We start from the raw sequence: 226,663 nt of genomic DNA, 5'->3' as shown, positions 1-226,663 counted from the left end.
AAGCCGGTGGAGTTCTCCACGATGAGCCGGAGCCGCTCGTCCGAGGACGTCGGCGCCGCCAGGAAGATGCGGTCGAGGCCGGTGCGCCGGCTCGCGTCGATCCACTCCTGGCCGGCTTCGGGGGTGATGTCGGGCGTGATCAGGCCCGCTCCGCCGGCGGCGAGCAGGTCGTCCGCGTAGCGGTCCACACCGTACTGGACGACCGGGTTCCAGTAGGTCATCACGAGTACCGGCACATCCACTCGTCGGGTGATCTCGCGAATGGCCGTGAAGGTGTCGCGAAGCCGGAACCCCCCGGCCAGCGCCGCTTGCGTGGCCTCCTGGATGACGGTTCCGTCCATGACGGGGTCGGAGTAGGGCGGCCCGAGCTCCAGGATGTCCGCGCCGTTCTCGGCCAGGGCCACGGCGGCGTCGATGCTCGTCTGGAGATCGGGGAAACCGAGGGGAAGGTAGCCGACGAAGGCCCCGCGTCCCTGCTCCGCCGCGGCGTTCACCGCGGCTGCGACGCGCGAGGTCACAGCTTCTCCCCCTCGCCCTTGGCGGCATCCGCCGTCGGCGCGGACGCAGCGGCAGCGGCGTCGACCCCGGCGTCGTACAGGTCGAAGTAGCGGGCGGCGGTGTCCATGTCCTTGTCGCCGCGACCGGAGAGATTGACCGCGAGGATGGCGTCGGGACCCAGCTCGCGACCGATGCGCAGCGCGCCGGCCAGAGCGTGTGCGGACTCGATCGCGGGGATGATCCCTTCGGTGCGCGAGAGCAGCCGGAGGGCCTGCATGGCCTCGTCGTCCGTCGCAGGGATGTACGCGGCGCGACCGATGTCGGACAGCCACGCGTGCTCCGGTCCCACCCCGGGATAGTCGAGGCCGGCCGAGATGGAGTGGGACTCGATCGTCTGGCCGTCCTCGTCCTGCAGCACGAAGGTCTTCGCGCCGTGGAGGACGCCAGGTCGGCCGCGCCCGATCGATGCCGCGTGTCGCGGTGTGTCGACCCCGTCGCCGGCCGCCTCGACGCCATAGAGCATCACGTCCGGGTCGTCGAGGAAGGCGTCGAACATGCCGATCGCATTCGAGCCGCCGCCGACGCAGGCCAGAACCGCGTCCGGGAGCCGGCCGGTCTCCTCGAGCAGCTGGGCTCGGGCCTCGTCGCCGATGACCTTCTGGAAGTCGCGGACCATTGCGGGGAAGGGGTGCGGGCCCGCCGCGGTCCCGAAGATGTAGTTGGTCGTCTCGACCGACGCCACCCAGTCGCGGTAGGCGTCGTTGATCGCGTCCTTGAGGGTGCGCGATCCGGTCGTGACCGGAATCACCTCCGCGCCGAGGAGTCGCATACGCGCCACGTTGAGCGCCTGGCGCTCCGTGTCGACCTCACCCATGTAGATCGTGCAGTCGAAGCCGAACAGCGCCGCGGCCGTCGCCGTCGCCACCCCGTGCTGGCCGGCACCGGTCTCCGCGATCACGCGCGTCTTGCCCAGGCGCTGCGTGAGCAGGGCCTGCCCGAGGACGTTGTTGATCTTGTGCGAACCGGTGTGGTTCAGGTCCTCGCGCTTGAGGAAGATTCGCGCTCCGCCGGCGTGGGCGGCGAATCGGGGCACCTCGGTGAGGACCGACGGCCGACCGGCGTAGGTGTGCAGCAGGCGGTGGAACTCGCCGACGAAGCCCTCGTCGGCCATGGCCGCCTCGTAGGCGGCCGTGAGCTCATCGATCGCAGCGATCAGCGACTCGGGCATGTAACGACCCCCGAAGTCACCGAAGAAGGGTCCGTGGGCGTCGCGCAGACTCACGCTCGGCTCCTCTCGATCGTCCGACGGTCGGGTGCGGCGTCGAGGAAGGACGCGAGAGTCGCCACCGGATCGCCGGTCACCAGCGCCTCCCCCACGAGAACCACATCGGCACCGGCACTGCGGTAGTGCGCGACGTCGGCCGGACTGAGCACGGCCGACTCGGCGATCTTGACGGCGTCCTCGGGCAGACGCGGTGCGAGGCGGCCGAACAGATCCTTGTCGAGCTCGAAGGTCGACAGGTTGCGCGCATTGACGCCGACCAGCCGCGCGCCGAGATCGGCGGCACGATCGACCTCGTCGGCGCTGTGCGTCTCGATCAGCGGCGTCATCCCGAGTTCGACGGTCAGATCGTGCAGGCGTCGCAGGTCGTTCTGCTCCAGCGCGGCGACGATCAGCAGCACGAGATCGGCTCCGGCGGCGCGCGCCTCCCACACCTGGTAGTCGGTCGCGATGAAGTCTTTGCGCAGAACGGGCACATCGACGCGCGCCCGGACGGCCTCGAGGTCGGCGAGGCTCCCCTTGAAGCGACGCCCTTCGGTGAGGACGGAGATCGCCGACGCTCCCCCGGCCTCGTACAGGGAGGCCTGGTGTGCGGGATCGGGGATGTCCGCGAGGTCACCCCGCGACGGACTCGCGCGCTTGACCTCGGCGATGATCTTCACGCGGTCCGCCGGCGCGAGCGCGGACAGAGCATCCCTCGCGGGCCGCTGCGCCAGCGCTGCCTTCTCCACGTCCGCGAAGGGACGCTCGAGCATGCGCGCCTCCGCATCCGCCACCGCGCCGGCCGTCAGGTCGGCGAGCACGTCAGTGCTCTTTCGCGATGTGCTTCGGGCCGTTGACGCCGTAGCCGGCTCTGGCCATGGCCCATCCGACGATGAGACCGACGACCACGAGAGCGGCCGAGCTCCACACGAGCCAGGGGATGTCCAGGAAGAACGCCGTCGTGCCCACGGCGAAGCCGACGAGCATGATGACGACAGCGGTCCATGCTGCGGGTGAGTGGCCGTGGCCGGGATCGCCGTTGGTGTGGCTCATGGATCTCCTCCGATTGCGCGGGTCGCTCAAGTCTATCGGTTCAGGCCGTCGGGTCTTCGCCCCGCGACAGCTCATCCCAGGAGTCGATCGCGTCGTGGGGGCGCGATCCTCCGGCGGGTTCAGCGTCGGTGCGGAACCGACGCCCTGATGTGCCGGACCACCGATGGGCTCCCCCGAGGGTGAGCAGCCCTGCGGCGACCATGACGACTGCGGCGGCCACGGTGACCACGACCCACGGGGTGACTGCGGAGCTCGCGACGAGATCGTGCACCGCATCGGCGCCGGTGATGCCGGTGGCCTCGGTCACGGTCGAGGCGTAGGACTCCACGGGGGCGTCCAGACCCACTCGCGCCGACAGCATCGCGAGGGCGGCCCCGATGAGCGTCGTGAGCGCGCCGAATGCATACGTGAGCACGCGGCCGACGATCGTGAGGGCTGCCCCGAGCGCGAGTGCCGCGAGGCTCAAGGGTGCGAGGACCGGCACGGCGTCGGCGCCGGCGACGGTGAGCTGGTCTCCCTCGACGGAGGCCAGGGTCACCGTCAGCCAGGTCTGCGTCGACGAGATCAGGCCGACGGCGCCGCCGATCAGCACCAGGACGACGGCGAAGGTGCGGGGCCGCCGCGTCATCCCGCGACCACGGGTGCCAGGTCATCGGCGTCGAAGCAGCTGCGCGTGCCGGTGTGGCACGCGGGACCGTGCTGTTCCACGCTCACGAGGATGGCGTCGCCGTCGCAGTCGAGGCGAACCCCTCGCACCTCCTGGAAGTTGCCCGACGTGTCGCCCTTGCGCCAATACTCCCGGCGGGAACGCGACCAGTAGGTGACGCGCCCCTCGGTGAGCGTGCGGCGAAGGGCCTCCGCGTCCATCCAGCCGAGCATCAGGACCTCGCGGGTGTCCCACTGCTGCACGATCGCGGCGACGAGTCCGTCGCCGTTGAAGGCGACACGGGCGATGCGCTGGTCGGTGTCGTTCACGAGTCGTCGCCTCGCAGGAAGTCGCCCTCGCGGACCGCGATGCCGTCGGCGAGCATCGCGCGCTTGACGTCACCGACGGTCAGCTGGGCCGAGTGGAACACCGACGCGGCCAGCACCGCATCGGCACCGGCGCCCACCGCCGGTGCGAAGTGCTCCACGGCGCCGGCGCCGCCGGAGGCGATGACGGGCACGGACGAGACCTCGCGCATGAGGGAGACCAGTTCGAGGTCGAATCCCTGCTTCGTCCCGTCCGCGTCGATGGAGTTGACCAGCAGCTCCCCCGCTCCCCGCTCGATCGCCTCGCGCGCCCACGCCAGCGCGTCGCGGTCGGTCTCGGTGCGACCGCCGTGCGTGGTCACGACGAAGCCCGACGGGGTGCGCGGAGATCGCTTCACGTCCAGCGAGAGGACCAGAACCTGTGCCCCGAAACGATCGGCGATCTCATCGACCAGCGCCGGCCGTCGGATGGCAGCGGAGTTGACGCCGACCTTGTCGGCGCCGACGCCGAGCAGGCGAGCCACGTCGTCGTCGGTGCGCACTCCCCCGCCGACGGTCAGCGGGATGAAGACCTGTTCCGCGGTGCGCTGCACCATCTCGTAGGTCGTCGCCCGCTCGTCGACCGTCGCCGTCACATCGAGGAAGGTGAGCTCGTCGGCCCCCTGCGCGAAGTACAGGCGCGCGAGCTCGACGGGGTCGCCCATGTCGCGGAGGTTCTCGAAGTTGACGCCCTTGACGACGCGACCCGCTGCCACATCGAGGCACGGGATGACGCGGCATACGACCGACATGTCAGAGCCTCGCGTTGTGGATGGCGGTGACGAGGATCGCCCGCGCGCCCAGCTCGTACAGGTCGTCCATGACGCGGTTCACGCTCGACCGCGCCACCATCACCCGAACGGCCACCCACTCGGGGTCGCGCAGTGGCGAGATCGTCGGCGACTCGATGCCCCCGGCGATCTCGACGGCCCGGTCTACCAGCGACACGGGCAGGTCGTAGTCCACCATCACGTATCGGCGAGCGACCATCACGCCACGCAGCCGGCGAAGCAGGGTCTCCGTGCCCGGTGCATCGTCGGGGCCGGAGATGAGGACGGCCTCGGAGTGGAGCAGGGGCGGACCGAACACTTCGAGGCCCGCCTGCCGGAGGGTGGTGCCGGTCTCGACGACGTCAGCCACCGCGTCCGCGACGCCCAGCCGGACGGCGGATTCGACGGCGCCGTCGAGCGGGACCAGATCGACCGCGACTCCGTGCTCGTCCAAGAAGGAATCGACCAGTCCCGGATAGGAGGTGGCGATGCGGCAGCCGTCGAGATCGGTGAGTTCGGCGAAGCGTCCGGGCGGGGCGGCGAACCGGAATGTCGAGCCGGCGAAGCCGAGCGCTTCGATCTCTCGAGCACCGGGCATGCGCGCGTCTCTCAGCAGATCGCGGCCGGTGATGCCCACGTCGAGCGCGCCGGATCCGACGTAGGTCGCGATGTCCTTCGGGCGGAGGTAGAAGAACTCCACGCCGTTGGCGGGGTCCGCCTTGTGGAGGTCCTTCGAGTCGCGGCGGCCGCTGTATCCGGCCTCGGCGAGCATGGCCGCCGAGGTCTCGGCGAGCGAGCCCTTGTTGGGCACGGCGATGCGCAGCATATGGGGATGTCCTTCTTCTTCTGGCGACGGTCCGGGCGGCGCTCAGAGATGTCGGTAGACGTCCTGCAGTGTCAGACCCTTCGCGAGCATGAGCACCTGCAGGTGGTAGAGGAGCTGGGAGATCTCCTCGGCGGCGGCCTCGTCGGACTCGTACTCGGCCGCCATCCAGACCTCTGCGGCCTCTTCCACGATCTTCTTGCCGATCGCGTGCACTCCGGCGTCGAGCTGCGCCACCGTTCCCGACCCCTCGGGTCGTCGCTCGGCCGTGGCCGTCAGCTCGCCGAACAGGCCGTCGAAGGTCTTCACTTCTCCAGCGTACCGAACTCCGCGCGCGGCACCGGCCGCGCCCGGTGGGGCTTCAGTGGCGGTGTGCGTGCGCCGCCCGGCTGCGGAGCGCGGCGATCGCGGCGTCCGGGCTGTCGGCGCCGAAGACGGCCGAACCCGCCACGAACGTGTCCGCACCGGCCTCCGCCGCCTGGGCGATGGTCGACTCCCCGATTCCGCCGTCGACCTGCAGCCACACCGTCGATCCGACGGCGCGAGCGTGGTCGGAGAGCGCTCGCAGCTTCGGCATGGTCTCGGGCATGAAGGACTGCCCGCCGAAGCCCGGCTCCACGGTCATCACGAGCACCTGGTCGAACTCGTCGAGCACGTCGAGGAGCCCCTCGACGGGTGTGCCCGGCTTGACGGCCACGCCCGCTCGCGCTCCGATCTGCCGCAGCCGACGAGCCAGCGCGATCGGCTCTGCGGCGGCCTCGAGGTGAAAGGTGACCGACGCCGCGCCGATCTCGGCGTAGCCCGGTGCCCATCGCTCCGGATCGTCGATCATCAGGTGCACGTCCAACGGCACCGGCGACGTCGCCTGGATGCGCTCCACCATCTGCGGACCGAACGTGAGGTTCGGGACGAAGTGGTTGTCCATGACGTCCACGTGCACGTAATCCGCCGACGCGATGCGGCCGAGCTCGGTCTGCATGTTCACGAAGTCTGCGGCGAGGATGCTGGGGTTGATGCGGATGTCGCTCACCCGTTCATTATTCCGGCTCCCGCGCGTCATCACGTGCGCCGCAGCAGCGTGATCGACATCGCATCGGTGTTGTGGCGGTGCGGCCACAGCTGGGCGCGACCGGAGCCGTCGGTCTGCGCGGGAAGGTCGGGCGACGACAGGGCGACCTCGCGCACGACGGCACGGGCGTCGAGCTCCTCGACGGCGTCGCCGAAGCGACGACGGGCCTCGGCGACCACGCCGGTCGTCTCCGCGAGATGGGGCGAGCACGTGACGTAGGCGACGATTCCGCCGGGCGCGAGCGCTTCGATCGCACCACCCAGCAGCTCGCCCTGCAGCGCCGTCAGTTCCGCAACGTCGCCCGGTGCTTTGCGCCAGCGCGCCTCGGGGCGCCGTCTCAGGGCGCCGAGGCCCGTGCACGGGGCATCGACCAGGATGCGGTCGTAGATGCCGGGACGCTCGGCGGTCAGGTCCCGCCCGTCGCGCTCGGTCACCTCCACCTCCAGCGGCACCCCCGCGATCGACCGTCGCACCAGCCCGGCCCGTGCGGGTGAGATCTCGTTCGCGTCGAGCCGCGCGCCGTGAGCGAGGGCTTCGGCGGCGAGGACCGCCGTCTTGCCTCCGGGGCCGGCGCACAGGTCGAGCCACCTCTCACCGGTCTGGACGGCACGGGCCCGGGTGAGGGCGAGCGCTGCGAGCTGCGAGCCCTCGTCCTGCACGCGGATGCGGCCGTCGGATGCGCTCACGACGGCTTCGGGAGCACCGCCGGCGAGACGGAATCCCAGCGGCGAGAAGGGGGTGCGGCGCGCATCGGCACCGGGCTCCGCGAGGCCGGGGAGCGCCGCGAAGGTGACGCGAGGGGCCGTGTTGTCGGCGGTCAGCAGCGCGCCGAGTTCGTCGGCGCGACCCTCTGCCGTGAGGGCACGACGAAAGGCGCGGATCACCCACACGGGGTGGGATGACGACAGGGCGATCGCCTCATCGTCGGATCTCGCAGTCTCGGCGACCCGATCCGCCCATTCACCGGGGGTGTCCCGCGACACGCGCCGCAGCACGGCGTTGGTGAACCCGGCGGCGCCGCGCCCGCCGGCGCGACGTGCGAGCGTCACGGACTCGTTCACGGCGGCGTGCGAGGCGACACGGGTCGCGACGAGCTGGTGCACACCCAGGCGAAGGGCATCCAGAATCTCCGGATCGATGCTCGATGGTGCACGGTCCGCCGCGATCCCGATGATGGCGTCGTAGGTGCCGCGACGCCGGAGGGTTCCGTAGGTGAGCTCGGTCGCGAGCGCCGCGTCGCCGGCGCTCAGGCCGGCACGCTCGATCGCAGCCGGGAGCAGCAGGTTCGCGTAGGCGTCCGACTCGTGGACCGCTCGGAGCGTCTCGTAGGCCACCTCGCGTGCACCGGTCATGAACCCAGCCTCACATCATCCTGCCGGCGCCCTCGCCACCAATCGGGCGCCGGCATCACGCCGCGCCCGGCCGGTTGCACCTCTCGCAGGGCGATGGCACCGTCGCCGCTGCCGACCAGGACGCGCCCGCGATCCCATCCGACCTGTCCCGGTGCCAGCGGTGGCGCGTCGTCGACGAGGTCGACACGATGCAGCTTCAATCGCTCGCCGGCGACCGTCGTGTGCGCGCCGGGTTCGGGGGTCGTGCCACGCACGCGATCGAGGATCCGCTCCGCAGCTTCCTCCCAGCGGATGCGACCGTCATCGATGGTGAGCTTCGGAGCGAACGTGGGCTCACCCGTCTGGGCGCGTGCGACGGCGTCTCCTGCGGCGACGGCGTCGACGACCTCGTGGAGCAGACCCGCTCCCACGTCGGCGAGCCGAGACAGCAGCTCCCCTGCGGTCTCCCCCGGCTCGATCTCGACCCGTCGGTCGGCGAAGACGTCGCCGGCGTCGAGCTCCGCCACGAGGCGGAACACGGCGGCGCCGGTGACATCGTCGCCCGCGATGAGCGCGTGCTGCACCGGTGCCGCGCCGCGCCACTTCGGCAGCAGGCTGAAGTGGAGGTTGATCCATCCGTGTGCGGGAGTGCTCAGCAGAGGTTCCCGCACGAGCCCGCCGTAGGCGACGATGACACCGAGATCGGGCTCGAGCGCCGCGATCCGCTCGGTTGCGTCGGCGTCCAGACGCGCCGTCTTGATGACCGGTGCGCCGATCTGCTCGGCCGCCGCGGCAACCGGCGACGGGGTGAGCACCCGCTTGCGTCCGAGCGGTGCGTCCGGGCGGGTCACCACCGCCGTGATCTGGTGTCGGCTCTCCGCGAGCTCACGAAGGGCGGGTACGGCCGGTGCGGGTGTGCCGGCGAAGACGAGACGCATGGACTCCTCACAGATCGAGATCGGGCACATCGACCCGGACTCTGAGTGTAGGGGCGGGTGGGCGCTGGCGCCCTTTGGCAGGCCTGCGCGACCGAAGAGCGGCGGTGATGATCGACGAACGCAGACTGCGGGTCACCGATGCACCGTGGGCGTACTCGAACCGCACCAGCGCACGCACGCCACCCTCCGTGTCGACGGGCCCCAGGATCGCCCGGTCATCGAGGTCCGGGGCATCCTCGCGCAGTCGCACCAGAGCCTCCGTGACGGTGCGTCGATCCCCCTCGAGGGCGGCGACGCGCACTGTGGGCGGCATGCGCAGCGGCGCACGTTCTGCCAGTTCGATGCGCGCGTACGCGGGGTGGTTCCAGGTCGCGAATGCGCGCGCCACGGGCCCCGCGACGCCCACGAGATGCACCGGGGCCCCGGGCGCCGCGAGCGCGGCGGCGTTCGACCACCAGCGCAGGCAGGCCTCGCCGATGCGCAGGTCCTCGGCGAGGAGCATCCGGTCCGCGTCGAGCAGGATGATCGCGCGATAGCCGCCGGCGGCGATCGGCTCCGCGCCCCGCGTCGCCACCACGAGCGCCGGACGCGCGTCGACATGGGGAACCGGGTGGTCCCCATCGGCGACGATCACCCGGATCTCGGGAAAGGCGCGCCCGAGCTCGTCGGCGGTCCTCTCGCTTCCCGAGGAGGCCATCCGCAGCCGCGTTCCCCCGCACTCGGTGCACCCCCACGCGGGAGCGGACCTGCCGCACCACCCGCACGTGGGAACGGCTCCGTGGTGCGCGGCTCGCAGCGGCCCGCCGCAGTGCGCGCAGCGGGCGGGATGCCGGCACGAGGCGCACACGAGCACGGGAGCGTATCCCGGGCGTGCGACCTGAACCAGCACCGGGCCGGACGCGAGCGCATCACGGGCCGCCGCGAACGCCGCCGACGGGATGCGCTGACCTCGCCCCTCCCCCTCGCGCGTGGCGCTCAGCATGGTCTTGGGCATGACGCGGCGGGCCGGTGCGATGTCGTCGAGCCACCCCAGCGCGACGAGTCTCTCGACGTCCGTTGTGCGGGTGTGACCGGCGAACAGCAGCGCGGACCCCTCCATCTCCTGTCGCAGCAGCGCCGCATCGCGGGCGTGGACACCGGGACTGAGCGGCTCCGCGAGCAGCGGGTCGCCGTCGTCCCACACGATCACGGCGCCGACCGAGGCGGCGGGGGCGTAGACGGCCGAGCGGTTTCCGACGACGACGCAGGGGGCATCCGCCAGCGTCCTCAGATACGCCGCGTATCGCGACGGCCCGCTCTGCCGCGCATCCAGGCGGACGAGGGCGCTTTCGGGGAGCCGCTCGCGGAGCACCTGCTCGAGCTGCGCCTGGTCACGATGATCCGGCACGACGAGGATCGCGCTCCGACCGGCGGCGAGCGTATCGACGGCGACGGCCGCGAGCAGGAGAGCCCACACGCCGACGTCGGTGGCGCCCTCCGCGTCGGAGGCGGGGCCGACACCGGGCGGGGCGAGGAGTGCCCCTCGGCGCGCTTCCTCGATGACGGGACGAAGCCCGGGGAATTCGGCGAGCCTCGCCGCGGCCCACTCCGCGGCTTCCGGGACGACGGTCACCGGTGTCGGCGGGGCGGCGGTGAGGTGCGCCCTCTCGGCGCGCACCGTTCGGCGCGGAATCGCCACCTTCAACACGCCGCTCGCGGAACCGGACGCGCGGTCGGCGGCCCGCCGCGCGAGCGCATACAGCCCGGGAGGCAGGACCGGCACGGGCGAGACGACATCCTCCAGGTCGGACAGGGGTCGGTCGCCAGGCTCCTCGTCGGCGATCTCGACGATCCATCCCTCCACCGTGCGGCCCGCGGTCCGCAGCGGCACCTTCACCCTCACCCCGGCGAGCGCGTGGTCGACGAGCGGGACGGGGACCGCATAGTCGAGCAGGCGGTCCAGCTGCGGCAGCGGGGAGTCGACGAGCACCCGCGCGACGCGGCGGGCGGACATGTCAGAGACCGGCGGCGGAGCGGAGCTCGTCGACGCGATCGGTGCGTTCCCAGGTGAAGCTCGGCAGCTCGCGGCCGAAGTGGCCGTAGGCGGCCGTGTCGGCGTAGATGGGGCGCTGGAGATCGAGCCGATCGATGATCGCCTTGGGCCGGAGATCGAAGACATCGCGGATCGCCCGCGTGATCATCTCGTCGGCGACGTGGCCCGTTCCGAAGGTCTCCACGTAGAGTCCGACGGGGCTCGCCTTGCCGATGGCGTAGGCCACCTGCACCTCGAGGCGATCGGCAAGGCCCGCGGCGACGGCGTTCTTCGCGACCCAGCGCATCGCATAGGCGGCGGACCGGTCCACCTTCGACGGGTCCTTTCCGCTGAATGCACCGCCACCGTGGCGCGACGCGCCGCCGTAGGTGTCGATGATGATCTTGCGACCCGTCAGACCAGCGTCGCCCTTCGGGCCGCCGACGACGAAGGGCCCGGCCGGGTTGATGAAGTACTGCACGCCGGGCAGATCGAGGCCGGTGGCGTGCAGTACGGGGTCGATGACCTCCGCGCGCACCCGGTCGCGAAGGTCGGCCTGAGAGATGTCGGGGTGGTGCTGAGTCGAGAGCACCACCGACTCGACGGTCTTGGGCACGCCCCCGTCGAAGCCCAGCGTCACCTGCGTCTTGCCGTCCGGGCGGAGGAAGGGCAGCTGACCGTCCCGGCGGAGGTCGGCGAGGCGCTCGGCCATGCGGTGCGCCGTCCATGCAGCGATCGGCATGAACTGCGGCGTCTCGTCGGTGGCGTAGCCGAACATGATGCCCTGGTCGCCGGCGCCCTGCTCATCGGCCGGGTCGACCGATCCGCGCTCACGCTGCTCGAACGCCTTGTTCACCCCGGCGGCGATGTCCGAGGACTGTGCGCCGATGGAGACGCTCACACCGCAGGAGTCACCGTCGAAACCCGTCTCGCTGCTGGTGTAGCCGATGCGGTTGACCACGTCGCGCACGATCGCGGGGATCTCGACGTATGCACTGGTGGACACCTCCCCCGCGACATGCACGAGACCGGTCGTCACGAGCGTCTCGACGGCCACGCGTCCCTCCGGATCCTCGGCGAGGATCGCGTCGAGGATGCTGTCGGAGATCTGGTCGCAGATCTTGTCGGGATGCCCCTCGGTGACGGACTCGGACGTGAACAGGCGAAGATCGCTCATCGGAGCTCCAGGAAGACAGCGGTCACGGACGGAGGCAGTATGACATCACCGGCCGACATGACGGATCATGCGGCCGGTGATGTGCGGTGAGCTCACTCGGCGGCGCGAAGGCGCAGCTTGTCCTCGTGGATCTCGTGCATCGCGATGGTCAGCGGCTTGTCCTCGACCGTGGAGTCCACGAGCGGCCCGACGTTGTCGAACAGGTTCCCCTCGTGCAGATCCGAGTAGTAGTCGTTGATCTGGCGCGCGCGCTTGGATGCGTAGATGACCAGCTGGTACTTGGAGTCGACCTTCTCGAGGAGTGCGTCGATGGGGGGCTCGATGATGCCCTGGTTCGTTCCGGCCATGGGGAACCTCCTGGTTCGGATGGTGGCGGTGAGTCGATCGCGTCAGCCGCGCGACGAGTAGCGCGCGGGCGCTTCGGACAATTCTACGACCTTGCGGGCCGCCTCGGCGACGTCGTCGTTGACGACGCGGTGGTCGAATTCGCTCTGAGCGGCCAACTCGACCTTCGCCGTGCGCAGGCGGCGCGCGCGCTCTTCGGCATCCTCGGTCCCGCGCCCGATGAGCCGCTGAACCAGTTCGTCCCAGCTCGGCGGCAGCAGGAACACGAGCGTGGCGGCGGGGTCGGCCGCGCGCACCTGGCGTGCGCCCTGCAGATCGATCTCGAGCAGCACGGTCCGTCCTTCGGCCAGCGCCTCTTCGATGGGGCGCCGGGGTGTGCCGTAGCGGTGACGGTTGTGCACGGTGGCGTGCTCGAGCAGGTCGCCGGCATCCACCATGCGGTCGAACGCCTCGTCGTCGACGAAGAAGTAGTGCGCACCGTCGATCTCGCCCGGACGGGGCGGCCGGGTCGTCGCCGAGACCGAGAGGAGGATCTCCGGATGGTGCGCGGCGATGTGCGCGGCGACCGTCCCCTTGCCCACCGCCGTCGGTCCGGCCAGCACGAGGAGACGGCTGCGTCCGGCGCGGGGTCGGATGGGCGGGAAACGCTCGTCGAGCCACGTCGACAGGGCGTTCCGCTGACGGCCACCCAGCCCGCCAAGGCGCTTGACCGGTGAAATCCCGAGCGACTGCAGCACGCGATCGCGCTTGCCCGCACCGATGGCCGGCAGCGCGGTCAGGAACTCCGTCACGCGCAGCGTCGCCGCGGCGGAATCCGTGGCGTCGGTGCTCCGAGCGAGCACGTCCTGGGGCGTCACGACCCGCATCGCGATGTCCTTCTTCAGCGACGCTCGTGCCCGGCGGGCCTCGACGGCACGGCGCGACGCCGCGACGCGGTCGACCTCGGGAGGTCGGTGTGGTTCGGTCATTCCCTGCTCCTGTAGTGCTCTGAGCGGTCTCTGATGGTCTCCGCGAGCCGCCCCGGACCGGCGGAGAGAAGGCTCCGACTCTCGCTGGCGATCACGGTCTGCGCGCTGTCGCCGAACGCCGCGCCGAGGTCGCCCGGCTGCGCGCCCTGGAATCCGAAACCGGGGGCGAGGATCGGCGCCGGCGGAGACACCGGAGCCAGCCCCGCATCCGCCCACCCGACCGTCGCGCCGATCACGACGCCGACACTCCCCCATCGTCCGTCATCGACGTGGGCGGCGTTGATCTGCGTGACCTCGTCGAGGACCCGCCGCGCGACCGTCCGCCGGCTCGCGTCGCGGGAGCGCTGCAGGTCCACCCCCTCGGGATTGCTCGTCGCGACCAGCACGAACAGTCCCTTGTCGCCGGCATAGGCCAGGCTCGCAGCCGATGCGAGGACCCCGACTCCGAGGTACGGGCTCACCGTCAGCGCGTCGGCCTCGAGGGGGGATCCGGCGCGCAGCCACGCTTCGGCGTAGGCATCCATCGTCGACCCGATGTCACCGCGCTTGGCATCGGCGATGACGAGCAGCTCCGACTCCCGGGCCGTCCGCAGCACGTCCTCGAGGGCGCGGTACCCGGCCGATCCGAAGCGCTCGAAGAACGAGACCTGCGGCTTGACGATGCCGACCCCGGCGGTCGCTGCGGCATCCACCACGCGGAGTCCGAACTCCCGTGCGCCGGCGGCCGTCTCCGGCAGACCCCAGTCGACGAGAAGTCTCGGGTGCGGGTCGACCCCGACGCACAGCGGACCCCGCTGCGCCAGGGTCGACCGCACCCGCTCGCCGAATCCGGTCATGAGCGCGAGGCGCGGTCCACCGCGTATTCCTGAAGGCTTCGCACCTCGAACCCCTCGCGGAGCGCGGGGAGAGCGCTGACGGCGGCGCCCAGGAGCGCGATGGTGGTGAACAGCGCCTTGTCGGCAGCCACCGCCGCGGCGCGGATCTCGTAGCCGTCGGCGCGAGCCATCCCTCCCGACGGGGTGTTCACGACCATGTCGATCTCGCCGGCGTTGATCAGATCGACCACGTTCGGCTCGCCCGACTCCTGCGTCTCGGAGTATTTCGCGACGACCTTCACCGCGATGCCGTTGCGGGCGAGGATCTCGGCCGTGCCCTCCGTGGCGACGAGGTCGAAGCCGAGCTCCCGCAGTCGGTGCGCCGGGAGGATGACGGCGCGCTTGTCGTCGTCGGCGACGGAGATGAAGACCGTGCCCGTGGTCGGCATGCCCCCGTAGGCTGCCTGCTGGCTCTTGGCGAACGCCGTCGGGAAGTCGCGGTCGATACCCATCACCTCACCGGTGGAGCGCATCTCGGGGCCGAGGATGGAATCCACCGTCTCGCCGTCCTTCGTGCGGAAGCGCTTGAAGGGGAGCACCGCCTCCTTGACCGACACCGGGGCGTCCAGCGGAACGCGCGAGCCGTCCGCGGCCGGGAGCAGGCCCTCCGAGATGAGCTCCCCGATCGTCGCACCGGCCATGACGCGCGAGGCGGCCTTGGCGAGCGGGATCCCGAGTGCCTTCGAGACGAAGGGGACGGTACGGCTCGCGCGCGGGTTCGCCTCGATGACGTAGAGCACGCCGGCGCTGATGGCGAACTGCACGTTCAGCAGCCCCCGCACGCCGATGCCCTGCGCGATGGCGAGCGTCGCGGTGCGCACCCGGTCCACGTCGCTGCGGCCGAGCGAGATCGGCGGAAGCGTGCAGCTGGAGTCGCCGGAGTGGATGCCCGCCTCCTCCAGGTGCTCCATGACCCCGCCGACGTACAGCTGCTCGCCGTCGAAGAGGGCATCGACGTCGATCTCGATGGCATCGTCGAGGAAGCGGTCGACCAGCAGCGGGAGTCCGGGGCCGATGATCGCCTGGTCGGCGATCCGCACGAAGTAGTCGCGGAGGCTGTCGGTGTCGTACACGATCTCCATGCCGCGTCCGCCGAGCACGAAGCTCGGGCGGACCAGGACCGGGTAGCCGATGTCCTCCGCGACCGCGACAGCCTCGTCGACGTCGATCGCCGTGCCGTGCCGGGGCGCGACGAGTCCGGCCGCGTCGAGGATCCCGCTGAAGAGCCCGCGCTCCTCGGCGAGGTCGATCGCCGCCGGGCTCGTCCCGAGGATGGTGTACCCGGCTTCTTCGATCCCCTTGGCGAGGCCCAGCGGAGTCTGCCCGCCGAGCTGGCAGACGACGCCGAGGATCTTGCCGGACTGCGCTTCGGCGTGCAGCACCTCGAGCACGTCCTCGAGCGTCAGCGGCTCGAAGTAGAGCCGGTCCGACGTGTCGTAATCCGTCGACACCGTCTCCGGGTTGCAGTTGACCATGATCGTCTCGTACCCGGCGTCGCTCAGCGCGAACGAGGCGTGGACGCACGAGTAGTCGAACTCGACGCCCTGGCCGATGCGGTTGGGACCGGATCCGATGATCACGACCTTCGTGCGCTCCGACGGGGTGACTTCGGTCTCGCTGTCGTAGCTGGAGTAGTGGTACGGCGTGAGGGCCGGGAACTCGCCGGCGCACGTGTCGACCGTCTTGTACACCGGGCGGATGTCCAGACCGTGTCGGATGCCGCGGACCTCGGCCTCGTCGAGGCCCCGCAGCTGCGCGATCTGCGCATCCGAGAATCCGTGATCCTTCGCGAGCCGGAGGGCGGCCGCGTCGAGCTCCTCGGCGCCGCGGATCTCCTCGGCGACCTCGTTGATGAGAAGCATCTGGTCGAGGAACCAGCGGTCGATGCTCGTCGCCTCGAACGCCTGCTCGACGGTCGCGCCCTTGCGCATCGCCTGCTGGAGCACGACGATGCGGCCGTCGGTGGGCGTGCGGGCGATCTCCAGGAGCTCGTCGACCGTGCGATCCTCGTCGCCCCAGTGGAAGCTCGAACCGCGCTTCTCGAGCGAGCGCAGCGCCTTCTGCAGCGCCGTCGTGTAGTTCCGGCCGATCGCCATGGCCTCTCCCACCGACTTCATGGTCGTGGTCAGCGTGGTGTCGGCGTTGGGGAACTTCTCGAAGTTGAAGCGAGGCACCTTGACCACGACGTAGTCGAGCGTGGGCTCGAAGCTCGCGGGGGTGACCTTGGTGATGTCGTTCGGGATCTCGTCCAGGCGGTAGCCGATGGCCAGCTTCGCGGCGATCTTCGCGATGGGGAAGCCCGTCGCCTTCGACGCGAGCGCCGACGACCGCGACACGCGGGGGTTCATCTCGATGACGATGATGCGGCCGGTGTCGGGATTGACGGCGAACTGGATGTTGCACCCGCCCGTGTCGACGCCCACCGCACGGATGATGTCGATGCCGATGTCGCGCATCTTCTGGTACTCGCGGTCGGTCAGCGTCAGCGACGGCGCGACGGTGATGGAGTCGCCCGTGTGCACGCCGACCGGGTCGACGTTCTCGATCGAGCACACCACGACGGTGTTGTCTGCGGAGTCGCGCATGAGCTCGAGCTCGTATTCTTTCCAACCGAGGATCGACTCCTCCAGGAGAACCTCGTGCGTGGGCGAATCGCGCAGACCGGCGCCGGCGATGCGCCGCAGGTCGGCTTCGTCGAACGCGAATCCGCTGCCGAGGCCGCCCATCGTGAACGACGGACGCACGACGAGCGGATAGCCGAGGTCGGCGGCGCCGGCGAGCACCTCGTCCATCGAGTGGCAGATGCGACTCTCGGCCACATCGGCCCCCGACTCGATGACGAGTTCCTTGAAGACCTGACGGTCCTCGCCCTTGCGGATGGCGTCGACGTTCGCGCCGATGAGCTCGACCCCGTAGGCGTCGAGGATGCCGCGATCGTGCAACGCCATCGCGGCGTTCAGCGCCGTCTGCCCACCGAGGGTCGGCAGGATCGCGTCGGGCTTCTCCTTCGCCAGGATCGTCTCGATCACCTCGGGCGAGATCGGCTCGATGTATGTGGCGTCGGCGAAGTCCGGGTCGGTCATGATCGTCGCCGGATTGGAGTTGACGAGGATCACGCGCACCCCCTCTTCACGGAGCACGCGGCACGCCTGGGTGCCGGAATAGTCGAACTCGCACGCCTGACCGATGACGATCGGGCCGGAGCCGATGACGAGGACGGATCGGATGTCGTCGCGCTTGGGCATCAGAGGCCACCCTCCTGGGAGTCGTTGCTGCGGGCGGACAGGGTGTCGAGCACCATGTCGCGGAAGCGATCGAACAGATAGTTCGCATCGTGCGGACCGGCGGCCGCCTCGGGGTGGTACTGCACGCTGAACGCGGGGATGTCGAGGGCGCGGAGACCCTCGACGACGTTGTCGTTGAGACCGACGTGGCTCACCTCCACGCGACCGTAACCGTGGGGGCTGTCCACCGTCCCCTCGACCGGGGCATCGACGGCGAATCCGTGATTCTGCGACGTGATCTCGACGCGCCCGGTGGCCTTGTCGAGGACGGGCTGGTTGATGCCGCGGTGTCCGAAGGGCAGCTTGTACGTGCCGAATCCGAGCGCGCGGCCGAGGAGCTGGTTTCCGAAGCAGATGCCGAAGAAGGGCACCCGCGCATCGAGGATGCCGCGCAGGAGCTCCACGTGCGCGTCACTGGCCGCGGGATCCCCCGGACCGTTGGAGTAGAAGGCGGCGACCGGCTCGATCTCCATGATCTGCGCCACCGTCGCGCTCTGCGGGAACACGTGCACATCGAACCCGCGCGCCGCGAGGTTGACGATCGTGGACTGCTTGACACCGAGGTCGAGCACCGCGAGGTTGCCGACGCGCTCCCCCTGTGCGCGCGTGACCTCGACGTCCTCGACGGACACCGAAGCGGACAGGTTGCGCCCGGACATCTCCGGGGCCTCGCGCACGATGCGCAGCTGCTCCTCGGCGTCGAGCGCCGCGGTCTCTCCCGAGAACACGCCGCCGCGCATGCTGCCGGCCGAACGGATGCGGCGTGTCACCGCACGGGTGTCGATGCCGCTGATCCCGACGATGCCGTCGGCGGCCAGGGACTGGTCGAGGGATTCCTCCGAGCGCCAGTTCGACACCACGCGCGACGGATCGCGCACGACGTAGCCGGAGACCCAGATGCGCCGGGACTCCCGGTCCTCCGCGTTCATGCCGGTGTTGCCGATGTGCGGCGCCGTCTGAAGCACGATCTGGCCGGCGTACGACGGATCGGTGAGCGTCTCCTGGTACCCGGTCATGCCGGTGGCGAAGACGACTTCTCCCAGAGTGGTCCCCCGCGCGCCGTAGGCGCGCCCGGTGTGGCGGGACCCGTCCTCCAGGACGAGGACCGCGGGGTCGGTGGTCAGCAGCGAGGTCATGCGTCTGCTCCTGTCGAGGTGATGGATGCGCCGAGGGCGTCGGCGAGTGCGCGGGCCGAGGAATCCTGCGGCCGGAGGTAGGTATCGACGACGGTGTCGTCGCTGATCCGCCAGGTGAGGCGGACCAGGCCGTCCTTCTCGACCACGCGGTCGATGGCGACGGTGGACTGGTCGACGGCGAGGAGCCGCCCCCGGGCGAGGAACAGCGGTCTCTCACCGGCGAGCTCGAGCGCGATGCCGCGATCGGTGAGGATGACCTCGGCGGCCGAGCGGAATCCCATCCCCCGGATGGCCAGGCGCTCCAGCGGCTGATCGGGGCGCGTGGTCGCGACGTACAGAACCGCGAAGCGGTCGCGCTCCATCGCCCCGGCGGGGATCTCCCCCACCGGCGGCTCGAGTGCACGGTCGCGGCGCGTCCGGCGCCACCAGCCGACGGCTGCCAGCACGAGCAGGCCGACGGCGACCGCCATGATCACCAGCAGTGCGGCTTCGCGGCTCACGCGACACCCTCCCGATCGACCAGCTCGCCGTCGGCGACCGTGACGAACCCGCCGTTGACGGTCCACCTCACCTCACCGGGCAGATCGCGACCGAGGTAGGGCGAGTTGACGCTGCGACCGTGGAGGTCGTCACGCGTGAAGGTGCGTGCCGGACGCGGGTCGTAGAGCACGAACGCGGCCGGCGCGCCGACCTCGAGCGCCGGCGGCGTCAGGCGCCCGATGCGCGCGGGAACCGCGGACATCACTCGCGCGACATCGGCCCAATCGAGCATCCCGGTGTCGACCATCGTCTGCTGCACGACCCGGAGTGCGCTCTCGAGGCCCACCATTCCGTGTGCGGCTGCCTGCCATTCGCACGACTTCGCCTCCGCCGGGTGCGGTGCGTGATCGGTCGCCACGATGTCGATGGTGCCGTCGGCGAGGCCCTCCCGCACGGCTCGCACGTCATCATCACGGCGAAGGGGCGGATTGACCTTGAAACGCGGGTCGTATCCGCGCACGAGCTCCTCGGTCAGCAGGAGGTGGTGCGGCGTCACTTCCGCCGTCACCGCGACGCCTCGGGCCTTCGCCCAGCGGATGATCTCGACCGACCCGGCGGTGGAGAGGTGGCAGACGTGCAGGCGGGAGCCCACGTGCTCAGCCAGGAGCACGTCGCGGGCGATGATCGATTCCTCGGCGACGGCGGGCCATCCCGCGAGTCCGAGCTCCGCGGATACCGTGCCCTCGTTCATCTGGGCGCCCTCGGTCAGCCGGGGATCCTGCGCATGTTGGGCGATCACGCCGCCGAAGGACTTCACGTACTCGAGGGCACGACGCATGATGAGCGGATCCCAGACGCAGAAGCCGTCGTCGCTGAACACGCGCACGCGTGCGCGAGAGCTCGCCATCGCGCCCAGTTCCGCGAGGCGCTCACCGCGCTGGCCGACCGTGACCGCGCCGATCGGCTGCACGTGCACGTAGCCGGCCGCCTCGCCGAGTGCGAGCTCCTGCTCGACGACGCCGGCGGTGTCGGCGACCGGGGACGTGTTGGGCATCGCGAAGACCGTGGTGTAGCCGCCGGCCGCCGCCGCGCGCGATCCCGTGAGGATCGTCTCGGACGCCTCGAATCCAGGTTCGCGCAGGTGGGTGTGCAGATCGACGAGGCCGGGGAGGGCGATGAGTCCGTCGGCGTCGACGATGCGCGCGCCTCCCGGCGCCTCCCCGTCGAGAGCCGTGATGACTCCCCCGTCGACGACGAGGTCACGGGCGTCGCCGCCGGAGATCCGCACGCCGCGGTAGACGACGGGCTCTGCGCCGATGTGAGGGATGCTCATCGGCCTTCCTCCTTTGCGTTCGCGCTCGAATGGTCCCCCGCCAGCAGGAGGTAGAGCACGGCCATGCGCACGGACACGCCGTTCGCGACCTGCTCCAGCACGGTTGCACGGGGGGAATCGGCGGCGGCCGCCGAGATCTCCAGGCCGCGGTTCATCGGTCCCGGATGCAGCACCATGCTACCGGGCGGGAGAGCCTCCAGCCGCAGTGGGTCCAGGCCCCAGCGACGGGAATACTCCCGCTCAGTGGGGAAATATGCGGCGTTCATGCGCTCCAGCTGGATGCGGAGCATCATGAGCGCGTCCGGCGCGTCGGCGATCGCATCGTCCAGGTCGTATCGCACCGTCACCGGCCAGGCGGTCACGTCCTGCGGCACCAGGGTGGGCGGCGCGACGAGGGTGACGCGGGCGCCGAGCGTCGTCAGCAGCCATACGTTCGATCGCGCGACCCGGGAGTGGAGGATGTCGCCCACGATCGCGACGTGAAGACCGTCCAGACCGCGACCACGGCTGGCCGAGCCATGAGTGCGCTTGCGGATCGTGTACGCGTCGAGGAGCGCCTGCGTGGGGTGCTCGTGCGTGCCGTCGCCGGCGTTGACGACGCCGGCGCTGATCCATCCGCTCGTCGCGAGCGTCTGGGGGGCCCCGGATGCGCCGTGACGGATCACCACGGCGTCGGCGCCCATGGCCTGCAGAGTCTGGGCGGTGTCCTGGAGGGATTCGCCCTTGGACACGCTCGACCCCTTCGCCGAGAAGTTGATGACGTCGGCCGAGAGCCGCTTGGCGGCAGCTTCGAACGAGATGCGAGTGCGGGTGGAGTCCTCGAAGAACAGGTTCACGACGGTCTTGCCGCGAAGCGTCGGCAGCTTCTTGACCTCCCGGCGCTGCGTGTCGGCCATGTCCTCGGCGACGTCGAGGACGCGAATGGCGTCCTCGCGGGTGAGCGTGCGCGTGTCGAGAAGGTGTCTCATGAACCGATCGCCACCTCGTCGACGCCGTCGATCTCGACGAGCCGCACGTTCACGCGCTCGTCGCGTGCGCTGGGGAGGTTTTTGCCGACGAAGTCGGGACGGATCGGCAGCTCGCGGTGGCCTCGGTCGACGAGGATCGCGAGCCTCACCGCCGCCGGTCGGCCGATGTCCTGGAGGGCGTCGAGGGCCGCGCGGATGCTGCGACCGGAGAAGAGCACGTCATCGACCAGGATCACCGTTCGTGCATCGATGCCGCCGGGAGGAATCTCGGTGCGATGCGGCGCCCGCGTCGGGTTGCGGTGCAGATCGTCGCGGTACATGGTCACGTCGAGGGCTCCCGCGGGAACGGGCGCGCCGCCGAAGCGCGAGACCAGCCCGGCGATCCGGGCGGCGAGGGTGACTCCGCGAGTGGGGATTCCGAGGATCACGAGACCGTCGGGGCCCTTGTTCGACTCGAGGATCTCGTGGGCGATGCGGGTCAGTGCCCGGGCGATGTCGGCGTCGTGCAGCACGGTGCGCGTGCTCATCGGCGCTCCCTTCTCCGTCTCACGGGACGGGATTAAAGGATGCGATCACGGTCACTCTATCGGAACCGGTGGCGCCGGTCGTCCACGGCCCGTGCGGATCGTCGACTGTTAGGCTTGGCCAGCCCGCTATGACCCCGAAGACCGACGCGAGCGCCCTCCGCGGGGACGCTCCCCCACAGCCCCGCGCGACCGGCACCGTCGACGCGCTCGTCGGCGACCCCGAGCCGGGGAACGGGATCGGCGAGGCCACCGGCAAGGCCATCCTCATCGGCGAGCACTCGGTGGTCTACGGCCACCCGGCGATCGCTCTGCCGATCACGTCCATCGCCGCCCGCGCGGAGGCCGCCGCCACGTCCCGGGCCTCGCGCATCGACAGCGAGCTGTTCCACGGCCCGCTCGATGCGGCACCTGCTCGCCTGCTTCCCACCGTCACGGCCGTTCGCACCGCCCTCGCGTCGGCGGGCGCGCCGGATGCGAGGCTTCATGTGCGCATCCACAGCGACATCCCGTCCGAGCGCGGTGTGGGCTCCAGCGCGGCGGTCGCCGCCGCTGTCGTCACGGCCGTCTCGGGCGCCCTCGGCCGCGACCTCGACCCCGACGAGCGATTCGCGCTCATCCAGGACGCAGAGCGCGCCGCGCACGGGGCGCCGAGCGGTCTCGATGCCCGCGCCGTCTGCGCACCCGGCCCGATCTGGTTCCGGCGCGGCAGCGTCGAGCCGATCACCGTCGGGACCGCTCTGCACTTCGTCGTCGCGGACTCGGGGGTGCGCGGCCGCACGCGCGAGGCCGTGGGCGCCGTCCGCTCGCTGCGCGAGTCATCGCCCGAGGTGTTCGACCGTGCCGTCGGCGCGCTCGCGGAGCTGACGGCGCAGGCTCGTGCCGACATCTCGCACGGCGACCTGGACGGACTCGGTTCCGCGATGGATGCCGCCCATCGCCATCTGGGCACCCTCGGCGTCGGTGACCCGGCCCTGGACCACCTCGCGGCCGCCGCCCGCGCTGCGGGTGCCGCCGGGGCCAAGCTCACCGGCGGTGGTCGCGGCGGGTGCGTGATCGCGCTCGCCCACGATCCCGAGCATGCCGCCACCGTCGTGAGACGGATGCGCACGGCGGGCGCCCCCGCGGCCTGGACGACTCACATGGAGGTCGCGTGACCACCGCCACGGCGCAGGCGCATCCCAACATCGCCCTGGTGAAGTACTGGGGCAAGGCGGACACCACGCAGAATCTGCCCGCGACGGGGAGTCTGTCGATGACTCTGGACGTCTTCCCGACCACGACGACCGTGCGCACCGACACCGGGGCGGCAGTCGACCGCGTCGTGATGAACGGCTCCGAGCGCGAGGGCGTCGTGCGGGAGCGCGTGGTCAGGTTCCTCGATCACGTGCGGCACCTCGCCGGCAGCGATGCCGCCGCCGAGGTGGTGACGCGGAACACCGTCCCGTCCGCGGCCGGACTCGCCTCGTCCGCGTCGGGTTTCGCCGCGCTGGCACTCGCGGCGTCGACCGCATACGGACTCGACCTCGACACCCGTGCGCTCAGCCGGCTCGCCCGACGCGGCTCCGGATCGGCATCGCGATCGATCATCTCGCGGTTCGCGATCTGGCATGCGGGCGACGATGAGCATTCGTTCGCCGAGCACATCGATGCGCCCGAGATCGAGATGGTCATCGCGACCGTCGACGCGGGCGAGAAGGCCGTCTCCAGTCGCGAGGCGATGCGGCGCACCGCGCTGACCTCGCCGTACTATCCCGCCTGGGTGACCTCGACGGCTCAGTCGCTGGCTGCGGCACAGGAGGCGTGCCGCGCCGGAGACCTGGAGCGGCTGGGCCGCATCACCGAGACGAATGCGCTGCGGATGCACGCGGTCATCCAGGGCAGTGATCCGTCGATCCGTTACCTCACGCCGACGAGCTGGTCCATCTTCGACGCGGTCGAGACACTGCGCCGCGAGGGCGTGCGCGCCTGGGCCACCGCCGATGCCGGCCCGAACGTCTGCATCGTCTGCGCACCGGCGGACACTCCGGCGGTGTCACGTCGCATCAGCACCCTCGCAGACACGGTGGTCGCCCGACCGGGGCCCGGCGCGACCCTGCGGGAGAGATCCGCGTGACCCATCCCTCGCCCGAGCGGATCGTCGTCCGCATCCCCGGGAAACTGTTCATCGCGGGCGAGTACGCCGTCGTCACGCCGGGGCAGCCCGCCGTGCTGGCGGCGGTCGACCTCGCGGTCACCGTGACGTTGGACGCGGCCGCTCCGGCACGCGTGGTGACCTCCACCGGCTACAAGACGCTGACATGGACCCCCGCTTCGCCGGGCATCGACGTGTCGGATGAGGAGCACGGGCTCGACTACGTGGTCGCGGCGCTCACCGTGATGGAGGATCTGCGGCGGGAGCGATCGATCCCCGACGGTGTGTTCGCCCTCGACATCGACAGCGGCCTCGACGACGGCACCGGACGCAAGTTCGGTCTCGGCTCTTCCGCCGCCGTCACCGTCGGCGTCGTCCGGGCGGTCGGAGGTCATCTCGGGCTCGCCCTGACACCCGACGAGGAGTACCGCCTGGCCATGCTGGCGACGCTCAGCGTGTCGCCCGATGCGAGCGGCGGCGATGTCGCGGCGAGCACGCACGGCGGCTGGATCTTCTATCGGAGCCCCGATCGCGAGGCGCTCGCGGCCGCCGGTGCGCTCGAGGTGGAGCGCCGCCTGCGGCTTCCCGCGTGGGAGGTCGGCGAGATCGTCCCGATCGAGCCGCCGACCGATCTCGACCTCGTCGTGGGGTGGACCGGCGCACCGGCATCGACCCGGTCGCTCGTCTCCGCCGTCCAAGCGGCCGTCGAACGCGGCGACGTCGACCACCCGGCGTTCCTCTCCGACTCCTGCAGCGCCGTGCTCTCTCTTCGGGATGCCTTCGCCGCCGACGACGCCACCGCCGCCCAAGCGGCGCTCCGCCAGGCTCGGAGGGTGCTGCGGGATCTGGCAGCGGCCTCGGGCGTGGAGATCGAAACGGCCGACCTGCGTGAGATGTGCGACATCATCGAAGGGATGGGCGCGGCCGCGAAGGCGTCCGGCGCGGGTGGCGGCGACTGCGGCGTCGCGCTCGTGCACCCGACGGTGGAGCGCGATGCGCTCGAGCGTGCGTGGCGCGACCTCGGTGTCGTGCCACTGGCGCTCTCCGTGACAGCGACCGAGGGAGACCACCGTGTCGGGTGACCGCAAGGACGACCACGTCCGCCTCGCGGCGGAGCAGCAGGCGTCGGGCCCGCGACGAAACGGCTACGACGATGTCGCCTTCGTGCATCACGCGCTCGACGGGATCGACGTCGATCGGGTGACGCTGTCCACCGAGGTGGCCGATGCCCCGTGGCCGCTTCCCTTCTACATCAACGCCATGACCGGCGGCAGCGACATGACCGGCGCAGTCAACCGCGATCTCGCGATCGCCGCGCGCGAGACCGGCGCGGCGATCGCCTCGGGATCGGTCAGCATCGCGCTCGGCGACCCGTCGGTCGCCCCCACGTTCCGTGTGCTGCGGGAGGAGAACCCCGACGGGTTCGTCATGGCCAATCTCGGTGTGGAGCGCAGCGCCGACGATGCCCGCCGCGCCGTGGAACTCCTCGAGGCGAACGCGCTGCAGGTGCACGTGAACGCCGTGCAGGAGACGGTCATGCCGGAAGGCAGCCGCTCCTTCTCGACCTGGCCGTCCTCTCTCGAGCGCATCATCGCCGCCGTCGACGTGCCGGTCATCGTCAAGGAGGTCGGTTTCGGTCTGAGTTCGGGCACGCTGCGGCGGCTCGCCGACATGGGTGTGGCGTACGCGGACGTCTCCGGCAACGGCGGGACCGACTTCGTGCGAGTCGAGAACGAGCGTCGCCCGCAGCGTGACTACGGCTACCTCGAAGGGTGGGGGCAGTCGACCGTCGCGTGCCTGCTGGAGGCTCCGGCCGGCGCCCCGACCCTTCTTGCTTCGGGCGGCGTCCGCTCCCCCCTCGACGTCGCGCGCGCTCTCGCCCTCGGTGCGCATGCCGTGGGCGTCTCCGGGTCGTTCCTCTCGGTCGTCCTCGACGGGGGCGCCGAGGCGCTGCGCGACCGCATCCAGGAGTGGACCATGCATCTCGGTTCTCTCCTCGCCCTTCTCGGAGCCGAGGACCTCACCGCCCTGCGCACCACCGACGTCGTCGTCAGCGGCGCCACGGCGCAGTTCTGCGCCGCGCGTGGCGTCGACCTCACGACTCTGGCGCAGCGATCCCTCGGAAGGAGCAGCAATGCCCGATGATCTCGTCACACCGATCCCTACCCGGTGGGTCGGTCCCCTGAAGCTCAGCGGAGACGTCGCCGGTGAGCAGAGCGTGCCGCTGGCCACGTACGAGACGCCGCTGTGGCCGTCCGTGGGCCGCGGCGCACGCGTCTCCCGACTCGTCGACGACGGCATCCGAGTGTCGGTCGTCGATGAGCGGATGACCCGCTCGAGTCTGTTCGTCGCTGCGTCGGCCGCCGAGGCCGTCGCAGCGTCACGCGCCCTCGACGCCCGGTTCGACGACCTGGCGGCCATCGTCGCCGGCCAGAGTCGCCACGCCAAGCTCATCGAGCTCGACACCGAGATCGTCGGTCACCTGCTGTTCGTGCGCTTCGCGCTCACGACGGGCGACGCGTCCGGCCACAACATGGTCACCCTCGCCGCGCAGTCGCTCATGGACGCGATCCTGGCATGGCACCCGGAGCTGTCGTACGGATCGATCTCCGGCAACTTCTGCTCCGACAAGAAGGCCACGGCGGTGAATGGTCTGCTCGGTCGCGGTCGCAGCGTCGTCGCCGAGATCCTCATCCCGGCCGATCTGGTCGACGCTCAGCTGCGGACCACCGCCACCCGCATGGTCGATCTCAACGTGCGCAAGAACCTCGTCGGATCGACGGTCGCCGGCGCCCTGCGCTCGGCGAACGCGCACTACGCGAACATGCTCCTGGCCTTCTATCTCGCGACCGGTCAGGACGCCGCGAACATCGTCGAAGGCTCACAGGGCATCACCTATGCCGAACGGCGCGGAGACGGCGATCTGCTGTTCTCGTGCACCCTCCCCAACCTCATCGTCGGAACGGTCGGCAACGGCAAGGATCTGCCCGGAGTCGATGCGGCCCTCGAGCGGTTGGGCTGCCGAGGGCTGGAGGAGTCGGGTGCCGGCGCGCGACGGCTGGCCGGACTCATCGCCGCCACGGTCCTGTGCGGCGAGCTGTCGCTGCTGGCGGCGCAGACCAACCCCGGTGAACTGATGCAATCGCATGTGCTGATGGAACGCCGCGCAGGAGGCCGAGCATGAACACCCCGCCCGTCATCGGAATCCACGATCTCGCCGTCGCCACCGGGAGTCGCGTGCTCGATCTCGCCGATCTCGCACGCGCGATCGGGGTGGAACCGGCGAAGTTCCACAAAGGGCTCGGCCAGGACCAGATGAGCGTCCCGGGCCCCGACGAGGACATCGTCACGATGGGCGCCGCCGCAGCCGCGCCGATCCTCGACCGCCACGGCGCCGCAGGCATCCGCACGCTGCTTTTCGCGACCGAGACCGGCGTCGACCAGTCCAAAGCTGCGGGCATCTTCACACACCGGCTCCTCGGGCTGCCTCCCGCCTGTCGTGTCGTCGAGCTCAAGCAGGCCTGCTACGGCGGAACGGCCGCGCTCCAGATGGCGATCGGCATCGTCACCCGCGACCCCCGGGAACGCGTCCTGATCATCAGCAGCGACATCGCCCGATACGGGATCGACACAGCAGCCGAACCCACGCAGGGCGCGGGTGCGGTCGCGATGCTCGTCGCCGCCGACCCCGATCTTGTGGAGATCCCGACGCCCACGGGCATCTGGACCGCCGACATCGACGACTTCTGGCGCCCGAACGACAGCGACATCGCGATGGTCGAGGGCAAGCTCTCCATCGACGCGTACCTCGACGCGTTCACAGGGGCATGGGACGACTACCGCGCTCAAGGCGGCGTGGCGGCGAGCGAGATCGACGCCTTCTGCCACCACCAGCCGTTCACGCGCATGGCAGAGAAGGCGCATCGCAAGCTCGCCGAGCACACCGGGGTCGAGCTCGGCCTCGACACCTTCCTGCCCTCCACGCGCTACAACCGACGCATCGGCAACAGCTACACCGCGTCGCTCTACCTCGCCCTCGCGGCGGTCCTCGACTCGGACGACGATCTCACCGGCTGCAGGATCGGCCTGTTCAGCTACGGCTCGGGAGCGGTGGGAGAGTTCTTCACCGGCCTGGTGCGGCCCGGCTACCGCGCGGCCGCGCGCCGGGAGCGCACCGAGGCGCTGCTGGATGCGCGCATGCCGATCGGTGTCGAGGAGTACCGCGAGCTGCATCGCCGGGTCCCCCGCGACACATCGACGGACCTCGCCGTCGACCCGGTGTCCGCGGGCGAATTCCACTTCGCGGGGATCTCCGGCCGCGCCCGCCGGTACACGCGGGACTGAGCGAGAGCGCGACGCCCCGGCCGGTCAGGCGGCCGGGGCGTCCGCCTGTTCGTCGGCACGCCCGGCACGGATGGGGTGCCCCTGCGTCGTCAGGCATCGGCCCGTCGCGAGATCCCACTTCCAGTCGTGGAGCGAGCAGGTCAGCACGCCGTCCTCGATCTTGCCGGTCTTGGTCAGATCCGCGCGGAGGTGGGGACACCGTCGCTGCACGACCCAGTCCTCCAGCTGCACGTCCTCGGTCTGGTCGGACTGCTCGGCATACCAGTTCTCGACGTACTCGATCCGGTCGCGGGAGAGGCACTTGAGGAAGGTCGTGAGGAACTCGTTGAACTTTCCGCTGCGGCCGACCTCGAACTGCATCGACAGGAAGATCGAATTGGACCAGTCGATCTCGTGGTCGGCGATGTTGGTCGAGACGAGGTCGGCGGGGATGGTGTACCAATACACGCACTCCTCACCCGCGTACTCCCGCACCTTGGCCTTGGGGAAATCGACGACCATGTCCAGCTCGCCGATCCGGAACCGGACGTTGCCGCCCACCCCGTTGCGGATCGTGCGCGCACGGCGCAGCAGCGGCTCCCACCAGGCCTTGATCGCGGCGAGCATCTCCTCGGGCGGGAGCACCTCGGCCCGCGAGTCGACCTCCGCTCGGATCTCGTCCTGGCGGGCGTCGCGCTGCTCGGCGAGATAGGCCCACTTGTCGTCGAAGATCCGGTCGATCTCGTCGTCGGTGTAGAGCGACTGCGTCACCGACAGCTCGCCGTCCACCAGTTCGACCACCGTGCCGGGTACGAACTCGTAGCCCTTCTGGTCCGGCCGCTGTTCTCTCATGTGCCGGAGGAACTCCCGCTGGTCGGTGAAGATCGCGTCATCGTGGAGGCCCGTGCCGTTGTAGCGGAAGAGCTCCTCCCGGAGGAACATCGGCGGACCGGCCATCGGGAACACGTGCGGAGCATCGACCTTCTCGATGTAGTACATCGCTCGCTTGTTCTGCGCATCCCGCTTGAGCTTCGCGAAGTTCTGCTTCGCGTCCTGGGGCAGGTCGTAGACCATCGGCCACCAGATGGCGCCCGATACCTGTGTGAAGTAGGCCTCCGGGCGGGAGAACGACATGAGCGCGTCGAGGTCGAGCGGGTGCGAGTCGTTCTGATTGAGGATGCTGGCCGTGCCGTCGTCGACCGACAGCGAGGAGTCCCCGATGGGGCCGTCGGAGGGGGCGCGGAGGGGGGTCACCATGATCTTGAGATCGCCGTAGCGCAGCGTCTCACCGGACCGCGTATAGACGATGTTCTCGTATCCCAGACGCCGCAGGTCCCGCTCGAGATCGTCCGTCGGGTACTCCGGCAGCAGCACGCGGATGTCTTTCGGCACGTACTGCTGCAGCAGCGCCGGGTCGAAGTGGTCGCGGTGACGGTGCGAGACGTAGAGGAAGTCCGCCCGCCCGAATCGCTGCCAGTCCAGAGCGCGGTTGTCGGGGAACGGGAACCACGAACCGTAGAAGCTCGGGCCGATGACGGGGTCGCAGAGGATGCTGCCGCCGGCCGTCTCGATGAACATCCCGGCGTGGCCGAGGCCCGTGATCCGCATGAGTTCCTCCTGTGTCGAACGCCCAACGATTCTACGGCGCGCGATGCCGGCGTCGCTGTGTGCACGCTCCGTCCGGGCCGATCAGGTCTCCAGCAGTCCGCGGATGTCGGACGCGTCCAGGGAGCGGGCGAACAGATCGTCATCGTCGAGCACCGCGTCGAAGAGGCGGGCCTTGCGCTGCTGGAGGGCGCGCACCTTGTCCTCGATGGTGTCCGAGGCGATCAGGCGATAGACCATCACCGGTCGGGTCTGACCGAGGCGATGGGCGCGGTCGACCGCCTGTGCTTCCGCGGCCGGGTTCCACCACGGATCGAGCAGAATGACGACGTCGGCGTCGGTGAGGTTCAGCCCGAAGCCGCCCGCCTTCAGACTGATGAGGAAGACGGGCGTCTCGCCCGCCCGGAAGGCCGAGACCACACCCGACCGGTCGGCGGTGGAGCCGTCCAGACGCGTGAAGCCGATGCCCGCCCTTCCGAGCGCCAGCTCGGAGAGGTCGAGGAAAGACGTGAACTGACTGAACACGAGCGCCCGACGACCCTCGGCGATCACCTCCTCGAGCTGCGCGACGAGCGCGTCGAGCTTGCTCGAATCCCCCGACGCCTCGGGGTCGATCAGCCGCGGGGCGAGGCTGAGCATGCGCAGGAGCGTCAGCGAACGGAACACGATGAACCGGTTGCGGTCGAGGTCATCCAGCAACCCCAGGATCTTCTGCCGCTCCCGCTGGAGGGCGATGTCGTACACCGCGCGATGCGCGTCTGACAGCTCGACGTGGAGCACCTGCTCCTGCCGCGGTGGCAGATCGGCGGCGACCTGAGCCTTCGTGCGACGGAGCATCAACGGTCGCACGCGTCTGCGCAGCTTCTCCAACCGTGCCCGGCGGTACGCACCGCCTTCGACGTTGTCAGGCACCTTGCCCTTCTCGATGGGGCCGACGTACTCGTCGCGGAATCGCCGGGCGGATGGGAAGAGTCCGGGTGAGGTGATCGAAAGCAGCGCATGCAACTCGATGAGCGAGTTCTCGAAGGGCGTGCCGCTGAGCGCGAAGCGCACCTCCGCACGCAGTGCGGCGACCGCACGGTGGATGCGTGTGGCGGGGTTCTTCACGAATTGCGCCTCGTCGAGGATCAGCCAGCCCCACTCGCGCTCGGCGAAGGCGGTCTCATCGAGACGAAGCACGGCGTACGACGTCACGACGACATCCGCCTCGCCCACAGCGGCGAGACCGCCGGTGCTGGAGACCACCGCCACTCGCAGGTCGGGCACGAACGCCGCCGATTCCTCCTGCCAGGTGCCGATCACGCTCGTCGGGGCGATCACGAGCGCGGTGCGGCCGCCGGCGCCCTCACGACGCGCCGCCAGCGCAGCGAGCACCTGCAGCGTCTTGCCGAGACCCATGTCATCGGCGAGGATCCCGCCGAGGCGATGGTCGGCGAGGAAGCACAGCCAGGAGACGCCGTGCTTCTGATACGGCCGGAGCGTCGCGCGGACACGGTCCGGAACGATCGTCTCCGGGACGCGCTCGACGTCCTGCAGGGTGTGCACCGCGGCCCGCCACGACACAGCGGAGGCTGTCGCATGAATCTGCATGGGTCCGGATGAGCCGGGGCGGCGGGGCTGGGTGGCCCCGTCGTTCAGGCGGTGGTCGCGGTGCGGAGTTTGAGGAGGTTGTGGGCGCTGCAGATCAGCCGCCATTCTGCGTGGACGGCGGGCATTCCTCGTCGTGTGAAGCGTCGGTAGCCGAGGTTGGCTTTGACGTTTCCGAAGACGGGTTCGATGCTGTGCTGCCGTTTCCGGTAGGCCTCTGACCCTGTTTCGGTGGCGAGCTTGGCGTCCATGGCCCGGCGGGCGATCTCCGGCTCGACACCTTCGCCTCGGACGTGGGCGAGCATGGCCTTGACCCGCCCCTGGGAGACCTGGAGTTCGTCGATCGCGGCCCGCTGGGAGATCTCTCCTCGGGCGAGCTTCTCGATCACGGGCATCCATTCGTCGGGTTCGGGTTGGGCGGTGCGGGCTTGCCGTGGCCCGTCTTTGCCGAAGTAGCGTTTGGTCATGTCTCTAACCCAGGTGTAAGAGACGCCGAGGATGTCCCCGGCCTGCCGCAGGGACAGCTCCCCGCGGTTCACCTTCGCCAGGATGGCGAGCTTGTCATCATCGGGGGTCTCGCCTCGACGCCAGGCCGGTTTCCGCGTCGCGATCAACACGTCCGCGCCGACATCGGCAGTGCCGCTGGCTGCCGTCCAATAGCCCGCGTCCGCGACGAACGTGCCGACCTTCCCGGCGCCGGTCTCGGCGAGGTTCTCCATGACTGCTTGGGTCATCGGGATGAAGTGGGGCTGGTCGTTCGCGGTCGCTGTGACCTCCGCGGCCACGACGATCTGCCCCGCCGTCGCGGCGGTCTGGGCGTTATAGCCCTGCATCACCCCTGCGCCATTGGTGGCGATGATCCGCGAGTGCGGATCGGTCGTGTTCGCCCTCCGCGGCAGCGCCCGCCGCGCCGGCTCCTTCAACGGCTTCGGCCCTCTCAGACCCTTCCCGGTAGCGGCTTCCTTCGCCGCCCGCTCCGCGACCCGCGCCTCGTAGTCCCGCGCCGGCTGACCCTCCAGCTCTGCCAGCGCCGCCCGGATCCGGCCCCGCCGACCCTGCCCGCCGGCCCAGTCGTCCGGCAGCTCGGACCCCGAGCGATCCCCGAGCTGCTCGTCCTCCGCGGCGTCGGTGGCGGCCGCCTCGGCCAGGACCGCAGCTGCCAGCTCGTCGCGGGTGCGGTTGGCGAAGTACGACGCGTCCGCTTCGATCTTCGTCCCGTCGATCGCGACCAGTCCTGCGTCCACCAGCCCGGCCTTCACGCAGAGCCCGAGGACCTGGGAGAACAGCCCTGCGATCGCGTCCTGGTGACGCGCCCGGAACCGCGCCAACGTCGCGTGATCGGGGGACTGGTTCACCGCGATCACCCGGTAGGCGACGTCCTCGACCAGGCGCTTCTCGATCCGACGGGAGGAGCGCTCCCCGGTGCAGTACGCGTAGATCAGCACACCGAGCATCATCTCCGAGTCGTAGACGGCCCCGCCGCGCCCGTCGGCGCGGAACGCGGCGTAGAACGCCGTCAGATCCAACTCCGCGACCACATCGATCACGAAGAACGCCAGATGATCCTCCGGCAACCAATCCCGCACCGACGGCGGCAGCAGAAACCCCTGATCCCGATCACCCGAACGCACATTCACGACCATACTTAATCATCCCTGATCAGCCATAAACCCGCCTCAGGCGCGCCCGATCACCTGCAGATTCATGCGACAGCCTCAGCGGCCTCGGATTCGTCGGCGAGATCCTCGAAGTCGCTCCAGAGGGCGAGCTGATATCGGGAGATCTTCGGCCCCGTCTCCCACTCGGACATCTCCACCGCCTCGTCGATGAGGTCCCGCAGGCGATCCAGCGCGGGATGACGGAGCGAGAAGTACGCGCCGTCGGCGAGCATCATCTTGGAACGTCGCAGCGCGAGGGCCGTGAAGAGGGGTGTGAAGGGGATGCGACGTCCGTCGATCGTGACCTGGACGCCCAGGTCGAACCAGTCCGGATCGGTCGAGTCGACGGTGCTGATCCGAATGCGCGGATCGCCCGAGAGTTCGCGGTGTCGCCCGGCGTCACCCATGACCTCCACGCGCACGCCCTCGATCTCACGCAGGGCCGGCAGCAGCCGCGTGGTGAACTCCGCCGCTTCGACATCGCGGAACTCGGCCTGTGCCGCCGGGACGACATCGGTCACCGCGCCCCACGCCGTCGCGAGCGCGGCGCGCACCTGCGCTTCGAACGAGATGTCGCGCTCCGGGTCGTCGGGAACGCTCGCGAAGCCCCGTGGCGGCCGCCCCGGGTAGATCCACGCGCACGCGACGACGATACGATCGACGGATCGCGCGTCGACACGAACGCGGAGTTGGGGCGGACGTGGAGGAGGCACCTCGACGCCGGCTCCGGCGTGCACCGGAAGGCGGCGCGCGATGAGCGGCGCGTGGTCGCGGAGGAACTCGCCCGCCTCCGCCGGCGGCACGTGCACAGAGCCACCGTCGGTGAGGAGACGACGTGTCACGTCGTCGAGGTGCGCGGGCGCCAGCACGAGGAGAGGGGCGCCGTCGATCACACGGTAGCCGTAGAGACCGGAGGCCGCCACGGCGCGGATGGCTTCGCCCGTGAAGGACTCCCCGTCGATCGAGATGTCGGCGCACAGCCGCAGGCCGCCGTCTTCGACGCGTTCGATGCGCAGGGCGGCAGCCGTCTGCCGCGCGAGCATCACCCGGCGATCTGCGGCCGTCCCGACGAGCGGGATGCCGAGGTCATCCGCCGAGGCCAGGTGCGGCCACAGCAGGCCGGATTCGATCGTGTCCAGCACCAGCCACTCCCCGAGATCGGAGTAGGTGGCGAGGGTACGCACCTCCCGCGCGATGCTGTGAAGCTCGGCGAACCACCTCGCCTGGACCGCCGACCACGGTCCCCCCGGTCGTCGGAGCGATTCCCAGCTCACGTCGCCGCGGATCCACGATCCGGCCGCCGCGCCACGAACGGCCGGCCGAAGGCCGACCGCGACGTCGTTCGCGCGTCGCAGCAGGCCTCCGGCGGTGGCCGGCTCGAGTCTGCTCGGTCCCCACTGCCCCGTCCGAGTGCGCAGCTTCAGGTCGACGAACAGAGCCAGCCGGGTCCCGTCCGAGATCTCGTCCGCGGGCGCGACGACCCTTCGCCAGTTCGACCCGGGCTGTTCCCCGGCAGGCGACGGTTCGACGGCGGAGGACACCGCATCATCCTCTCCCGAGGCACGGACACCGGTCAGGACGAACGGGCCACCCGCGCGAGGATGCCGTGGACGAAGGATCCGGAGTCGTCGGTGGAGTACTCCTTCGCCAGCTCGACGGCTTCGTCGATCGCCACGGCCGTGGGCACCTCGTCGTTGTAGAGGATCTCCCACACGCCGATGCGCAGAAGGGCCCGGTCGACGGCGGGCATGCGCGCCAGCGACCAGTCGCGCGCGTGCGTCGTGATCTGCTCGTCGATCTCGTCGCGGTTGTCGATGATGCCGTCGACGATGTCACGCGCATACAGCCACGACGACTCTCGAGCCGGCTCATTCGCGGCTCGACGCGCTTCCACGGCGAGCATCGCGGGCAGGTCGTCTCCGCGGACATCGCTCTGGAACAGGATGTCCAGCGCGCGCTTGCGGGCTTTGGTGCGTGCGCTCATCCGCGATCAGTTCACGCGGCCCAGGTAGTCACCCGTGCGGGTGTCCACCTTGACCTTCGTGCCGGTTTCGAGGAACAGCGGCACCTGGATCTCGTATCCGGTCTCCACCGTGGCGGCCTTCGTGCCCGCCGAGGAGCGGTCGCCTTGCAGACCGGGCTCGGTGTAGGTGATCTCGAGCACGACCGAGGCGGGCAGGTCGAGATACAGCGGCGTGCCGTCGTGCAGTGCGATGGTGACCTGCTGGTTCTCCAGCATGAAGTTGGCCGCGTCACCGACCGTCGCGGCGGGCACGTTGATCTGGTCGTAGTCGGCCATGTCCATGAACACGAAGCTCTCGCCGTCGTTGTAGAGGTACGTGTAGTCCCGGCGATCGACGTTCTGGATATCGATCTTCGCGCCCGCGTTGTAGGTGCGGTCCACGACCTTTCCCGAGACGACGTTCTTCAGCTTGGTCCGCACGAACGCGCCGCCCTTGCCGGGCTTGACGTGCTGGAACTCGACCACGCTCCAGAGCTGTCCGTCGATGCTGAGCACGACGCCGTTCTTGATGTCTGCGGTGGATGCCATGAGGAGGAGAGTCCGTTCGTTGAGAGGTCGCGGGGCGCGCGGGGCGCTGGTCCGACGTTCGATTCTAGAGGATGGCGGCGCGCGGCGCCGGTCAGCCGTCCGCCTGGCCGGCGATCACGGCGATCAGGCGGCGCACGGCGGTGGCGTATCCATCCACACCTTCGCCGATCACGTGGATCACGGCGACATCGGCGACATAGGAGTGGTGGCGGAAGGGCTCGCGGGTGCGCACGTCGGAGATGTGCACCTCGGCGACCGGCAGGGCGACGCCGGAGAGCGCGTCGCGCAGGACGATGGAGGTGTGGGTGAGTCCGCCGGGGTTGATGACGATTCCGGCGCAGTCCTCCCGCGCGTCGTGGATGGCGTCGATCAGCACGCCCTCGTGATTGCTCTGCACCGCGCGCACCTCGAAACCCGATTCGGCCGCGGCGTCGGCGGCGAGCCGTTCGGCGTCGGCGAGCGTCGCGGAGCCGTAGATCTCAGGTTCGCGGGTGCCGAGCAGGTTGAGGTTCGGTCCGTTCACGATCAGAAGGCGGCGGGCGCGTCCGGCTGCGCTCATTCGCCGACCTCCTGGTAGGCGGCGAACAGCAGCGACTCGTCCGGCGCCTGCAGCACGGTGGGCTTCGCGATGTCATCCAGCACGATGAAGCGCAGCATCCCGGCGCGGCTCTTCTTGTCCCGCTGCATCGTCGCCAGCAGCTGGCTCCAGGCGCCGGCGCGATAGCTCATGGGCAGACCGAGGGAACCGAGGATGTCGCGGTGACGCTGCACCGCGGCATCCGGGAGTCGCCCGGCCAGACGGGACAGCTCGGCGGCGAACACCATGCCGACCGATATCGCGGCGCCGTGGCGCCACCGGTAGCGCTCGGCGTGCTCGATCGCATGACCGACGGTGTGACCGTAGTTGAGGATCTCGCGCAGTCCAGCTTCGCGCAGATCGCTCGATACGACGCGCGCCTTCATCTCGATCGCCAGTTCGATCGTGCGCCGAAAGGCCGCGCTGCCGGGGTCGACGACCGCCCGGGGGTCTGCCTCGATCAGGTCCAGGATCTCCGGTGCCCAGATGAAGCCCGCCTTGACGACCTCGGCGTACCCTGCGACCCGTTCGTGCTCGGACAGCGACTCCAGTAGATCGAGATCGCACAACACCGCGTGCGGTGGCCAGAAGGCGCCGACGAGATTCTTGCCTTCGGCGGTGTTGACGCCCGTCTTGCCGCCCACGGCCGCATCGACCATGCCGAGCACGGTGGTCGGCACCTGCACGACGGGCACGCCTCGCAGCCAGGTGGCCGCGACGAAGCCCGCGAGATCCGTGACCGCTCCCCCGCCGAACCCCACGACGGCGTCGGTGCGGGTGAAGTCCGCCTGCCCGAGCACCTGCCAGCAGAACGCCGCCACCTCGATCCGCTTGCCCTGTTCGGCGTCGGGGATCTCGGCCAGCAGAACCTCACGATCGCCCATGAGCTGCCCGCGGAGCCGCTCCGCCTGCGCGGCGAGCGTCGGCGGGTGCACGATCAGCACCTTGCGGGCAGCGGAGGGCAGGGTCTCGCCGAGCCGGGACAGCACCCCGCGCCCCACGGTCACGTCGTACCCGGCGTCGCCGGACACGGAGATCGTCGTCACATCGCTCATTCGTTTTCCTCCTCGCGCGCCCATGTCACGATCGCGTCCACGACATGCTGCAACGGCCCGTGCGACGTGTCGAAGGTGCGATCGGCGAGCTGCCGATAGACCGGTTCCCGTTCGCGAAAGATCTGCTCCCAGCGCGCCAGCGCGTCGTCGCCGCCGAGCAGCGGCCGGTCGGTGCCCGCCACGCGCGCCGCGACCACGCGGGGCTCCACCGTCAGCAGCGCGACGCGATGACGTGTGAGGTCGCGCTGCGTGTCGGGGTTCAGCACCGCGCCGCCGCCGAGCGAGACGACGCCGCCGCGCGCAAGTCCGGTGGCGACGGCCTCCCGCTCCCATGCGCGGAACGCGGGCTCGCCGTGCTCCGCGAAGATCGTGTCCATGGGCCCGTGCTCACGGACGACGGCGATGTCGCTGTCGTAGAAGCGTCGTCCGAGAGCCTTCGCCACCCGGCGACCGACGCTCGTCTTGCCGGCGCCCATCGGACCGATGAGCACGAGGGCGCAGCGCGTCATACGTCCAGCAGCGCGCCGTCGCTGACCGCGGTCGTGCGAAGCGTCGCGGGGATCGCCGCGACGAAGGCCTGCAGGTTCCGGCGCGTCTCGGCCACGCTGTCGCCGCCGAACTTCTCCAGAACCGATTCGGCCAGCACGATCGCCACCATCGCCTCCGCGACCACGCCCGCTGCCGGAACCGCGCACACGTCGGAGCGCTGATGGTGAGCCGACGCCGTGTCGCCCGTGCTCACATCCACCGTGCGCAGCGCGCGCGGAACCGTGGCGATGGGCTTCATGCCGGCCCGCACCCGCAGGGCGGTCCCTGTGGACATGCCGCCCTCGGTCCCTCCGGCCCGGTCGCTCGACCGCGTGATGCCGTCATCGGCGACGAAGAGCTCGTCGTGCGCCTGCGAGCCGCGCCGGCGCGTGGTCTCGAACCCGTCGCCGACCTCGACGCCCTTGATGGCCTGGATGCTCATCAGGGCCTGGGCCAGCTTCGCATCGAGCTTCCGGTCCCACTGCACGTGGGAGCCGAGCCCCGGGGGAAGCCCGTAGGCGAGCACCTCCACGATGCCGCCCAGGGTGTCGCCGTCCTTCTTGGCGGCGTCGACTTCCTCGACCATCCGTCGGCTCGTCTCGGCGTCGAAGCACCTCAGCGGATCGGCGTCGAGGGCCTCGACGTCATCGGGTCCGGGCACCGGAGCGTCCTCGGGCACGCGAACGGGGCCGATCGAGAGGGTATGGCTGACGAGCCGGATGCCGAGCTCGGACAGGAACGACCGGGCGACGGCTCCGAGCGCGACGCGTGCGGCGGTCTCGCGGGCGCTCGCCCGCTCCAGGATCGGCCGGGCCTCGTCGAAGCCGTACTTCTGCATGCCGACGAGGTCGGCGTGCCCCGGGCGAGGGCGCGTGAGGGCCGCACCGCGGCCGCGGGAGCGCTCGGTGAGCTCGACCGGTTCGGCGCTCATCACCTCGACCCACTTCGGCCACTCGGTGTTGCCGATCCGGAGCGCGATGGGGGATCCGAGACTGAGCCCGTGCCGCACTCCCGCGGAGATGTTCAGCTCGTCCGCCTCGAATTTCATGCGAGAGCCGCGTCCGTAGCCGAGTTTGCGGCGGGCGAGATCGGTCTGGATCGCATCACGGGAGATGGGGACGCCGGCGGGGAGTCCTTCCATCATCGCGACGAGTTCGGGGCCGTGCGATTCGCCGGCCGTGAGCACGCGGAGCATGCGACTAGTCTCCCACGACCGCGCGCCGCATCGCGGCGACCACGACCGGTTCGTCGGGGAGCACCGCCTCGGGATCGCCGTCGCGGAAGATGCGGACCTGCCGAACCGCCTGGTGCAGCAGCATCCCGCGTCCGGAGTGGGCGGGGAGGTCGGCGTCCTGCCACGCGCGTGCCAGGGCGGTCGGCCACTGACCGTACACGGCGTCGAAGAGCGTGCCTCCGGTCGCGGCCAGGCGCGCTGCCGGCGCCGCATCGACGACGGCGCCGCCGGGCAGCGTCGCCACCGTCAGCGGCACGTCCCCGTCGGGGTCGTCCAGGGGTCCCGGACGCACCCGCACGCCGACGCGATCACCGAGCTCGACCATCGGCGCAACGGATTGCGGTCGCCGTGCGAGCACCTCGACCCGCTCGACGCCGGCATCGCTCAGGGCCACCAGCGCCGACGTCGCAGTCGCCCCCGCGCCGATGATCCGAGCATGATCGACGCCGCCGCACCCGACCTCTGCCAGCGCGGCGACGATTCCGCCGATGTCGGTGTTGAAGCCGACCGGGCCCGACGCCTCGAGCAGATATGTGTTCACCGCACCGGTGAGGCGCGCTCCGCGGTCGACCCGGTCCGCAGCGGCGAACGCCACCTGCTTCAGCGGCATCGTCAGCGACAGTCCTCGCCAGGTCGCGTCCAGCGACGCGACCGCGGCAGCGAATCCGGCGTCATCGACTCGGCATCGGTCGTACTCCCACGCCAGCCCGAGCGCGTCGTAGGCCGCACGGTGCATCTGCGGCGATCGACTGTGCGCGATCGGATCGCCCCATACGGCCAGGCGGTGTGCGGTCAGCACCCCGAGTCCGGGTTCTCGCTGCACCAGGCCCGCCACTGATCAACCGCGGCGAGATGATCGGCGTACGTGTTGGTGAAGACCGTCTCACCGGTGTCCAGATTGACCGTCACGAAGTACAGCCACGGGCCTTCCGCGGGATGCATGGCGGCGTCGATCGCGACGTCGCCGGGGTTGGCGATGGGACCGATCGGCAGCCCGGGGTGGACATAGGTGTTCCACGGGTTGTCGTCGGTCAGCGCCTCCTCCGACGAGCTGACGGTCCCGTCGTCCTCACCGATCCCGTATTGCGCCGTCGAATCCATCTCGAGCCGACCGAAGGTCTCCTGGTTGTCCGGAGCGAGACGGTTCTGAATCACTCGCGACACCTTGTAGAAGTCCTCCTCCTCGCGGGCTTCGCGCTGAATGATCGAGGCGATGGTGAGGATCTCCTCGCGATCGGCCTCGGGCACCCCGGCGGTGTCCAGCGAGGCGACGGTCCGGTCCACCATCGTCTGGATGACCTCGGTCGCCGAGGTGTCGGGGTCGAATGTGTACATCGCCGGAAACAGCCAGCCCTCCAGGCTGTCCGCGGAGACACCGTACTGCGAAGGATCGGCGATGGCCGCCTCGAAGTCCTCCAGCGGGATGCCCGTTCCCTCCGCGAGGAGCGGGAGCGACTGATCCACCGTCAGCCCTTCGGGCAGGAGTGCGGAGTTCTCGAGCTTGTTCTCGGGGTTCTCGAGCGCCTCGAGGGCCGCCTCAGAGGTCATCATCTGCTGCAACTGGTAGACACCCGGATAAAACGTCGGGTTCTGGCCGGTGTCCACGAGCATGTCGTAGAACGCATCGGGTGTCTTCGTCACGCCCGCGTCGTAGAGCGTTTGGGAGATCGGCCCGCCGGTGTCGCCGGTCGAGATCGTGACGAGCGCTTCGCCGGTGGCCATGCCCGGCTCGTAGTCCGCCGGCTCCTGCCACCCCATCACGTCGCGGATCTGCTCTTCGTAGGTCGTCCAGACGTAGTAGCCGGTTCCCGCCAGGCCGCCGAGGAGCACCAGGACGACGCCGAAAGCGATCCATCCTCCGATCCGGCGACGGCGCCTGTTCGGCGGCGGTGGTGTGGATCCGAAGTCTTCCGTGCTCCCCTTGCCCGCGAAGAGATCGTCGAGAGTCTCCCGGGGCGCCGGGGCATTCGTGGGAGCCTGTTTCGGAGGCTCTGCCACCGCCGACGGGGCCTGCGATGGCTGCGGAGTGCCCGACTGCCGGGCTGCCGCCTCGCGAGCGGCACGACGAGAGGTGGGCGGAGGAGACGTCGGTTCCGACGGTGAGTCCGGGGTGGCGCGGGATGGGTCAGGCGCCGTCGCGAGGTCATCCGCGCCCGCCGCGGACTCGCGTCGACGCGGGTCGGGAAGCTTGTCGAACAGGTCCGCGAACGGATCATCGAAAGACGACGACTGTGGCATCAGATGGGCTCCTGCACCGGGGGGACGGGTGAGCCTGGGGGGCGACCGGTGCTCTTCTCGACCTCGAGGGCCTGCTGAAGCAGGACCACCGCGGCGACTTGATCCACTATCGTACGAGACCTTTTCTGCGACCGCCCGGAAAGCCGCAGGGCGGCGTGCGCCGAGACAGTGCTCAACCGCTCGTCGACGAGCCTCACCGGTGGTGCGTCGGCGGCGGCGATGGCCGCGGCGAACTCCCGCGCGTCCACCGTCGAAGCGGTGTCCTCACCGCGCAGGTTCAGGGGCAGACCGACCAGGATCTCCAGGGCCTCGAGCTCGGTCGCGATCTCCCGCACACGGGCGACCGCTCGGTCGTCTCGGGCGACCGTCTCGACCGGAGTCGCGAGCATGCCGTCCGGGTCGCAGCGCGCGACGCCGACGCGTGCACGGCCGACATCGATGCCGAGCCGCACGCCACGCCGGAACGAGGTCATGCGCTGCGCAGCGCCTCGACGACGGACGCGAGCGCGGCTGGGACCACCGCGACGTTCGTGCCGCCCCCCTGCGCGACGTCGTCCCGACCGCCGCCTCCGCCACCGAGGATCGCCGCTGCGCCCTTCGCGAGCGAGCCGGCCTTCGCACCATCCGCTCGCGCGGCGTCGTTGGTGGCGACGACGATCGTCACCCGTTCGCCGACGGTCGCGGCGAGGGCCACCACGGCAGGCGTCGAACCGAGACGGTCTCGAACCTGGAGCGCGAGGGTGCGAACGTCGTCGGCCGAGCCGGCCGAACCGATGGCTTCGGCGACGACACGGAACGCGCCCACCTGCTGCGTCTGCTCGACGAGCGACGGCGCACGGTCGGACAGGGCCTTCGCCTCGAACGCCGCGATCTTCTTCTCCGCCGCCTTCAGGCTCGCCGAGAGTTCGGCGATCCGCGCCGGCAGCTGCTCCCGTGGGGTCTTCAGCGACGTCGACAGCTGCGAGACCAGCGCACGCTCCGCGGCGAGTTGCCGAAAGGCATCCTGCCCGACCAGAGCTTCGACGCGCCGGTTCGAGGCACCGACCGAAGCTTCACCGACCAGGCTGATCAACCCCACCTCGGCGCTGGCGGACACGTGGGTGCCACCACAGAGCTCTCGCGACCAGGGGCCGCCGATGTCGACCATGCGAACGGTGTCACCGTACTTCTCGCCGAAGAGCGCCATCGCCCCGAGCTCCTTCGCCTCATCCAGCGGGAGCACGCGTGTGGTCACCTCGAGGTTGTCGCGCACCGCGTTGTTCGCGATCTCCTCGATCTCGGACTTGGTCGCGTCCGACAGCTGCTGCGCCCACGTGAAGTCGAATCGCATATAGCCCGCCCGGTTCAGCGACCCGGCCTGCGTCGCCGACGAGCCCAGGGTGTCCCGCAGCGCCGCGTGGACCAAGTGCGTGGCCGAGTGGGCCTGACGCGCGGCGCGCCGATTGGCGGCATCGACGACCGTCGTCGCCGCCGAACCCACCCCGACCTCGCCGGTGGCGACCTCGACCGTGTGGCTGATCAGGCCGGGGACCGGCCGCTGCACGTCGATGACGTCGAGCTCGAAGCCGGGGCCGACGATCACCCCCTTGTCGGCGACCTGCCCGCCCGACTCGGCGTACAGCGCCGTCTCGGCGAGGATGACCTCCGCGACCTGGCCCGAAGAGGCCCTGTCGACCGACACACCGTCGACCAGCACACCCAGCACCGTGCTCTCGGTCTCGAGATCGGTGTAGCCGGTGAAGACCGTCTCGCCCTTCGCGCGGAAGTCGCGATAGACACTGTGATCGGCGATCGCGCGCTTGCGGCTCCGGGCGTCGTCCTTCGCACGCTGGCGCTGCTCCTGCATGAGCGTGTCGAAGGCCGAGCGATCCACCTCGAGGCCGGCCTCCTGCGCGATCTCGACGGTCAGATCGATCGGGAACCCGTAGGTGTCGTGCAGCAGGAACGCCTCGGAGCCGGACAGCGTCGTGCCGCCCGCGTGCTTCGTGTTCGAGACCGAGAGGTCGAGGATGGTCGATCCCGACGCGAGGGTGCGCAGGAACGTCTCCTCCTCCGCGAAGGCGTACGCGGACAGCCGTCCGTAGTCGCTCTGCAGCTCGGGGTAGGAGGCCTTCATGGCGTCACGAGACGCCGCGAACAGCTCCGGGAACGTGGCTTCCTCGACGCCGAGCAGACGCATGGCACGGATCGCGCGGCGCATCAGACGCCGGAGGATGTAGCCGCGGCCCTCGTTGGAGGGCGTCACGCCATCCGACAGGAGCATGAGCGAGGAGCGCACGTGGTCGGCGATGACGCGGAACCGCACGTCGTCCTCGTGGTCGGCGCCGTATCTCCGGCCCGAGAGCTCCACCGCCCGGTCGAGCACCGGCCGCACCTGGTCGGTCTCATACATGTTCTCGACACCCTGCTTCAAGAACGCGACACGCTCGAGCCCCATGCCCGTGTCGATGTTCTTCTGCGGCAGGTCGCCGACGATGTCGAAGTCGAGCTTCGAGCGCACGTTCGTGATGGCGTACTGCATGAAGACGAGGTTCCAGATCTCCACGTACCGGTCGTCATCGGTCGCCGGTCCGCCGTCGATGCCGTAGGCGGAACCTCGGTCGAAGAAGATCTCCGAGCACGGTCCGGCCGGCCCCGGCTGACCCGTGCTCCAGTAGTTGCTGTCCTTGCCCAGACGCTGGATGCGGTCGGGCGACACGCCTGCGACCGACCTCCAGAGCGACTCCGCCTCGTCGTCGTCCTCGTAGACGGTGACCCAGAGATCCTTCTCGTCGAAACCGAGACCGCCCTCGCTGTCGCTGCGGGTGAGCAGCTCCCACGCGTAGCCGATCGCGCCTTCCTTGAAGTAATCGCCGAACGACCAGTTGCCGAGCATCTGGAAGAAGGTGCCGTGCCGCGGCGTCTTGCCGACCTCTTCGATGTCATTGGTGCGGATGCACTTCTGCACGTCGGCCGCTCGGGGGTACGGGGCAGGGACGACACCGGTGAGATACGGGATGAACGGCACCATGCCGGCGACGGTGAACAGCAGCGACGGGTCGCTGGTCACGAGCGAGGCCGACGGGACGATCGTGTGGCCGTTGTTCTCGAAGTAGTCGAGATAGCGCTGGGCGATGTCAGCGGTCTTCATGCGGTCCTTCGTGGTGAGACGCCGCGCGGCCGACGACCGGCAGCGTCGGTGTTTCAGTCTGCGTTCTTGTCGGTGACGCGATCCGCCGCCTCCGAAGCGGCGGACCTGGTCGACGCCACGGCCTCGGCCGCGACATCGGCCACGCTCTCGACGATGCCGGTGATGCGGGCTTCCTGTTCTCGGTAGGCGTCACCCATCCGATCGGTGAACTCCCCGATGCGGGAGTCGACCTCGGCGAGCAGCTCATGCCCACGCGGGTCTTTGTTCACCACGTGCGCGGCGACGAATCCCCCCGCAACGCCCAGCAGGAACCACACGACGTTCTTCATGTCACGGTCTCCTTCGGTGTCCAGACACGACTCGCTCCATCGTAGGCGGTCGGCGGGGAGTGCAGGGGACGACGAAGGGCGCCGGGTCTCCCCGACGCCCTTCGAACGAAACGCTCAGCGCGCTGCGTACCTGTACCGCTGACGGCTCCGCCGCTGTACTCCGCAGCGCGCTGCGTACCTGTACTGCTGACGGCTCCGCCGCTGTACTACGCAGCGCTCAGCGCGCTGCGTAGTACTCGACAACGAGCTGGACGTCACAGGTCACGGGCACCTCGGCGCGCTTGGGGCGACGCACGAGCCGGGCCTGGAGCTTGTCGAGCTCGACCTCGAGGTAGCCGGGAACGGGAGGCAGCACCTCGGCGTGACCGCCGAGAGCGGCGACCTGGAACGGCTCCATGCCCTCGCTCTTGGGCTTGACGTGGATGAGCTGGCCCGGCTTCACGCGGAACGACGGGCGGTCGACGGTCTGGCCCTCGACCATGATGTGACGGTGCACGACCATCTGACGGGCCTGCGCGGTGGTGCGGGCGAAGCCGGCGCGCACGACGAGGGCGTCCAGACGCATCTCGAGCAGCTCCACCAGGTTCTCACCGGTCAGGCCGTCCTTGCGGCGGGCCTCGTTGAACGCGATGCGCAGCTGCTTCTCGCGGATGCCGTACTGCTCGCGCAGACGCTGCTTCTCACGCAGGCGAACGGCGTAGTCGCTGTCGGCCTTGCGCTTGTTGCGACCGTGCGGACCGGGACCGTAGGGACGCTTCTCGAGGTAGCGGGCGGCCTTGGGGGTGAGCGCGACGCCGAGCGCGCGCGACAGGCGGACCTTGCGGCGGTCCTGGGACTTCGTAGCCACGAAGACTTCCTTCCGATGACGTGGCCGCGTCTCTCGCGGCTCACGGACGTATCTCCCCCTCCTCGCCCGATCCGGACTGCACGCCGGGACACGCCGGATGGTTGTCGAAGAGGAGAGGGGATGCCCGAAAACGCCGTTTCGAGCCGACCAAGTCTATCAGAGCTCAGACGCCGCCTCAGCGGGTGTCGCCGTCATCGAGGATGCGACGGATCTTCTCGACGCGCGCGCCGATCTCCCGCTCGTTCCCGCGCGCCGTGGGCTCGTAGTAGCGCCGCCCCCTCAGATGGTCGGGAAGATACTGCTGGCGCGCGACCCCCACGTCGAGGTCGTGCGGGTAGACGTATCCCTTGCCGTGGCCGAGTCGCTTGGCCCCGGCGTAGTGCGCGTCCCGCAGGTGGATCGGCACGCCGCCGAAACCTCCCGCCCGCACATCGGCGATCGCCCGGTCGATCGCCAGGTATGCCGCATTCGACTTGGCGGCGGTGGCGAGATACGCCGTCGCCTCCGCCAGCGGGATCCGCCCTTCCGGCATGCCGATGAACTGCACCGCATCGGCGGCGGCGACCGCGATCGGGAGGGCTTGCGGGTCAGCGAGACCGATGTCTTCCGCGGCGGAGATGATCAACCGGCGCGCGATGAACCGCGCATCCTCCCCTGCCTCGATCATGCGCGCGAGGTAGTGCATCGCCGCATCGGCGTCGGAGCCGCGGATCGACTTGATGAACGCACTGATGACGTCGTAGTGCTCATCGCCCTGGCGGTCGTATCGCAGCAGTGCGCGATCCACCGCCGCCGCGACGTGATCCGCGGTGACGGTCGGCACCGGCGGCTCGGCGGAGTCCCCCGCGTCGGCACCGCTCCCGGCCTCATCGCGCTCGGCCTCATCGGTCTCGGTTTCGGCGGGCTCGGGACGAGCCAGCACGGCCGCGGCCTCGAGCGCGGTCAGAGCGCGGCGAGCGTCGCCCGACGCCAGGCGGATGAGCGCGGCGCGCGCTTCGGGGTCGACCGCCACCGTCGCCGCCAGACCACGGGGATCCTCGACCGCCCGGTCGAGGAGGAGTCCGAGGTCGTCGTCGGTCAGCGGACGCAGTGTGAGGAGCAGCGATCGCGACAGCAGCGGCGAGATGACGGAGAACGACGGGTTCTCCGTGGTGGCGGCGATGAGCACCACCCAGCCGTTCTCCACCCCGGGAAGCAGGGCGTCCTGCTGCGCCTTGGTGAAGCGGTGGATCTCGTCGAGGAAGAGGATGGTGGACTGCCCGTACAGGTCGCGCTGGGTCAGGGCGTCCTGCATCACCTCGCGCACATCCTTGACGCCGGCGGTGATGGCGGAGAGCTCGACGAACCGGCGGTTCGATGACCTCGCGATGGCCTGCGCGAGGGTGGTCTTCCCGGTGCCGGGCGGACCCCACAGGATCACCGAGGCCGACCCGGCTGTCGCGGCGTCGGGGTCGGCGAGAGCGACAAGCGGCGACCCCTTGCGCAGCAGATGCCCCTGCCCTGCCACCTCGGCCAGACTCGCCGGACGCATGCGGACCGCGAGCGGGGTCTGCCCCTGGAAAAGCGCCGACGAACTCACGTCCGAAATGCTAGTCGCACCAGCGGACACGGTCGCGTCCTTCGGCCCGATCAGCAGCCCTCGATCGACGCGGATAGGATCGACGCGGCCGGTGGGCCGTGAGGAGGATCGGTGGCGAAGAACGACCGGAAGACCCGCGACATGCGCGAGCGGGCGAGGCTGTACGAGGCCCGCCGCCGCTTCCACGACGAGCGCATCCGGCGGCGCACGCGCGACAACGTGCTGGCGGGGGTCATCGGCGGTGTCGTGCTGGCCGGCGTCATCGCCCTGCAGACGGTGTACTTCACGGCCGGTCCCGGCGTGCCGATCCCGGAGCCCACGGAGACCACGGTCGTTGAGCCGACGGCCACGCCGACGCCGACGACGGAGCCGACCGAGGGTATCTCTCCGAGCCCGACGACGAGCCCGTGACCGACATCGGCGCCGAGCGCCGCTCGTACTAGGCTGTCACCGTCCATCCCCCGCAGACGGCCGCGTGCCGTGATGAGGTGCTATCCGTGACTGCCGCAGCAGACTCCCCCGTCGATCCCCAGACCTCCGAGACGCCGTCGACCGAGCACGAGGGCGACTCCACCGCACCGGCCACCGACCATGGGGTCTCCTCCCCCGAGGGTGCGGCTTCTGCCGCTGATCCCGCTGCGGAGAGCGGGTCGTGGGGTCGCGTCGACGACGACGGCACGGTATCGGTGCGCGAGGGCGACGCGTGGCGAGTGGTGGGCCAGTTCCCCGACGGGTCGCCGGCCGAGGCGCTGGCGTACTTCGAGCGCAAGTACGCGGACCTGGCCGGAGAAGTGACCCTGCTCGAGGTGCGCCATCGTCGCGGCGGAGCATCCGCCTCGGATCTGCGGGCCGCCGCAGCAGGAGTCATGATCAAGGTCGACGGCGCCGCCGCCGTCGGCGACCTCGCCGCGCTCACCTCCCGGCTTCAGGCGCTGGTGACCGAGCTGAGCGCGGCCAGCGCGACGGAGGCCGCCGCCGCCAAGCAGGCCGTCGACGATGCCGTCGCCGAACGCACCGCCATCGTCGAAGAGGCCGAGGCGCTTGCCGCCCGCGATCCCCAGACCGTCCAATGGAAGCAGGCCTCGGCCGAGATGTCGGCGCTGTTCGAGCGCTGGCAGAAGCATCAGCAGGACGGGCCGCGACTGCCCAAGTCCACCGGGCAGCAGCTCTGGAAGCGATTCCGCGACGCACGTTCGACGGTCGACAAGCACCGACGCGAGTTCTATGCGCAGCTCGACGAGGCGCACAAGGGCGTCCGACAGCGCAAGAACCGGCTCGTCGAGCGCGCCGAGGCTCTCGCCCCGCAGGGTGAAGACGGCATCGCTGCGTACCGATCGCTCCTGGACGAGTGGAAGGCGGCGGGACGCGCCGGCAAGAAGGCCGATGACGCGCTGTGGGCGCGCTTCAAGGCGGCCGGCGACGCCCTCTTCCACGCCCGATCGGAGCGCGCCGCCGCCGACGCCGAGGCGTCGAAGGAGAAGATCGAGGCCAAGAAGGAGCTGCTCGCGCAGGCCGCTCCGATCGTCGACGAGAAGGACCTCGCACGGGCCCGGGCATCACTGACGGCGATTCAGCGCCAGTGGGACGACATCGGGCGCATCCACCCGCGGGAGACCGAGCGGGCGCTCGATGACGACCTGCGCAAGATCGAGCAGAGCGTCCGCGCTCGGGAAGACGCCGACTGGAAGCGCAACAACCCCGAGACCAAGGCTCGGGCGAATGACATGACGCGCCAGCTGAACGACGCGATCGCCAAGCTGGAAGAGGATCTCGCCGATGCCGAGGCAGGCGGTGACGCGCGCAGGATCTCGGAGGCACGAGAGGCGCTGGAAGCTCGCCGCGCTTGGTTGCGCGCACTCGGCGGCTGATTCCACAGATTTCGCCGGAGTCGTCACGAGCGGTCGCGTCGCGCACACAATGGCGACGTGACCAACGCCTTCCTCTACTTCGCCGGGCACCGGCTCTCGATCGCGGAGCTGACGGCGGCGCGACTGGATGGCGACGTCGTCGACGTCGGTGACGCCTGGATGCCGTCGGACGCCGTGGAGACGACGGAGATCAGAGCGGGGTCGCTCCGCCTCCTCGCCCCGGATGCGCTCACCGTCAGTCTCGTCTCAGCTGCGTGGGTTCACGGCGCCGTGAACGACCCGCCCGCGAGACTGACGCTGTGCCGCACCGGGAACGCACGCCTGCACCACGTCTTCGATCGACGCATCGTCGTGCACGATCGAGGCGTGGATCGCGTGGACCGGCGGCGCTACGCCGGCGTGTGGGTCACGACCCCCGCGAGAACGCTGGCAGACCTCGCGCGCGCCGACGACGAGCATGTGCGCGGGGTCACCGCCACCCTCGCCCGGCTGCATCCGGATGCGATCCCCGAGGCGCTGCAGTGGTTCGCGGCACGAGGACGGATGCCTCACCGCCGACGGGCGACAGCCCTTCTCGAACGCCTGGCCGAGGCACTGCTCACGACGAGGTGACGCGGTAGACGTCGTAGACGGCGTCGACGCGGCGCACCGCGTTCAGTACGCGATCCAGGTGAACGATGTCGCCCATCTCGAAGACGAACTTGCTGATCGCCAGCCGATCATTCGACGTCGAGACCGAAGCCGACAGGATGTTGACGTGATGCTCGCTGAGCATGCGGGTGATGTCGCTGAGCAGGCCGGAGCGGTCGAGGGCCTCGACCTGGATCTGCACCAGGAAAACGCTCTTGCCGGTCGATCCCCACTCCACGTCGATGAGGCGCTCCGGGTCCTTCATGAGCGCCTTGACGTTCGTGCAGTCGGCGCGGTGCACCGAGACGCCGCTTCCGCGGGTGATGAAACCGACGATGTCGTCTCCCGGCACCGGTGTGCAGCACTTCGCGAGCTTGACCAGGATGTCGGGAGCGCCGCGCACGAGCACCCCGGACTCGCCGGCACGGGGCTGCCTCGACCGTCCCACGATCGGGATGTCGATGGGCCCGGTCGCCGTCTCCTCGGCGGCGACGAGGGCCGTCACCTTCTCGATGACCGATTGGGTCGACACGTGCCCCTCGCCGACAGCGGCGTAGAGCGCGGAAACGTCTTCGTAGCGCAGCTGTTGAGCCACCTCCGAGAAGGAGTCCTGGCGCATGAGTCTCTGCAACGGCAGGTTCTGGCGGCGCATCGCCCGCGCGATCGACTCCTTCCCCTGCTCGATCGCCTCTTCGCGGCGCTCCTTCGTGAACCATCCGCGGATCTTGTTGCGAGCACGGGTGCTCTTGACGAAGCCGAGCCAGTCCTGACTGGGGCCCGCGTCGGGGTTCTTGGAGGTGAACACCTCCACGACGTCGCCGCTGGTCAATTCGGTCTCCAGGGGAACCAGGCGCCCGTTGACCTTCGCCCCCATCGTGCGGTGGCCGATCTCCGTGTGCACCGCGTACGCGAAATCGACCGTCGTCGCACCGGCGGGGAGTCCGATCACGCGTCCCTTCGGCGTGAAGACGTAGACCTCCTTCGCGCCGATCTCGAACCGGAGCGAGTCGAGGAACTCACCGGGGTCGGCGGTCTCCGCCTGCCAGTCGGAGATGTGCGCGAGCCAGGCCATGTCGGCGTCGACCGACTTGCCGGTCGCCTTGCCGCCAGCCATCTGCTCCTTGTACTTCCAGTGCGCGGCGACACCGTACTCCGCCTGCTGGTGCATCTCGTGCGTGCGGATCTGGATCTCGACGGTTCGTCCGCCGGGACCGATGACGGTGGTGTGCAGCGACTGATACAGATTGAACTTCGGCGTCGCGATGTAGTCCTTGAACCGGCCCGGGAGAGGTGTCCACCGCGCGTGGATCGCCCCGAGGACGGCGTAGCAGTCGCGCACACTGCCGACGAGCACGCGGATGCCGATCAGATCGTAGATGTCGTCGAACTCCCGCCCGCGGACGACCATCTTCTGGTAGACGGAGTAGAGCTGCTTCGGTCGGCCCATGACCCGCCCGCGGATGCGGAGGTCGCGCAGATCGGAGTCGACCGCATCGATGACGTTCTGGACGTACTCCTCACGCTGCGGCGTGCGCTGCTTGACGAGGCTGTCGATCTCGGCGTAGAGCTTCGGGTGGAGGACGGCGAAGGAGAGATCCTCCAGCTCCGACTTGATGGTCTGGATACCCAGGCGATGCGCCAGCGGAGCGTAGATCTCGAGCGTCTCGGTGGCCTTCTTGGCCGCTTTGTGCGAGGGCACGAATCCCCACGTGCGAGCGTTGTGCAGGCGATCGGCGAGCTTGATCACCAGCACCCGGATGTCCTTGGACATCGCCACGATCATCTTGCGCACCGTCTCGGCCTGAGCGCTCTCGCCGTACTTGACCTTGTCGAGCTTGGTGACTCCGTCGACGAGCATGGAGACTTCGTCGCCGAACTCCGCGTTGAGCGCCTCGAGGCCGTACGCGGTGTCCTCGACGGTGTCGTGCAGAAGCGCCGCCGCGATCGCCTTCGGGCCCAGCCCGAGTTCGGCGAGGATCTGCGCGACCGCGAGCGGATGGGTGATGTAGGCCTCGCCGCTCTGGCGCTTCTGGCCTTCGTGAGCGGCTTCGGCGACGCCGTAGGCCCGCTCGATGACGGTCAGGTCGCTCTTCGGATGATGCGTGCGGACCGTTCGGATGAGCGTCTCGACGTCGTCGCGACGCGCCGCCCGGGAGAAGATTCTGGGCACGAGGCGTCGGAGGGTCGACTGCGCAGGAGGAGCGGCCTCGGTCATCGAGCCTCCTCCCCCGCGCCGGATCCCCTCATCCTACGCCCGCGGCCACGACTCACGCGTCGGCCGGAACGCCCGCGCGCTCGCGTGATTCCCGCACCTTCTCGTCTCGCGCCTTCATGCCCGGTTCGTTCTCGCGGAACAGCGAGTACAGCGGCGCGGCGACGAAGAGGGTCGAATACGCCGCGACGATGATGCCGACGAAGATCGACAGCGAAATGTCGCTCAAGGTCTCGGCGCCGAGCCACGGACCGATGAAGAGGATGGCGCCGACCGGGAGGATGGCCACGACCGTGGTGTTGATCGACCGCACGAGCGTCTGGTTCACCGCGAGGTTCACCGACTCGCCGAAGGTCCGTCCGGAGATCTCCCCGTCCTCGCGGGTGTTCTCACGGATCTTGTCGAAGACGACCGTCGTGTCGTAGAGCGAGTACGCGAGGATCGTGAGGAATCCGATCACCGCCGCCGGCGAGATCTCGAACCCGGCGAGGGAGTAGATGCCGATCGTGATGACGAGCACGTCGACCAGGCCGAGGATCGCGGCCGCCGACATCTTCCAGGTGCGGAAGTACAGCGCGAGGATGAGGAAGGTCAGGGCGAGGAAGATCGCGAGCCCCCAGAGCGACTGACGCGTGACGTCCTGACCCCAGCTCGGCCCGATGAACGAGGTCGTCACCTCCGACTCCGGAACGTCGTAGGCCGTTGCGAGTGCGGTGGCCACCTCGCGTGTCTCGGTGTCCGTCATCTGGTCGGTCTGCACACGCACGGCGCTGTCGCCCACGGTCGTGACCTTCACCGTCGCATCCGGAACCACCGTCTGCACGGCGTCTCCTGCCAACGCCTGGTCGGGCGCGGACAGGCTCGACACCGTGAACTGCGATCCGCCCGTGAACTCGATCGAGAACTGGATGGGGCGGAACAGCGGTACGAGCGCGGAACCGATGACGAGAAGGGCCGCGATGATGAACCACAGCCGGCGACGCCCGACGAACGGGAAGGAGGTCTTGCCGGTGTAGAGGTCGTTTCCGAGCTGACTCATGGAGCGCATCAGTCGTCTCCCTCCTTCGACGTCTTCGCAGCCGGGGCGTCTGCGGCCGCCAGTTCAGCGCGCTTGCGTTCGGCGATCGTCTGTCGCCGTTCGGCCTCGTGGCGGGAGCGCCCGGCGCGCTTGGCCGAGCCGCCCCGACCGCTGGCCGCCACGGGCTCCCGGAACTGCGCACGACCGCGGTAGACCGCGCCGAGCGCTGCGGGGTCCATGCCGGAGAGCGGATGCCCCGAGCCGAAGAACCTCGTGCGGGCGAGCAGCTGCATCACCGGGTGGGTGAACAGGATGAAGATGAGGATGTCGATCGCGGTCGTGAGTCCGAGGGTGAAGGCGAACCCCTTCACGGTGGCATCCGCCAGGACGTACAGGACGACCGCCGCCAGGATGTTGATCGACTTGGAGATGTAGATCGTCCGCTTGGCCCGTGACCACCCGTCTTCCACGGCCGAGGTGATCGTTTTGCCGTCGCGGAGCTCGTCGCGGATGCGCTCGAAGTACACGATGAACGAGTCGGCGGTGAATCCGATCGCGACGATCAGACCGGCGACACCGGCCAGCGACAGCCGGAAACCCATACGCCACGCGAGGATGGCGAGCATGATGTAGGTGAGCACCGCCATGACGCCGAGGCTCGCGATGATGACGAAGCCGAGCGTTCGGTAGACGATCAGCGAATAGACGGCCACGAGCCCGAGACCGATGAGTCCCGCGATGAGACCGGCTTGGAGCTGCTGCGTCCCGAGGGTGGCGGAGATCGTGTCGGAGCTGACGACCTCGAAGCTCAGCGGCAGCGCGCCGTACTTCAGCTGATCGGCGAGCACCTGGGCGCTCTCCTGCGTGAAATCACCGGTGATGCTCGGATTGCCGCCCAGGATGATGGAGTTCATCTGCGGGGCGGTGAGCACGTAACCGTCGAGTACGAAGGCGAACTGATCCAGCGGCGACGTCGCCCCGTACAGACGTTGGCTGATCTCGCCGAAGATCTGCGTGCCCTCGTCATCGAAGTCGAGATTCACGGCCCAGCGGTTGGTGGTCTGCTCCAGGCCGGAGGTCGCGTCGTCGATCGACGAGCCGTCGAGTTCCACCGGTCCCAGGATGTACTTGATCGTGTTGCCCGCGTCGCAGGTGATCAGGGGCTCATCGGCGGGGGCGTTCGCCGGATCGTTGGCGGGGTCGGCGCAGTCGTACGCGAGGAACTCCGCCTGCAGCGCCGGTGTGATCCAGTTGGTGTCGCTGCCGTCGGTGGGCTCGATGCTCGGCGTCGCCTCGAGGGTCGGGTCCGGCGTCGGATAGGGGGTCGCGTTGCCGTCCTCGCCGACGTAGGTGTTGGGCGCCGAGCCTGCGAACAGCACCGCGCGCAGCTGAAGCTGCGCCGAGGCCTCGATGCGCTCACGCGTCTGCTCGTCGGCTTCGCCGGGAATCTGGACGACGATGTTCGTGCCGCCCTCGGTGGTGACGTCGGCCTCACCGACGCCCGACGCATCGACGCGTTGGCGGATGATGGTGACCGCCTGCTGCATCTGCTCGTCGGACGGAGCCACGCCGTCCTCGGTCTGGGCTTCGAGGACGATCTGCGTGCCGCCCTGCAGGTCGAGCGCCAGTTCCGGTGCCCACGAGCTCTGCTGGAAGACGTACACCCCCAGCGCGTTGATGCCGAAGAGGACGCCGGTGATCGCCAGCAGTCCGATGAGTGCGCGCCAGGCGTGCCGGACGGGGGTGGGTGTCGCCACGGAGGATCAGCTTTCTACAGAGCGGGCGGACGCGGACTCAGGCGTCGGGCTTGCTCTTGTCGTCGTTCTCGCGGGCCTCTCGCGCGTCGTCGCTCAGGGACGAGATCTCACCATCGGCGACACCGTCCGCGTACTCCTCCTGTCTGGCCTCCGCCTCGAGGAACTCGTCTTCGGTGACGACGCCCTCGGTCGGGTTCACGACACGCAGGATGGCCTGGCTGTGCACCTTGATCTCCACGCCCGGCGCGATCTCGACCACCGCGGGCTGATCGAGGTTGTCTCCGTCGAACGACACGATCGTGCCGTACAGGCCGCCCTGCATCAGCACCTCGGCGCCCGGGACCGTCTGGCGCGCCTTCTCCTCCTGCTCGAGCTTCTGCTTCTGCATCCGCCGGCGGGAGCTCCAGAACATGAAGACGAGGAGCAGGACCAGGAGGATGATCAGGCCGTAGTTCGAGAAGAAGAGCGCGAAGTCCATGGGCGAGGCGATGCCTTTCGGTCGCGCGCGCGGACGCGCGGATCATCGGGGTGGGATGGGCCGGAGCCTCCAGAGATTATAGGTCATCGAATCTCAGGGCCGCCTCTGCGTGAGGCACGCCGAGGTGGGCGTAGGCCTCGGGCGTGGCGATGCGCCCGCGGGGGGTGCGTCCCATAAACCCGATGCGCACCAGATACGGCTCCACCACGGCCTCGATCGTGTCCGCCTCCTCGCCCACGGTCACGGCGAGCGTGTTGAGCCCCACGGGACCGCCGCGGAATCGGCGCACCAGCGCATCCAGCACCGCACGGTCGAGGCGATCGAGCCCGATCGGATCGACGTCGTACAGCTCGAGCGCCGCATCGACGTCGCGCACCCCCGCCTCGGTTCCGCGGCCGTGGACGATCAGGTAGTCACGCACCCGCCGCAGGAGCCGATTCGCGATGCGCGGTGTGCCGCGCGACCGTCGTGCGATCTCAGCGCGAGCCTGCGGCGGCAGCGCCACTTCGAGTGTTCGCGCGGAGCGCGCCACGACCTCTTCGAGTTCCCCGGCGTCGTAGAACTCCAGATGGGCGGTGAAGCCGAAGCGGTCCCGCAGCGGGTTCGGCAGAAGCCCCGACCGCGTCGTCGCCCCCACCAGCGTGAACGGAGCCAGATCCAGCGGGATGCTCGTCGCGCCGGCGCCCTTGCCGACCATGATGTCGATGCGGAAGTCCTCCATCGCGAGGTACAGCATCTCTTCGGCCGAACGCGCCATCCGATGGATCTCGTCGATGAACAGCACCTCGCCCGGCAGCAGACTCGACAGGAGTGCCGCCAGGTCGCCGGCGTGCTGGATCGCCGGTCCGCTGGAAAGCCGGAGGGCACGGGAGCTCTCGTGAGCGACGATCATCGCGAGGGTGGTCTTTCCGAGCCCGGGCGGTCCGGCCAGGAGGATGTGATCGGCGGGGCGCTGCTGGATGCGGGCGGCCTCGAGGAGCAGCTGGAGCTGACCTCTGACCTTGTGCTGTCCGATGAACTCATCGAGCGAGGACGGACGCAGCGCCCCCTCGATCGCCAGCTCCGAATCATCGGCGATCTGAGCGTCGGCCACGCGCGGGTCGTTCTCGTCATCCATGCGCACGCTCCTTGCGAGCCGGGCCGAGCTCCGCCAGCGCGGCGCGCAGCAGTCCCGCCACGGTCGTCGCCTCCGTCTCCGTTCGCGCCGCCACGGCGGCCGTGGTCTCGGCAGCGAGGCGCTCCGGCCAACCCAGTCCGACGAGCGCTTCCACCACCTGTGCGGGCACATCCAGGCCGGAGTCGCCGCTGCTCGCGCCGACGGCGGGCTTGGAGGGGGCGAGCTTTCCGGCCAGTTGCACGACGATCAGCTTGGCCGTCTTCGGTCCGATCCCCGAGACCCGGCGGAAGGGGGCATCGTCGTCGGCGGTGACGGCGTCGGCGATCTGCGGCACGGTGAGCGTCGACAGCACGCCCAGGGCCGACTTGGGGCCGACGCCGGTGACGCTCAACAGCTGCGAGAAGACGATCAGCTCCTCCCGTTCGGTGAACCCGAACAGTGCGAGCGCATCCTCCCTCACGATGAGCGACGTGTGGAGCCGGAGTTCCTCCCCCACGCGCGCGGCACGCACGACCTGCGACGTGACGGCGACCTGGAACCCGACGCCACCCACCTCGATCACGACGCTGTCGGGTTCGGTGTGGAGCACGCGTCCGCGCAGAGAGGAGATCATGCGTCGAGCCTAGGGTCGGGTTCGGATCTATGTTCGAGCGACACGCTAGCGGCGGGTCGCTCGCTCCGCCCGCGACCACGCTCGCTGCGCCGGAGTGAGCGTTCCGCCGGTGCGCGCGGGAGCAGTCATGGGCGACCCACGCCAGGCGTGACACAGCGCGAGGGCCAGCGCGTCCGCCGCGTCGGCGGGCTTGGGCAGATCGTCGAGGCGGAGCACCCGAGCCACCATGACCTGCACCTGGCGCTTGTCGGCCGAGCCGTAGCCGGTGATCGCCGCCTTGACCTCGCTCGGGGTGTGGGTCGCCGCCGGCAGTCCGCTTTCCGCAGCGAGCATCAGGGCGACACCGCTGGCCTGAGCGGTGCCCATCACGGTGCTGCGGTTATTCTGGGCGAAGACCCGTTCCACGGCGACCACCGATGGGGCGTGCTCCCGGATCACCTCGCGGATGCCCCGTGCGATGGCGGCCAGGCGCACCTCGATGGGCGCCTCCGTCGACGACCGCACGACGCCGACGTGAACGAGGGAAGCAGAACGATCCGGTGCGACGTCGACGACACCGATCCCGCAGCGGGTCAGGCCCGGGTCGATGCCGAGAACACGCAGTGTCACGCGATCACGCTAGGCGAGCATCCGCCTACGCGCCGGAAGGCGCGCCTGCTGTCACTCGTCGTCGTCCTCTTCGAGCTCGGCCTGGACCTCGGGGGTGAGGTCGACGTTGCTGAAGACGTTCTGCACGTCATCGCTGTCCTCGAGCGCGTCGATCAGACGGAAGACCTTGCGCGCGGTGTCGGCGTCGACCTCGACCTTCAGGTTCGGCACGAACTCAACGTCGGCTGATTCGTAATCGATGCCGGCATCCTGCAGGGCCTTCCGCACGGCGACGACATCGGAGGCCTCGGTGAGGACCTCGAAGCCCTTCGGGTGCGACTCGACCTCCTCTGCTCCCGCATCGAGGACCGCGAGCATGACGTCATCTTCCGTGGTGCCCTCGTCCGAGACGACGATGACGCCCTTGCGCGTGAAGTTGTAGGCGACGCTTCCCGGGTCGGCGAGCGTTCCGTTGTTGCGGGTGAGCGCGGTGCGCACCTCTGCCGCGGCGCGGTTCTTGTTGTCGGTCAGACACTCGACCATGAGGGCGACACCATGGGGCCCGTACGCCTCGTACATGATCGTCTGGTACTCGACGGCATCCCCGCCGATGCCGGCACCGCGCTTGATGGCGCGATCGATGTTGTCGTTGGGGACCGACGTCTTCTTCGCCTTCTGCACGGCGTCGTACAGCGTCGGATTGCCTGCGAGATCCGCACCGCCGATCTTGGCGGCGACCTCGATGTTCTTGATGAGCTTGGCGAACGACTTCGCACGTCGGGCGTCGATGACGGCCTTCTTGTGCTTGGTCGTCGCCCACTTGGAGTGGCCGGACATGCCCTCCAGTCTATCGAGGGCGGCGCTCGCGCCGCGCCGACGTCAGGCGGCGCGCACCAGCGACAGGAACAGCTCGTGGAATCGCCGCTCTCCCGAGACCTCGGGATGGAAGGCGGTGCCGATCGCGTTGCCTTGGCGAACGGCGACGATTCCCCCGTCATCCAGCTCCGCGAGCACCTCGACACCCGGCCCCGTCGACACCACGAGAGGGGCGCGGATGAAGGCGGCGTCGACGGGCGGTCCGCCGAACGCCGGCACCGTCACCGATGCCTCGAAGGACTCGACCTGTCCGCCGAAGGCGTTTCGCCTCACGGTGACGTCGAGCCCACCGAACGTGCGCTGCCCCTCGATCCCGTCCTCCAGACGGTCGGCCAGCAGAATCAGGCCCGCACAGGTGCCGTACACCGGAAGGCCGGCCGCGATCGCACGCGAGAGCGGCTCCGCCACACCGAACCCGCGCGCCAGCTTGTCGATGACGGTGGATTCCCCGCCGGGTAGCACCAGCCCGTCGACGGCGAGCAGCTCATCGGGCCGGCGAATCGACACGACCTCGGCACCGAGACTTCGCAGGACGCGCCCGTGCTCGCGCACGTCGCCCTGCAGCGCGAGGATGCCGACGCGAGGGCTACCAGCCACGCTCGGCGAGGCGGTGCGGTGCGGGAAGGTCTGCGACATTGATGCCCACCATGGCGTCGCCGAGCCCGCGCGAGACATCGGCGATGACCTTCGGGTCGTCGTAGAAGGTGGTGGCCTTGACGATCGCCGCCGCTCGCTCGGCGGGATTGCCGGACTTGAAAATGCCGGAGCCGACGAAGACGCCGTCCGCACCCATCTGCATCATCATCGCGGCGTCCGCGGGGGTCGCCACTCCCCCGGCGACGAAGAGCACCACGGGCAGGGTGCCGGTCTCGGCGACCTCGGCGACCAGTTCGTACGGAGCCTGCAGGTCCTTGGCCGCCACATAGAGCTCGTCCCGGGTCATCGAACGCAGGGCGTTGATCTCCGAGGTGATCTTGCGAATGTGCTTGGTCGCCTCCGAGACGTCTCCGGTGCCGGCCTCGCCCTTGGAACGGATCATCGCGGCGCCCTCGTTGATGCGGCGCAGCGCCTCCCCGAGGTTCGTCGCGCCGCACACGAACGGCACCGTGAAGCGCCACTTGTCGATGTGGTTGACGTAGTCCGCCGGCGAGAGCACCTCGGATTCGTCGATGTAGTCGACGCCGAGCTCCTGCAGCACCTGTGCTTCGACGAAGTGGCCGATGCGGGACTTGGCCATGACCGGGATCGACACCGACGCGATGATGTCGTCGATGAGGTCGGGGTCGCTCATTCTCGCGACACCGCCCTGCGCGCGGATATCGGCGGGAACGCGCTCGAGCGCCATGACGGCGACCGCGCCGGCGTCCTCGGCGATCTTGGCCTGATCCGCCGTGACGACGTCCATGATGACGCCGCCCTTCAGCATCTCCGCGAGTCCGCGCTTCACACGGTCTGATCCGGTTGCATTCGTCATCACGGTCGTCCCTTCGACATGCCGCTCGCTGCGACGCAGACAAGACAGGCGTTTGATCTAGGCCAAACGATAGCATTGTCGGGTTCGACCATCGAACACGAGAGGATCGACCTCATGCACGCTCACATCGTCGGCGCGACCGCGAGCGAGATCGCGGACAGCGTGCGATCCGCGATCGAGAGCGGTGTTCTCCCGCCCGGTGCGATCCTCCCGCCCGTTCGGTCGCTCGCGGCCGACCTCGGCGTCAACCGCAACACGGTTGTGGCCGCCTACCGGCACCTGGCCCAGTCCGGTCTGGTCATCGCCCGCGGGCGAGGTGGCACGCGCGTGACCGCTCGCCGCCTCGTCGCACAGGAGGGCTTCGCCCCCGACAGTGCGCTGCGCGACGTCGGCACCGGGAACCCCGATCCCGCGCGCATTCCCGATCCTTCCCGCGCGCTCGCCCGGGCCGCCGGGCGACCCGTGCTCTACGGCGAGCCGGTCATCGATCCCGGGCTGGAGTCGTGGGCCGGCGCGTGGATGTCCGACGCGACGTGCGCCGCGCGATCGCGGCTCACGATCACCAGCGGCGCAGCCGACGCCGTCGAGCGACTCCTCGCCCAGGCGCTCACCCGCGACGACGCCGTCGGCTTGGAGGATCCCTGTTTTCTCACGAGCATCCACACCGTCCGGCTGGGAGGCTATCGACCGATCGCGATCGCATGCGACGGCTCCGGGATGACCGTCGACGGACTGCGCGCCGCGATCGCCGAGGGCGCACGAGCCATCATCTGCACCCCCCGCGCGCAGAACCCCTCCGGCGCCAGCCTCACGGCCGAGCGCGCCGATCAGCTGCGCGAGCTGCTCGCCGATCATCCCTACCTGCTGGTGATCGAGGACGATCACTTCTCGATGCTTTCGCGCCGCACCTTCCACTCGGTCGTCCCGCCTGGTCACCGCCGATGGGCTCTCGTGCGCTCGGTCTCGAAGTTCCTCGGCCCGGACATGTGTCTGGCGGTGACCTCCTCCGACCCTGAGACCGCGTCTCGGCTCGCTCTTCGCCTGACCCCCGGGACCACCTGGGTCAGCCACCTGCTGCAACGACTCGTGCACGCCCTCATGATCGATCCGGAGGTCCATGCCGGCATCGCGGACGCCGCGGAGCACTACGCCGCGCGCAACGCCGCGTTCGTCAGGCGGCTCACCTCGCGGGGCATCGACGCGACCGATTCCGACGGACTCAATCTCTGGGTCGACGTCGGAGTGCCCGCGGCCGATGTCACCATCCACCTCATGCGTCGCGGCTGGCTCGCCAGGGCCGGGGACGACTTCGTCCTGTCCCCCGCCTCGCGTCCATCCCAGCGGCTGCGGCTCACCGTCCACCAGCTGGACGACCGCGACGCGGATCGTCTCGCAGGCGACATCGCCGACGCCGTCGAGGGCGTGCGGGGCCTCTCTGACGGGGTGGCATGATCGGACGGGTGAAGATCCTCTCCATCCAGTCCGCGGTCGCGTACGGCCACGTCGGCAACTCCGCCGCCGTCTTCCCGCTTCAGCGCATCGGGGTGGAGGTGCTGCCGGTCTACACCGTGAACTTCTCCAACCACACCGGCTACGGCGCGTGGCGGGGACCGCTCATCAGCCCGAATGAGGTGCGCGATGTCATCCTCGGTATCGAAGAGCGCGGCGCCTTCGCAGACATCGACGTCGTGCTCTCCGGCTACCAGGGCGGGGAAGGCATCGCCGATGTGGTCCTCGACACCGTCACGCGCGTGAAGGCCGCGAATCCTTCGGCGATCTACGCGTGCGACCCCGTGATGGGCAATGCCCGGAGCGGATGTTTCGTCGCGCCCGCCATCCCCGTCCTGCTCCGGGAGCGGGTCGTGCCGGCAGCCGACATCATCACTCCGAATCAGTTCGAGCTGGGATTCCTGACCGGCACCGAACCCGAGGACCTCGACTCCACGCTTGCGGCCGCCGACGCCGCGCGCGAGATGGGGCCGCGTACCGTGCTCGTCACGAGCGTCGAGCGGCCGGACAGCCCTCAGGACACCATCGAGATGCTCGCTGTCACCGACGACGGTGCGTGGATCGTGCAGACACCGCGGATCCCGATGAAGGCGAACGGATCCGGCGACGTCACCGCCGCACTCTTCACAGCACACCTGAACAGGTCGGGCGATGCGGCGGACGCTCTTGCACGAACGACCTCCAGCGTCTTCGCGCTGCTGGCGATGACCCACGAGTCCGGGCAGCGGGAGCTGCAGCTGGTGCAGGCGCAGGACCACTACGCCGCCCCGCAGATGCAGTTCGACGTGCAGCGCCTACGCTGAGTCCTACGCCGGCCAGGCCGCACTCACAGCGGCGCGCACCTCGCCGAGCAGCTGGGGCAGGGCCTTGGTGCGCCCGATGATCGGGAAGAAGTTCGCGTCGGCACGCCACCGCGGCACGATGTGCTGGTGAAGGTGCTCATCCACGCCGGCACCCGCGACCGCCCCCTGGTTCATTCCGAGATTGAACCCGTCGCACCGGCTGACCTCGCGGAGAACCCGCATGCCGATCTGCGTGAGTTCCCCGATCTCGGCGACCTCGTCAGCGCTCGCCTGATCGTAGGTGGCCACATGGCGGTACGGGCAGACCAGAAGATGACCAGAGTTGTAAGGGAAGAGGTTCAGCAGCACGTAGGCCTTCTTGCCCCGAGCGACGATCAGCCCGTCTTCATCGGATTTCTCCGGGGCGGCGCAGAACGGACAATCATCCCGCAGCACCTGGGGACCGGCCTGGATGTATGCCATCCGATGCGGCGTCCAGAGGCGCTGAAAGGCGTCGGGGACGCCGGCGAGCGAGGCCGCGTCGACGCTGTCGCCCGGTTCACCGGCGTGGGTCACGCCAGATCCTCCGCGGTGTTGACAAGCGCCTTGTCCCGGATCGACGCGATGATGCGCTCGACCGCGACATCGACCGGTATCGCGTTCTCCTGTGTGCCGTCGCGGAAGCGGAACGAGACGGCGTCGGCGGCGCGGTCCTGCTCGCCCGCGATCAGCTGCAGCGGCACCTTCTGCGCCGTGTGCGTGCGGATCTTCTTCTGCATCCGGTCATCGGATCGATCGACCTCGGCACGGACGCCGGCTGCTCGCAGTCGGGCCACGATCTGCTCGAGGTGCTCGGCGTACTCCTCGGCCACCGGGATGCCGACCACCTGCACCGGAGCCAGCCACATCGGGAACGCGCCAGCGTAGTGCTCGAGGAGGATGGCGAAGAAGCGTTCGATCGATCCGAACAGTGCCCGATGGATCATGATCGGCCGGTGCTTCTCGCCGTCGGGGCCGGTGTACTCCAGGCCGAAGCGCTCGGGCAGGTTCGGATCGACCTGCACGGTCGACAGCTGCCAGGTGCGTCCGATGGCGTCGCGTGTCTTGAGGTCGATCTTCGGGCCGTAGAACGCGGCCTCCCCCGGAACCTCGGTGAGCTTGAGTCCGCTGGCCACCGCCACGTTGCGCAGGGCGTTCGTCGAGTACTCCCAGAACTCGTCGGTGCCGATCCACTTCGACTTCTCGTCGTCGCGCATGGAGAGTTCGAGTTCGAAGTCGTCCAGGCCGAAGTCGCGCAGCATCGAGATGACGAACTCCAACACCCGGGTCGCTTCGGACTCGAGCTGCTCCGGAGTCACGAACAGGTGGGAGTCGTCCTGTGTGAAGCCGCGCACGCGGGTCAGGCCGTGAAGGGCGCCGGAGAGTTCGTTGCGGTAGACGGTGCCGTTCTCGGCGAGCCTCATCGGCAGGTCGCGGTAGCTGCGCGCACGTTCCCGATAGATCAGGATGTGCATCGGGCAGTTCATGGGCTTGAGGTAGTAGTCCTGGCCCTTCTTCGTCACGGTGCCGTCGGGGCCGTGCTCCTCGTCCATCACGATCGGCGGGAACATCCCGTCCTTGTAGGTGACGAGGTGGTTGGACGTGAGAAAGAGGTCTTCCTTCGCGATGTGCGGGGTGTACACGTAGGTGTACCCGCCCTCGACGTGACGGCGGCGCGCGTGCTGCTCCATCTCGCCGCGGATGATGCCGCCCTTGGGGTGCCACACCGACAGCCCCGACCCGATCTCGTCGGGGAACGAGAAGAGATCGAGCTCCTTGCCGAGCTTGCGGTGGTCGCGCTTGGCGGCTTCCTCCAGACGAGCCTGGTATGCGCGCAGTTCGTCCTTGGTCGGCCACGCGGTGCCGTAGATGCGCTGCAGCTGCGGGTTCTTCTCACTCCCGCGCCAATAGGCGCCCGCCACGCGCTGGAGCGCCCACCCGTTTCCGATGATGCGCGTGCTCGGCACGTGCGGACCGCGGCAGAGGTCCTTCCAGACGGTGACGCCGTCGCGGTCGACGTTGTCGTAGATGGTCAGCTCCCCCGCCCCCACCTCGACCCCGGCGCCTTCCGCCGCCTCGTGACCCGACGCGGTGCCGCCTTTCAGCCCGATGAGCTCGAGCTTGAACGGCTCGTCCACCAGTTCGACTCGAGCCTCCTCGTCCGACACGACGCGGCGGGTGAACCGCTGGCCCTCGCGGACGATGCGCTGCATCTCCTTCTCGATGGCCTTGAGATCCTCGGGCGTGAACGGCTCGTCGACGCCGAAGTCGTAGTAGAAGCCGTCGGTGACGGGCGGGCCGATCCCCAGGTCGGCCTGCGGACGGATGCGCTGGACGGCCTGGGCGAGGACGTGCGCCGTCGAGTGGCGGAGGATGTTGAGTCCCTCAGGGCTCGTGATCTCGACGGGCTCGACCTCGTCGGTGGATTCGACCGTCGCGGCGAGATCTCTCAGCTCGCCGTTCACGCGCATGGCGATGACGGCACGATCGGGGAACAGCGCGAAGCCGTCAGCGGGGTACGACACATCCGACGGAAGGGCAACGTCAGTCACAGGGAACACTCCAGAAAATGGCTCGCGTCCAGGCTACCGTCCGCGCCGGCGGAAACCGTCGCCCGTGCGGCGACGGGGGCGGGCACCACGACGGACCCCTCACGACGAAAAGAAAAACCCCCGGTCGAACCGGGGGTTGGAGTGCGCGATACTGGGATCGAACCAGTGACCTCTTCCGTGTCAGGGAAGCGCGCTACCGCTGCGCCAATCGCGCCCGTGAGGGCTGTTCAGTTGTCATGCGAGGTGGCGACGGGATTCGAACCCGTGTAAACGGCTTTGCAGGCCGGTGCCTAGCCGCTCGGCCACGCCACCGCGTGTGGTTCGACCCACGTGTCGTGATCGCCCTGGAATCGGGAGATCCCCGCACTCGAGCGGATGACGAGACTCGAACTCGCGACCCTCACCTTGGCAAGGTGATGCGCTACCAACTGCGCTACATCCGCATTTCGTTCCCGGTCTTGCCCGGGCACTTGGAAAACTCTAGCCCATTCCGGGCCCCGCGCAAAACCACCGCCACGCCGCGCGTGTCCCGTTCTCACGGTTCGAATCACCCTCACGGATCAGGTAACATCGGTACTCGGCCCGGCAGGGTCGCGGCTCCCGGAGCCGAGGGCGATTGGCGCAGCTGGTAGCGCGCTTCCTTCACACGGAAGAGGTCGTGGGTTCAAGTCCCGCATCGCCCACCGACGACGCGATCGGCCGCTCAGGCCTCATCGCCACCTGGCACCTGGATCGCCATCTGCCACCCGTAGCGCCGGCTGAGCGCTGCCGCCACCCGCGTGAAGCGGTCGACATCGAGCACCGCTCCCTCGCGTCGCATCCCCCGACGGTGCACCAGGTAGACCTGGTCCACGTCGACCCATGAGGGCCTTCCCCGGGCATCCCACGGCCCGCTCCCGAGCTCGAGGTGATCGCGATCGCCGTCCTGCGGGATGCTGGTGAGCTTGAGCGCGTAGACGCGGTCGGCGTCCCGTCGGCCGATGACGAGAACGGGCCGATCCTTGCCGCGTCCGTCCCGCTCCTCGAACGGCACCCAGGTCCATACGATCTCCCCGGCGTCCGGCTCGTCATCCCGCCGGGGTTCATAGGTGATGCGCAGCTCGGATGCACGAGGCGGCCGAACCTCCACCGTCGCGTCTGCTCGCGGCCGGCCGCCGCCGCCGACGACCAGCGTCGCACGCGGACGGAACAGGCGGCCGAGGACGCCGGCCACGGCGGAGACCCTTCGGTGACGCTTCACGGGGGTCAGCCTAGCGGTGGCGCATTCGTGCGGGCACGAGCAAGGGGCGCTGTGGTCATGACCACAGCGCCCCTTGCGCTTGTCTGCGAGCCGCAGAGTGCTTACGCCATCGCGTAGCCCTCTTCGCCGTGCACCGTGGTGTCCACGCCGGCCAGCTCGTCCTCGTTCTTGATGCGGAAGCCGAGCGTCTTGTCGATCGCGAAGCCCAGGATGAAGGCGATCACGAACGAGTAGATCAGCACGCCGAACGCTGCGACGACCTGGAGAATCAGCTGTTCGAACCCACCGCCGAGGAACAGACCGGTCTCCGTGGCGAAGAAGCCGAGGTAGATCGTTCCGATCAGACCACCGACGAGGTGCACGCCGACCACGTCGAGCGAGTCGTCGTAGCCGAGCTTCCACTTCAGCTCGATGGCCAGGGCGCAGACCGCACCGGCGACGACGCCGAGGAGAAGTGCCCAACCGGGGGTCAGGTTCGCACAGGCGGGCGTGATGGCGACGAGACCGGAGACCGCACCCGAGGCGGCTCCGACCGACGTGGCCTTTCCGTCCTTGAGCTTCTCGACGATCAGCCAGCCGATGATGGCGGCCGCGGTCGCACCCAGCGTGTTGATGACGATCAGACCGACCACGGAGTCCTCTGTGCCCAGCGCGCCGAGGCCTTCGGCGCCGGCGTTGAAGCCGAACCAGCCGAACCACAGGATCGAGGCGCCGAGCACGACCAGCGGAACGCTGTGCGGCTTGTTGATGCCCTTCTGGAAGCCGATGCGCTTGCCGAGGACCAGAGCGAGGGCGAGGGCCGCCGCACCGGCGTTGATGTGCACCGCGGTTCCACCGGCGTAGTCGATGACCTCGGTGGAGAAGCCGAAGGTCGTGCCGAGGTTGTAGACCCAGCCGCCGCCCCAGACCCACGCCGCGACGGGGAAGTAGACGACCGTCGCCCAGATGCCGGCGAACAGCATCCAGGAGCCGAACTTGGCGCGATCCGCAATCGCACCGGAGATCAGCGCGACGGTGATGATGGCGAAGGTGCCGCCGAACATGGCACCGACGAGGTCATCGCTCGACGCCGAGGCGAGACCGAAATCGGCGAACGGGTTGCCGGCGAATGCCCAGGTGCTCTCCACGGCGCTCATGTTGAAGCCGTAGAGGATCCAGAGCACGCTCACGAGCCCCATCGCGCCGAAGCTCATCATCATCATGCTGACGACGCTCTTGGCCTTGACCAGGCCTCCGTAGAAGAACGCGACGCCAGGCGTCATAAAGAGCACGAGTGCCGAGGCTGTGATCAGCCAGGCGAGATTTCCGCTGTCCATGAAGTTCCTCATCCATGATTGGTGTTACTCGGGTGCCCACGGTGGCCGCGGTTCGGGTGGCGGTCCGGTGGGACGTGCCCCAGTCTCGCGAGCGAGGGTTTCAGGCGGCGTGCGTCGCGTGTTTCGGGTTTGTTACGTCACCGGCGCTCAGGTAAACATCAGGTTTCTCGACGGCGAGAACGTGCCGTGAGATGTCGCGACGGGCTGGCGGGGTCAGGCGAGAGTGGATGCGACGAGACGCGAGATGGCGCGCAGGTACTTCTTGCGGTATCCGCCCGCGAGCATCTCCTCGGGAAAGACCCCGTCCAGCGACAGGCCCGTGGCACGGACGGGGATCTGCGCATCGTAGACGCGATCGACGAAGGCCACGAAGCGCAGCGCGGCGGACTGATCGTCGAACTCCGTCACGTCGCGCAGACCGACGGTGGACACTCCGTCGATGAGTCGGATGTATCGGGACGGATGCACCTGCGCAAGGTGGCCGATCACGTCGGCGAACGCGTCGTCGGAGGCGATTCCGACGCTCGCCGCCGCGGAGATCGCCGAGCGGTACTCCTCATCCGTCAGTACGCGCGCATGGCCGTCGACCGCCCGCTGCCGGTAGTCGGTCCCGTCGATCCGGAGCGTGTCGAAGCTCGCCGCCATAGCATGGATCTCCCGCAAGAAGTCCTGCGCCGCGAAACGGCCCTCGCCCAGGGCGTTGGGGGGCGTGTTCGATGTGGCGGCCAATCGGGTGCCGGAGGCGACCAGCTCTCCGAGCAGCCGGGTCATCACCATCGTGTCGCCCGGATCGTCGAGCTCGAACTCGTCGATGCACAGCAGTTCGGAGCCGCGGAACAGGTCCACGGTGTTCTTGTAGCCGAGCGCGCCGACGAGTGCGGTGTACTCGATGAAGGAGCCGAAGTACTTCCGTCGCGCCGGCATGGCGTGGTAGACCGCCGCGAGCAGATGAGTCTTTCCCACGCCGAAGCCACCGTCGAGATAGACGCCGGGCTTCACCTCGGGTTGTTTCCTCCCCCGCCGGAACAGGCCGCCGCGCGAAGCCGCCGTTCGCCCGCCGGCGAAGGTCGCGAGCTTCTGCTTGGCCTCCTGCTGGGAGGGGTAGTCGCCGTCCGCGCGGTACGACTCGAACGTGGCCTGCGAGAACTGTCGCGGCGGCACGAGAGCGGCGACCATGTCCTCGCCGCTCAACTGCGGCTGACGCTCGGCCAGGTGCACGATTCCGGATCGAGCCGTGGTCGCGGTCATGTCGTCCTTCGTGTCGCGGCGGTGACGGATGCGATCCCCCGGGGCAGAAAGGGAAATAGGCTCGAAGGACGCGGATCCACACTACGCCGTCATCCCAACCGCCTTGCATCGAGGAGAGTTCCGTGCCCGTCGCATACGACCCTGCCGACACCTTCGCCGACTACGCCGCCCCGGAGCGTCTGGTCAGCACGCAATGGCTGGCCGAGCATCTCGGAGCACCGGGTCTGGTCGTGGTCGAATCCGATGAGGATGTGCTCCTGTACGAGACCGGGCACATCCCGGGCGCGGTGAAGGTCGACTGGCACACCGAACTCAACGACCCGGTCGTGCGGGACTACGTCGACGGACGTGGATTCGCCGACCTGATGCGTCGGAAGGGGATCTCGCGCGACGACACCATCGTCATCTACGGCGACAAGAGCAATTGGTGGGCCGCATACGCCCTCTGGGTGTTCTCCCTCTTCGGCCACGACGACGTGCGCCTGCTCGACGGCGGACGAGACCTCTGGATCGCGGAGGGCCGGGGCCTCACGACGGAGCGCGTCGAACGCCCGGTCACGGACTACCCCGTGGTCGAGCGCGATGACGCGACACTGCGCGCCTACCGCGACGACGTGCTCGCGCACCTCGGACGACCGCTCATCGACGTGCGCTCCGGCGAAGAATACGACGGCACCCGGACCTCGGCCCCGGCCTATCCGGAGGAGGGCGCCCTGCGTGCGGGGCACATACCGACGGCCCACAGCGTTCCCTGGGCCCGTGCCGCAGCGGCGGACGGGACGTTCCGCCCGCGCTCGGAGCTGGAGGCGATCTACCGTGGGGAAGTCGGTCTGCGCGACGCAGACCCGATCATCGCGTACTGCCGCATCGGTGAGCGCTCCAGCCACACGTGGTTCGTTCTGACGCACCTGCTCGGCTTCCCCGATGTGCGCAACTACGACGGGTCGTGGACCGAATGGGGAAGCGCGGTGGGCCTGCCGATCGTGACCGGCTCGGCCCGAGGAGAGGTTCCGTCGCGGTGATGATCGAACATCCCCTCCCGGCAGCACTGGCGGCGATCCGACAGGACTTCCTCGATCTTCAGGAGCCGGACCGCCTGCAGCTGCTCCTGGAGTTCTCCCATGAGCTGCCCGAGATGCCCGCCCGCCTCGCCGACCATCCGGATCGGCAGGAACGCGTGGCCGAGTGTCAATCGCCCGTCTTCATCGTGGTCGAGGTCGACGACGATGACCGCGTCGCCATGCACGCCACCGCGCCCGCCGAGGCTCCGACGACAAGGGGGTTCGCGAGCATCCTCGCTCAGGGCCTCACGGGTCTCACCGCTCACGAGGCTCTCGCCGTCCCGGATGACTTCCCGCAGTCGATCGGTCTGACGCGCGCCGTGTCGCCGCTTCGGATCGCAGGGATGACCGGCATGCTCGGTCGCGCGAAGCGCCAGGTGCGCGAGAGAATGGCTGCGCGTGAGCGCTGAGCGCACGGTCACCGTCACCGAGGTCGTCCCGCGAACCCTCGACTCCGTGACCACGGACTCCCTCGATGCCGATCGCTGGCTCAGCCGTCGGTACTCCGCCGACGACACCGGGTTCACCCGGCTGAACATGGTCACCTCGGTGACGGGCTCGATCGCCGGTTCCGACGGGACGAGCGAGACCATCACCTCCCCTACCGACCGGATGATCCTCCGCGCCGTGCGTGCCAACGCCGATGTGGTCGTCGTGGGCGCGACCACGGCCCGCACCGAGCGATACCTGCTCCCCGCCCACGCACGCCTCGCCGTGGTGACCGCCACCGGAGATCTCGACGGGGTCCGGCTCACCAGGCCGGGGCGGCCGCCCGCCCTGGTGCTGTCTTCCCGCGCGCACCGGGAGCGCGTGCACGCACGGCTTGCCGGCGCGCCGGTGGAGCACGTCACGATCGATGCCGACGAGCAGCTCGATCCGCGTGCGATCGTCGCGGAGCTCCGGGAGCGCGGCCTTCCCCGCGTCGTCTGCGAGGGAGGGCCGACGATTGCGACACGGTTCCTCGAGGCGGGATGTCTGGACGAGATCTGCCTCACGATCGCGCCCGCGCTCGAACCCTCGGGCGCGGCCTTCGTCTCACCGTCGCGACCGCGGGACGCGACGGTGGCGGGGATGCTCGTCGACGACTGCGGATTCAGCTATTTGCGGTTGCACCCGAGAGATCGTGTCGGCGCATCCAGTCGCTGATCGCGTGCGACCACCGGTCCTGATCGTAGTTCCACAGCTTGGTGTGACGCGCGACCTCGAACGCCTCCAGCTCGACAAGGTCGGGCCGGGCCGCGAGCAGGTCGTGGGAGGCATCCGAGGGCACGAACCCGTCATCGTCGCTGTGCAGGATGAGAACGGGGTGGCGGAGCTCATCCGCTCGCGCAACGACATCGAGGCGATCGAACGGGATCGGTGAACCCGTCCGCGTGAACGCCGTACCCCACTCCGATCCCAGGGCGTCGATCGCGAGTCGGGTCACCGGCTGCGGCAGGTTCATGAGTCCCGCCTGGTAGTCCAGGACGACCCGCCAGTCGATGACCGGCGAGTCGAGGACGAGGCCGGCGATCGCGTCGCGGTGAGCCGAGTTGAGTGCCAGCTGAAGTGCGATCGCACCGCCCATCGACCATCCCATGACGATCACACGCCGCGCGCCGCGGCGTCGTGCGAATCCGATGGCCGCGTCGACGTCGCGCCACTCGGTCGCACCGAGGGCGTAGGTCCCCGTTCTGCTGCGCGGTGCTTCGCCGTCGTTGCGATAGGAGACGACGAGCGAGGTGATCCCCAGGGCATGGAAGACCGGCACCGCGCGAAGCGCTTCGGAGCGCGTTGTGCCACGGCCGTGCACCTGCACGACCCACGTGGTCCCGTCACCGGCGGGAAACCGCCACGCCGGGCAGGGCCCGACCGCCGAGCCGACCAGTTCCGGCGTCCAGTCCAGGTGCAGCTCGTCCGGATGACTGAAGTACCAGCCGCTGAAGGCCGCGTCGGGTGCCAGATGGGCACCCGATCCGACGTGGGTGAGCAGCTTGCGCGTGACGGTCTCGTCGTCCGCGGACAGGACGGTGCCGACCTTCACGTAGCTCTCGGTCCCCGTGGTGAACAGGCCGTAACGGCCGGGGAGCACCGTGTCCGCCGTGCGCTGGAGCGTGACCGTCTGCGCTTGCGTGTCGAGATCGAGCAGGCGCGTGTCCGGCCGGCGATTGGCGGGTGTGATCACCTGCCTGGCGACCCGCAACGAGAGGAGGGACATCGATGTCAGCACCAGCGCCAGCGCACCACCGAGAGCGGCGATCGCGAACCGGAATGCGGTGACGAGGGCGGGGGTGGCGCCGTTCTGCGCGGCGCGCCTGGAGGCGTGCATCGAGGCCTCACTCTAGTCTGTCTCCGTGGCTGTCACCCCTCCTCCCGCGCCGATGGCCTTCGCCTCCGTCGCCGAACAGGTGCGGGCGATGGGCTTCCGCGACGACCTCACCGTCCACGAGATCCCCGCCCCCGGCGGTCTCGCACCGTTCGCACTCGCCCTCGCAGGGGACGTGCGCCCGGAGACGGACGACGGCGTGTCGGCCTACGGGACGGGGCGGTTCATCCTCCTCAACGACCCCGAGGAGCCCGCAGCGTGGAACGGCCCGTGGCGCATCGTGTGCTTCGCCCAGGCGCCTCTGGAGACCGACATCGGCACCGATCCGATGCTCGCGGAGGTCGCGTGGTCGTGGCTGATGGAGGCCCTCTCGGTTCGAGGCGCCGCCCACCACTCCGCGTCGGGCACGGCGACGAAGACCCTCTCCCGCGGCTTCGGAACTCTCGCCGCGGAGGGCGACGGCGCGCAGATCGAGTTGCGCGCGTCCTGGTCGCCCGACGGTGACCTGACCGCGCACGTCGATGCGTGGGCAGAGCTGACCTGCATGCTGGCCGGGCTGCCGCCCGGCTCCGAGGGCATCGCCGTCCTCGGCTCCCGAAGGAATCCCCGTGGCTGAATACTCCGTCATCGCCGACCGCGACGCGTTCCTCGCGGCGTGCGAGGCACTCGCCTCCGGAACCGGACCGGCCGCCGTGGACGTCGAGCGGGCATCGGGGTTCCGCTACTCGCAACGCGCATACCTCATTCAGGTCTTCCGTCGGGATGCCGGCGTCTTCCTGTTCGACCCGCCCGCGATCGGCGACTTCGGCGCCCTTCAGCGCGCGATCGGCGACGTGGAGTGGGTCTTCCACGCCGCGAGCCAGGACCTCCCCTCGCTACGCGAACTCGACCTGGTCCCCGACCGCTTGTTCGACACCGAACTGGCCGCCCGGCTGCTCGGCCACGAGCGCGTCGGACTGGGCGCGGTCGTCGAGAGCACCGTCGGGATCTCCCTCGCCAAGGCTCACTCCGCCTCGGACTGGTCGCAGCGTCCACTCCCCCAGTCCTGGCTCGAGTACGCCGCACTCGACGTCATCCACCTCGTCGACGTGCGGGACGCCCTCGCCCGCGAGCTCGCCGACCAGGACAAGACGCGATTCGCCCTCGAAGAATTCGACGACGTGCGCGATCGCCCGCCCAAGCCGCCCCGAGAAGAGCCGTGGCGGCGGCTCAGCGGATTGCACACGGTGCGAGGCCGCTCCTCGCTCGCCGTGGCGCGCGCCCTGTGGGTCGCTCGTGAAGACCTGGCGGCTGCCGAGGATGTGGCCCCGGGCCGTCTGGTACCCGATCGCGCTCTCGTCGCCGCCGTCATCGCGGACCCGCGTTCGAAGCACGATCTCGCGCACGTGAAGGACTTCACCGGGCGCGCCAGCCGCACCGAGCTCGACCGGTGGTGGGCCGCGATCGAAGAGGGTCGCGCGGATGCGAATCCGCCTCGGGAGCGCGCGGGTGGCGGCGACGCGCTCCCGCCGCCCCGTGCATGGGCTCAGCGGAATCCGGAGGCTGACCTCCGGCTCAAGGCGGCGCGTCCGGCGGTGGAGGAACTCGCGGAGCGCCTGAACATGCCCACCGAGAACCTGCTGACGCCGGACACGTTGCGTCGTGTCGCCTGGTCACCGCCGACCGACCTCGACGCGGCGTCGATCGCGGACGCCCTGCGGTCGTGGGGTGCGCGAGCCTGGCAGATTGGACAGACTGCACAGGTGATCGCGGATGCTTTTGTATCTTCCGCCCAAGCCCCGGAGCAGGGGTCCGAGTCGGATTCGTAGGTTCGACCCAACCGATTCCGAGCCCTCCACGGCCGCTCCTAGGCTGGGCACATCCCTGAACTTTGGAGGCAGAGTGGCCGAGCTTTCGGACGTCTACTTCGTCGATGGAATGCGCACCCCGTTCGGGCGCGCCGGCGAGAAGGGCATGTACTGGAACACGCGATCGGATGATCTCGCCGTGAAGGCGACCATCGGACTCATGGAGCGCAATGGCGACGTTCCGAAGGAGAGGATCGACGACGTCGCCATCGCGGCGACGTCGCAGACCGGCGACCAGGGCCTGACCCTGGGCCGAAGTGTCGCCATCCTCGCGGGACTCCCCCAGAGCGTTCCGGGATTCGCCATCGACCGCATGTGCGCCGGTGCGATGACCAGTGTGACCACGATGGCCGCCTCGATCGGGATCGGCATGTACGACCTCGCTCTCGCGGGCGGGGTCGAGCACATGGGGCATCACCCGATCGGGTCCAACGCCGACCCCAACCCCCGCTTCGTCGCCGAGAAGATGGTGGACCCCGGCGCGCTCAACATGGGCGTGACCGCGGAGCGGATCTTCGATCGCTTCCCGCATCTCACCAAGGAGCGCTCAGATCGTTTCGGCATGCTCAGCCAGCACAAGGCGCAGGCCGCCTACGATGCGGGCAAGCTGCAGGCCGACCTCGTTCCCGTCGCGATCAAGGACGCCGAAGGTGCGTGGGCGCTCGCCACCGAGGACGAAGGTCGTCGTCCGCAGACGACGATGGCCGATCTCGCCGGTCTCAAGACCCCGTTCCGTCCTCACGGTCGCGTGACCGCGGGAACCTCCTCCCCGCTCACCGACGGTGCGACCATGTCGCTGCTCGCCGGTGGTGGCGCGGTGAAGGAGCTCGGCCTCGCGCCGAAGATGCGACTCGTCTCGTTCGCTTTCGCGGGCGTGCAGCCCGAGATCATGGGCATCGGCCCCATCCCGTCGACCGAGAAGGCCCTCAGGAAGGCCGGCCTGACGATCGACGACATCGGTCTGTTCGAGCTGAACGAAGCGTTCGCCGTCCAGGTGATCTCGCTCCTGGACCACTTCGGCATCGCCGACGACGACCCGCGCGTCAACCAGTGGGGTGGAGCGATCGCGCTCGGGCATCCGCTCGCCGCATCCGGAGTCCGTCTCATGATCCAGCTCGCGGCGCAGTTCGCCGAGCGCCCCGACGTGCGATACGGCCTCACGGCGATGTGCGTGGGGCTCGGCCAGGGCGGTTCGGTGGTCTGGGAGAACCCCCACTACGACGGCAAGAAGCGCAGGAAGTGAGCGGCCTCATGAGCACCTACGATCAGATCGACTTCACGCCCCTGCTGACCCTCTCCGACGACGAGGTCGTCACGCACTCGCTCGTGCGCGACGTTCGCCTGCCCTCGGGCCGGACTCTTGCCCTCATCACGCTCGACAACGGGCGTGACCACAACCGTCCCAACACGCTCGGTCCCCGAACGCTCGTCGAGCTGAACGAGCGCCTCGACGAACTGAAGGACCGTGCGGCCTCCGGTCAGATCGATGCGGTCGCCGTGACCGGCAAGCAGTACATCCTGGCCGCCGGCGCCGACCTGTCCGACATCACTCTCGTCGGATCGCGGGAGAACGCCCGCAAGGTGGCGCAGCTCGGTCACCACGTGCTCGGCAAGCTCGCCGATCTCGGCGTTCCCTCCTTCACGTTCGTGAACGGGCTCGCGTTGGGCGGCGGCCTGGAGATCGCGCTCAACTCCACATATCGCACCGTCGATGCCTCGGCCGCCGCGATCGCCCTCCCCGAGGTCTTCCTCGGCATCATCCCGGGCTGGGGTGGGGCCTATCTCCTCCCCAACCTGATCGGTATCGAGAACGCGCTCGAGGTGGTCATCTCGAACCCGCTCAAGCAGAACCGGATGCTCAAGCCGGCGCAGGCGTTCGAGTTCGGCATCGTGGATGCGATCTTCCCCGCCGCGAACTACCTCGAAGACTCCCTGCGATGGGCTGACGGCGTGCTCGGCGGGTCGATCAAGGTGGAACGCCGGAACCAGCCCGGCAAGATCGAACGCCTCACCAAATGGCCGATCGCCGTCAAGATGGCACGGAACATGCTGGAGTCCAGGATCGGGACCGTCCCCGCGTCCCCGTACGTCGCCCTCGACCTCCTCGACCGCGCCAAGAGCGGCACGCGCGAGGAGGGCTTCGCCCGCGAGGACGAGGCCCTCGCAGAACTCGTCAGCGGCGACCAGTTCGCCGCGTCGATGTACGCGTTCGACCTGGTGCAGAAGCGCGCGAAGCGTCCCGTCGGTGCACCGGACAAGGGGCTCGCGAAGAAGGTCGGCAAGGTCGGCGTCATCGGCGCCGGCCTTATGGCGAGCCAATTCGCCCTCCTCTTCGTGCGCAAGCTCCAGGTCCCCGTGCTCATCACCGATCTCGATCAGGCGCGTGTCGACAAGGGCATCGCGTACATCCACGAGGAGATCGGCAAGCTCGAGTCCAAAGGGCGCCTCGACGCCGACGCAGCGAATCGCCTGCGTGCACTGGTGCGCGGAACCGTCGACACGTCCGAGTATGCGGACTGCGACTTCGTGATCGAGGCGGTGTTCGAGGAGGTCGGAGTCAAGCAGCAGGTCTTCGGCGAGATCGAGAAGATCATCGCGGACGACGCCATCCTCGCGACGAACACGTCGTCGCTCTCCGTGGAGGAGATCGGTTCCACGCTGGAGCATCCGGAACGCCTGGTGGGCTTCCACTTCTTCAACCCCGTCGCGGTCATGCCGCTGATCGAGATCGTGAAGACCCCGAAGACCGCCGACGAGGCACTCGCGACCGCGTTCGTCGTCGCCAAGGGGCTCGGGAAGAACGCGGTCCTCACCGCCGACGCTCCCGGCTTCGTGGTGAACCGCCTGCTGGCGAAGGTCATGGGCGAAGCAGCACGAGCCGTCTACGAGGGAACACCGCTGCTGACGGTCGAGAACGCCTTCCGTCCCCTCGGACTCCCGATGACACCGTTCCAGCTGATCGACCTCGTCGGATGGAAGGTCGCGGCCCACGTGCAGGACACGATGGCCACGGCTTTCCCCGACCGCTTCTACGCGTCGGAGAACTTCCACGAGCTCGCCGCGCTCGATCGCGTCGTCGAGAAGGACAAGGCCGGACGGGTCACCGGGTGGTCCAAGGATGCGGAGAAGGTCCTGAAGCGCGCCGTCGGCGACTCCCCGTCGACCGAGGACGAGATCCTCCGCCGGGTCCAGGACGGTCTGGCGCAGGAGATCTTCATCATGCTCGAGCAGGGCGTCGTCCCCGAGGTCGAGGACATCGACCTCTGTCTGATCCTCGGGGCAGGCTGGCCCTTCATCGATGGCGGCGCATCCCCGTACCTCGACCGCGAAGGAGCGTCCGAGCGCGTCTTCGGAGACAGCTTCCACCACCCGAAGATCGTCGGTATCGCCGGCTGAGATCACCGCGAAGAGCCCGCCGACCGTGCCAGGTCGGCGGGCTCTTCGTCTCAGTCCTCGTCGCTCCGGCCCGCGAGATCGGCGATGTCATCAGTCACGGGCTCGCCCGCGCCGCGGGCGATGGGCAGGCGTGTGCCGAGCACCTGGGCGACCACGTCCTGCGCGATCTTCGCGGCGGTGAGCCCGGCATCCCGCAGGATCTCCTCACGACCAGCGTGATCGATGAACTCGTCGGGGACCCCGAGCTCGTCCACCGCCGTATCGACCCCGGACTCGCGAAGCACCTGACGGACGCGCGTGCCGATGCCTCCGACGCGGATGCCGTCCTCGATCGTGATCACGAGCCGATGCGTCGCCGCGAGGTCGATCACCGAACGCTGCACCGGGATCGCCCACCGCGGGTCGATCACGGTCGAGCCGATCCCCTGCGCCCGCAGGCGCTCGGCGACCTCCACGGCGACGTGTGCCATCGGGCCGATCCCGACCAGCAGCACATCCTGCTCGTCGATGCGGGCGAGCACGTCGACGCCGTCCGGCAGCCGTTCGAGTGCAGGCAGGTCCGGCGCCACCGCGCCCTTGGGGAACCTGACCACGGTCGGCGCGTCCTCGACGGTCAGCGCTTCACGGAACTCCTCACGGAGGCGCTCCGCGTCCCGTGGCACGGCGATGCGGATGTGCGGAACGATCTGCAGCATCGCGAGATCCCAGATGCCGTGATGGCTGGGCCCGTCGGGGCCGGTCACCCCCGCCCGGTCCAGCACGAACGTCACACCCGCTCTGTGGAGTCCGACATCCATCAGCATCTGATCGAACGCCCGGTTCATGAAGGTCGCGTAGATGGCCACGACAGGGTGCAGCCCGCCGTAGGCGAGGCCGGCGGCCGAGGCGACGGCGTGCTGCTCGGCGATGCCGACGTCGTACACGCGATCGGGGAACCGCTGCGAGAACGGCAGCAGGCCGGTCGGCCGCAGCATGGCCGCGGTCATCGCGATGACGTCGTCGCGCTCGCCACCGACGTCGAGCAGCTCGCGGGAGAAGACATCGGTCCACGTTCCGCCGGCGCTGCCGATGGTCTCGCCGGTGATCGGATCGATCCTGCCGACCGCGTGGAACTGATCGGCTTCGTCTTCGACCGCGGGCCGGAACCCGCGTCCCTTCTCGGTGATCGCGTGCACGATGACCGGCGCGCCGAAGGCCTTCGCGAGTTCGAGGGTTTCCAGGAGCGCCTCGAGGTCGTGGCCGTCCACGGGACCGAGGTACTTGATGTCGAGGTTCGAGTACAGCGCGTCGTTGTTGACGAATCGCGAGAGGAATCCGTGCGTGCCGCCGCGAACACCCCGATACATGGCTCGCGCGGCCGGCCCGAGCCGTCCGAACAGACTGGCGGAGCCGTGCCGCAGCGACCGGTACGCGTCCGCCGTGCGCACCTTGTTCAGATAGCGCGCCATGCCGCCGATCGTGGGCGCGTACGAGCGGCCGTTGTCATTGACGACGATCACGAGGCGTCGGTCGTTGTCGTCGGAGATGTTGTTGAGCGCCTCCCAGGTCATTCCTCCGGTCAGCGATCCGTCGCCGACGATGGCGACGACGTGCCGGTCGTCCCGGCCGGTGCGGGTCAGCGCGCGGGAGATCCCGTCGGCCCAGCTCAGCGAGCTCGACGCGTGCGAGGACTCCACGACGTCGTGCTCGCTCTCCGCACGCTGCGGGTAGCCCGCGAGGCCGCCACGTGATCTCAAGCCGGCGAAGTCCTGCCTGCCGGTGAGCATCTTGTGGACGTAGGACTGATGGCCGGTGTCGAACACGAACGGATCCCGGGGCGAGTCGAAGACGCGATGAAGCGCGATGGTGAGTTCCACGACCCCGAGGTTCGGTCCCAGGTGTCCACCCGTGCGTGACACGTTCTCCACGAGGAAGGCGCGAACCTCCTCGGCCAGCTGCCGCAGCTGCGCGACGCTGAGTCGGTCGAGATCTCGTGGTCCTCTGATCGAGGGGAGAATCGCCATCGTGCCCTCTTCGTCGTCGTCCATGGCTCCGGCTCATCGGTTCGAGACGCCTGGCCGTCAGTCTATCCGCCGACAGGCGCAGACGGGTGAGGCCCCGGCTCGATCGAGCCGGGGCCTCACCTCCTGCGCAGGTCAGACGAGCGAGCGCAGCACGTACTGCAGGATGCCGCCGTTGCGGTAGTAGTCGGCCTCACCGGGAGTGTCGATCCGCACGGTCGCATCGAACTCGATCGTCTTCGCCCCGTCGGCCGAGAACTCACTCGGCTCGGCGGTGACACGCACGGTCTTGGGCGTCACCCCTTCGTTCAGCTTCTCGAGACCGGTGATCGAGATGATCTCGGTGCCGTCGAGACCGAGGGACTCCCAGCTCTCACCGGCCGGGAACTGCAGCGGCACGACACCCATTCCGATGAGGTTCGAGCGGTGGATGCGCTCGAAGCTCTCCGTGATGACCGCCTTGACGCCCAGCAGCCGGGTGCCCTTGGCCGCCCAGTCGCGCGACGAACCGGACCCGTACTCCTTGCCGCCGAACACCACGAGCGGCGTGCCCTGCGCCTGATAGTTCATGCTGGCGTCGTAGATGTACGACTGCGGCCCACCCGGCTGGGTGAAGTCCCGCGTGTAGCCGCCTTCGACGACCTGGCCGTCGTTGACCGCCGCGACGAGGGAGTTCTTGAGGCGGATGTTCGCGAACGTGCCACGGATCATCACCTCGTGGTTCCCCCGGCGCGAGCCGTACGAGTTGAAGTCCTTGCGCTCCACGCCGTGTTCGGTGAGGTACTCGGCCGCGGGGGTGCCGGGCTTGATGTTGCCCGCCGGACTGATGTGGTCTGTGGTGACGGAGTCGCCCAGGGTCGCCATGACCCGCGCGCCGGTGATGTCCTGCACCGGCGTCAGCTCCATCGTCATGTCGTCGAAGTACGGCGCCTTGCGGACGTACGTCGAGTCCTCGGCCCACTCGAACGTCGGGCCGCTGGGGGTCGGCAGGCTCTTCCAGCGCTCGTCGCCTTCGAACACCGTCGCGTACTGCTTGATGAACTGCTCACGGGAGATCGAGGAGTCGATGATCTCCTGCACTTCGTCCGTCGCCGGCCAGATGTCCGACAAGAAGACGTCGTTGCCGTCGCTGTCCGTGCCCAGCGGATCGCTCTCGAAGTCGAAGTTCATGGATCCGGCCAGCGCATAGGCGACCACGAGCGGCGGCGACGCGAGATAGTTCATCTTCACGTCGGGGCTGATGCGACCCTCGAAGTTACGGTTGCCCGAGAGCACCGCGGTCACCGCGAGATCGTTGTCGTTGATCGCCGTGGAGACCTCTTCGATGAGCGGACCCGAGTTGCCGATGCAGATCGTGCATCCGTAGCCGACCGTGTAGAACCCGAGGCCTTCGAGGGCCTTGTCCAACCCGGACTTCTCGTAGTAGTCCGTGACGACTTTCGAACCGGGCCCGAGGGTGGTCTTGACCCACGGCTTGCTCTTCAGGCCCTTGTCGAGCGCCTTCTTCGCGAGGAGCCCAGCGGCGATCATGACCGACGGGTTCGAGGTGTTGGTGCACGAGGTGATCGCCGCCAGCGCGACGGAGCCGTGGTCGAGCGTGAAGGACGCGCCGTCGGCGGTGGTCACCGGTGAGGGCTTGGAGGCGACCTTGGGCGCGTGCGAGCGGTGGTGGTGCTCGTGCTCGCTCTCGGAATCCTCCGGGCTCAGTCCGGGCGGGTCCGATGCGGGGAAGGACTCGGAGATCGTGAGGTCGACCAGATCGTGGTCGACGTCGGCGTAGTTGGTGAGATCCTTCTCGAACTGCTCCTTCGCCTCGGCCAGCAGGATGCGGTCCTGCGGACGCTTCGGGCCGGCGATGGACGGGACGACGGTCGACAGGTCGAGCTCCATGTACTCGCTGAAGGCGGGTTCGCGCGAGGGATCGTGCCACAGCGACTGCTGCTTCGCGTACTGCTCGACCAGCGAGACGGCCTGTTCGTCGCGACCCGTCAGCCGCAGGTAGTCCAGGGTCACATCGTCGACGGGGAACATCGCCGCCGTCGAGCCGAACTCCGGGCTCATGTTGCCGATCGTCGCACGGTTGGCCAGGGGAACCGATCCGACACCGTCGCCGTAGAACTCCACGAACTTCCCGACGACGCCGTGCTTGCGCAGCATGTCGGTGATCGTGAGCACGACGTCGGTGGCGGTGACGCCCGCGGGGATCTCTCCGGTGAGCTTGAAGCCGACGACGCGCGGAATGAGCATCGACACGGGCTGGCCGAGCATCGCGGCTTCGGCTTCGATGCCACCGACGCCCCAACCGAGCACGCCGAGGCCGTTCACCATCGTGGTGTGGGAGTCGGTGCCGACACACGTGTCGGGGTAGGCCCGCAGCACGCCGTCGACGCTGCGGTCGTAGATGACCTTCGCCAGGTGCTCGATGTTCACCTGGTGCACGATGCCGGTCCCCGGCGGCACGACCTTGAAGTCGTCGAAGGCGGTCTGGCCCCAGCGCAGGAACTGGTAGCGCTCGCCGTTGCGCTGATACTCGATCTCGACGTTGCGCTCCAGCGCGTTCTCGGAGCCGAAGAGGTCCGCGATGACGGAGTGGTCGATCACCATCTCGGCGGGCGAGAGCGGGTTGATCTTCTTCGGATCCCCTCCCAGAGCCGTCACGGCCTCGCGCATGGTGGCCAGGTCCACGATGCACGGCACACCGGTGAAGTCCTGCATGACCACGCGCGCCGGAGTGAACTGGATCTCCGTGTCGGGTTCCGCCTGAGGGTCCCATCCGCCCAGCGCTTCGATCTGCGCCTTCGTGACGTTGGCGCCGTCCTCGGTGCGCAGGAGGTTCTCCAGAAGCACCTTCAGGCTGAACGGCAGCTTCTCGTACCCGGGAACGGTGTCGATGCGGAAGATCTCGTAGTCGGTGCTGCCGACCGTCAGGGTGCTCTTGGCACCGAAGCTGTCAACTGTGGACACGTCCGTCTCCTTCGTCGCCGGCGGGCCCCGGGTATGGGACCGGCTTCCCCATCTTCGCCCCTCACGCGCGTGCGTGACCAGCAAGGCGGACCTTACTCAGGGGCACGTATTTATCTCGATGTCGAGATAAATACTATCACCGGACCGGCTGACGGTGGAGCGCTCGCACGGCCAACCAGGTGACAGCGAGCATCGGTGCGAACAGCGGCAGTCCCATGACGAGCTTCAGCGTTCCGAGCGCCGTCACCTCGCCGGCGAAGTAGAGCGGCAGCTGCACGGCCAGGCGCGCGGCGAACAGCGCCGCCCACGCGATCGCCAGCCAGAAATAGACGCGCCGCTTGCGTCGATCCTTGCGCCACGCGGTGCCTTCGCCGAGGAGGAACCCCGCGGCGAGTCCGATCAGCGACCACCCGGCCAGCGCCGAGATCAGCAGCGCCGAGCCGTAGACCGCATTGGTCACGAACCCCGGAACGAAGTTGTTGCTCGCATCTCCGGTGAGCAGAGCGAACGCCGCCGCGACCACGGCCGCGACGAGACCCCCCACCGCGGCCGTGACCGGCTGCCGGGCGAGCAGGCGCGCCGCCGTGAAGACAGCCGCCACACCGACCGACAGGCCGAGGGAGAGCCAGAGATGGCCGTCGCCGGAGTCCGGATCGATCGTGATGGTGAAGACCACGATGAACACCAGCCCCGGGAGCACCGATTCGAGGATGCCCCGCACACCGCCCATCGCCCGCCAGACGACGTGACCGGTCGACGCCTCCTCAGCGGGATCGATGCCCGCGCGCCGCGCAGCCTGCCCGAGGGCCGCCCCGATGGCGTCCGGTGCCGAAGGTCCCTTCGCGTCGGCCGACCCGGTCGCCGTCTTCTCCTGCGGCTCGGACTCGTCGGGCGCGGCGGTGCTCTCGCCGGTCACGCAGAACCCGGCGTGGCCGGCATCTTGAGGGGGATGAGGTCGCGCGGCGGCATCGGAGAGCCCCCTCGCACCACCACGATCGACCGGAACAGGTCCTCGACCTTCGCCGCCGCACCCGCGTCGGCGGCGCCGGCTCCCCCGATGACGCCGCGCAGGAACCAGCGCGGACCGTCGACACCGATGAATCGGGCGAGTCGCTTGCCCGTCGACCCGTCCGCCGCCGAAACCGGCACCTCGGCCAGCAGCTCGTGACCCAGCGGACCTTCGCGCTCCTCGACGCGACCGCCCTGGGTGCGTACCTGCTCACGGATCTGTTCCCGCGTCTCGTCCCACAGGCCGCTCGAGCGCGGCGCGGCGAAGGGCTGCACCTGGAGCGTCGATTCGGCGTAGTCCAGCCCGACGGCGACGATGCGCTTGGTCTGCTCCTCGACCTCCAGGCGCAGGTTCAGACCCTCCCGCGGCAGGATCTTGATGCCGCCCAGGTCGATGTACGGGCGGACCGGATTGGCCTCGCTGTCATCGAAGGGTCCCGAGGTCGCGCGGTCGACGGGAGTGGATTCGGTCATGAGGATGCTCCATCCTTCTGGTAGCCCGTCGAGCCGAAGCCGCCGTCGCCCCGGGTGCTGTCGGGCAATTCGTCCACCGGCACGAACCGCACCGGCGGGATCGGCATCACGATCAGCTGCGCGATGCGGTCGCCCTCCCGGATCGTGTAGGGCTCTCGTGGGTCGGTGTTCAGCAACGCGACCTTGACCTCGCCCCGGTAGCCGGCATCCACCGTGCCCGGCGCGTTCACCACCGTGATGCCGTGCTTCGACGCCAGGCCGCTGCGCGGAACGACGAATCCGACGTGACCGTCCGGAAGTGCGATGCGGACGCCGGTGCCGACCAGCGCGCGCTCACCGGGCTCGAGGCGCACCGCCTCGGCGGCCACCAGATCGGCTCCGGCATCGCCGGGGTGCGCGTAGAGCGGGGCCTCACGGGCCATAATGAGGACATCCACCGATTCGGTCACGCAACGAGGGTAATGCAGAACAGAGCTGTCGACGTCGGCGCGGAAGGCGCCGTGAACTATCGCGAGCGTCTGAGCCCGTCGCTGTGGAGCCTGGTCGCCGCCGCGCTCGCGGGGCCGATGGCAGCCCTCGTGTTCGTCCCTGTGGACACCACGCTCGCGCTCGCGGCGGGCGCCGTCGTCGGACTCGGATCCGTCGCGGTCTGGATCGTCCTGTCGCCCCGCATCGAGGTGACGGGCGGGCGCCTTCGCGCCGGCCGCGCGCACATCGACGCGTGCCATCTCGGCGCCCCCGTCGCACTCACCGGCGAGGATGCCCGCCAGGCCCGTGGCCCCGGTCTTCATCCGCGCGCGTGGCATCTGCTGCGCGGAGGCATCGACGGCGTCGTCGTGATCCCGATCGATGACCCCGACGATCCGGTTCCCGCGTGGTACCTCTCCTCGCGGACACCCGACCGCCTGGCCGCGGCGGTGCGGCGGGCCTCGGCTACGAGCACTCCGTGCAGATGAAGCCGATCGCCTCTTCGTGATCGACCTGCGAGCGGTGCTTGACGAGGAAGCAGCTCATGCAGGTGAACTCGTCCTGCTGCGGCGGGAGGACCACCACATCCAGCTCGAGATCGGACAGGTCGGCGCCCGGCAGTTCGAAGCCCGAGGGGTTGTCGGAGTCCTCGACGTCGACCGATCCCGACATCTTGTCGGGCACGCGCTCCTTGAGCGCTTCGATCGACTCGCTCTCGTCTTCGGACTTGCGCGGAGCGTCGTAATCAGTAGCCATTCGTGACGGTCTCTACTTCCCAGAAGATTGCTGTGTGCCCATCGGGGCGGCGTTAGTTTGCACGACCGCTCCGGATTTCGCAAATGCGGATCACGGCCGGCGCGCTCGGGGTCGAACTCGCGGCGCGCCCGCGATATTCCCGGCGCCGGCGAACCGCTGTGTCAGCATGGGCGACGTACGCCGAACCGGAGAGGCGATTGGCATGGAACAGCTCAGAGTGATCGGCACCGAAGACGACCGTCTCGTCGTCGCGACCGAGGCCGGAGATCGCTTCGCGCTCGCCCTCGACGACGTGCTGCGGGCCGAGCTCCGCCGCGTCAGACGCGAGTCGGATGCCCCCGAGAAGCGGGCGAGTCCGCGGGAGATCCAGTCGCACATCCGCGCCGGCCTGTCGACCAAGGAGGTCGCAGACCTGCTGGGGCTGCGTGTCGAAGATGTGCAGCGCTTCGAGCGTCCGGTGCTCGCCGAGCGCGAGCACATCGTCGGACAGGCTCTGGCCGTCCCCGTCCTGATGGGCTCCGAACTCGACCACGATGCGCACGTGAGCTTCGGCACCGCCGTGCGGGCGAAGCTCGCCGAGGCGGGTGCCGGCGGCGAGCGATGGACGAGCTGGAAGGAGCAGAGCGGATGGGTCGTGAAGCTCGAGTTCACCTCCGCGGGGATCGAGCACGACGCGCGATGGGGCTTCGATCCGCGGCGGTCCACCCTGTCGCCGCAGAACGGCGATGCCGTTCAGCTCTCCCGCCAGGGCTCGCTCCCCGAGGGGCTCATCCCGCGCCTCCGCGCGCTCGACAACGCCGGCAAGGACGAGTCACGCTTCGACAGCGGAGCGTTCGGCCCGCGCCGGGTGCCCGACGCCGAAGCCGAAGCCTCCGCGCCGGCGGCGTCGAGCACCCCGGCCACCGCGCAGGCCGTGCGTCAGGCCGCGACCAAGCGCGCAACCGACCCGGAGGTCACAACCTCGGCCGAGACCGCCGATCTCCTCGAGGCGCTGCGTCGACGCCGGGGGCAGCGGGAGCCGCTGCCCGAACCCGAAGACGACCGATCGGATCCGAACGCTCCCGTGGCACTCTTCGACGCCCTCGAGCCCGGCTATGAATCATCCGAGGACGAGCCCGTCGCATCCGACGACGAGATCGACGATCGCACGATCGTCATCGCCGAAGGAGCGGGGCGGCGCAAAGGCCGCACGTCGATGCCCTCGTGGGATGAGATCGTCTTCGGCGCGCGCACCGACGACTGATATGTGGTTCGTTCTGTCAAGTGGGCAGGGTGAAGCGCCGCCTGGCTGGCTGCCGGGCGGCGCTTCGTCGTTCGCGCGTGGGGGCGGGGTGTGCGGCGTGTTCTGTGACGCGTGGTCAGTCTGATATTCGCGGGTTGGTTACCGCAGGACCCTGTTTCGGCGAGAGCAGCCAGCGTGTCTGAGGTCGAGCGTGGCCGCTCGGTGCGGCTGCTCACAGTCGTTCCGCTGGTGCGCTCTTCACGCTGCATGCGTTCCCCGCGCCGGTGGTCGAGAACGAGTCTGGGGCTGTCAGGTCATGACGGCCAGGGACCAGCACCAGCCCGCGAGCTCACGGGCGATCGCGGTGGTCGCGACGGTGTGCTTCTTCTTGTGCGCGTCGAGCACAATCCAGCGGTGGTGCAGACGCCGGTTCCCGGCGTCGCCGCGAGCCGCGGCCGCGGCGGGTGCGGCCGCCCACCGGTCCTTCATGATCTTCCCGGGTCGGTAGACGGGCTTGTGGTGCCAGGCGGATTCGATCAGCAGCCGGCGGGCGTGCGTGTTCCCGGTCTTCGTGATGGCACCCTGCGACCGGGATCCACCGGAGGAGTGCTCGGAGGGCACCAGGCCGAGATACGACGCGATGGTGCGACCGGTGAAGCGGTCCCAGTCGCCGATCTCGGCCGCGAGAGCGAACCCGGTCAGCGTGGAGATGCCGCGCAGGCAGCACAGTCTGTTCGTCACAGCGGTGAACGGGGAGTCCGTCGCCATCGCGGCGATGTCCCGGTCCAGCCGGTCCCGGCGGGCGAGGATACTGTTCACGGCGTCATAGCCGGCGTCGAACGCCGCAAGGGTGCCGGGCCCGGCGCCATCGAGACCCTCGCGCCGCATCTGCCGCAACCACGCGTCGTGAGCCCCGGTCCAGGCTCGGTCCTTGGCATAGACAAGACCGCGGCGAAGAAGCAACTTGCCCACCCGGTGTCGGGCGGCCAGCAAATCCGTGCGCGCGTCATCGCGGGCGCGGACCAGGTCCCTGGCCGCTTCCTCGGCCTGCGTCGGGACACGCACCGCGACCAGCTCGTCCATCTTCAGCAGTCGGGCCAGCAACACTGCGTCCCGGGCGTCGGTCTTGATCCGGTCGCCGGTCGGTCGGATGATCTTCGACGGCGCCGCGACCGTCACCGCAATCCCTGCCGCCTCGAGCTTCCGAGCCAGCCCGAAACCGGTCGGCCCAGCCTCGTATCCGGCGTGCACCGGACCCAGCCGGGCCGAGACCTGCATCACCCACGCGAGGACATCCGCAGCCCCGGCGGGCAGCCGCGCCTCGATCACCTCACCGGTCAACGTGTCGATCGCCGCCGCTCGCACGCTCCGCGCGTGCACATCCAAACCAATAGCCGTACGCTCGTTGAACACCAGGGCCTCCGCTGCATGTCGGCATCCCAAGGCCACTCCTCGGGATGATCCACGAATCTGCACCGCGAGGCCCTGGGCCTACAAGAGCATCAGCACCCCGCCCTCATAGGGTCTGACCTCATCGGGCGAAGGCTCCGAGTCGGATGAGGGGGACGGTGCGTTCCTCCGACGTCAGCGATCCGTGCTGACCGACCATCTTCTGCGACGACGTGTCCGTGACCCGATCGTCGTAGTAGGCAATGCTCTGTCGCGCCGCGACGAGGACGTCGCCGATCCGGGGCCGAACGACGTCGTCGACCGTCCCGAACAGTCCTGCTGCGATCGCCTCATCGCGTGTGAGCACCCACGACCGGGATGACTCGGACGACCTCCACCTCTCCGCGAGGTGATCCGCCGCGCCGCTCTCCGCATACAGATGCACCATCCTCGGCTCGCCACCGACGTGCCGCAGTCCTTCGGTGAGAGCCCCCTCACCGAACAGCACGTGTCGGTGACGGGGCACGTCGATCATGCCGTGGTCGGAGGTGACGACCAGACCGGTGTCGGGTCGGAGCCGTCGAGCCATTCTCACCACGGCCGCATCCACGCGCTCGAGCATCGCCGACCACTCGTCCGACTCCCAGCCCGCGCGGTGGCCGACGACATCGAGGTCGGGGGCGTAGAGGTAGACGAGTGCACCGGGGTTTCGGCCGGCGACGTCCGCGGCGAGGTCCACCCTCTCGTCGAGGTCGTCGACGCCGATGACCTCCGCACCACGCGTTGTCGACTGCGTGAAACCGGTCGTCGCGTACTCGGCGCGGGTGACGACGAAACACGCGCGCCCGGACGCGGACTCGCGCTCGAGAATCGGACGCGCCCGCTGCCAGTCCGCGGGCAGGTCGTCCTGCTCCCAGCCGCGCAGCTGGTTCGCGATGCGGTCTGCACCGGGAACCAAGGCGCGGTAGCCGACCATGCCGCTCCTGCCCGGAGGCTCGCCCGTCAGCAGCGCTGTCAGAGCGGCCGCCGTCGTGGAGGGGAACACCGTCTGCGCAACATCCCGTCGCCCCGTGGCCGCGGCGAGGAAACGCGCATGCCCCGCCCGCGCCGTGAGGTTCGCGGCACCGAGACCGTCCAGGAGGAAGATCACGACGCTGCGCGCCGGCGCGAACCACGTCGACTCCCCCGCCATGGCGGCGATCGACTCCGGCAGCACTCCGGTGAGGCTCCGTGCGCGCGGCGACGGGCCGGGTAGGCTCGTGGACATCCCGGCCAGTCTCCCACACGGGTGAAACGGCCATCGATCGTCCCCTCCACGAGGCCCTCACCCTTCATGCCCCGCACCGACTCCGCACCGCAGCCCGAAGAACGCATCGAAGACGTCGACGTCTCCGCAGAGATGCAGGGGTCTTTCCTCGAGTACGCGTACTCGGTGATCTACTCGCGCGCGCTCCCGGATGCGCGGGACGGACTCAAGCCGGTGCAGCGGCGCATTCTCTACCAGATGGCCGAACTCGGACTGCGACCGGACCGCGGGCACGTCAAGAGCGCGCGTGTCGTCGGCGAGGTGATGGGAAAGCTGCACCCGCACGGCGACGCCGCGATCTACGACGCTCTCGTGCGCCTGGCACAGCCCTTCTCCCTGCGCGTTCCCCTCGTCGACGGCCACGGCAACTTCGGCTCCCTCGACGACGGCCCCGCCGCCGCGCGCTATACGGAAGCCCGCCTCGCGCCGGCCGCGCTCGCCCTCACCGAGCACCTCGACGAAGACGTCGTGGACTTCATCCCGAACTACGACGGCCAGTTCCAGCAGCCCGAGGTCCTGCCGGCGGCCTTCCCCAACCTCCTCGTCAACGGCGCTTCCGGCATCGCCGTGGGCATGGCCACGAACATGGCCCCCCACAACCTCATCGAGGTCGTGGCCGCGGCGACGCATCTGCTGGAGAACCCCGACGCGACGGTCGACGAACTGATGGAATTCGTTCCGGGTCCCGACCTCCCGTCCGGCGGGATCATCGTCGGGCTCGACGGGATCAAGGACGCCTACACGAATGGCCGCGGCTCGTTCCGCACGCGTGCGAAGACCTCCATCGAGCCGGTCGGCCCGCGCCGTACCGGCATCGTCGTCACCGAGCTTCCCTACCTCGTCGGTCCCGAACGCGTCATCGAGAAGATCAAGGATGCCGTCACCGCGAAGAAGCTGCAGGGCATCGCCGACGTGAACGACCTCACCGACCGTCGGCACGGGCTGCGGCTGGTCATCGGCATCAAGACCGGGTTCGACCCCAAGGCCGTGCTCGAGCAGCTCTACCGACTGACCCCTCTCGAGGACAACTTCAGCTTCAACAACGTCGCACTCGTCGAGGGACAGCCTCAGACGCTCGGGCTCCGCGACCTGCTCCGCGTCTACCTCGAGCATCGCATCTCGGTGGTCACGCGCCGCAGCCGCTACCGGCTGGAGCGCAAGAGGGAGCGCCTGCACCTCGTGGAGGGGCTGCTCATCGCGATCCTCGACATCGACGAGGTCATCCAGGTCATCCGCACCTCCGATGACGGCGACCAGGCTCGCACCCGGCTCATCGACGTCTTCGACCTCTCTCAGCCACAGGCGGAGTACATCCTCGAACTGCGCCTGCGTCGGCTCACCAAGTTCAGCCGCATCGAACTGGAGGGCGAGCGGGACCAGCTGAAGACCGACATCGCCGCCCTCGAGGCGCTGCTGGCCAGCGACGCCCTGCTCCGCGCCCAGGTCGCCAGAAAGCTCCAGACCGCCGCCGACATGTTCGGCACCCCGCGGCGCACGATGCTGCTGAACGGCGGGACCGTGCAGCCGCGTTCGCGGAAGGCCGCTCCCGCCGATCTGCAGATCGCGGACACGCCCTGCCGCGTCTTTCTGTCGACGACCGGCCGCATGGTGCGGGCCGATCTCGATCCCGAGGTCGGCGGCGGGGGTCTCGTCGCCCCCACCCGTCGGTCCTCGCACGATGCCGTTCGCTCCGGAGTCGACGCCACGACCCGTGGCGACGTCGGCGCGGTGACCTCCCTCGGTCGACTGGTGCGGTTCTCCCCCGTCGACCTGCCCTCCGTCCCCGGGAATTCCGTCGCTCTCGCCGCCGGCGCACGCGTCGATCAGTATCTGCCGCTCGGAAAGGACGAGAAGGTCGTGGCGCTCGTGTCGCTCGCCGACGACCCGCCCCTGGCCCTCGGCACGGCCGCCGGGATCGTCAAGCGCGTCTCGGCCGCCGAGATCGCCGCGAAGCCCGACGTGGAGATCATCGCCCTGAAGGACGGAGATCGCGTCATCGGCGCCTCGGCCGCCCCTGATGGGTCGGAGCTCGTCTTCGTGACCACCGATGCGCAGCTGCTGCGATTCGAGGCCTCCAGCGTGCGGCCCCAGGGACGCTCCGCAGGCGGGATGTCCGGCATCCGTCTCGCCGACGGACAGCGCGCCATCTTCTTCGGCGTCGTCGCTGCGACGACGGAGACCGTCGTCGTCACCGTCGCCGGCAGCGCCGACGCCCTCGCCGGTGCCGACGCCGGCTCCGCCAAGGTCTCGGCCTTCACGGAGTTCCCCGCGAAGGGCCGGGCGACCGGCGGAGTGCGTTCGCAGCGCTTCGTGCGCGGTGAGGATGCGTTGACCCTCGCGTGGGTCGGTGACGATCCGCGCGCGGTGGGACCCGAGGGGGCGACACGCGCGCTGCCGCCGTCGGGAGCGAAGCGAGACGGCTCCGGCACGCCGCTCGATGCCGCCGTCGGGTCCATCGGGACGGGCGTTCGCTGAACCGTCCGCGCCGGCGCCGAGCCCTGCGTCAGGCGTCGATGCGCTCGCGTCCCAGCCGATCGCTGGATTCCACGATGAACTCTCGGCGGGGGGCGACCTCGTTTCCCATGAGGAGTTCGAACACGGCGGCCGCCGCTTCCGCGTCGGTCAGCTGCACACGTCGGAGCATGCGTCCGGATCGATCCATGGTCGTCGACGCCAGCTGCTCCGCATCCATCTCGCCGAGGCCCTTGTAGCGCTGGATCGGCTCCTGCCACTTCTTCCCCGCTTTGCGCAGCTTCGCCAGCAGCGCGTGCAGCTCCTTCTCGGAGTAGGTGTAGATCGTCTCGTTCGGCTTCGACCCGGGATGCTGCACCACGACGCGGTGCAGCGGCGGAACCGCGGCGAAGACGCGTCCCTCCTCGATGAGCGGGCGCATGTAGCGGAAGAAGAGCGTCAGCAGAAGCGTGCGGATGTGCGCACCGTCGACGTCGGCGTCGCTCATGAGGATGATCTTTCCGTAGCGCGCGACGGAAAGATCGAACGATCGGCCCGAGCCGGCGCCGATGACCTGGATGATCGAGGCGCACTCGGCGTTGGAGAGCATGTCGCTGACCGACGCCTTCTGGACGTTCAGGATCTTGCCGCGGATCGGCAGAAGCGCCTGGTACTCGCTGTTGCGCGCCAACTTGGCTGTCCCCAGAGCCGAGTCGCCCTCGACGATGAACAGTTCCGAGTCATTCACGTCGTTGCTGCGGCAGTCCACCAGCTTCGCGGGGAGCGAGGAGGACTCGAGCGCGTTCTTCCGGCGCTGCGTCTCCTTGTGCGTGCGGGCCGAGATGCGCGCCTTCATCTCGGAGACGATCTTCTCCATGAGCTGCGATGTCTGCGACTTGTCATCCCGCTTGGTGGACGCGAAGCGCTCCCGCAGCCCCTTGCTCACCACGCTCGAGACGATCTGGCGCACGGCCGGGGTTCCGAGCACCTCCTTGGTCTGCCCCTCGAACTGCGGTTCGGGCAGGCGTACGGTCAGGACGACCGTGAGGCCGGCGAGGATGTCGTCCTTCTCGAGCTTGTCGTTGCCCACTTTCAGACGACGGGCGTTGGCCTCGATCTGAGCCCGCACGACCTTCAGCAGGCCCTGCTCGAAGCCCTGCTGATGCGTGCCGCCCTTCGGCGTGGCGATGATGTTCACGAAGCTGCGCCCGACGGTCTCGTAGCCGGTGCCCCAGCGCACCGCGACGTCGACCTCGCACGTGCGCTCGACCTCGGTCGGCACCATGGCTCCGGTCGGCTGCAGGACGGGGACCGTCTCGGTGAAGGTTCCTTCTCCCTGAAGGCGCCACGTATCGGTCACGGGCGCGTCCGGGGCGAGGAACTCCGCGAACTCCGAGATGCCGCCGTCGTATCGAAAGCTCGTCTCTCGCGGCTCCTCGCCGCGCTGATCACGGATGACGATCTCGAGGCCCGGCACGAGGAAGGCGGTCTGCCGCGCGCGCTGCTCCAGCTCCTCGACAGCGAAGGTGGCATCCTTCGTGAAGATCTGGGTGTCGGCCCAATAGCGGATCCGGGTTCCTGTGACCCCCTTGGGCGCCTTGCCGACGTGACGAAGCCGGCTGCTCTGCTCGTAAGGCGAGAAGGCGCTGTCGGGGGAATCGCCGGCGAACTCCCCCGGCTCGCCGCGATGAAAGGACATGGCCCACGTCTTTCCGCCACGGTCCACCTCGACATCGAGTCGCTCCGACAGGGCGTTCACGACAGACGCGCCGACCCCGTGCAGACCCCCCGAGGACGCATACGAGCCGCCCCCGAACTTGCCTCCGGCGTGGAGCTTCGTGAAGACGACCTCGACGCCGGAGAGCCCGGTCCGCGGTTCCGCGTCGACCGGGATGCCGCGCGCCCGGTCGACCACCTCCACGCTGCCGTCGCGATGGAGGATCACGTCGATCCGCTCGCCGTGACCGCCGAGGGCCTCGTCGACGGAGTTGTCGATGATCTCCCACAGGCAATGCATCAGACCGCGCGAATCGGTGGAGCCGATGTACATCCCGGGGCGTTTCCGCACCGCTTCGAGGCCTTCGAGAACCTGCAGGTGGTGGGCGGAGTACTCGGCAGTCACAGCGTCCAAGGATATCCCCGGCACCACCGCGCGCCGGGGTGACACACGAGCGAACCCGCGTCCGTACGCGGTGAGCGAACTGTGACCTTCTCGCGGCATTCTCGAAACAAAGCCGTGGTTGTCTTATACGACACGATCGATCGACCGTTCGAGGAGGGACCGACATGAGCTCGATTTCGACACCCACCGACCCGGCCGCCGTCCTCGACTACCGTCTGACGGCGGCGGACCGATGCGACTCCTGCGGAGCGCAGGCCTATATCGCCGCAGAGGTCAACGGCAGCGAACTGCTGTTCTGCGCGCACCACGGGCGCAAGTACGAGGACAAGCTGCGCGAAGTCGCCACGTCATGGCACGACGAGACAGCGCGCCTCGTCGACGAGGACTGACGAAGCCCGCGCGACGCCGTCCGGGATCAGCCCGCTCAGGCCGGGCGGACGATTCCGAGCGGCGTCGACTGGTGCCCCTGTCCGAGCGGATTGTCGGACAAGATCGCCACCAGGCGCCGCTCCTCGTCGCGAGACAACGTGGAGCCGAGGACGTTGCCACCGATGTCGTTGATGTCGACCACCGCGACCTGCGCGGGGATCCCCAGCAGACCCTGCAGCTGGACGGCGACGTCGCCAGGTCGCTCTGGGCCGAGGACGACCGCCCTGTTGTAGGGCGGGATCGTCCCGGGGGTCGGACCGTCGATCGCGCGTGCCTTATCGCCGGCGATGCGATAGAAATCGCCGCGACGTCCGATGAGCTTCGTCACCGCTGAGACGCCCGCCGCAAACAGGATGCGCAGGGTTCCGCATTCTCGGAGCGCCATCTCCATGGTTTCCGGCATGCCCAGGCCGATGCCGTACGGCGTCCGCACGACGAACCGCGACAAGAGACGCGCGAGCCGGCGCGGCCTGATCTCCTCGAGGGGGTAGGACCGCCCCTGGGTGATCGCCACGATCTTCTCGGTGACGAAGAGGATGTCGCCCTCGCGCACCACGCCCGCCGCATACTCGCGGATGAACTCCTCGAGATCATCGCCGGGCATCACGACGCGCGTGCGAATCGGGATGCGGGCGAAGGCCTCCCCGTCGATCGTGGTCGTGAGGGCCTTGCCGTCGTTCGGCGCGTCGCTCACTCGAGGTAGTCCCGCAGCGACTGCGAGCGCGAGGGGTGACGCAGCTTGGCCATCGTCTTGGATTCGATCTGGCGGATGCGCTCACGCGTGACACCGAAGGTGTCGCCGATCTGATCCAGCGTCTTGGGCTGTCCGTCACCCAGGCCGAAGCGCATGCGGATCACACCCGCCTCGCGCTCCGAGAGCGAGTCCAGCAGCGACTCCAGCTGACGCTGCAGCATCGTGAAGCCGACCGCGTCAGCGGGGACGACCGCCTCGGTGTCCTCGATGAGGTCACCGAATTCGCTGTCACCATCTTCGCCGAGCGGGGTGTGCAGCGAGATCGGCTCGCGGCCGTACTTCTGCACCTCGATGACCTTCTCCGGGGTCATGTCCAACTCCTTGGAGAGCTCTTCCGGAGTCGGCTCGCGGCCGAGGTCCTGCAGCATCTGGCGCTGCACTCGCGCGAGCTTGTTGATGACCTCCACCATGTGGACGGGGATGCGGATCGTGCGGGCCTGGTCGGCCATGGCTCGAGTGATCGCCTGACGGATCCACCACGTCGCGTAGGTGGAGAACTTGAAGCCCTTGGTGTAATCGAACTTCTCCACCGCGCGGATGAGACCGAGGTTCCCCTCCTGGATCAGATCCAGGAACTGCATGCCTCGACCCGTGTAGCGCTTGGCGAGCGACACGACCAGGCGGAGGTTTGCACCCAGCAGGTGGCTCTTGGCGCGCTGCCCGTCGCGGGCGACCCATTGCAGGTCGAGCCCGAGCTGCGAGGACTTCTCGGCCGCCGACATGTTCGACAGCTTCTCCTCCGCGAACAGGCCGGCCTCGATCCGCATCGCCAGCTCGACCTCTTCGGCCGCGTTCAGGAGCGGGACCTTGCCGATCTGCTTCAGGTAGTCCTTGACGGGATCCGCTGTCGCGCCGGTGATCTGCGTGGAGTAGATCGGCACGTCTTCGTCGTCGTTCGACGAGATGACGATGGCGCCGGTGGGCAGCGGCTCTGCGGCACTCTTCTTGGCTTCCGAGGCGCCGTCCGAGCCCTTCTTGCCGGACTTCGCGTCGCCCTCATCGCCGTCGTCGTCGGCGTCGTCCTCCGCCGAGGTGTCGTCGCCGTCCTCGATGTCCTCGGCGTCGACCTCGTCGTCGTCGATCTCATCGTCGTTGTCGACGGACTTCGACGAGGCCGTCTTCGAGGCGTTCTTCGCGGAGCGGCTGCCGGACTTCTTGGCGGTCGCCTTCGTCGCCGGCTTCTTCGCGGGCGTCTCCTCGACGATCTCTTCGGCCTCGGTGTCCTTCGCTCGCGTTGCGCGGGTGCTGGTCTTCGTGCCTGTGGTCACGTTTCGCCTTTCACCGGCGGACGCGTGTCGACGCCCCCCGGTCGATTTCGGACACTAGTAAGACCCTTGTCAAGTCCCGCACACCGAGAGGCATGCAGTCGACGTGACAACGGGTCGCTCCATCCATTGTCTCACATTCCGCGGCGGCACTTGACCCGCAGCGGGCGACACCTGTATGGCAACGTGCCGACCGACGCGACTATTCCCTCACGCGCCGAATCGGTCGTCGTCGCCCGAGGGTCGGTTGGCGAGGAAGCGCTCGAGCTCCGCCGCCAGCTCGTCCGCGCTGGGAAGGTCCCCGGTGTGGATGATCGGCGTCGCCTGCGTCGAGCCGGCCATGTAGGCGTCGTACCGCTCTTCCAGGTTCTCGACCATGCGAGACAGGTCCTCGCTGCCGGCGACCTGCTCTTCGACCTTCTCGAGATACTCGCGGTTCTCGTCGCGGAGCGAGTCGCCGGAGAAGACGAGGCCGGTCGCGACGGTGATCGCATCAAGGGCGGCCAGAGCGGAGGCCGGATACTCCGTGTCGCCGAGATAGTGGGGAACGAGTAGCACGAAACCCGCGACGGCGGCGCCGCCTTCGGCGAAGCGGTACTCGAGCAGGTGTCCGACCGTCGCCGGCACCTGCGTGGTCGGCTTCCAGACCGAATGCGCCTCCGTCAGCTCGCGCCGCGTGCCGCTCACCGTGGTTCCGATGGGCCGCGTGTGCGGGACGGGCATCGGGATGGCGTGCACCCACGTGACCGTGGACACGGCGAACTCCTCGGCCAGTGCCAGGATCGCGGAGGCGAAGGCCTCCCACGCGAAGTCCGGCTCATAGCCGGCCAGCATCAGGAACGGCGAGCCCAGCGCGTCGTGTCCGAGTGACAACTCCAGCCGCGGGGGTCGGTAGTCGGCGAGGTGATCCTGATCGAACGCGACGACGGGTCGCCGCGCGCGGTAATCCAGCAGGATGTCGTTGGTGAAGACCGCGACCGGAGTCGGGTCGATCTCATCCCGCAGGTACTCGATCGTGCGTGACAACGCACTGCCGGCGTCGGTGAAGCCGGTGAGGGCGATGACCAGCGGCAGTCCCCGGGGGATGGGAGGCACAGAGGCCGAACGCTCGAACAGCGACGAGGACAGGGACATCTGTCCATGCTACGAGGCGAGCGCCGACCGTCGGCGTACCCCGTCCCGCTCACAGCGAACACGCGCATCCCTAGGATGGGACCATGTCGTTCCCCGACCTCGAGTTCCGAACCAGTCCGATCCGAGAGTCCGACGCCGAAGCGATCCTTCTGGCGCTCCCCCCGCTCGACGATGCCGCCGACGCTCTGGCCGAATGGCCCGGCCTGCACGGCGCGCTGGAGGCGGTCGGGTTCACCGGTGCGCGATCGTCCTATCTGCGCGTCGCCGCGCCAGAGGCGACGCGGCTCCCGCTCGCGGTCGTCGGCACCGGTACGTCCCCCGGGGAACAGGATGTGCGTGCCGCCGTCGGCGCGGGAGTCCGCTCCCTCACCGGCTTCGACACGGTCGCCGTCGCGGCTCCCGCGTTCCAGGGGTGGCGTGCCGTGGCCGAAGGCGCCACGCTCGGCGGCTATCGCTTCGACTCCTATAAGAGCACTCCGCCGCCGGCACGCGCCGCGACCGTCGTCGTGCACGGCGAGACCCGTCCCGACCGTGGAGAACTCGAGGCCGTACGCGCCGATGCCGAGGCGATGGCGCTGGTGAAGGATCTGTCCACGATGCCCGCCGATCGCCTCGGCCCGGCGGACTTCGCCGACCGGGCCTGCCGGTGTCTGTCGACGTCTTCGACGAGACCGACCTCGAAGAGGGCGGATTCGGCGGCATCCTCGGTGTCGGACGCGGATCATCGAGGCCGCCGCGACTCGTGCGTGTGGACTACTCGCCGGCGGATGCGGCGGCCCACGTCGCGGTCGTCGGCAAGGGCATCACGTTCGACACCGGTGGACTCTCGCTCAAACCACCCGCTTCGATGGTGGGGATGAAGTACGACATGTGCGGCGCGGCCACCGCGCTCGCCGTCGTACGGGCCCTTGCTCGCGTCGGGGCGCCGGTACGCGCGACGGCGTGGCTCTGCCTCGCCGAGAACATGCCCTCGGGCTCGGCCACGCGACCCGGCGACGTCCTGACGATGCGGGACGGCTCGACCGTCGAGGTGCTGAACACCGACGCCGAGGGACGCCTGGTCCTGGCGGACGGTCTCGCCGCCGCGAGTGCCGAGAGCCCCGACCTCATCGTCGATGTCGCGACGCTGACGGGCGCGATATCCGTCGCCCTGGGGAACCGGCACACCGGGGTGATGGGCGATGACACCGCCGTGGCCCGCTTCCTCGCGGATGCGGCGACGACCGGCGAGGACGCGTGGCAGCTCCCGCTTCCCGAGCACATGGAGGAGGAGCTCGACTCGCCCGTCGCCGACATGCAGAACGCGAAGATCGGCGACCCGGCGGGCGGTTCGCTCTTCGCCGGCCTGTTCCTGCGTCGCTTCGTGGGTCGCGCGAGCGATGCCGAGGACGCTCCGCGCATTCCCTGGGTCCACCTGGACATCGCCGGCAGCGGCTGGCACAAGGGCGGTGGGTACGGATTCACCGACAAGGGCGCGACCGGCGCGACGGTGCGCGCGCTGATCCGCTTCGTGGCCGGAACGACGCGCTGATGGCCGTGCACGAGGCCGACCTCGTCGTGCTGGGCGGCGGGTCCGGCGGCTACGCGGCCGCCCTTCGCGCCGCGGAACTGGGATCCTCCGTCGTCATCGTCGAGAAGGACAAGCTCGGCGGGACCTGCCTGCACCGCGGCTGCGTGCCGACCAAGGCGCTCCTGCACGCCGGGGAGGTCGCCGACAACACCAGGGACGCAGCGGCAGTCGGGGTGCGAGCGACGTGGGAGGGCGTGGACGTCCCCGCTCTCACGGCGTATCGCGAGGCGATCGTCGCGAAGAAGCACAAGGGCCTGCAGGGCCTGATCGCCGCCCGCGGAATCACCGTCGTCCACGGCGCCGGCACCCTCGAGCAGGGGCCGGCAGTGCGGGTGGGCGACGACCTCTACCGCGGTCGCGATGTCGTCGTCGCGACCGGCTCGTACACGCGCACGCTCCCCGGCATCGACATCGGCGGGCGAATCCTCGGGAGCGAGCAGGCGCTCGAGCTCCCCGAGATCCCCGCGCACGTCGCCGTCCTCGGGGGCGGGGTCATCGGGGTCGAGTTCGCCAGTCTCTGGCGTTCTCTCGGTGCCGACGTGACGGTCATCGAGGCGCTCCCGACGCTCCTGCCCGCCGACGACGAGGTCATCGGCAAGACCCTGGAGCGCGCCTTCCGGCGCCGCGGCATCCGCACTGTCCTCGGAACGCCCGTCTCCGCCGTCACGGCGGACGAGGATCGCGTCGTCGTGCGGCTCGCGGATGACGCGGAGATCACAGCGGACGCCCTGCTGGTGGCGGTGGGCCGCGCGCCCGCGACGGACGGTCTCGGGCTCGAAGCGGCCGGCGTGGGCCTGGATCGCGGGTTCGTCGTCGTCGACGACGAACTCCGCACCGCCGCCGACCACGTCTGGGCGGTGGGCGACATCGTCGCCGGGCCGCAGTTGGCACACCGGGGATTCCAGCAGGGCATCCAGGTCGCCGAGCGGATCGCGGGTCGACGACCCGTGCGCGTCCCGGACGCTCACATCCCCCGCGTGACGTATTCATCGCCGGAGGCGGCGTCGGTCGGACTCACCGAGGCCGCCGCGCGTGCGCTGCACGGTGACGCGATCACCACCTACGAGTACAACCTCGCCGGCAACGCCAAGAGCGAGATCCTCGGAACGGCGGGGATCGTGAAGGTCGTCCGGCACGTCGACGGCCCCGTCGTGGGCATCCACATGGTGGGAGATCGCGTCGGGGAACTCATCGCAGAAGGTCAGCTCATCGTCGGGTGGGAAGCGCACCCCGAGGATGTGACCCCGTTCCTGCACGCGCATCCCACGCAGAGCGAGGCGCTGGGCGAGGCCCTCCTCGCCCTCGCCGGTTCGCCCCTGCACACACTGTGAGCGTTGCGCACGACACCCCCAGCCATCCGACGCCGGCGCGTCGAGGTCATCACTAAGCTAGAAGCAATCGGCATTCCGAAGGAGACAAGCACATGAGCACATCCGTCGTCCTCCCCGCGCTCGGCGAGAGCGTCACCGAGGGGACGGTGACCCGCTGGCTCAAGCAGGTCGGCGACACGATCCAGGAGGACGAGGGTCTTCTCGAGATCTCCACGGACAAGGTCGACACCGAAATCCCCTCGCCGGTCAGCGGCGTCATCGAAGAGATCCTCGTCCAGGAGGACGAAACCGTCGAGGTGGGCGCCGTGCTCGCCAAGATCGGCGACGGCGACGGAGCCCCTTCCGAGGACACGTCGGACGACTCCGCGCAGGCGGAGGCCCCCGCGCAGCCCGAGGCGGAACCTGCGGAAGAGCCCGCAGCCGAGGATTCCGGTCCCGAGCAGGCTGCTCCCGCCGCGCCCGACGCGGACGGTAAGGACGTCGTTCTGCCCGAACTCGGCGAGAGCGTCACCGAAGGCACCGTGACCCGCTGGCTGAAGAGCGTCGGCGACGACGTGGAGGTCGACGAGCCGCTGCTCGAGATCTCCACCGACAAGGTCGACACCGAGATCCCGTCGCCGTTCGCGGGCACGCTGCAGCAGATCCTGGTGCAGGAGGACGAGACCGTGGCCGTGGGTTCGCCGCTGGCCAAGATCGGCTCGGGCTCCCCTGCACCCGCGGAAGCGCCGTCCGAGGAGTCCGCGCCCGAGGAGCCCGCGTCCGCGCAGGAGACGTCAGCCCCCGAGCCTGCCGAGGAGCCGGCTCCCGCGCCGGCCGCCGAAGAGCGGACCTCCGAGCCGGAGCCCGCTCCCGCTCCCGCTCCCGAGAAGGCTGCCGCCGCACCGTCCGCTTCCGACGACATCTACGTCACGCCTCTGGTGCGCCGTCTCGCGCAGCAGCAGGGCGTCGATCTCGCGAGCGTCACCGGAACCGGCGTGGGCGGACGCATCCGCAAGGAGGACGTTCTGAAGGCGGCGGAGGCCCCGGCGACCCCGACGTCTGCCGCGGAGGCGGCGCCCGTCGAGGTGGAGGTGTCGCCCCTTCGCGGCACCACGCAGCCGATGTCGCGCCTTCGCAAGGTGCTCGCCGAGCGTGCTGTGGCGTCGATGCAGTCGACGGCGCAGCTGACGACGGTCGTGGAAGTCGACGTGACCAAGCTGTCGCAGTACCGCGACCGGGTGAAGAAGGATTTCCAGGCGAAGACCGGGGACAAACTGTCCTTCCTGCCGTTCTTCGCCCTCGCCGCGGCCGAGGCGCTGCAGACGTATCCGATCATCAACTCCACGGTCGACGGCGACAAGATCGTCTACCCCGCCACCGAGAACGTGTCGATCGCGGTGGACACGGAGCGTGGCCTGCTGACGCCCGTGCTGCGCGATGCGGCGAGCAAGAGCCTCGCTCAGATCGCGCACGAGATCGCCGACCTCGCCGCGCGCACGCGCGACAACAAGCTCAAGCCCGACGAGCTGGCCGGAGGCACCTTCACGCTCACGAACACCGGCTCTCGCGGCGCCCTGTTCGACACACCGGTGGTGTTCCTGCCGCAGTCGGCGATCCTCGGAACGGGCACTGTCGTCAAGCGCCCCGGCGTGGTGACGGTCGACGGGGCGGAAGCCATCTCGGTGCGGTCGTACGTGTACCTCGCCCTGTCGTACGACCACCGCACCATCGACGGCGCAGACGCGGCCCGTTTCCTCGCGGCGGTCAAGAAGCGCCTCGAGGACGCATCGTTCGAGGCCAACCTCGGCGCCTGATCGCTCGAGACTCATGGCTGCTGTGCGACGTCATGGACGTCACGCAGCAGCCATGAGTCGTCTCTGCGCGCGATGACGACGACCTGATTCGGCGCCTCGGGTCCAGACACGCGAAGCACGGCGACGCCGCCGAAATCATCCAGCACCTCGACGTCGCGCACGCTCGCATCGAGGTCGACGGCGCCGGGCGGAACCGACGTGATCGGCGACCAGTAAACCCCTGCGAGACACTCGGGATCATCGTCACAGCGGATGCGCGCCTCCAGCAGCGCCGCCGTCACGACAGCGAGGTCGTCGTTTGCGGCCACGCCCACGGCGGCGGCCGGAACCGGCGACGTGGTCGCGGTCGACGCGGGGGTGGCCCCCTGATCGACCGGTGCAGTGGCAGGCTCCTCCGCACCGACCGGCCACAGCAGTCCGATCGCCACGACGGCACCTGCCGCAGCTCCGGCGAAGAGGAGCGTCGAACGGCGAGAGCGCGCTCCGGTCATCGTTCGGCGCACGCGCTCCACCGTCGCTCCGATCGTCTCCGCGAGGCCGCCGTCGACGTATCGACCGAGGTTCACGAGCACACCGGCACCGTCGGGCTCCTCCGAAGCAGCGAGGTCGGCGGTGACATCCGCGCGAGCCGGCGCGATCGCCGCGCCGGCCGAACGGGGACCGAACCTCACCGTGACCAGGGCCTCCGGCGACGCCGCATCGAACCACTCGTCCTCGAGCCGTCTCGCGGTGCGCTCGTCGACGCCTCCGGCCACGGAAGCCACGGTCCGTTCGACCAACGACGAGAGTCCCCCCTCCCCTTTCCCGAGCTCGGTCAGCACGTCTGCGGAGGCACGCTCCGCTGACGTTGCCGGGTCGCCGGTGAGGGCGAAACCGGGCCGGCCGTCGTCGGTCAACCACCAGGAACCACTGCCCGGCGACGTCACCCCTGCGTCGTCGAGTTCCCGCAGTCCGCGCAGCACACTGACGGCGATCGTGACGCGCTCGCCGTCGGAGAGGAGAGGTCCGCGCCGGGTCAGGAAGGTCATCAGCCTCTCGACGAAGAGCGGGAAGACGGCGTCATGCCCCTCGACCGAGCGCCTGATGTCCGTGGGTACGACCACGTGCGCCGGGTCGCGCAGCGCCCAGCCGGGCCACGTCCGCCCCAGAGCAGCGACCGGAACCACGAGCGCGGGCGCCCCGTCGTCCAGCCGCGCCACCACACCGGGCCACGGCGTGTCGTCGCCGTCGATGCGGCGCACGACCCGCGCTCCCGCGCGCAGGTGGGGCGCGAGGACAGACGAGGGCGGGGTATCGGATGACGGGGCCACGTCTCCCACCGTTCCGTTCGCGAGCATTCGGCGCTCCTCCCGCGTCGCTTCTGTGGAAGGCTCCTCCGCTGCCGCTCCCTGTGGAGGGGAGGACGTGTCCGAACCAGGCTGCGCCCGAAAGGTATCCTGGTCCCATGGCCCGCAGCACCGCCCCGGAGAAGCGACCCGGCTTCTTCTCCCAGCTCCGCACCCTGTTCACCTTCACGCGCAAGGCGTTCCCCTGGTTGCCGTATGTCCTCATCGGCATTCTGGTCGTCGGCGCCGCCGTCGGCGTGGGAATCGGCTTCCTGGTGCAGCCGGTCGCGTGGTGGAGCGTGCTCCTGTGGGCGATCACCGGCCTGATGGCGGGCATTCTCGCCGCCATGATGACCATGACACGTCTGTCGACGAAGGCGATGTACCGCCAGATCGACGGCATGCCCGGTGCGACCGGCCACGTGATCTCGACGTCGCTCGGCCGCAGGTGGCAGGCGAGCGAGATGCCGGTGGGGATCAACCCCAAGACCCAGGAGGCGGTCTATCGCGCGATCGGACGCGGTGGGGTGGTCATCGTCGGCGAGGGCGCGCGCGGGCGCCTGACCCGCCTCGTGGGCGACGAACGATCCAAGATCAAGCGCGTGGCCTCGGGCGTGCCCATCACGGTGCTCTATGTCGGACACGGCGACGACGAGGTGCCGATCGCAAAGCTCGCCCCGACGATCAAGAAGCTCCCGAAGGCGATCGACCGCGCGACCATGGCCGCGGTCATCAAGCGCGTCGACTCGGTCTCGCAGTCGCTCGCCTCGCTCCCGATCCCCAAGGGCATGGACCCCAATCGCGTCCGTGCACCGCGGCCGCGCTGAGGGCAGTCAGGAACGCACGAGGACCGTGCCGGCCGCCTTGTCGTGCAGTCCTCGCTGATCGGCGTCCCAGATCACCGCAGGGATCACCAGAACCAGGAGCACCGTCCGCACGATCGGGCGCCACAGTCCGACCCAGGCACCGTCGATCCGGGTGAGACGCAGTCCGAGGATGCGATGACCGGGGCTGCCCTGCAGCATGGGCGCGAACACCACCTGGATCGCCATGAAAATCGCCGCGATCACGAGCGGATCGCCGGAGAAGACGGCTGGCAGACCATCGGGGTCGGTGACGAACAGTCCGGCGAGGATGTAGGCCGCCCCGTAGTCGATGAACAGGGCTCCGACACGCCGGCCGAGTCGGCCTATCGAACCCCGCCCCGATGCGGGCAGTCCCAGGCGCTCACCGGGATATCGCTGGTCTGTCACCGCACAAGCGTACCCAGACCCCTGTAACCTGGCCGAAACATTGGTGTCACGACCGGGCAACGCCCTGTCGGTACCGTGCAAGCCATGCCCCTCGCGGGTTGGCAGTTCCCGAACGCCCTACCTCTGGAGACTCCATGTTCAGTGATTCATCCGAGGTGCTGAAGTTCATCAAGGACGAGGACGTCAAGTTCCTCGACATCCGGTTCACGGATCTTCCTGGTGTGCAGCAGCACTTCAACATTCCCGCCTCGACCGTCGACGAGGAGTTCTTCACCGTCGGACAGCTCTTCGACGGCTCGTCGATCCGCGGTTTCGCGAACATCCACGAGTCCGACATGCAGCTCATCCCGGACGTGTCGACCGCCTACCTCGATCCGTTCCGCGACGAGAAGACCCTCATCATGGTCTTCGACATCTACAACCCGCGCAATGGCGAAATCTACGGCAAGGACCCGCGTCAGGTAGCCAAGAAGGCGGAGAAGTACCTCGCCTCGACCGGCATCGCCGACACCGCCTTCTTCGCCCCGGAGGCGGAGTTCTACATCTTCGACGATGTGCGCTACGAGGTGAAGCAGAACACGAGCTTCTACGCCGTGGACTCCGTCGAAGGCGCGTGGAACACCGCCCGCGCCGAAGAGGGCGGGAACCTCGCCAACAAGACCCCGTACAAGGGCGGTTACTTCCCCGTCTCCCCGGTCGACAAGACGGCTGACCTGCGTGACGACATCAGCCTGCGCCTGATCGCCAGCGGACTCGAGCTCGAGCGCGCTCACCACGAGGTGGGCACCGCCGGCCAGCAGGAGATCAACTACAAGTTCGACACGATGGTCCACGCGGCGGACGACATCCTGAAGTTCAAGTACATCGTCAAGAACACGGCCGACCAGTGGGGCAAGACCGCCACGTTCATGCCGAAGCCGCTCTTCGGCGACAACGGTTCGGGCATGCACACCCACCAGTCGCTCTGGAACGGCGGCCAGCCGCTGTTCTACGACGAGAAGGGCTATGGCGGACTGTCGGACATCGCCCGCTGGTACATCGGCGGCATCCTCGCCCACGCTCCTGCCGTTCTGGCCTTCACCAATCCGACGCTCAACAGCTACCACCGTCTGGTGAAGGGCTTCGAGGCGCCGGTCAACCTGGTCTACTCGGCCGGAAACCGCTCGGCGGCCATCCGCATCCCGATCACCGGGTCCAACCCGAAGGCCAAGCGCATCGAGTTCCGCGCCCCCGACGCGTCGGGCAACCCGTACCTCGCGTTCGCAGCGCAGCTCATGGCCGGCATCGACGGCATCAAGAACCGCATCGAGCCGCACGAGCCGGTCGACAAGGACCTCTACGAGCTGCCGCCCGAGGAGGCCAAGAACATCCCGCAGGTCCCCAACTCCCTGCTGGACTCGCTCGAGGCCCTGCGCAACGACCACGAGTTCCTCCTCGCCGGTGGCGTGTTCACTCCCGAGCTGATCGAGACGTGGATCGAGTACAAGATCGAGAACGAGATCCAGCCGATCGCACAGCGACCGCACCCGTTCGAGTTCGAGCTCTACTTCGGCGTGTGACGCAGACCGCGTGACGGACGACGGCCCCCGGGTGCATCCCGGGGGCCGTCGTCGTGCCGAGCCGCGTCGCGAGCGACGCTCAACCGTAGAAGAGCGTGTCGAACGTGCGACGGGCGCGTCGGGCGGTGCGCACCCACTCCTCCTCGACAAGACTGGCGCTGTGGGGCGGCATCTCGAGCAGACGCCCGATGCCGTCGAGCTTGGATCTGTCCGTCGGCAGCACGTCGCTGGTCTGTCCCGAGAGCAGCGTGTTGGCGGACCTCAGCCGGCTCGCCAGACGCCAGGACGCCGCCAGACGCTCGGTCGCGACCGCCGACACGAGGCCCGCCTCGCGTGCGGCGTGCAGGGCGTCGAGCGTCGAGGTGGTGCGCATGGCCGGTACCGCGTGCGCGTGCTGCAGCTGCAGGAGCTGCACCAGCCATTCCACGTCGCTCAGGCCGCCCGGGCCGAGCTTGAGGTGACGAGCCGGGTCCACCCCCTGGGGCAGCCGCTCACTCTCGACCCGCGCCTTGATCCGCTTGATCTCACGAAGCCCCTGCTGGTCCGCGTGCGCGGGATAGCGCACCTCGTCGGCAAGTTCGGTGAAGGCGCGGATGAGCTTGACACTTCCCGCGATCCCCCGTGCCCGCAGCAGCGCCTGCGCCTCCCACGACAGCGACCATCGACGATAGTACTCGGCATACGATTCCAGGGATCGCACGAGCGGGCCGTTGCGCCCCTCCGGGCGCAGGTCCGCGTCGAGGTCGAGCGGGAGACGATGGTCCTCGGAATGCCGCCGAAGTCCCTGGACGAGCGCCTGCGCGAGCTGATGCGCTCGCTGAGGGTCGAGCCCGTTCGGTCGGTAGACGTACATGACGTCCGCGTCGGATCCGAAGCCGAGCTCCCGCCCCCCGAAGCGACCCATCGCGATGATCGAGAAATCGAGCGCGTCGTCTTCCGGTGGAACGACCTCCCGGCGCACCGCGCGCAGGGTGGCCTGGATGCTCACTTCGCTGATCGTGGTGAGGGTGTCCGCGATCTCCTCGATCGTGAGCACGCCGAGGATTCCTCCCATGGCGGTCCGCAGCATCTCGCGGCGGCGGAGCGCCCGGACGGAGTGCATCGCGTCTTCGACGTTGTCGTGACGGGTCTGTATCGCGCGCGCTTCCTCCTGGAGAGCGACCCCGGACCGCGGACGGAGAGCCCCGCCGTCATCGAGCCACGCCGCCGACTCGGGGATCCATTCCATCAGTTCACCGACATAGCGGGAGCCCGAGAGCACACGCGTGAGGTCTTCGGCAGCTCCCGCGGAGTCGCGCAGCATGCGCAGGAACCAGGGCGAGTCCCCCAGCCTCTCGCTGAGACGACGGAAGGCGATCAGCCCGTAGTCGGGGTCGACGCCGTCGGCGAACCAGCGGAGCATGACCGGCATGAGGTGCCGCTGGATCTGCGACTTGCGACTGAGTCCCGTCGTGAGCGCCCCGATGTGACGCAGCGCGCCACCGGGGTCGTGGAATCCGATGGCCGCCAGCCGATCCTTCGCCTGCTCCGGCGAGAGGGAGCGCTCCTCTTCGGGGAGAGCGGCCACCGCCGACAGCAGCGGACGGTAGAACAGCCGCACGTGGATGTCGCGAACCTCGCGCTTGACCGATTCCCAGATCCGCAGGACGGAATCGCCGGTGTCCCCGAGTCCGGTCGCCCGAGCCAGGGAACGCAGTCCCTCGGCGTCTTCGGGCATCAGGTGGGTGCGGCGCAGGTGGCGCAGCTGCACGCGATGCTCGAGCAGCCGGAGCATCCGGTAGTCACGCGAGAAGGCGGCGGCTTCGGCGCGGCCGATGTACCCCTCCGCGACGAGGGCGTCGAGGGCCGCGAGGGTGCTCCGCTGCCGGATCCCGTGGTCGGAGAGTCCATGGACCAGCTGCAGCAGCTGCACGGTGAACTCGATGTCCCGGATCCCGCCGGGGCCGAGTTTGATCTGGCGGGCGACTTCGTCGTTCGGGATGTGGTCGGTCACACGTTCACGCATGCGCTGCACGCCGTCGACGAAGTTCTCGCGCGCGGCGCTCGTCCACACCTTCGGCCCGACCGCGTTAACGTACGCATCGCCGAGCGCCTCGTCGCCCGCGATCGCGCGCGCTTTCAGCAGCGCCTGGAACTCCCAGCTCGCCGCCCACCGGTCATAGTACGACAGGTGCGACTCCAGGGTGCGCACCAGCGCTCCCTGCTTCCCCTCGGGGCGGAGGTTCGCGTCGACCTCCCACAGAGGAGGCTCGACCTCCATCTCGGACACGCCGCGCATGGTCTGAACCGCCAGCCGGGTCGCGATGTCGATCACCCGGCTCTCCCCCACCTCCTCGCGGAGCCCGTCCGCTGCGCCGCCGACGAAGATGACGTCGACGTCGCTGACGTAATTCAGCTCGCGCGCCCCCGTTTTGCCCATGCCGATGACCGCGAGCTGGGTCGCCGCCACATGCTCGCGCGGGAAAGCCGGCCCCGTCGACGACACCCGTGTGCGAGCGACACACAGCGACGCCTCGAGTGCGGCCGCCGCTGCGTCCGCCAGCCGGCCGGCGACGAACGGGACCTGGTCGACGGGCGAGGGACTCAGCAGGTCGAAAGCGGCGATCTTGGCGAGCATGCGCCGATACCGCACCCGCAGTGCAACCCAGCAGCTCTCACTGCCGTCGCGAGCGAAGCCGTCCTCTTCTCCGACCGCGGCGAGCAGCTCCCTCCGCATCTCGATGTCGGTCGGCAGGCTCGTGCCGGCATGCGCCAGCTCGGCGAGCTCCTCTGGATGGCGGAGGAAGAAATCCCCGAATCCGGACGACGCACCCAGGAGCGCCCACAGGGCACGCCACCCGTTCTCGCTCGCACGAAGCGCCCGCACGGCGGCGGGATCTCGTCGCGCGATGAAGAGGATCGCCGAGACGGCGACATCGGGATCGGCCGCGTCCGACGCGGCGTCGCGGAGCTCCTCCCAGGGCACGTCGATGAGCTGCTCGAGTTCGGAGAGGTCCGCATCGGCCTCCGTCAGGCGGCTGAAGCCGACGCGCGCGAGACCGGTCAGGGTCGTGGAGCGATCGCGGGCCATGGCGCCGGCGTCAGAGCATCTCGAGGTTGCTCTTCAACTCGTACGGCGTGACCTGCGAGCGGTACTCCTGCCACTCGCGGCGCTTGTTCAGCAGCACGTAGTTGAAGACCTGCTCGCCGAGGGTCTCGGCCACCAGCTCGGACTCCTCCATGTATTCCAGGGCGTGGTCGAGACTCGTCGGCAACGGCGCATAGCCGAGCGCGCGACGCTCGGAGTCCGTCAGCGACCACACATTGTCCTCGGCCTCGGCAGGCAACTCGTACCCCTCCTCGATGCCCTTGAGGCCCGCCGAGAGCATCAGGGCGTACGCCAGGTACGGATTGGCCGCCGAGTCGATGCCGCGATACTCCACGCGTGAGGACTGACCCTTGTTCGGCTTGTACATCGGTACGCGCACGAGGGCGGAGCGGTTGTTGTGCCCCCAGCAGATGAAGCTCGGGGCCTCGTCGCCGCCCCACAGACGCTTGTAGGAGTTGACGAACTGGTTCGTGACCGCCGAGATCTCGTTGGCGTGGCGCAGCAGCCCCGCGATGAACTGCCGCCCGACCTTGGAGAGCTGATACTGACCGCCCTCTTCGTAGAACGCGTTCGTGTCGCCCTCGAAGAGCGACATGTGGGTGTGCATCCCGCTTCCCGGCTTGCCGCCGAGCGGCTTCGGCATGAACGTCGCGTAGACGCCCTGCTCGATGGCGACCTCCTTGATCACCGTGCGGAACGTCATGATGTTGTCGGCGGTCGTGAGGGCATCGGCGTACCGCAGGTCGATCTCGTTCTGACCCGGTCCGCCCTCGTGGTGGCTGAACTCCACGGAGATCCCGAGGTCCTCCAGCATGCGCACGGAACGACGACGAAAATCGTGCGCCGTGCCGCCCGGCACGTTGTCGAAGTAGCCGGCCGAATCGACCGGTTCCGGGCCTTCCGTCCCGTAGCGCGACGACTTCAGCAGGTAGAACTCGATCTCCGGATGCGTGTAGAAGGTGAAGCCCGCATCGGCTGCCTTCGCCAGAGACCGCTTGAGTACGTACCGCGGGTCGGCCACCGCGGGCTGACCGTCGGGGGTGGTGATGTCGCAGAACATCCGACCGGTCGGGTCGATCTCGCCTCGCCACGGAAGCGTCTGGAACGTCGTGGGGTCGGGGTGCGCCAGCAGATCCGATTCGTAGGTGCGCGTGAGCCCCTCGATCGCGGAGCCGTCGAAGCCGAGACCCTCGTTGAAGGCCCCCTCGACCTCCGCGGGGGCGATCGCCACCGACTTGAGCGTGCCGATCACGTCGGTGAACCAGAGCCGGACGAACTTGACGCCTCGCTCCTCGATCGTGCGCAGGACGAAATCGCGCTGCTTGTCCATGACTTTCCCTCCGCTGGACGTCGGTTGGCTGACTGCCAGACTACTTGTCGTCGGCGCCGGTTCCGGTCGCGCCCCAGGCGTCGTCGCGGGCTTCGTCCTCGGCCCAGGCGCGCGAGCGCTCCTTCAGCAGCTCCGGCGCCCGCGCGGCATCCTCGGCCGTGTCGAACGGGCCGGCGCGGTCGACCGCCGGCGAGACGTGGCCCCGCTCGACCTGCCCGGTCGTCAGGTTGTACCAGAACTTCTCTTCGCCGCCGGACATGGCCGCCTCCTCCGGTTCGCGAGCGCCTCGGTGACACCTCTGTCTTGATCCTACTGAAGCGGTGTCCGCGCCTGGATAGGGTGAAGACATGGCAGCGAACAGCACCCGGGCGATAGGCGTCGACATCGGCGGCACAGGCATCAAGGGCGGCATCGTCGATCTCGAGCGCGGCGAACTCCTCAGCGATCGGGTGAAGGTGTCCACCCCGAAGGGGGCCAAGCCCCAAGACGTGCTCGACGCGGTCACCGTCGTCCTCGACGAGCTCGGCGTCTCGGACGAGGCCCTCCCCCTCGGTGTCGCCTTCCCCGCCATCGTGAAGTCCGGTCGCACACTGTCGGCCGCGAACGTGTCGGAGGAATGGATCGGGTTCGAAGCCGAGGCGTTCTTCGAGAAGGGGCTCGGGCGCGACATCCACTTCGCCAACGATGCCGACGTCGCCGGGATCGCCGAGGTGCGCTACGGAGCGGCGAAGGGCATCGACGGACTCACCATCCTCACCACGCTCGGAACCGGGATCGGGTCGGCGATGATCTACGACGGCGTGCTGATCCCCAACAGCGAGCTCGGACACGTGCACCGCGCGAAGCACGGTAAGGACGCCGAGGCCTATGCGGCGTACTCGGCGATGGAACGGGACGAGCTGTCCTGGAAGAAGTGGGCGGCGCGGCTGCAGTGGTACTACAGCCACATCGAGTTCCTCTTCAGCCCCGATCTCTTCGTCGTCGGCGGCGGCGTCTCCAAGCACTCCGAGCAGTTCCTGCCGCTGCTGGACATCAGGACTCCGATCGTTCCCGCTGTGCACCGCAACAACGCCGGCATCATCGGTGCGGCGTCGCTCGCGGTGAACTGAGGCGAATGGGCCGGCCTGTACGCCGGGTTCTGTTCCGGGGCTCGCGCCCCATCGACGGTCATCTCTCTCGGCGTCACGTTGCCGTGACGCTCCAGCGGCCTACCCGGGGACTCGGCGGGCCGCGTCATCATCCCCTGTCTGGCCTTGCTCCGGGCGAGGTTTGCCGTGCGGGTCGTGTCACCACGACCCCGGTGGTCTCTTACACCGCCCTTTCACCCTTACCGGGCACGCCCGGCGGTCTGCTCTCTGTGGCACTGTCTCGCGGATCGCTCCGGGTGGGTGTTACCCACCGCCCTGCCCTGTGGAGCCCGGACGTTCCTCGGTGCGACGCGCGCAACGCGACCGTCCGGCCGACCCATTCGCTGCAGCGATCCTATCGCCGTCAGTCCTTCTGCGCGGACTCGGCGATGCGCACATCGAGCGGGAAATCGACCGGAAAGTCGCCGAACAGCAACCGGCCGGCTGCGGCAGCCGCGTCGCGGACCGCCTCAGCGACCTCCTCCGCGTGCTCCCGTGGACAGTGCACGATCACCTCGTCATGCAGGAAGAACGCGATGTGCGGTCGACGGGCGAACACCGGTCCGGATGCGGCAGCGGCGGTCGCGGCCTCGGGGAACGCGGTCAACCGTGTGCGAAGGTCGGCCAACCACGCCAGCGCCCACTCCGCGGCCGTTCCCTGCACGATGAAGTTCCGAGTGAAGCGCCCGCGGTCGCGAGAGGCGCGCTTGGCGCGCAGGATGTCCGCGGTCGACGCGTCCGCCTCGCTCGCGCGTGCCTGCGTCGCCCGCCACGTCGCGCCGGCATCGGGCGTGGTCCGTCCCCATGACGTCGAGACGGGCGCGCCGTCCTCGCCACGACGTGCGGCCGCATCGACCATCGCCATCGCGCGCGGGTACGTATGTCGCAACCTCGGCATGAGCCGTCCGCTCTCGCCCGTCGTCGCCCCGTACATCGCCCCGAGCATGGCGAGCTTCGCGTCGTACCGGGTGGCGACCGCGCCGTCGGCGACGATGCCCTCGTAGAGGTCACGACCGCGCGACGCCTCCGCGAGGGCCGCATCCCTCGACATGCCGCACAGGACGCGCGGCTCGAGCTGCGCGACGTCGGCCACGACCAGACACCACCCCGGATCGGCGCGGACAGCGGAGCGGAGTCCGCGCGGAATCTGCAGCGCTCCCCCGCCGGCGGAGGCCCAGCGCCCGGTCACGACTCCCGCCGGAATGTACACGGGACGGAAGCGACCCGCCGAGACCCATTCGTCCGACCACGCCCAGCCGTTCGCCGAGCAGAGCCGCGCGAGGCGCTTGTACTCCAGGAGCGTCGGAACCACCTCGTGCTCGACGCGCTCGAGCTCCCATCGGCTCGTCGACTCGACCGCGATCCCCCTCCGATGCAGCGCGCGGAGGAGCCTGACCGCGGAGTCGGGGTTGAGGGTCGGATCGTCGAGCTGCTCGCGCAGACGCTGAGCGAGCAGCTCCAGCTGCGAGGGTCGCGCACCCGAGGGCGGACGAGCGCCGAGTTCGGCCTCGAGCACGGCGTCATGGCGCGCCTGGTCCCAAGGGAGCCCGGCTGCATGCATCTCGGCCGCAAGCAGAGCGCCCGCCGACTCCGCGGCGGCGAGCAGGTGGAGCCCGGAACCAGCGCGCGCGGTCGACAGCGCCCCGCGCTGCCGGCGGAATTCGGCGAGGGTCGCAGCGATGTCACCGGTCGTATCCGTCGGAGCAGCGAGATCGAACAGCGTCGCCGCGGCGACAGCCACCGCGGGCGACGGTCCGCCCTCCCATTCCGCTGCGGCACGCAGGGCACCGGGCGCGGCGATGTCCGCGCTGCACGCGAGGATCCGGTGGCTGAGCCGCAGATCGTGCGACCGGGCGACACGCACCCCCGCGGCCAGCAGCGGCGGGTATCGCCGAGCCGTGTCGTCCCACACCCACCGCGGGGCCGAGGCGAGCTCGCGCTGGACGACGTGGTCCGCGAACTCACCTGGAGCCAGCGACACCCGGCGTCGTTCACCCGCATCCGCGTCGAGATCCACGACCACCACACGCTGGTCGTGATCGCCGACGACCGCCCAGGTGATGGGGGCGAGCGGGCCGGGGTCAGCCGAGGCCGTGTCGGCGGCTCTCACCGTGGCCCGTGGCCTCGTCGGGACGCCGGATCTTCCCGCGAGGGCTCCTCTGCTGGACGATCGAAGCGCTCACAGGCCCGACTCCTCCGTGCGCACCAGGATGCATCCGCACTCGGGGCACAGCACGACGTCGTCGTCCGCGGCGCGTCGCACCTCCGCCAGGTCGGTGCCCGAGAGAACCATATGACAGCCGCCGCAGGTGTTGCGGGTCAGCAGTCCCGCTCCGGCGTTACGGATCGCGAGCCGGTCGTACTGCGCCACGAGATCATCGGCGATCCCGGCCGCCACCGCAGCCCGATCGCGGGTGGCGGTGGCGGCGTCGGCGGTCGCCGCTTCCACGGCGGCCTTCCCGGCGGCGCTCAGCTCCGCGCCCTCCGCATTGGTCCGCGCGATCATCCCCTCTGCGGCCGTCACGGCGGCCTGAGCGTCCTCGAGCTGCTCCATCACGGCGAGTTCGGCGTCCTCCAGGTCGCTCTTGCGGCGGGCGAGGGAGGCGAGCTCGCTCTCCAGCCCCTGCGCTTCCTTCACGTTCGAGGTCGCGGCCAGACGCTCGGTGTCGCGCACGCGCCGCGCGTCGACGACGGCGACGTCGGCTTCGATGCGGCCGATCTCGGCCTGCAGGTCATCTCGCGTGCCGAGAAGGGCGGCCAGCTCCTGAGTGCGCGCCTGACGCTCCGCCAGCAGCTCCTTCACCCGAGCGGCGTGCGGCGGGCTTGCACGTGCCGCTTCGGCTCGCCGGATGCGGGAGTCGAGCTCGGCCAGGTCGAGGAGCGCGCGCTGATCGCGGGGAGAAGCCTTCACCCGACCAACATAGGTCACCCGCCCGAAGCGGCGCCCGGTGGTGGGCCCTGCCGGGATCGAACCGACGACATCCACGGTGAAATCTGGACGCTCTGGCGGCGAGATCATTCCCCTCTTCGGCGAGCGGATCGCGTCGTGAGCATCCGCACGAGCGGCTACGACCACGCAAACGGTCACGCTTGCCGCGTCATCAAGGGCGAGGTCATCCCCGGCACGTGGCGCGCTGTCTGCACCTGCGGGTGGGTCGGGAAGACTTTTGGGTCGAAGGGTGCGATCAGCGCGGCGCGCGGCGAGAAGTGGTCCCACCTGTTCGACGCCGAAGACGGCATCATCGCACCGCTCGCGTCATGATCGAATCGTCGGAAGGTCACAGCGTCAGCATGCCGACCGGCGACCACAAGCGCCTTGCGCCCACAACAGCACATGCGCGTGCATCCGTCCTGTGGCATATGTCGTCCATGGACGACGAAGTACTGGGGGCCTTCGCCGCATATCAGAGGGCCCAAGATCTGTCAGAGAACACCATCCGCAACCGTGCGAGCATTCTCCGCACGCTACGCGCCACGACGGACACGTCGCTGGTCGACGCGACCGTGACGCAGCTACGCACCTTCCAAGGCCGGGAAGGCATCAAACCTGGATCGCGACGGACATGCCGGAACGCGCTCACCGCGTTCTACACATTCCTCGTCGAGGACGGGTACCGCGATGACAACCCCGCAGCCCGCCTGCCGGTCGTGAGAGCCCCGAAAGGCACCGCGCGACCATTCACCCACGAACAGGTCGACGCGATGCTGGAGAGCGGCGCCTACGCCCGCACACGCGCGATGATCCTCCTCGGCTACTACCAAGGATTCCGCGTCTCCTCCATCGCCGCCGTCCACGGCCACGACATCGACCTACTCGCCGGCACCATCCGCTCCGTCGTCAAAGGCGACAAGCCCCTCTCCTTCCCACTGCACCCGGTGATCGCCGAGCTCTCGCGACTCATGCCAGCCGACGACTGGTGGTTCCCAGCCCGCGCCGGCCACACTGGGCACATCCACTCCTCATCCGTCACGAACCTCATCACCCGCGCGAAACACCGCGCCGGCATCACCGACCCACAACTCACCCCGCACTCCCTGCGCCACTCCTTCGGAACCGACCTCGTCGACCACGAGATCGACATCCGCGTCGTGCAAGAGCTGATGGGCCACGGGAGCGTCGCCACCACGGAGATCTACACGCGCGTCTCCGCGAAGCGAAAACGCGACGCCATCCACGTCCTGCCGCCGCGGGCCATTCCCCACCGATCGGGACGGAATCGAGACATTCCGCCCGTGGCGGCCTAGTAGTCTCTCCCCCAACGTTCACCGTTACACCCTGGGGGGATCATGACGAACGACAGCACGCCCGCGCCCGGATGGTACCCGGCCCCGCACGCGAACAACGAGCAGCGCTACTGGGACGGCACACAATGGCTTGAACCGGATGCCGGGGACACGGCCGTGCTCACCGATACCACGCCCGGGACCGAGGCGAAGCCGAAGAAGAAGGGGCTGCGCTGGTGGGCATGGGTGCTCATCGGCCTCGGCGCTCTCTTCCTGCTGATGATCATCATCGGCGCGCTGAACGCGCCGTCGACCACAGGCGCCGCGCCGGCCACCACGCCAAGCTCCGCACCAGTCGTCGAGGAAGAGGTGGTCGAGGAAGAGCCTGAGCCGGTGATGGTCGAGATCCTCGACTACAACGGCCAAAGCGTCGCCGCCGCCACATCCGCGCTCAAAGCGCTCGGCCTCGAGGTGTCCACGACCGCCAGCGACGAAGCCACCGTCACCGGCACCGACCCCGCCGCCGGCGAAAGCGTCGAGGAAGGCTCCACCGTCACCATCACCGGCGAGGAGCCCCCGCAGCTCACCATGGGCCAGCAGAACGCCATCGCGAAGGCCGAGAGCTACCTCGCCTACACCGCGTTCTCACGCTCCGGTCTCGTCGGACAGCTCGAGTTCGAAGGCTTCGACACCGCCGACGCCGAGTTCGCCGTCGACAACATCGAGGTCGACTGGAACGAGCAAGCCGCACTCAAGGCGGAGAGCTACCTCGAATACACGTCGTTCTCCCGTGACGGCCTGATCGAGCAGCTCCTCTTCGAGGGCTTCTCCCAGGAGCAGGCCGAGTACGGCGTCAGCGCCGTCGGCTACTGACGACACAGCAGAAGAGCCCCCGGGCCCGCTCGAGATGAGCGAGCCCGGGGGCTTCTGTATGTGGTGGTGCGGAATTCACCAATATGTGGGCGATAGGTCAGGCGATGACCTGTTCAATGATTACATTGTCCAGTTCCCAAGCGCTGCCCGTCGCGTCACCGCAAGTGAGCACCGCGTACTGCGTTGGGATCGTTGCCGCGTAGGTTATGGTGCGTTTCGTGTCACCATTCACTCGAAGTTGAACCTCACCTGTGGACACATTCGTCACACCTACCCAGACAGTATCGCCAGGCGACACGGGGAACGACTGCGAGTCGAGGGACACCGTTCCGTCCGTGATCGTGCGGATGCGAGCGGCGAGTTCTCCCGACGACTGACTCACTCGCGCCCCGACCGCATGGGTCGCATTGTTCAACGCGGTGCGGTTCGAGAAGAAGTCCGCCACGGTTGATGCGTCACCACCCGATACGACCTTGATCGACATGCCCGCGTTCGCGAATCCAGTCGGAATCCCCAGAGTGGCGGATGCGGGCTCGGTTCCTGCGCCGAGGGTCCCGGTATCCGTAATCGCAAACCGATCCAGCCCCGTGGAAGACTCCCAAGCTACAGGGGTGCCTCCAAGAGCAGCGTCGGTACTTCGAGGGCTGAATGGACCGGCTGCGCCGGCGAACGAGTCAGACGTGTAGACCTCGAACGTGCCAGGCTCCGGGGCGGGCTCGTCACCGATGGTGAGCGTTCCCGTGAACCACGGCCATAGCGTCGCCCCTTCTGTGACGAGCACCCTGCGCACGTCGATAGTGGTTCCCGCACCGGGGATGTCCGCGCCGACTGTGAAGTCGAGACGGTTCACTGCCGAGGGTGCCGCGATGGTGATGCTAATGCGCTGCCATCCGCCCGTCGCCCGGAACCCTGTCGTGGCCCATGTGCGAGAGAATGACGACGTGCCGTAAGCGCGGACGAACGGCTTGAGGACAGCCGCCGTGTTGCTGATCCGCACCCATGCAGAGAACGTCCAGCATTTCCCACCGAACGAGGGTGTGGCCGACTGGGAGAACACCTTCAACCCCGCCGAGTTGGTGTTGATCGTCATCGCCCGAACGAAACCGCCCTCACCCGGCATCCATGTGATGCCGGTGACGTTGCCGTCTGCGGTTACGCCGGACGCATCCGTCATCGCAGGGGCAAGGTTGGTCAGCGTCGTGAACGCGGCTCCGTCACGGTTGCCCGTGATGAACGTCGTGTCCGACGCGGCCTTGTCGCGGACGAGCCCGCCTCCGGCGTTCTCGGTGAGCGCGTTGCGGCTGATCATCGGCTCAACGGCGATCGTGTCCGCACCTGGCAGACGCAGACCGGCACCGAAGTGCCCCTGAACCGTGTTCCCCTCGATGCGTGGCTGAACCATGTCGCCCGTGAACAGCATCCCGTCAAGAAGGTCCGCCGCGTGAGCGAGGCCGTTCTCCCGAACAGTATTGTCGCGCACCTCCCACCGGTCCAGCACGGGCGCTTCAATGTCGAAGCCTTGCCCGTGGTTGCGTTCGATGCGGTTGTGAACGAATCGCCACCCGCCGCCTAGTCGCGCTGTCGTGGGCGAGAGCACGCCGGGGCCGATGTTGTCAGTGATCTCATTGTTGGTGAACGTGTAGCCGCCAGTGCCCGCGTGACGGAGCAGGATGCCCGCACCGCCCGCCTCAGTCCCGTTCCGGGTGATGACACAGTTGGACACGATGCCGTCCTTGCCGCCCGAGCGGGGTTCCCCATTCGGAGCCGACCCGGACAGGCAGTACCCGGCCATCGTGTTGTCGGCGAAGTGGCACTCGGAGACGACAAGACCATGCACGCCAGCGTCGTTCACGCCCGTGAAGTTACCGCGCGCGGTGCAGCCGATCATCGTGTATCCGCGACCGTCCTTCTGGTCGAGCATCGATGCGAGGCGCTCGAAGAAGAACCCGGACGAGTGGTTGTCGAGCGACCAGCAGTTGATGAACGTGACGGACTCGTTCTCGAACATGCCGACACCGATACCGAACCCGGCGCCAGCGCCCCATGTGTACGTGCCACCGCGACCGCAACGAATCGCAATGCAATCCACGTACGTGGTGTCCTGGGAGAAGTCGTTGCCGAAGCCCGTGCCCCACGAGTCCTTCACTGTCACGCGAGAGATCAGCGCACGATTCAGGTAACGCAGCGACAGGCCCTTGATCGTCGCCCCCGGTACTGAGGTCTGCCCGATGCACTCCAAGGTGAAGTCCTGGAACGACACATCATCCATCGTCCCGGTGAAGTCCAGTGAACTCATTGCGGCGAGCTGCGCGCTTCCCTCGGGCCAGAACGCAGTATTGGCCCGTCCTGCACCACGGAGCCCCACGCCGCCTCGCCACACGACAGCACTGGTGAGCTTGTAATTTCCTGCCGGAACCTCAATCGTTCGCGGCCCAGCGAAAGCAACAGCATCCGCGATCGCATTCACGGCACGCTGGAGAATGACGCCGATATCCGATTCCCGGTCGGTTGGCAGCGTCTCGCCCTCATTCAGGAACTGGTAGATCGACACTGCTGGAAGCTGAGCAAACGTGCCTTCTAGTTGAATTCTGGTCTGCGTTCCGGGGGTCGCGATCAGGTTCGCGTTGATCGCGTCGTTCGTGTCCCCGACGGCCTCAGCAGCCGCCTGCGCCGCTGCCGCCGCCGTGGCCGCCGCCTGCGCGTTGAGGCGCTCCTGCTCCGCCTGCGCGGCGCTCGAGGCCGCGGCGCCCGCGTTCCCCGACGCGATGGACGCCGCCGACTCCGCAGCGTTCGCGTACACCGACAGCGACGTCATCGGCGTGCGCACACCACCCGACACGACCACGATCTGCATCTCGCCGGACGTCACCCGGAACGGCGGGTAGATGCCCAGCGACGACGCGCGCAGCTGCATCGGGACGCCCTGCAGGTCGGTGAGGGACAGGGGTGTGTCGAGGTTCGTGTCGGCCATGGCGTACACGACGGCCTCGGCGTTGCGGACGAAGGTGCCGTTCTCGTCGGCAGCCACGGCAGCCGGGAAGTAGTCGATGATCGCCACAGGTCACTCCAGACGTTCGGAAGGCGAGAAGAGGATGAGGAGCACGTGGGCCGCCACCAAGACGGTGACGGTCCAGAAGACCCGCCCGGGGTCAGTTGATGCCGGACGGCCGCTTGATCCACCCGGCGAGGTACGCGACGCCGGCTGTGACGAGGGTGAGCGTGGCACCCTCGACCGCGACAGGCAGGTCGACCCCGCCGAGCGTTTCGATCAGGTAGATGCCGATCGTGCTGACTGCGCCGCCGACGCCCGCACCGGCTGTGGCGGCGAGCACCTTCGGCTGCGGCTTGCCCGTCGGGTTGCCGTGCTCGTCGGTCGTGACGTTCTCGTTCATGCTGATCTCCTTTACTCCGCTGTCGCGGGGATGGGCAGGCACACTGCCGCCTGCTGGTTCGTGGTGGCACCGGCGTCGTCGACGACGGTGATGGTGACGATCTGGAGGCTGTACCCCTCGGGGCACGACGGCCCCGGATCGCCCTGTGGTCCGGCCGGCCCCTGCGGCCCGACCTCGCCCTGCGGTCCCTGCGGCCCGATCGGTCCCGTGGCTCCGTCAGCACCGTTCGCGCCGTCGGCGCCTGCGGAGCCGTCCGACCCGTCAGCGCCTGGTGCGCCGTCAGCGCCGGGCTCGCCCTGCTCTCCGTCCTCCCCGGGGAGTCCGCGCGGCCCGGCTGGGCCACGTGCTCCGGTTTCACCTGCCGGGCCGGGCACAACACTCTCCGGGTCTTCGCCGTCGGGGTACTGCCCGAGGTCGAGTACCTGGTCGTAGAGCGACTGCGCGTTCTCCTGAGACGCGTGTAGGTCGTCCAGGAGTACGGCGATCTGATCGGCTTGCCGTGCGTTGCGGTCGTTCGCGGCACCCAGTCGCGTCGACAGGTTGATGATGGTGAACCCGCCGAGTACGAGCAGGGCTATGGCGAGGACGCTGACGAGGGAGACGAAGATGACCTTCGCGCGCCACGCTCTGCTCATCTCATCCCCCCACCACTCCTGTCGCGACGAGAGTTGCCGCGAGGCTGAAGACCGCGCCGACGGCGGCGAGGATGATCGCGATGCCGGTGTTGTACTTCCGTGCTTCCATGCGGTCTTCCACCGTCTGCAGCCGGGCCGCGACAGCCTTGCGCTCGTTCGCTTCCTTCTCGTCTGCGGCGATGCGTTCCTGCTTCTCCGCCTCGACCGCGGCGATGCGTTCGGCCCGTTCTGACGCGAGCGCACCGACCAGACCCTCGATGCGGAGATCGACGTGAGCCTGGTCGGTGCGGGTCGCCATGTTCTGCTTGATCTCGGATACGTCCGACTGCAGGTTGGCGATGCGTTCGACGATGACGGGGACCGAGGGCTCCTCGGTTCCCATCCGCCTACTCCTCCGAGCCGTCGGGGATGTCGGTCTCGCCCACCGGAGTCGGCACCGTGTCTGTCGTGCCGGTCACGGCCGTCAGATCACGCCCGCCAGCCTCGATGAGATTGCCGATGTGGAGTCGCAGCGCAGCGCCGGAGACGTCCGTCGACGCCTGCCCGTTGATCTCCTTGTAGAGCTTCGCGGTGTCGAGGTCGCGGATGCGGACGAAGTCTCCCGACTCGAGCACGTACACCCACAGGCTCGACCCGCCCTTCGGCATGTCGCCATGTTTGAAGAACCGGCCGGTCCCGGACTGCATGAGCAGCTTCGTGACGGCGTAGTTCGTGTCCACGAGCACCTGTGCCGGGGTGCGGCCGCTCTTGAACTTGATCCCGTGCCAGGTGGCGCGGGCGATCTCTTCCGCTGTGGGCATGATCTCTTCTCCTCCGCTCCCCGCAGGGATGCCGTCGAATCGGTGCTGGTCCTCGTCGATGAAGTATTCGAAGTGCCAGGGCTCCTCGAGCTTCCCGTTGCGGTAGACGGTGCGCCGCCAACCGTGACGCGCCATGAGCGCGATGAAGCGTTGCGCTTCGTCGGAGTCGATCGCGTTGCCCCAGCAGTGCACCGACATCCACGACGGGTACGCAATCGGAGCCCACGGGCCCGTGCCGTTGAGGTACGCCTGGTACCGGGCGTAGTTCCGGTCCGCGTCAGCCGCCGACCGGCCCGCCTCCGTGATCTGCATGGCATGCCCGAGCGCCGCGTCGATGCGCCAGATCGATGCGGCCGCTTCGGGAGACGCCCACCCGCGGCCGAATCCAAGATCAGTCATGTCAGTCCACCGGGTGATCGAAGTCGATGATGTACCGCCCGCCGCTCGACAGCGGGTTGTTGGGCACGCCCTGGCCGAGGGTCACGAGGCCCTCCTGATCCATCGAAGGGAAGTAGGGCACCGCGCTCTCAACGCCGCGCATGGTGGGCGTCTCGGTCACGTTCGAACGCCAGCCGACAGGGAGACGCAGGATGTTACCCGTCGTGAATGATCCCGCGCTGTTCATCGACGGGGCGCCGGTCACTCGCTGTACGACGGCGCGACCACGGACGCGGCCCTGCGAACGCCGGAACCGGGTCGAGGACAGCGACCATGCGCTGTTCACGTTGATGCTGAGGTCGTTCACCCATCCGGTGTCGCCGACGTCGTGAGAGACCCACTGCGCGCTGCCGAACGCGTCGATGGTGCGTTCCCACGCGATGTCGCCGATTCGGATGCGGGTGCCGACACGGTTGGCGTACTGCAGCGCGAGCTCGTCGACGGCGTACGCTCCCCCGTCGCCACCCCAGAGCCGCAGATCCCGATACTCGACGATCTGCGACTGCCCCGCCTGCACACGCACAAGCGCGAGCGGCTGGTCGTCGACGGTGCCCGGAGTCTCATCTCGGGTCGGGATCTGCGCGGTCGCGCTTCCCTCGATGCTGTCGAAGCTGGACACGTTGCCCTGCCAGTCGCGGTGCGCGACGATCAGGTGCCACACCGACCCGGACGCGGGCGCCGTGAGCGAGGGCAGCAGCGCGTCCTCGGTGGTGCGGTCGAGCACGCCGTGCCCGAATCCGGCTCCGGGAGCGATCCGCGCGACCCGGTCGCCGACGCCGGCGGTGACCTTCCAGTCGCTCGCGCCGAGCACACCGTACGCGTTGCCCCCTGCGGCGGCGACGAGCTCAGCCCACTGCGGTTCGTCGACCGTGCCCTCGTATCCGACGCTGTCGGTGATAGGAACGGGCATCATCGTCTCCCTTTGTCTCTGGCGTCCTTCGCGAGACGCGCGATCTGACGGGCGAGCTGCACGTCGGTGTCGGCGGAGTCTTCGATCTCCCCGACCCGCGGGGTGACGATCACTCCCTCTTCGGCGCTCTCGGTAATAGACACGGACAGGCGCTGCAACGTCTCGACGGGACCGATGTGCACGGCCGCGAGGTCACCGAGCTGGTAGGTGCTGCCGAACATGAACCGGTCGGTTTCGACCAGCTCGGTGGAGATCCCGATTCGCGCTGCGGTCTCGGCGAGGGTCTGGTGACCGTCGATCGTGAGGTCGGCGCCTTCCTCGGTGTTTCGAGCGTCGACGAAGCCTTCGATGATGTCGCCCCAGGACGACTCGCGGTCGGTGTAGATGACCTCGACGAACTCCCTGTCGGTGCCGTCTCCGCGGCCGCCGACGACGCAGCGGGTCATGGTCGGCGCTGACCGGTCGAACGCGTACGCGTCGGGGATGCCGGTCGCGAGGGTGAGGATGCCGGGGACGGTCTCGGGCTCACGGACGTCGACGACGATGCCGGTCTCGGTGTACTCGAGCGTGACGGTGAGGTTGTCGGCGTCGAGCAGCGGGATCAGCTTGTCGGCGAGCGGGTGCATCCGGAACTGGGTGCGCACCGTCGACCCGCGACCCTGCGTCGGTGCGACCGTCCACGGCACGCCGAGGCGGGTGAAGTTTTCCGCCAGCGCGGTCTTGAACACGGTCTCGGACGGGCCGGTATAGGTGCGGTAGTCCTGGAACTGTGACCAGAGCGGCGCGTCCGGCACCTGTCGGCCGTGCCAGTCCCACAGCTTCCGCAGGTCGCCCTCGACGTTGACGGTGACGACGCCGTCCGGGCCCTGCCCGGGTGTGGACTGCACGCGGCCGCGGAACTGTTCCACGCCTCGGAACCAGACGCCGCACCGGGCACCGTCAGCGGTGATTGCTGGGAGCGCGGGGTGGTCGTCGTCGAGCAGGAACGTTGCCGTGGGGATCACGTTCGGTCTCTGGTCTGACCCGGCCTCGAGCCCGGAGAGGTCGAGTTCGTACGCGTCGGTCTTGTCGTAGATGACGAACCGGTGTCCGTCCACGTCCACCACCTCTCAGAACGCGCGGAAGTACAGCGGGATCAGGTCAAAGAAGATCGACCCGGCACCGGTCGCTGCGACCGCGAGCGGCACCGAGCTGGCCGGCGGGATGGTCGCGTAGTCCTGCAGCCCGAGATCCCGGGTGACGTCGTCTCCGACGAACAGGTCAGTTGCTTCGGGGGCCACAGCGTCACCGAGCAGCGCCGTGGGTCGCCGAGGGTCCGTGTCGATCCGCAGCATCTCCCCATCGGCGACGGGGAACGGGACACGGATCAGCGTGTCCCCGACGCCCAGCTCGATCTCGGTTAGCGGTCCGACCGCCCACCAGATCCCCCACGCGTCCACGTCGCCCGGGTTAGGGATCGACGCTGACGCGAAGTTCGACGACGACGAGATCGTGAACGGCGGGCCGGTGAAGAACGGTGCGGACGCTGGCGCCTGCCACGGGCCACGCCGGATCCGCTTGCCCTTCCAGAACGGCTGCGCCGCCTCGAGCGCGATGTCATACAGAGCCCATCCCCGGATGAGCGGGTCGAGCTCGTACACGTGCGTCTCGTCGAACACGCCGGTCAGCTCGAGCGTGCGCGCACCGCGCCCACCGTCGACCGTCCATGTGCCGGCCTTCTCCGGGTGGATCGTGTCGAAGAACTCACCGTGCCGGGCGAGCCACTCGTCGGAGCCGTCCGCCCACAGGTAGAGCGGCCAGAACACGTCACGAGACTCAGCCCGCCACCCGCGGAGCCGCTTCCCCGAGATCGCACGCGACGTCGACGCGTTCTTCACGATCCTCGGGAAGTGCAGCCCCTCCACGCCCTTCCGGTAGAGCACGGCGCCGGACGCCTGGTCGACGAGATCCCACACGGAGCCGTCATGCCCGGTCCACACCGACGTGATGCCTCGCCACTGCAGCGGCGCGACAGGTGCGGCGAGCGGGGGTGCGCTGACGATGAGCGGGATCGACATCAACGCACCTCCGCTTCACGGAGGGCACCCGTCCGGGCAACCCTCCGCCGCTTCTTCTTCTCCATCGCGGACGACAGCTGTTCCGCCGTCTCCCGCGTCGTGAGGCCCTGCAGGATGTACGTGTCGCCGTCGGCACCGTTTCGGCGCTCAGATGAACGCTCAGGGCCAGCCGTGCCCACATCCCCGGCACGGGTCCGGGTGACAGCGGCGGTGATCGTCGTGGAGACGGTCCCCATCGCGGTCTGAGCCTTCGCGGCGGCGTCCTTCGCCATCCCAGTGACGGCGTCCGTGAACGTCGGCGCCTCATCCTCGATACCCAGAGCCGCACCACGGACCACGTCCGGAGCGGTGCGGCGCATCAACCGAGACGGCGATGCGATACCGAAGAAGTCCTTGAACCCGTCGAACGCCGCCGACGCGACGTTGGAGATCGCGTCCACGACCGCGCCGACCATCGACCCGAGACCGTTGATGATGCCCTGCACGATCTGCACACCAAGGTCGGCCCAGTCGACCTGTGTCAGGCCGTTCCAGATCGCCTCGATGATCTGCGGGAGCATCGCGATGATCTTCGGGATCGCCTGCACGAGACCGACGATCAGCGACACGACCAGCTGGATACCTGCCTCGATCAGCTTCGGCAGCATCGTCAGCAGACCGACCACGAGCTGCACGACCAGGTTGATGGCCGTGGTGATCAGCTTCGGTAGTGCGTTGATGAGTCCGGTGACCAGCGACAGCAGCAGCTGAATACCGGCCTCGATGATCATCGGCAGGTTGCTGATGATCGCGTCGAGGAGACCCATGACGAGGTCGAGGGCTGCCGTGAGCAGGGTCGGCAGGGCGCTGACGATGCCCATGACCAGGGCGAGGAGCAGCTGGATGCCGCCCTCGATGATCATCGGAAGAGCCGAGACGATCGCCGTGAGCAGCCCGGTGACGAGCTGCACGGCCGCGGTGATCAGCAGCGGGATCGCGGTGACGATGCCCTGAATGAGCGCCATGACGAGCTGGATCGCACCGGCAATGATCGCCGGGAGAGCCCCGACGATCGCGGTGATCAGGCCCTGCACGAGCGCGAGCGCCCCGGTCGCGATCGCGGGGATCGCGGTCACCAGACCCTGCACGAGGGCGTTCACGATCTGCACCGCGGCGCCCAGCAGCGCCGGGATCTGCGACACGATCGACGTGACGATCTGCGGGACGAACGTCGCGAGCTGCGACACCATCCCCGGCAGTGCGCCCACGACCTGCGAGATGATCCCGGTCAGTCCGGACACCAGCCCGGAGACGTCGCCGCCGGAGAGCGCGAACGCGCCCATCGCGGCCGCGGCGATTCCGAGCGGTCCGCCGAGGAGGCTGAGCGCTCCGGTGAGACCCGGGATCAGTGCGGAGAGCGGGCCGAGGCGGGCGAGCACCCCGGCCAGTCCCCCGGCACCGAGCGCAGCGAACGCTGCACCGAGCGGGGCGACGATGCTCGCGATCCCGCCGAGCCCGACCGATGCGAGGGACGCGCCCTCACCGATCCGGTTGAACAGGTTCGTGAGCCAGTCCATCGCGGGACCGAGGACATTCAGCAGCACACCGCCGAGCGCCTTCGCCCGCTCCTCGATGGGACCGAGCGCCGACGTCGCGGCAGAGATCAGCGGACCGATCTTGCCGTAGATCGGCTCGAGCGCGTTCGCGCCGATCCGACCCATGGAGGCGAGGAAGTTCCGCGCCGCACCGGGGACCGTCTGACCGATCTCCTTCGCGACCGTTCCAGCGGCGGCCTCGGCAGCCTTGGAGAACGTCTCGAAGTCGACCTTGCCCTCGGAGGCCATCTTGAAGACCTCGCCGGCGGTGACACCCATTTGATCGGCCAGGGCCTGGTAGATGGGGATACCGCGGTCGGCGAGCTGGGAGATGACGTCGTTCTGGACACCGTTCGCCTGCGTGGCGGCACGGTTGAAGATCGACCCCATCTCCTCCATGGAGATGCCCGCCGCGGAGGCGTTGTTCGCGATGTTCTTCAGGTGGCCCTGCAGCTGCTCGCCAGGCTTGATCTGCGCGGCGACCGCGGCGGCCGCGACGGTGGCAGCCTCACCGAGGCCGAACGCGGTGCCCTTCACCGAGGCGAGGGCGTCGCCCATGATCGTCTCGACGGCGGTCGCGTCGTTCCCGAGACCGGTGAGCTTCGCGCGTGCCGTGTCGATCGCGGTCAGGCGTGAGAAGCCCTTGCCGAGCGCGACACCGATCCCGGCCGCGGCGACCGTGACAGCACCGGTGGCGGCGCCACGGATGCCGTTCGCGAGCGCGGTGCCGGCGGCGGATGCGGCGTTGCTCGCCGCGGTCGTGATCGACCGGAACGCGTTCGATGCGGCCGGGCCGATCGCGGCCAGCCCCGACCGGAAGTTCGACACGAGGCGGGACGCGGCGGGACCGGCGACAGCGACGACCTTGGAGAACGCGGCCGACACCTGCGTGGTGACGGGTCGCATCCACGTCGCGACGCGGGAGCCGAGCTGCATGAACGGCGTCGCCAGGGTGCGGCCCGCGTTGAGCGCCGCACGACCGATCGGTGCGAGCGCTGTCGCGACCGTGCTGGCCACGCTCGACACCCACCGCGACGTCGCCGCCCACGCACGCGCGAGCTGCCCGCCGACCATCGTGGCCAGCGACGTGAACGTCGAAGCCACCTGACGGGCAGCCTCGCGCGCCATGCGAGCCAGATACGTGAGACCGGTGAGATCAGACGCGGCCCGGAAGATCCCGCCGATCGATCCGGCGAGACCCGTGAACGCGGACTGTGCCGCCCGGGCGTCGGTGAACCCGGACCGGAAGTTCGCGAGCATCTGCCGCACACCACCGGATGCACGTACCGCGCTTCCAGTGACTTCGTGCTGCGCTACGCTCAGCGCCTCCTGCGCCGCCCGCAGCCGTGCCGTCGCGGCCGTCACGGCGTCCGTGGTGGCCTGCTGGGTGCGTCGCACGGACGCGAGACGCTCCTCAGCGGCGGCGGCCTGCGACGACCCCTCCCCCGACCGCTCGATAGCCTCCTGCAGGCGCAGCTCAGCGACCCGCACACGGCCGGCATCGTCCTGCTGCTTCAGCCGCACCTTGGCGAGTGCCGCCGATGCCGACGCGACCTTGCTGGTGAGCTTGGTCATCTGCGCAGCGCCGAGGTCACCAGCGGTCGACGACAGCGCCGACTTCATGTCCCGACCGAGGGTGCGGCCGGTCTTGGTGCCGGTGCCCTTGAAGCTGCGATCGAACGTCTTCGAGCCGGCCGCGCCGGCGTCCTTCGTGCCACGAGTCACACGGGACTTGAAGCCCGTCATGACCGGGAAGATGCTGACGTGACCGGAACCGACCTCGGACGACATGGCACCTCCCGTCAGCTGGCGAAGACGATGCCGTCCTCGAGTTCGGCTTGCGCCTTCGCGACCTCATCGGCCGACGCCGACGGCTCCGCGCTCCGCGGGTTCTGCATGACCCACGGCATGACCTTCTTCGACGCGTTCCGGTCACCGATCGCCGCCACGAGAGTGAGCAGCGCAGGGACCGTCGCGGGATAAGCCCACCCCGCGAGCACCGCGCCGAGCGTTGTGCCGGGGTCGGAGGCGGCCTCCTCGAGGAGCAGCTTCGCCTCACCCCATGTCAGGCCGTCGCCCAGGTCCGAGATGCCCACCCCGAAGGTCTCGCGCAACGTGCGCGCTACCGGGCCGCGGTGCTCTCGGATGAGCCGGGCGACGGCGACTATTCCGGGCGGCTCGCTCCCTGGATGCGCTGCAGCACGTCGAAGTACTTCATCGCCATCTGTGCGACGTCGGAGATGTCCTGACGGCTGAGCTCGCGCACGTTCTCCTCGCCACCGACGACGAGGATCAGGGAACGGAACTGGTCGATCTCGTTCTCGTGCTCGGCCTGGAGCGCGTCGACGTCGTCGAGGCTCAGCGCGAGGGAAGCCTTCACGATGGTGCCGTCGTGGAACCGGCCGACGAACGTGCGCTCGACGATGATGTACTTCACCTCGGGTGCGATCGCCGCGATCGCTTTCGTCTCGTCGTCCTCCGACCAGTTGTCGAAGTCGTACTCGGGTTCGGCCGGCTTGGCGGCCTTGGTGGTGGTGCGTGCGGCCATGACGGCTGCCTCCTATCGGGGTTCTCGGGTTCGGGTTGAGACTGGCCGGGGCGACCCGATAGCACCCCGGCCAGTCGTCTGCGTCAGGGCTCTGCGACGACCGGGACGGCCGGGCCCCACTGCCAGAACGGCGCGTTGTTGAACAGCGCATCCTCCTGCCAGGTGAACGTCACGTTCGCGCCTTCGACCGAGCCGCGCTCGGACTGGTCGGGTTCGACCGAGGTGATCGACGCGACGCCGAGCTGCCGCTTCTCCGTGCCGTTGCGGTACTTCGTGACCACCAGCAGGATGAACCGGTTGTTGGGCAGCGACGAGGACACCTCGATGACACCGTCGGTGTCGGGCTCGGCGCCTTCGATGAGCGACTGCACGGCGGCGTTCTGCTCGGCGAGGCCGATCACGACGGTGCGGGTGCCGTCGCCGGCGAGGGTGTAGCCCTTCTGGAAGAACTCGATCGCGTCGCCGGACTCGCGCGCGTGAGCGGGGCCGCCGTCGGTCTTGTACAGGCCGAGCTTCTTGTACTCGGCGGGCAGGACGAGCGGGCTGGCGCCCAGATCTGCCTTCGCGATGACGTTCGCTTCGAGAACCGGCGCGAACGCGGCCAGTCCGGTGATGGGGACGCCAACGGCGTCCAGGTCGTTGCCCTGAGAGTCAGCGGCCATGGGTGTTACTCCTTCTCCCGCTGAGCGGGCTCGATGTGGGTGTGGTGGCTCACCAGGAGCCGGCAGCGACGTACTGCGCCGTCATGTACCGGCGCGCCACGTCGAGCGATTCGGGGACCGCGTACGGTCCGTTGCAGCCGTCCTCGACGACGGCCGCGATCGGGCAGTCGGGTTCGAGCACGATGTCCGGGTCATGCAGCAACGCGGCGAGCCAACGCGCGAGATCGTTCGTGGGCCCGTCGTCCTGCCGCGATCCGCCGAGCACTGTCGCGCCGATGGAACGGTCGAAGGTGACCCGGGAGAGCTTCGGGCCAGAGTCGTCACGGATCACGATCAGCGGCCGAGGAAGCGGGAGGGAGAGATCCTCGGGCTCCTTGTTCCCCACCTCGACGTCGATGTCCTCGACGCTGGCGACCTGGCGCACATAGTCGGTCAGCCACTGCTCAAGATCGGGCGGAGTGACGCGGTACCGATTCGGGGTGCTCAAGATGATCGGCTCCGACACCTCGCACCGCCTCTCACTTCCCCGCGGCCTTCAGTGCTCGCGCGAGGTTCCCGGTCTTCGACTCGATCAGCAGCGTCTTTGGGTCGTTGCCGACGACGCGGTACACGCGGCGGTAGCGAGACTCGCGCGTCTCGACCCTGATCTGGTCTCGATAGGACCCGGTGTCGACCGGGGCCGTGCTTCGAGCGATTCCCGCCGCCGACTGGGCCGCTCCTTTCGACAGGCTGTCGACGCCAGCCGAACGGAGGATCGTGTCGAAGAACGCCTGATTGAACTCGACGGTGGTCTGTCCTGCACGAGGCATCAGCCGGTCACCTCCTCGACGTTCAGCACGAGCGTGGGCCGCCACCCCGTGAAGGGGTTCTGATCCCGCTCAGGCCGTCCGGTGACCGTGTGCACGGTGCCGTCGGCGGCGCGCACTCGGTCGCCAGCGACGACGTCGGCTTCCGGGTCGAAGATCACGATCTGCTTCGTCGTGGTCCGCTGCTCTCTGACAGCGTCGGTGCCTGCGGTTGAGCCGCCCGAGGACCAGGCGCCCGACAGCGACAACTCGACGGGTGGCTGGGACCAGTCCTCCACCGTCCGCTCCGGGTTGTACCGGTCGGGCTTCCGCTGCGCCCGGAGTCGGGTAAACGGTTCCAGGTGCTGCGGCCGGTCGTCAGCGATCCAGTCGAGCGCGCTGCTCATCGACTCCCCCACTCGAGGCGGTAATCGGCGAGGGCTTCCCGCTCGGGGAGCAGCAATGGGATGGAGATCGGCGCGCCACGGTCCAGCACCCCGCCGCGCGAGGAGCCATTGACGGATTCGGATGCGTCAACCCGGCCGGCGTTCGGTCCGCGCTTGGCGACGCCGGCGATGATCGCGGCCACCTCGGGAACTTCGTCGAGGTCGTAGCCGTGGGTGAGAGTCACGGTGATCCGGCCGAGCCGGTCCGTCCACGTCCCCTCGACCAGACGCAGGATGCCGGCACGGGAGGTGTCGACGTTCGCGGTGACGTCGACACCGTCGTTCAGCACGGACGTCAACTCGACGACCCGGAGGGACGGCAGAAGCACGTCTGCACCGCCGCGGCCGTCGAGGGTGATGGTCTCGGTGATGGTGGGGGCCACATGCCAGCCACAGAACCGGCGGACAGCGCCGTGCGCTGCCTTCAGCCAGAACCCGGCATCGATGACCGTCTGATCGCCCACGATGGGCGGGATCGTCGGTGGCATGCGGCCCCCTCCTCGTTACTTGTCCGCCGCCGGGCGACCGCGGCGCTTCACCGTGTCGGGCTCGCGGACCTTCGTCACCTCGGGATCGGCGACCTTCGTCGCACCCTCCTCGACCGACTCGGTCTCGTCGCCCTCCGACTTGGAGCCGCCACGGGCCTGCTCGAGCTCGCGATCGAACTCGGCGCGACGCTCAGCGAGCTCCGCCTTCAGGTCCTCGGCGGCCTTCGCGCGGGTGGCGTCGAGCTCGGCCTGCAGCTCGGCACGCGCCTTCTCGGCCTCCGCCTGCGCCCAAGCGTCGCTGTCGGCCACGGGCACCTTCGTCTGCACGGCACCGGCCGTCACGACGTCAATGCGGTTCGCGTCCTTCGGCGAGTAACGGACGTTGTTCTTCACGACCATCTCGCTCATGCCGCCGACTCCAGCTCGATGACGGCGAGCTTCGCCGGCTGCCGGAACAGCTGCAGCGCGCGCAGCTCGGCGCGCACGTACACGAGGTTCCGCTGCGCGTAGTCCTTGTGCTGGTTGAACGCGAGGATCGAGAGAGCCTCGAAGATCAGCAGCTGGAACGCGCGGAAGTCGCCCATGAGCGCCTGCCCCTGCGGGATCGACGCGGACGTGACCCGCGGGACCGCCCAGATCGACTGCGGCCCGGTCCCGAAGGGGCCATTGCCGTAGAAGCGCTCGTTGGCGTCCTTGAGGAGGTCGAACGCCTCGTCGTCCTCGGGGTTGAGGACGATGGCCTGCGGGATCGTGTTCGACGTTTCCCGCAGCAGCGTCTTGCCCTTCCGGACCGACGTGACCATGTCGGTGTTGAACGCCTGCTGCAGCACCCCGGTGGTGTTCAGGATGCCGTTGGGCTCACCGTTCGCGTCGTCGCCGAGCAGCACGACACGCTCGATCTCGTCGCGGAGGTTCTGCGTCAGAATGCCGTTGATCAGCGACGCGAGTGCGCCGTCGTCGTTGAGCTCCTGCTGCGTCGCCTCGATGCCGTCGGCGTAGGTGTGCGCCTTCGCATCCGCGGTGGTGGTCGCGAGATCCGAGATCGGCTTGAGGTTCGCCGCGACGTTGTTCGCCTGCGCCTCGGGCACGATCGCCGCGTTGTTGGTCACCGAGATCAGCTGACGGTACTCGAGCCACTGGGCGTTGGTGACGCCCACGGTGATCAGGTCCAGCAGCGTGTTCGGCTTCCGGTAGGTGACGTCCTCGATGCCCGGGAGGCGCGTCGGGGTGGTGTCACCGTTGTCGATCGTGTTCAGCGGCGCCTTGATGGCACGGACCGACTGTCCCTTCGAGGCCACAGCGCGAGCGGTGATCGAGATCGGGGTGTCCTTCGACGGCCCGCTCGGGTTCTGCTCGCGGAAGGCCTTCAGCGCAGCCGAGCCGACGAACGCGTCACCGAGGGTCGTGGGGCGGTCGCCTCGCGCCTTCCGTGCCGCGGGCTCGTCGGCGTCCTGCGCGTGCTGGTCCTCCTCTTCCACCGCCGACTTCAGCGAAGCGGCGGCGTCCTCCTGGGCCTTGATCTTCTTCTGGGTGTCGTCGATCTCGGCCTTCAGCGCCGGGATGCGCTCGACATCGGCCTCGGTGAGGTCGTCGGCGCTCTTCTTGCGCAGCTCGGCGGCCTCAGCCTGCAGGGCCGCGAGCTTCTGCTTGAGATTCACGTGGAATCCTTTCTGGCCCCTGCGGGCCCGTTGGTGATCAGGTGATCAGGTCGAGCAGCGCAGAAGCCCTCTTCTGCGCCACGTGGAAAGCCCCCGAGTCTTCGGGGGCTTTGTCCGCTTCGCCGGGGTCCGGCTCCGCATCCTTCGGGTGGTCTTCGTCACCGGGTGGTACCTCTTTGCCCGGGGCGTCTTGCTCGGTGGCGGCGACCAGCTCGGCCGCCGACTTCACATCGATCAGGCGCGTGTCCGGGTTCGCGCCGCGCAGCACGAGCGATACCTCGACGAGCTCGAACTCGTAGATCGCCCAGACGTCGCGGCCGTCCTTCTCGACCCGCTTGATGCCGGAGGCAGGCTCGAACCCGCCGATCGAGAACTCCTTGATGCGGCCGCTCTTGAGCAGACGGAACGCCTTCAGCGACGTCGGGTCGTCCATGTCGAACTGCATGGTGACGACCAGGCCCTCGTCGGTCTCCTCGCCCTTCGCGGCGGCGAGGTGGGCGTCCATCTCGTGCCAGTCGTGGTTCCAGAGGATCGGGATGGGGTCGTCGCCGAACCGCTCGAGCGAGTCCTTGAACGCGCCGGGCATGATCATCTCGTCGTAGGAGTCGACGACCTCGAACACCGACACCAGGGCGGTGACGGTGCCCGCGTCGGCGTCGGCTGCCTTCAGTGAGGCGTGAAAGCTCTTGCGAGCCTCCTTGGCTGTGACGGTCATCTCCGCCCCTTTCTGGAGAGTCATGCGGCCGGCTCTTGGTCTTCGCCGACACCGCGGTCATCTGTCGGTGTCCCAGTGACCCCGTCCTGCGGGGACGCCTGGCCCCCGACAAGGACGTTCATCGGGATGATGAGTTCCTCGGTGCCGTCCTTCTTCGGGAGGTTCACGGCTCCGCGCGCCTCGGCACGTGTCATCCACGGGCCGCCCGTCGCGGTGGATAGGAGCTTTGCCTGCTCGAGCAGCGAGCCGTTGATCGCGGCCTGCCGATCGAATTCGCCGTACACGTCGTCGCCACCGAGCGCCGGTACGATCTCGGCGTTGAGCGCGTGCTCGTACTCCGTGAAGTAGGGGCCAAGCACGGGGCCGAACAGCATCTGCCGGAAGGCGGTGATGTTCGAGAACGTGCCTTCACGGGCGCCGACGAGCTCGGGCGGAACGTAGAACGCCGAGGCGACCTCCGCATCGGTGAGCTTCCGACCGTCGATGTCGAGGGCGTCCTTCGGGGAGATCGAACTGGACCAGTCCTCCCACTCCATCCCGTCCTCGAAGATCGGCGCACCGCCGGCCTTCCCAGCTCGGAAGTCACGGAACGACTCGACCCATCGTGTGCGCTGTGTCTCTCCCCACTTCGGTGCGGTCAGCGGGCGCTTCACGATGCCGGAGAACTTCGGTCGTTCATCCCACACCCGGCGCCGCCAGTCGACGGACTCGGCCTGCTCACGCAGGATGGCGTCCAGGGTGGTGAGTGGAGAGATCCCGTCTCCTGACCAGGAGTCCCAACCGGTCATCACGGCGAGTGGCAGTTCGGTCAGGTCGACAGTGCGCCCAGCGACGTTGACACCGACGAACTCGATCTCGTCGAGCGCGTTGGACTCGATCACGAGAGAACGGGGCGGGATGCGCCGCGGTGCGCCGTCCACGAGCGCGACCGCAGCCCGGTCATACAGGCATCGGTCGACGGTGAGGCGGTACAGCAGCGAGTAGCCGGTGACGAACCGTCGCGGCACTCGGAACGCCCGCTCAGCTGGTGACCCCGACACGCGGCGCCGGTCATCATCCTCGACTCGCTCGAACGCTTTCCACGGCACGCCGGCGACGTTCCGAGCGATGAACCCGACGACCTTCCGGACGGAGGGATGCTCCTTCCACGCCTTCTCGGGCGTGAGCTTCGGTGCGTTCGTCGAGGCGTACAGCGGGGCGCCGGGGTCGGGGGTCAGGAACGGTACCGGACCGCGCGTAGCGAGACCCGTGAGCGGGTCGGGTGCGGCCTTCACGATCTCCGTCCCGACGGCGAAGCTGACCATCAGGCGAGCACCTGCACGGTGATGACGCTGCTCGCGTAGACGATGACCGTGCCGGGCACCTCACCCTGTTCGGTGCTGACCTCCGTAAGACGGATGCGCCCGAACCGCCAAGAGCCGGTCGTGCGTCCGGTGATGACTGTGCCGTCGACGAGGGACACCATCACTCGGCGGCCCGCGTTCAGGTGAGCGCGGTCCATCCACCACATCAGCAGCCCGCACAGCGCGAGCGTAGCGACGACCGCGACGAGTCCAGCAGCGAGCGTGTCCATGGGGTCTCCCTTCTAGGCGACGAGGAGACCGTGGTCTTCGTACGCCGATGCTTCGACCTCAGGCATCGCCTCGAGGCCATACGCCGCGTTCGACACCGCCACCAGAGGCGCGATGTCGACGGGTGAAGCCTCCCGGTCCCATACCTTGACGTCGTTGAGCTTCTTCGCGACCGCGTGCTTCACGGCCTGGTCGAGTGCCTCCTGGCCCCGGTGACGCATGCGCCGGTCGGCGACACGGTCGAGCATCTTCCCGGTGCCAGCGCCCAGCGCCGGACCAGAGACTTCGATGACCTGCAGGCCGAGCTTCCGCAGCGGCTCGGCGAGCTCGGACGCGTTGCATCCGCGCGCCTGCACTGCGACGAACTCGATGCCCCACTCGTCCGCGATCGCCTTGACCCGGTCGGGCACTCTCGTCATCCGGGTCAGCACGTCGATCACCTCGAGGTGCTGCAGCCCGTCGACACGCCACCCGGCGACACCGATCCAGGTGCGCTTCCGATCTGACGAGGTGTCCACGCCGAGCACGACGGGCGACTTCGGCGCGATCTCCGATCCGGTCGAGATGATCTGTCCGTCGTAGGAGACATCCGGGCCGTCGGCGAGGAGCGGCCACGCCTCGACGTCGAGGTAGGGCGTCACCGACGCGGTCACCCAGATGCCGAGCACCTCGGTGCGCGTGACGTGCTCGGGCTCCCCCGACGCGAGGTCGGACAGGAGCGTGTCGACCTCGTAGCCGTACCCGATCGACGGGTTCGACTGCAGGTAAGCGTCCGGGTCGTCCAGCCGACAGTCCTCCGGCGCCGACCACTCGAACAGCCCGATCGACACATCGTGCGTGTTCGCGAACTCCTCGACCGACGCGATGCCCTGATCGACGTACCGCTGCCACTCGTCGAGCGCGGCGATCGCGGCATCTCGGATGTCCTTCAAGACCACCGATTTCGCGTCGCCCGCCGATGAGATCGCCCACATCTGCGAGTTGAACGTGCCGTTGAGGGTCTTCGACAGCGCCGCCCAACCGTCCCAGTTCTTCTGCTCACGCAGCTCGTCGAGCACGGCGCGGGAGATCGAGTCACCGCGGCCGCCGCCCGACGTCGACGCGGCGATCTGATACTGAGCGCCGTTCTTCAGGACGATCGCTTCGGAGCCGTTCGACTCCGACGGCGGCATCGCCTCACTGACCAGCGCCGGGACGATCGCCGCACGCTCCGCCGGGGAGAATCGGCCCGGCCACTTCTCCACGTTCGGATTGCAGCGGCGCAGCACCCGCTTCCAGACCTTCTTCGCCGTGTCCTTGTCCTGCGCGGTGCCGAGCACCAGGAACTCATCCGCCGACAAGTGCTCGGGAAAGCTGTCGGAGTCGACGAACAGCCACCACAGGGCGAGCACCTCGATCAGCTTCGTCTTCCCGTTCTGCCGGCCGACGATGATCACGACCTTGCGGAACCGGTATCGGCCGTCCTCGAGCAGCTCGAGCGCGTGGATCAGAAGCCACTTCTGCCACGGCCGAAGCTTGATCCCAAGGAACAATGCCGCGAACTCGATCACGTGGAACCCGTGCGACGTCTCGGGCGTCAGCTCACGCAGCGGCCGCGTCCACAGCCGAGGAGTCGTCGACCCCTTACCCGACCGAAGCGCTCCCCTTAGCTCGCTTGAAACGCGCAAAGTCCGTCACCCCCGCGTCCTCCGCCGGCTCAGTGGCCGGCGCCGCATCCTTCTCCGCCTTCTCGACCTCCGACGCGCCCGCCGAACCCGGCGCCGACGCCAGCACTCGCCGCACGTCCTTCAGCGCCGACAGGTAGTCCGCACGTGTCCGGGCGCCGCCGCCGGCGTCCATCTCGGCCGCGAGATCCTTCAGCAGCTCCACCAGCGGAGCCTCCTCAGCCACCTTCAGCAGCCCCGAAGCACGCAGCATCCGCGTCACCGCATTCCGGTGTCGGCGAGCAGCAGCCATCAGCGACCTCCAGAGGCGGTGAAAAACGGTCAGTGTGCGCGGGGAGAGAGGAAGCGCGCCGCGCGGGAGGTGGGCCGCACGTGGCCTCCTGGAGGCGTAAACGCCCCTCCCCCGTCAGAGTGGGATGCGGACACCGCGTGTTTGCGGTGGAAGGGGTGTTGGGGGTGGGCTGTCGTGGTTGGTGAGCGCGCGCATGAATGCCTGTGTGGCGCGTCGCACGTCGGCGGTGATCTCGTTCACGTGGATCGTGGACGCATCCTTGCGCGTCGTCACCCGGAGTGGGATGTCGATGCTCGCTACCTCGCTTGCGTCGTCTCCGACGGACAGGGTGATACTGACCTTCGCGACCCCTGCTGTGATTGCCATCTGGGTCTCCGTTCCTATTCGGTGGGTACCCATTGGCGGGAGAGGATGCCGAGGCCGCCGATGGCCATGCTGTTGCCTCGTGCTTCGTTGCACTCGGCACAGGAGGGTCGCCAGTTCTCCGGGTCGTAGTAGAGCTCGGGGTGGGTGCTGGCGGGGAAGAAGTGGTCGCGTTGGAAGCGGCGGGGGTTGTCGAAGTCGTCCCAGGGGGCGTCGTAGTCGATGGTGCAGCCGGAGAGCCAGCAGGGGAGGTCGTTTGCGGCGCATTCGGCTTTGAACTTCGCCTTCGCGATCCGGTCGGCTCGGGTGCTGTTGTGGTGCTGGCTCATTCGAGGCCGGCGGGTGCGTATAGGCCGACGACGATCGCCTTGCCGACGCGTTCGCAGTCGGCGCGGTTCTCGTACCCTTGGCCGCCGTCGGTGGCGATGACCTGCCCGTTGCTGGCGATGAGCCGCCACGCCCACTTCCCGTCGGTGCGCTTGTAGAACTCGATGCGGTTCATCCTGGCCTCCTGGCGTGTGGGAGGGGCGCCCGCCTTGGTGTGGTCGTGGCGCCCCTCGTTCGGTGCAGGTGCTCCTGGCCAGAGGAATCGCTAGCCATTGTGGGAGTCCTTAGAAAGAACACCGGTCTATGCGGCGCGTCGGCGCCTTTCCCTCGCCTGTTCGCGCGAGCACGCCCGGCAGAACTTGTCCACCAGGCCTGAGGCTCGCCGGATGGGGCGGAGGTTGTCGTCTGCCCAGAGGTGACCATTCGGGCAGTGTGTCGTCGTGGCTCGTCCTCGCCGTCGCTGGTTCTCCTGGAGAGTGACGACCTCGAGGTGGTCGACGTTGATGCAGGCGTGGTCTCGGCAGGTGTGGTCGATGGTGTAGCCGGCGGTGATCTCGCCACGCTCGATCGTGTAGGCGACCCGGTGCACGAGGTAGTCCTGGCCCTGAAGTTTCACCCGCCCGTACCCGTCCCGGTCGGGAGGCCCCTGCCACAGGAGACAGCTACCGCGTGGCTCTGAACGAGCCTCGAGGATCGACTTGGCCGTCTGCCCGCGTCCGTTCACGAGCGGGATACTCCTCGTCGCAATGAGTACGTCGACGCGAAGGTCTTCATGCTCCATCGCAGGGACCTCCTGTCGCACAGACCCCACTCGGCCGGGAGGAGCGTGCTCTCGCGCCGGCGACGTCGTGTGTGCGCGGCGGCTCTACTCCCGGCCGAGGGAACGACGAAGGCCCCGGGAGCAGTTGGAGTGCTCGGGCCGGGGCCTTCGTGAGTTGTGTCTGATCTTGAAGGTAAGGGGTGAAAGCGAACTGGTGTCAACTCTTGTTCGGGACACGGCGTGTCTAGCCCTGTGCTTCCATCTGCGCGGCTATCTGGGCGCGTAGGCGCTGCTGGTGCACCGGGTCGTTCTTGAGGCGTTGACGCCACCATGCGAGGAGGGTGCGCTGCTCGACGACGCGGACGCGTTGTCCGTTGCGGGTCTCCCACTCCATCGGCATCCCGCGGGCCCGCCAGTACTGGATAGCGCGGCGTGAGCGACCAACGCGTTTCGCGGCCTCCCGATACGTGAGAGTCGGCATCGTCTACCCGGTCTTCCAGCAGGGTCCGGTGTGGGTGCAGGGCTTCTGCCACTCGTGGGTGTCGCAGGCTTCGATGTGGGCGGTGAGCTTCGACCCGAGGGCAGGGTCGTTCTCGTCCTCGGTGACTGTGTCGCCGCAGCCGGTGCAGGTCACGTCAGCCATCGGAAGTGCGCCCTTCGGTCGGTTGGGAGCCGCCGCGCTTCGATAGGTCGTTGAACACTCGCCATGCCTTCCCGCCCTGATCCAGGGTCGAGAGGTCCATCGACATGCGCAGTTCCAGCACCTGTTTCACGTCGTCGGGCGTGAGGTCCGCGATCTCCATGACCCACCCGAGGACGTCTAGTCGCTGCTCGGCGTCGCGCCGCCAGAGGATGTAGGCGAGGCACGGGCCGTGGTAGACCTTGCCGTCTCTGTTGCTCGTGGCGTGGCGGGCGTCTCGGGACCACCGGAACCGGTGCCCGCAATGCGCGCACCGCAGTGTGGCCCAGCGCTTGATCTCCGTCAGAGACTTCATCCCTCTGTGCTCCGAATCGTGTGATTCGTTGCGTGCTGTGCGGCGGCTCGCGCGTCTGGGTGGAGACCGTTCGTCAAGGTCCGCTTGACCATCCGGAGCGTCTCGACGACACCCTCCCCGTAGTCGCTGATCGCGTTCTGGTACATCGGAAGGCCGAGGCAATAGTCGACATATGCGAGGAGATCATCGGCATACCGCTGAGCATCGCTGGTCTCGGTGCGTGCGCGGGCACGCTCCCCCTCCAACAGGGACGACAGCCAGCGGTCGAACTCGGCCCCGCTCGCGGTGCGGTCGTATATGGCCTTCGCGTCCACGTAGCCTTCGCGCACATCTCCCGTGGTGGGCGTGTACTCGTCTGCGGTGCTCATGAACCAGACCCCTCCCGCTCGTAGACGTGCAGCACCAGCGGCGGTGCGATGACCGTGGCCCGGTATTCGCCGGCACCGTCTGGGATGTCATGCCCGGTACCGAACAGCTCGAACACGCGGAACTCCTTCCCCGCTTCCGGGTCGACCTCGAACCACAGCGACACGGCGTTATGTTGGAGAGATCCGGGGTTGATGAACTCCGCGGAGGCATGCACGAACCGTGCGCCACCCGGCATCTGGAAGGTGCCGACCGTCTCCCGGAAGTAGTTGATCTGGTACTTCCAGATGGTCCTCATTCCGCACCTCCACTGTTGCCGCGATCTGTAGCTTCGTCGCTACCCTCAGCCGCGAACGGATCGTAGCCGTTGAGCGCTTCGATGATGAGCCGCAGGTGGTCCTGCATCTCCGCGGCACCGGAGCAAATGTCGACCTGCGTGTCGATGTCGATCAACAACGCCCCTTTGTCCTGATCGACGCCGATCACGATCGTCGTGTTGCGCGCCCTCTCCACCGCGGCGGCAATTGCCTCCGCTCCCGTGTCATGCAGGTTGAGGCTGGTCATCGCCCCATGCGCCTTAGCCATTGGTTTTCTCTCCTTCGTTGGTCCTGGACTCGGCCGGGTCGTCCATGCGCAGGATCGCCCGACACTCCTTGTCGTTCTTCGGTGAGCCGATGCCCACCGGGAGCCCGTTGATCTCGCAGCACGACGCACACCGTGGGGTGCTCATGCGTGAGAACATGCCCGGGATCTCCGCCCGGTCCACGACAGCGCCGCAGTCGAGGGTCACGTTCGATCCGAGCCCGTCCCAGAGCTGCTCCACCACGTCTCCCTCCGGGTCTAATCCGGCGATGGTGGCGTGATGCAGCAGATCCCAGTCGGGCGCCACATAGAGCCAGTCGAAGTCGACGATCGTCTGAGTCATGCTGTGCCCCGGTCCTCTTCTTCGTTGGTCCTGACGCGGTTCGCTGCTCGCGTCTCGGCATGGTGTTCGCGGTCGTAGTGCAGGTGGCATCCCTGGCACATGGCCTTGAGGTTCTCGGGCCGGCAGTCCTCCGGCTGGTGGTTGAGGTGCGCCGTTGTCAGCACCACGCGAGATCCGGTGCCATACGCGGGTAGCTGGTGGAGGTTCGGACACCGGCCCTCGTGCGTGCCGCGCCCGCATTCCCCCTCGCACTCGCACCGCCACCCGGCGCGGTGCTTGATGCGGGCGCTGATGTCCGGCCAGTCCGCCGGGTAGCGTTCGCGATTCTCGGGCCTAATCGGCATGGCGGCCATCCTCTTGGTTGGGAGCCTGTCTGTACGGGTTCGTCATGCTGACGATCTCGACGGGCTCTCCGTCCTCGTATCGCATCGCTTCGACAGCGGCGTCCCACCCGATTGCGGCCGCCTCACGTAGTTTCTGGGCCTCATTCATGCCACCTGCTCCTCTTTGAATGGTGGCTGGAAGCGGGGAATGGCAACGACCACTACCTGTGAAATCTGTTCGCAACCGGTCACCTCCGCACTTCGGGCAGGGCTCGTTGTCGCGCTTGCGCTGCTCTGCGCGATGCTCCCGGAGCGAGGCGAGGAGGGCTCCCATCAGGTCGTCGCTCATGAGTGCTCCGACCCCCTGTCGGCCTCTTGGGAGCCTGCGACTCGCGCGTTGTGTTCGGCCGCGAGTCGGAATACTCGCATCTGCTCGGCGTCGAAATGGGTGGGGTGCGCGTCATGTGACACCTGGCCGCAACGGCGGCAGTGCCCCATCTCGTTCGCGCCCCACCGGTGCTCGCAATCACCGTCGAAGTCCGCGAGGTGCAGCGGGTACTCGATGTTGTCTAGTGCAGTGAATCCGCGTCCGCCCTTGGACATCGCCATGCGCTGCGGGAAGCCCAGGTGAGTGTCCACCAGGCAGTAGACCGTGCCGGTGGCGTCCATGCACCACTGCCCAGGGGGCAGGAGGCGCGCGTCGTCCGCGGTCCAGACCTTGTACGCTTCGTCGACGTTCTGATCCGTGCTCATGATTCCTCCGAACCCCTGACGGCCTCGGGAGCTTCGAACTCGTCAAGGCAAGCGTCGTCCAGGTCGAACTCTGTGATGATGTCGAACTCCACGCCAGCCACTCCGCGCTCCTCATCGACTTCGAAGCCGTAGAGCGGGGCATCCTCGTGGAAGCCCCAGAGCTTCTGTCGGTACCAGACCCTCTTTCCGTGGTCACTCGGTCGGATGAAGAACTGGTAGTCGATGCCGCTGTTGAGCTCGTTCACCTCCGCCTGAGCGCGCATCCGCGCATCCGCCAGGTCGTGAGTGCCGAGAACGACGACCGCGTTCGTCTCGTCCTCGTTTCCGAGCAGCTGCGCGCGGATCTTGCGAGGCCGATAGACCGACCCATTCGGTCGAGTGATTCCAATGCTCATGATTCCTCCGAACCCCTGTTGGCCTGGTTGGGAGCCTCGACTCGGATGCGCGGGAGCTCGTCGTAGATGCCGTGCTCGTCCCACCATCCATCGCAGACGTGGCCGTACTCTTCGAGCTGCGCCGGATCCAAGACCCGATTGCATCCGGTGCAGGTGTAGGTCCAATCGCTCACGATGCGTCCCGCCTCGACTGGATGAGATCCTTGCGATTCTTGAATCCGGGGTGGGTGCCATGTCGCACGGCGTCCTGCATGTTCCCGGCGTGTGTGTCCCACCGCAGGTTCTCGAGACGGTTGTTCCGCGGGTCACCGTCGTAGTGGCACCCCTCCATCCCCTCCGGCATGGGGCCGACGAACGCCTCGAGCACGAGCTGATGCACGTACCGGGACTGCTTGCGACCGCCGACGCCATCCATGAGGCAGACGAGCTGATGACCGGCCTTGCGGAGCGACCCTGGGCGGAGAACGTGACTGACTCGGACCATCGGAAATCCTGACCCGTGCGGGATAGTCCGCTCGACGCTCCGAACCCGACCGTGATCCGACACCTCGTAGATGCCCTCCCATCCGATGACGGGGCGCCACTCTTCACCGGGGATGTGATCGGCGGGGGTCTTTGGCTGTCGATCGGTCCACTCTCGGATGCGAGCCTCAGACTCGGGCGAGATGCTGACGCCGCGGTTCATGCGGACGATGATCGAGAACGCGCAGCCGATCTCCTTCGCCGCGTTCTTGAGGCTGATTCCACGGGCGGTGCGTGCGGCGAGGAAGTCGGCCTTGAGTGTCGATTCAGTGGTCTGCATCGGTTTCCTCCTCCAAAGCACAGAACTGATGGACCTTGGACTTGGGGCAGAGGTAGGCGCATGCTTCGTCTCCCCCGCACCCGTCCGTGATGTGGCACCGGTCGTACCCGCGGGTTGAGCCAGTGGGCTGAACGTCGGTCGTGTTGAGGTCGGCGGCTTGATCGCAGTCGACTAGCTCGTCGGCGTCGTTCAGGGTCCAGCCGGTGCAGTTCCGGGGCTTCCCGTCGCGGCATTCGGGGCAGATCATGCGTTCGTCCTCTCGTTCGCGGCGAGGTCGGCGCGGCGTGCGGCGGCGCAGTCGGTGCAGGTGACTTCCGACCATGTGGTCGCGCGTTTCCCGGAGGTGCGGCCGCAGTACGCGCGCGACGCTGTGCCGTGCAGGGCTGTCCCGTCAGCGCAGACCCGGTCCTTCGCGGCCGTCGACGTCTTCGGGGCAACGTGGGCGCGACGTGCCTGCGCGATAGGTCCGGCGCTCACGAGTCACCTCGCCAGGTCTCACCGCAGCTGCGGCATCGTGCAACGCGGATCGGTTTCGGTGATCCGGACGGGTCAGACGCCCACGCTGCGACGACGTCGCGGCGCCCGCACGTCGTGCACATCTCACGCGGTGTCCTGGGCCTCGGGGTCACCCCGTACCGGCCGCGGAGGCGGCGGATCTCGGTGAACATCGCTTCGCTGTGCTCGTCGAGCTCGGTGACGGTGTGGATGGTGTCGGCGTGGTCGATGAGCCAACCGCAGGCGGTGAGGGCGAGAGCGCGCGCGGTGAGCGGATCAGCGTCGGGGCGGGAGGCGAGAGTCGGCGCCGGCCGGGTGGGGGCAATCCATGCGTCGACGGCGTTGGTGTACTCCACGAGCCACGACCAGAGCTCCCGGGCGTCCTTCACCGCGGCAGACGGTTGTATGCCGTCTGCGCGGCCCGACTGGTCGAACACCGCCAGCATGGCGCTCATGGTGTCCTGGTAGCCGCCACCGGTCACCTGTGGCCGGTCGAAGCGTGATCCGCCACGCGACACCCCCAACGCGGGGAGGGTGGTCTCGACGATCGCTTCGAGGACGACCGGGATCAGGTCGAGGTGGTAGGTGAACTTCTCCGACCACCGGCGGGCGGTGGCGGTGGGGTCGATCGCGTCGACGGGGATGATCATGCGAGCACTCCGCATCCGCAGGCACCGTTCGGAGCGATCTCGATGAAGCAGACATGGCAGACCGGGCGTGGCGGGCGAGGCGGCGTCGGCCGGCATCCTTCGTGCACGAGCTCGTCGTCGACGTACTCGACGATGTCGCCGCGTTCGATCGGCTCGTCGCAGGACCGGTCCGCGCAGGGGCTGTTGAAGCGGGCGAGGAATGTCACAGCGCGAACTCCTCCACGATGTCGCTCCACCGGGACCAGCGGGGGAACTCGTGCTCGCAGTGACCGCAGCAGATCTCCGTGAACGCGGCCGCGAACTCGACGCGCGCTTCGGAGTCGTCGCGGCACGTCGTGCACATGAGGCCGTAGCGCCGGCAGCAGCGCATCACCGCGCGCAGGTCGGCTGCGTTCGTGCACCCGCCGTGCTGACAGTTCAGATCGTCCTCGACCCGCCCCTCGATGTCCGTGATCACGTCCTCGTCCCAGATGGCAGATTCCAGAGGGGTCAGAACCGGGATCGTCATGACGTCGCCCCCGAGATTCGCGCGTAGTGCGCGTCTGCCATCTCTTGCGACAGCGGCACTCCCGTCGCCACCGACTGCGCACGTGCCCGCTTGCATGCGAGACACAGTCGCCATCCTCGAGAAGCTCTCGTCGCCTCAAGGTTCGGCGCCTCCAGCGGATGATTTCGAGAGCAGTGCGTCTTGCGGGCGTTGCGGTGCGTTCCATGCGCGGTCGTGTCGCGCTGATTCTCAGACTTCGTGCCCCACCGCAGATTCGTCGCTGCGTTGTTGGTCGGGTCGCCATCGATGTGTCGAACCTCAAGTCCTGGCGCACGTCCTTCGCAGAACGACTCGGCTACCAGACGGTGAACACGCGCGGTGTGGTGCTCGCCGCGTCGACTGAGTACAACTGTCGGGTACTGGTGCCCGTTGTTGGCGCCGGGAACCCTGCCTGGGCTGAGGACTCGGCCTGTGCGATTGGACCTTCGACCACCGTTCATGACGACCCGATCCAACGATCGGACTCGACCTAGGTCGCTCACCTCGTACAGACCTTCATAGCCCGGCACGGGGAGCCATCTCTCCTCGAGCGGTGTCAGCAGTGGCGTGCTCACGGCGCCACCTGCCCGTCGACGTCGAACCCGTGAGACGCATTGCCCCAGCACGTGACCTCGCCCGACTCGTAGCTGACCCGGTCGGGCATGTCGAGTGAACGCATCGGCTTCCCGCAACACGCCGTGACCTGGCCACCGAACGGGGGCGCGGCGTGCACCACCTCCGACGGGACCGCGACCTCTGCGAGGTCCATGCCCGCGGCCGTGCGTGCTTCCTCGGCCGCGGCGACCAGCTCCTCGGCGAGCTGCAGCGCCTCGTCTGGGGTGTAGGTGGTGGCCAGCTCGATCGTTGAGAGCCCTACGCGGTAGTCGTCGGTCACCTCCACCTCGGCGACCGTCACGGTGATCTCAGCCTGGATGCTCATGACTCCTCCTTGATGCCCAGCGCCGCGCGCACCTCCGCGCGCAACGCGTTCCGCTGATGAAGACGAGCAACCGCCGTCGGCGTCGTCGCTCGCGTTGATGTGTCGTGCTCCCACGCCGACGGACCCAGCGCGAGGGCCTGCAGCGTGTTCGCGACCCGAAGCTGCTCAGTCAGCTCGTCGATCGCTTGGACCTGTGTTCGGCGTCCCGCGGCCATCAGAACGGCGCCCCGTTGTCCGACCCCGACCAGCCCGAAGGCTGCTGTGCCGGCGCGTCGCGCACGACCGTGCCGACCGTGCGCGCGCGAATCACGATCTTCCGCACCCGCTGGCCCTCACGGTTCTCGTACGAAGCGTCCCGCTCCTCCCCCTCGACGATCACGAGGGTGCCCTTCTGCAGCTGCCCCAGGACGTCCGCCGCCTGCCACGACTCCACGTCATGCCAGATCGTGAACTCGTCCTCCCACTGGTTCGTCTCGCGGTTGAAGCGACGCTTCGTCTCCGCGACGCTGAACGACGCGACGTGCTTCCCACCCGCCGCGCGCACCTCCGGCACACCACCGAGGCGCCCAACGATCGTCTTCACTGCCATGTCCTGTTCCCTTCGTTGTCGTCGAGCAAGCTCGCCGGTGACCATGCGCGCGACACCACGCGGGAGAACGTGCCCTCCCACTGCAGCGACACGCGCCCCTGCTGCCCCTGCCGGTTCTTCGCGATATCCACGTCGAGCCGGTTCGGGGAGTTCTTCTCGTCGCGGTGAAGCAGGAGGACCGCGTCGGCGTCCTGCTCGATGGCGCCCGACTCACGCAGGTCCGCCAGCGTCGGCCGGTTCGACCGTCGCGTCGTCGACCCACGGTTCAGCTGCGAAAGGGCGATCACCGGCACGCCGAGTGACTGCGCGAGCAGCTTCAGCGCCCGCGAGAAGCTCGCGACCTCCACCTGCCGGGACTCGACCCGCTCCCCCGACGTGAGCAGCTGCAGGTAGTCGACGACGACACCAGCGAGCCGCTGACCCTTCGGAGCACGACGCGCTACAGACCGAGCGAACGCGCGCACCTGCGTGATCGTCGACACCTCATCGGAGGTCGACACGAACAGAGGCAGCTGCTGGATCTGCTGGCGGACCATCGCGATGTTCTGCCACCCCGACTTCGACACCTCGTGATTCACCAGCGAATGCAGCGACACCTGCGCGAGCTGGGACACGAGCCGCGCCATCAGGTCGTCGCGGGACATCTCGAGCGAGCAGAACGCGACCGGTCCCTCCTTCGCGAGCCGCAGCGCCGTCTGCAGGCCAATGATCGACTTGCCCTGTCCCGGCCGCGCGCCGACGACATAGAGCCCGCCGGCACGGAGCCCGCCGAGGTGGTTGTTGATGTCCCACCACGGGGTGGGGATGTAGCGGGGCTTCTCGTCGAGACCCTTCACGAACGAGTCGAACGCCGCGCCACCGAACTGCTCGATCGCGGGGGCCGTGTTCGCGCCGACACCGTCGACCTTCTCCCGCGAGATCTCGACCGCGTCGAGAGCTTCGATGCCGGTGTTCGCTGCGATCTGCGCGATCGCGGTCGCCGCGTCCAGGAGACGCCGGCGGATCGCGTGCTCGTGAACGATGCTGGCGTAGTAGGCGCCGTTCGCCGCGGTCGGGACGACCGATGTCAGCTCGTGGAGATAGGCGGCGTCCAGCTGCCCGTTCAGCTCCCCGGCTGCGAGGAGCTCGTCTGTCGCCGCGACGACATCGGTGGGCGCGTTCCGCTCGTGCAGGCGCCGCACCGCGGCGTATATCGTCTCGTGCCTCGGGTCGTGCATGTCGCCCGGCTCGACGATCGACATCACATCGTCCAGCACGTCCGGCGACAGCATCACCGCGCCGAGCACCGACTGCTCCGCGGTCCGGTCGTACGGCAACGTCACTTCGGTCACGAGCCCATCCCCGATCCCAGCTCACGCAGCACACGCGTCGGACGCTCCCCCGCCTCTATGCGGGCCTGGAACTCGACGGGGTCTACACCTCGTGCGCCGAGCCATTCGCGGGCGTCCACCGGATGCTCGTGACCAGCCGCAGGCATGTCCGCGACCAGGGCCACGATGTCCGCGGGCATGATGGACCGAGTCTGTTCCCGGTAGTGCTCGCGCATCGCCTCGATCGCGAGCTCCAACGGCACCGACGCGAGGACGTCTGCCCACTCGATCGCCATCTGCGCCCGCTCTTCCGGATCACGACGCAGGCGACTGTCGATCAGCGCTGCACGCGTCAGCAGCACGTTCGCTTCCCGGGGACTCACGCGGACACCGACCGACGCTCGTGCTGCGCGAGGATCGCGTCAGCAGCGCGCCCAGCGTCGACAGTGGAGACCCGCCCCTGACGCGGTTGTGCTGCTGCCTGCGGCTCCCACCGCCCCTGATTCAGCCACGTGGTCAACAGCGGGATGTACTGCACGTCCTGTGGCGGCCATGACCGCCACACCGCGACATCGCGCCGCACTGCCTCGAGGACGATCGGGAGCGGCACTGCTTTCCGCGCGGCCGCGAGCTTCGCCCTAGCGACCTTCGTCGTACCCCGCCGAGGAGTCGGCCAGAGATGCCAGATCACACCGAGCACCTCGTCGACGTCGTCCCCCTTGGGGACTACAGGGGTGTCTCCTGTATCTGATGTCTCTATAAGAGGTACATCTGGCGAATCCGCGGAATGCATCTGGCGATCGCGCGGAATGGAAGCGGCGATTTCGCCATTTGGCGAATCCGCGGAATGGGCGTAGATCGGCGAGTAACTCCCACGACGGTCGAACCCGTGATGCTTGTCCTCGCGGAGGAATCCACGCTCGACGAGCTTCTTGATCGCTCGCGCGACCTGGTCGGGCGACAGCCCGGTTTCCTCAGCGATCTCGCGATGCGATGCCGCCCACCAGTGGGTGCCGTCCTCCGTCTGATGCGCAACCCGCGCGGAGTCCGCCCGCCAATCGATGCGAGTCCACACCAGCGCCTCGTTCGCGCCTCCAAGGCGACGCACGAGCGCTGCGCGGACCTGCATGAAGTCCTTCGCCGTCGCCTCAGCGACCGGCACGCCACCTGCTACGCCCATGTCTTGGCCTCCACTTCCACTGCTCGGCCGCCAGCTGTCAGCAGCCACCACGTCTCGTCTTCTCGCTGCACCCGAACCCGAGCCGGCTCGAACTCGTCGCCGACGCCAAGCCGCGAGATCAGCAGTCCCATCTCGACCGAGACACGCCTGTTCTTCTCGACCCACCCGTGGCATCCCGTCGTGCCCGACCCGCACAGGACCAGGCAGTTCGCCGGCGACGCGACCGCTTCTGCCGCAGCGCCGAACACGCCACCAGCCCCGCGCGGCTTACGGTGGTGCGCCGACCACCCGATCCCCCGGTCCTCCCACCGCAGCGGGCGGCGACACCGGAAGCACTGCTCGCAGTCGCGAGCGAAGAACACGAGCCGCACCGTCGCCGCGGTGAAATCTCCGGCGCCCATCACGCACCCCCGCCGTAGCCCTGCGCGTGCGCCCGGTCCCCGGCGCGCGAGTCGGCGCGATCCGTGCGGTGGTTGTCGAGCGCGGCGTCGAGCGCGTCGAGGAACTTCCGCATGGCACGCTCCCGCTGCTCCGCCACCAGGTAGGTCAGCTTCAGCTCGTACGCGTCCCTCTCCGCCATCGCCTGGGCCAACCCGAGCGAGATCTTCTTGCCATCGAGTTCAGCCTTCTCCGTGAGCTCGACGACCTTCACCGCCACAGCGTTCTCGTAGTCGGCCTTCGCGGTGCCGTACACCTTCCCGGCGTCGCGGAGCTCCCACACGAAGTCGAAGCGGAGCGACACGATCCGCTGCCCGTACGTCGCGCCCGGGCCGAGTCGATAGACCGTCTCGGCGAGCTTCTTGTGCAGCGCGTCTTCCGGATCCACCTCCAGGCCGATCAGGTCGCGCAGTACCTCAGCGGGAGTGCTCATCGGTCGAACGCTCCAACGGCCGTCACGTGCACACGCTCACTGCTGCGCAGCTCGAGCAGGATCTCCGCACCATCCGCCGTCGTCACTCCGAGGTACACGGTTCCATCTGTGCCGTGCGAGCGCTTGGTGTAGACGACACCCTCGACGTCGTGCGCACGGATCTCGTCGCCGAGCATCACCTGCTTCGCCTCGATCACACCGGGCACCTGAATCGGCGACAGCTCGGTGCGGCGGAAGTCGATGCCGAGGATCGCGCCGTCACGGTCCCGCACCAGCGGGGCATCAACGGCGATCACGGCTTCACCTCAGCGACAGGCCACTGGTCTACCGTCCCGTCGTGCGCGTCACCGTTCGAGTCGACGTACACCGGCCCTGATGGCGCCCAAGCGTCGCCAGAGGATGCGCCCAGATCAGCGCGCCTCGCAGCGAGCGCTCCCTTCAGCGGCTCGATACCGTCGATGCCGAGCTTCTTCGCGTGCTCCTCGATCTCGTCGAGCTTCTCCGGCGTCGACGCCTTCTGCACCGCCGCGACAGCTGCGTTCACGCGATCTTGCTTCGTCGGCTGTCCGGGCTCGGGTCCCGACTTGTCGGCGACGACCGCGGCGTGCTCACGCTTCCCCGTGCCCTCAGCGAGGCCCAGGTCTCCCCAGAGCTTCTCGACCGTGAAGTCCGGGTACTGCTTCGGCTTCTCGAGCGCGATCCGCACCGAGCGGAGTCCGGTGATCAGGAAGCTGCCCCGCTCTCGCATCTCGACAACGACCGAAGCGTCGAACACGAGCGTCTTGTGGGCCTGCACCTTCCATTCCTTCTGAGCGGTCGGCGTGCCGTTCTCCATCACCGCGACCGAGTCCAGACGTGCCGTGAGGATCACCGGACCCTGATGCATCCGCAGCGCATCCATCACGTCCTGCCACTGCCCGGCGGCGACGTTCCACAGATCCGTCGAGATCGTGTAGTCCCCCGACGCGGTCTTCCGGCCCTTCGCGCGACGGTTCGCGATCGCCTGCATGTTGTCCTGGATCAGGTTCCACAGACGCGTCATCGAGTCCACGACGATCAGCGTCGGCAGGCCCCCGACCGGCGGCTCCGCTACCGCATCGCGGACCGCGCCGAGGAACCCCTCGAACGTGCCGTCGTGGACGACGATCTCGAACTCCGCACCAGGGATCAGGCCATACTCGTCCGGGTCATCCTCGCCCAGACCGACGTACAGCGTTCGACCGACCAGCGGTGATCCCGACGCGGACAACGCCGCCCAGGTCTTCCCTGCCTTCTCGCGGCCCGCGAGTAGCATGATCGGCCAGGGTGGAACACCGGTGGGCTTGCGTGTGGTGATGGCCATCAGAGGCTCCTGTCTTCCTCGAACTCGTAGGCGCACGTGTCGCAGAGACCGCGCGCGTCGATCAGCACCGGACGCCGGCAGCGAGGGCAGTCGGCGTAGAACCGCGGGTCGTCGGCCTTGATCGGCCAGTAGATGGAGGCGGGGCCCTTACGGAGCTCGGCGAGCATCTGCCCTTCGGTGAGCTCGTCGATCTGCATCTGCTGCTCGAGCACCCACCTCACGGCGGCCCACCATGCGGTGCGGAACCCCTGCCGCCACGACACGCCAAACCGGTGCCGGCCCCAGGCGTCCCAGGCTTTCGACTCGGATGCCGCCTCGGTCAGGCCGTGGTCCGCCTGCAGCTGTTCGAGATGCTCGGGCGAGAGCGCTGCCGGCGCGGACATCAGTCGTCCTCGGGGATGTCGAGCTCATCCTGACCGGTGCGCTTCTTGTACGCCTCGTCACGCAGCTTCAGCGCCGCGGTGATCGCGTCCGGATGGTGAAGCGGCTCGATGTGGGTGAACCCCACCACCGGCCACACCTCACCGGCGTTGCGCTTCTCCATGACCTCCTCGACGGTCAAGGTGACAACGGCGACGATCTGCTCGCCGGCGGCCAGGTCGATCAGTTCGTCCTCGATGCCGTAGAGGCCGTTGGCCTGTTCGGCGGGGACGCCCCGCTTGAACGCGGTGGGCTTGATCTCGGTCATGATGCGATTCCTTTCGTGGCGGCCGTGGCCGCGTTCTCGGTGAGCGCCGCGACCATCGCGACGCGTGAGGTTGGGGTGATGTCGACATGCACGCCGGGGGCCACGCCGTAGACCTCGTCGACGACGAGACGCACGACCTGCGCGTCATCTCGCCAGACATTCCCGGCGTCGGTGACGCCGTCGAGCAGAGCGCGGACGAGCTTGTCGATGTCGGGGGCGACCGACGGCAGCTCGCGCTTCACCGTGGTGCCTCGCGGCATGACGAACACGGCCGACACCTGGACAGGCCCCTCAAGCCGGTTGAGGCTCCACCAGGTCGCTTCAGCCACACGGGCGACCTCGGAGCGCCACGGCTTCAGCTGCGCCTTGTTGCTGTCCGTGAGCACCGCACGCTTGCCGACAACGTAGGCGGTCTTGGAGCCCTGCTGCACCGGTGTGCCGGCGACGAAGAACGCGGTCATCGGTCCAGCTCCACGTCGAGCTCTGCTTCACGTTCGGCCTCCGCATTGATCCGCACAGCGGCGAAGATCGACAGTCCGATGAAGGTGACGGCGGCCGCGCAGTAGGCGCAGAAGATCGCAATGTCATCCATGAGGGGTGACTCCTGTAGGTGGTGGGGTGATGAGGACTAGATGCGGGGGCCTGCCGGGGGCGCGCCGACACTGGGTGAATCGGCAGACGCGGGGGACGTATCGCCCCCGGCAGGGGTCTTGGATCGGCGAGGCCAGGCGATGAAGATCAGCGCGACCGGGGCGAACCAGCACACGATGTCCGCACCGTTGACCCCGGGGCTCACCGAGTACGGGGCGCACAACACGGCGACGAACACGACCGTCGCGGCGAGGAGGAAGCGGAGAGCGCTCACGACGCCACCGCCATCTCTTCGACTGGCGACTCGGAGTAGAAGGCCGCGACAGGAACGCCAATCACACGAGCGAGCACGATCAGCTCCTGCGCAGTGATGGGCGTCTCGCCAGTAGTCCGGCGCCACATCGCCATCCGCGACACGTGCAACGCCGCCGCGAGCGCGGACTGCTTGATCTGCTTCTCTGCCGCGAGGCCGCGTACTCGGCGAGCCACGTCAGCGTTAGTTTCTATCGCCATGCGTTAGACCGTAGACGCACGAGAGCGTTTGTCAATGCATCAATGACACTTTCGGCGTGTCGATGTAACGCCCTGTAGACACGGCGTATCGGCATGCGTTACATTCAGACCATGACCGAAGCCGCTACCAGCGCACCTCGCCTTGCTACTGCGAACGAAACCGTCGCAAGCAACATCCGGGCCGAACTTGCCCGGATCGACTCACGCCCAGCCGACCTCGCCCGGACGCTCGGGGAGAACGAGATGTGGTTGAGTCGTCGTCTTTCCAACAAGGTCATGTTCTCGACCAACGACGTGCAAGAGATCGCAGAGATTCTCGGAGTCAGTGTCGGCACGCTTTTCGAGCGCCGCACCCCATCGGTCGGCGGGCGCCTCATGCGCCGCCACCTGTACCTGATGGATGTGGTGGGCCCTGCCGGGATCGAACCGACGACATCCACGGTGTAAACGTGGCGCTCTACCAGCTGAGCTAAAGGCCCCAGGTCGTCCAGTCTAGGGTGGAGAACCACCACGACCGGCGCATCGGAGTCACCGTCCCGGCAGGACGGTAGGCTGAGCGGCGGCGTGTTTGTGCATCGCAGACAAACGCGGCATCGCGCCCCCCGATTGCTTGGCACGATCTGCCATCAGACGAAAGGTCTCCCGTGACTGTCCACGACCAGGATCCGTACTCCCAGGGCCCTCTCGACAGCGATCCCGACGAGACCGCGGAGTGGCGCGAGTCGCTGCAGCAGCTCGTCGACGCTCGCGGCCACGAACGCGGACGCGAGATCATGCTGAGCCTCCTGAAGGAGTCGAAGGAGCTTCACCTCGGCGTGCCGATGGTCCCGACGACCGACTACATCAACACGATCGCGCCCGACGCGGAGCCGGAGTTCCCCGGCGACGAGGAGCTCGAGCGCCGGTACCGCGCGTGGATCCGCTGGAACGCCGCCATCACGGTGCACCGTGCGCAGCGCCCCGGCATCGCGGTGGGCGGCCACATCTCCACATACGCCTCGTCCGCCGCCCTCTACGAGGTCGGCTTCAATCACTTCTTCCGCGGCTTGGACGATCCGTCGGGCGGTGACCAGATCTTCATCCAGGGACACGCCTCCCCCGGCACCTACGCCCGCGCCTACCTCGAGGGGCGGCTGAGCGAGGACCAGCTCGACGGATTCCGTCAGGAGAAGTCCGCCGCGCCGCACGGGCTCCCCTCCTACCCCCATCCGCGTCTCATGCCGGAGTTCTGGCAGTTCCCCACCGTCTCGATGGGCCTCGGGCCCATCAACGCCGTCTACCAGGCGATGACGAACAAGTACCTCGCGAACCGCGGCATCAAGGATGTCGCCGACTCGCAGGTCTGGGCCTTCCTCGGCGACGGCGAGATGGATGAGGTCGAGAGCCGCGGGCAGCTCCAGGTCGCGGCGAACGAGGGGCTGGACAACCTGACCTTCGTGGTCAACTGCAACCTGCAGCGCCTGGACGGCCCCGTCCGTGGAAACGGCAAGATCATCCAGGAACTGGAGAGCTTCTTCCGCGGGGCGGGCTGGAACGTCATCAAGGTGATCTGGGGTCGCGAGTGGGATGAGCTCCTGGGGCGCGACGACGACGGCGCCCTGCGCAACCTCATGAACGTCACTCCGGACGGCGACTACCAGACGTACAAGACCGAAGACGGCGCCTTCGTGCGCGAGCACTTCTTCGGGCGCGACGAGCGCACCGCCGCCCTGGTGAAGGACTACTCCGACGAGCAGATCTGGAACCTCAAGCGCGGCGGGCACGACTACCGCAAGGTCTATGCGGCCTTCAAGGCGGCGCGCGAGCACAAGGGCCAGCCGACGGTCATCCTCGCCAAGACGATCAAGGGCTATGGCCTCGGCCCACACTTCGAGGGGCGCAACGCGACGCACCAGATGAAGAAGATGACGCTGGAGGACCTCAAGCACTTCCGCGACGCGATGCACATCCCGATCTCGGATGCGCAGCTCGAGGAGAACCCCTACCTGCCGCCGTACTTCCACCCCGGGGAGCAGGACGAGACCATCCAGTACATGCTGGAGCGTCGACGCGCGCTCGGTGGCTTCCTTCCCGAGCGACGCACCCATCACGTGGGTCTCCAGCTTCCCGACGACAAGGCCTACGCACTGCCGAAGAAGGGGTCGGGCACGCAGGAGGTCGCGACGACCATGGCCTTCGTTCGCCTGCTGAAGGATCTGCTGCGCGCCAAGGACTTCGGACACCGCATCGTGCCGATCATCCCCGACGAAGCACGGACGTTCGGCATGGACGCCTTCTTCCCGACGGCGAAGATCTACAACCCGAACGGCCAGCACTACACGTCCGTGGACCGCGAGCTGCTCCTGGCCTACAAGGAGAGCCCGCAGGGCCAGATCATGCACGTCGGCATCAACGAAGCCGGCGCGATGGCCGCGTTCACCGGTGTCGGCACGGCGTATTCGACGCACGGCGAACCGCTCATCCCGGTGTACATCTTCTACTCGATGTTCGGCTTCCAGCGCACCGGCGACGCGCAGTGGGCGGCGGGCGACCAGATGGCGCGCGGGTTCATCATCGGCGCGACCGCCGGCCGCACGACCCTGACCGGGGAAGGTCTGCAGCACGCGGACGGTCATTCGCACCTGCTCGCCTCCTCCAACCCCGCCACCGTGTCGTACGACCCGGCCTACGGGTACGAGATCGCCCACATCGTGCGCGCCGGCATCGAGCGCATGTACGGCGGCAACCACCCCGACCCGAACGTCATGTACTACCTGACGGTGTACAACGAGCCGCTCGTGCAGCCGGCCGAGCCGGAGGGCGTCGACGTCGATGGCATCGTGCGCGGCATGCACCGCATCTCCGCCGCCGAGGGCGAGGGACCGCGTACGCAGCTCCTCGCATCGGGCGTCGGGGTCCCGTGGGCCCTCGAGGCGCAGCAGCTGCTGCGTGACGACTGGGGAGTGCAGGCCGACGTCTGGTCGGTGACGTCCTGGACGGAGCTGCGTCGCGACGGACTCGCCGCCGACGAGCACAACTTCCTCCACCCCGACGAAGAAGCACGGACGGCCCACGTCACCGAGAAGCTGCGGGACGGCGAGGGACCGGTCGTCGCGGTCAGCGACTTCATGCACGCCGTGCAGGACCAGATCCGACCCTGGGTTCCGCAGCAGTTCGTCACACTCGGCGCGGACGGCTTCGGCTTCTCCGACACGCGGCCCGCCGCGCGCCGCTTCTTCAAGATCGACGGACCTTCCATCGTCGTCCGGGCGCTGCAGGCGCTCGCGGCGGAAGGCGCGGTCGACCGGTCGCTGTCCGCGCAGGCGATCGAGAAGTACCGCCTCCACGATGTCACCGCCGGCACCAGTGGCAACGCGGGCGGCGAGAGCTGACCGGACACATGCCGCCCCGCTCCGCGGAGATGGACAAGGACGAGACGCTCGCCTGGCTGCGTCGCATCTCGGGTGACCTGGCCACCGCCACGATCAAGCGCCTCGAGGAGTCGCTGCCGTGGTACGCCGACATGCCGCCGGCGCGTCGGTCGGCGGTGGGCCTGGTCGCCCAGGCGGGCATCACCTCGTTCATCCAGTGGTACGACGATCCCGGCTCGACGCCGTGGATTGCGTCCGACATCTTCGCGGCCGCGCCTCGCGAACTCCTCCGGAGCGTGAGCCTGCAGCAGACGCTGCAGCTGATCCGGGCCACGGTCGAGGTCACCGAGGAGCGCGTGGCCGGCAAGGGCGAGGACCTTCGGGAAGGCATCCTGCTCTACTCGCGAGAGGTCGCCTTCGCCGCCGCGGATGTCTACGCCCGCGCCGCGGAGGCCCGCGGGCTGTGGGATGCGCGCCTGGAGGCCCTCGTCGTCGACTCGATCCTCACGGGTGAGGCCGACGAGGAGCTCCCCAGCCGGATCGCCGCCCTCGGGTGGCACGGCCACGGCGAGGTGGCCGTGCTCGTGGGCACGACCCCGGCGCAGTTCGACGTCGATCAGCTGCGCCGCACCGCACGCAAGCTCGGCGTGGACGTGCTGATCGGCGTACAGGGATCGCGGCTCGTTCTCGTGATCGGGCGCGCCGAGGATCCGGTGCGCACCGACGAAGGATCCGGCGCCCTCCCCTTCGTCGAGATCGCCAAACGTCTCGAGCCCGGTTTCGGGGCGGGTCACCTTGTGCTGGGCCCGGTCGTTCCGGCACTCGTGGACGCCAGCCAGAGCGCCCGGGCGGCGCTGGCGGGGTTCGCGGTCGCACGCGCGTGGCGACATGCTCCGCGTCCCGTCGAGGCCGACGATCTCCTGCCCGAGCGAGCGCTGGCCGGTGATCCCCTGGCAAAGCAGACCCTCGTCGAGCGGATCTATCGCCCGCTTCAGGCACACAGCACCGATCTCGTCACGACGCTGTGGAGCTATCTCGACAACGGGCGGTCCCTCGAGGCGACCGCGCGCGAGCTGTTCGTGCACCCCAACACGGTGCGCTATCGGCTCAAACGGGTCTCCGAGGTGATCGGCTGGGATGCGACCGGACCACGGGAGGCCCTCATCCTGCAGACCTCGCTCGTCCTCGGCTCCATCGGAACCGACGCGACACGACGTCGGAGCGCCCCGCGTCGCCTGTCGTGACCTCGGTCCGCAAGCACCTCGACCGAGATCGTGCTGTGGCGATGCGACAAACGATGCCGGGACACTTGTGCGGCATGCCACACATCGCATCGGCTGATCCTTGGCAGGATGGGATGGTGCTCATCGCGATCTTCCCCGGTCAAGGTTCGCAGTCCCCGGGCTTCCTGACCCCCTGGCTCGAACTCGACGGCGCCCGCGAGCGGCTCGCGGCCTATTCGGAGTGGTCCGGCGTCGACCTCGTCGCCGCCGGCACGGAGTGGGACGCCGACCGGATCCGCGACACCGCCGTCGCGCAGCCGCTGATCGTCGCCGCTGGGCTGCTGTCGTGGAATGCCCTCGGAGACGACCACGTCGCCGGTGTCGCCGGCCACTCGGTGGGTGAATTCACGGCAGCCGCCGCCGCGGGTGTGCTCACCGAGGAGGATGCGATGCGCCTCGTCGGTCTGCGCGGACGCGCCATGGCGGCTGCAGCTGCATCGTCGCCGACCGGCATGAGCGCCGTCCTCGGCGGTGACACCGTCGCCGTGCTCGACCGCTTGGCGGAACTCGGCCTCACCGCCGCCAATCACAACGGCGGCGGGCAGCTCGTCGCCGCCGGCTCCCTCTCCGCCCTCGATGCCCTCGCGGCCGAGCCCGTGCGCGGCACCCGCGTGGTCGCCCTGCAGGTCGCGGGTGCATTCCACGCCGAGGCGATGACCCCCGCCGTCGACGAACTGCGGCTCGCCGCCGCGGAGGTCGCCACGCACGATCCGCACGTGCGGCTGTGGACGAACCGCGACGGATCGAGCGTGACCGAGGGTGCCTTCTTCCTGGACCTCCTCGTCGAGCAGGTGGCCTCCCCGGTGCGCTGGGACCTGTGCATGTCCGCGTTCGCCGATGCCGGCGTGAGCGGTCTCGTCGAACTGGCACCGGCCGGCACCCTCACCGGGCTTGCCAAGCGCGCACTGCGCGGCACGCCGGCGGTCGCCGTGAAGACCCCGGCGGATCTGCTCGCCGCCGCCGAACTCCTCAGCCCATCCACCTCCTGAGCGGAGCCCTCACTCATGACCCCCACCCTCCGGCAGTCCCGGGGCGCCGCGCACACCCGCATCTACTCGTATGGCGCCGCCCGCGGCGAGAACGCCGTGCCCAACGACGACCTCGTCGGACCCATCGACTCCAGCGACGAATGGATCCGACAGCGCACCGGCATCATCACGCGCATGCGTGCGACCCCCGGCACGACAGCCATCGATCTCGCCGCATCGGCCGCGGAAGAGGCGATCGCGCGCTCGGGTGTTCCCGCCGATCGGATCGGCGCCGTCATCGTGGCGACGATCAGCAATCCGAAGCAGACGCCCTCCGTGTCGGCCATCGTCGCCGATCGCGTCGGATCGAACCCCGCCGCCGCATACGATCTCAACGCGGCATGCGCCGGCTTCGCATACGGGGTGGCGCAGGCTGACGCCCTCATCCGCTCCGGTGCGGCCGAGTACGCGCTCGTCATCGGCACGGAGAAGCTCAGCGACATCGTCGATCCCACCGACCGCAGCATCTCCTTCCTCCTGGGCGACGGGGCCGGCGCGGTCGTCGTGGGCCCGAGTGACACGCCCGGCATCGGACCGACGGTATGGGGCTCGGACGGATCCAAGGCGGACGCCGTCGGGATGAACCACACGCTCACGGACTTCCGCGACGGAAACGCCCCCTGGCCCACCCTGCGTCAAGAAGGTCCGACCGTCTTCCGCTGGGCGGTGTGGGAGATGGTCAAAGTCGCGCGCCAGGCTCTCGAGGAGGCCGGCGTCGAGGCGTCGGATCTCGCCGCGTTCGTCCCCCATCAGGCGAACATGCGCATCATCGACGAATTCGCCAAGCAGCTCGGCCTCCCCGACACCGTCGCCGTCGGACGCGACATCGCCACGACGGGGAACACCTCCGCGGCGTCCATCCCCCTCGCCACACACCGGCTGCTCGAAGAGCATCCCGAACTCAGCGGCGGGCTCGCCCTGCAGATCGGATTCGGCGCCGGACTGGTCTTCGGCGCGCAGGTGGTGGTGCTGCCGTGAGCGGCCCGACCACCGCCCTAGACTGATCAACGGCCCGCGCGCGGCGCCAGCATCCCCGACAGACAAGGAGAACACCATGGCACTCACCAATGACGAGGTCCTCGCCGGACTCGCCGAACTGATCACCGACGAGACCGGCATCTCGGCGGACGAGGTCGCGATGGAGAAGTCGTTCACCGACGACCTGGACATCGACTCGATCTCGATGATGACCATCGTCGTCAACGCCGAGGAGAAGTTCGGCGTGACCATTCCCGACGACGAGGTCAAGAACCTCAAGACGGTCGGCGACGCCGTCACCTACATCACGTCCAACCAGGCGTAACCCTTCTGGTGGGGGCGCCGGCCCCCACCAGCGTTCTTTCACGAGGAGTTCCTTCCCCATGACCGCGTCACGCATCGTCGTCACCGGAATCGGCGCGTCGTCGCCGATCGGCGGCACCGCCCCCGAGAGCTGGTCCGCACTGCTGGCCGGCGCGTCCGGCACACGCACGCTCGAGTACGACTGGGTGGAGGAGAACCAGCTGCCCGTCACGTTCGCCGCGCAGGCCGCCGTGCGACCGGAGACGGTGCTGGAGCGTCCCATGGCGAGGCGGCTGGACCCGGCATCGCAGTTCGCGATGGTGGCGGCGATGGAGGCCTGGGCGGACGCCGGCGCGCCCGAGGTCGAGCCCGAGCGCCTCGGCGTCGATTTCGCCACCGGCATCGGCGGCGTGTGGACCCTGCTCGACGCGTGGGACACCCTGCGGGAGAAGGGCCCCCGTCGGGTGATGCCCATGACCGTTCCCATGCTCATGCCCAACGCCGCCGCAGGTAACCTGTCCCTGCACTTCGGCGCTCGCGCCTTCGCCCGCACGGTCGCCAGCGCGTGCGCGTCGAGCACCGAGTCGATCGTGAACGCGGCCGAGCACATCCGCACGGGCCTGGCCGATGTCGTGATCGCCGGCGGTACCGAGTCGGCGATCCACCCGATCACGATCGCGTCGTTCGCGTCGATGCAGGCGCTGTCGCGGCGCAACGACGACCCCGCCACCGCCTCGCGCCCCTGCAGCGTCGACCGCGACGGCTTCGTGATGGGCGAGGGTGCCGCGGTGCTGATCCTGGAGTCGGAAGAACACGCCCGCGCCCGAGGCGCCACGATCTACGCCTACGTCGTCGGCGGCGCCGTCACGGCCGACTCGTACCACATCACCGCCAACGATCCCGAGGGCCACGGCGCACAGCGCGCCGTGGAGATGGCACTCGCCTCCGCCGACGCCTCGCCCGACGACGTCACGCACATCAACGCGCATGCCACCTCGACGCCGGTCGGAGACCCGAACGAGTACACGGCCCTGAAATCGGTGTTCGGCCCCCGCATCGAGGAGATCCCCGTGTCGGCGACGAAGGCCTCGACCGGACACCTTCTCGGCGGAACCGGCGCGCTGGAGGCGATGTTCACCGTGAAGGCGCTTCAGGACCGGCTCGCGCCCCCGACGATCAACATCACGACACAGGACGAGGCCGTCCCCTTCAACATCTCGGGCTCACAGGTTGAGCTCGGCCGCGGCGACCAGCTGGCGATCAGCAACTCGTTCGGCTTCGGCGGCCACAACGCCGTCGTGGCGCTGGCCTCGGCCTGACCTCACGTGACGAAGCCCCCGCCTGGGTGCGGGGGCTTCGTCGTGAGCAGATGCACTGGGGTCGCATCTGGGGTACAGGCGGCGATTCGCTTTCTCGCGTCCCGGGTGTCCTCCTCCGAGCTTCGGTAGTGGCGCCTCGCCGTTCCTGAGTCTGTGCCGGGCCTCACCCCACCTTGTGCAGCCACACGACGGGCGCCTCGTCACCGGCGTGCCGGAAGGGTTCCAGCTCCTCGTCCCACGCGGCTCCCAGCGCGACGTCGAGTTCGCGCTGGAGTTCCCGCGCATCGCCGGCGGCGACCTCCATCGCGTAGCGGAGGCGATCCTCGCCGATGACGATGTTGCCGACGGCGTCGGTCTGCGCGAAATGGATGCCGAGCCCCGGCGTGTGCAGCCACCGGCCGCCGTCGTGCCCGGGCGAGGGATCCTCGGTGACCTCGAAGCGAAGGTGCTCCCAGCCGCGGATGGCGCTGGCAAGCGCCGCACCCGTACCGGCGGGACCGTCCCAGTAGAACTCGGCACGACGCGTGCCGGGCTGGACGGGCTGCTCGGACCACTCGAAATTCACTGCTCGGCCGATGGCGCGACCCACCGCCCACTCGAGGTGGGGGCAGAGCGCGCGAGGTGCGGAGTGGACGTACACCACTCCGCGAGAACGCGATGTCGCCATGATGTCTCCGTTTCGTTGTCAGGTGCGTCTTCCCCTACGACCTGGCACCACGGAGCGTGGCGGACGTGTTCGGTTGTCTGCCGTCATTATCACCCGATGCGGCCGATAATCACAAGGGATCCGGCCGCGACACGCCGCGAGCCCCCGACGATATCGCCGGGGGCTCGCGGAGGATGTTCGAGCTCAGGCCTCGCTCATCGCGAGCTTCTCCTTCTGGCCCTTGGCGGCGTAGTACGCAGCGCGTGCGGCGTCGCGCCGCGCCTGCTCGGCCTGACCGGCCTCCCGGACTTCTTCCGAGATCTCGTAGTACTCCGTCGTGGGCTGGCCGTTGTAACGCGCGATGTACTCGTCGAGCTCGGGCCCCGACTCCCACGAGGTGATGAGGCAGTATCGCGGCTCGTCACCCTGGTGGTGCACCGCATGCCACAGACGCTGCGTGTCGACGATCAGCTGCGCACCGGCGGGCAGCGCGATCCGGTACTCGATGCTCGGGTCACTGCGGTTCTCCCGAAGCACGAAATAGCTGTCCTTGTCGTCGGTGAGGTTGAAGAACCCACGCACGACCCAGCCGGTGCCGTCGGGGTTGAGGCGGTTGTTGTCGTCCTGGTGCAGGTTGTAGAGGCAGTCCGCGTAGGAGTTCGGCTGCAGCTCGATGATGCGGCACCGTCCGACGTTGGCACCGGGCTCCTTGGCCCGCGCGGTGAGGGTCGGCGCCTTCTCGGTCTGCTCGTCGATCCAGACGCCGTCCTTGTCGGTGCGCGGCGGCTCGTGGTTCCAGAAGCCGTTGCACTCGATCTCGCCCTTGGCCGACGCCAGCGGGGCGAAGCGGGTGTCGCCGGAGGACTTCCAGTCGACGTATTCGATCTCGAGCCACTCCTTGGGGTCGATCTCCTTGTCGTACGGGTCGAGCACGACGAAGCCGGTCGATTCGAGAGCGGCGCTCTTGATGTAACCCATGATGCGAATCATGACCTTTCCGTTCGGGGCCAGCACGTTTTTACAGGCCCGACTTAGGCAAGCCTACCTCGCCGCCGGTCGGCGCCCCGTGGTCGCCGACCCGGTTCACTAGACTCGACGGCGGCCTGCAACGAACGGAGCGAAGCGCCCCATGCTCACTGCCACGAACATCGACGCCCACGCGGTGAACACCGTCGCCTGGCTGTCCGCCGCGGACGCCACGATCGTGGTCCCGGTGTACCAACGGCAGTATCGCTGGGACATCGGCGGCTGCGAACAGCTGCTCGCCGACATCCGCGCGGTCGCCGATTCGGACGAGCGTCATATGCACTTCATCGGATCGATCCTGAGCGCTGAGATGCGCACCGATCGTCTGTCCGAGCTCGTCCTGATCGACGGACAGCAGCGGATCACCACGCTCATGCTCCTCGTCGCCGCGCTGCACCACACCGTGCGGGACCACGACCCGCTGCTGGCCGGTGAGCTCGAGCAGGTCCTCGTGCATCCCGACGCACGCGCGACCAAGCTGCGCCCGCATCGCGCCTGGGCGAACGTGTTCGAGGCGGTCGTCACCGACTCGCGCGGGGACGCCGTGCGTGACTCCCGCTTCGATGACAACTACGCCTTCTTCCGCAGCCAGGTGCGCCCCGACGAGGTCGCGCGGGTCTGGCGAGGTCTGCAGAAGCTCGAGCACGTCGCGATCACCCTCGGGCCCGGCGCGAACGCCCAGCAGATCTTCGAGTCGCTCAATTCCACCGGCGAGCCGTTGCGCGACCACGAACTCATACACAACTACGTGCTGATGGGCCTGTCACACGGCGAGCAGACCGCCATCGAGGACGAGTTCTGGCTCCCCATCGAACGGCACACCGGCGAGCGGATCGCGGACTTCTGGAACCACTATCTGGTGATGATCGGAGGCCGCGAGGTCGCCGTCACACGTGGGCGTGGTGTCTACGAGGCCTTCCGGACGCACTTTCCGCGGCTGGAACCGGCGGCCCTGCGCACCCATGCCGAAGCCTGGCGCGCCTATGCCGAGGTGTACGGCGTGCTCCTCGACCCGGCACGCGAAGCGGACCCGGACGTCTCCCGTCACCTGCGCTGGCTCTCGGTCTTCGGCGCGGGGATGTTCCCCCTCATGATGCGCGTGCATCGCGAATGGACCACCGGCGTCATCGACAAGCCCACGCTGGTGACGGTCCTCGAGCAGCTCCAGTCGCTTCAGCTGCGTCGTACGATCGTGCGCCTCACGAACGAGCGTCTCGTCGCGAGGCTCCTCCGGGCGCTGGACGACGGTGTGGACGCCCTCACGCTCGCCATCTCCCGGCTCACTCCCTCGGACGACCGCGTCCGCGTGGCGCTGAAGTACACCGAGCTCCCGCATGCGATTTACGTGATGTCCCGGCTGGCGGGCGTCGACGACGTCGCCGATGTGGACGTGGACCACATCCTCCCCCTCGCCCCCTCCGACGACTGGACGGGCGACGGACGCACGGCGTGGTCGGACGTCGACGACGACACGCAGAACGCCCATCGCGCTCTTGCCGCAACCCTCGGCAACATCGTCCTCCTGGAGGAGGATGCCGCGATGGCGTCCTTCGGCGCGTCCTTCCCCGCCAAGCGCGCCGTCCTCGAGCGCAGCGCCATCCCGCTGACGGCGGAGGCTGCGAGGGCCGAGCAGTGGAACACGGCGGCGATCTCGGCGCGCTCGGCGTCACTTGCAGCCGCGTTCATGACCACGTGGCCGCGTCGCGGCCCGATCGTCATCGATGACGACGGGCTGACGCCCATCCTCGATGCGGTACCGCGCCGAGGATGGCCGCGCGGATGGCAGCAGGAGTTCGCCTACGTCGAGTACGTCGGCGAGCACTGGGAGGTCCCCGACGTGAAGTACCTCTTCAACCGGGTCTTCAAGCGCCTGTGGGCCGACTCGCGCATATCGGTGGAGACCTTCAGCGCGCGCCGGGGTGGGCCGGTGTACCCGGAGATGTCGTGGACCGGTCAGTGGGACCGCCTCGACGACGAGCACTTCCTGTACATGGGGTGGGACTCGCGCTACATGCTCACCGCCATCCAGGGCGTCCTCGTCGAAGCGGGCCTCGCGCCGGAGGTGTTCGTGAAGTACTCCTACCTGTGGGCCGACTGACGACTCACTCGGCCTTGCGCGACCCCGCCTCGAGGCGATCGCCGGTGGGCAGCTCCTGGTGCCCGCCGAATTGGAGGCGCATCGCCGAGAGCAGCTGATTCGCGTACTGGTCTTCGTCCCGGGAGGCGAAGCGCTCGAACAGCGACGCGGCGAGCACCGGCGCCGGCACACCGACGTCGACGGCGGCCTTGACGGTCCATCGCCCCTCTCCCGAGTCCGACACACGGCCGGCGAGCCCGTTCAGGTCGGGGCTCTGCTCGAGGGCGGCAGCCGTGAGATCGAGCAGCCAGGAGGAGATGACCGAGCCTCGCCGCCACAGCTCCGCGACCTTCGGCACATCGATGTCGAACTGGTAGAACTCCGGTTCCTCGAGCGGTGCGACCTCCGCGGAGTGCTCGGCCTCGCGCACTCCTGCATCCGCGTTGTGCAGAATGTTGAACCCCTCCGCGAGGGAGGCCATGATGCCGTACTCGATGCCGTTGTGCACCATTTTGACGAAGTGGCCGGCACCCGCAGGTCCGCAGTGCAGGTAGCCGAGCTCCTCGGGAGCGTATTCCCCCGACCGACCGGGCGTGCGATCGATCTCACCCGGTCCGGGCGCGATCGTGCGCAGCACGGGCTCGATCGTTCGAACCGCTTCGTCGGCGCCGCCGACCATCAGGCAGTAGCCGCGTTCGAGCCCGAACACACCTCCGCTCGTGCCGGCATCGACATAGTGGATGCCTTCCTCCCGCAGAACCGCCGCGCGACGCACATCGTCGCGGTAGTTCGAATTCCCGCCGTCGATGATGATGTCACCCGGCGCGAGGTGTTCGGCGACCTCTGTGACGACCGTGCCCGTCAGCCCCGCCGGAATCATGAGCCACACCACCCGCGGGCCCTCGAGCTTCGACGCCATGTCGGCGACGTCGGTCGCCGGCGTCGCCCCCTCCCCCGCCAGCGCGGACACCGCGTCAGCGTTGACGTCGTAGACGACGCACTCGTGTCCGTCGCGCATGAGGCGGCGCACGATGTTCGCCCCCATGCGTCCGAGTCCCACCATTGCCAGCCGCATCCGCGTCTCCTCTCGGGTCCCTCCGACCCTATCGACGCGCCCGATGGAGCGGGAACCCCTTGCGTGGGCTCACCGTGAGTAGGGCGGGTGGGACTTGAACCCACGATCGTCGGGTTATGAGCCCGCTGCCTTGACCAGCTTGGCCACCGCCCCCGGCATCCCGACCGGGATGACCTCGTACGAGCCTACCGGGCGTCGTCGTCGGGATCGTTGATCGGCGGCTCCGGCCAGACCTTCGCAACCGCCTCTCCCAGCCGCGTGGACCCGGTCGGCGGGTGGGGTCCGTCGAAGCCGCTGCCGTCGCTGCCCCGCTCCAGAGGGAGTTCCTGGCTGTCGGAGATGATCTGGGGGTGGTGACGTGCGAGCTGGAACACCCCCCACACGGCGATGGCGCCGGCGACGGCGAACCCGATGTAGGCCCACAGGGGTGCGTTCTGCGCCTCGCCGAGGACCGTGAGTCCGATGACGACGGCGACGATCGGATCGATCACGGTCAGTCCGGCGATGACGAGATCGGGAGGCCCCGACGAGTACGCGGACTGCACGAAGTACGCCCCGACCGCGGTCACGATGAGAAGTGCCGCGACGCAGGTGAGGGTCAGCCACTCGAAATCTCCAGACTCGATGCGGCTGAGAACGACCTTGGCGAGCGTCGCCACGAATCCGTAGAGGATGCCCGCGGCCATGATGTAGAAGAGCGCGCCGACGTGGTGACGCCGCCACAGCCACACCGCACTGAACAGCACCGCGACCACCGCGAGGATGAGAAGGACGGTGATCAGCTGCCGGTCGCTGAGGGGCGTCTCGGTGGCGAACAGGGCGGCGATGGTCACGAAGAGGAAGATGCCGCCCACGCATGCCACGATCGCGATCACGGATCGCCGCGTCGGCCGATGGCCGCTGATCTTGGCGTTGAGGAGCGTCGTGATCACGAGCGCGATCGCTCCGAGCGGCTGCACCACGATGAGCGGCGCGAACGACAGAGCCGAGAGCTGACAGACGATGGCGAGACCCAGCATGACCGTGCCGAGCACCCACGACGGGCGCGCCAGGAGCCGGCCGAGCTGCGCAGCGGTCAGGCCCTTCTGCGTCCCTCCGCTCAGGCGCTCCACCTTGGTCACCCCTCGGTGCTGATACTGCGCCCCGAAGGACATGAAGACCGCGCCGATGAGGGCGAGCGGGATGCCGATGAGGATCCCCGGATCCTGGAACGCGCCCACGAGCTGATCGCCGACATCCTCGACACTGCCGACATCGATAGCGATCACGCTTCGACGATACCCGGGCGTCCGGAGGTTACGCTGTCGGACGTGCCCGTACTTCCGATCCGCATCATGGGCGATCCGGTCCTCCACGGCCCCGCCTCCCCCGTCGAGTCCGTCACCGACGAGATCCGCGCGCTCGTGGCGGACATGTTCGAGACGATGGATGCTGCGCCGGGCGTGGGCCTTGCCGCGCCGCAGGTCGGCGTGCCGCTGCGCATCTTCACCTACGCGTACGAAGACGACGACGGCCATCCCTGGCGCGGGGTGATCCTGAACCCCGAGCTGTGGATGCGTCCCCTGGAGCCGGGCGCACCCGATCCGGACGAGGAGTCGGAGGGCTGCCTCTCGTTCCCCGGCGAGCGATTTCCGCTCCGTCGTTCGGACACCGTCCGGGTGACGGGCATCGACCTCGACGGCATGCCCGTGACACTCGAGGTCGACGGATGGCGCGCCCGGATCCTGCAGCACGAGTTCGACCACCTCGAGGGCGTCCTCTACGTCGATCGACTGGACGACGGCGACTGGAAGACCGTGCAGAAGATCGCCCGCAAGCGCGGCTGGGGACGACCGGGCGCCGCCTGGACCCCCGGGGTGGACGAGCTCGAGGCGTAACGCACGCCGAGCGTCGGCCCCTCAACGGGTGATCATGGACCGACCTCAGTCGCAGTGCAGATACTGCGCGTTCGCGGGCGGTGGGTCGACCGCACAGGCATCCGGCACCATCACCTGAGCGAGCACGCCCCACCCGACGCAGGCGGCGACGACCGCCGTAGACACCACCCACACGATCCGTGTGACGCGCTTCTCGCGCAGGCCGACGATCTTCTTCCCGCTCATGTCCCCACTCCGTCAGGCCATCGCGAATCGCTCGGCGCTCACGTGCGCATCCGGTATCCCCAGCGTGGCGAGGGCGGCTGTGACCGCGTCCATGACCGGACCGCTCGCGCAGAGGAAGTAGGCGCGCTCGCGCCGATCCGTCGGCAAGACGCGATCCAGCACGTCGGTGCGGATGCGGCCGGTCTCGCCATCCCAGCCGTCACCCGGGCGGCTGACGACGTGCACCACCTCGAGGTTCGGCATGCGCTCCTGGAGCTCGCGCAGCCGGTCGGCGCCGATGATGCGATCTTCATGTCGGTTGCCCAGGATCAGCAGACAGTCGCGGTCGTCGCCTCGATCGGCGAGGGTGGAGATCATGCTCAGCATCGGGGTCACCCCCACGCCGGCGGCGATGAAGACGAACCCGTTCGCATCGTTGCGTTCCATCGTCAGGTGGCCCCACGGCCCATCGAGGTAGACGACGCTGCCGAGCGACAGATCCGGAACTGTCGCAGTGAAGCCCTGCTCCGGCTTGATCGTGAACCGTACCCGCCCCGGGCTCTGCGCGCTGGAGGAGAACGAGAAGGGATGGTACGTCATCGCGAAAGGCGAACCCCCGACATGGATCCACGCGTACTGCCCGGCTTCGAACTCGAATCCGCGCGGGCCGAACGACCTCGGATCGACCGGCTCCAGCTCGATCGTCGACGAACCCGCCGCTTCGTTCTCGACGGCGACGACCCTCCAGCGTCGTCGCCAGCGGAGGATCGGGCGCACGATTCGCACCCAGACGCCGATCGAGACGAACGCGAGTGAATAGCACACCCACAGCGCCTTCTCCCACGGCTCGTCGACGTAGTACCCGATCAGCAGAACGTGCACGAGTGCCGTCACGACGATCAGCGTCGCAAGCACACTGTGCATCACCTGCCAGACCGCGTATCGGATGTGCAGCCTCCGCCGCCAGATCGAGGTCACGATGAGCACTGCCAGAAGCACCACGCTCACCACCGCGAAGCGCGCACGGGCCGGCGCCTGAGCGACATCCAGAAGAGCGAGGAAGCGCGGATCCCAGAGGAAGAGGATGATCGGGTGAGCGAAGATGAGGAGCGCGATCAGCCAGGTGATCTGCCGGTGGAAACGCAGGAGCAGATCGAGTCCGAACACGCGCGCGGTGCGCACGGTGTGCGCGGCGAGGACGAATTGGAGCCCCATCAAGGAAAGCCCGACGAATCCCGCGGCCACCGACAGGTTCACCCAGAACCCACGTCCGGGATCCAGTTGGATCAGGCTGAGGATCAGCGGGCCGAGTGCGATGGTGAGGTACAGCGCGGCCCACCCCGCGGCGCGCGCCGGGGTGCGCGAACGGCGCTGCGGCATGACGGAGACCTTCCGATGTCGGGTGGGACCGAACCTATCGGAAGCGAACGGACGGGATCAAAACGGCACCGCCCTGCCCGGGTCGATCACCCCGCAACTCCGCGGGGATCCAGCACGACGGCCGGTGGAAACGACGAAGCCCCGGCCTTCTCTGCGAAGGTCGAGGCTTTCCGCTCCCCCACTTGGACTCGAACCAAGAACCTACCGGTTAACAGCCGATTGCTCTGCCAATTGAGCTATGGAGGAATATCCCCGCTGCGCGGGCAACCAGATGATCCTAACAGGATTCGCCCGACGGGAGGAAATCAGTCGGACGGCTTCGCGGCGGCCACCAGCCGGTGATCCGCGTCGCCGCTGGGCGTCCAGAGGAGGTCATCCGCTCCCCGGCCGGCGGCGATCGCATGCCCGGACCGCATGACGATCACATCAGCCTCGAGCCCGCGCACGACATCGCGGTCGTTGGTGCCGACCAGCGCGGCCATGCCGTACTCATCACGGCGTCGCAGCAGCGCTGCGAGGGCCGCCGCCCGCACCTCGACGTCGAGATTGGCGAACGGCTCGTCGGCGACGAGAAGCTTCGGATCGAGGATGAGCGCCTGCGCGAACGCGACCCGCTGGCGCATGCCCGCGCTCAGCTCATACGGATACTTCGCGGCCGCGCCCAGCGGGAGCTGCATCTCGTCGAGCAGCCCCGCGACCCGGACGGCCAGCGCGCGGGCGTTGACGTTCTTGTCACGCGATGTGATGGGCTGACCGATCAGTTCCGACACCGTGAAGCGGGACGGCAGCTTCGCGCCGGCGGACTGCGGCAGGTAGCCCGTGAGATACGTCAGTCGGCGCAGCGCCCGCCCCGGACGTCGGACCCGGATGCCGTGCACGCGCGCGTCGCCCCCGACGACGGCGAGGCCGGACTCGCCGGCGCCGGCGATGACCGCGAGGAGGCTCGACTTGCCGGCACCGGTCGGGCCCATGATCGTGAGCGCATGCGCGTATGGCAGCGTGAAGGACAGCCCGTCCACGACACGCTCGTCCGGTGCACCGCGACCCGCCCGGGAGATCGAGAGATCATCGGCCCGGACGGCCACGTCCGCTTCTTCGATCCGCGACGCCATACCGACATCCTGCCGTGTCCGCGCACCGATCACCAGCGCGCATGCGTCAGTCCTCGGCGTCGAGCCGCTGGCGCTCGACGTCGAGCTCACGCAGTCGCAGTCGGATACGTCGCCCCTGCTCACTGTCGGCGGGCACCCGCTGGATCGCTCCGAGAAGCTCCGTCTTCTCGGTCTGGAGTCCGCGTCGCACGAGGCGCCGCGCGAGATCCGCGGTCGACGCCTCCGCGCTCTCGACCGTCGATGCCGGAAACGGCATGGTCAGCAGTTCCGAGGCGAGCGAGCGGTACGGTTCGCGCACCTGATCGATCGCCTCGACCGACCAGCCGGGCCGGGTCACGTCGGCCGTCTGCGCCACGACCTGCCGAACCGCCTCGAGCGCGGGAGTGCGGAATGGCTGGTCGACGGCACGCGCCAGCAGGGCGGTGTCGAGGCGGTGACCGAACTGAAGGAATCCCATCAGGGCATCCCGCTCGAGGGCGGCATCCGGCGTACGCGGGAGCTGAGCGACGGTCGCGCGCGACACCGAGGCGGAACCGTCGTCGTCCGGCCGCGCCGCGGGCGCAGCGCTCATGCGACGACGGTCCTCCGGCTCGCGTCGGCCGGCACGCTCGACCTCGCGTCGGACATCCTCGGTGTCCATTCCGAGGCGACGAGCGAGCACGCGGATGTACTCCGGCTGGATGAGCGGATCGCGCAGGTCGGCGACCACCGGTGCCGCGGACCGCAGGGCCCCGATCCGACCCTCCACGGACGCGAGATCGTAGGCGGCGATCCGCTGGTCCAGGACGAACTCGACCATCGGCGACTTCGACTCGACGAGGCCGCGGACCGCACCGTCGCCGCGGTGGAGACGCAGGTCGCACGGATCCAGTCCCTGCGGGCCCGTGGCCACATAGGTCTGTGCATTGAAGCGCTTGGCATCGGCGAACGCGCGAAGCGCGGCTTTCTGCCCGGCGGCGTCCGGGTCGAAGGTGAACACGACCTCGCCGGCCTGCGAGTCGTCTCCCATCACGCGCCTGAGGACCGTGATGTGATCGGACCCGAAGGCCGTGCCGCACGTGGCGACGGCGGTGGTCACCCCTGCGAGGTGACACGCCATGACATCGGTGTAGCCCTCGACGACCACCACGCGGTGATCCCGGGAGATGTCTCGCTTGGCCAGGTCCAGGCCGTACAGCACCTGCGCCTTGCGATAGATCGGCGTCTCGGGCGTGTTGAGGTACTTCGGACCGTTGTCGTCGTCGTACAGGCGCCGGGCGCCGAAACCGATCGTCTGCCCGGTGACGTCGCGGATGGGCCAGACCAGGCGACCGCGGAATCGGTCGTACACCCCCCGCTGCCCCTGGGAGACGAGGCCGGCGGCCAGCAGCTCCTCCCGACGGAACCCGCGTGCACCGAGCGCGTCGAGCATCCCCGACCAGCCGCGCGGCGCGTACCCCACGCCGAAGTGCGCCGCTGCGCCGGCGTCGAACCCGCGCTCGCCCAGGAAGCGGCGCCCGGCGTCGGCATCCGGTGTCGCCAGTTGCGCGCGGAAGTACTCCGCCGCCGCCGCGTTCGCCTCGTAGAGGCGCGCGCGGCCGCTGTTCTGCGGCGCAGCCCCGCCGTCCTCGTAGTGCAGCGCGTAGCCGATGCGCGCGGCGAGACGCTCGACCGCCTCCGAGAAGCTCAGGTGGTCCATGCGACGGAGGAACGTGTACACGTCACCGGACTCACCGCATCCGAAGCAGTGGTAGAAGCCGACCTGGGGCCGCACGTTGAAACTCGGGCTGCGCTCGTCGTGGAACGGACAGAGCCCCTTCATGGATCCGACGCCCGCGGGCTTGAGGGCGACGCGCTCGCCGATGATGTCGGCGATGTTGGTACGCGCCTTCACCTCGTCGACGTCCGCCTGACGGATCAGTCCGGCCATCAGACCCCGACCTCGCCGCGTGGACGAGGAGCCCCCGACGGCCGCGGCTCGCTGTAGCGCGGAGCCCAGACCCCCAACGAGGCGGCGTCGACCTCGCCGACCAGGCGGCCGTGCCAGGCGATCGCGACCTGATCGGTGAGGCTCGCCACCTGATCGACCACGACGCGACGGCGGGAGTCATCGTCGGCCGCGGCGTCGAAGTCGTCGGCGTACTGGGGGTCCAGCGCCTGAGGCGAGTCCCACAGCGCCGACGCCAAGCGCTTCAACACGCGTCGCTGTTCCCTGTAGAGCTCCTTGCGCCCGTCGATCGAGACCACCGTGGCACCGATGATCCCTTTCAGCACGGCCATCTCGGCCTCAATCACCCGAGGCACCACCACGTGCGCGCGGTAGCGCGTGAGAACGGGGCCGGCATACGCCTCCCGCGTCGCGGTCGTCGCGGCGCGGGCGAAGCGGCCGATGAGGTCGGAGGTGAGGTTCTTCAGACGGGCGAGGTCGGCCCGGCGTGCGGAGAATCCATTGATCCACTCCGGCAGCCGCATCAGCCGGAACAGGGCGTCGGCGAGTTCATCTCGAGCGAAGTCGTATCCGACCCATGACTGGATGGCCGTCAGCAGCGCCTCGTGCTCCGAGGTGTCCGAGAGCCGCCGCGGATCGAGGTAGCCGTTGACGACGGCGTCTTCGAAGTCGTGGACGGAGTAGGCGATGTCATCCGACAGGTCCATCACCTCCGCCTCGATGCAGCGCACCCTGCCGGGGGCACCGGCGCGCATCCAGTGGAAGACCGGCTCGTCGTCGGGATACACCCCGAACTTCAGCCGCCCACCGGGGTCGGGCAGGGGATGCTCCGCCGTCCAGGGATACTTGCACGTGGCGTCCAGGCTCGCACGCGTGAGATTCAGGCCGTGGCTCTGGCCGTCGGCTCCGAGCACCTTGGGCTCGAGGCGGGAGAGGATGCGCAGCGTCTGCGCGTTGCCCTCGAATCCACCGACGTCTTCCGCCCAGTCGTTCAGCGCCCGTTCGCCGTTGTGTCCGAACGGCGGATGGCCGAGGTCGTGGCTGAGGCAGGCCGTGTCGACGACGTCGGGCGACAGGTGCAGCGCGGTCGCGAGTTCACGGCCGACCTGTGCCACCTCGAGCGAGTGCGTCAGACGGTTTCGCGCGAAATCGGCCGGGGAAGCCGGGCTCAGCACCTGGGTCTTCGCGGCGAGCCGGCGAAGCGCGGCCGAGTGGAGCACGCGTGCGCGATCACGCGCGAATCCGTCGCGGTGAGAGCGGTGCTGCTCGGCGTGGAAACGCGCGGCGTCATCATCGTCGTACCCGGCCGGGCGCTCCGACCGCATCGCGTCGTCGTCACCCGCCACTGTGATCCAGCTCCGCTTCGGCCATCGCGCCGGACGCGTCCGCGGCGAGCTCACGCGAGTGGAGCCATCCCTCGGGAAGCGCCGGCCGCTTGGGACTGCCCGCTCGCCCGCGCTGCCCCTCTGCGGCGGCACCCGGGTACGGCGCGGACAGGTCGAGCTCTCCGATCAGGTCGTCGATTTCCGCGAGGCTGGAGACCGTCGCGAAGCGGGCACGCAGATCACCGCCGACCGGATACCCCTTGAAGTACCACGCCACGTGCTTGCGGATGTCACGGCACCCACGGCTCTCGTCGTCGAAGAACTCGATCAGCAGCTCGGCATGGCGACGGAAGGCGTCGGCGACGAAGGCGAGCGTCGCATCGACGGGCGGCGCAGCCGTTCCGGGTCCACCGAGCCGTCGGGCGAGATCGCCGAACAGCCACGGTCGGCCGAGGCATCCCCGACCGACCACGACGCCGTCGCAACCGGTCTCGCGCATCATGCGCGCGGCGTCGTCCGCCGACCAGATGTCGCCGTTGCCGAGGACCGGCACACTCGTGACGGCCTCCTTGAGTGCGGCGATCGCAGACCAGTCCGCGCTGCCCGAGTAGAACTCCGACGCGGTACGGGCGTGCAGGGCGACGGCCGTGACACCGGCGTCTTCGGCGATCCGGCCCGCGTCGAGGTAGGTGAGATGGTCCGCGTCGATGCCTTTGCGCATCTTCACCGTCAGGGGCACGTGCTCGGCGGCGCGCGCGGCTCGCGTCACGATGTCGCGGAAGAGCCCGCTCTTCCACGGCAGTGCCGCCCCACCCCCCTTGCGCGTGACCTTCGGGACGGGACACCCGAAGTTGAGGTCGATGTGATCAGCCCGGTCCTCCGCCACGAGGAGTCGGACGGCGTTCTCGACGGTAGACGGGTCCACGCCATAGAGCTGGATGGATCGCGGCGTCTCGGACTCGTGGTGGGTGATCAGGCGCATCGTGGTGGCGTTCCGCTCAACCAGCGCACGGGACGTGATCATCTCGCTGACGTACAGACCCGCGCCGTACTCGCGACACAGCCGCCGGAAGGCGGTGTTGGTGATGCCCGCCATGGGGGCGAGCACGACCGGCGCATCCAGGGCGATCGGCCCGATGCGCAGGGCGCTTGCAGGCGCGGTGACGGTGGTGTTCATCCGGACCATTCTCCCAGACGCGGACCCCACGCGCGGGCGCCGTACCCTGGGGATATGACCGCTGCCTCCGCTGTGCGAGACATCCCCTTCACCACTGCCGACGGCCACGAGGCGACCCTCGCGTCGTACGGCGACGGCGTCGCTCTCGTCGTCAATGTCGCCTCCAAGTGCGGTCTGGCTCCCCAGTACGAGCAGCTCGAGCAGCTGCAGCGCACCTACGGCGATCGCGGGCTGACGGTCGTCGGCTTCCCGTGCAATCAGTTCCTGGGCCAGGAGCCCGGCTCGATGGAGCAGATCCTCGACTACTGCGCCACCACGTGGGGCGTGAGCTTCCCCGTCAACGACAAGATCAAGGTGAACGGCCGCGGCGCCGCGCCCCTCTATGCGGCGCTGAAGACGGCGAAGGACGGCAACGGCAAGGCGGGGGCGGTGAAGTGGAACTTCGAGAAGTTCCTCGTCACACCGGATGGAAGCGTGCACCGCTTCCGCCCCACCACCTCACCCGACGACCCGGAGATCCTGCGCCTGATCGAGCAGCATCTGACCTCCTGACGGCGACCCGCGGGTTCTCAGACCGATCGACGACGACCTCCGCCGTCCGCTCGCTCGCGATCTGCTTCAGGATCTGTCCGAAGGCCTCCGGCGGCTGTGCGCCGCTGACGCCGTAGGCACCGTCGATGACGAAGAAGGGCACCCCGGTGATGCCGTAGGCGCTCGCCTGCGCCTGATCCGCTCGAACCGCCTCCAGGTAGACCTCGTGCTCGAGTGCGTGTCGCACCTCGTCCGCATCGAGACCGACCTCCGCCGCGAGGGCCACCAGCTCGTCGGCGCGGCCGAGGTGACGACCCTCGGTGAAGTAGGCGGCCATCAGTCGCTCGCTCATCTCGTGCTGAAGCCCGCGCTCCTTGGCCAGGTGAAGCAGCTGGTGAGCCTTCACGGTGTTGGTGTGACGCAGCAGATCGAAGCGGTACTCGAGGCCGGCGTCGGCGGCCACACCGCTGACACGATCGAGCATCTGCTGAGCGGACGCCGCGTCGACTCCCTTGTGCGCGGCCAGATACTCCGCTTCTCCGCCGTCGAAGTCGACGGGCGTCTCCGGCGCCAGTTCGAAGGAGTGGAAGGTGACACGCACGTCGGGGACGCCCTCGCCGCGAGAGGCGATCGCCTTCTCGAGGTTCCGCTTTCCGATGTAGCACCAGGGGCAGGCGATGTCCGACCAGACGTCGATCGCGATGGCATCCGTCATGCCGGAGGCAACATCCTCACGCCCTGCCGTATTCCGTCGCGGCCATCAGACGGCCTCATCGGGCGTGTCGACGGCGGCCCCGAATCGTCGCTCCCGGCCGAGGTACAGGTCGATCGCCCGCCACAGATCCTTCCTGCCGAAGTCGGGCCAGAGGGTGTCAAGGAAGACGAACTCCGCGTACGCGCTCTCCCACAGCAGGAAGTTGGAGGTGCGCTGCTCGCCGCTGGAACGCACGAAGAGGTCGACGTCGGGCATGTCCGGCTGGTACAGCCGTCGCGCGATGAGCTTCTCGGACACGGCGCGAGGCTTCAGTCGACCCGCCGCGACATCGTCGGCGATGCCGCGCATCGCGTCGACGAGCTCGACGCGCCCGCCGTAGTTGACGCACATGGTCAGCGTGAGCACGTCGTTGCCCGCGGTGAGCCGCTCGGCGTACTGCAGCTCCGAAACGACCGAGGACCACAGGCGGGGCTTGCGTCCGGCCCACCGCACGCGCACGCCCCACTCGTTGAGCTGATCACGACGACGGTGCAGCACGTCGCGGTTGAATCCCATGAGGAAGCGGACTTCGTCGGGAGAGCGCGACCAGTTCTCCGTTGAGAACGCGTACACCGACAGGTGGCGGACGCCCGCCTGGATGGCGCCGGCGACGACGTCCAGCAGCGCCGCCTCGCCCGCCTTGTGTCCTTCCACGCGCGTGAGGCCGCGCCGATTGGCCCACCGTCCGTTCCCGTCCATGACGATGGCCACGTGGGAGGGCGCGGCGCCCGGCGGGAACGCGGGCGGGTACTCGCCCGTCCAGTCGACGGGACGGTAGGGAACGGCGTCGCGATGAGTGTACGGCTTGGGGCTCACGGGCGGCTTTCGACGTGGGACAGGGATCGGATGCCGCGCTCGAGGTGCCACTGGGCGTAGGCGGCGATGAGACCGGACGCAGCGGTCGTGGCGGCGGCGGGGGCGGCGTCGACGGCGACCCAGTCTCCGCGGATGAGCGCACCGAGGTGGGAGACGGCCGCCGGATGCACCCGCGCGGCCCCGGTCGGCGCACACGCGGCGCACACCATGCCGCCGGATTGCGCGACGAATGCGTCGTGCGGACCCGGGGCGCCGCATCGGGCGCATTCTTCGAGTCCGGGCGCCCATCCCGACAACGCCATCGCCCGCAGCAGGTAGGAGTCGAGGATGTGTCGGGCGGAGTGCTCGCGCATCGACAGCGCCCGGAGTCCTCCGACCAGGAGCAGGTACTGCTGCGGGGTCGCCTCGGCTTCGTTCAGTCGGTCCGCCGCCTCGACCATCGCACTCGCCGACGTGTAGCTGTCGTAGTCGACGACGATGTCCGCCCCATAGGAGCCGAGCGATTCGGCCTGCTGCACGATGTCGAGCGAACGGCCCTGGTAGAGCTGCACGTCTGCGACCATGAACGGCTCCAGGCGCGATCCGAACCGCGATGACGTGCGCCGGACACCCTTGGCCACTGCGCGCACTTTGCCGTGGCGGCGGCTGAGCAGGGTGACGATGCGGTCCGCTTCTCCCAGTTTGTGGGTGCGCAGGACCACGACCTCGTCGCGATAGGTGGGCACCCCTCGATTATCCCGCGGTGCGCACCGACGGGCCGCGGACGGCGCGCGGACGGGTCGTGAAGAGACGGAACCCCGGCGGCTCACCACACCGTGTAGAGCAGGTGCTGCACCAGCAGCGCCCACACGAGCTGAGCAGCCAGGAGGCGGCGCCGCCACGGGGCCGGGACGAAGGCGAACGCGATGGTGAGCCACGGCACGAACGGCAGCCAGATCCGTTCCACCTCGGCCTTGCTCATCCCCGACAGATCGGCCAGCAGCACCATGAGGGCGCCAGCCACGATGAGCCACCGCACCGCGGATCGGCGGCGCACCTCCGGGGAAACGGTCGTCGCAGCGATCGCACCGCCCACCGCCGGGCCCGCGCAGATCGCGAGGGCCGCGAGATTGCCCCAGACCCAATACGCGTATGGCCGCTCGGAGGCGATGCCGTCGGCGTACCTCTCGGCGAGCACGGGATATGCCTCCCACAGGGCGAATCCGCCCGCCGCGAAGCCGAGCACGACGGCGGATGCGGTCGCTGCCGCGATCGGGAGCAGCACCCAGCGCCGCGTCGCGATGAGCACCGCCAGAGCGAGAATGCCGAGCAGCAGCATCCCGTACGACATCATGACGGTCGCGCCCAGCACGATCCCGGCGATCGCCGCCCAGGCGATCATCGCGGCCGTTCGGGGGCGCGACACGGCGACGGCGAGTGATGCGATGCCCCACGCACCGACCGTTGCGATCACGGCGTCGGCCGAGACGGCGAGGAACACGGCGGCCGGTGTGAAGACGAGGAAGGGCGCCGCCCTCCGCGCCACGGCCTCCGCGCCGAGGGCGCGCAGCGTCGTGAGCACCGCGGCAGGCAGCGTGGCGGCGACGAGCGTCACCACGATGCCGGCGGTGAAGTCGGAGCCGAGTCCGAGTCGCACCAGAGCGACGAAGAACAGAAGCATTCCCGGTGGGTGCCCGGCGACGTGGGTGACCCAGTTGTCGTCGGCGGCGTAGGGGATGCGCGAGACATACGTCGTCAGCAGCACGCCGATGTCGTCGACCTCGCGCGCGGTGCGCAGGTACTCGTACGGGTTCCCCAGCACACGGGAGATCCCCGTCGGACCGTCAACGAAGGCGAGCGCGAGCATCCAGGTGGCCGCCGCGAAGGCGGACGACGCGAGCAGCGCCCGCCACGAGAGGGTGAGCGCCCAGCGGTCTGCGAAACGCCACGCCAGAACGGCGATGAGCACCGCCACAGCGGTGGCCGCGCCCACGTGCGGCACCCACAGACCATGAAGCGGAGCGATCGCGCGATCATCCGCGGAGCGCGCCGCACGCGTGGCGACATCCCACCCCGTCGCGACGGGCACCGCCACGGCCGCGGCGATCAGAGAGAGGGCGACTCCGCTTCCGATCACCGTCGCGCGGCGGCGGATCGTGGCGGTTCGGACAGAGGGCATGCTCCGAGACTAGGCACTCCCCCGCCGTGCCCAGACCGCGCCGTCCGCGGTTCGTAAGGTGCATCTCCGCTGGCCCGTGCTTGGCTGAAGGCATGACAGGACTCACGGCGAGGGCCTCGGCGCGTCTCGAACGCGCCGTCGACGCGATGCGCGCCCGCACGTCGACCCCGCCGCGTCGCACGCGGACCACGGTGGTGCTGGGGCGCGCGCTCGGCGTGCTGGTGCTCGTGTGCTTCCTGACAGGCCTCTACAGCCACGTGCTGCAGAGCCCTCCCGCCTGGTTCCCGCTGTCGTCCCGCCCCGTCGGGCTGTACCGGGTGACCCAAGGGGCCCACGTGCTGGCCGGACTCGCGATGATCCCGGTCCTGCTCGGCAAGCTGTGGGCGGTGTACCCCCGGCTGTTCACGTGGCCTCCGGTCACCGGCCCCCTCTCCCTCCTCGAGCGCGCCTCCATCGGCCTGCTCGTGGGCTCGGCACTGGTCGAGGTCACGATCGGCGTCATGAACATCGCGCAGTGGTACGCGTTCGACTTCTCGTTCCGGCGCGTGCACTTCGTGCTCGCCTGGGTTCTCGTGGGAAGCGTCGTGCTCCACGTCGCGGTCAAGCTGCCCCTCATCGTCGGGTTCTGGCGGGCCCGGCCGGTCGACCCGGCCGCGGAGGATGCGCCGCCCCGGCGCACGTGGCCCGAACAGCTCCCGACCGACCCGGGCGAGGCACCGACCCAGACCGAAGCCGTCTCGCGTCGCGGCGCGCTGATCGCGGTCGGAGCGTCAGCCGGTGCGATCCTGCTCGGCACCGCCGGACAGACCATCGCGCCGCTCGCGCCGCTCGCGGTGCTGTCGCCTCGGCGCCCCGGGATCGGGCCGCAGGGACTCCCGATCAACCGCACCGCCGCAGAGGCAGGCGTCGAGCAGAGCGCTCGGGCGGAGGACTGGATGCTCGAGGTGGCCGGGGCGCGGTCCCGCATCCGACTCACGTGTGACCATCTCGCCGCGCTGCCGCAGACGACCGCAGACCTGCCGATCGCCTGCGTCGAAGGATGGAGCCAGACGGCGACCTGGACGGGAGTGCGCCTGCACGATCTGATGGACCTCGCCGGCGGTACGACAGGCACGGGTCTGCGGATCACGAGCCTCCAGGTGCGCGGAGCGTTCTCCCGCACGGCGATGCCGCAGGTCTACGTCGAGGACCCCCTGACCCTGGTCGCGCTCCGATTGCACGGCGACGAGCTCGACATCGATCACGGCTACCCGGCCCGGATCATCGCACCGGGTCGGCCGGGCGTCATGCAGACGAAGTGGCTGAGCAGCATCGAGGTGCTGCCGTGACGGCCGCGCGGCTCGCCATCGGCGCGTTCGGGCTCGCGCTGCTCGGGTACGCCGCCGTGCTGGGGCTGACGACCGTCGCGTCCGCTCAATACCCCGCGGTGATGTGGTGGGTCTTCGCGGCGATCGTGGTGCACGACGGGCTCATCGCACCGGTGGTGGTCGCGTTCGGCGTCATCGGGCGCGGCACCGCGCGTCGGATCGGGCCGATCGCGGCCGCCGTCGCACGTGCGGCGCTCGTGGCAGCCGCCTGCTGCTCGCTGGTGCTCATCCCCGGGCTCGTCGTGCGAGCGGTCGGAGCGCGCAACCCGACGATCCACGTCGTGGACTACCCGCTGGTGCTCGCCGGACTCTGGATCGCGGCGGTAGCCGTCGCCGGCGCCGCAGTCCTGGTCGGGCGCCGTCGCGGCACCGCCGCGGTGACGAAATGACGTGATCCGCTCCGCACGTGCGCAGCACCCGAGAAACCCGCATCCCGCGCAGCTCGCACGACGGTTCGCCACCCGGCGCGCGCCCACGGGAACGCATCGCTCTCCCTCCCCGCCGCATCCACGACGGTGAACAGCGATCGCTCGTCCAGGTCTCGGTCGGCGTCCGTCTCGACGACGATCCGCCCCTCCGGCGCGAGCAGCTCATGGCACCGCAGCAGAAGGGCTCGAGGGTCGCCGCCGATGCCGATGTTCCCGTCCATCAGCAAGACCGTGCGCCACCGTCCTTCGAGCGGCAGACGATCGAAGATCGAGCGCTCGAGCGCGGGTGTCCCTTCGGCACGCGCTCGCCGGACGGCCGCCGGTGACACGTCGATCCCCATGGCCGCCGACGAACGCTCCGCCGCCGCACGCACCATCCGGCCCGGGCCGCACCCGACGTCGAGTACCGGTCCCTCCGCCGCCCCGAGCGCGGCCAGGTCATCGCGATCGGCGGAGCCGCCGAGCGCGACGAAATTCCACTCCTCCGCGATCTCGCCGTTGGTGAGGCGTCGCAGCTGCAGCACGCCGTCCCGACCGCCTTCGAGCATGCGTGTGTACGGATCCGCGCCGCCGGCGGCGAACCGCGACCCGGGCACATCAGCCGACACGCGCCGCGCCCGCCTGGATGCCCTGCCACACCGCCGCGAAACGACCGCCGGGGGCGTCTTCCGCGACGCGACGCGCGTCGTCGGCGCGATCCACGTCGCGTACGACGGCGAGATCGCGCACGCGCAGCCCCGCCTGGGTGAGACGACGTCGCTGTTCGCGTCCCGTGGACGAGGTCGACATGCTCACCCCTCGGATGAGTGACCCATCCGGCTCACGCATCGCCAGGGCCCAGAATCCCCCGTCCTCGGCGGCCCCGAGGTAGCCGTCGACGTCGTCGGGCCACGACCGGACCGGCTCGGCGATATGCGCCCGTGTGAGCTGGGGGGTGTCCATGCCGATGAGCAGCAGGGGACCGTCAACGGCATCGAACAGATGCCCGAGGCGGGCATCGAGGTCACCCTCGGGCTGCGGCATGACCTCCAGATCACGATGCTCGTGCGCGACTCTGCCCGCGAAGAACAGGATGCGGCGCGCGACGGGGAGAGAGCGGACCAGGTCGATCGTGTCGTCGAGGCTCGCGCGCGCGAGGCGCGCCGCCTCCTCGGGCAGCAGGGGCGGCGTCAGCCGCGTCTTCACGCGCCCCGGCACGCACTCCTTGGCGACGATGGCGACCGTCAGATCGTTCATGAGACCTCCCGGAGAACGCGCGACATGTCCGAGATCGCGGTCGCGGTGCCGCGCACCGTGCCGGTCACCTTCGACACGCCCACGCGTGGTCGGTAGAGCACCGGTGTCTCGCCGATGCGCCAGCCGGCGGCGGCGGCACGCAGAACCGTCTCCAACGGATACCCGCTGCGGCGATCGCGGACGCCCAGTTCGAGCAAGGGCACCCGGTTCGCGGCGCGCATCGGGCCGAGGTCGCTCAGCGGCACGTGCGCTGCGGCGGAGATGCGGCGTGCGAGATAGCGGTTCGCCACACGCGCATGCCAGGGCCATGCCCCGCGGCCCTGCATGACACGCGACCCGAGCATCAGGTCGCGCTCGCCGCGGGCGACGGGGCCGACGACGTCGGGAAGCTGTCCGAGGTCGAAGGACGCATCGGCGTCGGCGAAGGCGACGATCGGCGCCTCTGCGGCGGCCAGTCCCGCGTGAACCGCCGATCCGTAGCCGCGCCGCGCTTCGTGGATGACGGTCGCGCCGGCTTCCGCCGCGACCTCCGCCGAACCGTCGCTCGATCCGTTGTCGACCACGATCGCGCGGTAGCCCTCCGGGAGGCGCGCGAGCACGTCCGGCAGGGCCGCCGCCTCGTCGAGGCACGGAAGCACGACATCGACACGAATCATGATCCGACGCTAGCCGCTCGCGCGGCCACGAGGGCCAACGGCGATCATTACGAAACACGGACGGCGGCGCGCACGCGACGCACGCAGGCGCCGGCGGGCGGGGACCGCCCGTAGGGTGATCACGTGAGCACGTCGCCGCACCGCAGTGGCGACCTCGAAGGTCGCCGCATCCTCGTCGTCGACGACGACCCCACCGTCGCCGAGGTCGCCGCAGCCTACCTGTCCGCCGCCGGCTTCGTCGTCGACGTCGCCGCGGACGGCGTCGAAGCCCTCGGGCGGCTCGAGACGCTCGCCCCCGATCTGGTCGTGCTCGATGTGATGCTGCCCGGAATGGACGGCATCGAGACCTGTCGTCGCATCCGAGCCGGCGGGGACACAGCCGTGCTCATGCTCACCGCCCGCACCGCGGCGGACGACCGCATCGTCGGGCTCGAGGCCGGCGCCGACGATTACCTCACGAAGCCCTTCTCACCCAGGGAGCTCGTGCTGCGGGCGCAGTCGGTGCTGCGCCGCACGCTCGCCGAGGCGCGCCCGGAGGGGCCGGTCGTCTGCGGGGGGGGGTACCGCATCGACCCGGCCGCCCGCATCGCCACCCGCGACGGTGAGGAGCTGGCTCTGACCGCACGGGAATTCGATCTCCTCGAGTACCTCGCCCGCCGCCCGGGGCAGGTGTTCGATCGCCGGCGACTCCTCCAGGCGGTGTGGGGGTGGTCCTTCGGCGACCTGTCGACGGTCACCGTGCACGTGCGTCGCCTGCGGGAGAAGATCGAGCCCGACAGGTCCCGACCCCGCCATCTGGTCACCGTGTGGGGTGTCGGGTACCGCTTCGATCCGACCGGCGAACCCCCCGGAGAAGGAGGGGCATCGTGAGTGTTCCGGACCTGGTCGCCGTCGTGGCGATCACCTTGTCGATCAGTGTCGCGGCGGGGATCGTCGGTGTCGGCGTGCTGCTTCTGCTGCGCCGCACACCGCTGTACACACAGCTGGCCACCGCCCTGACGGTGGGGGTCGTGTCGGTCGTCGTGAGCATGATCGCCGTGGCGAACCTCATGTATCTGTCGCCCCACGACCTGGTGGTGGCCATCGCCGTCGCGATCGCGGCGGGCATGAGTTCGCTCCTCGTCGCGGTCACGCTCTGCGTCTGGGTCGCGGGCAACATCCGTGCGCTCTCCCGCGCCGCAGAACGCATCGGCAACGGCGAGGTCGTGGTCGCGTCGTCTCGGGCCGGGAGCGCCGAGTTCGCCCGCGTCGAGGAGGCTCTCGCGCACACGAGCGAGCAGCTGCGGCTCTCCCGCGAGCGCGAAGCCCGCGTCGAGGCGTCACGCCGGGAACTGGTCGCGTGGATCTCGCACGACCTGCGCACGCCGCTGGCGGGCATCCGGGCGATGGCCGAGGCACTGGAAGACGAGATGGTCGACGACCCGGGCAGGTACCACCGCCAGATGCGCTCCCAGGTGGATCTGCTCGCCTCCATGGTCGACGACCTCTTCGATCTCTCCCGGATCGACGCCGGTGCACTGCGCCTGCGGCTCGAGGACGTCGCGCTGCTCGATGTCGTCAGCGACGCCGTCGCCGATGTCCGTCCGGCTGCGGGCGACCGGGAGATCACGGTGGACGGCGACCTGCCGCGGGATCTGTCGGTGCGTGTGGACGCCGGCGAGCTCTCGCGAGCGGTCGCGAACCTGCTCATGAACGCCGTGCAGCACACCCCGTCGGGAACGCCCATCGCGGTGCGGGTCGAGCTGATCGAGGAGCGTCCGACCGTCTCCGTGATCGACCGCGGTCCCGGTATCGACGACGAGGACCTGCCGCGCCTGTTCGAAGCGGGATGGCGCGGCTCGCGCGCGCGAACTCCGCACACCGGGTCCGGAGCCGGCCCGGGAGCCGGGCTCGGGTTGGCCATCGTGCGAGGGATCGTCCACGCACACGACGGCGAGGTGGTCGCGACCAACGTCGCGGGAGGATGCCGCTTCGATATCCACCTGCCCGCGGCATCGGATCGCGCGACGGGCTGAGTGTCAGGCGCGCAACGGAGCGGTGGCGAATTCGCGCAGCCCGCGCCCCGGCTCCACCTGCGCTCGCCATCCCCATTCGGACGCGGCACGTTCGGCCGATGCGGTGATGTGGCGCACGTCGCCGAGACGGTACTCGCCGGTGACGATCGGCGCCGGGCCGGACGCCGCATCGCTGAGGAGGGCCGCCACCTCGCCGATGGTCACCACGTGTCCGCTCGCGACGTTGAACGCCCGGGCGACGCCGTCACCGGCATTCCCCACCCAGCCCACAGCGGCGAGATTCGCACCGGCGACGTCGTCGACATGGACGAAGTCCCGCCGCTGACCGCCGTCTTCGAAAACGCGAGGGGCCTCCCCGCGCTCGAGTGACGAGCGGAACAGCGACGCCACGCCCGCATACGGCGTGTCGCGCGGCATCCCCGGCCCGTAGACGTTGTGGTAGCGGAGCGCCGCGACGGTGCCGCCGGTCTCGCGCGCCCAGTTCCCCGCGAGATGCTCCTGGGCGAGCTTCGTCGTCGCGTAGACGTTCCGCGGGTCAACGGGCGTCTCTTCGTCGACCAGTCCGGGCAGCAGCAGTTCCCCCGTCACGGGGTCTCGGGGGTCGAAGACGCCGGCATCGAGGTCGGCACGCCGCCGCGCGGCGGGTGCGACCGCGTGGTCGGAGCCGGAGGAGGTGTAACGTCCTTCGCCATACACGACCATCGACGAGGCGAGCACGAGGCGCCCGACACGGGCACGCCGCATCGCCGCGAGAAGCTCCGCGGTGGCGAGGACATTGGAGGAGACGTAGTCGGGCGCATCCGCGAAATCGACGCCCAGTCCCACCTTCGCAGCCTGATGCGAGACGGCGTCGACCCCGCGCAGCGCACGGTCGAGCACCTCGGCGTCACGGACATCGCCGCGGATCACCTCGACATCGGGGTGGAGCACGGGCGTTCCCCCGTGCACGTCGTCACGGAAAGAGTCCAGGACGCGCACCTCGTCGCCTCGGGCTCGCGCCGCCTCGACGATGCGGGTGCCGATGAAGCCGGCGCCGCCCGTGATGAGAATCCGCATCAGGTGCGACCCGAGGCGGCGCGGCCGAGAACGTCAGCACGCGCTCCGTCATCGAGCAGCGCTCGTCCGGCATAGTCGGCGGGGATCGCGGCGATGGTGCCCTCGACCGCAGCGACGACACCGGGCAGGGCGGCGGCGAATCGCTCGTAGACGACGTCCGCGCTGACGGTCTCGTCGCCCTCCGACACGCCCGCATCCATGTCGGTCACCACGCAGAGCGTCACCGTGCCGATGCCGAGCTCGGCGGCGAGGGCGACCTCGGGGAAGAGGGTCATGTTGACCAGATGGGCGCCGTCGCCGCGCAGACTGAGGGACTCGGCCCGTGTGGAGAACCTCGGCCCCTCGATGACGGCGACCGTCGCTCCCGCGTGCGCGTCGGGGGCCGCGCTCGCGGCAGCCCGCCGCAGCACCGGGCAGAACGGATCCGCCAGCGGAAGATGACGCACCGGCTCGCCCGGCACGGTGCCGTCGAAGAAGGTGTCGGCACGGTGACGGGTGCGATCGAGCAGCTGGTCGGGTATGACCAGGGTCGCGGGCGGAAGCGCGGGGTCGAGCGATCCCACCGCGGCCGACGAGACGATGCCCCGCACGCCCAGCGACGCCAGCGCCCACGCGTTCGCCCGGGCAGGGATCGATCCGGGCGGCAGCGAATGCGCGCGACCGTGCCTGGGAAGGAACGCGACGCGCCGACCGGCGACCTCGCCGACCGCAACCGGTTCGCTGGTCGGACCGAACGGCGTGTCGACCACGATGGTCTCATCGAGATGGTCGAATGCCTTCTCCAACCCGGTGCCGCCGATGACCGCGAGCGTGATGGCCTCGCCCACGCTCGTCAGACCGCCGCCAGGTCGTGCGTGCGCGTGCGGGTTCTGATCGCCCGGTTGACCGCGGACACGATGGCCTTGAGGGATGCGGTCGAGATGTCGCCGTCGATCCCCACACCCCAGAGCCGGTCCCCGTCCACCTGAACCTCGACGTACGCCGCCGCCTGGGCGTCGCCGCCCGAGCTGAGCGCGTGCTCGACGTAGTCGTACAGCGTCACATGGATCCCCTCGGCGCGCAGCACCTCCAGGAACGCCGCCACCGGACCGTTGCCGACTCCTCGGGCCTCCACCTCGCGGTCGCCGTCGCGCAGCCGCACATCCAGCGCGACATCGCCGGTCATGTCGCTCTCGGTCCGCGTGGAGAGCAGCTCGAATCGGCCCCATCGCGCGTCGGCGTCATCGGTGGGAAGGTACTCGTCGGTGAAGACGTTCCAGATCTCGCCGCTCGTGAGCTCGCCGCCCTCGGCGTCTGTCTTGGCCTGCACGACACCCGAGAATTCGATCTGGAGCTTGCGCGGCAGATCGAGGGCGTGGTCGGACTTCAGAAGATACGCCACGCCGCCCTTGCCGGATTGCGAGTTGACCCGGATGACGGCCTCATAGGATCGGCCCAGATCCTTCGGGTCGATCGGCAGGTAGGGAACGGCCCACTCGATCTCGTCGGGCGAGACGCCCTCGTCGGCCGCGCGGGCGGCCATCGCATCGAAGCCCTTCTTGATGGCGTCCTGGTGCGAGCCGCTGAAAGCCGTGAAGACCAGGTCCCCCGCCCACGGGCTGCGCTCGTGCACGGGCAGCTGGTTGCAGTACTCGGCGGTGCGCTTGATCTGATCGATGTCGCTGAAGTCGATCTGCGGATCGATGCCCTGCGTGAGCAGATTGATCCCCAGGGCCACCAGATCGACATTGCCGGTGCGCTCGCCGTTGCCGAACAGACATCCTTCGATGCGGTCGGCGCCGGCCATGTACCCCAGTTCGGCGGCGGCGACGGCCGTGCCACGGTCGTTGTGCGGATGCAGCGACAGGATGACGTTCTCGCGGTGCGCCAGGTGGCGACTCATCCACTCGATCGAGTCGGCGTACACGTTGGGTGTCGCCATCTCGACCGTCGCGGGCAGATTGATGATGACCTTCCGGTCGGGGGTGGGCTCGAGGACCTCGATGACCTGGTTGCAGACGTCCACGGCGAAGTCGAGCTCGGTGCCGGTGTAGCTCTCCGGCGAGTACTCGTAGAACACCTGCGTGTCCGGAATCGTGCGCTCCATGCGTCGGCACAGCCTCGCCCCTTCGAGGGCGATGTCGATGATTCCCTGCCGATCGGTGCGGAACACGACCTCGCGCTGCAGCACGCTCGTCGAGTTGTAGAGGTGAACGATCGCCTGCTTCGCGCCGCGGATCGACTCGTAGGTGCGCTCGATGAGGTGCTCCCGCGCCTGGGTGAGCACCTGTATGGTGACGTCGTCGGGAATGAGATCCGTTTCGATCAGCTGCCGCACGAAATCGAAGTCGGTCTGGCTGGCCGAGGGGAATCCGACCTCGATCTCCTTGTAGCCCATCTTCACCAGCAGCTCGAACATGAGCCGTTTGCGCTCGGGGCTCATCGGATCGATGAGCGCCTGGTTGCCGTCGCGCAGGTCGACCGCGCACCAGCGCGGCGCTTGCGTGATCCGCCGGGCCGGCCAGGTGCGGTCGGGCAGGTCGACGGAGATCTGCTCGTGGAAGGGGCGGTACTTGTGCACCGGCATCCCGGAAGGCTTCTGCGTGTTCTTCATGGTCGCTTCTTCGTGTCGTCGGAGGATGGGGAAACCCCGGGGCCATGACGAGGCTCCGCGACGAGGAAGGCCCTTAGATCGAGGCCTCGTCGCGGCGGCTAAGAAGAAGGAGCCCGCCGAAGCGCATGACCCCAGGGTACACCCGGGCGCGCGGTGAGGTCACGTCAGAACCCGAGCCGACCCAGTTGCTTCGGATCGCGCTGCCACTCCTTGGCGACCTTGACGTGCAGCGACAGGTAGACGCGCGCGCCGATCAGGGCTTCGATCTGGCCCCGGGCAGCGGCTCCCACGTCTCGCAGGCGCGCCCCCTTGCGCCCGATGATGATCGCCTTCTGAGAGTCGCGCTCGACGACGACGTCGGCGTAGACATCGGTCAGATCCGAGTCCTCGCGCTCGGCGATCTCCTGCACGACCACCGCGATCGAATGCGGCAGTTCGTCGCGCACCCCCTCCAGCGAGCACTCCCGGATGATCTCGGCGACGCGGTCCTCGATCGCCTCATCGGTGACGACGCCCTCGGGGTACAGGGCCGGCCCCGGCGGCAGAAGCGCGAGGAGCTCGTCCGACAGCACGTCGAGCTGCCGGCCGGTGGACGCCGAGAGCGGGATCACGGCGTCCCAGTCCTCCCGCAGCCCGTCGACCTCGAGAAGCCGATCGGTGATCTGCGCACGCTCGGCGGCATCGGTCTTGGTGACGATGGCCACCTTCCGCGCCCTCGGATAGCCGTCGAGCGACTCGGCGATGCGCCGGTCACCGGGGCCCACCTTCTCGGTGGCGGGAACGCAGAACCCGATCACGTCGACATCGCCGAGCACCTGCTCCACCAGGTCGTTGAGCCGCTCGCCCAGGAGCGTGCGCGGCCGATGGATGCCGGGGGTGTCGACGATCACGAGCTGTCCGCCCGGACGATTGAGGATCCCGCGGATCGCGCGCCGGGTCGTCTGCGGCTTGTCGCTCGTGATCGCGACCTTCTCTCCGACGAGGGCGTTGGTGAGCGTCGACTTGCCGACGTTCGGTCGCCCGACGAAGGTGACGAATCCGGATCGTGTCGTTTCGGTCATGCGCCATCGCCTCTTCGGATGATCCGGATCTCGCCGGTGGATGTCTGAGGAACGGGGATCTCACCCGTGCGGGGTTCGGTCTTGTCGGACCGCGGCTTGTCCGACCGGGCGACGAAGACCGATGAGATGCCGCGCCCCCGTCCGCGCGAGGCACCGCCGGTGATCACGAGACCGCCGACCTCCACCGTCGAACCCGGTTGCGGCACGCGTCCGAGCGCCTTGCCCAGGAGGCCGCCGATCGAATCGACGTCCTCGTCCTCGAGCTCGAGATCGAACAGCTCGCCGACCTCGTCCAGCCCGAGCCGGGCGCTCACGCGGAATCGACCGTGCTCGAGCGGCGTGATCTCATCCGCTCGGGGGTCGTACTCGTCCGAGATGTCGCCGACCAGCTCCTCGATGATGTCCTCGAGGGTCACGAGCCCCGACACACCGCCGTACTCATCGACGACCATGCACACGTGCACACTGTCGCGCTTCATCTGCTGCAGGAGCGTCTCGGCCTTCATCGACTCCGGCACGAACACGGCGCGGCGGGCGATGCGCGCCACCGGGGTGTCGCGCCAGCCGGTCTCGTCGCGGAAGCCGAACTGCACGAGGTCCTTCAGGTACAGCACCCCCACGACGTCGTCGGCATCGTCGTCCATGAGCGGAATGCGCGACACGCCGCGGTCGAGGAAGATCGCCATCGCGTCGCGCGTGGTCGCGTCGGCGTCGACGGTCACCATGTCGGTGCGCGGCACCATGAGTTCGCGCACGTATCGGTCGGTGAAGTCGAAGACGGAGTGGATGAGCTCGCGATCGTCTTCTTCGATGAGGTCGCGCGAGGCCGCCTCGTCCACCATGCTGAGCAGCTGCTCTTCGGAGGCGAACGACGCACCGCGGGCCACACCGGGGGTCACCCGGTTGCCGAGGAGCACGAGACCGTGCGCGAGGGGACCGAGCATGATCCGCACGCCGCGCACGATCGGCGCTGCCCCGCGCAGGAGGCCCCGGGCGTGCTGCCGGCCGAAGTTCCTGGGGCTCGCACCGACCACGACGAAGGAGATGCCCGACATGAGCACGGCCGCCGCGAGCGTCGCCCAGAAGAGGTTCTCGAACAGGAGGGTGAACGAGACGGTCACCAGCACCGCCGCGGTCGTGTCCACGACGACGCGGATGAAGGCGACGGCGGTGGAATGCGCGTCCGGGTCGGCTGCGATGCGCCGGAGCGCGACGGTGCTGCGACCGTCTTCGCCGAGCTCCTCGAGGTCGGCGCGGGAGGTGACGCTCAGGGCGGCGTCGACGGCGGCCATGAGCCCGCCGAACGCCAGCAGCAGAACCGCCGCGATGAGAAGGAGTGCCTCGGTCATGCGCGGCGGCGACGCTCGGCCGCCTGGAACGACGCGATGAGGTCGCGCTGCAGGCCGAACATCTCCCGCTCCTCGTCGGGCTCGGCGTGATCGAACCCCAGCAGGTGCAGCAGGCCGTGCGTGGTCAGCATGACGATCTCGTCCATCGTCGAGTGCTTCGCGGCGATCGCCTGCGTCTCGGCGACCTGGGGGCACAGCACGATGTCGCCCAGGAGCCCCGCCGGTGTGGGTGCGTCTTCGGTGCCCGGGCGCAGCTCGTCCATCGGGAAGCTCAGCACGTCCGTCGGTCCGGGCTCATCCATCCACTGCACATGCAGCGCCTCCATCGCCCCCTCGTCCACGAGGAGGATCGCCAGATCCGCGTCGGGACTGACCCGGAGCTCGGCGAGGTCGTGCTCCATGAGACGCAGCAGAACGGTCTCGTCGATCGCGACGCCCGATTCGTTCGTGATCTCGATGGTCATGAGCGTCCTCGTTTCGGAAGGTGGTCGCGCGGCCTGCTGGGCCGGTCCGCGGCGCGGCGCTCCGCCCGGTTGGCGAACTCGGTGGCCTCGTCGCGCTCGCGCCGCGCGGCGAGCCGCCTCTCGTCGTACTCGCTGTACGCGTCGACGATGCGCCCGACCAAGGTGTGGCGCACGACGTCCTCGCTGGTGAGGTGGGAGAAGTGGATGTCGTCCACGTCACCGAGGACGCGCGTGACCAGCCGCAGACCCGAGGCGCCCTGGGGCAGGTCGACCTGCGTGATGTCGCCGGTCACGACCATGCGGGTGCCGAAGCCGAGACGCGTGAGGAACATCTTCATCTGCTCGGGCGTGGTGTTCTGCGCCTCGTCGAGCACCACGAAGGAGTCGTTGAGCGTCCGTCCGCGCATGTACGCCAGCGGCGCCACCTCGATGGTGCCGGTCGCCATGAGCTTCGGCACGATCTCGGGATCCATCATCTCGTTCAGGGCGTCGTACAGCGGGCGCAGATACGGATCGATCTTGTCCGTCAGGGTGCCGGGGAGGAACCCCAGTCGCTCCCCCGCCTCGACCGCGGGCCGCGTGAGGATGATGCGGCTGACCTCCTTGCGGTGAAGCGCCTGCACGGCCTTCGCCATCGCCAGGTAGGTCTTGCCGGTTCCGGCCGGGCCGATGCCGAAGACGATCGTGTTCTCGTCGATGGCGTCGACATAGGCCTTCTGCCCGAGGGTCTTCGGGCGGATCACCTTCCCCCGCGACGACAGGATCTGCTCGCCGAGCACCTCGGACGGTCGCATGCCGCCGTCGGCGCGAAGGATGCGGCTGCTCGAGGACACGTCGGTCGGTGCCATGTCGTGGCCGGCTCTGGTCATGGCGAGGAGCTCGTCGACGAGCGTGCGCGCCGACGCGACGGCGCCGGCTCCGCCCGTGAGCGTGATCTCGTTGCCGCGCACGTGCACATCCACCTCCGGGTGCTCGCGCTCGACGACTCGCAGCAGACGGTCCTGCGGGCCGAGAAGCTGCACCATCGCGACGCCGTCCGCGTAGACGCGGTCGACGGTGGGTTCCTGATCAGGCACCGAGGGTCTTCTCCTCCAACTGTCCGGCGAGCACATGGGCGTGCACGTGGAAGACGGTCTGCCCGGCGGCAGCGCCGGTGTTGAACACGAGACGGAACTGGCCGTCCGCGTGCTCGTCGGCGACCGTGCGCGCCAGTCCGACCACCTCGGCGAGCAGTGCGGGGTCGCCTTCGGCCAGCTCGACGACATCGCGGTACCGCTCGGTCTTCGGGATCACGAGCAGGTGAACCGGCGCCTGCGGTGCGATGTCGCGGATCGCGAAGGCGTTGTCGGTCTGGGCGATGATCTCCGCGGGGATCTCGCCACGCAGGATGCGGGTGAAAACAGACGATTCCGTCATACCGCGAGTCTATCGGCGCCCGCCGCCGCCGCGGCGTGAGGTCCGGTCACCAGCGGTGCAGCGCCGCACTGGCCAGCGCGAGCGCCGCGGGTCCGGCGGTGGAGGTGCGCAGCACATTCTCCCCGAGTCGCACCGGCCGCGCTCCGGCCGAGCCCAGCCGATCGACCTCCTCGGGCGTCAGCCCGCCCTCCGGTCCGACGATCACGAGCACGTCGGTGGTGTCTTGCGGATCGAGGAAGACACCGGTGAGCGGGTCGGCGGCGTCGGGGACGAGCACGAGCAGTCGCGCGTGCTCCGCGCGCGCGGCGAGGTCGGCGGTCGACACCGGGGCGGTCACCTCGGGGATCCAGGCGCGATGCGCCTGCTTGGCCGCTTCCCGCACGATCGAGGACCATCGCGCACGGCCCTTCTCGATCTTCGCGCCCTGCCAGCGGGAGACGCTGCGCGAGGCCTGCCACGGGATGATCGCATCCGCACCGATCTCGGTGGCGGCCTGCACGGCGAGCTCGTCCCTGTCGCCCTTCGCGAGAGCCTGCACCAGCACGAGTCGAGGAGCGGCCGCGGGCACCGTCCGCCGGTGCGTGATGACGACGGCGACCCGCTGCGGCGAGGCCGCGGCGACCTCACCCGACAGCCATGCGCCGCGGCCGTCGCCGACGGTCACGGCCTCACCGACGCGCACCCGACGCACGACGGCGGCGTGATGCGCCTCGGGCCCCGTGAGCACGACCTCGTCACCGTCGAGCGCGGTGTCCCCGTCGACGACGAAGTGCAGCGGCATCGGTCAGCCGTTCCGGAGGCGGTCCCGCAGCCTCGCGAACAGGCCCTGGTGGAATTCCGCGAGCTTGGGCGCGGGCGCTTTCGTCCGCTTGGCGAAGTCCTCGATGAGCGCCCGCTCCTTGTGGTCCAGGCGGGTCGGGGTCACGACGTGCACTCCGACGCGGAGGTCGCCCCGCTGGCTGCCGCGCAACGGGGTGATGCCCCGCCCCTTGATGGTCAGGACATCGCCCGCCTGCACACCCGGCCGGATCTCCAGGTCGACCGTGCCGTCGAGTGACTCGATGGTCGTCGTCGTGCCGAGGATGGCATCGGGCATGGACACCTCCAACGTCGCCAGCAGGTCATCCCCCTCGCGGCTGAAGGTCTCGTGGTCCTTCACCGACACCTCGATGTAGAGGTCGCCGTTGGGGCCACCGGCCTGTCCCACCTCTCCCGAGCCGGGGAGCTGCAGCCGCAGGCCGGTCTCCACGCCCGCGGGGATGTCGAGGGACACGGTGCGACGTGCCCGAACCCGCCCCTGCCCCTGGCAGGTCGCGCACGGGTAGGGGATGGTCGTTCCGTAACCCTGGCACACCCGGCAGGGCGCGTTCGTCACGACATTGCCGAGCAGGCTCCGCACCTGCTGCTGGACGTGGCCCGAGCCGTGGCAGATGTCGCACGTGACCGGCTGCGTGTTCGGCTGGCAGCAGGAGCCGTCGCAGGTCTCGCACAGCACCGCTGTGTCGACCTCGATGTCGCGGTGGACGCCGAACACGACGTCGCCGAGATCGAGCGTGACGCGCACGAGCGCATCCTGTCCCCGCTCACGGCGGGAGCGGGGACGCGGACCCCGCGAGCCGCCGCCCCCGGCGGCACCGAAGAAGGTCTCGAAGATGTCGCCGAAGGAGCCGAATCCGGCGGCGCCACCACCGCCGAACGGCGAGTCGCCGCCCATGTCGTAGCGTGCTCGCTGATCGGGATCGCTCAGCACGTCGTACGCGTGCGTCACCGACTTGAACCGCTCGGCGGCGTCATCCCCCGGGTTCACGTCGGGGTGCAGCTCCCGCGCCAATCGCCGGTAGGCCTTCTTGATCTCGTCGGGGCTCGCGTCTCGCGAGACACCCAGCACTTCGTAGTGGTCAGCCACGTTCGCCTTCCCACCCGTGTCGCCACGGGATCGTCTGTGTTCGAGCGCCTCAGCGGGCGCCTTCGTCTTCTTCGAGCAGCCGCGACAGGTAGCGCGCCACCGCGCGCACCGATGCGAGGTTGCTCGGATAGTCCATGCGAGTCGGCCCGAGCACGCCGACACGCGCCCGGGCACCGGACGCGTCGTACTCGCCCGCGACGACCGACGCCTCCGCGAGACCGAAGGGCTCGTTCTCGCGTCCGATGCTCGCGGCGAGACCGTGCTCGTCGGCCACCATCTCCCCCATGAGGCGCATGAGCGTCACCTGCTCCTCGATCGCCTCGAGCAACGGATAGATGCTTCCGCGGAAATCCGACTCGCGCCGTGCGAGATTGGCCGTTCCCGCCATCACGAGTCTGTCCTGCCGGAATTCGTCGAGTTCCTCCGCGACGGTCATCGCGATCACGTCGATCACAGCGTCATCGGGCGAGCGGTGGTCGCCTCCAGCCGAAGCAAGGCGTTCGGCGATCGCGTGTGCACCGTCCCGGATGGGGCGGCCGACGATGAGATCGGCGATCGCCGCCCGCAGGCGCACGATCTCGTCCTCGGCGGGATCGCGCGGGAGGAAGACGAGCCGCTGCGACACGCGGCCGGTGTCGGTGACGATCACAACGAGCATGCGCCCCGCATCCAGCCCGACCAGCTCGATGTGGGACACATGCGCCTGGGCGAAGGAGGGATACTGCACGATGGCGACCTGGCCGGTCAGCTGGGTCAGCGCCCGGACCGTGCGCACCATGAGGTCGTCGAGATCTCCCGGCGCTTCGAGGAAGGCGGCGATGGCCGTCCGCTGCGCGGGCGAGAGCGGACGCACCTCGGCGAGGTGGTCGACGAAGACGCGATACCCCTTGTCGGTGGGTATCCGTCCGGACGAGGTGTGCGGTGCGGCGATGAGGTCCTCGTCCTCGAGCATCGCCATGTCGTTGCGGATCGTGGCCGCCGACACCCCGAAGGCGTGACGCTCCACGATGGACTTGCTGCCGACCGGCTCGCGCGTCTCGACGTAGTCCTGCACGATCGCGCGGAGGACTTCCAGTCCGCGTGCGCTGACCATGGATCCTCCCGCATACGTGTCCGGCGTGCACTGGCACTCGTCTCGAGTGAGTGCCAATTCTATCGCGCCGACCGCCGGAGCGCGCGTCGGGCCCGCCCGTCAGTCCGTGAGGGCGCGCACGACGGCGTCGGCGAGCAGCCGGCCGCGAAGGGTGAGCACGATCGTGCCGCCGATCGCGCTGGCCCCATCGATCAGGCCGTCGGCGATGAGCCCCGGCACCGCGCCGCGTCGGTCGCGGGGCACGAGCGCGATCGGGAGCCCCTCGCGGATACGCGAACGCAGCAGCACGGTCTCGAGGTCCCGCGAGGAACGGTCCGGTCGCTCGCGCCCGGCCGCGGGAGACGAACCCTCGCTCAGCCGCGCGGCGTATGCGGCGGGGTGCTTGACGTTCCACCAGCGGAGGCCGCCGATGTGGCTGTGCGCGCCGGGCCCGAACCCCCACCAGTCCGTACCCCGCCAATAGGCGAGGTTGTGCTTCGACCGGTCGGATTCCCGCCGTGCCCAGTTGGAGACTTCATACCACTCCAGGCCCGCCGCGGCGAAGGCCGTCTCGGCGGCCTCGTACATGTCCGCCTGCAGGTCGTCGTCGGGTGCCGGCACCTCGCCGCGCCGGATCTGGCGCGCGAGCTTGGTGCCGTCCTCGATGATCAGGGCGTAGGCGGAGATGTGGTCCGGCTCCAGGGCGACCGCCGCGTCGATCGAGCGCGACCAATCCGAGAGGCTCTCCCCCGGCGCGCCGTAGATCAGGTCGATGCTCACCCCCAAACCCGCGGCGCGCGCGGCAGCCACGGCCTGGCCGACGTTCTCCGGTCGGTGCGTGCGATCGAGAGCGGCGAGCACGTGCGGGACCGCAGACTGCATGCCGATCGACATGCGGGTGACGCCGGCGTCGGCGAGCTCGTCGACGACGGCGCGGGTGACCGTGTCGGGATTGGCCTCCACGGTCACCTCCGCGCCGTTCGCGATCCCGAAGGTGTCTCGGATCCCCTCGAGCATGCGAGCGAGGTCGCCGGCAGGCAGGAGGGTCGGGGTCCCGCCGCCGAAGAACACCGTCGACGCCTCCCGCAACGGCCCGCGATGGGCCAGAACCCGTCCTGCGAGCCGCACCTCGTCCAAGAGCGTGTCGGCGTACGCGTCCTGCCGCGCACCGCGCAGCTCCCCGGCCGTATAGGTGTTGAAATCGCAGTATCCGCAGCGCACGCGACAGAACGGCACGTGCAGATACGCGCCGAAGGCGGTCGCGCCGCCGAGGACGAGATCATCGGGCAGCATCCCGTCCGCGGGAGCGGGATCACCGAGAGGGAGCGCAGCGCCCATCAGCGCGCTCGATCCGCACTCACGCGGGCGTCGTGTACAGCGGCGAGATCGCCCGCAGATAGCGCGTGAAGAGTTCGCGACGCCGGCGGCGCGTCAGAGCGGGGATCAGTCGGTACAGCGTCGCGCGCGGCGCATCGAAGGCGCGAACGGTGAACCAGACTTCGTCGTTGTCGTGCCATTCGATCATGAAGGATTCCTCGCCGCTGACGACCGAGCCGCCCACCGTGCCGAGGGCGAAGCCGATCCGTCGCGGCTCCTCCACCGCGAAGATGACCCGGAGTTCCGCGTCGACGCTCATGCCCGCGACTCGGCCGGCGAGCCGGATGGAGGTGCCCGCACCGACGAACGGGGTGCCGTCGGTGTCGAACCGCTGATCCGCCTCGGTGCGACTGGGTGCGATCGGTGCGCCCTCGGCATCGAAGCTCACGCCCGAGTACATCGGCCCGGGCGCGGGGCGCACATCGCTGAGGGTGAGTCCCGACCCGCGCTGCGCCGTCCATGACAGCAGCGATTCGCCCGCGCTGCGGAAGCGCGACTCCCCCGATCCGATCCGCCACGCCTGCTCGGCGGGGATGCTCCGCTCCGGCGGGAAGTGCATGAGGTCAGGCGCCTGCGTCGCCCCGACGGCTGCGTAGTCGACCGTGTCGTCCTTGAAGGTTCCGCGGCGCATGTGTCGAGCCTACCGATCCGCTCCCGAGCATCCGGTGAGTGCCGGAAGCTCCTACTTCTTCGTCTCGACGTCACCGGACAGCGCGGCGATGAACGCCTCCTGGGGCACTTCGACGCGACCGACCATCTTCATGCGCTTCTTGCCCTCCTTCTGCTTCTCCAGCAGCTTGCGCTTGCGGGAGATGTCGCCGCCGTAGCACTTGGCCAGCACGTCCTTGCGAATGGCGCGAATGTTCTCACGGGCGATGATCCGCGCGCCGATGGCCGCCTGGATCGGCACCTCGAACTGCTGGCGGGGAATCAGCTTGCGCAGCCGCTCGGTCATCATCGTGCCGTAGCCGTACGCCTTCTCCCGATGCACGATCGAGCTGAACGCATCGACCTTCTCGCCCTGCAGGAGGATGTCGACCTTCACCAGGTCGGCGGTCTGCGAACCGGCCGGCTCGTAGTCGAGACTCGCGTATCCCTGTGTCTTCGACTTCAGCTGATCGAAGAAGTCGAAGACGATCTCGCCCAGCGGCATATTGTAGCGCAGCTCCACGCGATCCTCACTGAGGTAGTCCATGCCGAGCAGCGAGCCGCGCCTGGCCTGGCAGAGCTCCATCACGGTTCCGACGTAGTCCTTGGGAAGCAGGATCCCGACCTTGACGACCGGCTCCGAGACCTCTGCGACACGCCCGTCGGGATACTCGCTCGGATTCGTGACGGTGACCGTCTCACCCGTGTCGGTCATCACGTCGTACGTCACCGAGGGTGCCGTGGTGATGAGATCGAGTCCGAACTCGCGCGTGAGCCGCTCGGTGATGATCTCCAGATGCAGCAGTCCGAGAAACCCGCAGCGGAAGCCGAATCCGAGGGCCACCGAGGTCTCCGGCTCGTACTGCAGAGACGCATCCGAGAGCTTCAGCTTGTCGAGCGCTTCGCGCAGATCCGCGTAGTCGCTCCCGTCGATCGGGTAGATGCCGGAGAAGACCATCGGCTTCGGATCGGTGTACCCCGGGAGGGCGTCGGCCGCGGGCTTGCGCTGATCGGTGATGGTGTCGCCGACCTTGGACTGCCGCACATCCTTCACACCGGTGATGAGGTAGCCCACCTCCCCCACTCCGAGGCCCTGCGTGGGGATCGGTTCGGGGCTGGAAACCCCGATCTCCAGGAGGTCGTGGGTCGCACGCGTCGACATCATCTGGATGCGCTGGCGGGGCTGGAGCTTGCCGTCGACCATGCGCACGTAGGTGACCACACCGCGGTAGGAGTCGTAGACGGAGTCGAAGATCATGGCTCGGGCCGGGGCGTCCGCGTCTCCCACGGGAGCAGGGATCTTCTCAACCAGACGGTCCAGAAGCGCCTCGACCCCGACACCGGTCTTCCCGCTCACACGCAGCACGTCGTCGGGGTCGCCGCCGATGAGACCCGCCAGTTCAGCGGCGAACTTGTCGGGATCCGCTGCCGGCAGATCGATCTTGTTCAGGACCGGAATGATCTGCAGGTCGTTCTCGAGCGCCAGGTAGAGATTCGCGAGCGTCTGGGCTTCGATGCCCTGTGCCGCGTCGACGAGCAGGATGGCACCTTCGCACGCCGCGAGCGAGCGCGAGACCTCGTAGGTGAAGTCGACGTGGCCGGGGGTGTCGATCATGTTGAGGGCGAAGGCCTGCTCCATACCGTCGTCGCCCGTGACGGCCCACGGCATCCGCACGGCCTGCGACTTGATCGTGATGCCGCGCTCGCGCTCGATGTCCATGCGATCCAGGTACTGCGCGCGCATGTCACGATCAGCGACCACCCCGGTGATCTGGAGCATCCGGTCGGCGAGCGTCGACTTGCCGTGGTCGATGTGGGCGATGATGCAGAAATTCCGGATCGACTCCGGTGGAGTCGCGGAAGGCTGCAGGGGCTCGAGTGCGCGCGGTGACATGTCCCGTCGATTCTACGGGGGTCGCCGGCGCGGCCGCGCGCTGAGCCGACACCGCTCCGCCCCTCGGATTTAACGCAACGTTAACGCATCCCTATCGCAATGAACCCCGAAGTCGCAGAGAGTTGACCAGGCCGCCTGCGATCGCGTCGGCGCCGGAGAATCTCGAGAAGGAGTCCTCTGTCGTGACTGAACCGACACCCCCGACATCGTCCGCATCACGCGCGCGATCGGCCGCCGCGGCACTGACCGTGGGCGCACTCGCCGCCACCGGCATCGCGTTCCCCGTTGCGGCGACCGCGGCCGTGTCCACGGACGCCCCTGTGGTCATCAACGAGGTCTACGGGGGCGGAGGCAACAGCGGCGCCGCTTTCAACCGTGACTTCGTAGAGCTGTACAACCCGGGCTCCGCAACCGTCGACCTCGCGGGATGGAGCGTTCAGTACGCACCCTCCAGTGGCAGCGGATGGCAGGCGACGCCGTTGTCCGGATCGATCGCCGCGGGCGGCTCCCTACTGGTCGGCCAAGCGTTCGGGACCAACACGTCGCTTCCCGGATACACCGCCGACATCGACGGGTCGATCGCGATGAGCGGTTCGAACGGCACCGTCGCCCTCGTCGACTCCGCCACTCTGCTGCCGACGGCGGACGTCGCCTCGCAGGACAGCGTCGTCGATCTTGTCGGCTACGGCTCGGCGTCCATCTTCGCCGGCGCCGGCGCGGCGCCCGGAACCACGAACGCCACGAGTGTCTCACGCGACGCCGACCACACCCACACGGCCGACAATGCGGCGGATTTCACCGCCGGTGCGCCCACGCCCGTGGGGTCGACCTCGGACGAACCCGGTGACCCGTCGCCGACCCCGACCCCGCCCGCAGACCCGGTCGCGATCTCCGAGATCCAGGGGACCGCCGATGCGTCCCCTCTCGTCGGCCAGACCGTCACCACGACCGGAATCGTCACCGCGCACTACCCCAGCGGCGGCCTGAACGGATACGTGCTGCAGGCCCCCGGCACCGGCGGCGACATCGATCTGGCCATCCACGACGCCTCGGACGCCATCTTCGTCTACTCGTCGGCCACCGTCGGCGACGTGGCCCTGGGGGAAACGGTCGAGGTCACCGGTCAGGTCAGTGAGTACTACGGCCTCACGCAGCTCTCGGTACCCGCCGGCGGGGCGACGATCGTCGCCGATGCCGAGCCCGTCGCTCCCGTCGAGCTCGAGTGGCCGGCCGGCGACGCCGAGCGCGAGAGCCTCGAATCGATGCTGCTCGCCCCGCAGGGCACCTACACGGTGAGCAACACGTACGGAACCAATCAGTACGGCGAGGTCGGGCTCGCGTTCGGTGACGAGCCGCTGCGCCAGCCGACCGATGTCGCCGCACCCGGGTCCACCGAGGCTGCCGCCGTGGTGGCGGACAACGCCGCACGCGGTGTCGTGCTCGACGACGGCGCCTCGACGAACTTCACGTCGTCGGCGAACTCGTCCCTCACGCCCCCGTACGTCTCGCTCACCGAGCCGGTCGTCGTCGGCGGGACCGCCACGTTCGACGAGCCGGTCGTGCTGAGCTTCGGCTTCGACCTGTGGCGCTTCATGCCGACCGCACCTGTCGCCGGCGATGGAACCGGTGAGGACGGCGTCACCTTCTCCAACCCGCGCACGTCGGCTCCCGAGGCCGTCGGCGGCGACGTCTCGGTGGCCTCGTTCAACGTGCTGAACTACTTCACCACGCTCGGCGAGGACATTGCCGGGTGCGAAGCCTACGAAGACCGCGACGGCGACGGCAACAACGTCCGCACCGGCTGCGACGTCCGCGGCGCATGGGATGCTGCCGACCTCGAGCGACAGCAGGACAAGATCGTCGCGGCCATCAACGCCCTCGACGCCAGCGTCGTCGGGCTCATGGAGATCGAGAACTCCGCACGCCTCGGCGAGACGGCCGACGAAGCGACCGCGACTCTCGTGGACGCGCTGAACGACGCCGCCGGCAGCGACATCTGGGCATACGTGCCGTCATCGGATGACCTTCCCGAGGCCTCCGAGCAGGACGTGATCACGAACGCCATCATCTACCGTCCGGCAGAGGTCGTCACCGAGGGCGCATCGCTCGCGCTCGGCGACCAGTCGGCGTCGGACCAGGCGTTCGGGAACGCGCGAGAGCCGATCGGTCAGGTCTTCGCGCCGACCGATGGCGGCGAGGAGTTCCTCTTCGTCGTCAATCACTTCAAGTCGAAGGGCTCAGCGGGCCCCTGGCCCGGTGACGCCGACGCCGGCGACGGTCAGGGCAGCAGCAACGAGTCGCGCGTGCGCCAGGCGACGGCCCTGGCGGAATGGGTCGAGGAGGCCCGAGGCGACACCGAGAGCGTCATCCTCGCCGGCGACTTCAACTCCTACGGCCAGGAGGATCCGATGCAGGTGCTCTACGGAGCCGGATACGTCGACGCGGAGACCGCACTCGACATCGACACGTCGTCGTACTCGTTCTCCGGGCTCTCGGGCTCGCTCGATCACATCCTGATGAACGAGCACGCGCTCGCCCGTGCGATCGGCGGTGACATCTGGAACATCAACTCGGGTGAGTCCGTCGCCCTCGAGTACAGCCGCTACAACAACCACGGCACGCTGTTCTACGCCGACGACGTGTACCGGTCCTCGGACCACGACCCGGTGCTGGTCGGTCTGACCGCGGAGGCGGCGACCGACGTCACGGAGGTCGACGTGCTGACGATCAACGACTTCCACGGCCGGCTGGAGGGCGACTCCTACGGGGTTGCGGGCGCTGCCGTGATCGCCGGGGCCGTCGACGCGTTCGAAGCGGAGAACCCCAACACGCTGCTCGTCTCGGCCGGTGACAACATCGGCGCGTCGACGTTCACCTCCTTCATCCAGGACGACCTGCCCTCGATCGACGCCCTGGTGGCCGCCGGGCTGGACCTGGGCGCGGTCGGGAACCACGAATTCGACAAGGGCTTCGAGTTCCTGACCGATGTCGCAACGCCGCGCTACGGCGCGGGCGATGCGGCTGACGGCGCGCGTTACAGCCTGGGTGCGAACGTGTACGCGAGGGGGACCGAGGACCCGGTCCTCGAGGAGTACGACATCGAGGACATCGACGGGGTGCGCATCGCCTTCATCGGAACGGTCACACCGGACACCGCGGTCATGGTCTCGCCGGACGGCATAGCCGACATCGAGTTCGGCGACCAGCTGGAGGCCGCGAACCGCGTCGCCGCAGAGATCACGGCCGGCGATCTCGCCGACGTCATCGTGCTCCTCACGCATGACGGCGCCGCGACGGACTCGTGCGAAGCCCTGACGTCGGAGGACACCGACTACGCGGAGCTGGTCGCCGGCGCGTCCGACGACATCGACGCCATCGCATCCGGCCACACGCACCAGGAATACGCCTGCATGCTGCCCACCCCCGGCGGCGGTGAGCGGCCGGTGATCCAGGCGCTCGAGTACGGCAAGGCCCTCGGGCTGCTCGAGATCTCGGTCGACACCGAGACCAAGGAGCTCGTCTCGATCGACGGCTCGGTCGTTCCGCTGACGGACGGGGAGACCCCCCTCTACCCGGCGGATCCCGAGGTCGCCGAGATCGTCGCGGACGCCGTCGAGGTCGCTGAGGTGGAGGGTTCGGTGGAGGTCGGATCGATCACCGGGGACATCCTGCGCGGCGGCACTCCGCCCGGAGACGACCGCGGCGTCGAGTCGGCGATGGGCAACACTCTCGCCGACATGTACCTGTGGGCCACCTCGAACGAGGACTACACCGGCACTTCGGCGGACATCGGGATGATCAACCCCGGCGGGCTCCGCGCCGACCTTCTCTACGGCGAGGACGGCACGGTCACCTACCGTGACATCGCCAACGTGCAGCCGTTCGCGAACACGATCGTGACGGTCGAGGTCACGGGAGCGCAGCTGGAGCAGATCCTCGAGGAGCAGTGGCAGCCGGAGGGCGCCTCCCGCCCCAAGCTGCACATGGGCATCTCGGAGGGCTTCTCGTACGAGTACGACCCGGATGCAGCGCCGGGATCGCACATCGTCTCGATGACGCTCGCTGGTGCACCCGTCGGCGAAGACGACACCGTCGTGATCGCGACGAACTCGTTCCTCGCGGCCGGCGGAGACAACTTCACCACGTTCACCGAGGGAGCCGACATCACCGACACCGGTCAGGTGGACCTGGCCGCCTCGGTGGCGTACTTCGCGACCTTCACACCCGTCGACCCGGCTCCGCTGGGCCGTGCTGTCGTCGCCGATGAGACCACGCCGACTCCGTCTCCGTCTCCGTCGGACGGATCCGATGCCGACGAGGAATGGGTCGAGTGGAACATCGGCTCGGGCACGGTGGAGCAGGGCGGGACGCTGACCGTGGAGCTGTCAGGGCTCACGCCCGGTCAGACGGTGTCCGCGACCCTCTACAGCGACCCGATCGTGGTCGACGCGATCCCGGCCGCGAACGCTCAGGGCGAGATCACCTTCATCGTCGGCATCCCCGCCGACTTCGACACCGGGGCGCACACCCTCGTGCTGGAGTCCGAGGGATACGAGTCCGTGGAGATCCCGGTCACCGTGGTCGCCGCCGGATCGCTCGCCGCCACGGGCGCGGAGGTGCCGTGGGGTCTGGCGCTGATCGCGGCCTTCCTCGTCGTGATCGGGGGCACCATCGCCGTCACGCGACGTCGCACCACGACGGCGTAGCACCAGGACGCCGCCGTCATGAAGGCCCCGGTCCCGATGAGGGCCGGGGCCTTCCCGCGTCCGCCCGCATAGGCTGGAGGCATGGCGGTGGAGGTCGTGCTGGTCCACGGCATCCGCACGTCCGCAACCATGTGGCGGTCGCAGGTCGCACACCTCGAACAGCGCGGCAACGCCGTCACCGCGGTCGACCTCCCCGGTCACGGATCCCGGATGGACGAGGCGTTCACGCTGGAGGGTGCATTCGCGACCATCGACGCCGCGGTCCGCGACGCCGCGGAACGCGGCCCCGTTCTCCTCGTCGGCCACTCGATGGGCGGACTGCTCTCGATCGAGTACGTCGGCGCCGAAGATCCGCCACCCGTCGCCGGCTTCATCGCCGCCGCATGCACCGCGATTCCCCGAGGGGTGGGCCTCGCGACATACCGCATGCTCGCCCGCGGCTTCGACGCCCTCCCCGACCGCGGCATGTGGCTGACCGATCGCGTGCTGAACGCCACCCTTCCGGACGAGACCCGGTACGACTTCGGTGCCGGCGGCTACGCCCTCGCCGCGCAGGATGTCGCACTGCGCACGCTGTCCGTGCTCGATCTGCTCGCAGCGCTCGAGCGCATCGAGGTGCCGATGTGGTTCATCAACGGACAGTACGATCAGCTCCGGGCGAACGAGCGGCTCTTTTCCCGCATCGCCTCCCATGCCGAACTGATCGTCGTCCCGCGGACGACGCATCTGGTCACGGCGATGCGACCTCGAGTCTTCAATGCGCTGCTCGACCTGGCTCTCGCGACGCTCGAGAATCCGGATGCGGGCGGATCGTCGCGAACCTGGTAGGATCGGCTTTTGGCTTGCGTGTGGGTTTCCCACCCTCACGACCGCCGTGCGGCATCCCTCTCCTGCCACTCGGCAATCCACCGATCACTCCGAACGAAAGATACGTCGAACGTGGCGAACATCAAGTCGCAGATCAAGCGCAACAAGACCAACGAGAAGGCGCGCGAGCGCAACAAGGCCGTCAAGAGCGAGCTGAGGACCGCGGTGCGCCGCACCCGCGACGCCGTCGCGTCGGGCGACAAGGCCGCGGCCGAGAAGGCGCTCGGCACGGCGACCAAGAAGCTCGACAAGGCCGTGAGCAAGGGCGTCATCCACCGGAACCAGGCGGCGAACCGCAAGTCGTCCATCGCGAAGCAGGTCGCCTCGCTCTGAGCGAACCCGCTGATTGCCGAAGGCCCGTCCCGATCCGGGGCGGGCCTTCGGCATGACGGCGACGCGGCGCGCCGGACTCAATCACCGAAGGGCGCCCGGGTGGCGATCACCGTGACCAGTCGTTCAACGGCGAACACGGCGTCACGCGACGCGCCCTTGACCTCGGCATCCGCACGCGCGGCGGCCTGGACGGCGATCTGCAGTGCCGCCTCATCCCACCCTGCGAGGTCTCGGCGCGCCCGGTCGACCTGCCAATCCTTCAGGCCGAGCCTCGCGGCAAGGGCGCTCGAGGACTCGCGGACGCCGTAGACGCGGGCCATCGTGCGCAGCTTGGACGCGATCGCAGCCACCAGCGGGACAGGATCCGCACCCGAGGCGATCGCATGGCGCAGAGAGACCAGCGCCTCACCGTAGCGGCCCGCGATCGCCGTGTCGGCGACGGTGAACGCAGACGTCTCGACGCGGCCGCCGTAGTAGCGCTGCACGGTCTGCTCGGTGATGTCGCCGGAGACATCGGCGAGGAGTTGCTGGCAGGCGGCCGCCAGCTCCGTCACATCGTCCGCGAACGCCGAGGTGAGCGCCCGCAGCGCGGCCGGCTGGATGCGACGCCCCGCAGTGGAGAACTCCCCCGCCGCGAAGTCGTAGCGATCTGCGTCCCGTTTGATCGCCGGGCACGCCACTTCGACACCGCCGCCCTGCCCTGCTCGGATCGCGTCGAGAAGCTTCTTGCCCCGGACGCTCGCGCCGGTGTGGCGCAACGTGACGGTGGCGCCCTCCTGCGGATTCCGAAGATACGAGATCGCCTCCGCCAGGAACGCGTCTGAGCACCTCTCGACGCCGCTGACCCGGACCAGACGCGGCTCCCCGAACAGCGATGGAGACGCCATCGCGAGGAGCGTTCCCGCCTCGTACGCGTCGGCGCGGATGTCGGAGACCTCGAGGCTCGCATCCTCGGCCTTGAGGTAGTCGCGCACGCCGGCGATCGCCCGCTCCGCGCACACGTCCTCCGGGCCGGATACGAGGACGACAGGCGCGGGCTGGGGTGCCCGCCATGACAGCTGCGGAATCGCCGACTTCGGTGCCGCGGACCCTCGTCGGCGTGGAGTCGGGGACATGATCTCAGCCTAGCCGCCGGCACCGACGGCGCCCGCGTGGTCGCGCCACACCCGGAGCACGCCGGCCTCGCGCCATATCGCCACGATCCCGTCGGTGTCGGTGCGTGCGACGACGCCGCCGTTGGACACGACGAGCGCCAGCGCCTCCGCTCGCGGGTGACCGTAGTCGTTCTCGCCCACCGTCACCACGCCCAGTCGTGCCGAGACGGCCTCGTAGAGCGCGGCGCTCTGATCGGCACTGCCGTGATGGGCGACTTTGACGACCTCGAACGGGGAATCCACCCCGGGCAGAAGCTGTCGCTGCGGCTCCTCCGAAAGGTCGCCGAGGAGCAGGATGGACGGCAACCCGCCGCCCGTGAACGCGACCACGACGCTCGCATCATTGCCGGGGGCGACCCCGGCGTCCTCCCGCGGCCAGAGCACCCGCCAGCGCGCGCTTCCGAGCGTGCCGGCATCGTCTGCGGCGACCTCGAGGACACGGGCACCGCCGTCGCGGAACGAGGTGACGATCGCCGTGTCGTCCGGTCCGTCGACCGGGCCGTGGATCATCACACCGGTGCGCTCGGCCACGACGGCGGCTGCGCCGACGTGGTCATGGTCGAAATGGCTCAGCACGACCAGGTCGAGACGATCGACTCCGACGCGGTCCAGACAGGTCCGCAGCGCCTCCGGATCAGGGCCGGTGTCGATCAGCGCGACACGGTCGTCCGCACGCACGAGGACGGCATCGCCCTGTCCGACGTCGCATGCCAGCATCTGCCACGACGCGGGGAGGGTGGCGGGCCCGAGAACTCCCGCGAGCGCCGCGGTTCCGCCCGCGACTCCGGCGAGCACCGCGACCGCCCCTCGCGCGATCCCGTGAAGGCGACGCCGGGCGGTGCCCCCGGCAGGCAGGGCGACGGCGAGCCCGATCGCGGCCGATACCGCGGTGAGGAGGAGCGCGCCGCCGAGCCCCCCGATCCACGGGAGCTGGTCTCCCGGCAGCGCACTCACCGTCGAGGCGGTCGCGGCGATCCAGGTCGCGGGCACCCAGGCCAGCGCGGCAAGGCCCGAGGCGACGACGGGCAGGATCGGCGCGACCAGACACGCCGCCAGGCCGACAACGGTCACCACGGGTGCCGCGGGCGCCGCGAGCACGTTGGCCGCGACCCCGTAGAGCGCAACGGTGGGGGTGATGAGGATGAGCAGCGGACCGCACGCGAGCTGAGCGGCCAGCGGCACGGCCAGCACGAGCGCGAGGCTCTGCGGCATGAGGCGCGCCAGACCGTGCGCGAGCGGTCTGGCGAACAGCAGCAGCGACCCGGTGGCCGCCGCCGACAGACCGAACCCCAGCGATCCGGACAGCCACGGGTCCGCGGCCAGGGCGACGGCCAGCGCCGCCGACAGCACGGCTACGCCCTGCGACGTCCGTCCGAGCAGGAGGGCGAGCATTGCGACAGCAGCCATGCCCGCGGCACGGACCACGCTCGGCTCGGGCGTGACCAACACGACGAATCCCCCGAGCGCGAGCATGGCGACCACGATGCGCCAGGTCCGTCCGAGGCCCGACGCCGCGGCGGCCGCGAAGGCGAGACCGACGACGAGAGCGCAGTTGGAACCCGACACCGCGGTGAGGTGCGACAAGGAAGACTCCTTCATCGCCGCATCCATCTGCTCCGACACCAGCAGGGTGTCGCCCACGGCCAGTCCGGGCACGAGCGACGCTCCGTCGCTCGGCAATCCATCGACCGCTGCGAGCAGCCCACGCCGCAGATCGCTCGAGATCCGGAGGACTCCGCCGGCAGGTCGCAGCAGCTCGACCACCGTGGCGTGGACCTGTGCGACGGCACGCTCACCGGCCTCGGACACCCGGAAGGAACCCCGTGCTTCGACGACCGCGCCGGCATCCAGAGCGGAGACGTTCTCGATGTCGTCGGGAGCGACCACGATCTGGATGACCGCGGCGACCGCGTGCGCCCCTTCCCCGTCACCGACGGCACTCGCCACGGCATCGAAGGCGAGGTGCTCCGATCCCCACGGTTCGATCTTGCCGGTCACGGTCGCGGTCATCGACACCAGCGGTCCCTCACGCTCGGCCAGATCGATGACGTGCTCCCGGGGCCCGGTGGCCGACCACACGTTCGCCGCGGCGACGCCCGTGCTGAGCGCGACGAGGCCGATCAGCACGCCGGCCCTGCGAAGCCGCACCGCACGCCGCGAACGCCATGTCATGACGATCGCGCCCGCCATGACCGTCGCGCTGCCGGCCGCGAGCGCGGGAGCCACCGCCGGGTGGACCGTCGCGAGGCCCGCGACCACCCAGGTGAGCGCCGCCGCCGGGGCGAGCGTCCACGCTCTGCCCATCACACGACGATCAGATCGCGCATGCCGGCCAGCAGCTTCTCGCCGATCCCCGGCACTGCGAGAAGGTCGTCGACACTGGTGAACCGACCGTTCTCCTCCCGCCAGGCCACTATCCGGCCACCGAGGGTCGGCCCGATGCCCGGGAGCGTCTCGAGCGCGGCCACGTCGGCGGTGTTGAGATCGATCGGGCCGGCGCCGCCGCTCGCCGGCCCCGGCGCAGGCGCGGGCGCCTCCCCCTTCGCGGGCACGTGAAGCTGCTCGCCGTCGGCGATCGGCCGAGCGAGATTCACGGCGGCGGAATCGGCGTCGCCGGTGAAACCACCGGCGGCTGCCACCGCATCCATCACGCGCGCGCCGTCGGCGAGCACGTACAGGCCGGGACCGGCGACGGCGCCCGACACGTGGACATAGAGATCCGCCTCCGGTGTGCCAGTCGTCGCGAGGTCATCGACGGTCACCGTCTCGACAGGTGCCGTGGCACCGCGTACGAGCCCGATGACCACGGTGACGACCAGTCCCGCCAGCACGAGCAGCACCAGTCCGCCGACGCCCCAGCGCCGAGCTGTCGAGGTGTCCGAGATTCTCGCCACCCGCTCACGCTAGGCGTGTGCGCACACGCGGCGGACGCGGCCCGACCGCTCGGTGGACAGCGCGCTGCGGCAGCCCCGTGGGGAGGGTCAGTTCGCGCTGAAGCTCACGACCTTCGGTGCGCGGACGATCGCGCGCGCGATGGTCTTGTCACCGAGGGCGCGGATGACGCGAGCGTCCTCTCGGGCGAGCTTCTCCAGCGCGTCGGGCTCGATGCGCGCCGGCACCTCGAGCGTCGCCCGCACCTTGCCGTTGATCTGAACGACAGCGGTGACGGATTCCTCGACCAGCAGCGTCGGGTCGGCGCTCCGCCAGGGCATGAGGCCGACGAACGGCTCATAGCCGAGCGTCTCCCACATCTCCTCGGCCGTGTGAGGAGCGAACAGGTCCAGGATCATGGCCGTCGCCTCGGCGGCTTCCCTCACGGCGGGATCCGCCGCACCCGCGCCGGTGTCGATCACCTTGCGGGTCGCGTTCACCAGTTCCATGAGCCGGGCGACGACGACGTTGAACTTCGTCTGCTCGACCAGTGTCGGAGCATCTGCGAGGAGGCGGTGGGTGACGCGGCGCAGGGCCGGATCGCCGTCCTTCCACACGACGTCCCGCTCGCTGGCCACGTCGTGCGCCACGCGCCAGGCGCGGGCCAGGAACTTCTGGGCACCCGTCGTCGAGACGTCGTTCCAGTCCTTGTCGTCCTCGACCGGTCCGGCGAAGGCGAGGGCGACCCGCAGCGCGTCAGCGCCGTGCGCGTCGAGTTCGTCCTGGAACACCACGAGGTTGCCCTTGCTCTTGGACATCTTCGTGCCGCCGAGGATGATCATCCCCTGGTTGATCAGGCTCGAGAACGGCTCGGTGAAGTCCACCAGCCCCATGTCGTACAGGACCTTGGTGATGAACCGCGCGTAGAGCAGGTGGAGGATGGCGTGCTCCACGCCTCCGATGTAGAAGTCCACCGGCGCCCACTTCATCGCCTCGGCGGACGAGAACGCCTCGTTCGGGTCGCCCGGCGAGAGGAAGCGCAGGAAGTACCAGGAGCTGTCCACGAAGGTGTCCATGGTGTCGGGGTCGCGCCGCGCCGCCTCGCCGGTGGTGGGATCGACGGTCTGCACCCATTCGCCAGCCGCGCCCAAGGGCGAGGTGCCCTTCGGTGCGAGATCGAGACCGGCCGCGTCCGGGAGGGTGAGCGGCAGCTGATCCTCCGGGACCGGCACGATGCGGCCGTCATCGGTGTGGATCATCGGGATCGGGGTCCCCCAGAAGCGCTGCCGGGAGATGAGCCAGTCGCGCAGCCGATACGACTTCGACGCCCGGCCGGCCCCCTTCGCCTCGAGTTCCTCGATCATGCGGGTGATCGCGTTGCGCTTGGACAGCCCGTTCAGTGAGCCCGAGTTGACCATGCGACCCTCACCGGCCAGGGCGACGCCCGTGTGCGCGGGATCGAGCTCGTCGAGCGACGGGTCGTCCGCGAAGGGGTCGATGGGGTTGCCGTCTTCGTCGACATCGATGACCGGGATCGCCCCCGTGATGGGTGCGGTGGTGTCGACGACGACCTTCACCGGCAGGTCGAATGCGCGCGCGAAGTCGAGGTCGCGCTGGTCGTGGGCGGGGACGGCCATCACGGCGCCGTGGCCGTAGTCGGCCAGCACGTAGTCCGCGGCCCACACCGGAAGGCGCTCGCCGTTGGCGGGGTTGACGGCGTAGCGCTCGAGGAAGACGCCGGTCTTCGGCCGATCGGTGGACTGACGCTCGATCTCGGTCTGACGACCGACCGACTCGACGTAGTCGCTGAAGCGCTGCCGCACGTCGGCCGAGGCTCCGGCAGCCAGCTGAGCCGCCAGCTCGCTCTCCGGTGCGACGACGAAGAAGGTCGCCCCGTGGAGGGTGTCCGGGCGCGTCGAGAAGACGGTGACCTTCTCCGGGTGCCCTTCGATCTCGAAATCGATGTCGGCTCCGACAGATCGCCCGATCCAGTTCCGCTGCATGCGGATGACCTTCTGCGGCCAGCGCCCTTCGAGCTGATTCAGGTCGTCGAGGAGCCGGTCGGCGTAGTCGGTGATCTTGAAGTACCACTGTTCGAGCTTCTTCTTGACCACCACCGCACCGCTGCGCTCGGATGTGCCGTCGGGAAGCACCTGCTCGTTGGCGAGCACGGTCTGATCCACCGGGTCCCAGTTGACGGCGGCGTCCTTGCGGTATGCGAGCCCCCGCTCGTGAAGACGCTGGAACAGCCACTGGTTCCACTGGTAGTAATCGGGGTCGCTCGTGTGGAGGACGCGGTTCCAGTCGAACGAGACCCCGTAGGCACGGAATCCGGCCTTCTGCTGGGCGATGTTGTCGTACGTCCACTCCCGCGGGTCCGCGCCGCGCTTGATCGCGGCATTCTCGGCGGGCAGGCCGAATGAGTCCCATCCGATCGGGTTGAGCACGTTGTAGCCGCGGTGGCGCCAGAAGCGCGCCACGATGTCCGAGTAGAGGTAGTTCTCCGCGTGACCCATGTGCAGGTCGCCCGACGGGTAGGGGAACATGGCGAGCACGTACTTGCGCGGACGCGTGTCCTCGGGGCCACCCGCCTTGAAGGGGTCGGCCTGTTCCCACCGCTGTTGCCACTTGCGCTCGACGGCGTGGGCGTCGAAGCCGCTTCCGTCGTCGGAAGCAGGGCGGTCGGAGGGAGAGTGCTGTGACACGGGAGAACCAATCGCGGAGTACGGGGGCGCGCGGAACGCGTCTTTCAGGTTACCGGAACCTCATCCGGCCCCCGCGCGAGCCCGCGCATCCTGAAGGCCTGCTCCGAGCAACGGGGATTTCACACCTCCTCGCGAGGCGTCCGACGTAGTCTCGATCGGGTGAACGACGTGCTCACCTGGATCCTCGATGCCGTGCAGTCGGTGGATCCGGTGCTGCGAACCGCACTCGCGGGCATCGCGATCATGCTCGAGACGAGTGTGCTGATCGGTCTGATCGTGCCCGGGGACACCATCGTCATCGTCGCCGGAACGGCGGTCTCGAGCATCTGGGAGGGGCTCACTCTCGGTGTCGTGGTCGTCATCGGTGCGGTGGCGGGCGAGAGCATCGGATTCTGGCTCGGCCGCTACCTCGGGCCCCGTATCCGTCACTCCCGTCTGGGACGGCGCATCGGCGAGGCGAACTGGATGCGGTCGGAACGCTACCTGCGCCGGCGGGGCGGCCCCGCGATCTTCCTGTCGCGCTTCCTCCCGGTCCTGCACTCGCTGGTGCCGCTGACCGTGGGGATGAGCGGCTACCGATACGGCCGCTTCCTCGCCTGGACCACGCCCGCCTGCATCGTGTGGGCGGCACTGTACGTGTCGGTGTCGTCCGCCGCGGCCGGCACCTATCGCGAGCTCGCCGACCGCCTCCACTACGCCGGCTACCTCTTCGTCGGCGTCATCGTCGTGTTCCTGGTTCTCGTTCTGGTCGCGAAGAAGGTCATCGAACGCGTCGAACGCAAGCACCTCGCGGACGACGGCACCGGCTCGACGGCGGTCCCGGGCGCGCATCGCGTGGAAGACTGAGGGGTATGGCCGCCCCGACCGAGGATCCCGTCCGTCCGAAAGTCCTGTGGCTGGCCCGGTGGGAGCGGCGCTTCCACGCCTGGCGCGAACGCCGGGCTCGTCAGCGCGGGCAGCTGCCGACGGTGACGCCGTTCCCCGGGTACGGCGGCACCGACTGGGTCCGCGTGCTCGGGCGCGTGCTCATCGTGCCGCCTCGGACCCCTCCGAGCGACGGCGAGTACGGCGGCGTGCGCGGCTGGCGCAGCTTCGTGGCCGTGCCCGTCGGCTTCGCCCAGGTGAGCGTCGACATCGGCGGCGTGACGCATGACGTCGTCGCCGATCGCGGCGGCGTGATCGACACCGTGCTGCCCGCATCCCTCGCGCCGGGGTGGCAGACCTTCACGATGTCGGTCGAGGGCGGCGAGCCCGTCGAGACGCGGGTCTTCGTCGTCGGTTCGGATGTGCGCTTCGGTGTCGTCTCCGACGTCGACGACACGGTCATGGTCACCGCTCTCCCGCGGCCCCTGCTGGCCGCATGGAACTCGTTCGTGGTCGATGAGCATGCTCGGCAGCCGGTCGCCGGCATGGCGGTTCTGCTGGAGACCCTCGTGCGCGATCGACCGGGAATCCCCGTGGTGTACCTGTCGACAGGTGCGTGGAACATCGCACCGACGCTCATGCGATTCCTCCGGCGTCACCTCTATCCGCCCGGGGCGACGCTGCTCACCGACTGGGGGCCCACGCACGACCGCTGGTTCCGCAGCGGCCAGCTGCACAAGTCGGAGAACCTCCGGCGGCTCGCAGCCGAGTTTCCCGACATCACGTGGCTCCTGATCGGCGACGACGGCCAGCATGACGATGAGATCTACACGCGGTTCGCCAGCGAGCACCCCGGCAACGTCGCCGCGGTGGCCATCCGGCGCCTGTCCCCCACCGAGGCCGTTCTCGCCGGTGGCCGCACGGCCGTCAACGACCACACGGCGGCATCTGTCCCGTGGGTCTCGGCCTCACACGGCGCGGGCCTGCTCCGGCGCCTGCGCGAGGCGGGGGTCGTCGATTCGTGAGCCGTGTCGTCGGCCGCGCGTAGGCTGGCAGCATGTGCGGAAGGTTCGTCGTCGCGAATGTCGGATCCGAGCTCGTCGGCGTTCTGCGCGTCGACGTGGAAGGCGACGATCTTCCCGGACCGTCATTCAACATCGCCCCCACAGACCCTGCGGCGATCGTGCTCGATTCCACCAAGACCGAGCCGCCGACACGGCGGCTTGCACGAGCGCGCTGGGGTCTCGTTCCCGGGTGGGCGAAAGACCCGACCATCGGAACACGGGCCTTCAACGCCCGCTCCGAAGAGCTCGAGGACAAGCCGCTGTTCCGAACCGCCCTCCACAAGCGCCGTGCCGTCATTCCCGCATCGGGGTACTACGAGTGGCAGAAGTCCGACCAGGGAAAGGTGCCGCACTACATCCACCCGGCGGACGACAGCCCGCTGCTGTTCGCCGGCCTGTACGAATGGTGGAAGGATCCGTCCAAGAGCGACGACGACCCGGCACGGTGGATGCTGAGCTTCACGATCCTCACACGTGACGCGGTCGGCTCGCTCCGTTCCATCCATGACCGTACGCCGCTGTTCGTCGACCCGGACCACGCGGACGCGTGGCTCGATCCGACGACCGAGAACGTGCGTGACGTCCTCGACGCCGCGATCGACGCGGCACCTGCGGTCGCCGAGACGCTCGACGCCCGGGTCGTCTCCCCCGCTGTCGGAAACGTGCGCAACAACCGCCCCGATCTCATCGACCCGGTCCAGACGTGACGGTCACGACGAGCCTTCCTGCGTCGGCGTGGCACGATCTCGCGTCGCGTCACGCCCACCGCGCCGACGCCCTCACGGCCGCGCGGCGCGAGCGCTCCTCTCGCCGGGAGGCGCACCCGGTGGACGATTTCCTCTACACGTACTACTCCTACAAGCCGGCAGTGCTGCGCCGGTGGCATCCCGGTGCGGGCGTTGTCCTCGAAGACGCCGCCGAGACCTCACGCGGCCGGTGGCGAGGTTACGTCGCGAGCGACCCTCCCGGATCGCTCGTCGTCGATGCCGATGAGTGCCGACGCACGCGCGGCGACCTCCTCGCCGGCATCGTGCGCATCCTCCGATCCACGGCCGGGCGCGCCCCCGCCTTCGGATGCTTCGGCATGCACGAGTGGGCGATGGTCTATCGATCATCTTCACCGCGTCACGACCTGCCGCTTCGACTCGGCCCCCGAGGCACCGATGACGTGGTGGAGGCGCACGAGCTGCGCTGCACGCACTTCGACGCCTACCGCTTCTTCACCCCTGATGCCGCACCGCGCAACCGCGAACCGCTGTCCCGTCGCACGCAGGCAGATCGTGAGCAGCCGGGATGCCTGCACGCGGGTATGGATCTGTACAAGTGGGCCGTCAAGGCCGGGCCGCTCGTGCCGGGCGATCTCTTGCTCGACACCTTCGAGTACGCGCGCGCGGTCCGAACCCTCGACATGCGGGCCTCACCCTACGACCTGCGTGACTGGGGCTTCGATCCGGTGGCGGTGGAGACCGCCGCGGGCAAGGCGGAGTACGTACGGCAACAGCGAGAATTCGCGGCGACGGGGGCCAGGCTGCGGGAACGTCTCCTCGCCGCCATCATCGGCTGACAGCGGGCGTCACTGCGCGCAGTCCGCGCAGGGAAGCAGGGTGGTGTGCGCCGACACCCATCGCAGCGCCGTGACCCGCTCGGATGCCTCGGTCAGTCGCTCCAGCGACACCTCGCCGCGCTCCACGGCGGCCACGATCCCCTCCACCAGGCGCTCGGCGCTGCCGGCGTCGCTGTAGAGCACCGTCAGGAGCAGATCATTGCCTGCTGCCAGCGCGGCGACGCCGTTGGCTACCGGATCGGCGTATTCGGGCAGGCCGGTCGCCTGAAGCATCCCGAGATCGTCGGTGACCGCGACGCCGTCGAACCCGAGTTCCTCGCGGGCGATGCGATGCCACTCGGACGACAGGGATGCGGGCGCGTCATCGACGGTCGTGTACGACAGATGTCCGAACATCAGCAGGGGTGCGCCCGCGTCGATCCCCGCGACGAATGGGGGCGCTTGCGTCTCGGACCATTCCTGCATCGACATGTCCGTGCTCGGGATGCCGATGTGCGAGTCGCCCGGCGCTGCGCCGTGGCCGGGGAAGTGCTTGAGGGTGGATGCCACCCGTCCGCCCTCGCCCTGAACAGCGCCCACGACCCTGTCCGCCGAGGCAGCCGGGTCGGTGCCGAGAGCACGCCGGTAGATGAACATCCCGGGGTCGGATGTCACGTCTGCAATGATGCCGAAGTTCACGCTCGCCCCGGCACGCGCCACGAGAGACGCGCGTGCCGCGAACGCGTCCGCCGCGGCACCGGGGTCGGCGTCCTTCAAGGTCGGCGCCGCGGCGAAATCGTCCCACGGCAGCCGAGAGACGTCGCCGCCCTCCTGGTCGATGGCCAAGAGCGGCGGGAGCGTCGGATCGACGATGAGGGATCCCGTCACCGCACGGAGCGCCGACTCGTCCGCCGGGATGTTCGCGCCCATCAGGATGAACCCCGCGATCCCCTCCTCGGCCATGTATGTCCGGAGCAGCGATGTGTCGGTCGTCGGAAGGTGCCCCATCACGACGCTCGCCGCGCGCTCACGCACCGTCATCGCTGCGACGAGCCGGGCGGCTTCCGATCTCACCTCGCCGGCACCGGCGGGCGCGACGACGACGGGCTCTTCGGCGGCGGACGCGTCGGTCGAGGGCATCGATGCGGCAGCAGCCGCGATATCGGGATCGGACTCCTCCGACGCGAGTGCGCCGCTGATCGCGCTGCTCAGCACGCCGACCACCAGGACGCGCGCGAGGAGCTTCATGTCTCCACGCTACGACACAGCAGGATGGGGAGGACTCTTCAGGCTGCCCGCATCCAATACAAAACCCCCGGTTGCCCGGGGGTTTTTGGTGGACCTGAGGGGACTCGAACCCCTGACCCCCTGCATGCCATGCAGGTGCGCTACCAGCTGCGCCACAGGCCCAGATCGTTTCCCGCTCCGGCGGGACAACTCGATCAGCTTACAACATGTTCCCGGTCTCTTCGAACCGTCGCCGCCCCGGGCGTGGCGCGCGACGCGGCGTAGTCACTCACCAGCCGAGGCTCCGGCAAGGACGATGGGGACGACGGGGCAGTCCTTCCACAAGCGTTCGAGCCCGTAGTACGACCGCTCCTCCTCATGGAAGACATGCGCCACGAGGTCGCCGAAATCGAGGAGGATCCAGCGGGACTCCTCGCGTCCTTCGCGCCGGAGCCGCTTGTGGCCTGCCTCGAGGAGCTTCTCCTCGATCTCATCGGCGATGGCGGCGACATTGCGCTCGCTGCGCCCGGTGACGATGAGGAAGACGTCGACGAGCGGCAGCGGATCGGACACGTCCAGGGCGACGAGGTCCTCACCGCCGGTCGCGTCCGCTGCGGCGGCGGCGATCTGGAGCATCTCCCGCGACTGTTCCGTCGCCGGCATCAGATCGCTCCCGTCACGAACGCGAGGATGAGCACGCCCACGAGGGCGAGCGCCAGGACACCGGCGGTGATCGCGAGTGTCAGCATCAGCCGCCCACCCTTCTCGGGGGTGGGGGGCTTGATGACGTCGCCGGGCTGCTTGTGGGTGCTGATCGCGGCGCTGGCGGCGATCGGCGTCGGTGACGAATGCGCCGGCAGCTCACCGTCGACGAGCACCGCGTCCACCTCTTTGCCGTCCGCCGTCCCACGGGCGTGTCCGGTGGATCCGAAGCCCTCCGGCAGGTCGTACGACCCCGTGAGGATGACCTCGCCCGTCGAGGCGACAGGCGAGGCGAGCGTCGACGGCGTCTGAGACATGATGAGCGCGTTGGGAGTGCTGACCGAGCCGCTCGACGAGCGCGTCAGCAGCTGATCGAAGGACGCCGGGGCCCCCGCAGCCTCCTGCACGCCCCCGGCGAGGAGCCCTGCCCCGAGAGCCGGGTTCACCACGGGCCGCTCGGACTCGTCCGCGACCTCTCGGCCAGCCTCGCCCGAATTGTTTTCGGTCGGTGCATCCGCACCCTCGGGGACGGAGGCGACGATGGGCGTCGGCTCGCCCAGGGCGGGGTCGACCGGCGCCGCGGTCCACACGGGCTTCTTCGCCGCTGTGGTGTGTTGAGCAGCCACCTCCGGTGTGATCACCGGCACCGAGGCGGTGCGTATCTTCTCCTGCTGGCGCGCCTGCCGGCGCGTGAGCGGCGCCTCACCGAGGTTCACACTGGAGTCGGGGGCCGGCGCCGGCGACACATCGGTCGGGGGTGCCGGCCGGGGCAGGCGCGGCTTCGGAGAGGCGACCGGTGCCGCCTGCTCGGGCGCGGCGTCGTCGGTGTCGGCTGTGGCATGGGCGTCGGCGTCCGGGGGTGTCACGACGGGCGTCGAGCCGGTGTTGCGGATCTCCCGCAGCTGACGGCGGGTCAGCGGCTTGTCCGCGGGGTGCTCGGGTGTGCTCATTCCATGCTCCGGTAGAGGTGATGCTTCGCAATGTATTGGACAACCCCGTCGGGGACGAGGTACCACACCGGGTGACCTCGACGAACCCGGTCTCGACAGTCCGTCGACGAGATCGACAGCGCGGGGATCTCCAGCTGGCTCACGTTCTCCGACGGCAGTCCCTCGGTGCTCAGCACGTGGCCGGGACGGGAGACGGCGACGAAGTGGGCGAGTTGCCACAGTTCATCATGGTCCCGCCAACTGAGAATCTGCGCCACGGCGTCGGCGCCGCTGATGAAGTACAGCTCCGCGCCCGGTCTCTCCGCCTGCAGATCGCGCAGTGTGTCGATGGTGTAGGTCGGGCCGGCCCGGTCCACGTCGACGCGGCTCACGGTGAATTGCGGGTTCGATGCCGTCGCGATGACGGTCATCAGATAGCGATGCTCGCTGGAGGTCACGCTCTGCTTCTGCCAGGGGCGTCCGGTCGGAACGAAGACGACTTCATCGAGGTCGAAGGACTGCGCCACTTCGCTGGCCGCGACGAGGTGCCCGTGGTGGATGGGATCGAACGTCCCGCCCATCACTCCGATCCGAGGGGCTCGCGCCGTGGACATGCAGCGGGCCTAGTGCCCGTGTCCCGCCTTCTGAACGTCGTTCGCGTGCGCCTTCGCGTAGGCCTCCGCCTTATGTGCGTGGCGGTTCGCCACGTTACGATACGACGCGGTCACGAGCGCCAGCAGACCGAAGACGGCCAGGGCCACCGCACCGTACCAGAAGGTCTCGAGCGCGACGTTGCCGTGGTGCTCGGTCTCCTCCGCCGCGAGGATGACGATCTCAGCCAGTGTCATTCGTGCTCCGTTTCGGGTGGGCCCGGGATGTCCGGACGCTGACCAGTCTATTTGGGATCAGGCTCGGACGTGGCCTTCGCCCCGCCCGATCCACTTCACGCTCGTGAGTTCGGTCAGGCCCATCGGCCCTCGGGCGTGCAGCTTCTGCGTGGAGATGCCGACTTCTGCACCGAAGCCGTACTCTCCGCCGTCCGTGAAGCGTGTCGACGCATTGAGCATCACCGCCGCGGAGTCGACCTCGGCGAGGAAGCGCTCGGCCGCTGCCGGGTCATCGGTGATGATCGCCTCGGTGTGGTGCGTCGAGTAGGTTCGGATGTGCGTCAGCGCCTCGTCGATCCCGTCGACGACGCGCATGGCCAGATCCAGACTCAAGTACTCCGTGGACCAGTCGTCATCGGTGGCCGCCACGACGCGAGGCGAGAGTCCTGAGATCGTCTCGTCTCCATGCACGGTCACCCCCGCCCCCTCGAGCGCGTCCAGCAGGTCGGGGACGAGTCCGAGAGCATCGCGGTGCACGAGGACCGTTTCGACGGCGTTGCAGACGCTGGGTCGCTGCGCCTTCGCATTGACGACGATCTCCCGCGTCCAGTCCGCGCGCGCGGTGGCGTCGACGAAGATGTGCACGACCCCCGCGCCGGTCTCGATGACGGGCACGGTCGATTCCGTCACGACCGTTTCGATGAGCTGCGCGCTTCCCCGCGGAACGAGGATGTCGACCAGCCCTCGCGCGGTCATCAGCTCGCGTGCGCCGTCGCGTCCGAACGCATCGATCGTCTGCACCGCTTCGGGGTCGATGCCTGCAGATGCGAGGGCATGCCGCATGGCTGACACGAGGGCCCTGTTCGTGTTCTCGGCCGCGCTGCCGCCGCGCAGGACGACCGCGTTCCCCGACCGCAGGGCGAGGGCCGCGATGTCGACGGTCACGTTCGGCCGGGCCTCGTAGATCGCGCCGACGACGCCGAAGGGCACGGCGACCTTCGTCAGCCGGATGCCGCCGCCGATGATGCGCTCGTCGAGGACACGTCCGACGGGGTCGGGAAGGTCGGCGACCTCCCGCACGGCGGCGGCGAGAGCGGCGACGCGCGGGGCGTCCAGGCGCAGGCGGTCGCGCAGGCCATCGGCGAGCCCGCTCGCCGCACCGCGTGCGAGATCCTCGGTGTTCGCGGCGACGATCTCGGCGGAGGCCGCCTCGATCGCGTCGGCGATGGTCCGCAGCGCGTGCGACTTCGCATCGTCGTCCAGGAGCGCGACGGCTCGGCTGGCATCCTTCGCCCGCTGCATCCGCTCGCGTGCCGAAGCCTCCGTCACCGTGGTCATCGTTCCAGCCTACTGATTCCCGGCCGCCCGCACGGGCCCCGTGGCGGGCGCCGCATCCGGTGCCGGATCCGGCTCGAACCACGTGCCGACGTGACGCCCCTCGAGCGCCTCGGCCACGAGGTCCGCGCTCGTCACGAGCACGCCGATGCCCGCTGCCGAAGCAAGCTTCGCAGCCGAAGCCTTCGTCGCGGCACCGCCGGTTCCGAGGCTGTTGACGACCGTTGCGCCGAACTCGTAGTCGTCGAGATCGTCGCCCCAGGCCACACGATCGATCGGGCGAGCACCCGGCTCGCCCGGCGGGCGCGTGTAGAGGCATTCGATGTCGCTGAGAAGAACCAGCGCGTCGGCACCGATCAGGCGGGCGACCAGCGCTGCCAGGCGGTCGTTGTCGCCGAAGCGGATCTCGTGGGTCGCTACGGTGTCGTTCTCGTTGACGATCGGCAGGATGCGCAGTCCCAGAAGCCGCTCCATCGCGCGGCGCGCATTCGATCGCGGTGTCGCGTTCTCGAGGTCGCCTGCCGTCAGCAGCACCTGCCCGGCGACGACACCGAAGGGGCGCAGCGCATCCTGGTAGCGGTAGATCAGCACGTTCTGCCCGACCGCCGCGGCCGCCTGCTGGGTGGCGAGGTCGGTGGGACGCTCGTCGAGGGTGAGGTACGGCATTCCGGTGGCGATCGCTCCCGACGAGACCAGCACGACCTCGGCGCCGCGAGCATGGGCGTGGGCGAGCGCTTCGACGATCGGCGCGATCTTGCCGCGATTCGCACCGCTGATCGACGAGGACCCCACCTTGACCACCACGCGGCGCACGGTGGCGAGACCGGAGCGGTCGACGACGCTCACCCGTCGCTCTCCTCGCTCCACCCGGACGACGAGAGGCGCTCGGCCTCGAGATCGGCGCGCGCCTCGGCCTTGGCATCCATGCGTTCGCGATACTGCTCCCGCCGCTGCGACGTCGTGCGGCGGTTCGACGGATCGATCCGGGGATCGGTCCCCCGCGGAGCGGTCATGAGTTCGGCAGCCGAGCTCAGCGACGGCTGCCAGTCGAAGACGACGCCGTCGCCCTCCCCGATCACCACGGTCGCACCCGGGGTCGCACCGGCGCGGAACAGCTCGTCTTCGACACCGAGCTTGTCGAGGCGGTCGGCCAGGAAGCCGACGGCCTCATCGTTGCGGAAGTCGGTCTGCTGCACCCACCGCTCCGGCTTTGCGCCGACGATGCGGTAGAGATTGCCGTAGGTGCCGCCCTCGACCCGAATGGAGAACTCCTTCTCGGAACCGCGCGGGCGGATGACCACGCGCTCCTGCGGCCCCTCGTCGGCTCGCGTCGCCCGATGACCGGCGATGATCTCCCCCAGAGCGAACGTGAGCTCACGCAGCCCCGAGCGAGCGACCGTGGAGATGTCGAAGACGCGGAAGCCGCGAGCCTCGAGGTCGGGGCGCACGAGATCGGCGAGGTCCTTGGCCTCGGGCACATCGAGCTTGTTGAGCGCGACCAGCTGTGGCCGTTCGAGCAGCGGCACCTGATCGTCCGCGACCGGGTAAGCGGCGAGCTCCGCGAGAATGACGTCGAGATCGCTCAGCGGATCGCGGCCGGGGTCGAGGGTGGCGCAGTCGAGCACGTGCACCAGTGCCGTGCACCGCTCGACGTGCCGGAGGAACTCCAGGCCCAGCCCGCGGCCCTCGCTGGCACCCTCGATGAGTCCAGGGACATCGGCGATGGTGTAGCGCGTGTCACCGGCCTGGACGACGCCCAGGTTCGGATGCAGTGTCGTGAAGGGGTAGTCGGCGATCTTCGGTCGCGCGGCCGAGACCGCCGCGATCAGGCTCGACTTGCCGGCCGAGGGGAATCCGACCAGCGCCACATCGGCGACGGTCTTCAGCTCGAGGACGACATCGCCCTCCCAGCCCGAGGTGCCCAGCAGCGCGAAGCCGGGCGCCTTACGCTTCGGTGACGCCAGGGCGGCGTTCCCGAGTCCTCCGAGGCCGCCCGGGGCGGCGACGAAACGCATCCCGGGGTGGATGAGGTCGACGAGGGTCTCGCCATCGGGCGCCTTCACCACGGTCCCGACCGGCACAGACAGCTCGAGGTGCTCTCCCGCCGCGCCGGACCGGTTGTCGCCCATGCCGAACCCGCCGTTGTCGGCGCTGCGGTGCGGAGAGTGGTGATACGACAGCAGCGTCGTCTCCTGCGGGTCGGCGACGAGCACGATGTCTCCGCCGTGTCCGCCGTTGCCGCCGTCGGGACCGGCGAGGGGCTTGAACTTCTCCCGTCGCACCGACACACAGCCGTTGCCGCCCTTGCCCGCGCGCAGGTGAAGGGTCACCCGATCGACGAAGGTGACCATGTCATTCCCCTCAGGATGTGGATACAGATGAGGGGCGAGCCGAAGCCCGCCCCTCATCGAAGACTTCTCGTGAGCCCCGGATCACTCCGCAGCTGCGACGATGTTGACGACCTTGCGACCGCCCTTGTTGCCGAACTCGACCGCACCGGCGGCGAGGGCGAACAGCGTGTCGTCGCCGCCCCGGCCGACGTTGGCGCCCGGGTGGAAGTGGGTTCCGCGCTGACGGACGATGATCTCGCCCGCGCCGACGACCTGACCGCCGAAGCGCTTCACGCCGAGGCGCTGCGCGTTGGAGTCACGACCGTTGCGAGTGGAGCTTGCGCCCTTCTTGTGTGCCATCTCAGCTTCTTCCTGGAGTTACTTGATGCCGGTGACCTTGACGCGCGTGAGGTCCTGGCGGTGCCCCTGGCGCTTCTTGTAGCCGGTCTTGTTCTTGAACTTCTGGATCACGATCTTGGGGCCGCGCTCCTCACCGAGGACCTCGGCGGTCACCGAGACCTTCGCCAGCTTGTCGGCGTCGGTCGTGACGGCGTCGCCGTCGACGAGCAGGACGGCCGGAAGCTGCACCTTGTCACCGATCTGAGCGGCCAGACGATCGAGAACGACGATCGAGCCGACCTCGACCTTCTCCTGCCGGCCACCGGCGCGCACAACTGCGTAAACCACTTCACACCTTGTTTCGTCTTGGGGAGCGCACGGCTCCGGTTGTCTTGAAAGACGGGTAACGGTGCGGAAGCCATGCTCTCGGCGTGTCGCCATGAGTATGCGGCACGCTACGCACCAAAGGAATACTTTACCGGATGCCGCAGCCCCGCGCAAAGCGACGCCGCCGGAGTCCGCGCCGTAGGATCGCGGGATGGCGATCCTGATCGATCCACCTCGCTGGCCCGCGCACGGACGCTTGTGGTCGCACCTGATCAGCGATGCGAGCCTCGACGAACTGCACCGCTTCGCAGCGGCGAACGGCATCCCCCGGCGCGGTTTCGATCGCGATCACTACGACGTTCCCGACGACGCCTACGACCGTCTCGTGGCCGCGGGCGCTCACGCCGTCGGAGGCCACGAACTGGTCCGGCGCCTCATCGCCTCCGGACTGCGCGTCACCGCTCGCGAGCGCCGCGGGCGGTGACGCGCGACCTCCGCGACGTCAGTCTTCGCTCGGCGGGGCCGGCGTGACGGTGCTCACCGGCGTACCCGTCAAGGCGGCGGTGGTCACCCGGCGCCGACCGCGTCCCTGACCGGGGGCCTTCGGCTCGGGGAGCGCATCCAGAACGGAGTCCAGGAGGACGTCCGTCTCGGTGCGGGGACCCTTCGATGACTCGGGCTTCTTGCGGCGGGGCTTCTTGCCCCGATCCGCGTGCTCGGCCCGGGATCCGTCCTTCGGGGCAGGCTGGTCGTCCTTGGGCTCGGGCAGCACGACATCCACCTGTCCACCGGCGGCGGGGGCCTCCTCCCCCTGCGACGGATGGATCGTCGAGGCCGCGATCTGCGCCAGCGCCGACTTCACGCCCTCGGTGATCGTATGCGTGCCGCCGCCCTGGGACGACGCTCCGTTGCCGTTGCCCTGCGAGGGACCGCCGTTGCCGTTCTGGCGCTGTCGACGACCGCTCGAGGACGACCCCGATGACCGATGCTTGACCACCGGGTCGTGATGGACGATCACGCCGCGGCCGGCGCACACCTCGCACGCCTCGCTGAAGGTCTCGAGCAGCCCGAGACCCAGCTTCTTGCGCGTCATCTGCACGAGTCCGAGCGACGTGACTTCGGCCACCTGGTGCTTGGTCCGGTCGCGACTGAGGCACTCGACCAGACGCCGCAGCACGAGATCGCGGTTGGATTCGAGCACCATGTCGATGAAGTCGACCACGATGATTCCGCCGATGTCGCGCAGCCGCAGCTGCCGCACGATCTCCTCGGCCGCCTCGAGGTTGTTCTTCGTGACCGTCTCTTCGAGGTTGCCGCCGGAGCCGACGAACTTGCCGGTGTTGACGTCGACGACGGTCATCGCCTCAGTGCGGTCGATGACGAGCGATCCCCCCGAGGGCAGCCACACCTTGCGGTCCAGCGCCTTCTCGATCTGCTCGGTGATGCGGAAGCGGTCGAACGGGTCTCGGTCCTCCTCGTACGACTCGACGCGATCGAGGAGGTCGGGAGCGACCCCTTCGAGATACGCGGTGATGGTCTGGTGCGCATCCTCACCCTGGATGAGCATCTTCGAGAAGTCCTCGTTGAAGACGTCGCGCACGATCTTGACCAGCAGATCGGGCTCCGAGTGCAGCAGCGCCGGGGCCTGCTGGGATTCGACCTGGCGGCCGATGTGCTCCCACTGCGTCGTGAGCCGGTTGACGTCACGTGTCAGCTGCTCCTCCGTCGCGCCCTCGGCGGCGGTGCGCACGATGACGCCGGAGGACTCGGGCAGCACCTCTTTGAGGATCTTCTTCAGACGCGCCCGTTCGGTGTCAGGGAGCTTGCGCGAGATGCCGTTCATGGCGCCGCCGGGCACGTACACGAGATAGCGCCCAGGGAGCGAGATCTGGCTCGTCAGTCGCGCACCCTTGTGTCCGACCGGGTCCTTCGTCACCTGCACGAGCACCTTGTCGCCCGATTTCAGCGCGAGCTCGATCCGTCGCGGCTGATTGCCGGTCTCGACGGCGTCCCAGTCCACTTCACCGGAATAGAGCACGGCGTTTCGTCCCCGGCCGATGTCGACGAACGCGGCCTCCATGCTGGGGAGCACGTTCTGCACGCGACCGAGATAGACGTTCCCGATGAGAGACGAGTCCTGATTGCGGGCCACATAGTGCTCGACGAGGACGTCGTCCTCCAGCACCGCGATCTGGATCCGGCCGTTCTTCGATCGCACCACCATGACCCGGTCGACCGCCTCACGGCGCGCGAGGAATTCGGCCTCGGTCACCACGGCACGACGGCGACCGGCCTCGCGCCCGTCACGGCGGCGCTGCTTCTTCGCCTCGAGGCGCGTGGATCCCTTGATCCGCTGCGGCTCGGTCACGACCTCGACGGCCCGCTTCCGGCCGGAGGACCGGCGCGATTCGTCGTCGCCGCCGCTCTTGTCGTTCTGGCCGCCGCCTCCGCGACGTCGACCACGGCGGCGAGAGCTGCTCCCAGACTGCTGCTCCCGGTCGCTCTCGACGTCGTCATCGGGCCGCGCCGGCAGCACCGCGATCTCGGGAGCGTAGAAGTGCAGCTGCGTCGACACCGCGGAGACGAACTGCTCCGGCAGGAGACCGAGACTGACAGCGGTCAGTCTCTCCGGTTCGGAAGGTTCTTCGGGCGGAGCCGGAGGAACCTCGGGCTCGGCCGAGGACTCGGGCTCAGGGGACGGCGCCGGCTCGGAGGACGCTTCCTCCTGGGTGGGCACCGTGACCTCGGCGGCCCCTGCGGGTTCCGAGAGTTCCTGCGTCCCAACCTCGGACGACTGTTCCGCCTCTACGTTCGTCTCCGCCGGGGCGTCCGGTTCGGAGTCTGCTGGGACGTGTGCATCATTTCCATCGGCCATCTCTGGCGTACTCCCCGCGGGTGACACCGCGCGTCACCCGTCGAAATCTCGTGCGTGGCGCCCATCCC

232 protein-coding genes, 8 tRNA genes, 1 other RNA gene and 1 pseudogene (1 of these 242 only partly in view) are annotated in these 226,663 nt (G+C 68.9%); 53 read left to right on the top strand and 189 right to left on the bottom strand.

Translation table 11 applies throughout. From position 1 onward, the window contains the following. From trpA to pyrR, 23 genes are all read right to left on the bottom strand, one after another. Positions 1–518, bottom strand: the 5' portion of a protein-coding gene (gene trpA / locus IM777_RS09435) for a tryptophan synthase subunit alpha (protein WP_071043516.1). Its footprint begins 283 nt before the window's first position; only the first 518 of its 801 coding nucleotides appear in the window; its start codon is at positions 516–518; the stop codon falls past the left edge of the window. Then, the gene (gene trpB, locus IM777_RS09430) at positions 515–1,780 is read right to left on the bottom strand and encodes a tryptophan synthase subunit beta (RefSeq protein ID WP_071043515.1); all 1,266 of its coding nucleotides are present in this window, start codon (positions 1,778–1,780) and stop codon (positions 515–517) included. Before trpB ends, trpA begins: the two co-directional genes overlap by 4 nt. Then, entirely contained in the window at positions 1,777–2,583 is an 807-nt protein-coding gene (gene trpC / locus IM777_RS09425; protein WP_194383146.1) for an indole-3-glycerol phosphate synthase TrpC, read from the bottom strand. The genes trpB and trpC overlap by 4 nt, the downstream gene beginning before the upstream one ends. A 1-nt stretch (position 2,584) precedes the next feature. Next, the gene (locus tag IM777_RS09420) at positions 2,585–2,815 is read right to left on the bottom strand and encodes a DUF6704 family protein (RefSeq protein WP_071043513.1); all 231 of its coding nucleotides are present in this window, start codon (positions 2,813–2,815) and stop codon (positions 2,585–2,587) included. A gap of 40 nt (positions 2,816–2,855) precedes the next feature. Further along, positions 2,856–3,443, bottom strand: coding sequence for a Trp biosynthesis-associated membrane protein (locus tag IM777_RS09415; protein ID WP_194383145.1), 588 nt, complete (start codon positions 3,441–3,443; stop codon positions 2,856–2,858). Beyond that, positions 3,440–3,790, bottom strand: a complete 351-nt coding sequence (gene hisI, locus IM777_RS09410) for a phosphoribosyl-AMP cyclohydrolase (protein WP_194383144.1) — start codon at positions 3,788–3,790, stop codon at positions 3,440–3,442. The genes IM777_RS09415 and hisI overlap by 4 nt, the downstream gene beginning before the upstream one ends. Beyond that, positions 3,787–4,578 (bottom strand): imidazole glycerol phosphate synthase subunit HisF, encoded by a 792-nt coding sequence (gene hisF, locus IM777_RS09405; protein ID WP_194383143.1) that lies wholly within the window; start codon positions 4,576–4,578, stop codon positions 3,787–3,789. Before hisF ends, hisI begins: the two co-directional genes overlap by 4 nt. Position 4,579: 1 nt before the next feature. Further along, positions 4,580–5,422, bottom strand: coding sequence for an ATP phosphoribosyltransferase (gene hisG, locus IM777_RS09400; protein ID WP_194383142.1), 843 nt, complete (start codon positions 5,420–5,422; stop codon positions 4,580–4,582). Positions 5,423–5,464: 42 nt separating this feature from the next. After that, positions 5,465–5,728 carry a phosphoribosyl-ATP diphosphatase gene (locus IM777_RS09395; protein WP_071043508.1) on the bottom strand — a complete coding sequence of 88 codons (264 nt, stop codon included), beginning with the start codon at positions 5,726–5,728 and terminating at the stop codon, positions 5,465–5,467. A gap of 52 nt (positions 5,729–5,780) precedes the next feature. Next, positions 5,781–6,479 (bottom strand): ribulose-phosphate 3-epimerase, encoded by a 699-nt coding sequence (gene rpe / locus IM777_RS09390; protein WP_194383141.1) that lies wholly within the window; start codon positions 6,477–6,479, stop codon positions 5,781–5,783. Beyond that, positions 6,479–7,840, bottom strand: a complete 1,362-nt coding sequence (locus IM777_RS09385; RefSeq protein ID WP_194383140.1) for an RsmB/NOP family class I SAM-dependent RNA methyltransferase — start codon at positions 7,838–7,840, stop codon at positions 6,479–6,481. The genes rpe and IM777_RS09385 overlap by 1 nt, the downstream gene beginning before the upstream one ends. Next, positions 7,837–8,757 carry a methionyl-tRNA formyltransferase gene (gene fmt / locus IM777_RS09380; RefSeq protein ID WP_071043505.1) on the bottom strand — a complete coding sequence of 307 codons (921 nt, stop codon included), beginning with the start codon at positions 8,755–8,757 and terminating at the stop codon, positions 7,837–7,839. Before fmt ends, IM777_RS09385 begins: the two co-directional genes overlap by 4 nt. A gap of 7 nt (positions 8,758–8,764) precedes the next feature. Continuing rightward, the gene (locus IM777_RS09375) at positions 8,765–10,750 is read right to left on the bottom strand and encodes a primosomal protein N' family DNA-binding protein (protein ID WP_071043504.1); all 1,986 of its coding nucleotides are present in this window, start codon (positions 10,748–10,750) and stop codon (positions 8,765–8,767) included. Position 10,751: 1 nt separating this feature from the next. Beyond that, positions 10,752–11,945 carry a methionine adenosyltransferase gene (gene metK / locus IM777_RS09370; RefSeq protein ID WP_071043503.1) on the bottom strand — a complete coding sequence of 398 codons (1,194 nt, stop codon included), beginning with the start codon at positions 11,943–11,945 and terminating at the stop codon, positions 10,752–10,754. A 92-nt stretch (positions 11,946–12,037) separates the two neighbouring features. Then, positions 12,038–12,292, bottom strand: coding sequence for a DNA-directed RNA polymerase subunit omega (rpoZ, locus tag IM777_RS09365; RefSeq protein WP_071043502.1), 255 nt, complete (start codon positions 12,290–12,292; stop codon positions 12,038–12,040). A gap of 42 nt (positions 12,293–12,334) precedes the next feature. After that, positions 12,335–13,258: a guanylate kinase gene (gene gmk / locus IM777_RS09360; RefSeq protein ID WP_071043501.1), complete on the bottom strand. Its 924-nt coding sequence runs from the start codon at positions 13,256–13,258 to the stop codon at positions 12,335–12,337. Further along, on the bottom strand, positions 13,255–14,094 hold the full coding sequence (gene pyrF, locus IM777_RS09355; protein ID WP_194383139.1) for an orotidine-5'-phosphate decarboxylase: 840 nt from the start codon (positions 14,092–14,094) through the stop codon (positions 13,255–13,257). Before pyrF ends, gmk begins: the two co-directional genes overlap by 4 nt. Beyond that, positions 14,091–17,378, bottom strand: coding sequence for a carbamoyl-phosphate synthase large subunit (gene carB / locus IM777_RS09350; protein WP_071043499.1), 3,288 nt, complete (start codon positions 17,376–17,378; stop codon positions 14,091–14,093). The genes pyrF and carB overlap by 4 nt, the downstream gene beginning before the upstream one ends. Next, a complete protein-coding gene (gene carA / locus IM777_RS09345; RefSeq protein WP_071043498.1) occupies positions 17,378–18,553 on the bottom strand; it encodes a glutamine-hydrolyzing carbamoyl-phosphate synthase small subunit in 1,176 nt (391 codons plus the stop codon). Before carA ends, carB begins: the two co-directional genes overlap by 1 nt. After that, positions 18,550–19,053: a PH-like domain-containing protein gene (locus tag IM777_RS09340; RefSeq protein WP_071043497.1), complete on the bottom strand. Its 504-nt coding sequence runs from the start codon at positions 19,051–19,053 to the stop codon at positions 18,550–18,552. The genes carA and IM777_RS09340 overlap by 4 nt, the downstream gene beginning before the upstream one ends. Continuing rightward, positions 19,050–20,366 carry a dihydroorotase gene (locus IM777_RS09335; protein ID WP_194383138.1) on the bottom strand — a complete coding sequence of 439 codons (1,317 nt, stop codon included), beginning with the start codon at positions 20,364–20,366 and terminating at the stop codon, positions 19,050–19,052. Before IM777_RS09335 ends, IM777_RS09340 begins: the two co-directional genes overlap by 4 nt. Beyond that, positions 20,363–21,334: an aspartate carbamoyltransferase catalytic subunit gene (locus IM777_RS09330; RefSeq protein ID WP_071043495.1), complete on the bottom strand. Its 972-nt coding sequence runs from the start codon at positions 21,332–21,334 to the stop codon at positions 20,363–20,365. The genes IM777_RS09335 and IM777_RS09330 overlap by 4 nt, the downstream gene beginning before the upstream one ends. After that, positions 21,331–21,861, bottom strand: coding sequence for a bifunctional pyr operon transcriptional regulator/uracil phosphoribosyltransferase PyrR (gene pyrR / locus IM777_RS09325; protein ID WP_194383137.1), 531 nt, complete (start codon positions 21,859–21,861; stop codon positions 21,331–21,333). The genes IM777_RS09330 and pyrR overlap by 4 nt, the downstream gene beginning before the upstream one ends. Before the next feature lie 128 nt (positions 21,862–21,989). On the opposite strand from pyrR, the gene mvk reads away from it, so the two are divergent. From mvk to IM777_RS09295, 6 genes are read left to right on the top strand one after another with little or no spacing between them, the layout of a single operon-like run. After that, a complete protein-coding gene (gene mvk / locus IM777_RS09320) occupies positions 21,990–23,015 on the top strand; it encodes a mevalonate kinase (protein WP_194383136.1) in 1,026 nt (341 codons plus the stop codon). Continuing rightward, positions 23,012–23,974 carry a diphosphomevalonate decarboxylase gene (gene mvaD / locus IM777_RS09315; protein ID WP_194383135.1) on the top strand — a complete coding sequence of 321 codons (963 nt, stop codon included), beginning with the start codon at positions 23,012–23,014 and terminating at the stop codon, positions 23,972–23,974. The genes mvk and mvaD overlap by 4 nt, the downstream gene beginning before the upstream one ends. Next, complete coding sequence (locus tag IM777_RS09310) at positions 23,971–25,074, top strand: phosphomevalonate kinase (RefSeq protein ID WP_194383134.1); 1,104 nt, start codon at positions 23,971–23,973, stop codon at positions 25,072–25,074. Before mvaD ends, IM777_RS09310 begins: the two co-directional genes overlap by 4 nt. Then, on the top strand, positions 25,064–26,137 hold the full coding sequence (gene fni / locus IM777_RS09305) for a type 2 isopentenyl-diphosphate Delta-isomerase (protein ID WP_194383133.1): 1,074 nt from the start codon (positions 25,064–25,066) through the stop codon (positions 26,135–26,137). Before IM777_RS09310 ends, fni begins: the two co-directional genes overlap by 11 nt. Then, positions 26,127–27,176 carry a hydroxymethylglutaryl-CoA reductase gene (locus IM777_RS09300; RefSeq protein ID WP_194383132.1) on the top strand — a complete coding sequence of 350 codons (1,050 nt, stop codon included), beginning with the start codon at positions 26,127–26,129 and terminating at the stop codon, positions 27,174–27,176. The genes fni and IM777_RS09300 overlap by 11 nt, the downstream gene beginning before the upstream one ends. After that, entirely contained in the window at positions 27,173–28,336 is a 1,164-nt protein-coding gene (locus IM777_RS09295) for a hydroxymethylglutaryl-CoA synthase (protein ID WP_194383131.1), read from the top strand. The genes IM777_RS09300 and IM777_RS09295 overlap by 4 nt, the downstream gene beginning before the upstream one ends. A 24-nt stretch (positions 28,337–28,360) precedes the next feature. Here IM777_RS09295 and IM777_RS09290 read toward each other — a convergent pair whose 3' ends face one another. The 17 genes from IM777_RS09290 to IM777_RS09210 form a co-directional block, all read right to left on the bottom strand. Continuing rightward, a complete protein-coding gene (locus IM777_RS09290) occupies positions 28,361–29,923 on the bottom strand; it encodes a Rieske 2Fe-2S domain-containing protein (protein WP_071043489.1) in 1,563 nt (520 codons plus the stop codon). Positions 29,924–30,004: 81 nt separating this feature from the next. After that, positions 30,005–31,483, bottom strand: a complete 1,479-nt coding sequence (locus tag IM777_RS09285; protein ID WP_228480743.1) for a DEAD/DEAH box helicase — start codon at positions 31,481–31,483, stop codon at positions 30,005–30,007. A 71-nt stretch (positions 31,484–31,554) separates the two neighbouring features. Continuing rightward, positions 31,555–33,150 (bottom strand): transposase, encoded by a 1,596-nt coding sequence (locus IM777_RS09280; protein ID WP_194383129.1) that lies wholly within the window; start codon positions 33,148–33,150, stop codon positions 31,555–31,557. 59 nt (positions 33,151–33,209) lie between these two features. Next, a complete protein-coding gene (locus IM777_RS09275) occupies positions 33,210–34,706 on the bottom strand; it encodes a hypothetical protein (RefSeq protein WP_194383128.1) in 1,497 nt (498 codons plus the stop codon). Positions 34,707–34,738: 32 nt separating this feature from the next. After that, positions 34,739–35,149, bottom strand: a complete 411-nt coding sequence (gene nusB, locus IM777_RS09270; protein WP_071043487.1) for a transcription antitermination factor NusB — start codon at positions 35,147–35,149, stop codon at positions 34,739–34,741. A gap of 6 nt (positions 35,150–35,155) precedes the next feature. Next, on the bottom strand, positions 35,156–35,716 hold the full coding sequence (gene efp, locus IM777_RS09265; protein ID WP_071043486.1) for an elongation factor P: 561 nt from the start codon (positions 35,714–35,716) through the stop codon (positions 35,156–35,158). A 91-nt stretch (positions 35,717–35,807) separates the two neighbouring features. Then, positions 35,808–36,275: a type II 3-dehydroquinate dehydratase gene (gene aroQ / locus IM777_RS09260; RefSeq protein WP_071043485.1), complete on the bottom strand. Its 468-nt coding sequence runs from the start codon at positions 36,273–36,275 to the stop codon at positions 35,808–35,810. Beyond that, entirely contained in the window at positions 36,272–37,348 is a 1,077-nt protein-coding gene (gene aroB, locus IM777_RS09255) for a 3-dehydroquinate synthase (RefSeq protein WP_071043484.1), read from the bottom strand. Before aroB ends, aroQ begins: the two co-directional genes overlap by 4 nt. Then, positions 37,345–37,857: a shikimate kinase gene (locus tag IM777_RS09250; RefSeq protein ID WP_071043483.1), complete on the bottom strand. Its 513-nt coding sequence runs from the start codon at positions 37,855–37,857 to the stop codon at positions 37,345–37,347. Before IM777_RS09250 ends, aroB begins: the two co-directional genes overlap by 4 nt. Further along, positions 37,854–39,071 (bottom strand): chorismate synthase, encoded by a 1,218-nt coding sequence (gene aroC / locus IM777_RS09245; protein ID WP_071043482.1) that lies wholly within the window; start codon positions 39,069–39,071, stop codon positions 37,854–37,856. Before aroC ends, IM777_RS09250 begins: the two co-directional genes overlap by 4 nt. Before the next feature lie 4 nt (positions 39,072–39,075). Then, positions 39,076–39,933: a shikimate dehydrogenase gene (locus tag IM777_RS09240; RefSeq protein WP_336510672.1), complete on the bottom strand. Its 858-nt coding sequence runs from the start codon at positions 39,931–39,933 to the stop codon at positions 39,076–39,078. After that, a complete protein-coding gene (gene mltG / locus IM777_RS09235; RefSeq protein WP_071043481.1) occupies positions 39,903–41,348 on the bottom strand; it encodes an endolytic transglycosylase MltG in 1,446 nt (481 codons plus the stop codon). The genes IM777_RS09240 and mltG overlap by 31 nt, the downstream gene beginning before the upstream one ends. Continuing rightward, positions 41,348–41,821 (bottom strand): Holliday junction resolvase RuvX, encoded by a 474-nt coding sequence (gene ruvX / locus IM777_RS09230; RefSeq protein ID WP_071043480.1) that lies wholly within the window; start codon positions 41,819–41,821, stop codon positions 41,348–41,350. Before ruvX ends, mltG begins: the two co-directional genes overlap by 1 nt. Then, the gene (gene alaS / locus IM777_RS09225; RefSeq protein WP_071043479.1) at positions 41,818–44,478 is read right to left on the bottom strand and encodes an alanine--tRNA ligase; all 2,661 of its coding nucleotides are present in this window, start codon (positions 44,476–44,478) and stop codon (positions 41,818–41,820) included. Before alaS ends, ruvX begins: the two co-directional genes overlap by 4 nt. Positions 44,479–44,531: 53 nt before the next feature. Then, positions 44,532–44,807 carry an ATPase gene (locus IM777_RS09220; RefSeq protein ID WP_071043478.1) on the bottom strand — a complete coding sequence of 92 codons (276 nt, stop codon included), beginning with the start codon at positions 44,805–44,807 and terminating at the stop codon, positions 44,532–44,534. A 217-nt stretch (positions 44,808–45,024) separates the two neighbouring features. After that, positions 45,025–45,654, bottom strand: coding sequence for a 30S ribosomal protein S4 (gene rpsD / locus IM777_RS09215; RefSeq protein WP_071043477.1), 630 nt, complete (start codon positions 45,652–45,654; stop codon positions 45,025–45,027). Positions 45,655–45,829: 175 nt separating this feature from the next. Then, the gene (locus IM777_RS09210) at positions 45,830–47,185 is read right to left on the bottom strand and encodes a replication-associated recombination protein A (RefSeq protein ID WP_071043737.1); all 1,356 of its coding nucleotides are present in this window, start codon (positions 47,183–47,185) and stop codon (positions 45,830–45,832) included. Between the two features lie 159 nt (positions 47,186–47,344). Between IM777_RS09210 and IM777_RS09205 the strand changes: the two genes are divergently transcribed. The 3 genes from IM777_RS09205 to IM777_RS09195 all read left to right on the top strand — a co-directional run bounded on the left by IM777_RS09205 (position 47,345) and on the right by IM777_RS09195 (position 49,713). Beyond that, positions 47,345–47,644 carry a dioxygenase gene (locus IM777_RS09205; RefSeq protein ID WP_228480742.1) on the top strand — a complete coding sequence of 100 codons (300 nt, stop codon included), beginning with the start codon at positions 47,345–47,347 and terminating at the stop codon, positions 47,642–47,644. Between the two features lie 86 nt (positions 47,645–47,730). Next, on the top strand, positions 47,731–49,101 hold the full coding sequence (locus IM777_RS09200) for a DUF349 domain-containing protein (RefSeq protein ID WP_083336381.1): 1,371 nt from the start codon (positions 47,731–47,733) through the stop codon (positions 49,099–49,101). 57 nt (positions 49,102–49,158) lie between these two features. Continuing rightward, positions 49,159–49,713, top strand: coding sequence for a type IV toxin-antitoxin system AbiEi family antitoxin (locus tag IM777_RS09195; protein ID WP_071043476.1), 555 nt, complete (start codon positions 49,159–49,161; stop codon positions 49,711–49,713). On the opposite strand, the gene IM777_RS09190 is transcribed toward IM777_RS09195, so the two are convergent. From IM777_RS09190 to pdxS, 10 genes are all read right to left on the bottom strand, one after another. After that, a complete protein-coding gene (locus IM777_RS09190; RefSeq protein ID WP_194383127.1) occupies positions 49,700–51,946 on the bottom strand; it encodes a RelA/SpoT family protein in 2,247 nt (748 codons plus the stop codon). The two genes, IM777_RS09195 and IM777_RS09190, sit on opposite strands and share 14 nt — an antisense overlap. A gap of 52 nt (positions 51,947–51,998) precedes the next feature. Continuing rightward, positions 51,999–52,991, bottom strand: coding sequence for a protein translocase subunit SecF (gene secF, locus IM777_RS09185; RefSeq protein ID WP_071043474.1), 993 nt, complete (start codon positions 52,989–52,991; stop codon positions 51,999–52,001). After that, positions 52,991–54,718: a protein translocase subunit SecD gene (gene secD / locus IM777_RS09180; protein ID WP_071043473.1), complete on the bottom strand. Its 1,728-nt coding sequence runs from the start codon at positions 54,716–54,718 to the stop codon at positions 52,991–52,993. Before secD ends, secF begins: the two co-directional genes overlap by 1 nt. Before the next feature lie 37 nt (positions 54,719–54,755). Then, entirely contained in the window at positions 54,756–55,196 is a 441-nt protein-coding gene (locus IM777_RS09175; protein ID WP_071043472.1) for a preprotein translocase subunit YajC, read from the bottom strand. A gap of 76 nt (positions 55,197–55,272) precedes the next feature. Then, complete coding sequence (ruvB, locus tag IM777_RS09170) at positions 55,273–56,313, bottom strand: Holliday junction branch migration DNA helicase RuvB (RefSeq protein ID WP_071043471.1); 1,041 nt, start codon at positions 56,311–56,313, stop codon at positions 55,273–55,275. Further along, positions 56,306–56,926 (bottom strand): Holliday junction branch migration protein RuvA, encoded by a 621-nt coding sequence (gene ruvA, locus IM777_RS09165; protein WP_071043470.1) that lies wholly within the window; start codon positions 56,924–56,926, stop codon positions 56,306–56,308. The genes ruvB and ruvA overlap by 8 nt, the downstream gene beginning before the upstream one ends. Positions 56,927–56,971: 45 nt before the next feature. After that, entirely contained in the window at positions 56,972–57,535 is a 564-nt protein-coding gene (gene ruvC / locus IM777_RS09160; protein ID WP_071043469.1) for a crossover junction endodeoxyribonuclease RuvC, read from the bottom strand. A gap of 51 nt (positions 57,536–57,586) precedes the next feature. Further along, the gene (locus IM777_RS09155; protein WP_071043468.1) at positions 57,587–58,351 is read right to left on the bottom strand and encodes a YebC/PmpR family DNA-binding transcriptional regulator; all 765 of its coding nucleotides are present in this window, start codon (positions 58,349–58,351) and stop codon (positions 57,587–57,589) included. Positions 58,352–58,393: 42 nt separating this feature from the next. Then, positions 58,394–59,026, bottom strand: a complete 633-nt coding sequence (gene pdxT, locus IM777_RS09150; RefSeq protein ID WP_071043467.1) for a pyridoxal 5'-phosphate synthase glutaminase subunit PdxT — start codon at positions 59,024–59,026, stop codon at positions 58,394–58,396. Continuing rightward, a complete protein-coding gene (gene pdxS / locus IM777_RS09145) occupies positions 58,977–59,864 on the bottom strand; it encodes a pyridoxal 5'-phosphate synthase lyase subunit PdxS (RefSeq protein ID WP_071043466.1) in 888 nt (295 codons plus the stop codon). The genes pdxT and pdxS overlap by 50 nt, the downstream gene beginning before the upstream one ends. Before the next feature lie 114 nt (positions 59,865–59,978). On the opposite strand from pdxS, the gene IM777_RS09140 reads away from it, so the two are divergent. Both IM777_RS09140 and pdxY read left to right on the top strand, forming a co-directional pair. Next, positions 59,979–61,316 (top strand): aminotransferase class I/II-fold pyridoxal phosphate-dependent enzyme, encoded by a 1,338-nt coding sequence (locus IM777_RS09140; RefSeq protein ID WP_071043734.1) that lies wholly within the window; start codon positions 59,979–59,981, stop codon positions 61,314–61,316. Positions 61,317–61,324: 8 nt separating this feature from the next. Next, a complete protein-coding gene (gene pdxY / locus IM777_RS09135; RefSeq protein ID WP_071043733.1) occupies positions 61,325–62,176 on the top strand; it encodes a pyridoxal kinase PdxY in 852 nt (283 codons plus the stop codon). Between the two features lie 3 nt (positions 62,177–62,179). Here pdxY and IM777_RS09130 read toward each other — a convergent pair whose 3' ends face one another. From IM777_RS09130 to IM777_RS09110, 5 genes are all read right to left on the bottom strand, one after another. Next, the gene (locus IM777_RS09130; RefSeq protein ID WP_071043465.1) at positions 62,180–62,731 is read right to left on the bottom strand and encodes an HIT family protein; all 552 of its coding nucleotides are present in this window, start codon (positions 62,729–62,731) and stop codon (positions 62,180–62,182) included. Next, positions 62,728–64,665, bottom strand: coding sequence for a threonine--tRNA ligase (thrS, locus tag IM777_RS09125; protein ID WP_390178139.1), 1,938 nt, complete (start codon positions 64,663–64,665; stop codon positions 62,728–62,730). Before thrS ends, IM777_RS09130 begins: the two co-directional genes overlap by 4 nt. Before the next feature lie 223 nt (positions 64,666–64,888). Then, positions 64,889–64,960: transfer RNA gene (locus IM777_RS09120), tRNA-Val, on the bottom strand. Positions 64,961–64,987: 27 nt separating this feature from the next. Continuing rightward, positions 64,988–65,058 (bottom strand) — tRNA-Cys (locus IM777_RS09115). Between the two features lie 58 nt (positions 65,059–65,116). Continuing rightward, positions 65,117–65,189 (bottom strand) — tRNA-Gly (locus IM777_RS09110). Positions 65,190–65,356: 167 nt separating this feature from the next. On the opposite strand from IM777_RS09110, the gene IM777_RS09105 reads away from it, so the two are divergent. Continuing rightward, positions 65,357–65,429, top strand: a tRNA-Val gene (locus IM777_RS09105). 20 nt (positions 65,430–65,449) lie between these two features. Here the strand turns inward: IM777_RS09105 and IM777_RS09100 are convergent. The 3 genes from IM777_RS09100 to zapE form a co-directional block, all read right to left on the bottom strand. Continuing rightward, positions 65,450–65,938 carry a type II toxin-antitoxin system PemK/MazF family toxin gene (locus IM777_RS09100; RefSeq protein ID WP_071043732.1) on the bottom strand — a complete coding sequence of 163 codons (489 nt, stop codon included), beginning with the start codon at positions 65,936–65,938 and terminating at the stop codon, positions 65,450–65,452. Between the two features lie 149 nt (positions 65,939–66,087). Beyond that, on the bottom strand, positions 66,088–67,302 hold the full coding sequence (locus tag IM777_RS09095; RefSeq protein WP_071043463.1) for an ammonium transporter: 1,215 nt from the start codon (positions 67,300–67,302) through the stop codon (positions 66,088–66,090). Positions 67,303–67,515: 213 nt separating this feature from the next. Continuing rightward, the gene (gene zapE, locus IM777_RS09090; RefSeq protein ID WP_071043462.1) at positions 67,516–68,550 is read right to left on the bottom strand and encodes a cell division protein ZapE; all 1,035 of its coding nucleotides are present in this window, start codon (positions 68,548–68,550) and stop codon (positions 67,516–67,518) included. A 122-nt stretch (positions 68,551–68,672) separates the two neighbouring features. On the opposite strand from zapE, the gene IM777_RS09085 reads away from it, so the two are divergent. From IM777_RS09085 to IM777_RS09075, 3 genes are read left to right on the top strand one after another with little or no spacing between them, the layout of a single operon-like run. Then, entirely contained in the window at positions 68,673–69,572 is a 900-nt protein-coding gene (locus tag IM777_RS09085) for a sulfurtransferase (protein WP_071043461.1), read from the top strand. After that, positions 69,572–70,021, top strand: coding sequence for a SufE family protein (locus IM777_RS09080; protein WP_071043460.1), 450 nt, complete (start codon positions 69,572–69,574; stop codon positions 70,019–70,021). Before IM777_RS09085 ends, IM777_RS09080 begins: the two co-directional genes overlap by 1 nt. Then, a complete protein-coding gene (locus IM777_RS09075; protein ID WP_083336380.1) occupies positions 70,011–70,757 on the top strand; it encodes a dihydrofolate reductase family protein in 747 nt (248 codons plus the stop codon). The genes IM777_RS09080 and IM777_RS09075 overlap by 11 nt, the downstream gene beginning before the upstream one ends. Here the strand turns inward: IM777_RS09075 and IM777_RS09070 are convergent. Beyond that, a complete protein-coding gene (locus IM777_RS09070) occupies positions 70,705–71,919 on the bottom strand; it encodes an alpha/beta hydrolase family protein (RefSeq protein ID WP_194383126.1) in 1,215 nt (404 codons plus the stop codon). The genes IM777_RS09075 and IM777_RS09070 overlap by 53 nt on opposite strands. Positions 71,920–71,971: 52 nt before the next feature. On the opposite strand from IM777_RS09070, the gene IM777_RS09065 reads away from it, so the two are divergent. The 4 genes from IM777_RS09065 to IM777_RS09050 all read left to right on the top strand — a co-directional run bounded on the left by IM777_RS09065 (position 71,972) and on the right by IM777_RS09050 (position 77,159). Then, positions 71,972–72,532, top strand: coding sequence for a DUF3000 domain-containing protein (locus tag IM777_RS09065; RefSeq protein WP_071043458.1), 561 nt, complete (start codon positions 71,972–71,974; stop codon positions 72,530–72,532). Beyond that, on the top strand, positions 72,525–73,724 hold the full coding sequence (locus IM777_RS09060; protein ID WP_194383125.1) for an HRDC domain-containing protein: 1,200 nt from the start codon (positions 72,525–72,527) through the stop codon (positions 73,722–73,724). The genes IM777_RS09065 and IM777_RS09060 overlap by 8 nt, the downstream gene beginning before the upstream one ends. Before the next feature lie 73 nt (positions 73,725–73,797). Further along, positions 73,798–75,006 (top strand): thiolase family protein, encoded by a 1,209-nt coding sequence (locus IM777_RS09055; RefSeq protein WP_071043456.1) that lies wholly within the window; start codon positions 73,798–73,800, stop codon positions 75,004–75,006. A gap of 8 nt (positions 75,007–75,014) precedes the next feature. Beyond that, positions 75,015–77,159: a 3-hydroxyacyl-CoA dehydrogenase NAD-binding domain-containing protein gene (locus IM777_RS09050; protein ID WP_194383124.1), complete on the top strand. Its 2,145-nt coding sequence runs from the start codon at positions 75,015–75,017 to the stop codon at positions 77,157–77,159. Positions 77,160–77,209: 50 nt separating this feature from the next. Here the strand turns inward: IM777_RS09050 and dxs are convergent, their stop codons facing one another. From dxs to dut, 5 genes are all read right to left on the bottom strand, one after another. Next, on the bottom strand, positions 77,210–79,162 hold the full coding sequence (dxs, locus tag IM777_RS09045; RefSeq protein WP_071043730.1) for a 1-deoxy-D-xylulose-5-phosphate synthase: 1,953 nt from the start codon (positions 79,160–79,162) through the stop codon (positions 77,210–77,212). 132 nt (positions 79,163–79,294) lie between these two features. After that, a complete protein-coding gene (acnA, locus tag IM777_RS09040) occupies positions 79,295–82,123 on the bottom strand; it encodes an aconitate hydratase AcnA (protein ID WP_071043454.1) in 2,829 nt (942 codons plus the stop codon). A gap of 136 nt (positions 82,124–82,259) precedes the next feature. Continuing rightward, positions 82,260–82,940: a DUF3159 domain-containing protein gene (locus tag IM777_RS09035; RefSeq protein WP_228481082.1), complete on the bottom strand. Its 681-nt coding sequence runs from the start codon at positions 82,938–82,940 to the stop codon at positions 82,260–82,262. Between the two features lie 95 nt (positions 82,941–83,035). Next, positions 83,036–83,605 carry a DUF3710 domain-containing protein gene (locus IM777_RS09030; protein WP_071043452.1) on the bottom strand — a complete coding sequence of 190 codons (570 nt, stop codon included), beginning with the start codon at positions 83,603–83,605 and terminating at the stop codon, positions 83,036–83,038. Continuing rightward, the gene (gene dut, locus IM777_RS09025; RefSeq protein WP_071043451.1) at positions 83,602–84,054 is read right to left on the bottom strand and encodes a dUTP diphosphatase; all 453 of its coding nucleotides are present in this window, start codon (positions 84,052–84,054) and stop codon (positions 83,602–83,604) included. Before dut ends, IM777_RS09030 begins: the two co-directional genes overlap by 4 nt. Positions 84,055–84,066: 12 nt before the next feature. On the opposite strand from dut, the gene IM777_RS09020 reads away from it, so the two are divergent. Next, positions 84,067–84,561: a DUF3093 family protein gene (locus IM777_RS09020; protein WP_071043450.1), complete on the top strand. Its 495-nt coding sequence runs from the start codon at positions 84,067–84,069 to the stop codon at positions 84,559–84,561. Here IM777_RS09020 and IM777_RS09015 read toward each other — a convergent pair. Further along, positions 84,539–84,829, bottom strand: coding sequence for a DUF4193 domain-containing protein (locus tag IM777_RS09015; RefSeq protein ID WP_071043449.1), 291 nt, complete (start codon positions 84,827–84,829; stop codon positions 84,539–84,541). The genes IM777_RS09020 and IM777_RS09015 overlap by 23 nt on opposite strands. 202 nt (positions 84,830–85,031) lie before the next feature. On the opposite strand from IM777_RS09015, the gene sepH reads away from it, so the two are divergent. Continuing rightward, the gene (gene sepH / locus IM777_RS09010; protein WP_071043448.1) at positions 85,032–86,072 is read left to right on the top strand and encodes a septation protein SepH; all 1,041 of its coding nucleotides are present in this window, start codon (positions 85,032–85,034) and stop codon (positions 86,070–86,072) included. Positions 86,073–86,360: 288 nt separating this feature from the next. Here the strand turns inward: sepH and IM777_RS09005 are convergent, their stop codons facing one another. Further along, complete coding sequence (locus tag IM777_RS09005) at positions 86,361–87,464, bottom strand: IS110 family RNA-guided transposase (RefSeq protein WP_194383122.1); 1,104 nt, start codon at positions 87,462–87,464, stop codon at positions 86,361–86,363. Between the two features lie 118 nt (positions 87,465–87,582). Further along, positions 87,583–88,707, bottom strand: a complete 1,125-nt coding sequence (locus IM777_RS09000) for an alkaline phosphatase family protein (protein WP_071043447.1) — start codon at positions 88,705–88,707, stop codon at positions 87,583–87,585. 66 nt (positions 88,708–88,773) lie between these two features. Between IM777_RS09000 and IM777_RS08995 the strand changes: the two genes are divergently transcribed. Then, positions 88,774–91,221, top strand: coding sequence for a DNA gyrase/topoisomerase IV subunit A (locus IM777_RS08995; protein WP_194383121.1), 2,448 nt, complete (start codon positions 88,774–88,776; stop codon positions 91,219–91,221). 28 nt (positions 91,222–91,249) lie between these two features. Here IM777_RS08995 and IM777_RS08990 read toward each other — a convergent pair whose 3' ends face one another. Then, entirely contained in the window at positions 91,250–93,319 is a 2,070-nt protein-coding gene (locus tag IM777_RS08990) for a DNA gyrase/topoisomerase IV subunit B (protein WP_228480741.1), read from the bottom strand. Between the two features lie 164 nt (positions 93,320–93,483). Between IM777_RS08990 and IM777_RS08985 the strand changes: the two genes are divergently transcribed. Beyond that, on the top strand, positions 93,484–93,708 hold the full coding sequence (locus IM777_RS08985; protein WP_071043444.1) for a DUF7455 domain-containing protein: 225 nt from the start codon (positions 93,484–93,486) through the stop codon (positions 93,706–93,708). 35 nt (positions 93,709–93,743) lie between these two features. Here IM777_RS08985 and IM777_RS08980 read toward each other — a convergent pair whose 3' ends face one another. The 3 genes from IM777_RS08980 to IM777_RS08970 all read right to left on the bottom strand — a co-directional run bounded on the left by IM777_RS08980 (position 93,744) and on the right by IM777_RS08970 (position 96,901). Then, positions 93,744–94,442 carry a coenzyme F420-0:L-glutamate ligase gene (locus IM777_RS08980; protein WP_194383119.1) on the bottom strand — a complete coding sequence of 233 codons (699 nt, stop codon included), beginning with the start codon at positions 94,440–94,442 and terminating at the stop codon, positions 93,744–93,746. Then, a complete protein-coding gene (locus tag IM777_RS08975) occupies positions 94,439–95,770 on the bottom strand; it encodes an RNA polymerase sigma factor (RefSeq protein ID WP_194383118.1) in 1,332 nt (443 codons plus the stop codon). Before IM777_RS08975 ends, IM777_RS08980 begins: the two co-directional genes overlap by 4 nt. Positions 95,771–95,977: 207 nt before the next feature. Then, positions 95,978–96,901, bottom strand: a complete 924-nt coding sequence (locus tag IM777_RS08970) for a proteasome assembly chaperone family protein (protein ID WP_194383117.1) — start codon at positions 96,899–96,901, stop codon at positions 95,978–95,980. Between the two features lie 83 nt (positions 96,902–96,984). On the opposite strand from IM777_RS08970, the pseudogene IM777_RS17585 reads away from it, so the two are divergent. The 3 genes and pseudogenes from IM777_RS17585 to sucB all read left to right on the top strand — a co-directional run bounded on the left by IM777_RS17585 (position 96,985) and on the right by sucB (position 101,595). Further along, a pseudogene (locus tag IM777_RS17585) lies at positions 96,985–98,432 on the top strand (leucyl aminopeptidase). Beyond that, on the top strand, positions 98,432–99,802 hold the full coding sequence (gene lpdA, locus IM777_RS08960) for a dihydrolipoyl dehydrogenase (RefSeq protein WP_194383116.1): 1,371 nt from the start codon (positions 98,432–98,434) through the stop codon (positions 99,800–99,802). Before IM777_RS17585 ends, lpdA begins: the two are co-directional and overlap by 1 nt. Positions 99,803–99,894: 92 nt before the next feature. Continuing rightward, positions 99,895–101,595 carry a 2-oxoglutarate dehydrogenase, E2 component, dihydrolipoamide succinyltransferase gene (gene sucB / locus IM777_RS08955; RefSeq protein ID WP_194383115.1) on the top strand — a complete coding sequence of 567 codons (1,701 nt, stop codon included), beginning with the start codon at positions 99,895–99,897 and terminating at the stop codon, positions 101,593–101,595. Positions 101,596–101,606: 11 nt separating this feature from the next. Here the strand turns inward: sucB and IM777_RS08950 are convergent, their stop codons facing one another. Then, complete coding sequence (locus IM777_RS08950) at positions 101,607–102,932, bottom strand: hypothetical protein (protein WP_194383114.1); 1,326 nt, start codon at positions 102,930–102,932, stop codon at positions 101,607–101,609. 107 nt (positions 102,933–103,039) lie between these two features. Here IM777_RS08950 and IM777_RS08945 point away from each other — a divergent pair, with 107 nt between their 5' ends. After that, on the top strand, positions 103,040–103,747 hold the full coding sequence (locus IM777_RS08945; RefSeq protein WP_194383113.1) for a DUF4191 domain-containing protein: 708 nt from the start codon (positions 103,040–103,042) through the stop codon (positions 103,745–103,747). A 6-nt stretch (positions 103,748–103,753) separates the two neighbouring features. Here the strand turns inward: IM777_RS08945 and IM777_RS08940 are convergent, their stop codons facing one another. Further along, complete coding sequence (locus IM777_RS08940) at positions 103,754–104,173, bottom strand: RDD family protein (protein ID WP_194383112.1); 420 nt, start codon at positions 104,171–104,173, stop codon at positions 103,754–103,756. A 134-nt stretch (positions 104,174–104,307) separates the two neighbouring features. On the opposite strand from IM777_RS08940, the gene glnA (IM777_RS08935) reads away from it, so the two are divergent. Then, the gene (gene glnA, locus IM777_RS08935) at positions 104,308–105,732 is read left to right on the top strand and encodes a type I glutamate--ammonia ligase (protein ID WP_071043434.1); all 1,425 of its coding nucleotides are present in this window, start codon (positions 104,308–104,310) and stop codon (positions 105,730–105,732) included. Positions 105,733–105,811: 79 nt separating this feature from the next. Here the strand turns inward: glnA (IM777_RS08935) and IM777_RS08930 are convergent, their stop codons facing one another. The 3 genes from IM777_RS08930 to IM777_RS08920 are packed head-to-tail and all read right to left on the bottom strand — an operon-like array spanning position 105,812 to position 110,409. Next, on the bottom strand, positions 105,812–108,802 hold the full coding sequence (locus IM777_RS08930) for a bifunctional [glutamine synthetase] adenylyltransferase/[glutamine synthetase]-adenylyl-L-tyrosine phosphorylase (RefSeq protein ID WP_194383111.1): 2,991 nt from the start codon (positions 108,800–108,802) through the stop codon (positions 105,812–105,814). A 10-nt stretch (positions 108,803–108,812) separates the two neighbouring features. Beyond that, entirely contained in the window at positions 108,813–110,150 is a 1,338-nt protein-coding gene (gene glnA, locus IM777_RS08925; RefSeq protein ID WP_194383110.1) for a type I glutamate--ammonia ligase, read from the bottom strand. Between the two features lie 40 nt (positions 110,151–110,190). Then, complete coding sequence (locus IM777_RS08920; protein ID WP_071043431.1) at positions 110,191–110,409, bottom strand: hypothetical protein; 219 nt, start codon at positions 110,407–110,409, stop codon at positions 110,191–110,193. 88 nt (positions 110,410–110,497) lie between these two features. Between IM777_RS08920 and ppgK the strand changes: the two genes are divergently transcribed. Then, positions 110,498–111,259, top strand: a complete 762-nt coding sequence (gene ppgK / locus IM777_RS08915; RefSeq protein WP_194383109.1) for a polyphosphate--glucose phosphotransferase — start codon at positions 110,498–110,500, stop codon at positions 111,257–111,259. A 2-nt stretch (positions 111,260–111,261) separates the two neighbouring features. Here the strand turns inward: ppgK and rnpB are convergent. The 3 genes from rnpB to IM777_RS08900 all read right to left on the bottom strand — a co-directional run bounded on the left by rnpB (position 111,262) and on the right by IM777_RS08900 (position 114,188). Continuing rightward, positions 111,262–111,617, bottom strand: an RNA gene (gene rnpB, locus IM777_RS08910) — RNase P RNA component class A. Positions 111,618–111,641: 24 nt separating this feature from the next. Then, a complete protein-coding gene (locus IM777_RS08905; RefSeq protein WP_228480740.1) occupies positions 111,642–113,387 on the bottom strand; it encodes a bifunctional 3'-5' exonuclease/DNA polymerase in 1,746 nt (581 codons plus the stop codon). A gap of 69 nt (positions 113,388–113,456) precedes the next feature. Next, on the bottom strand, positions 113,457–114,188 hold the full coding sequence (locus IM777_RS08900) for a zinc ribbon domain-containing protein (RefSeq protein WP_194383108.1): 732 nt from the start codon (positions 114,186–114,188) through the stop codon (positions 113,457–113,459). 135 nt (positions 114,189–114,323) lie between these two features. Here IM777_RS08900 and IM777_RS08895 point away from each other — a divergent pair, with 135 nt between their 5' ends. The 3 genes from IM777_RS08895 (at position 114,324) to IM777_RS08885 (ending at position 116,374) form a co-directional block, all read left to right on the top strand. Further along, on the top strand, positions 114,324–114,539 hold the full coding sequence (locus tag IM777_RS08895) for a hypothetical protein (protein WP_194383107.1): 216 nt from the start codon (positions 114,324–114,326) through the stop codon (positions 114,537–114,539). A 107-nt stretch (positions 114,540–114,646) separates the two neighbouring features. Then, positions 114,647–115,522, top strand: a complete 876-nt coding sequence (locus tag IM777_RS17435; protein WP_194383106.1) for a tyrosine-type recombinase/integrase — start codon at positions 114,647–114,649, stop codon at positions 115,520–115,522. Positions 115,523–115,564: 42 nt separating this feature from the next. Further along, the gene (locus IM777_RS08885) at positions 115,565–116,374 is read left to right on the top strand and encodes an Ltp family lipoprotein (RefSeq protein ID WP_194383105.1); all 810 of its coding nucleotides are present in this window, start codon (positions 115,565–115,567) and stop codon (positions 116,372–116,374) included. A gap of 97 nt (positions 116,375–116,471) precedes the next feature. Here IM777_RS08885 and IM777_RS08880 read toward each other — a convergent pair whose 3' ends face one another. The 61 genes from IM777_RS08880 to IM777_RS08585 form a co-directional block, all read right to left on the bottom strand. After that, entirely contained in the window at positions 116,472–119,432 is a 2,961-nt protein-coding gene (locus tag IM777_RS08880) for a right-handed parallel beta-helix repeat-containing protein (protein WP_194383104.1), read from the bottom strand. 91 nt (positions 119,433–119,523) lie between these two features. Beyond that, positions 119,524–119,766 carry a hypothetical protein gene (locus IM777_RS08875; protein WP_194383103.1) on the bottom strand — a complete coding sequence of 81 codons (243 nt, stop codon included), beginning with the start codon at positions 119,764–119,766 and terminating at the stop codon, positions 119,524–119,526. 11 nt (positions 119,767–119,777) lie between these two features. Further along, the gene (locus tag IM777_RS17430; RefSeq protein WP_194383102.1) at positions 119,778–120,401 is read right to left on the bottom strand and encodes a collagen-like domain-containing protein; all 624 of its coding nucleotides are present in this window, start codon (positions 120,399–120,401) and stop codon (positions 119,778–119,780) included. A gap of 1 nt (position 120,402) precedes the next feature. After that, a complete protein-coding gene (locus IM777_RS08865; protein WP_194383101.1) occupies positions 120,403–120,783 on the bottom strand; it encodes a hypothetical protein in 381 nt (126 codons plus the stop codon). A 4-nt stretch (positions 120,784–120,787) separates the two neighbouring features. After that, complete coding sequence (locus IM777_RS08860; protein ID WP_194383100.1) at positions 120,788–121,600, bottom strand: M15 family metallopeptidase domain-containing protein; 813 nt, start codon at positions 121,598–121,600, stop codon at positions 120,788–120,790. A 1-nt stretch (position 121,601) separates the two neighbouring features. Then, positions 121,602–122,552 carry a hypothetical protein gene (locus IM777_RS08855; RefSeq protein ID WP_194385371.1) on the bottom strand — a complete coding sequence of 317 codons (951 nt, stop codon included), beginning with the start codon at positions 122,550–122,552 and terminating at the stop codon, positions 121,602–121,604. Then, positions 122,549–123,646, bottom strand: coding sequence for a Gp37-like protein (locus IM777_RS08850; RefSeq protein WP_194385370.1), 1,098 nt, complete (start codon positions 123,644–123,646; stop codon positions 122,549–122,551). The genes IM777_RS08855 and IM777_RS08850 overlap by 4 nt, the downstream gene beginning before the upstream one ends. 12 nt (positions 123,647–123,658) lie before the next feature. Continuing rightward, the gene (locus IM777_RS08845) at positions 123,659–124,606 is read right to left on the bottom strand and encodes a hypothetical protein (protein ID WP_194385369.1); all 948 of its coding nucleotides are present in this window, start codon (positions 124,604–124,606) and stop codon (positions 123,659–123,661) included. Continuing rightward, the gene (locus tag IM777_RS08840) at positions 124,606–127,971 is read right to left on the bottom strand and encodes a phage tail protein (RefSeq protein ID WP_228481046.1); all 3,366 of its coding nucleotides are present in this window, start codon (positions 127,969–127,971) and stop codon (positions 124,606–124,608) included. Before IM777_RS08840 ends, IM777_RS08845 begins: the two co-directional genes overlap by 1 nt. An 11-nt stretch (positions 127,972–127,982) precedes the next feature. Beyond that, positions 127,983–128,276: a hypothetical protein gene (locus tag IM777_RS08835; protein WP_228481044.1), complete on the bottom strand. Its 294-nt coding sequence runs from the start codon at positions 128,274–128,276 to the stop codon at positions 127,983–127,985. Between the two features lie 68 nt (positions 128,277–128,344). Continuing rightward, the gene (locus IM777_RS08830) at positions 128,345–128,728 is read right to left on the bottom strand and encodes a hypothetical protein (RefSeq protein ID WP_194385367.1); all 384 of its coding nucleotides are present in this window, start codon (positions 128,726–128,728) and stop codon (positions 128,345–128,347) included. A gap of 83 nt (positions 128,729–128,811) precedes the next feature. After that, positions 128,812–129,390, bottom strand: coding sequence for a hypothetical protein (locus tag IM777_RS08825; RefSeq protein WP_194385366.1), 579 nt, complete (start codon positions 129,388–129,390; stop codon positions 128,812–128,814). 49 nt (positions 129,391–129,439) lie between these two features. Further along, entirely contained in the window at positions 129,440–129,877 is a 438-nt protein-coding gene (locus tag IM777_RS08820) for a hypothetical protein (RefSeq protein WP_194385365.1), read from the bottom strand. A 31-nt stretch (positions 129,878–129,908) separates the two neighbouring features. Next, on the bottom strand, positions 129,909–130,199 hold the full coding sequence (locus tag IM777_RS08815; RefSeq protein ID WP_194385364.1) for an HK97 gp10 family phage protein: 291 nt from the start codon (positions 130,197–130,199) through the stop codon (positions 129,909–129,911). Next, on the bottom strand, positions 130,199–130,582 hold the full coding sequence (locus tag IM777_RS08810) for a hypothetical protein (protein ID WP_194385363.1): 384 nt from the start codon (positions 130,580–130,582) through the stop codon (positions 130,199–130,201). Before IM777_RS08810 ends, IM777_RS08815 begins: the two co-directional genes overlap by 1 nt. Next, positions 130,579–131,109 (bottom strand): hypothetical protein, encoded by a 531-nt coding sequence (locus IM777_RS08805; RefSeq protein WP_194385362.1) that lies wholly within the window; start codon positions 131,107–131,109, stop codon positions 130,579–130,581. Before IM777_RS08805 ends, IM777_RS08810 begins: the two co-directional genes overlap by 4 nt. Before the next feature lie 15 nt (positions 131,110–131,124). Next, positions 131,125–131,517 (bottom strand): hypothetical protein, encoded by a 393-nt coding sequence (locus IM777_RS08800; protein ID WP_194385361.1) that lies wholly within the window; start codon positions 131,515–131,517, stop codon positions 131,125–131,127. Continuing rightward, complete coding sequence (locus tag IM777_RS08795; protein WP_194385360.1) at positions 131,514–132,767, bottom strand: phage major capsid protein; 1,254 nt, start codon at positions 132,765–132,767, stop codon at positions 131,514–131,516. Before IM777_RS08795 ends, IM777_RS08800 begins: the two co-directional genes overlap by 4 nt. Positions 132,768–132,804: 37 nt before the next feature. Next, complete coding sequence (locus IM777_RS08790) at positions 132,805–133,482, bottom strand: HK97 family phage prohead protease (protein WP_194385359.1); 678 nt, start codon at positions 133,480–133,482, stop codon at positions 132,805–132,807. A gap of 20 nt (positions 133,483–133,502) precedes the next feature. Then, on the bottom strand, positions 133,503–134,786 hold the full coding sequence (locus tag IM777_RS08785; RefSeq protein WP_194385358.1) for a phage portal protein: 1,284 nt from the start codon (positions 134,784–134,786) through the stop codon (positions 133,503–133,505). Beyond that, a complete protein-coding gene (locus IM777_RS08780; RefSeq protein ID WP_194385357.1) occupies positions 134,786–135,055 on the bottom strand; it encodes a hypothetical protein in 270 nt (89 codons plus the stop codon). Before IM777_RS08780 ends, IM777_RS08785 begins: the two co-directional genes overlap by 1 nt. Before the next feature lie 12 nt (positions 135,056–135,067). Further along, positions 135,068–136,603, bottom strand: coding sequence for a terminase (locus IM777_RS08775; protein WP_194385356.1), 1,536 nt, complete (start codon positions 136,601–136,603; stop codon positions 135,068–135,070). 73 nt (positions 136,604–136,676) lie between these two features. Further along, the gene (locus tag IM777_RS08770; RefSeq protein ID WP_194385355.1) at positions 136,677–136,979 is read right to left on the bottom strand and encodes a hypothetical protein; all 303 of its coding nucleotides are present in this window, start codon (positions 136,977–136,979) and stop codon (positions 136,677–136,679) included. 410 nt (positions 136,980–137,389) lie between these two features. Beyond that, positions 137,390–137,701, bottom strand: coding sequence for an HNH endonuclease (locus IM777_RS08765; RefSeq protein ID WP_194385354.1), 312 nt, complete (start codon positions 137,699–137,701; stop codon positions 137,390–137,392). Then, a complete protein-coding gene (locus IM777_RS08760; protein ID WP_194385353.1) occupies positions 137,698–137,874 on the bottom strand; it encodes a YegP family protein in 177 nt (58 codons plus the stop codon). The genes IM777_RS08765 and IM777_RS08760 overlap by 4 nt, the downstream gene beginning before the upstream one ends. Before the next feature lie 126 nt (positions 137,875–138,000). Then, positions 138,001–138,315 (bottom strand): HNH endonuclease signature motif containing protein, encoded by a 315-nt coding sequence (locus IM777_RS08755; RefSeq protein ID WP_194385352.1) that lies wholly within the window; start codon positions 138,313–138,315, stop codon positions 138,001–138,003. 388 nt (positions 138,316–138,703) lie between these two features. Then, positions 138,704–138,940 carry a hypothetical protein gene (locus tag IM777_RS08750; RefSeq protein WP_194385351.1) on the bottom strand — a complete coding sequence of 79 codons (237 nt, stop codon included), beginning with the start codon at positions 138,938–138,940 and terminating at the stop codon, positions 138,704–138,706. Positions 138,941–138,943: 3 nt separating this feature from the next. Then, the gene (locus IM777_RS08745) at positions 138,944–139,102 is read right to left on the bottom strand and encodes a hypothetical protein (RefSeq protein ID WP_194385350.1); all 159 of its coding nucleotides are present in this window, start codon (positions 139,100–139,102) and stop codon (positions 138,944–138,946) included. Next, positions 139,095–139,454 carry a hypothetical protein gene (locus tag IM777_RS08740; protein ID WP_194385349.1) on the bottom strand — a complete coding sequence of 120 codons (360 nt, stop codon included), beginning with the start codon at positions 139,452–139,454 and terminating at the stop codon, positions 139,095–139,097. Before IM777_RS08740 ends, IM777_RS08745 begins: the two co-directional genes overlap by 8 nt. Further along, entirely contained in the window at positions 139,451–139,822 is a 372-nt protein-coding gene (locus IM777_RS08735) for a hypothetical protein (protein WP_194385348.1), read from the bottom strand. The genes IM777_RS08740 and IM777_RS08735 overlap by 4 nt, the downstream gene beginning before the upstream one ends. Continuing rightward, on the bottom strand, positions 139,819–140,118 hold the full coding sequence (locus tag IM777_RS08730; protein ID WP_194385347.1) for a DUF7352 domain-containing protein: 300 nt from the start codon (positions 140,116–140,118) through the stop codon (positions 139,819–139,821). The genes IM777_RS08735 and IM777_RS08730 overlap by 4 nt, the downstream gene beginning before the upstream one ends. Then, a complete protein-coding gene (locus IM777_RS08725) occupies positions 140,115–140,384 on the bottom strand; it encodes a hypothetical protein (RefSeq protein ID WP_194385346.1) in 270 nt (89 codons plus the stop codon). The genes IM777_RS08730 and IM777_RS08725 overlap by 4 nt, the downstream gene beginning before the upstream one ends. 13 nt (positions 140,385–140,397) lie before the next feature. Continuing rightward, positions 140,398–140,745 (bottom strand): hypothetical protein, encoded by a 348-nt coding sequence (locus IM777_RS08720; RefSeq protein WP_194385345.1) that lies wholly within the window; start codon positions 140,743–140,745, stop codon positions 140,398–140,400. Beyond that, complete coding sequence (locus IM777_RS08715) at positions 140,742–141,089, bottom strand: hypothetical protein (RefSeq protein WP_194385344.1); 348 nt, start codon at positions 141,087–141,089, stop codon at positions 140,742–140,744. The genes IM777_RS08720 and IM777_RS08715 overlap by 4 nt, the downstream gene beginning before the upstream one ends. Continuing rightward, positions 141,079–141,417: a hypothetical protein gene (locus IM777_RS08710; RefSeq protein WP_194385343.1), complete on the bottom strand. Its 339-nt coding sequence runs from the start codon at positions 141,415–141,417 to the stop codon at positions 141,079–141,081. The genes IM777_RS08715 and IM777_RS08710 overlap by 11 nt, the downstream gene beginning before the upstream one ends. Beyond that, positions 141,414–141,821: a hypothetical protein gene (locus IM777_RS08705; RefSeq protein ID WP_194385342.1), complete on the bottom strand. Its 408-nt coding sequence runs from the start codon at positions 141,819–141,821 to the stop codon at positions 141,414–141,416. Before IM777_RS08705 ends, IM777_RS08710 begins: the two co-directional genes overlap by 4 nt. Continuing rightward, positions 141,818–142,216, bottom strand: a complete 399-nt coding sequence (locus tag IM777_RS08700; protein WP_194385341.1) for a hypothetical protein — start codon at positions 142,214–142,216, stop codon at positions 141,818–141,820. The genes IM777_RS08705 and IM777_RS08700 overlap by 4 nt, the downstream gene beginning before the upstream one ends. Next, a complete protein-coding gene (locus IM777_RS08695; protein ID WP_194385340.1) occupies positions 142,213–142,389 on the bottom strand; it encodes a hypothetical protein in 177 nt (58 codons plus the stop codon). Before IM777_RS08695 ends, IM777_RS08700 begins: the two co-directional genes overlap by 4 nt. After that, positions 142,386–143,018 carry an NUMOD4 motif-containing HNH endonuclease gene (locus tag IM777_RS08690; protein ID WP_194385339.1) on the bottom strand — a complete coding sequence of 211 codons (633 nt, stop codon included), beginning with the start codon at positions 143,016–143,018 and terminating at the stop codon, positions 142,386–142,388. The genes IM777_RS08695 and IM777_RS08690 overlap by 4 nt, the downstream gene beginning before the upstream one ends. Next, positions 143,005–143,265 carry a hypothetical protein gene (locus IM777_RS08685; protein ID WP_194385338.1) on the bottom strand — a complete coding sequence of 87 codons (261 nt, stop codon included), beginning with the start codon at positions 143,263–143,265 and terminating at the stop codon, positions 143,005–143,007. The genes IM777_RS08690 and IM777_RS08685 overlap by 14 nt, the downstream gene beginning before the upstream one ends. Positions 143,266–143,491: 226 nt before the next feature. Then, a complete protein-coding gene (locus IM777_RS08680; RefSeq protein WP_194385337.1) occupies positions 143,492–144,163 on the bottom strand; it encodes a hypothetical protein in 672 nt (223 codons plus the stop codon). Continuing rightward, complete coding sequence (locus tag IM777_RS08675; protein ID WP_194385336.1) at positions 144,160–144,369, bottom strand: hypothetical protein; 210 nt, start codon at positions 144,367–144,369, stop codon at positions 144,160–144,162. The genes IM777_RS08680 and IM777_RS08675 overlap by 4 nt, the downstream gene beginning before the upstream one ends. Beyond that, positions 144,366–144,671 (bottom strand): hypothetical protein, encoded by a 306-nt coding sequence (locus IM777_RS08670; protein ID WP_194385335.1) that lies wholly within the window; start codon positions 144,669–144,671, stop codon positions 144,366–144,368. The genes IM777_RS08675 and IM777_RS08670 overlap by 4 nt, the downstream gene beginning before the upstream one ends. Continuing rightward, complete coding sequence (locus IM777_RS17580; RefSeq protein ID WP_194385334.1) at positions 144,668–145,264, bottom strand: NUMOD4 motif-containing HNH endonuclease; 597 nt, start codon at positions 145,262–145,264, stop codon at positions 144,668–144,670. Before IM777_RS17580 ends, IM777_RS08670 begins: the two co-directional genes overlap by 4 nt. Then, complete coding sequence (locus tag IM777_RS08660; protein ID WP_194385333.1) at positions 145,261–145,629, bottom strand: hypothetical protein; 369 nt, start codon at positions 145,627–145,629, stop codon at positions 145,261–145,263. Before IM777_RS08660 ends, IM777_RS17580 begins: the two co-directional genes overlap by 4 nt. Continuing rightward, a complete protein-coding gene (locus tag IM777_RS08655; protein WP_194385332.1) occupies positions 145,626–145,844 on the bottom strand; it encodes a hypothetical protein in 219 nt (72 codons plus the stop codon). The genes IM777_RS08660 and IM777_RS08655 overlap by 4 nt, the downstream gene beginning before the upstream one ends. Beyond that, a complete protein-coding gene (locus tag IM777_RS08650; RefSeq protein ID WP_194385331.1) occupies positions 145,844–146,218 on the bottom strand; it encodes a single-stranded DNA-binding protein in 375 nt (124 codons plus the stop codon). Before IM777_RS08650 ends, IM777_RS08655 begins: the two co-directional genes overlap by 1 nt. After that, positions 146,209–147,549 carry a replicative DNA helicase gene (locus IM777_RS08645; protein ID WP_194385329.1) on the bottom strand — a complete coding sequence of 447 codons (1,341 nt, stop codon included), beginning with the start codon at positions 147,547–147,549 and terminating at the stop codon, positions 146,209–146,211. Before IM777_RS08645 ends, IM777_RS08650 begins: the two co-directional genes overlap by 10 nt. Then, on the bottom strand, positions 147,546–147,911 hold the full coding sequence (locus IM777_RS08640) for a hypothetical protein (protein ID WP_194385327.1): 366 nt from the start codon (positions 147,909–147,911) through the stop codon (positions 147,546–147,548). Before IM777_RS08640 ends, IM777_RS08645 begins: the two co-directional genes overlap by 4 nt. Then, a complete protein-coding gene (locus tag IM777_RS08635) occupies positions 147,908–148,690 on the bottom strand; it encodes a helix-turn-helix domain-containing protein (RefSeq protein WP_194385326.1) in 783 nt (260 codons plus the stop codon). Before IM777_RS08635 ends, IM777_RS08640 begins: the two co-directional genes overlap by 4 nt. A gap of 8 nt (positions 148,691–148,698) precedes the next feature. After that, entirely contained in the window at positions 148,699–149,109 is a 411-nt protein-coding gene (locus IM777_RS08630; protein ID WP_194385324.1) for a hypothetical protein, read from the bottom strand. Beyond that, positions 149,109–149,579, bottom strand: coding sequence for a hypothetical protein (locus IM777_RS08625; RefSeq protein WP_194385322.1), 471 nt, complete (start codon positions 149,577–149,579; stop codon positions 149,109–149,111). The genes IM777_RS08630 and IM777_RS08625 overlap by 1 nt, the downstream gene beginning before the upstream one ends. Then, the gene (locus IM777_RS08620) at positions 149,576–149,875 is read right to left on the bottom strand and encodes a hypothetical protein (protein WP_194385320.1); all 300 of its coding nucleotides are present in this window, start codon (positions 149,873–149,875) and stop codon (positions 149,576–149,578) included. The genes IM777_RS08625 and IM777_RS08620 overlap by 4 nt, the downstream gene beginning before the upstream one ends. Then, positions 149,872–150,921 (bottom strand): AAA family ATPase, encoded by a 1,050-nt coding sequence (locus IM777_RS08615; RefSeq protein WP_194385318.1) that lies wholly within the window; start codon positions 150,919–150,921, stop codon positions 149,872–149,874. Before IM777_RS08615 ends, IM777_RS08620 begins: the two co-directional genes overlap by 4 nt. Beyond that, the gene (locus IM777_RS08610) at positions 150,921–151,304 is read right to left on the bottom strand and encodes a hypothetical protein (protein WP_194385317.1); all 384 of its coding nucleotides are present in this window, start codon (positions 151,302–151,304) and stop codon (positions 150,921–150,923) included. The genes IM777_RS08615 and IM777_RS08610 overlap by 1 nt, the downstream gene beginning before the upstream one ends. Further along, positions 151,304–151,609, bottom strand: coding sequence for a hypothetical protein (locus IM777_RS08605; RefSeq protein WP_194385315.1), 306 nt, complete (start codon positions 151,607–151,609; stop codon positions 151,304–151,306). The genes IM777_RS08610 and IM777_RS08605 overlap by 1 nt, the downstream gene beginning before the upstream one ends. Further along, positions 151,606–152,070: a RusA family crossover junction endodeoxyribonuclease gene (locus tag IM777_RS08600; RefSeq protein ID WP_194385313.1), complete on the bottom strand. Its 465-nt coding sequence runs from the start codon at positions 152,068–152,070 to the stop codon at positions 151,606–151,608. The genes IM777_RS08605 and IM777_RS08600 overlap by 4 nt, the downstream gene beginning before the upstream one ends. Continuing rightward, a complete protein-coding gene (locus IM777_RS17425) occupies positions 152,067–152,201 on the bottom strand; it encodes a hypothetical protein (protein WP_272872953.1) in 135 nt (44 codons plus the stop codon). The genes IM777_RS08600 and IM777_RS17425 overlap by 4 nt, the downstream gene beginning before the upstream one ends. 36 nt (positions 152,202–152,237) lie before the next feature. Next, positions 152,238–152,474 carry a hypothetical protein gene (locus IM777_RS08595; RefSeq protein WP_194385311.1) on the bottom strand — a complete coding sequence of 79 codons (237 nt, stop codon included), beginning with the start codon at positions 152,472–152,474 and terminating at the stop codon, positions 152,238–152,240. Beyond that, on the bottom strand, positions 152,471–152,713 hold the full coding sequence (locus tag IM777_RS08590; protein ID WP_194385309.1) for a helix-turn-helix domain-containing protein: 243 nt from the start codon (positions 152,711–152,713) through the stop codon (positions 152,471–152,473). The genes IM777_RS08595 and IM777_RS08590 overlap by 4 nt, the downstream gene beginning before the upstream one ends. Positions 152,714–153,116: 403 nt before the next feature. Beyond that, positions 153,117–153,192 (bottom strand) — tRNA-Val (locus IM777_RS08585). Between the two features lie 165 nt (positions 153,193–153,357). On the opposite strand from IM777_RS08585, the gene aceE reads away from it, so the two are divergent. The 6 genes from aceE (at position 153,358) to IM777_RS08555 (ending at position 160,974) form a co-directional block, all read left to right on the top strand. Continuing rightward, the gene (gene aceE / locus IM777_RS08580; protein WP_194385308.1) at positions 153,358–156,084 is read left to right on the top strand and encodes a pyruvate dehydrogenase (acetyl-transferring), homodimeric type; all 2,727 of its coding nucleotides are present in this window, start codon (positions 153,358–153,360) and stop codon (positions 156,082–156,084) included. A gap of 8 nt (positions 156,085–156,092) precedes the next feature. Beyond that, on the top strand, positions 156,093–157,307 hold the full coding sequence (locus IM777_RS08575; protein WP_071043426.1) for a PucR family transcriptional regulator: 1,215 nt from the start codon (positions 156,093–156,095) through the stop codon (positions 157,305–157,307). A 116-nt stretch (positions 157,308–157,423) separates the two neighbouring features. Then, complete coding sequence (locus IM777_RS08570; protein WP_194385498.1) at positions 157,424–158,335, top strand: ACP S-malonyltransferase; 912 nt, start codon at positions 157,424–157,426, stop codon at positions 158,333–158,335. Positions 158,336–158,350: 15 nt separating this feature from the next. Beyond that, a complete protein-coding gene (locus IM777_RS08565) occupies positions 158,351–159,352 on the top strand; it encodes a beta-ketoacyl-ACP synthase III (protein WP_194385306.1) in 1,002 nt (333 codons plus the stop codon). A 76-nt stretch (positions 159,353–159,428) separates the two neighbouring features. Beyond that, entirely contained in the window at positions 159,429–159,677 is a 249-nt protein-coding gene (locus IM777_RS08560) for an acyl carrier protein (RefSeq protein ID WP_071043424.1), read from the top strand. Positions 159,678–159,735: 58 nt separating this feature from the next. After that, positions 159,736–160,974, top strand: a complete 1,239-nt coding sequence (locus IM777_RS08555; protein WP_071043423.1) for a beta-ketoacyl-[acyl-carrier-protein] synthase family protein — start codon at positions 159,736–159,738, stop codon at positions 160,972–160,974. A 163-nt stretch (positions 160,975–161,137) separates the two neighbouring features. Here IM777_RS08555 and IM777_RS08550 read toward each other — a convergent pair whose 3' ends face one another. Continuing rightward, positions 161,138–161,641: a DUF3145 domain-containing protein gene (locus IM777_RS08550; RefSeq protein ID WP_071043422.1), complete on the bottom strand. Its 504-nt coding sequence runs from the start codon at positions 161,639–161,641 to the stop codon at positions 161,138–161,140. 183 nt (positions 161,642–161,824) lie between these two features. Next, complete coding sequence (locus IM777_RS08545; RefSeq protein WP_071043728.1) at positions 161,825–162,598, bottom strand: hypothetical protein; 774 nt, start codon at positions 162,596–162,598, stop codon at positions 161,825–161,827. 151 nt (positions 162,599–162,749) lie between these two features. On the opposite strand from IM777_RS08545, the gene IM777_RS08540 reads away from it, so the two are divergent. Then, positions 162,750–164,744, top strand: a complete 1,995-nt coding sequence (locus tag IM777_RS08540; protein ID WP_194385304.1) for a GmrSD restriction endonuclease domain-containing protein — start codon at positions 162,750–162,752, stop codon at positions 164,742–164,744. Positions 164,745–164,748: 4 nt separating this feature from the next. Here IM777_RS08540 and gnd read toward each other — a convergent pair whose 3' ends face one another. The 3 genes from gnd to IM777_RS08525 form a co-directional block, all read right to left on the bottom strand. Continuing rightward, positions 164,749–165,798: a phosphogluconate dehydrogenase (NAD(+)-dependent, decarboxylating) gene (gnd, locus tag IM777_RS08535; RefSeq protein WP_194385303.1), complete on the bottom strand. Its 1,050-nt coding sequence runs from the start codon at positions 165,796–165,798 to the stop codon at positions 164,749–164,751. A gap of 79 nt (positions 165,799–165,877) precedes the next feature. After that, positions 165,878–165,951 (bottom strand) — tRNA-Ile (locus tag IM777_RS08530). A gap of 32 nt (positions 165,952–165,983) precedes the next feature. Continuing rightward, positions 165,984–167,057 carry a DMT family transporter gene (locus tag IM777_RS08525; RefSeq protein ID WP_390178138.1) on the bottom strand — a complete coding sequence of 358 codons (1,074 nt, stop codon included), beginning with the start codon at positions 167,055–167,057 and terminating at the stop codon, positions 165,984–165,986. Positions 167,058–167,108: 51 nt separating this feature from the next. Between IM777_RS08525 and def the strand changes: the two genes are divergently transcribed. Further along, the gene (gene def, locus IM777_RS08520) at positions 167,109–167,675 is read left to right on the top strand and encodes a peptide deformylase (protein ID WP_194385300.1); all 567 of its coding nucleotides are present in this window, start codon (positions 167,109–167,111) and stop codon (positions 167,673–167,675) included. 45 nt (positions 167,676–167,720) lie between these two features. Here the strand turns inward: def and IM777_RS08515 are convergent, their stop codons facing one another. From IM777_RS08515 to dusB, 7 genes are all read right to left on the bottom strand, one after another. Further along, positions 167,721–167,900 (bottom strand): hypothetical protein, encoded by a 180-nt coding sequence (locus IM777_RS08515; RefSeq protein WP_194385299.1) that lies wholly within the window; start codon positions 167,898–167,900, stop codon positions 167,721–167,723. 12 nt (positions 167,901–167,912) lie between these two features. Next, the gene (locus tag IM777_RS08510) at positions 167,913–169,259 is read right to left on the bottom strand and encodes a ferredoxin reductase family protein (RefSeq protein WP_194385297.1); all 1,347 of its coding nucleotides are present in this window, start codon (positions 169,257–169,259) and stop codon (positions 167,913–167,915) included. A gap of 173 nt (positions 169,260–169,432) precedes the next feature. Then, positions 169,433–169,505, bottom strand: a tRNA-Asn gene (locus tag IM777_RS08505). Positions 169,506–169,564: 59 nt separating this feature from the next. Continuing rightward, entirely contained in the window at positions 169,565–170,371 is an 807-nt protein-coding gene (locus IM777_RS08500) for an ATP-binding cassette domain-containing protein (protein ID WP_194385295.1), read from the bottom strand. A 46-nt stretch (positions 170,372–170,417) separates the two neighbouring features. Continuing rightward, on the bottom strand, positions 170,418–172,280 hold the full coding sequence (dnaG, locus tag IM777_RS08495; RefSeq protein ID WP_194385293.1) for a DNA primase: 1,863 nt from the start codon (positions 172,278–172,280) through the stop codon (positions 170,418–170,420). After that, complete coding sequence (locus IM777_RS08490) at positions 172,280–173,623, bottom strand: deoxyguanosinetriphosphate triphosphohydrolase (protein WP_194385497.1); 1,344 nt, start codon at positions 173,621–173,623, stop codon at positions 172,280–172,282. Before IM777_RS08490 ends, dnaG begins: the two co-directional genes overlap by 1 nt. A 10-nt stretch (positions 173,624–173,633) precedes the next feature. After that, complete coding sequence (gene dusB / locus IM777_RS08485) at positions 173,634–174,800, bottom strand: tRNA dihydrouridine synthase DusB (RefSeq protein ID WP_194385292.1); 1,167 nt, start codon at positions 174,798–174,800, stop codon at positions 173,634–173,636. A 54-nt stretch (positions 174,801–174,854) separates the two neighbouring features. Here dusB and IM777_RS08480 point away from each other — a divergent pair, with 54 nt between their 5' ends. Continuing rightward, entirely contained in the window at positions 174,855–175,352 is a 498-nt protein-coding gene (locus IM777_RS08480; RefSeq protein ID WP_194385290.1) for a glutathione peroxidase, read from the top strand. Here the strand turns inward: IM777_RS08480 and IM777_RS08475 are convergent. The 4 genes from IM777_RS08475 to IM777_RS08460 form a co-directional block, all read right to left on the bottom strand. Beyond that, on the bottom strand, positions 175,258–176,046 hold the full coding sequence (locus IM777_RS08475) for a DsbA family oxidoreductase (RefSeq protein WP_194385289.1): 789 nt from the start codon (positions 176,044–176,046) through the stop codon (positions 175,258–175,260). The two genes, IM777_RS08480 and IM777_RS08475, sit on opposite strands and share 95 nt — an antisense overlap. A 45-nt stretch (positions 176,047–176,091) precedes the next feature. Next, positions 176,092–176,901 carry an isoprenyl transferase gene (locus IM777_RS08470; protein ID WP_194385288.1) on the bottom strand — a complete coding sequence of 270 codons (810 nt, stop codon included), beginning with the start codon at positions 176,899–176,901 and terminating at the stop codon, positions 176,092–176,094. After that, on the bottom strand, positions 176,898–177,626 hold the full coding sequence (gene recO, locus IM777_RS08465) for a DNA repair protein RecO (protein ID WP_194385287.1): 729 nt from the start codon (positions 177,624–177,626) through the stop codon (positions 176,898–176,900). The genes IM777_RS08470 and recO overlap by 4 nt, the downstream gene beginning before the upstream one ends. A gap of 80 nt (positions 177,627–177,706) precedes the next feature. Continuing rightward, entirely contained in the window at positions 177,707–179,059 is a 1,353-nt protein-coding gene (locus tag IM777_RS08460; RefSeq protein WP_194385286.1) for a hypothetical protein, read from the bottom strand. 92 nt (positions 179,060–179,151) lie between these two features. Here IM777_RS08460 and IM777_RS08455 point away from each other — a divergent pair, with 92 nt between their 5' ends. Both IM777_RS08455 and IM777_RS08450 read left to right on the top strand, forming a co-directional pair. Then, positions 179,152–180,387 carry a molybdopterin-dependent oxidoreductase gene (locus IM777_RS08455; RefSeq protein WP_228481039.1) on the top strand — a complete coding sequence of 412 codons (1,236 nt, stop codon included), beginning with the start codon at positions 179,152–179,154 and terminating at the stop codon, positions 180,385–180,387. Next, positions 180,384–180,815, top strand: coding sequence for a hypothetical protein (locus tag IM777_RS08450; protein WP_194385285.1), 432 nt, complete (start codon positions 180,384–180,386; stop codon positions 180,813–180,815). The genes IM777_RS08455 and IM777_RS08450 overlap by 4 nt, the downstream gene beginning before the upstream one ends. Here IM777_RS08450 and IM777_RS08445 read toward each other — a convergent pair. Genes IM777_RS08445 through IM777_RS08435 form a run of 3 tightly spaced genes read right to left on the bottom strand, consistent with a single transcriptional unit; the run spans position 180,713 to position 182,746 of the window. Continuing rightward, positions 180,713–181,462, bottom strand: coding sequence for a class I SAM-dependent methyltransferase (locus IM777_RS08445; RefSeq protein WP_194385284.1), 750 nt, complete (start codon positions 181,460–181,462; stop codon positions 180,713–180,715). The genes IM777_RS08450 and IM777_RS08445 overlap by 103 nt on opposite strands. Beyond that, complete coding sequence (locus tag IM777_RS08440) at positions 181,452–182,090, bottom strand: TIGR04282 family arsenosugar biosynthesis glycosyltransferase (RefSeq protein ID WP_194385282.1); 639 nt, start codon at positions 182,088–182,090, stop codon at positions 181,452–181,454. Before IM777_RS08440 ends, IM777_RS08445 begins: the two co-directional genes overlap by 11 nt. Further along, entirely contained in the window at positions 182,087–182,746 is a 660-nt protein-coding gene (locus tag IM777_RS08435) for a glycosyltransferase family 2 protein (protein WP_194385280.1), read from the bottom strand. The genes IM777_RS08440 and IM777_RS08435 overlap by 4 nt, the downstream gene beginning before the upstream one ends. Positions 182,747–182,869: 123 nt before the next feature. Here IM777_RS08435 and IM777_RS08430 point away from each other — a divergent pair, with 123 nt between their 5' ends. Together IM777_RS08430 and IM777_RS08425 are read left to right on the top strand one after the other, a co-directional pair. Next, positions 182,870–183,616 (top strand): response regulator transcription factor, encoded by a 747-nt coding sequence (locus tag IM777_RS08430; RefSeq protein WP_194385279.1) that lies wholly within the window; start codon positions 182,870–182,872, stop codon positions 183,614–183,616. Beyond that, on the top strand, positions 183,613–184,761 hold the full coding sequence (locus tag IM777_RS08425) for a sensor histidine kinase (protein WP_228481036.1): 1,149 nt from the start codon (positions 183,613–183,615) through the stop codon (positions 184,759–184,761). The genes IM777_RS08430 and IM777_RS08425 overlap by 4 nt, the downstream gene beginning before the upstream one ends. A gap of 3 nt (positions 184,762–184,764) precedes the next feature. On the opposite strand, the gene IM777_RS08420 is transcribed toward IM777_RS08425, so the two are convergent. The 14 genes from IM777_RS08420 to lepA all read right to left on the bottom strand — a co-directional run bounded on the left by IM777_RS08420 (position 184,765) and on the right by lepA (position 199,597). Beyond that, a complete protein-coding gene (locus IM777_RS08420) occupies positions 184,765–185,817 on the bottom strand; it encodes an NAD-dependent epimerase/dehydratase family protein (protein WP_194385277.1) in 1,053 nt (350 codons plus the stop codon). Continuing rightward, positions 185,817–186,644, bottom strand: coding sequence for an MTAP family purine nucleoside phosphorylase (locus IM777_RS08415; protein ID WP_071045798.1), 828 nt, complete (start codon positions 186,642–186,644; stop codon positions 185,817–185,819). Before IM777_RS08415 ends, IM777_RS08420 begins: the two co-directional genes overlap by 1 nt. Before the next feature lie 5 nt (positions 186,645–186,649). Beyond that, entirely contained in the window at positions 186,650–188,410 is a 1,761-nt protein-coding gene (gene leuA, locus IM777_RS08410; RefSeq protein WP_194385275.1) for a 2-isopropylmalate synthase, read from the bottom strand. Between the two features lie 164 nt (positions 188,411–188,574). Then, positions 188,575–189,471: a GTPase Era gene (gene era, locus IM777_RS08405; RefSeq protein ID WP_194385273.1), complete on the bottom strand. Its 897-nt coding sequence runs from the start codon at positions 189,469–189,471 to the stop codon at positions 188,575–188,577. Then, on the bottom strand, positions 189,468–190,820 hold the full coding sequence (locus tag IM777_RS08400; RefSeq protein WP_071045792.1) for a hemolysin family protein: 1,353 nt from the start codon (positions 190,818–190,820) through the stop codon (positions 189,468–189,470). The genes era and IM777_RS08400 overlap by 4 nt, the downstream gene beginning before the upstream one ends. After that, positions 190,817–191,284: an rRNA maturation RNase YbeY gene (ybeY, locus tag IM777_RS08395; protein ID WP_194385272.1), complete on the bottom strand. Its 468-nt coding sequence runs from the start codon at positions 191,282–191,284 to the stop codon at positions 190,817–190,819. The genes IM777_RS08400 and ybeY overlap by 4 nt, the downstream gene beginning before the upstream one ends. Further along, the gene (locus IM777_RS08390) at positions 191,281–192,396 is read right to left on the bottom strand and encodes a PhoH family protein (RefSeq protein ID WP_194385270.1); all 1,116 of its coding nucleotides are present in this window, start codon (positions 192,394–192,396) and stop codon (positions 191,281–191,283) included. Before IM777_RS08390 ends, ybeY begins: the two co-directional genes overlap by 4 nt. Further along, positions 192,353–192,700 carry an HIT domain-containing protein gene (locus tag IM777_RS08385; protein ID WP_194385269.1) on the bottom strand — a complete coding sequence of 116 codons (348 nt, stop codon included), beginning with the start codon at positions 192,698–192,700 and terminating at the stop codon, positions 192,353–192,355. Before IM777_RS08385 ends, IM777_RS08390 begins: the two co-directional genes overlap by 44 nt. Positions 192,701–192,746: 46 nt before the next feature. Next, complete coding sequence (locus tag IM777_RS08380; RefSeq protein WP_194385268.1) at positions 192,747–193,481, bottom strand: 16S rRNA (uracil(1498)-N(3))-methyltransferase; 735 nt, start codon at positions 193,479–193,481, stop codon at positions 192,747–192,749. 3 nt (positions 193,482–193,484) lie between these two features. Then, complete coding sequence (gene dnaJ / locus IM777_RS08375; RefSeq protein WP_194385266.1) at positions 193,485–194,606, bottom strand: molecular chaperone DnaJ; 1,122 nt, start codon at positions 194,604–194,606, stop codon at positions 193,485–193,487. Between the two features lie 49 nt (positions 194,607–194,655). After that, the gene (gene hrcA / locus IM777_RS08370; protein ID WP_194385264.1) at positions 194,656–195,699 is read right to left on the bottom strand and encodes a heat-inducible transcriptional repressor HrcA; all 1,044 of its coding nucleotides are present in this window, start codon (positions 195,697–195,699) and stop codon (positions 194,656–194,658) included. 99 nt (positions 195,700–195,798) lie between these two features. Continuing rightward, entirely contained in the window at positions 195,799–197,016 is a 1,218-nt protein-coding gene (gene hemW, locus IM777_RS08365) for a radical SAM family heme chaperone HemW (protein ID WP_194385262.1), read from the bottom strand. A gap of 19 nt (positions 197,017–197,035) precedes the next feature. Continuing rightward, complete coding sequence (locus tag IM777_RS08360) at positions 197,036–197,686, bottom strand: DUF1990 domain-containing protein (RefSeq protein WP_071045778.1); 651 nt, start codon at positions 197,684–197,686, stop codon at positions 197,036–197,038. 51 nt (positions 197,687–197,737) lie between these two features. Further along, positions 197,738–199,597, bottom strand: a complete 1,860-nt coding sequence (gene lepA / locus IM777_RS08355; protein WP_194385261.1) for a translation elongation factor 4 — start codon at positions 199,595–199,597, stop codon at positions 197,738–197,740. Positions 199,598–199,779: 182 nt separating this feature from the next. Between lepA and IM777_RS08350 the strand changes: the two genes are divergently transcribed. The 3 genes from IM777_RS08350 to rpsT all read left to right on the top strand — a co-directional run bounded on the left by IM777_RS08350 (position 199,780) and on the right by rpsT (position 205,503). After that, on the top strand, positions 199,780–204,303 hold the full coding sequence (locus tag IM777_RS08350; protein ID WP_194385259.1) for an ExeM/NucH family extracellular endonuclease: 4,524 nt from the start codon (positions 199,780–199,782) through the stop codon (positions 204,301–204,303). Positions 204,304–204,384: 81 nt separating this feature from the next. Then, positions 204,385–205,131 (top strand): alpha/beta fold hydrolase, encoded by a 747-nt coding sequence (locus IM777_RS08345; RefSeq protein ID WP_194385258.1) that lies wholly within the window; start codon positions 204,385–204,387, stop codon positions 205,129–205,131. Between the two features lie 111 nt (positions 205,132–205,242). Next, positions 205,243–205,503, top strand: a complete 261-nt coding sequence (gene rpsT, locus IM777_RS08340) for a 30S ribosomal protein S20 (RefSeq protein ID WP_071045773.1) — start codon at positions 205,243–205,245, stop codon at positions 205,501–205,503. A 77-nt stretch (positions 205,504–205,580) separates the two neighbouring features. On the opposite strand, the gene holA is transcribed toward rpsT, so the two are convergent. The 4 genes from holA to leuS all read right to left on the bottom strand — a co-directional run bounded on the left by holA (position 205,581) and on the right by leuS (position 212,233). Continuing rightward, positions 205,581–206,618 (bottom strand): DNA polymerase III subunit delta, encoded by a 1,038-nt coding sequence (gene holA, locus IM777_RS08335; protein WP_194385256.1) that lies wholly within the window; start codon positions 206,616–206,618, stop codon positions 205,581–205,583. 9 nt (positions 206,619–206,627) lie between these two features. After that, positions 206,628–208,961, bottom strand: a complete 2,334-nt coding sequence (locus tag IM777_RS08330; protein WP_194385254.1) for a ComEC/Rec2 family competence protein — start codon at positions 208,959–208,961, stop codon at positions 206,628–206,630. Continuing rightward, complete coding sequence (locus IM777_RS08325; protein WP_228481034.1) at positions 208,961–209,551, bottom strand: ComEA family DNA-binding protein; 591 nt, start codon at positions 209,549–209,551, stop codon at positions 208,961–208,963. The genes IM777_RS08330 and IM777_RS08325 overlap by 1 nt, the downstream gene beginning before the upstream one ends. A gap of 87 nt (positions 209,552–209,638) precedes the next feature. Then, the gene (leuS, locus tag IM777_RS08320) at positions 209,639–212,233 is read right to left on the bottom strand and encodes a leucine--tRNA ligase (RefSeq protein WP_194385252.1); all 2,595 of its coding nucleotides are present in this window, start codon (positions 212,231–212,233) and stop codon (positions 209,639–209,641) included. A 159-nt stretch (positions 212,234–212,392) separates the two neighbouring features. Here leuS and IM777_RS08315 point away from each other — a divergent pair, with 159 nt between their 5' ends. From IM777_RS08315 to IM777_RS08300, 4 genes are read left to right on the top strand one after another with little or no spacing between them, the layout of a single operon-like run. Next, positions 212,393–213,079 carry a DedA family protein gene (locus IM777_RS08315; RefSeq protein WP_194385250.1) on the top strand — a complete coding sequence of 229 codons (687 nt, stop codon included), beginning with the start codon at positions 212,393–212,395 and terminating at the stop codon, positions 213,077–213,079. A 5-nt stretch (positions 213,080–213,084) separates the two neighbouring features. Beyond that, positions 213,085–214,122, top strand: a complete 1,038-nt coding sequence (locus IM777_RS08310) for an App1 family protein phosphatidate phosphatase (protein ID WP_071045766.1) — start codon at positions 213,085–213,087, stop codon at positions 214,120–214,122. A gap of 32 nt (positions 214,123–214,154) precedes the next feature. Next, entirely contained in the window at positions 214,155–214,868 is a 714-nt protein-coding gene (locus IM777_RS08305) for an SOS response-associated peptidase (protein ID WP_194385248.1), read from the top strand. Then, complete coding sequence (locus tag IM777_RS08300; protein ID WP_228481032.1) at positions 214,865–215,725, top strand: 3-methyladenine DNA glycosylase; 861 nt, start codon at positions 214,865–214,867, stop codon at positions 215,723–215,725. Before IM777_RS08305 ends, IM777_RS08300 begins: the two co-directional genes overlap by 4 nt. Before the next feature lie 9 nt (positions 215,726–215,734). On the opposite strand, the gene IM777_RS08295 is transcribed toward IM777_RS08300, so the two are convergent. From IM777_RS08295 to rplU, 11 genes are all read right to left on the bottom strand, one after another. Next, positions 215,735–216,952, bottom strand: a complete 1,218-nt coding sequence (locus tag IM777_RS08295) for a glycoside hydrolase family 3 N-terminal domain-containing protein (RefSeq protein ID WP_071045759.1) — start codon at positions 216,950–216,952, stop codon at positions 215,735–215,737. An 86-nt stretch (positions 216,953–217,038) separates the two neighbouring features. Further along, positions 217,039–217,114: transfer RNA gene (locus IM777_RS08290), tRNA-Ala, on the bottom strand. 102 nt (positions 217,115–217,216) lie between these two features. Continuing rightward, a complete protein-coding gene (gene rsfS / locus IM777_RS08285; RefSeq protein ID WP_071043331.1) occupies positions 217,217–217,594 on the bottom strand; it encodes a ribosome silencing factor in 378 nt (125 codons plus the stop codon). Next, entirely contained in the window at positions 217,594–218,583 is a 990-nt protein-coding gene (locus IM777_RS08280) for a hypothetical protein (protein ID WP_071043330.1), read from the bottom strand. Before IM777_RS08280 ends, rsfS begins: the two co-directional genes overlap by 1 nt. Then, entirely contained in the window at positions 218,580–219,176 is a 597-nt protein-coding gene (gene nadD, locus IM777_RS08275; protein ID WP_071043329.1) for a nicotinate-nucleotide adenylyltransferase, read from the bottom strand. Before nadD ends, IM777_RS08280 begins: the two co-directional genes overlap by 4 nt. 9 nt (positions 219,177–219,185) lie before the next feature. Next, positions 219,186–219,410 carry a hypothetical protein gene (locus tag IM777_RS08270; RefSeq protein WP_071043328.1) on the bottom strand — a complete coding sequence of 75 codons (225 nt, stop codon included), beginning with the start codon at positions 219,408–219,410 and terminating at the stop codon, positions 219,186–219,188. A 57-nt stretch (positions 219,411–219,467) separates the two neighbouring features. Next, positions 219,468–220,727 (bottom strand): glutamate-5-semialdehyde dehydrogenase, encoded by a 1,260-nt coding sequence (locus IM777_RS08265; RefSeq protein WP_071043327.1) that lies wholly within the window; start codon positions 220,725–220,727, stop codon positions 219,468–219,470. Positions 220,728–220,736: 9 nt separating this feature from the next. After that, entirely contained in the window at positions 220,737–221,570 is an 834-nt protein-coding gene (gene proB / locus IM777_RS08260) for a glutamate 5-kinase (RefSeq protein ID WP_071043326.1), read from the bottom strand. Further along, a complete protein-coding gene (gene obgE / locus IM777_RS08255; protein ID WP_071043325.1) occupies positions 221,567–223,075 on the bottom strand; it encodes a GTPase ObgE in 1,509 nt (502 codons plus the stop codon). Before obgE ends, proB begins: the two co-directional genes overlap by 4 nt. An 81-nt stretch (positions 223,076–223,156) precedes the next feature. Then, positions 223,157–223,414 carry a 50S ribosomal protein L27 gene (rpmA, locus tag IM777_RS08250; RefSeq protein WP_071043324.1) on the bottom strand — a complete coding sequence of 86 codons (258 nt, stop codon included), beginning with the start codon at positions 223,412–223,414 and terminating at the stop codon, positions 223,157–223,159. An 18-nt stretch (positions 223,415–223,432) separates the two neighbouring features. Beyond that, positions 223,433–223,741 carry a 50S ribosomal protein L21 gene (gene rplU / locus IM777_RS08245; protein WP_071043323.1) on the bottom strand — a complete coding sequence of 103 codons (309 nt, stop codon included), beginning with the start codon at positions 223,739–223,741 and terminating at the stop codon, positions 223,433–223,435. Between the two features lie 190 nt (positions 223,742–223,931). On the opposite strand from rplU, the gene IM777_RS08240 reads away from it, so the two are divergent. Then, positions 223,932–224,204, top strand: a complete 273-nt coding sequence (locus IM777_RS08240) for a DUF4031 domain-containing protein (protein ID WP_071043322.1) — start codon at positions 223,932–223,934, stop codon at positions 224,202–224,204. Between the two features lie 18 nt (positions 224,205–224,222). On the opposite strand, the gene IM777_RS08235 is transcribed toward IM777_RS08240, so the two are convergent. After that, positions 224,223–226,595, bottom strand: coding sequence for an Rne/Rng family ribonuclease (locus tag IM777_RS08235; protein WP_071043321.1), 2,373 nt, complete (start codon positions 226,593–226,595; stop codon positions 224,223–224,225). Positions 226,596–226,663 lie beyond the last annotated feature (68 nt).

The sequence above is a fragment of the Microbacterium luteum genome (assembly GCF_015277875.1).
Taxonomy (GTDB): domain Bacteria; phylum Actinomycetota; class Actinomycetes; order Actinomycetales; family Microbacteriaceae; genus Microbacterium; species Microbacterium luteum.
The sequence above is the reverse complement of the archived record's forward strand: the minus strand, read 5'-3'. Positions and strand labels throughout refer to the sequence as shown.

Excerpts from the sequence above, each read along its gene's own strand:
- IM777_RS08310 (WP_071045766.1), top strand. The coding sequence starts at position 213,085 with ATGGCCGCCCCGACCGAGGATCCCGTCCGTCCGAAAGTCCTGTGGCTG.
- hemW (WP_194385262.1), bottom strand. The coding sequence starts at position 197,016 with ATGGGCGCTGCGCTCCCTCTCGGTGATCCCGCTCCCGCGGACGGGATG.
- aroC (WP_071043482.1), bottom strand. The coding sequence starts at position 39,071 with ATGCTCCGCGTGCTCACGGCCGGCGAATCGCACGGCCCCGAACTCGTC.
- IM777_RS09290 (WP_071043489.1), bottom strand. The coding sequence starts at position 29,923 with ATGCGGATCACGGGCCTCGGCCACGCCGGGATGTTCATCGAGACGGCC.
- rsfS (WP_071043331.1), bottom strand. The coding sequence starts at position 217,594 with ATGCCGGCGACGGAACAGTCGCGGGAGATGCTCCAGATCGCCGCCGCC.
- IM777_RS08760 (WP_194385353.1), bottom strand. The coding sequence starts at position 137,874 with ATGAACCGCATCGAGTTCTACAAGCGCACCGACGGGAAGTGGGCGTGG.
- lepA (WP_194385261.1), bottom strand. The coding sequence starts at position 199,597 with ATGTCACCGCGCGCACTCGAGCCCCTGCAGCCTTCCGCGACTCCACCG.
- IM777_RS17435 (WP_194383106.1), top strand. The coding sequence starts at position 114,647 with ATGGACGACGAAGTACTGGGGGCCTTCGCCGCATATCAGAGGGCCCAA.
- IM777_RS08815 (WP_194385364.1), bottom strand. The coding sequence starts at position 130,199 with ATGCCTCGTGCAGGACAGACCACCGTCGAGTTCAATCAGGCGTTCTTC.
- IM777_RS08280 (WP_071043330.1), bottom strand. The coding sequence starts at position 218,583 with ATGAGCACACCCGAGCACCCCGCGGACAAGCCGCTGACCCGCCGTCAG.
- IM777_RS08475 (WP_194385289.1), bottom strand. The coding sequence starts at position 176,046 with ATGACGGATGCCATCGCGATCGACGTCTGGTCGGACATCGCCTGCCCC.
- gnd (WP_194385303.1), bottom strand. The coding sequence starts at position 165,798 with ATGCGGCTGGCAATGGTGGGACTCGGACGCATGGGGGCGAACATCGTG.
- IM777_RS08240 (WP_071043322.1), top strand. The coding sequence starts at position 223,932 with ATGGCGATCCTGATCGATCCACCTCGCTGGCCCGCGCACGGACGCTTG.
- IM777_RS08440 (WP_194385282.1), bottom strand. The coding sequence starts at position 182,090 with ATGAACGATCTGACGGTCGCCATCGTCGCCAAGGAGTGCGTGCCGGGG.
- IM777_RS08380 (WP_194385268.1), bottom strand. The coding sequence starts at position 193,481 with ATGCCGCTGCACTTCGTCGTCGACGGGGACACCGCGCTCGACGGTGAC.
- IM777_RS08510 (WP_194385297.1), bottom strand. The coding sequence starts at position 169,259 with ATGCCGCAGCGCCGTTCGCGCACCCCGGCGCGCGCCGCGGGGTGGGCC.
- IM777_RS08710 (WP_194385343.1), bottom strand. The coding sequence starts at position 141,417 with ATGAGCGACGACCTGATGGGAGCCCTCCTCGCCTCGCTCCGGGAGCAT.
- IM777_RS08600 (WP_194385313.1), bottom strand. The coding sequence starts at position 152,070 with ATGACCGCGTTCTTCGTCGCCGGCACACCGGTGCAGCAGGGCTCCAAG.
- IM777_RS09140 (WP_071043734.1), top strand. The coding sequence starts at position 59,979 with ATGCACGCTCACATCGTCGGCGCGACCGCGAGCGAGATCGCGGACAGC.
- IM777_RS08305 (WP_194385248.1), top strand. The coding sequence starts at position 214,155 with ATGTGCGGAAGGTTCGTCGTCGCGAATGTCGGATCCGAGCTCGTCGGC.
- IM777_RS08390 (WP_194385270.1), bottom strand. The coding sequence starts at position 192,396 with ATGTGCTCGCCGGACAGTTGGAGGAGAAGACCCTCGGTGCCTGATCAG.
- aroQ (WP_071043485.1), bottom strand. The coding sequence starts at position 36,275 with ATGAGCGCAGCCGGACGCGCCCGCCGCCTTCTGATCGTGAACGGACCG.
- aroB (WP_071043484.1), bottom strand. The coding sequence starts at position 37,348 with ATGAGCGATGTGACGACGATCTCCGTGTCCGGCGACGCCGGGTACGAC.
- IM777_RS09220 (WP_071043478.1), bottom strand. The coding sequence starts at position 44,807 with ATGAAGAACGTCGTGTGGTTCCTGCTGGGCGTTGCGGGGGGATTCGTC.
- IM777_RS08490 (WP_194385497.1), bottom strand. The coding sequence starts at position 173,623 with ATGCGGTCGGAGCGCCCGGCCGGGTACGACGATGATGACGCCGCGCGT.
- IM777_RS08715 (WP_194385344.1), bottom strand. The coding sequence starts at position 141,089 with ATGCCGATTAGGCCCGAGAATCGCGAACGCTACCCGGCGGACTGGCCG.
- hrcA (WP_194385264.1), bottom strand. The coding sequence starts at position 195,699 with ATGGTCAGCGCACGCGGACTGGAAGTCCTCCGCGCGATCGTGCAGGAC.
- IM777_RS09070 (WP_194383126.1), bottom strand. The coding sequence starts at position 71,919 with ATGCACGCCTCCAGGCGCGCCGCGCAGAACGGCGCCACCCCCGCCCTC.
- IM777_RS08345 (WP_194385258.1), top strand. The coding sequence starts at position 204,385 with ATGGCGGTGGAGGTCGTGCTGGTCCACGGCATCCGCACGTCCGCAACC.
- IM777_RS09335 (WP_194383138.1), bottom strand. The coding sequence starts at position 20,366 with ATGAGCATCCCTCACATCGGCGCAGAGCCCGTCGTCTACCGCGGCGTG.
- IM777_RS08705 (WP_194385342.1), bottom strand. The coding sequence starts at position 141,821 with ATGAGCACGGATCAGAACGTCGACGAAGCGTACAAGGTCTGGACCGCG.
- IM777_RS09295 (WP_194383131.1), top strand. The coding sequence starts at position 27,173 with ATGAACACCCCGCCCGTCATCGGAATCCACGATCTCGCCGTCGCCACC.
- IM777_RS08765 (WP_194385354.1), bottom strand. The coding sequence starts at position 137,701 with ATGAGCCAGCACCACAACAGCACCCGAGCCGACCGGATCGCGAAGGCG.
- IM777_RS08560 (WP_071043424.1), top strand. The coding sequence starts at position 159,429 with ATGGCACTCACCAATGACGAGGTCCTCGCCGGACTCGCCGAACTGATC.
- IM777_RS08680 (WP_194385337.1), bottom strand. The coding sequence starts at position 144,163 with ATGATCATCCCCGTCGACGCGATCGACCCCACCGCCACCGCCCGCCGG.
- IM777_RS08545 (WP_071043728.1), bottom strand. The coding sequence starts at position 162,598 with ATGGGTTACATCAAGAGCGCCGCTCTCGAATCGACCGGCTTCGTCGTG.
- IM777_RS08720 (WP_194385345.1), bottom strand. The coding sequence starts at position 140,745 with ATGACTCAGACGATCGTCGACTTCGACTGGCTCTATGTGGCGCCCGAC.
- thrS (WP_390178139.1), bottom strand. The coding sequence starts at position 64,665 with ATGCGCGTGAACGGCGAGCTGAGAGATCTCGCCGCGACGGTCGAATCC.
- IM777_RS09050 (WP_194383124.1), top strand. The coding sequence starts at position 75,015 with ATGAGCACCTACGATCAGATCGACTTCACGCCCCTGCTGACCCTCTCC.
- sucB (WP_194383115.1), top strand. The coding sequence starts at position 99,895 with ATGAGCACATCCGTCGTCCTCCCCGCGCTCGGCGAGAGCGTCACCGAG.
- IM777_RS08670 (WP_194385335.1), bottom strand. The coding sequence starts at position 144,671 with ATGACGATCCCGGTTCTGACCCCTCTGGAATCTGCCATCTGGGACGAG.
- IM777_RS09420 (WP_071043513.1), bottom strand. The coding sequence starts at position 2,815 with ATGAGCCACACCAACGGCGATCCCGGCCACGGCCACTCACCCGCAGCA.
- IM777_RS17430 (WP_194383102.1), bottom strand. The coding sequence starts at position 120,401 with ATGAGCAGAGCGTGGCGCGCGAAGGTCATCTTCGTCTCCCTCGTCAGC.
- IM777_RS08875 (WP_194383103.1), bottom strand. The coding sequence starts at position 119,766 with ATGAACGAGAACGTCACGACCGACGAGCACGGCAACCCGACGGGCAAG.
- dusB (WP_194385292.1), bottom strand. The coding sequence starts at position 174,800 with ATGAACACCACCGTCACCGCGCCTGCAAGCGCCCTGCGCATCGGGCCG.
- pyrR (WP_194383137.1), bottom strand. The coding sequence starts at position 21,861 with ATGAGCACGCGCACCGTGCTGCACGACGCCGACATCGCCCGGGCACTG.
- IM777_RS09300 (WP_194383132.1), top strand. The coding sequence starts at position 26,127 with ATGCCCGATGATCTCGTCACACCGATCCCTACCCGGTGGGTCGGTCCC.
- IM777_RS08655 (WP_194385332.1), bottom strand. The coding sequence starts at position 145,844 with ATGGCCGCGGGACGCCGAACACAGGTCCAAGCGATCGACGAGCTGACT.
- IM777_RS08805 (WP_194385362.1), bottom strand. The coding sequence starts at position 131,109 with ATGCCACCGACGATCCCGCCCATCGTGGGCGATCAGACGGTCATCGAT.
- IM777_RS08555 (WP_071043423.1), top strand. The coding sequence starts at position 159,736 with ATGACCGCGTCACGCATCGTCGTCACCGGAATCGGCGCGTCGTCGCCG.
- fmt (WP_071043505.1), bottom strand. The coding sequence starts at position 8,757 with ATGCGTCTCGTCTTCGCCGGCACACCCGCACCGGCCGTACCCGCCCTT.
- IM777_RS08295 (WP_071045759.1), bottom strand. The coding sequence starts at position 216,952 with ATGAAGCTCCTCGCGCGCGTCCTGGTGGTCGGCGTGCTGAGCAGCGCG.
- pdxS (WP_071043466.1), bottom strand. The coding sequence starts at position 59,864 with ATGACGAATGCAACCGGATCAGACCGTGTGAAGCGCGGACTCGCGGAG.
- IM777_RS09065 (WP_071043458.1), top strand. The coding sequence starts at position 71,972 with ATGGCCTTCGCCTCCGTCGCCGAACAGGTGCGGGCGATGGGCTTCCGC.
- IM777_RS08685 (WP_194385338.1), bottom strand. The coding sequence starts at position 143,265 with ATGATCTGCCCCGAATGCCGCGACGGGAAGCCCCGGAACTGCACCGGC.
- carA (WP_071043498.1), bottom strand. The coding sequence starts at position 18,553 with ATGACCTCGCTGCTGACCACCGACCCCGCGGTCCTCGTCCTGGAGGAC.
- mltG (WP_071043481.1), bottom strand. The coding sequence starts at position 41,348 with ATGCCACAGTCGTCGTCTTTCGATGATCCGTTCGCGGACCTGTTCGAC.
- IM777_RS09330 (WP_071043495.1), bottom strand. The coding sequence starts at position 21,334 with ATGAGACACCTTCTCGACACGCGCACGCTCACCCGCGAGGACGCCATT.
- leuA (WP_194385275.1), bottom strand. The coding sequence starts at position 188,410 with ATGAAGAACACGCAGAAGCCTTCCGGGATGCCGGTGCACAAGTACCGC.
- IM777_RS08700 (WP_194385341.1), bottom strand. The coding sequence starts at position 142,216 with ATGAGCATTGGAATCACTCGACCGAATGGGTCGGTCTATCGGCCTCGC.
- sepH (WP_071043448.1), top strand. The coding sequence starts at position 85,032 with ATGGAACAGCTCAGAGTGATCGGCACCGAAGACGACCGTCTCGTCGTC.
- IM777_RS08780 (WP_194385357.1), bottom strand. The coding sequence starts at position 135,055 with ATGGACACGCTCGCTGCTGGACTCGTCGCGGTCGTCGCTACGCTCGCG.
- IM777_RS08865 (WP_194383101.1), bottom strand. The coding sequence starts at position 120,783 with ATGGGAACCGAGGAGCCCTCGGTCCCCGTCATCGTCGAACGCATCGCC.
- IM777_RS09375 (WP_071043504.1), bottom strand. The coding sequence starts at position 10,750 with ATGTCCGCCCGCCGCGTCGCGCGGGTGCTCGTCGACTCCCCGCTGCCG.
- mvk (WP_194383136.1), top strand. The coding sequence starts at position 21,990 with ATGACCCCGAAGACCGACGCGAGCGCCCTCCGCGGGGACGCTCCCCCA.
- dxs (WP_071043730.1), bottom strand. The coding sequence starts at position 79,162 with ATGGCGATTCTCCCCTCGATCAGAGGACCACGAGATCTCGACCGACTC.
- IM777_RS08735 (WP_194385348.1), bottom strand. The coding sequence starts at position 139,822 with ATGAGCACCGCAGACGAGTACACGCCCACCACGGGAGATGTGCGCGAA.
- IM777_RS09385 (WP_194383140.1), bottom strand. The coding sequence starts at position 7,840 with ATGACCGGTGCACGCGAGGTGGCCTACGAGACGCTCCGAGCGGTCCAC.
- carB (WP_071043499.1), bottom strand. The coding sequence starts at position 17,378 with ATGCCCAAGCGCGACGACATCCGATCCGTCCTCGTCATCGGCTCCGGC.
- gmk (WP_071043501.1), bottom strand. The coding sequence starts at position 13,258 with ATGACCGAACCACACCGACCTCCCGAGGTCGACCGCGTCGCGGCGTCG.
- ybeY (WP_194385272.1), bottom strand. The coding sequence starts at position 191,284 with ATGACCATCGAGATCACGAACGAATCGGGCGTCGCGATCGACGAGACC.
- IM777_RS08550 (WP_071043422.1), bottom strand. The coding sequence starts at position 161,641 with ATGGCGACATCGCGTTCTCGCGGAGTGGTGTACGTCCACTCCGCACCT.
- IM777_RS08830 (WP_194385367.1), bottom strand. The coding sequence starts at position 128,728 with ATGGCCGCACGCACCACCACCAAGGCCGCCAAGCCGGCCGAACCCGAG.
- IM777_RS08660 (WP_194385333.1), bottom strand. The coding sequence starts at position 145,629 with ATGAGCATCCAGGCTGAGATCACCGTGACGGTCGCCGAGGTGGAGGTG.
- IM777_RS17425 (WP_272872953.1), bottom strand. The coding sequence starts at position 152,201 with ATGGATGACATTGCGATCTTCTGCGCCTACTGCGCGGCCGCCGTCACC.
- IM777_RS08985 (WP_071043444.1), top strand. The coding sequence starts at position 93,484 with ATGAGCTCGATTTCGACACCCACCGACCCGGCCGCCGTCCTCGACTAC.
- IM777_RS08800 (WP_194385361.1), bottom strand. The coding sequence starts at position 131,517 with ATGAGCGAGATGGTCGTGAAGAACAACGTCCGTTACTCGCCGAAGGAC.
- IM777_RS09020 (WP_071043450.1), top strand. The coding sequence starts at position 84,067 with ATGCAGAACAGAGCTGTCGACGTCGGCGCGGAAGGCGCCGTGAACTAT.
- IM777_RS08745 (WP_194385350.1), bottom strand. The coding sequence starts at position 139,102 with ATGGCTGACGTGACCTGCACCGGCTGCGGCGACACAGTCACCGAGGAC.
- IM777_RS08750 (WP_194385351.1), bottom strand. The coding sequence starts at position 138,940 with ATGCCGACTCTCACGTATCGGGAGGCCGCGAAACGCGTTGGTCGCTCA.
- IM777_RS08360 (WP_071045778.1), bottom strand. The coding sequence starts at position 197,686 with ATGCGCCGCGGAACCTTCAAGGACGACACGGTCGACTACGCAGCCGTC.
- pdxT (WP_071043467.1), bottom strand. The coding sequence starts at position 59,026 with ATGTCGCAGACCTTCCCGCACCGCACCGCCTCGCCGAGCGTGGCTGGT.
- IM777_RS08785 (WP_194385358.1), bottom strand. The coding sequence starts at position 134,786 with ATGGTCAGCTTCGCCGTCGGGACGGAGATCGTGAAGGCCGCACCCGAC.
- IM777_RS08265 (WP_071043327.1), bottom strand. The coding sequence starts at position 220,727 with ATGACCACGGTGACGGAGGCTTCGGCACGCGAGCGGATGCAGCGGGCG.
- IM777_RS08725 (WP_194385346.1), bottom strand. The coding sequence starts at position 140,384 with ATGACCAGCCTCAACCTGCATGACACGGGAGCGGAGGCAATTGCCGCC.
- IM777_RS08235 (WP_071043321.1), bottom strand. The coding sequence starts at position 226,595 with ATGGCCGATGGAAATGATGCACACGTCCCAGCAGACTCCGAACCGGAC.
- IM777_RS08995 (WP_194383121.1), top strand. The coding sequence starts at position 88,774 with ATGCCCCGCACCGACTCCGCACCGCAGCCCGAAGAACGCATCGAAGAC.
- secF (WP_071043474.1), bottom strand. The coding sequence starts at position 52,991 with ATGCGCTCCATGAGTCAGCTCGGAAACGACCTCTACACCGGCAAGACC.
- nadD (WP_071043329.1), bottom strand. The coding sequence starts at position 219,176 with ATGTCCACGGCGCGAGCCCCTCGGATCGGAGTGATGGGCGGGACGTTC.
- IM777_RS08460 (WP_194385286.1), bottom strand. The coding sequence starts at position 179,059 with ATGCCCTCTGTCCGAACCGCCACGATCCGCCGCCGCGCGACGGTGATC.
- IM777_RS08540 (WP_194385304.1), top strand. The coding sequence starts at position 162,750 with ATGCTCACTGCCACGAACATCGACGCCCACGCGGTGAACACCGTCGCC.
- IM777_RS08270 (WP_071043328.1), bottom strand. The coding sequence starts at position 219,410 with ATGACACTGGCTGAGATCGTCATCCTCGCGGCGGAGGAGACCGAGCAC.
- IM777_RS08455 (WP_228481039.1), top strand. The coding sequence starts at position 179,152 with ATGACAGGACTCACGGCGAGGGCCTCGGCGCGTCTCGAACGCGCCGTC.
- IM777_RS08480 (WP_194385290.1), top strand. The coding sequence starts at position 174,855 with ATGACCGCTGCCTCCGCTGTGCGAGACATCCCCTTCACCACTGCCGAC.
- rpoZ (WP_071043502.1), bottom strand. The coding sequence starts at position 12,292 with ATGGCCGGAACGAACCAGGGCATCATCGAGCCCCCCATCGACGCACTC.
- IM777_RS08625 (WP_194385322.1), bottom strand. The coding sequence starts at position 149,579 with ATGAGCACTCCCGCTGAGGTACTGCGCGACCTGATCGGCCTGGAGGTG.
- IM777_RS08385 (WP_194385269.1), bottom strand. The coding sequence starts at position 192,700 with ATGACGGAATCGTCTGTTTTCACCCGCATCCTGCGTGGCGAGATCCCC.
- ruvB (WP_071043471.1), bottom strand. The coding sequence starts at position 56,313 with ATGGATGACGAGAACGACCCGCGCGTGGCCGACGCTCAGATCGCCGAT.
- IM777_RS08730 (WP_194385347.1), bottom strand. The coding sequence starts at position 140,118 with ATGAGGACCATCTGGAAGTACCAGATCAACTACTTCCGGGAGACGGTC.
- IM777_RS08740 (WP_194385349.1), bottom strand. The coding sequence starts at position 139,454 with ATGAAGTCTCTGACGGAGATCAAGCGCTGGGCCACACTGCGGTGCGCG.
- hisG (WP_194383142.1), bottom strand. The coding sequence starts at position 5,422 with ATGCTGCGCATCGCCGTGCCCAACAAGGGCTCGCTCGCCGAGACCTCG.
- IM777_RS08950 (WP_194383114.1), bottom strand. The coding sequence starts at position 102,932 with ATGCTCGCGAACGGAACGGTGGGAGACGTGGCCCCGTCATCCGATACC.
- glnA (WP_071043434.1), top strand. The coding sequence starts at position 104,308 with ATGTTCAGTGATTCATCCGAGGTGCTGAAGTTCATCAAGGACGAGGAC.
- IM777_RS08945 (WP_194383113.1), top strand. The coding sequence starts at position 103,040 with ATGGCCCGCAGCACCGCCCCGGAGAAGCGACCCGGCTTCTTCTCCCAG.
- IM777_RS08630 (WP_194385324.1), bottom strand. The coding sequence starts at position 149,109 with ATGGGCGCCGGAGATTTCACCGCGGCGACGGTGCGGCTCGTGTTCTTC.
- IM777_RS09015 (WP_071043449.1), bottom strand. The coding sequence starts at position 84,829 with ATGGCTACTGATTACGACGCTCCGCGCAAGTCCGAAGACGAGAGCGAG.
- IM777_RS09030 (WP_071043452.1), bottom strand. The coding sequence starts at position 83,605 with ATGACCGAATCCACTCCCGTCGACCGCGCGACCTCGGGACCCTTCGAT.
- IM777_RS08615 (WP_194385318.1), bottom strand. The coding sequence starts at position 150,921 with ATGGCCATCACCACACGCAAGCCCACCGGTGTTCCACCCTGGCCGATC.
- IM777_RS08920 (WP_071043431.1), bottom strand. The coding sequence starts at position 110,409 with ATGTCCGGCGGCGAAGAGAAGTTCTGGTACAACCTGACGACCGGGCAG.
- IM777_RS08845 (WP_194385369.1), bottom strand. The coding sequence starts at position 124,606 with ATGTCGATCCCGCTCATCGTCAGCGCACCCCCGCTCGCCGCACCTGTC.
- IM777_RS08650 (WP_194385331.1), bottom strand. The coding sequence starts at position 146,218 with ATGGCAGTGAAGACGATCGTTGGGCGCCTCGGTGGTGTGCCGGAGGTG.
- IM777_RS09080 (WP_071043460.1), top strand. The coding sequence starts at position 69,572 with ATGATCGAACATCCCCTCCCGGCAGCACTGGCGGCGATCCGACAGGAC.
- IM777_RS08610 (WP_194385317.1), bottom strand. The coding sequence starts at position 151,304 with ATGTCCGCGCCGGCAGCGCTCTCGCCCGAGCATCTCGAACAGCTGCAG.
- ruvA (WP_071043470.1), bottom strand. The coding sequence starts at position 56,926 with ATGATCTCCTCTCTGCGCGGACGCGTGCTCCACACCGAACCCGACAGC.
- nusB (WP_071043487.1), bottom strand. The coding sequence starts at position 35,149 with ATGAGCGCACGCACCAAAGCCCGCAAGCGCGCGCTGGACATCCTGTTC.
- IM777_RS08515 (WP_194385299.1), bottom strand. The coding sequence starts at position 167,900 with ATGAGCGGGAAGAAGATCGTCGGCCTGCGCGAGAAGCGCGTCACACGG.
- IM777_RS08400 (WP_071045792.1), bottom strand. The coding sequence starts at position 190,820 with ATGACCGAGGCACTCCTTCTCATCGCGGCGGTTCTGCTGCTGGCGTTC.
- IM777_RS08590 (WP_194385309.1), bottom strand. The coding sequence starts at position 152,713 with ATGGCGATAGAAACTAACGCTGACGTGGCTCGCCGAGTACGCGGCCTC.
- IM777_RS08840 (WP_228481046.1), bottom strand. The coding sequence starts at position 127,971 with ATGTCGTCCGAGGTCGGTTCCGGTCACGTCAGCATCTTCCCGGTCATG.
- alaS (WP_071043479.1), bottom strand. The coding sequence starts at position 44,478 with ATGAAGACCGCTGACATCGCCCAGCGCTATCTCGACTACTTCGAGAAC.
- IM777_RS09155 (WP_071043468.1), bottom strand. The coding sequence starts at position 58,351 with ATGTCCGGCCACTCCAAGTGGGCGACGACCAAGCACAAGAAGGCCGTC.
- rpe (WP_194383141.1), bottom strand. The coding sequence starts at position 6,479 with ATGACGCGCGGGAGCCGGAATAATGAACGGGTGAGCGACATCCGCATC.
- IM777_RS08860 (WP_194383100.1), bottom strand. The coding sequence starts at position 121,600 with ATGACTGATCTTGGATTCGGCCGCGGGTGGGCGTCTCCCGAAGCGGCC.
- lpdA (WP_194383116.1), top strand. The coding sequence starts at position 98,432 with ATGGCCGTGCACGAGGCCGACCTCGTCGTGCTGGGCGGCGGGTCCGGC.
- rpmA (WP_071043324.1), bottom strand. The coding sequence starts at position 223,414 with ATGGCACACAAGAAGGGCGCAAGCTCCACTCGCAACGGTCGTGACTCC.
- pyrF (WP_194383139.1), bottom strand. The coding sequence starts at position 14,094 with ATGACCGGATTCGGCGAGCGGGTGCGGTCGACCCTGGCGCAGCGGGGT.
- dnaG (WP_194385293.1), bottom strand. The coding sequence starts at position 172,280 with ATGGCCGGACTGATCCGTCAGGCGGACGTCGACGAGGTGAAGGCGCGT.
- ppgK (WP_194383109.1), top strand. The coding sequence starts at position 110,498 with ATGGCAGCGAACAGCACCCGGGCGATAGGCGTCGACATCGGCGGCACA.
- IM777_RS08605 (WP_194385315.1), bottom strand. The coding sequence starts at position 151,609 with ATGACCGAGATCAAGCCCACCGCGTTCAAGCGGGGCGTCCCCGCCGAA.
- IM777_RS08790 (WP_194385359.1), bottom strand. The coding sequence starts at position 133,482 with ATGACCGTCACAGCCAAGGAGGCTCGCAAGAGCTTTCACGCCTCACTG.
- glnA (WP_194383110.1), bottom strand. The coding sequence starts at position 110,150 with ATGGACAAGCAGCGCGATTTCGTCCTGCGCACGATCGAGGAGCGAGGC.
- holA (WP_194385256.1), bottom strand. The coding sequence starts at position 206,618 with ATGTCCCCGACTCCACGCCGACGAGGGTCCGCGGCACCGAAGTCGGCG.
- IM777_RS08500 (WP_194385295.1), bottom strand. The coding sequence starts at position 170,371 with ATGGCGTCGCGGATCGAAGAAGCGGACGTGGCCGTCCGGGCCGATGAT.
- IM777_RS09095 (WP_071043463.1), bottom strand. The coding sequence starts at position 67,302 with ATGGACAGCGGAAATCTCGCCTGGCTGATCACAGCCTCGGCACTCGTG.
- metK (WP_071043503.1), bottom strand. The coding sequence starts at position 11,945 with ATGAGCGATCTTCGCCTGTTCACGTCCGAGTCCGTCACCGAGGGGCAT.
- IM777_RS08330 (WP_194385254.1), bottom strand. The coding sequence starts at position 208,961 with ATGGGCAGAGCGTGGACGCTCGCCCCGGCGGCGGCGCTCACCTGGGTG.
- IM777_RS08435 (WP_194385280.1), bottom strand. The coding sequence starts at position 182,746 with ATGATTCGTGTCGATGTCGTGCTTCCGTGCCTCGACGAGGCGGCGGCC.
- IM777_RS08565 (WP_194385306.1), top strand. The coding sequence starts at position 158,351 with ATGACCCCCACCCTCCGGCAGTCCCGGGGCGCCGCGCACACCCGCATC.
- IM777_RS08825 (WP_194385366.1), bottom strand. The coding sequence starts at position 129,390 with ATGGCCGCTGACTCTCAGGGCAACGACCTGGACGCCGTTGGCGTCCCC.
- IM777_RS09175 (WP_071043472.1), bottom strand. The coding sequence starts at position 55,196 with ATGGACTTCGCGCTCTTCTTCTCGAACTACGGCCTGATCATCCTCCTG.
- IM777_RS09190 (WP_194383127.1), bottom strand. The coding sequence starts at position 51,946 with ATGACCGAGGCCGCTCCTCCTGCGCAGTCGACCCTCCGACGCCTCGTG.
- IM777_RS09000 (WP_071043447.1), bottom strand. The coding sequence starts at position 88,707 with ATGTCCACGAGCCTACCCGGCCCGTCGCCGCGCGCACGGAGCCTCACC.
- IM777_RS09280 (WP_194383129.1), bottom strand. The coding sequence starts at position 33,150 with ATGGTCGTGAATGTGCGTTCGGGTGATCGGGATCAGGGGTTTCTGCTG.
- IM777_RS09210 (WP_071043737.1), bottom strand. The coding sequence starts at position 47,185 with ATGCGTCCGGCGAGTCTGGCCGAGGTGGCAGGGCAGGGGCATCTGCTG.
- ruvX (WP_071043480.1), bottom strand. The coding sequence starts at position 41,821 with ATGACCTCGTTCCGGCGTGGCGTGCGGCTCGGCATCGATGTCGGCCGT.
- obgE (WP_071043325.1), bottom strand. The coding sequence starts at position 223,075 with ATGGTCACCTTCGTCGATCGGGTGACCCTTCACCTGCGCGCGGGCAAG.
- IM777_RS08420 (WP_194385277.1), bottom strand. The coding sequence starts at position 185,817 with ATGCGGATTCTCATCACGGGCGGCGCCGGCTTCATCGGCACCCGCATC.
- IM777_RS08970 (WP_194383117.1), bottom strand. The coding sequence starts at position 96,901 with ATGTCCCTGTCCTCGTCGCTGTTCGAGCGTTCGGCCTCTGTGCCTCCC.
- era (WP_194385273.1), bottom strand. The coding sequence starts at position 189,471 with ATGACCGAAACGACACGATCCGGATTCGTCACCTTCGTCGGGCGACCG.
- IM777_RS09250 (WP_071043483.1), bottom strand. The coding sequence starts at position 37,857 with ATGACGCGCTGCGCCCTCGTGCTCATCGGTCCGATGGGCGCCGGCAAG.
- IM777_RS08885 (WP_194383105.1), top strand. The coding sequence starts at position 115,565 with ATGACGAACGACAGCACGCCCGCGCCCGGATGGTACCCGGCCCCGCAC.
- IM777_RS08810 (WP_194385363.1), bottom strand. The coding sequence starts at position 130,582 with ATGAGCAGCGCGCTCGACTGGATCGCTGACGACCGGCCGCAGCACCTG.
- IM777_RS08575 (WP_071043426.1), top strand. The coding sequence starts at position 156,093 with ATGCCGCCCCGCTCCGCGGAGATGGACAAGGACGAGACGCTCGCCTGG.
- IM777_RS08855 (WP_194385371.1), bottom strand. The coding sequence starts at position 122,552 with ATGATGCCCGTTCCTATCACCGACAGCGTCGGATACGAGGGCACGGTC.
- IM777_RS08690 (WP_194385339.1), bottom strand. The coding sequence starts at position 143,018 with ATGCAGACCACTGAATCGACACTCAAGGCCGACTTCCTCGCCGCACGC.
- hisF (WP_194383143.1), bottom strand. The coding sequence starts at position 4,578 with ATGTCGGTCGTATGCCGCGTCATCCCGTGCCTCGATGTGGCAGCGGGT.
- zapE (WP_071043462.1), bottom strand. The coding sequence starts at position 68,550 with ATGACCGCGACCACGGCTCGATCCGGAATCGTGCACCTGGCCGAGCGT.
- efp (WP_071043486.1), bottom strand. The coding sequence starts at position 35,716 with ATGGCATCCACCGCAGACATCAAGAACGGCGTCGTGCTCAGCATCGAC.
- IM777_RS08930 (WP_194383111.1), bottom strand. The coding sequence starts at position 108,802 with ATGGCCCGCGATCGCTCCACGACCCTGACCGGTCTCGCGCGCGTCGGC.
- IM777_RS09415 (WP_194383145.1), bottom strand. The coding sequence starts at position 3,443 with ATGACGCGGCGGCCCCGCACCTTCGCCGTCGTCCTGGTGCTGATCGGC.